General features: G+C 46.0%; 219 protein-coding genes and 6 tRNA genes (2 of these 225 cut by a window edge). 101 read left to right on the top strand and 124 right to left on the bottom strand.

All coding sequences use genetic code 11. The annotated features are described in order from the left end of the window. From nrdA to ubiG, 3 genes are all read right to left on the bottom strand, one after another. Positions 1-1,716, bottom strand: the 5' portion of a protein-coding gene (gene nrdA / locus ACN0RF_RS02555; protein ID WP_417437951.1) for a class 1a ribonucleoside-diphosphate reductase subunit alpha. The gene continues 615 nt to the left of window position 1, outside the view; 1,716 of the gene's 2,331 nt are visible here — the first part of the coding sequence; the start codon lies at positions 1,714-1,716; its stop codon lies beyond the left edge, outside the window. Positions 1,717-1,988: 272 nt separating this feature from the next. Further along, a complete protein-coding gene (locus ACN0RF_RS02560) occupies positions 1,989-2,672 on the bottom strand; it encodes an HAD family hydrolase (protein WP_417437952.1) in 684 nt (227 codons plus the stop codon). Next, entirely contained in the window at positions 2,673-3,404 is a 732-nt protein-coding gene (ubiG, locus tag ACN0RF_RS02565; protein WP_417437953.1) for a bifunctional 2-polyprenyl-6-hydroxyphenol methylase/3-demethylubiquinol 3-O-methyltransferase UbiG, read from the bottom strand. 149 nt (positions 3,405-3,553) lie between these two features. Between ubiG and gyrA the strand changes: the two genes are divergently transcribed. The 11 genes from gyrA (at position 3,554) to ACN0RF_RS02620 (ending at position 15,226) form a co-directional block, all read left to right on the top strand. Next, a complete protein-coding gene (gene gyrA, locus ACN0RF_RS02570; RefSeq protein WP_417437954.1) occupies positions 3,554-6,193 on the top strand; it encodes a DNA gyrase subunit A in 2,640 nt (879 codons plus the stop codon). Continuing rightward, positions 6,190-7,275, top strand: coding sequence for a 3-phosphoserine/phosphohydroxythreonine transaminase (serC, locus tag ACN0RF_RS02575; protein WP_114981282.1), 1,086 nt, complete (start codon positions 6,190-6,192; stop codon positions 7,273-7,275). The genes gyrA and serC overlap by 4 nt, the downstream gene beginning before the upstream one ends. Before the next feature lie 31 nt (positions 7,276-7,306). Beyond that, positions 7,307-8,410: a histidinol-phosphate transaminase gene (hisC, locus tag ACN0RF_RS02580; RefSeq protein ID WP_114981284.1), complete on the top strand. Its 1,104-nt coding sequence runs from the start codon at positions 7,307-7,309 to the stop codon at positions 8,408-8,410. Continuing rightward, positions 8,403-9,692: a 3-phosphoshikimate 1-carboxyvinyltransferase gene (aroA, locus tag ACN0RF_RS02585; RefSeq protein WP_417437955.1), complete on the top strand. Its 1,290-nt coding sequence runs from the start codon at positions 8,403-8,405 to the stop codon at positions 9,690-9,692. Before hisC ends, aroA begins: the two co-directional genes overlap by 8 nt. 97 nt (positions 9,693-9,789) lie before the next feature. Continuing rightward, positions 9,790-10,482, top strand: coding sequence for a (d)CMP kinase (cmk, locus tag ACN0RF_RS02590; RefSeq protein WP_253620441.1), 693 nt, complete (start codon positions 9,790-9,792; stop codon positions 10,480-10,482). A 114-nt stretch (positions 10,483-10,596) separates the two neighbouring features. Then, a complete protein-coding gene (rpsA, locus tag ACN0RF_RS02595; protein ID WP_253619984.1) occupies positions 10,597-12,279 on the top strand; it encodes a 30S ribosomal protein S1 in 1,683 nt (560 codons plus the stop codon). Between the two features lie 38 nt (positions 12,280-12,317). Beyond that, entirely contained in the window at positions 12,318-12,599 is a 282-nt protein-coding gene (locus ACN0RF_RS02600) for an integration host factor subunit beta (protein ID WP_417438321.1), read from the top strand. A gap of 74 nt (positions 12,600-12,673) precedes the next feature. Then, positions 12,674-12,934 carry a lipopolysaccharide assembly protein LapA domain-containing protein gene (locus ACN0RF_RS02605; protein ID WP_011234599.1) on the top strand — a complete coding sequence of 87 codons (261 nt, stop codon included), beginning with the start codon at positions 12,674-12,676 and terminating at the stop codon, positions 12,932-12,934. A gap of 6 nt (positions 12,935-12,940) precedes the next feature. Beyond that, positions 12,941-14,098 carry a lipopolysaccharide assembly protein LapB gene (gene lapB, locus ACN0RF_RS02610; RefSeq protein WP_114981288.1) on the top strand — a complete coding sequence of 386 codons (1,158 nt, stop codon included), beginning with the start codon at positions 12,941-12,943 and terminating at the stop codon, positions 14,096-14,098. 4 nt (positions 14,099-14,102) lie between these two features. Then, complete coding sequence (pyrF, locus tag ACN0RF_RS02615) at positions 14,103-14,798, top strand: orotidine-5'-phosphate decarboxylase (RefSeq protein ID WP_417437956.1); 696 nt, start codon at positions 14,103-14,105, stop codon at positions 14,796-14,798. A gap of 107 nt (positions 14,799-14,905) precedes the next feature. Continuing rightward, positions 14,906-15,226 carry a ComEA family DNA-binding protein gene (locus tag ACN0RF_RS02620; RefSeq protein ID WP_417437957.1) on the top strand — a complete coding sequence of 107 codons (321 nt, stop codon included), beginning with the start codon at positions 14,906-14,908 and terminating at the stop codon, positions 15,224-15,226. Positions 15,227-15,314: 88 nt separating this feature from the next. Here ACN0RF_RS02620 and rne read toward each other — a convergent pair whose 3' ends face one another. Then, positions 15,315-18,251, bottom strand: coding sequence for a ribonuclease E (gene rne, locus ACN0RF_RS02625; protein WP_417437958.1), 2,937 nt, complete (start codon positions 18,249-18,251; stop codon positions 15,315-15,317). A 452-nt stretch (positions 18,252-18,703) separates the two neighbouring features. Between rne and rluC the strand changes: the two genes are divergently transcribed. The 17 genes from rluC to ACN0RF_RS02710 all read left to right on the top strand — a co-directional run bounded on the left by rluC (position 18,704) and on the right by ACN0RF_RS02710 (position 32,076). Then, complete coding sequence (gene rluC / locus ACN0RF_RS02630; protein WP_417437959.1) at positions 18,704-19,651, top strand: 23S rRNA pseudouridine(955/2504/2580) synthase RluC; 948 nt, start codon at positions 18,704-18,706, stop codon at positions 19,649-19,651. Between the two features lie 15 nt (positions 19,652-19,666). Beyond that, the gene (locus tag ACN0RF_RS02635; RefSeq protein ID WP_417437960.1) at positions 19,667-20,329 is read left to right on the top strand and encodes an HAD-IA family hydrolase; all 663 of its coding nucleotides are present in this window, start codon (positions 19,667-19,669) and stop codon (positions 20,327-20,329) included. Then, positions 20,326-20,922 carry a Maf family protein gene (locus ACN0RF_RS02640; protein WP_417437961.1) on the top strand — a complete coding sequence of 199 codons (597 nt, stop codon included), beginning with the start codon at positions 20,326-20,328 and terminating at the stop codon, positions 20,920-20,922. Before ACN0RF_RS02635 ends, ACN0RF_RS02640 begins: the two co-directional genes overlap by 4 nt. Positions 20,923-20,973: 51 nt before the next feature. Further along, entirely contained in the window at positions 20,974-21,501 is a 528-nt protein-coding gene (yceD, locus tag ACN0RF_RS02645) for a 23S rRNA accumulation protein YceD (RefSeq protein ID WP_011234591.1), read from the top strand. A 16-nt stretch (positions 21,502-21,517) separates the two neighbouring features. After that, positions 21,518-21,688: a 50S ribosomal protein L32 gene (gene rpmF / locus ACN0RF_RS02650; RefSeq protein ID WP_011234590.1), complete on the top strand. Its 171-nt coding sequence runs from the start codon at positions 21,518-21,520 to the stop codon at positions 21,686-21,688. Positions 21,689-21,696: 8 nt separating this feature from the next. Next, a complete protein-coding gene (plsX, locus tag ACN0RF_RS02655) occupies positions 21,697-22,722 on the top strand; it encodes a phosphate acyltransferase PlsX (RefSeq protein ID WP_417437962.1) in 1,026 nt (341 codons plus the stop codon). Between the two features lie 16 nt (positions 22,723-22,738). Continuing rightward, a complete protein-coding gene (locus tag ACN0RF_RS02660) occupies positions 22,739-23,701 on the top strand; it encodes a beta-ketoacyl-ACP synthase III (RefSeq protein ID WP_417437963.1) in 963 nt (320 codons plus the stop codon). Between the two features lie 10 nt (positions 23,702-23,711). Continuing rightward, on the top strand, positions 23,712-24,632 hold the full coding sequence (gene fabD, locus ACN0RF_RS02665) for an ACP S-malonyltransferase (RefSeq protein WP_417437964.1): 921 nt from the start codon (positions 23,712-23,714) through the stop codon (positions 24,630-24,632). Positions 24,633-24,649: 17 nt separating this feature from the next. Further along, complete coding sequence (gene fabG / locus ACN0RF_RS02670) at positions 24,650-25,387, top strand: 3-oxoacyl-ACP reductase FabG (protein WP_011234586.1); 738 nt, start codon at positions 24,650-24,652, stop codon at positions 25,385-25,387. Positions 25,388-25,505: 118 nt separating this feature from the next. After that, positions 25,506-25,745, top strand: coding sequence for an acyl carrier protein (gene acpP, locus ACN0RF_RS02675; RefSeq protein WP_011234585.1), 240 nt, complete (start codon positions 25,506-25,508; stop codon positions 25,743-25,745). A 54-nt stretch (positions 25,746-25,799) separates the two neighbouring features. After that, the gene (gene pabC, locus ACN0RF_RS02680; protein ID WP_417437965.1) at positions 25,800-26,588 is read left to right on the top strand and encodes an aminodeoxychorismate lyase; all 789 of its coding nucleotides are present in this window, start codon (positions 25,800-25,802) and stop codon (positions 26,586-26,588) included. Next, positions 26,585-27,589 carry an endolytic transglycosylase MltG gene (mltG, locus tag ACN0RF_RS02685; RefSeq protein ID WP_417437966.1) on the top strand — a complete coding sequence of 335 codons (1,005 nt, stop codon included), beginning with the start codon at positions 26,585-26,587 and terminating at the stop codon, positions 27,587-27,589. The genes pabC and mltG overlap by 4 nt, the downstream gene beginning before the upstream one ends. Before the next feature lie 2 nt (positions 27,590-27,591). Then, on the top strand, positions 27,592-28,209 hold the full coding sequence (gene tmk / locus ACN0RF_RS02690) for a dTMP kinase (protein WP_417437967.1): 618 nt from the start codon (positions 27,592-27,594) through the stop codon (positions 28,207-28,209). Next, the gene (locus ACN0RF_RS02695) at positions 28,209-29,069 is read left to right on the top strand and encodes a DNA polymerase III subunit delta' (protein WP_417437968.1); all 861 of its coding nucleotides are present in this window, start codon (positions 28,209-28,211) and stop codon (positions 29,067-29,069) included. The genes tmk and ACN0RF_RS02695 overlap by 1 nt, the downstream gene beginning before the upstream one ends. 23 nt (positions 29,070-29,092) lie before the next feature. Then, positions 29,093-29,449 carry a hypothetical protein gene (locus ACN0RF_RS02700; RefSeq protein WP_417437969.1) on the top strand — a complete coding sequence of 119 codons (357 nt, stop codon included), beginning with the start codon at positions 29,093-29,095 and terminating at the stop codon, positions 29,447-29,449. A 12-nt stretch (positions 29,450-29,461) separates the two neighbouring features. Beyond that, positions 29,462-30,250, top strand: coding sequence for a TatD family hydrolase (locus tag ACN0RF_RS02705; protein WP_417437970.1), 789 nt, complete (start codon positions 29,462-29,464; stop codon positions 30,248-30,250). Positions 30,251-30,591: 341 nt separating this feature from the next. Further along, positions 30,592-32,076 (top strand): bifunctional 2-methylcitrate dehydratase/aconitate hydratase, encoded by a 1,485-nt coding sequence (locus ACN0RF_RS02710; RefSeq protein ID WP_417437971.1) that lies wholly within the window; start codon positions 30,592-30,594, stop codon positions 32,074-32,076. 53 nt (positions 32,077-32,129) lie between these two features. On the opposite strand, the gene ACN0RF_RS02715 is transcribed toward ACN0RF_RS02710, so the two are convergent. Genes ACN0RF_RS02715 through sppA form a run of 3 tightly spaced genes read right to left on the bottom strand, consistent with a single transcriptional unit; the run spans position 32,130 to position 36,409 of the window. Then, positions 32,130-33,473, bottom strand: coding sequence for a sodium-dependent transporter (locus tag ACN0RF_RS02715; RefSeq protein ID WP_417437972.1), 1,344 nt, complete (start codon positions 33,471-33,473; stop codon positions 32,130-32,132). Between the two features lie 33 nt (positions 33,474-33,506). After that, on the bottom strand, positions 33,507-34,520 hold the full coding sequence (gene ansA / locus ACN0RF_RS02720) for an asparaginase (RefSeq protein ID WP_417437973.1): 1,014 nt from the start codon (positions 34,518-34,520) through the stop codon (positions 33,507-33,509). A 38-nt stretch (positions 34,521-34,558) separates the two neighbouring features. Continuing rightward, entirely contained in the window at positions 34,559-36,409 is a 1,851-nt protein-coding gene (gene sppA / locus ACN0RF_RS02725; RefSeq protein ID WP_417437974.1) for a signal peptide peptidase SppA, read from the bottom strand. Between the two features lie 107 nt (positions 36,410-36,516). Here sppA and ACN0RF_RS02730 point away from each other — a divergent pair, with 107 nt between their 5' ends. Next, positions 36,517-37,083: a nitroreductase family protein gene (locus ACN0RF_RS02730; protein WP_417437975.1), complete on the top strand. Its 567-nt coding sequence runs from the start codon at positions 36,517-36,519 to the stop codon at positions 37,081-37,083. On the opposite strand, the gene asnS is transcribed toward ACN0RF_RS02730, so the two are convergent. Further along, positions 37,080-38,480, bottom strand: a complete 1,401-nt coding sequence (gene asnS / locus ACN0RF_RS02735) for an asparagine--tRNA ligase (protein WP_417437976.1) — start codon at positions 38,478-38,480, stop codon at positions 37,080-37,082. The two genes, ACN0RF_RS02730 and asnS, sit on opposite strands and share 4 nt — an antisense overlap. A 107-nt stretch (positions 38,481-38,587) precedes the next feature. On the opposite strand from asnS, the gene ACN0RF_RS02740 reads away from it, so the two are divergent. Further along, the gene (locus tag ACN0RF_RS02740; RefSeq protein WP_417437977.1) at positions 38,588-38,947 is read left to right on the top strand and encodes a hypothetical protein; all 360 of its coding nucleotides are present in this window, start codon (positions 38,588-38,590) and stop codon (positions 38,945-38,947) included. On the opposite strand, the gene bioA is transcribed toward ACN0RF_RS02740, so the two are convergent. Next, the gene (gene bioA, locus ACN0RF_RS02745) at positions 38,944-40,239 is read right to left on the bottom strand and encodes an adenosylmethionine--8-amino-7-oxononanoate transaminase (protein WP_417437978.1); all 1,296 of its coding nucleotides are present in this window, start codon (positions 40,237-40,239) and stop codon (positions 38,944-38,946) included. The two genes, ACN0RF_RS02740 and bioA, sit on opposite strands and share 4 nt — an antisense overlap. 101 nt (positions 40,240-40,340) lie before the next feature. Here bioA and bioB point away from each other — a divergent pair, with 101 nt between their 5' ends. The 7 genes from bioB to ACN0RF_RS02780 all read left to right on the top strand — a co-directional run bounded on the left by bioB (position 40,341) and on the right by ACN0RF_RS02780 (position 47,180). Beyond that, complete coding sequence (gene bioB, locus ACN0RF_RS02750; RefSeq protein ID WP_417437979.1) at positions 40,341-41,378, top strand: biotin synthase BioB; 1,038 nt, start codon at positions 40,341-40,343, stop codon at positions 41,376-41,378. Between the two features lie 36 nt (positions 41,379-41,414). Next, positions 41,415-42,533, top strand: a complete 1,119-nt coding sequence (locus tag ACN0RF_RS02755) for an aminotransferase class I/II-fold pyridoxal phosphate-dependent enzyme (RefSeq protein ID WP_417437980.1) — start codon at positions 41,415-41,417, stop codon at positions 42,531-42,533. Continuing rightward, positions 42,530-43,297 (top strand): methyltransferase domain-containing protein, encoded by a 768-nt coding sequence (locus ACN0RF_RS02760; protein WP_417437981.1) that lies wholly within the window; start codon positions 42,530-42,532, stop codon positions 43,295-43,297. Before ACN0RF_RS02755 ends, ACN0RF_RS02760 begins: the two co-directional genes overlap by 4 nt. 18 nt (positions 43,298-43,315) lie before the next feature. Continuing rightward, entirely contained in the window at positions 43,316-43,990 is a 675-nt protein-coding gene (bioD, locus tag ACN0RF_RS02765) for a dethiobiotin synthase (protein ID WP_417437982.1), read from the top strand. A 57-nt stretch (positions 43,991-44,047) separates the two neighbouring features. Then, positions 44,048-44,911 (top strand): protease HtpX, encoded by an 864-nt coding sequence (gene htpX / locus ACN0RF_RS02770; protein WP_417437983.1) that lies wholly within the window; start codon positions 44,048-44,050, stop codon positions 44,909-44,911. 72 nt (positions 44,912-44,983) lie between these two features. Further along, entirely contained in the window at positions 44,984-46,342 is a 1,359-nt protein-coding gene (locus tag ACN0RF_RS02775) for a class II 3-deoxy-7-phosphoheptulonate synthase (RefSeq protein ID WP_114981305.1), read from the top strand. Between the two features lie 40 nt (positions 46,343-46,382). Continuing rightward, complete coding sequence (locus ACN0RF_RS02780; protein ID WP_417437984.1) at positions 46,383-47,180, top strand: DUF1338 domain-containing protein; 798 nt, start codon at positions 46,383-46,385, stop codon at positions 47,178-47,180. A gap of 30 nt (positions 47,181-47,210) precedes the next feature. On the opposite strand, the gene ACN0RF_RS02785 is transcribed toward ACN0RF_RS02780, so the two are convergent. After that, complete coding sequence (locus ACN0RF_RS02785; protein WP_034823150.1) at positions 47,211-48,020, bottom strand: pyruvate, water dikinase regulatory protein; 810 nt, start codon at positions 48,018-48,020, stop codon at positions 47,211-47,213. 107 nt (positions 48,021-48,127) lie between these two features. On the opposite strand from ACN0RF_RS02785, the gene ppsA reads away from it, so the two are divergent. Continuing rightward, entirely contained in the window at positions 48,128-50,494 is a 2,367-nt protein-coding gene (gene ppsA, locus ACN0RF_RS02790) for a phosphoenolpyruvate synthase (protein WP_417437985.1), read from the top strand. A 2-nt stretch (positions 50,495-50,496) separates the two neighbouring features. After that, positions 50,497-53,526, top strand: a complete 3,030-nt coding sequence (locus tag ACN0RF_RS02795) for an FAD-binding and (Fe-S)-binding domain-containing protein (protein ID WP_417437986.1) — start codon at positions 50,497-50,499, stop codon at positions 53,524-53,526. A gap of 26 nt (positions 53,527-53,552) precedes the next feature. Here ACN0RF_RS02795 and ACN0RF_RS02800 read toward each other — a convergent pair whose 3' ends face one another. From ACN0RF_RS02800 to ACN0RF_RS02825, 6 genes are all read right to left on the bottom strand, one after another. Then, positions 53,553-54,590 carry a Glu/Leu/Phe/Val dehydrogenase dimerization domain-containing protein gene (locus tag ACN0RF_RS02800; RefSeq protein ID WP_417437987.1) on the bottom strand — a complete coding sequence of 346 codons (1,038 nt, stop codon included), beginning with the start codon at positions 54,588-54,590 and terminating at the stop codon, positions 53,553-53,555. A 132-nt stretch (positions 54,591-54,722) separates the two neighbouring features. Then, positions 54,723-55,865, bottom strand: a complete 1,143-nt coding sequence (locus ACN0RF_RS02805) for a cupin domain-containing protein (protein WP_417437988.1) — start codon at positions 55,863-55,865, stop codon at positions 54,723-54,725. Further along, the gene (purB, locus tag ACN0RF_RS02810; RefSeq protein WP_417438322.1) at positions 55,862-57,232 is read right to left on the bottom strand and encodes an adenylosuccinate lyase; all 1,371 of its coding nucleotides are present in this window, start codon (positions 57,230-57,232) and stop codon (positions 55,862-55,864) included. The genes ACN0RF_RS02805 and purB overlap by 4 nt, the downstream gene beginning before the upstream one ends. A gap of 47 nt (positions 57,233-57,279) precedes the next feature. Further along, a complete protein-coding gene (gene hflD / locus ACN0RF_RS02815; protein WP_342487741.1) occupies positions 57,280-57,900 on the bottom strand; it encodes a high frequency lysogenization protein HflD in 621 nt (206 codons plus the stop codon). Then, the gene (gene mnmA / locus ACN0RF_RS02820) at positions 57,897-59,012 is read right to left on the bottom strand and encodes a tRNA 2-thiouridine(34) synthase MnmA (protein WP_417437989.1); all 1,116 of its coding nucleotides are present in this window, start codon (positions 59,010-59,012) and stop codon (positions 57,897-57,899) included. The genes hflD and mnmA overlap by 4 nt, the downstream gene beginning before the upstream one ends. Before the next feature lie 80 nt (positions 59,013-59,092). Next, complete coding sequence (locus ACN0RF_RS02825) at positions 59,093-59,668, bottom strand: pseudouridine synthase (RefSeq protein ID WP_417437990.1); 576 nt, start codon at positions 59,666-59,668, stop codon at positions 59,093-59,095. Between ACN0RF_RS02825 and ACN0RF_RS02830 the strand changes: the two genes are divergently transcribed. Together ACN0RF_RS02830 and ACN0RF_RS02835 are read left to right on the top strand one after the other, a co-directional pair. After that, positions 59,667-60,527, top strand: coding sequence for a hypothetical protein (locus ACN0RF_RS02830; RefSeq protein WP_417437991.1), 861 nt, complete (start codon positions 59,667-59,669; stop codon positions 60,525-60,527). The two genes, ACN0RF_RS02825 and ACN0RF_RS02830, sit on opposite strands and share 2 nt — an antisense overlap. Before the next feature lie 7 nt (positions 60,528-60,534). Further along, positions 60,535-61,380, top strand: coding sequence for a glucosaminidase domain-containing protein (locus tag ACN0RF_RS02835; RefSeq protein ID WP_417437992.1), 846 nt, complete (start codon positions 60,535-60,537; stop codon positions 61,378-61,380). 67 nt (positions 61,381-61,447) lie between these two features. Here the strand turns inward: ACN0RF_RS02835 and ttcA are convergent, their stop codons facing one another. The 13 genes from ttcA to ACN0RF_RS02900 all read right to left on the bottom strand — a co-directional run bounded on the left by ttcA (position 61,448) and on the right by ACN0RF_RS02900 (position 76,447). Continuing rightward, positions 61,448-62,350: a tRNA 2-thiocytidine(32) synthetase TtcA gene (gene ttcA / locus ACN0RF_RS02840; protein ID WP_417437993.1), complete on the bottom strand. Its 903-nt coding sequence runs from the start codon at positions 62,348-62,350 to the stop codon at positions 61,448-61,450. A gap of 66 nt (positions 62,351-62,416) precedes the next feature. Next, entirely contained in the window at positions 62,417-63,343 is a 927-nt protein-coding gene (uspE, locus tag ACN0RF_RS02845) for a universal stress protein UspE (RefSeq protein ID WP_417437994.1), read from the bottom strand. Between the two features lie 68 nt (positions 63,344-63,411). Next, on the bottom strand, positions 63,412-64,080 hold the full coding sequence (locus tag ACN0RF_RS02850) for a sulfite exporter TauE/SafE family protein (protein ID WP_235598930.1): 669 nt from the start codon (positions 64,078-64,080) through the stop codon (positions 63,412-63,414). Then, the gene (ccoS, locus tag ACN0RF_RS02855) at positions 64,052-64,237 is read right to left on the bottom strand and encodes a cbb3-type cytochrome oxidase assembly protein CcoS (RefSeq protein ID WP_034820965.1); all 186 of its coding nucleotides are present in this window, start codon (positions 64,235-64,237) and stop codon (positions 64,052-64,054) included. Before ccoS ends, ACN0RF_RS02850 begins: the two co-directional genes overlap by 29 nt. Beyond that, the gene (locus tag ACN0RF_RS02860) at positions 64,234-66,612 is read right to left on the bottom strand and encodes a heavy metal translocating P-type ATPase (RefSeq protein WP_417437995.1); all 2,379 of its coding nucleotides are present in this window, start codon (positions 66,610-66,612) and stop codon (positions 64,234-64,236) included. The genes ccoS and ACN0RF_RS02860 overlap by 4 nt, the downstream gene beginning before the upstream one ends. 4 nt (positions 66,613-66,616) lie before the next feature. Beyond that, positions 66,617-67,114 carry a FixH family protein gene (locus ACN0RF_RS02865; protein ID WP_417437996.1) on the bottom strand — a complete coding sequence of 166 codons (498 nt, stop codon included), beginning with the start codon at positions 67,112-67,114 and terminating at the stop codon, positions 66,617-66,619. Positions 67,115-67,167: 53 nt separating this feature from the next. After that, positions 67,168-68,121 carry a cytochrome-c oxidase, cbb3-type subunit III gene (ccoP, locus tag ACN0RF_RS02870; protein WP_417437997.1) on the bottom strand — a complete coding sequence of 318 codons (954 nt, stop codon included), beginning with the start codon at positions 68,119-68,121 and terminating at the stop codon, positions 67,168-67,170. Beyond that, complete coding sequence (locus ACN0RF_RS02875) at positions 68,114-68,296, bottom strand: cbb3-type cytochrome oxidase subunit 3 (RefSeq protein ID WP_011234545.1); 183 nt, start codon at positions 68,294-68,296, stop codon at positions 68,114-68,116. The genes ccoP and ACN0RF_RS02875 overlap by 8 nt, the downstream gene beginning before the upstream one ends. Next, positions 68,296-68,916: a cytochrome-c oxidase, cbb3-type subunit II gene (gene ccoO / locus ACN0RF_RS02880; protein WP_417437998.1), complete on the bottom strand. Its 621-nt coding sequence runs from the start codon at positions 68,914-68,916 to the stop codon at positions 68,296-68,298. Before ccoO ends, ACN0RF_RS02875 begins: the two co-directional genes overlap by 1 nt. Positions 68,917-68,927: 11 nt before the next feature. Continuing rightward, positions 68,928-70,364, bottom strand: coding sequence for a cytochrome-c oxidase, cbb3-type subunit I (gene ccoN / locus ACN0RF_RS02885; RefSeq protein ID WP_034820948.1), 1,437 nt, complete (start codon positions 70,362-70,364; stop codon positions 68,928-68,930). A gap of 142 nt (positions 70,365-70,506) precedes the next feature. Then, the gene (locus ACN0RF_RS02890) at positions 70,507-72,147 is read right to left on the bottom strand and encodes a methyl-accepting chemotaxis protein (RefSeq protein WP_417437999.1); all 1,641 of its coding nucleotides are present in this window, start codon (positions 72,145-72,147) and stop codon (positions 70,507-70,509) included. Between the two features lie 102 nt (positions 72,148-72,249). After that, a complete protein-coding gene (locus ACN0RF_RS02895; protein WP_417438000.1) occupies positions 72,250-75,375 on the bottom strand; it encodes an efflux RND transporter permease subunit in 3,126 nt (1,041 codons plus the stop codon). Next, on the bottom strand, positions 75,368-76,447 hold the full coding sequence (locus tag ACN0RF_RS02900; protein WP_417438001.1) for an efflux RND transporter periplasmic adaptor subunit: 1,080 nt from the start codon (positions 76,445-76,447) through the stop codon (positions 75,368-75,370). The genes ACN0RF_RS02895 and ACN0RF_RS02900 overlap by 8 nt, the downstream gene beginning before the upstream one ends. A 102-nt stretch (positions 76,448-76,549) precedes the next feature. Here ACN0RF_RS02900 and ACN0RF_RS02905 point away from each other — a divergent pair, with 102 nt between their 5' ends. Next, positions 76,550-76,741, top strand: coding sequence for a CPXCG motif-containing cysteine-rich protein (locus ACN0RF_RS02905; protein ID WP_034820882.1), 192 nt, complete (start codon positions 76,550-76,552; stop codon positions 76,739-76,741). Positions 76,742-76,757: 16 nt separating this feature from the next. Here the strand turns inward: ACN0RF_RS02905 and ACN0RF_RS02910 are convergent, their stop codons facing one another. Further along, positions 76,758-77,318 carry an FMN-dependent NADH-azoreductase gene (locus ACN0RF_RS02910; protein ID WP_417438002.1) on the bottom strand — a complete coding sequence of 187 codons (561 nt, stop codon included), beginning with the start codon at positions 77,316-77,318 and terminating at the stop codon, positions 76,758-76,760. Positions 77,319-77,433: 115 nt separating this feature from the next. On the opposite strand from ACN0RF_RS02910, the gene ACN0RF_RS02915 reads away from it, so the two are divergent. Beyond that, positions 77,434-78,345, top strand: a complete 912-nt coding sequence (locus tag ACN0RF_RS02915; RefSeq protein ID WP_417438003.1) for a LysR substrate-binding domain-containing protein — start codon at positions 77,434-77,436, stop codon at positions 78,343-78,345. A gap of 164 nt (positions 78,346-78,509) precedes the next feature. Continuing rightward, complete coding sequence (locus ACN0RF_RS02920; protein ID WP_417438004.1) at positions 78,510-78,776, top strand: helix-turn-helix domain-containing protein; 267 nt, start codon at positions 78,510-78,512, stop codon at positions 78,774-78,776. A 124-nt stretch (positions 78,777-78,900) separates the two neighbouring features. Here ACN0RF_RS02920 and ACN0RF_RS02925 read toward each other — a convergent pair whose 3' ends face one another. Beyond that, on the bottom strand, positions 78,901-79,533 hold the full coding sequence (locus ACN0RF_RS02925; RefSeq protein ID WP_417438005.1) for a hypothetical protein: 633 nt from the start codon (positions 79,531-79,533) through the stop codon (positions 78,901-78,903). A gap of 215 nt (positions 79,534-79,748) precedes the next feature. Here ACN0RF_RS02925 and ACN0RF_RS02930 point away from each other — a divergent pair, with 215 nt between their 5' ends. Beyond that, positions 79,749-81,665, top strand: a complete 1,917-nt coding sequence (locus tag ACN0RF_RS02930) for an AAA family ATPase (RefSeq protein WP_417438006.1) — start codon at positions 79,749-79,751, stop codon at positions 81,663-81,665. 82 nt (positions 81,666-81,747) lie between these two features. Continuing rightward, the gene (fabA, locus tag ACN0RF_RS02935) at positions 81,748-82,260 is read left to right on the top strand and encodes a 3-hydroxyacyl-[acyl-carrier-protein] dehydratase FabA (protein WP_011234533.1); all 513 of its coding nucleotides are present in this window, start codon (positions 81,748-81,750) and stop codon (positions 82,258-82,260) included. A gap of 72 nt (positions 82,261-82,332) precedes the next feature. Here fabA and rmf read toward each other — a convergent pair whose 3' ends face one another. The 5 genes from rmf to rlmKL form a co-directional block, all read right to left on the bottom strand. Continuing rightward, a complete protein-coding gene (rmf, locus tag ACN0RF_RS02940) occupies positions 82,333-82,509 on the bottom strand; it encodes a ribosome modulation factor (RefSeq protein ID WP_011234532.1) in 177 nt (58 codons plus the stop codon). Between the two features lie 174 nt (positions 82,510-82,683). Beyond that, positions 82,684-84,429 carry a DUF3466 family protein gene (locus ACN0RF_RS02945; RefSeq protein ID WP_417438007.1) on the bottom strand — a complete coding sequence of 582 codons (1,746 nt, stop codon included), beginning with the start codon at positions 84,427-84,429 and terminating at the stop codon, positions 82,684-82,686. A gap of 3 nt (positions 84,430-84,432) precedes the next feature. Beyond that, complete coding sequence (locus tag ACN0RF_RS02950; RefSeq protein ID WP_417438008.1) at positions 84,433-86,379, bottom strand: ATP-binding cassette domain-containing protein; 1,947 nt, start codon at positions 86,377-86,379, stop codon at positions 84,433-84,435. After that, a complete protein-coding gene (locus tag ACN0RF_RS02955) occupies positions 86,376-86,615 on the bottom strand; it encodes a glutaredoxin family protein (protein WP_011234529.1) in 240 nt (79 codons plus the stop codon). Before ACN0RF_RS02955 ends, ACN0RF_RS02950 begins: the two co-directional genes overlap by 4 nt. 3 nt (positions 86,616-86,618) lie before the next feature. Next, entirely contained in the window at positions 86,619-88,733 is a 2,115-nt protein-coding gene (rlmKL, locus tag ACN0RF_RS02960; RefSeq protein WP_417438009.1) for a bifunctional 23S rRNA (guanine(2069)-N(7))-methyltransferase RlmK/23S rRNA (guanine(2445)-N(2))-methyltransferase RlmL, read from the bottom strand. Between the two features lie 202 nt (positions 88,734-88,935). On the opposite strand from rlmKL, the gene ACN0RF_RS02965 reads away from it, so the two are divergent. Beyond that, positions 88,936-89,012, top strand: a tRNA-Met gene (locus ACN0RF_RS02965). Positions 89,013-89,124: 112 nt separating this feature from the next. Here the strand turns inward: ACN0RF_RS02965 and ACN0RF_RS02970 are convergent. The 16 genes from ACN0RF_RS02970 to ACN0RF_RS03045 all read right to left on the bottom strand — a co-directional run bounded on the left by ACN0RF_RS02970 (position 89,125) and on the right by ACN0RF_RS03045 (position 110,231). Further along, positions 89,125-89,679 (bottom strand): cell division protein ZapC domain-containing protein, encoded by a 555-nt coding sequence (locus tag ACN0RF_RS02970; protein ID WP_417438010.1) that lies wholly within the window; start codon positions 89,677-89,679, stop codon positions 89,125-89,127. A 64-nt stretch (positions 89,680-89,743) separates the two neighbouring features. Then, entirely contained in the window at positions 89,744-90,748 is a 1,005-nt protein-coding gene (gene pyrD / locus ACN0RF_RS02975; RefSeq protein WP_417438011.1) for a quinone-dependent dihydroorotate dehydrogenase, read from the bottom strand. After that, a complete protein-coding gene (locus tag ACN0RF_RS02980) occupies positions 90,748-95,595 on the bottom strand; it encodes an NAD-glutamate dehydrogenase (protein ID WP_417438012.1) in 4,848 nt (1,615 codons plus the stop codon). Before ACN0RF_RS02980 ends, pyrD begins: the two co-directional genes overlap by 1 nt. 196 nt (positions 95,596-95,791) lie before the next feature. Further along, positions 95,792-96,019, bottom strand: a complete 228-nt coding sequence (locus ACN0RF_RS02985; RefSeq protein WP_034820865.1) for a DUF2835 domain-containing protein — start codon at positions 96,017-96,019, stop codon at positions 95,792-95,794. Positions 96,020-96,042: 23 nt separating this feature from the next. Then, positions 96,043-98,634, bottom strand: coding sequence for an aminopeptidase N (gene pepN / locus ACN0RF_RS02990; RefSeq protein ID WP_417438013.1), 2,592 nt, complete (start codon positions 98,632-98,634; stop codon positions 96,043-96,045). Positions 98,635-98,694: 60 nt separating this feature from the next. Further along, a complete protein-coding gene (nhaC, locus tag ACN0RF_RS02995) occupies positions 98,695-100,149 on the bottom strand; it encodes a Na+/H+ antiporter NhaC (RefSeq protein ID WP_417438014.1) in 1,455 nt (484 codons plus the stop codon). A 12-nt stretch (positions 100,150-100,161) separates the two neighbouring features. Continuing rightward, positions 100,162-101,547: a sodium-dependent transporter gene (locus tag ACN0RF_RS03000; protein ID WP_417438015.1), complete on the bottom strand. Its 1,386-nt coding sequence runs from the start codon at positions 101,545-101,547 to the stop codon at positions 100,162-100,164. A 110-nt stretch (positions 101,548-101,657) separates the two neighbouring features. Further along, positions 101,658-103,715 (bottom strand): carboxy terminal-processing peptidase, encoded by a 2,058-nt coding sequence (gene prc, locus ACN0RF_RS03005; protein WP_417438016.1) that lies wholly within the window; start codon positions 103,713-103,715, stop codon positions 101,658-101,660. 9 nt (positions 103,716-103,724) lie between these two features. Next, positions 103,725-104,351, bottom strand: a complete 627-nt coding sequence (proQ, locus tag ACN0RF_RS03010) for an RNA chaperone ProQ (RefSeq protein WP_011234519.1) — start codon at positions 104,349-104,351, stop codon at positions 103,725-103,727. Then, the gene (locus ACN0RF_RS03015) at positions 104,344-104,634 is read right to left on the bottom strand and encodes a hypothetical protein (RefSeq protein ID WP_011234518.1); all 291 of its coding nucleotides are present in this window, start codon (positions 104,632-104,634) and stop codon (positions 104,344-104,346) included. Before ACN0RF_RS03015 ends, proQ begins: the two co-directional genes overlap by 8 nt. Position 104,635: 1 nt before the next feature. Then, on the bottom strand, positions 104,636-105,109 hold the full coding sequence (locus tag ACN0RF_RS03020; RefSeq protein WP_417438017.1) for a GAF domain-containing protein: 474 nt from the start codon (positions 105,107-105,109) through the stop codon (positions 104,636-104,638). Further along, a complete protein-coding gene (locus ACN0RF_RS03025) occupies positions 105,106-105,405 on the bottom strand; it encodes a YeaC family protein (RefSeq protein ID WP_034820849.1) in 300 nt (99 codons plus the stop codon). Before ACN0RF_RS03025 ends, ACN0RF_RS03020 begins: the two co-directional genes overlap by 4 nt. Positions 105,406-105,408: 3 nt before the next feature. Continuing rightward, entirely contained in the window at positions 105,409-105,738 is a 330-nt protein-coding gene (locus ACN0RF_RS03030; protein WP_011234515.1) for a Zn-ribbon protein, read from the bottom strand. Between the two features lie 130 nt (positions 105,739-105,868). Then, the gene (locus tag ACN0RF_RS03035) at positions 105,869-107,545 is read right to left on the bottom strand and encodes an alanine/glycine:cation symporter family protein (protein ID WP_417438018.1); all 1,677 of its coding nucleotides are present in this window, start codon (positions 107,543-107,545) and stop codon (positions 105,869-105,871) included. A gap of 45 nt (positions 107,546-107,590) precedes the next feature. Beyond that, positions 107,591-108,718 (bottom strand): M14 family metallopeptidase, encoded by a 1,128-nt coding sequence (locus tag ACN0RF_RS03040; RefSeq protein WP_034820843.1) that lies wholly within the window; start codon positions 108,716-108,718, stop codon positions 107,591-107,593. A gap of 67 nt (positions 108,719-108,785) precedes the next feature. Beyond that, on the bottom strand, positions 108,786-110,231 hold the full coding sequence (locus ACN0RF_RS03045) for a glyceraldehyde-3-phosphate dehydrogenase (RefSeq protein ID WP_011234512.1): 1,446 nt from the start codon (positions 110,229-110,231) through the stop codon (positions 108,786-108,788). 138 nt (positions 110,232-110,369) lie between these two features. Here ACN0RF_RS03045 and ACN0RF_RS03050 point away from each other — a divergent pair, with 138 nt between their 5' ends. Next, complete coding sequence (locus ACN0RF_RS03050; RefSeq protein ID WP_417438019.1) at positions 110,370-111,176, top strand: DUF2989 domain-containing protein; 807 nt, start codon at positions 110,370-110,372, stop codon at positions 111,174-111,176. Here the strand turns inward: ACN0RF_RS03050 and msrB are convergent. After that, on the bottom strand, positions 111,158-111,559 hold the full coding sequence (msrB, locus tag ACN0RF_RS03055; RefSeq protein WP_034820836.1) for a peptide-methionine (R)-S-oxide reductase MsrB: 402 nt from the start codon (positions 111,557-111,559) through the stop codon (positions 111,158-111,160). The genes ACN0RF_RS03050 and msrB overlap by 19 nt on opposite strands. A 103-nt stretch (positions 111,560-111,662) precedes the next feature. Here msrB and pyk point away from each other — a divergent pair, with 103 nt between their 5' ends. Further along, a complete protein-coding gene (gene pyk / locus ACN0RF_RS03060) occupies positions 111,663-113,093 on the top strand; it encodes a pyruvate kinase (RefSeq protein ID WP_417438020.1) in 1,431 nt (476 codons plus the stop codon). Here the strand turns inward: pyk and ACN0RF_RS03065 are convergent. From ACN0RF_RS03065 to ACN0RF_RS03080, 4 genes are read right to left on the bottom strand one after another with little or no spacing between them, the layout of a single operon-like run. Next, a complete protein-coding gene (locus ACN0RF_RS03065) occupies positions 113,090-113,935 on the bottom strand; it encodes a DUF6279 family lipoprotein (RefSeq protein WP_417438021.1) in 846 nt (281 codons plus the stop codon). The two genes, pyk and ACN0RF_RS03065, sit on opposite strands and share 4 nt — an antisense overlap. Positions 113,936-113,937: 2 nt before the next feature. Further along, entirely contained in the window at positions 113,938-114,756 is an 819-nt protein-coding gene (locus ACN0RF_RS03070; RefSeq protein WP_034820827.1) for a LytR/AlgR family response regulator transcription factor, read from the bottom strand. Next, the gene (locus tag ACN0RF_RS03075; RefSeq protein WP_011234506.1) at positions 114,753-115,847 is read right to left on the bottom strand and encodes a sensor histidine kinase; all 1,095 of its coding nucleotides are present in this window, start codon (positions 115,845-115,847) and stop codon (positions 114,753-114,755) included. The genes ACN0RF_RS03070 and ACN0RF_RS03075 overlap by 4 nt, the downstream gene beginning before the upstream one ends. Then, positions 115,847-116,536: a flagellar brake domain-containing protein gene (locus ACN0RF_RS03080; protein ID WP_417438022.1), complete on the bottom strand. Its 690-nt coding sequence runs from the start codon at positions 116,534-116,536 to the stop codon at positions 115,847-115,849. The genes ACN0RF_RS03075 and ACN0RF_RS03080 overlap by 1 nt, the downstream gene beginning before the upstream one ends. 76 nt (positions 116,537-116,612) lie before the next feature. On the opposite strand from ACN0RF_RS03080, the gene ACN0RF_RS03085 reads away from it, so the two are divergent. Further along, complete coding sequence (locus ACN0RF_RS03085; RefSeq protein WP_417438023.1) at positions 116,613-118,382, top strand: M61 family metallopeptidase; 1,770 nt, start codon at positions 116,613-116,615, stop codon at positions 118,380-118,382. On the opposite strand, the gene ACN0RF_RS03090 is transcribed toward ACN0RF_RS03085, so the two are convergent. The 3 genes from ACN0RF_RS03090 to ACN0RF_RS03100 are packed head-to-tail and all read right to left on the bottom strand — an operon-like array spanning position 118,379 to position 120,781. Beyond that, positions 118,379-119,200 (bottom strand): M23 family metallopeptidase, encoded by an 822-nt coding sequence (locus ACN0RF_RS03090; protein WP_034820816.1) that lies wholly within the window; start codon positions 119,198-119,200, stop codon positions 118,379-118,381. The two genes, ACN0RF_RS03085 and ACN0RF_RS03090, sit on opposite strands and share 4 nt — an antisense overlap. Further along, on the bottom strand, positions 119,193-120,077 hold the full coding sequence (locus ACN0RF_RS03095) for a 6-carboxytetrahydropterin synthase (RefSeq protein WP_417438024.1): 885 nt from the start codon (positions 120,075-120,077) through the stop codon (positions 119,193-119,195). Before ACN0RF_RS03095 ends, ACN0RF_RS03090 begins: the two co-directional genes overlap by 8 nt. 59 nt (positions 120,078-120,136) lie before the next feature. Next, positions 120,137-120,781 carry a LysE family translocator gene (locus tag ACN0RF_RS03100; RefSeq protein ID WP_034820811.1) on the bottom strand — a complete coding sequence of 215 codons (645 nt, stop codon included), beginning with the start codon at positions 120,779-120,781 and terminating at the stop codon, positions 120,137-120,139. An 83-nt stretch (positions 120,782-120,864) separates the two neighbouring features. Here ACN0RF_RS03100 and ACN0RF_RS03105 point away from each other — a divergent pair, with 83 nt between their 5' ends. The 6 genes from ACN0RF_RS03105 (at position 120,865) to alkB (ending at position 124,539) form a co-directional block, all read left to right on the top strand. Continuing rightward, on the top strand, positions 120,865-121,749 hold the full coding sequence (locus ACN0RF_RS03105; RefSeq protein ID WP_417438025.1) for a LysR family transcriptional regulator: 885 nt from the start codon (positions 120,865-120,867) through the stop codon (positions 121,747-121,749). A gap of 108 nt (positions 121,750-121,857) precedes the next feature. Beyond that, the gene (locus tag ACN0RF_RS03110) at positions 121,858-122,376 is read left to right on the top strand and encodes an acyloxyacyl hydrolase (protein ID WP_034820805.1); all 519 of its coding nucleotides are present in this window, start codon (positions 121,858-121,860) and stop codon (positions 122,374-122,376) included. A gap of 75 nt (positions 122,377-122,451) precedes the next feature. Beyond that, complete coding sequence (locus ACN0RF_RS03115) at positions 122,452-122,742, top strand: PepSY domain-containing protein (protein ID WP_034820802.1); 291 nt, start codon at positions 122,452-122,454, stop codon at positions 122,740-122,742. 22 nt (positions 122,743-122,764) lie between these two features. Further along, complete coding sequence (locus tag ACN0RF_RS03120; RefSeq protein ID WP_417438026.1) at positions 122,765-123,295, top strand: cytochrome b/b6 domain-containing protein; 531 nt, start codon at positions 122,765-122,767, stop codon at positions 123,293-123,295. Then, positions 123,279-123,899: a GNAT family N-acetyltransferase gene (locus ACN0RF_RS03125; protein WP_417438027.1), complete on the top strand. Its 621-nt coding sequence runs from the start codon at positions 123,279-123,281 to the stop codon at positions 123,897-123,899. Before ACN0RF_RS03120 ends, ACN0RF_RS03125 begins: the two co-directional genes overlap by 17 nt. Next, the gene (gene alkB, locus ACN0RF_RS03130) at positions 123,886-124,539 is read left to right on the top strand and encodes a DNA oxidative demethylase AlkB (RefSeq protein ID WP_417438028.1); all 654 of its coding nucleotides are present in this window, start codon (positions 123,886-123,888) and stop codon (positions 124,537-124,539) included. The genes ACN0RF_RS03125 and alkB overlap by 14 nt, the downstream gene beginning before the upstream one ends. A 5-nt stretch (positions 124,540-124,544) precedes the next feature. Here the strand turns inward: alkB and ACN0RF_RS03135 are convergent, their stop codons facing one another. Continuing rightward, positions 124,545-125,855: a TPR end-of-group domain-containing protein gene (locus tag ACN0RF_RS03135; RefSeq protein WP_417438029.1), complete on the bottom strand. Its 1,311-nt coding sequence runs from the start codon at positions 125,853-125,855 to the stop codon at positions 124,545-124,547. Between the two features lie 407 nt (positions 125,856-126,262). On the opposite strand from ACN0RF_RS03135, the gene ACN0RF_RS03140 reads away from it, so the two are divergent. The 3 genes from ACN0RF_RS03140 to ACN0RF_RS03150 are packed head-to-tail and all read left to right on the top strand — an operon-like array spanning position 126,263 to position 129,175. Further along, positions 126,263-128,605, top strand: a complete 2,343-nt coding sequence (locus tag ACN0RF_RS03140; RefSeq protein WP_417438030.1) for a YdbH domain-containing protein — start codon at positions 126,263-126,265, stop codon at positions 128,603-128,605. 12 nt (positions 128,606-128,617) lie between these two features. Next, a complete protein-coding gene (locus ACN0RF_RS03145) occupies positions 128,618-128,803 on the top strand; it encodes a YnbE family lipoprotein (protein ID WP_417438031.1) in 186 nt (61 codons plus the stop codon). A gap of 18 nt (positions 128,804-128,821) precedes the next feature. Beyond that, entirely contained in the window at positions 128,822-129,175 is a 354-nt protein-coding gene (locus ACN0RF_RS03150) for a YdbL family protein (RefSeq protein ID WP_417438032.1), read from the top strand. Between the two features lie 238 nt (positions 129,176-129,413). Here the strand turns inward: ACN0RF_RS03150 and ACN0RF_RS03155 are convergent. From ACN0RF_RS03155 to ACN0RF_RS03200, 10 genes are all read right to left on the bottom strand, one after another. After that, a tRNA-Leu gene (locus ACN0RF_RS03155) sits at positions 129,414-129,500 on the bottom strand. Positions 129,501-129,525: 25 nt separating this feature from the next. Further along, positions 129,526-129,599: transfer RNA gene (locus tag ACN0RF_RS03160), tRNA-Cys, on the bottom strand. A gap of 6 nt (positions 129,600-129,605) precedes the next feature. After that, positions 129,606-129,681: transfer RNA gene (locus ACN0RF_RS03165), tRNA-Gly, on the bottom strand. 96 nt (positions 129,682-129,777) lie between these two features. Continuing rightward, the gene (gene pgsA, locus ACN0RF_RS03170) at positions 129,778-130,326 is read right to left on the bottom strand and encodes a CDP-diacylglycerol--glycerol-3-phosphate 3-phosphatidyltransferase (protein WP_011233905.1); all 549 of its coding nucleotides are present in this window, start codon (positions 130,324-130,326) and stop codon (positions 129,778-129,780) included. 23 nt (positions 130,327-130,349) lie between these two features. Next, positions 130,350-132,188, bottom strand: a complete 1,839-nt coding sequence (uvrC, locus tag ACN0RF_RS03175; RefSeq protein ID WP_417438033.1) for an excinuclease ABC subunit UvrC — start codon at positions 132,186-132,188, stop codon at positions 130,350-130,352. Continuing rightward, positions 132,185-132,835 (bottom strand): response regulator transcription factor, encoded by a 651-nt coding sequence (locus ACN0RF_RS03180; protein WP_034820779.1) that lies wholly within the window; start codon positions 132,833-132,835, stop codon positions 132,185-132,187. The genes uvrC and ACN0RF_RS03180 overlap by 4 nt, the downstream gene beginning before the upstream one ends. A 207-nt stretch (positions 132,836-133,042) precedes the next feature. Next, positions 133,043-133,636, bottom strand: coding sequence for a DNA-3-methyladenine glycosylase family protein (locus tag ACN0RF_RS03185; protein WP_417438034.1), 594 nt, complete (start codon positions 133,634-133,636; stop codon positions 133,043-133,045). 7 nt (positions 133,637-133,643) lie between these two features. Beyond that, positions 133,644-134,438 (bottom strand): thioesterase family protein, encoded by a 795-nt coding sequence (locus ACN0RF_RS03190; RefSeq protein WP_417438035.1) that lies wholly within the window; start codon positions 134,436-134,438, stop codon positions 133,644-133,646. Positions 134,439-134,467: 29 nt separating this feature from the next. After that, positions 134,468-135,376 (bottom strand): DUF3667 domain-containing protein, encoded by a 909-nt coding sequence (locus tag ACN0RF_RS03195; protein WP_417438036.1) that lies wholly within the window; start codon positions 135,374-135,376, stop codon positions 134,468-134,470. Positions 135,377-135,495: 119 nt separating this feature from the next. Beyond that, positions 135,496-135,587: transfer RNA gene (locus ACN0RF_RS03200), tRNA-Ser, on the bottom strand. 245 nt (positions 135,588-135,832) lie between these two features. Between ACN0RF_RS03200 and ACN0RF_RS03205 the strand changes: the two genes are divergently transcribed. The 5 genes from ACN0RF_RS03205 to ACN0RF_RS03225 are packed head-to-tail and all read left to right on the top strand — an operon-like array spanning position 135,833 to position 137,839. Then, entirely contained in the window at positions 135,833-136,501 is a 669-nt protein-coding gene (locus ACN0RF_RS03205; RefSeq protein WP_417438037.1) for a Bax inhibitor-1/YccA family protein, read from the top strand. Positions 136,502-136,551: 50 nt separating this feature from the next. Next, the gene (tusD, locus tag ACN0RF_RS03210; protein WP_417438038.1) at positions 136,552-136,911 is read left to right on the top strand and encodes a sulfurtransferase complex subunit TusD; all 360 of its coding nucleotides are present in this window, start codon (positions 136,552-136,554) and stop codon (positions 136,909-136,911) included. Continuing rightward, positions 136,911-137,234, top strand: coding sequence for a DsrE family protein (locus tag ACN0RF_RS03215; protein WP_417438039.1), 324 nt, complete (start codon positions 136,911-136,913; stop codon positions 137,232-137,234). The genes tusD and ACN0RF_RS03215 overlap by 1 nt, the downstream gene beginning before the upstream one ends. Next, positions 137,231-137,500 (top strand): hypothetical protein, encoded by a 270-nt coding sequence (locus ACN0RF_RS03220; RefSeq protein ID WP_417438040.1) that lies wholly within the window; start codon positions 137,231-137,233, stop codon positions 137,498-137,500. Before ACN0RF_RS03215 ends, ACN0RF_RS03220 begins: the two co-directional genes overlap by 4 nt. 9 nt (positions 137,501-137,509) lie before the next feature. Further along, positions 137,510-137,839: a TusE/DsrC/DsvC family sulfur relay protein gene (locus ACN0RF_RS03225; protein ID WP_417438041.1), complete on the top strand. Its 330-nt coding sequence runs from the start codon at positions 137,510-137,512 to the stop codon at positions 137,837-137,839. 1 nt (position 137,840) lies between these two features. Here the strand turns inward: ACN0RF_RS03225 and serS are convergent, their stop codons facing one another. The 6 genes from serS to lrp form a co-directional block, all read right to left on the bottom strand. Further along, on the bottom strand, positions 137,841-139,133 hold the full coding sequence (serS, locus tag ACN0RF_RS03230; protein WP_417438042.1) for a serine--tRNA ligase: 1,293 nt from the start codon (positions 139,131-139,133) through the stop codon (positions 137,841-137,843). Between the two features lie 7 nt (positions 139,134-139,140). After that, positions 139,141-139,530, bottom strand: coding sequence for a fluoride efflux transporter CrcB (gene crcB / locus ACN0RF_RS03235; protein ID WP_253619288.1), 390 nt, complete (start codon positions 139,528-139,530; stop codon positions 139,141-139,143). After that, positions 139,523-140,809: a replication-associated recombination protein A gene (locus tag ACN0RF_RS03240; protein ID WP_417438043.1), complete on the bottom strand. Its 1,287-nt coding sequence runs from the start codon at positions 140,807-140,809 to the stop codon at positions 139,523-139,525. The genes crcB and ACN0RF_RS03240 overlap by 8 nt, the downstream gene beginning before the upstream one ends. A gap of 59 nt (positions 140,810-140,868) precedes the next feature. After that, positions 140,869-141,471 (bottom strand): outer membrane lipoprotein chaperone LolA, encoded by a 603-nt coding sequence (gene lolA / locus ACN0RF_RS03245; RefSeq protein WP_417438044.1) that lies wholly within the window; start codon positions 141,469-141,471, stop codon positions 140,869-140,871. A gap of 3 nt (positions 141,472-141,474) precedes the next feature. Continuing rightward, positions 141,475-143,883 (bottom strand): DNA translocase FtsK 4TM domain-containing protein, encoded by a 2,409-nt coding sequence (locus ACN0RF_RS03250; protein ID WP_417438045.1) that lies wholly within the window; start codon positions 143,881-143,883, stop codon positions 141,475-141,477. Positions 143,884-143,977: 94 nt separating this feature from the next. Beyond that, positions 143,978-144,472: a leucine-responsive transcriptional regulator Lrp gene (gene lrp / locus ACN0RF_RS03255; RefSeq protein ID WP_041291753.1), complete on the bottom strand. Its 495-nt coding sequence runs from the start codon at positions 144,470-144,472 to the stop codon at positions 143,978-143,980. 138 nt (positions 144,473-144,610) lie between these two features. Between lrp and ald the strand changes: the two genes are divergently transcribed. The 5 genes from ald (at position 144,611) to infA (ending at position 148,519) form a co-directional block, all read left to right on the top strand. After that, positions 144,611-145,738 (top strand): alanine dehydrogenase, encoded by a 1,128-nt coding sequence (gene ald / locus ACN0RF_RS03260; RefSeq protein WP_110013079.1) that lies wholly within the window; start codon positions 144,611-144,613, stop codon positions 145,736-145,738. A 145-nt stretch (positions 145,739-145,883) separates the two neighbouring features. Beyond that, positions 145,884-146,843: a thioredoxin-disulfide reductase gene (trxB, locus tag ACN0RF_RS03265; RefSeq protein ID WP_417438046.1), complete on the top strand. Its 960-nt coding sequence runs from the start codon at positions 145,884-145,886 to the stop codon at positions 146,841-146,843. Between the two features lie 9 nt (positions 146,844-146,852). After that, on the top strand, positions 146,853-147,563 hold the full coding sequence (aat, locus tag ACN0RF_RS03270) for a leucyl/phenylalanyl-tRNA--protein transferase (protein ID WP_417438047.1): 711 nt from the start codon (positions 146,853-146,855) through the stop codon (positions 147,561-147,563). Then, a complete protein-coding gene (locus tag ACN0RF_RS03275; RefSeq protein WP_417438048.1) occupies positions 147,563-148,291 on the top strand; it encodes an arginyltransferase in 729 nt (242 codons plus the stop codon). Before aat ends, ACN0RF_RS03275 begins: the two co-directional genes overlap by 1 nt. Before the next feature lie 9 nt (positions 148,292-148,300). Further along, a complete protein-coding gene (infA, locus tag ACN0RF_RS03280) occupies positions 148,301-148,519 on the top strand; it encodes a translation initiation factor IF-1 (RefSeq protein ID WP_008489926.1) in 219 nt (72 codons plus the stop codon). Between the two features lie 69 nt (positions 148,520-148,588). On the opposite strand, the gene clpA is transcribed toward infA, so the two are convergent. Next, positions 148,589-150,859, bottom strand: coding sequence for an ATP-dependent Clp protease ATP-binding subunit ClpA (clpA, locus tag ACN0RF_RS03285; RefSeq protein WP_417438049.1), 2,271 nt, complete (start codon positions 150,857-150,859; stop codon positions 148,589-148,591). Between the two features lie 27 nt (positions 150,860-150,886). Continuing rightward, complete coding sequence (gene clpS, locus ACN0RF_RS03290) at positions 150,887-151,195, bottom strand: ATP-dependent Clp protease adapter ClpS (RefSeq protein ID WP_011233927.1); 309 nt, start codon at positions 151,193-151,195, stop codon at positions 150,887-150,889. Between the two features lie 217 nt (positions 151,196-151,412). Here clpS and cspD point away from each other — a divergent pair, with 217 nt between their 5' ends. Further along, positions 151,413-151,628 carry a cold shock domain-containing protein CspD gene (gene cspD, locus ACN0RF_RS03295; protein WP_011233928.1) on the top strand — a complete coding sequence of 72 codons (216 nt, stop codon included), beginning with the start codon at positions 151,413-151,415 and terminating at the stop codon, positions 151,626-151,628. Between the two features lie 77 nt (positions 151,629-151,705). Here the strand turns inward: cspD and yejK are convergent, their stop codons facing one another. Then, entirely contained in the window at positions 151,706-152,749 is a 1,044-nt protein-coding gene (yejK, locus tag ACN0RF_RS03300; protein ID WP_011233929.1) for a nucleoid-associated protein YejK, read from the bottom strand. 67 nt (positions 152,750-152,816) lie between these two features. Here yejK and ACN0RF_RS03305 point away from each other — a divergent pair, with 67 nt between their 5' ends. Further along, a complete protein-coding gene (locus ACN0RF_RS03305; protein ID WP_417438050.1) occupies positions 152,817-154,451 on the top strand; it encodes a DUF3413 domain-containing protein in 1,635 nt (544 codons plus the stop codon). Between the two features lie 86 nt (positions 154,452-154,537). Beyond that, positions 154,538-154,614, top strand: a tRNA-Pro gene (locus ACN0RF_RS03310). A gap of 31 nt (positions 154,615-154,645) precedes the next feature. Here ACN0RF_RS03310 and ACN0RF_RS03315 read toward each other — a convergent pair. The 3 genes from ACN0RF_RS03315 to ACN0RF_RS03325 form a co-directional block, all read right to left on the bottom strand. Next, on the bottom strand, positions 154,646-155,701 hold the full coding sequence (locus tag ACN0RF_RS03315) for a Fic family protein (RefSeq protein WP_417438051.1): 1,056 nt from the start codon (positions 155,699-155,701) through the stop codon (positions 154,646-154,648). A 68-nt stretch (positions 155,702-155,769) separates the two neighbouring features. Further along, on the bottom strand, positions 155,770-156,174 hold the full coding sequence (locus ACN0RF_RS03320; protein ID WP_417438052.1) for an HIT domain-containing protein: 405 nt from the start codon (positions 156,172-156,174) through the stop codon (positions 155,770-155,772). 3 nt (positions 156,175-156,177) lie between these two features. Beyond that, on the bottom strand, positions 156,178-156,678 hold the full coding sequence (locus tag ACN0RF_RS03325; protein WP_417438053.1) for an alpha/beta hydrolase: 501 nt from the start codon (positions 156,676-156,678) through the stop codon (positions 156,178-156,180). A gap of 115 nt (positions 156,679-156,793) precedes the next feature. Here ACN0RF_RS03325 and ACN0RF_RS03330 point away from each other — a divergent pair, with 115 nt between their 5' ends. Then, positions 156,794-157,636 (top strand): TIGR02285 family protein, encoded by an 843-nt coding sequence (locus ACN0RF_RS03330; RefSeq protein ID WP_114981362.1) that lies wholly within the window; start codon positions 156,794-156,796, stop codon positions 157,634-157,636. Here ACN0RF_RS03330 and ACN0RF_RS03335 read toward each other — a convergent pair. The 5 genes from ACN0RF_RS03335 to asnA form a co-directional block, all read right to left on the bottom strand. Beyond that, complete coding sequence (locus ACN0RF_RS03335; RefSeq protein ID WP_114981364.1) at positions 157,633-158,016, bottom strand: glutathione S-transferase N-terminal domain-containing protein; 384 nt, start codon at positions 158,014-158,016, stop codon at positions 157,633-157,635. The genes ACN0RF_RS03330 and ACN0RF_RS03335 overlap by 4 nt on opposite strands. A gap of 84 nt (positions 158,017-158,100) precedes the next feature. Then, positions 158,101-159,084: an LLM class flavin-dependent oxidoreductase gene (locus ACN0RF_RS03340; RefSeq protein ID WP_110014007.1), complete on the bottom strand. Its 984-nt coding sequence runs from the start codon at positions 159,082-159,084 to the stop codon at positions 158,101-158,103. A 6-nt stretch (positions 159,085-159,090) separates the two neighbouring features. Continuing rightward, positions 159,091-159,828: an SDR family oxidoreductase gene (locus ACN0RF_RS03345; protein WP_011233943.1), complete on the bottom strand. Its 738-nt coding sequence runs from the start codon at positions 159,826-159,828 to the stop codon at positions 159,091-159,093. A gap of 20 nt (positions 159,829-159,848) precedes the next feature. Further along, positions 159,849-160,439 carry a TetR family transcriptional regulator C-terminal domain-containing protein gene (locus ACN0RF_RS03350; protein ID WP_417438323.1) on the bottom strand — a complete coding sequence of 197 codons (591 nt, stop codon included), beginning with the start codon at positions 160,437-160,439 and terminating at the stop codon, positions 159,849-159,851. 56 nt (positions 160,440-160,495) lie between these two features. After that, positions 160,496-161,476: an aspartate--ammonia ligase gene (gene asnA / locus ACN0RF_RS03355; protein ID WP_417438054.1), complete on the bottom strand. Its 981-nt coding sequence runs from the start codon at positions 161,474-161,476 to the stop codon at positions 160,496-160,498. Between the two features lie 150 nt (positions 161,477-161,626). On the opposite strand from asnA, the gene asnC reads away from it, so the two are divergent. The 11 genes from asnC to ACN0RF_RS03410 all read left to right on the top strand — a co-directional run bounded on the left by asnC (position 161,627) and on the right by ACN0RF_RS03410 (position 175,731). Then, the gene (asnC, locus tag ACN0RF_RS03360) at positions 161,627-162,097 is read left to right on the top strand and encodes a transcriptional regulator AsnC (RefSeq protein WP_417438055.1); all 471 of its coding nucleotides are present in this window, start codon (positions 161,627-161,629) and stop codon (positions 162,095-162,097) included. Further along, complete coding sequence (selD, locus tag ACN0RF_RS03365) at positions 162,094-163,134, top strand: selenide, water dikinase SelD (protein ID WP_417438056.1); 1,041 nt, start codon at positions 162,094-162,096, stop codon at positions 163,132-163,134. Before asnC ends, selD begins: the two co-directional genes overlap by 4 nt. After that, complete coding sequence (mnmH, locus tag ACN0RF_RS03370; RefSeq protein ID WP_417438057.1) at positions 163,135-164,139, top strand: tRNA 2-selenouridine(34) synthase MnmH; 1,005 nt, start codon at positions 163,135-163,137, stop codon at positions 164,137-164,139. 94 nt (positions 164,140-164,233) lie between these two features. Further along, a complete protein-coding gene (locus ACN0RF_RS03375; RefSeq protein ID WP_417438058.1) occupies positions 164,234-166,852 on the top strand; it encodes a M14 family zinc carboxypeptidase in 2,619 nt (872 codons plus the stop codon). 135 nt (positions 166,853-166,987) lie between these two features. Then, positions 166,988-167,161, top strand: a complete 174-nt coding sequence (locus tag ACN0RF_RS03380; protein ID WP_016341288.1) for a DUF1328 domain-containing protein — start codon at positions 166,988-166,990, stop codon at positions 167,159-167,161. 122 nt (positions 167,162-167,283) lie between these two features. Next, a complete protein-coding gene (locus ACN0RF_RS03385) occupies positions 167,284-168,963 on the top strand; it encodes a carbon starvation protein A (protein ID WP_417438059.1) in 1,680 nt (559 codons plus the stop codon). A gap of 21 nt (positions 168,964-168,984) precedes the next feature. Next, positions 168,985-169,257, top strand: coding sequence for a cory-CC-star protein (locus tag ACN0RF_RS03390; RefSeq protein ID WP_011233950.1), 273 nt, complete (start codon positions 168,985-168,987; stop codon positions 169,255-169,257). 35 nt (positions 169,258-169,292) lie between these two features. Beyond that, positions 169,293-170,303: an ArsA family ATPase gene (locus tag ACN0RF_RS03395; RefSeq protein WP_417438060.1), complete on the top strand. Its 1,011-nt coding sequence runs from the start codon at positions 169,293-169,295 to the stop codon at positions 170,301-170,303. Positions 170,304-170,376: 73 nt separating this feature from the next. Further along, positions 170,377-171,393: a zinc-binding alcohol dehydrogenase family protein gene (locus tag ACN0RF_RS03400; RefSeq protein WP_417438061.1), complete on the top strand. Its 1,017-nt coding sequence runs from the start codon at positions 170,377-170,379 to the stop codon at positions 171,391-171,393. Between the two features lie 69 nt (positions 171,394-171,462). Further along, a complete protein-coding gene (locus ACN0RF_RS03405) occupies positions 171,463-172,617 on the top strand; it encodes an efflux RND transporter periplasmic adaptor subunit (RefSeq protein WP_417438062.1) in 1,155 nt (384 codons plus the stop codon). A 12-nt stretch (positions 172,618-172,629) separates the two neighbouring features. Next, positions 172,630-175,731, top strand: a complete 3,102-nt coding sequence (locus ACN0RF_RS03410; protein WP_417438063.1) for an efflux RND transporter permease subunit — start codon at positions 172,630-172,632, stop codon at positions 175,729-175,731. A gap of 64 nt (positions 175,732-175,795) precedes the next feature. Here ACN0RF_RS03410 and ACN0RF_RS03415 read toward each other — a convergent pair whose 3' ends face one another. From ACN0RF_RS03415 to ACN0RF_RS03435, 5 genes are all read right to left on the bottom strand, one after another. Continuing rightward, on the bottom strand, positions 175,796-176,839 hold the full coding sequence (locus ACN0RF_RS03415) for a GtrA family protein (protein ID WP_417438064.1): 1,044 nt from the start codon (positions 176,837-176,839) through the stop codon (positions 175,796-175,798). A gap of 21 nt (positions 176,840-176,860) precedes the next feature. Continuing rightward, a complete protein-coding gene (locus ACN0RF_RS03420) occupies positions 176,861-177,229 on the bottom strand; it encodes a hypothetical protein (RefSeq protein ID WP_417438065.1) in 369 nt (122 codons plus the stop codon). A 75-nt stretch (positions 177,230-177,304) separates the two neighbouring features. Further along, a complete protein-coding gene (locus tag ACN0RF_RS03425; RefSeq protein ID WP_417438066.1) occupies positions 177,305-178,978 on the bottom strand; it encodes a M28 family metallopeptidase in 1,674 nt (557 codons plus the stop codon). Positions 178,979-179,019: 41 nt separating this feature from the next. Continuing rightward, positions 179,020-179,493 carry a DUF192 domain-containing protein gene (locus tag ACN0RF_RS03430; protein WP_404398905.1) on the bottom strand — a complete coding sequence of 158 codons (474 nt, stop codon included), beginning with the start codon at positions 179,491-179,493 and terminating at the stop codon, positions 179,020-179,022. 89 nt (positions 179,494-179,582) lie between these two features. After that, positions 179,583-180,989 carry a protein adenylyltransferase SelO gene (locus ACN0RF_RS03435; protein ID WP_417438067.1) on the bottom strand — a complete coding sequence of 469 codons (1,407 nt, stop codon included), beginning with the start codon at positions 180,987-180,989 and terminating at the stop codon, positions 179,583-179,585. Positions 180,990-181,095: 106 nt separating this feature from the next. Between ACN0RF_RS03435 and ACN0RF_RS03440 the strand changes: the two genes are divergently transcribed. After that, positions 181,096-181,992, top strand: a complete 897-nt coding sequence (locus ACN0RF_RS03440) for a gluconeogenesis factor YvcK family protein (RefSeq protein ID WP_417438068.1) — start codon at positions 181,096-181,098, stop codon at positions 181,990-181,992. Here the strand turns inward: ACN0RF_RS03440 and dcd are convergent. Both dcd and apbC read right to left on the bottom strand, forming a co-directional pair. Further along, on the bottom strand, positions 181,989-182,576 hold the full coding sequence (gene dcd, locus ACN0RF_RS03445; protein WP_011233961.1) for a dCTP deaminase: 588 nt from the start codon (positions 182,574-182,576) through the stop codon (positions 181,989-181,991). The genes ACN0RF_RS03440 and dcd overlap by 4 nt on opposite strands. Before the next feature lie 45 nt (positions 182,577-182,621). After that, positions 182,622-183,608, bottom strand: coding sequence for an iron-sulfur cluster carrier protein ApbC (apbC, locus tag ACN0RF_RS03450; RefSeq protein ID WP_417438069.1), 987 nt, complete (start codon positions 183,606-183,608; stop codon positions 182,622-182,624). 105 nt (positions 183,609-183,713) lie between these two features. On the opposite strand from apbC, the gene metG reads away from it, so the two are divergent. Next, positions 183,714-185,747, top strand: coding sequence for a methionine--tRNA ligase (gene metG / locus ACN0RF_RS03455; protein WP_417438070.1), 2,034 nt, complete (start codon positions 183,714-183,716; stop codon positions 185,745-185,747). A gap of 12 nt (positions 185,748-185,759) precedes the next feature. On the opposite strand, the gene ACN0RF_RS03460 is transcribed toward metG, so the two are convergent. After that, on the bottom strand, positions 185,760-186,062 hold the full coding sequence (locus ACN0RF_RS03460) for a PilZ domain-containing protein (RefSeq protein WP_417438071.1): 303 nt from the start codon (positions 186,060-186,062) through the stop codon (positions 185,760-185,762). Positions 186,063-186,160: 98 nt separating this feature from the next. On the opposite strand from ACN0RF_RS03460, the gene hspQ reads away from it, so the two are divergent. Both hspQ and ACN0RF_RS03470 read left to right on the top strand, forming a co-directional pair. Continuing rightward, on the top strand, positions 186,161-186,472 hold the full coding sequence (hspQ, locus tag ACN0RF_RS03465) for a heat shock protein HspQ (protein WP_011233965.1): 312 nt from the start codon (positions 186,161-186,163) through the stop codon (positions 186,470-186,472). Between the two features lie 61 nt (positions 186,473-186,533). Further along, positions 186,534-186,902 (top strand): histidine triad nucleotide-binding protein, encoded by a 369-nt coding sequence (locus ACN0RF_RS03470; protein WP_417438072.1) that lies wholly within the window; start codon positions 186,534-186,536, stop codon positions 186,900-186,902. A 5-nt stretch (positions 186,903-186,907) separates the two neighbouring features. Here ACN0RF_RS03470 and ACN0RF_RS03475 read toward each other — a convergent pair whose 3' ends face one another. Both ACN0RF_RS03475 and ggt (ACN0RF_RS03480) read right to left on the bottom strand, forming a co-directional pair. Continuing rightward, positions 186,908-187,348 (bottom strand): hypothetical protein, encoded by a 441-nt coding sequence (locus ACN0RF_RS03475; RefSeq protein WP_417438073.1) that lies wholly within the window; start codon positions 187,346-187,348, stop codon positions 186,908-186,910. A 6-nt stretch (positions 187,349-187,354) separates the two neighbouring features. After that, positions 187,355-189,094 (bottom strand): gamma-glutamyltransferase, encoded by a 1,740-nt coding sequence (gene ggt / locus ACN0RF_RS03480; RefSeq protein WP_417438074.1) that lies wholly within the window; start codon positions 189,092-189,094, stop codon positions 187,355-187,357. A gap of 77 nt (positions 189,095-189,171) precedes the next feature. On the opposite strand from ggt (ACN0RF_RS03480), the gene rrtA reads away from it, so the two are divergent. Next, complete coding sequence (gene rrtA / locus ACN0RF_RS03485; protein WP_417438075.1) at positions 189,172-189,741, top strand: rhombosortase; 570 nt, start codon at positions 189,172-189,174, stop codon at positions 189,739-189,741. An 8-nt stretch (positions 189,742-189,749) separates the two neighbouring features. On the opposite strand, the gene ACN0RF_RS03490 is transcribed toward rrtA, so the two are convergent. From ACN0RF_RS03490 to pspA, 14 genes are all read right to left on the bottom strand, one after another. Then, positions 189,750-192,233, bottom strand: a complete 2,484-nt coding sequence (locus tag ACN0RF_RS03490) for a prolyl oligopeptidase family serine peptidase (RefSeq protein WP_417438076.1) — start codon at positions 192,231-192,233, stop codon at positions 189,750-189,752. 30 nt (positions 192,234-192,263) lie between these two features. Then, on the bottom strand, positions 192,264-192,902 hold the full coding sequence (maiA, locus tag ACN0RF_RS03495; RefSeq protein WP_417438324.1) for a maleylacetoacetate isomerase: 639 nt from the start codon (positions 192,900-192,902) through the stop codon (positions 192,264-192,266). After that, positions 192,902-193,927 carry a fumarylacetoacetate hydrolase family protein gene (locus ACN0RF_RS03500; RefSeq protein WP_011233972.1) on the bottom strand — a complete coding sequence of 342 codons (1,026 nt, stop codon included), beginning with the start codon at positions 193,925-193,927 and terminating at the stop codon, positions 192,902-192,904. Before ACN0RF_RS03500 ends, maiA begins: the two co-directional genes overlap by 1 nt. Before the next feature lie 6 nt (positions 193,928-193,933). After that, positions 193,934-195,064 (bottom strand): homogentisate 1,2-dioxygenase, encoded by a 1,131-nt coding sequence (locus ACN0RF_RS03505; protein WP_417438077.1) that lies wholly within the window; start codon positions 195,062-195,064, stop codon positions 193,934-193,936. Next, positions 195,057-196,130, bottom strand: coding sequence for a 4-hydroxyphenylpyruvate dioxygenase (hppD, locus tag ACN0RF_RS03510; protein ID WP_417438078.1), 1,074 nt, complete (start codon positions 196,128-196,130; stop codon positions 195,057-195,059). Before hppD ends, ACN0RF_RS03505 begins: the two co-directional genes overlap by 8 nt. A gap of 190 nt (positions 196,131-196,320) precedes the next feature. After that, positions 196,321-197,901, bottom strand: a complete 1,581-nt coding sequence (gene tyrR / locus ACN0RF_RS03515) for a transcriptional regulator TyrR (protein ID WP_011233975.1) — start codon at positions 197,899-197,901, stop codon at positions 196,321-196,323. A 115-nt stretch (positions 197,902-198,016) separates the two neighbouring features. Further along, positions 198,017-198,358 carry a 4a-hydroxytetrahydrobiopterin dehydratase gene (locus ACN0RF_RS03520; RefSeq protein WP_011233976.1) on the bottom strand — a complete coding sequence of 114 codons (342 nt, stop codon included), beginning with the start codon at positions 198,356-198,358 and terminating at the stop codon, positions 198,017-198,019. Between the two features lie 19 nt (positions 198,359-198,377). Beyond that, positions 198,378-199,172 (bottom strand): phenylalanine 4-monooxygenase, encoded by a 795-nt coding sequence (gene phhA / locus ACN0RF_RS03525; RefSeq protein WP_011233977.1) that lies wholly within the window; start codon positions 199,170-199,172, stop codon positions 198,378-198,380. A gap of 69 nt (positions 199,173-199,241) precedes the next feature. Then, positions 199,242-200,468 carry a trans-sulfuration enzyme family protein gene (locus tag ACN0RF_RS03530; protein ID WP_417438079.1) on the bottom strand — a complete coding sequence of 409 codons (1,227 nt, stop codon included), beginning with the start codon at positions 200,466-200,468 and terminating at the stop codon, positions 199,242-199,244. A gap of 107 nt (positions 200,469-200,575) precedes the next feature. Beyond that, the gene (locus ACN0RF_RS03535; RefSeq protein ID WP_417438080.1) at positions 200,576-201,565 is read right to left on the bottom strand and encodes a YcjF family protein; all 990 of its coding nucleotides are present in this window, start codon (positions 201,563-201,565) and stop codon (positions 200,576-200,578) included. Next, a complete protein-coding gene (locus ACN0RF_RS03540) occupies positions 201,562-202,935 on the bottom strand; it encodes a YcjX family protein (RefSeq protein ID WP_417438081.1) in 1,374 nt (457 codons plus the stop codon). The genes ACN0RF_RS03535 and ACN0RF_RS03540 overlap by 4 nt, the downstream gene beginning before the upstream one ends. Then, positions 202,932-203,315 (bottom strand): envelope stress response membrane protein PspC, encoded by a 384-nt coding sequence (pspC, locus tag ACN0RF_RS03545; RefSeq protein ID WP_034820668.1) that lies wholly within the window; start codon positions 203,313-203,315, stop codon positions 202,932-202,934. The genes ACN0RF_RS03540 and pspC overlap by 4 nt, the downstream gene beginning before the upstream one ends. Further along, the gene (gene pspB, locus ACN0RF_RS03550; RefSeq protein WP_011233982.1) at positions 203,312-203,554 is read right to left on the bottom strand and encodes an envelope stress response membrane protein PspB; all 243 of its coding nucleotides are present in this window, start codon (positions 203,552-203,554) and stop codon (positions 203,312-203,314) included. Before pspB ends, pspC begins: the two co-directional genes overlap by 4 nt. Positions 203,555-203,569: 15 nt before the next feature. Beyond that, a complete protein-coding gene (gene pspA, locus ACN0RF_RS03555; RefSeq protein ID WP_034820665.1) occupies positions 203,570-204,244 on the bottom strand; it encodes a phage shock protein PspA in 675 nt (224 codons plus the stop codon). 190 nt (positions 204,245-204,434) lie between these two features. On the opposite strand from pspA, the gene pspF reads away from it, so the two are divergent. The 8 genes from pspF to ggt (ACN0RF_RS03595) all read left to right on the top strand — a co-directional run bounded on the left by pspF (position 204,435) and on the right by ggt (ACN0RF_RS03595) (position 214,203). Beyond that, entirely contained in the window at positions 204,435-205,511 is a 1,077-nt protein-coding gene (pspF, locus tag ACN0RF_RS03560; RefSeq protein WP_034820662.1) for a phage shock protein operon transcriptional activator, read from the top strand. Further along, on the top strand, positions 205,504-207,129 hold the full coding sequence (locus tag ACN0RF_RS03565) for an ABC transporter substrate-binding protein (RefSeq protein ID WP_417438082.1): 1,626 nt from the start codon (positions 205,504-205,506) through the stop codon (positions 207,127-207,129). Before pspF ends, ACN0RF_RS03565 begins: the two co-directional genes overlap by 8 nt. Continuing rightward, positions 207,126-208,154 (top strand): ABC transporter permease, encoded by a 1,029-nt coding sequence (locus tag ACN0RF_RS03570; protein ID WP_034820656.1) that lies wholly within the window; start codon positions 207,126-207,128, stop codon positions 208,152-208,154. The genes ACN0RF_RS03565 and ACN0RF_RS03570 overlap by 4 nt, the downstream gene beginning before the upstream one ends. Beyond that, positions 208,141-209,034 (top strand): ABC transporter permease subunit, encoded by an 894-nt coding sequence (locus ACN0RF_RS03575; RefSeq protein WP_034820655.1) that lies wholly within the window; start codon positions 208,141-208,143, stop codon positions 209,032-209,034. Before ACN0RF_RS03570 ends, ACN0RF_RS03575 begins: the two co-directional genes overlap by 14 nt. Beyond that, the gene (locus ACN0RF_RS03580) at positions 209,034-210,026 is read left to right on the top strand and encodes an oligopeptide/dipeptide ABC transporter ATP-binding protein (protein WP_011233988.1); all 993 of its coding nucleotides are present in this window, start codon (positions 209,034-209,036) and stop codon (positions 210,024-210,026) included. The genes ACN0RF_RS03575 and ACN0RF_RS03580 overlap by 1 nt, the downstream gene beginning before the upstream one ends. Continuing rightward, the gene (locus ACN0RF_RS03585; RefSeq protein WP_011233989.1) at positions 210,023-210,835 is read left to right on the top strand and encodes an ATP-binding cassette domain-containing protein; all 813 of its coding nucleotides are present in this window, start codon (positions 210,023-210,025) and stop codon (positions 210,833-210,835) included. The genes ACN0RF_RS03580 and ACN0RF_RS03585 overlap by 4 nt, the downstream gene beginning before the upstream one ends. 23 nt (positions 210,836-210,858) lie before the next feature. Beyond that, positions 210,859-212,388 carry a sodium/proline symporter PutP gene (putP, locus tag ACN0RF_RS03590; protein WP_417438083.1) on the top strand — a complete coding sequence of 510 codons (1,530 nt, stop codon included), beginning with the start codon at positions 210,859-210,861 and terminating at the stop codon, positions 212,386-212,388. A 105-nt stretch (positions 212,389-212,493) separates the two neighbouring features. Then, a complete protein-coding gene (gene ggt / locus ACN0RF_RS03595; RefSeq protein WP_417438084.1) occupies positions 212,494-214,203 on the top strand; it encodes a gamma-glutamyltransferase in 1,710 nt (569 codons plus the stop codon). 67 nt (positions 214,204-214,270) lie between these two features. On the opposite strand, the gene rssA is transcribed toward ggt (ACN0RF_RS03595), so the two are convergent. Further along, on the bottom strand, positions 214,271-215,248 hold the full coding sequence (rssA, locus tag ACN0RF_RS03600; RefSeq protein WP_034820650.1) for a patatin-like phospholipase RssA: 978 nt from the start codon (positions 215,246-215,248) through the stop codon (positions 214,271-214,273). 80 nt (positions 215,249-215,328) lie between these two features. Here rssA and ACN0RF_RS03605 point away from each other — a divergent pair, with 80 nt between their 5' ends. Further along, on the top strand, positions 215,329-216,651 hold the full coding sequence (locus ACN0RF_RS03605) for an anti-phage deoxyguanosine triphosphatase (protein WP_034820648.1): 1,323 nt from the start codon (positions 215,329-215,331) through the stop codon (positions 216,649-216,651). A gap of 62 nt (positions 216,652-216,713) precedes the next feature. Here ACN0RF_RS03605 and recA read toward each other — a convergent pair whose 3' ends face one another. Next, complete coding sequence (recA, locus tag ACN0RF_RS03610) at positions 216,714-217,832, bottom strand: recombinase RecA (RefSeq protein ID WP_034820647.1); 1,119 nt, start codon at positions 217,830-217,832, stop codon at positions 216,714-216,716. Positions 217,833-217,931: 99 nt separating this feature from the next. Beyond that, positions 217,932-218,438 carry a CinA family protein gene (locus tag ACN0RF_RS03615; protein ID WP_417438085.1) on the bottom strand — a complete coding sequence of 169 codons (507 nt, stop codon included), beginning with the start codon at positions 218,436-218,438 and terminating at the stop codon, positions 217,932-217,934. Positions 218,439-218,468: 30 nt separating this feature from the next. Between ACN0RF_RS03615 and mutS the strand changes: the two genes are divergently transcribed. Continuing rightward, a complete protein-coding gene (mutS, locus tag ACN0RF_RS03620) occupies positions 218,469-221,084 on the top strand; it encodes a DNA mismatch repair protein MutS (protein ID WP_417438086.1) in 2,616 nt (871 codons plus the stop codon). 31 nt (positions 221,085-221,115) lie between these two features. Here mutS and rpoS read toward each other — a convergent pair whose 3' ends face one another. From rpoS to ftsB, 9 genes are all read right to left on the bottom strand, one after another. Further along, positions 221,116-222,084 carry an RNA polymerase sigma factor RpoS gene (gene rpoS, locus ACN0RF_RS03625; protein WP_417438087.1) on the bottom strand — a complete coding sequence of 323 codons (969 nt, stop codon included), beginning with the start codon at positions 222,082-222,084 and terminating at the stop codon, positions 221,116-221,118. A gap of 78 nt (positions 222,085-222,162) precedes the next feature. After that, on the bottom strand, positions 222,163-223,080 hold the full coding sequence (locus ACN0RF_RS03630; RefSeq protein ID WP_417438088.1) for a peptidoglycan DD-metalloendopeptidase family protein: 918 nt from the start codon (positions 223,078-223,080) through the stop codon (positions 222,163-222,165). Next, positions 223,081-223,665 (bottom strand): YqaA family protein, encoded by a 585-nt coding sequence (locus tag ACN0RF_RS03635; RefSeq protein ID WP_114981397.1) that lies wholly within the window; start codon positions 223,663-223,665, stop codon positions 223,081-223,083. Then, positions 223,662-224,303, bottom strand: coding sequence for a protein-L-isoaspartate(D-aspartate) O-methyltransferase (locus ACN0RF_RS03640; protein ID WP_417438325.1), 642 nt, complete (start codon positions 224,301-224,303; stop codon positions 223,662-223,664). Before ACN0RF_RS03640 ends, ACN0RF_RS03635 begins: the two co-directional genes overlap by 4 nt. Beyond that, positions 224,303-225,055: a 5'/3'-nucleotidase SurE gene (surE, locus tag ACN0RF_RS03645; protein WP_417438089.1), complete on the bottom strand. Its 753-nt coding sequence runs from the start codon at positions 225,053-225,055 to the stop codon at positions 224,303-224,305. The genes ACN0RF_RS03640 and surE overlap by 1 nt, the downstream gene beginning before the upstream one ends. Continuing rightward, the gene (truD, locus tag ACN0RF_RS03650; protein WP_417438090.1) at positions 225,052-226,104 is read right to left on the bottom strand and encodes a tRNA pseudouridine(13) synthase TruD; all 1,053 of its coding nucleotides are present in this window, start codon (positions 226,102-226,104) and stop codon (positions 225,052-225,054) included. The genes surE and truD overlap by 4 nt, the downstream gene beginning before the upstream one ends. Further along, entirely contained in the window at positions 226,104-226,583 is a 480-nt protein-coding gene (gene ispF, locus ACN0RF_RS03655) for a 2-C-methyl-D-erythritol 2,4-cyclodiphosphate synthase (RefSeq protein WP_417438091.1), read from the bottom strand. Before ispF ends, truD begins: the two co-directional genes overlap by 1 nt. Positions 226,584-226,598: 15 nt before the next feature. After that, the gene (gene ispD, locus ACN0RF_RS03660) at positions 226,599-227,360 is read right to left on the bottom strand and encodes a 2-C-methyl-D-erythritol 4-phosphate cytidylyltransferase (RefSeq protein ID WP_417438092.1); all 762 of its coding nucleotides are present in this window, start codon (positions 227,358-227,360) and stop codon (positions 226,599-226,601) included. A gap of 18 nt (positions 227,361-227,378) precedes the next feature. Further along, positions 227,379-227,660 carry a cell division protein FtsB gene (ftsB, locus tag ACN0RF_RS03665; protein WP_011234005.1) on the bottom strand — a complete coding sequence of 94 codons (282 nt, stop codon included), beginning with the start codon at positions 227,658-227,660 and terminating at the stop codon, positions 227,379-227,381. A 92-nt stretch (positions 227,661-227,752) separates the two neighbouring features. Between ftsB and ACN0RF_RS03670 the strand changes: the two genes are divergently transcribed. Continuing rightward, positions 227,753-228,475, top strand: a complete 723-nt coding sequence (locus tag ACN0RF_RS03670) for a sulfite exporter TauE/SafE family protein (protein ID WP_417438093.1) — start codon at positions 227,753-227,755, stop codon at positions 228,473-228,475. Between the two features lie 40 nt (positions 228,476-228,515). Continuing rightward, positions 228,516-230,686 carry the 5' portion of an EAL domain-containing protein gene (locus tag ACN0RF_RS03675; RefSeq protein ID WP_417438094.1) on the top strand. 319 nt of this gene lie beyond the right edge of the window, so only the first 2,171 of its 2,490 coding nucleotides appear in the window; it begins with the start codon at positions 228,516-228,518; its stop codon lies off the right edge, out of view.

The raw sequence follows: 230,686 nt of genomic DNA on the forward strand, positions 1-230,686 counted from the left end.
GGTGGTCTCATTAAATTTAGGGCAGGCACCTCTTTCTTTAGCCAGGTTCATTGACGCTTGCATCAAATAATACTGTATTGCCTCAAAGGTCTGATGAACCAGACCATTTGCAGAACCGTCTGAATATTTAACGCCGTGCTTAGCTAGGTAGTAAGCAAAGTTAATAACCCCAATGCCCAGAGTACGACGGTTCATTGTTGCATTATAAGCGGCCGGAACCGGGTATTCCTGATAATCCAGCAGGCTGTCCAGTGCGCGAACGGCTAAGTCGGCCAGGTTTTCAAATTCACTTAAGCTTTCAATTTTACCTAAGTTAAAGGCCGACAGAGTACACAGGGCAATTTCACCTTCTTCGTCGTTCACATGACTTAGAGGCTTAGTTGGTAACGCAATTTCAAGACACAGGTTGCTCTGACGAATAGGAGCAACTTTAGAATCGAACGGGCTGTGCGTGTTGCAGTGGTCAACGTTTTGTACGTAGATACGGCCAGTACTGGCGCGTTCCTGCATAAACAAACCAAACAACTCAATGGCTTTAATACGTTTTTTGCGGATGCTCTCATCCTGCTCGTACTGAAGATACAAACGCTCGAACTCGTCCTGATCTTCAAAGAATGCGTCGTAAAGGCCTGGCACATCCGACGGGCTGAACAAGGTAATATAATCGTCTTTAATCAGACGCTGGTACATGGTGCGGTTAAATTGCACACCGTAATCCAGATGACGAACGCGGTTTTCTTCAACGCCACGGTTGTTTTTCAGTACCAATAAGCTTTCAACTTCCAGATGCCAAAGTGGGTAGAATAGGGTAGCCGCGCCACCACGAACACCACCTTGCGAACAGCTTTTAACTGCTGTCTGGAAATATTTATAGAATGGAATACAACCTGTGTGGAAAGCTTCGCCGTTACGAATAGGGCTGCCCAGAGCGCGAATACGCCCTGCGTTAATGCCAATACCGGCGCGCTGCGATACGTATTTTACGATGGCGCTTGAAGTGGCATTAATAGAGTCGAGGCTATCGCCGGCTTCAATCAGAACGCAGGAGCTGAACTGACGCGTAGGCGTGCGCACACCCGACATAATAGGTGTTGGTAGCGAGATTTTGAATTCAGAAGCGGCGTCGTAGAAACGTTTAACGTAGTCCATACGAGTGCTTTTCGGGTAGTTGGCGAACAAACAAGCCGCTACCAGAATGTATAAGAACTGAGCGCTTTCATAGATGTCGCCGGTAACCCGGTTTTGAACCAGATATTTGTTTTCAAGCTGCTTAACGGCCGCGTAAGAGAAGTTCATATCGCGCCAGTGATCCAGAATTTCGTCCATCTGATCAAATTCTGCTTCAGTGTAGTCTTCCAGCAGGTGCTCATCGTAGCGATGCTCTGCAACCATCTTTTTGACCTGGTCGTAAAGACGCGGTGGTTCAAACTTACCGTAGGCCCGTTTACGCAAGTGGAAAATAGCCAGACGCGCAGCCATATATTGATAGTCGGGCGCTTCTTCTGAAATTAAATCAGCTGCGGCTTTGATGATGGTCTCGTGGATATCTTCGGTTTTAATACCGTCGTAAAACTGAATGTGAGACTTAATTTCGACCTGAGAAGCTGAAACATTGTTAAGACCTTCAGCGGCCCACATGATAACCCGGTGAATTTTATCGAGGTTTAGCGGTTCGCGTTCGCCGCTGCGTTTAGTGACATATAGTTGCTCGTTCATTTTGCGCCGACTCTTAGCTTTTTGTTATATGTTTGTAGCCACAAGATATTGTGCTTATTAGTTGTACAGGGCGATATTTACACAATATCTAGTGTCTTGAGGATGAAGAGTATGCTAGGTCTAACTGCCACTTCGATCAAGTAAATTTACGGGCAAAAGCAGGAATAATTTTGATTTAGAAATCTTGATTTTTTGTCAGCCTTTGTTTGGCGTGAGTTTGCGCTGGTAATCTTGCTATATATTTTTTTGATCTTTTAAAAGATGTTTATAGATCAAGAGTTATCGATAGCCAGTAACTTCAGTAACTCCAGTGGTGAGGCGATATGGTAGTCGGCTTGCCAGCGTTGCGGCTGATCCTCATTGCTAATATAACCATATTCAGCAAGCACAGTAACCATACCGGCATTGCGGCCGGCTTCGATATCCCGTTCCGCGTCTCCGACATAAAGACAGTCGGCAGGTTCTATTCCCAGCTTTTCAGCTGCATAGAATAAAGGTTCCGGTGAGGGCTTTGCCACGCTTAAGGTATCACCGCTTACGACCACACTAATCGCTTCAAACTCAGGGAAGTGAGGTAATAACTGCTGAGTGAGCCGTTCTGGTTTATTTGTGACGATAGCAACTTGAATGGATTCGCGCTGCAGCACAGCAAGTAGCTCCAAAACCCCAGGGTAGGGTTGCGTATGAATGGCTATGTTCTCTTTATATGCACTAAGAAACGCATGCCGCAGTTCGGCTTCCATGTCGCTGTACTCATTGGCAAAAGCTAGCTGCAGCATGCCTCTGGAACCATGCGACGCGACCGGCGTAAACACTTCCGCGGTAATGGCGGGGCGTTCGTATTGTTCGCATACGGCGTTCAGTGCAGCACCCAGGTCGGGGGCTGTATCAAGCAGCGTGCCGTCTAAATCGAACAACACCGCCTTTACCGGAGACTTTCTGTTTGATGAGGCCATTTATGACTCCGGCTTCTTTAAAGCGATAATGTAATTCACATCAACATCTTTTTCTGAAAGAACAAAGCCTTTCAGTGGATTAAAAATAAGACCGTTAATGGCGATATCTTCTAACGCGGCGGCATCTGTCATACGCAGTAGCTCTGATGGTTTGATAAAACGTTGATGCTGATGAGTTCCTTTGGGAACCCAGCCTAAAACATGCTCAGCGGCAACAATACCTAATAGCCACGATTTTACATTCCGGTTTAGTGTGGAAAAAAAGATCTTTCCACCAGGTTTTAGTGCTTTAGCACAGGCTTCTACAATAGCCTCAGGGTCCGGTACATGCTCCAGCATCTCCAGACAAGTAACCACATCGAAGCTTGCTGGCTGCTGTTCTGCCAGAGTTTCAATAGCAATGCATTGATAGTCAATTTGACGCCCGCTTTCTAAGGCATGCAAACGTGCCACTTTTAATGACTGTTCGGCTAAATCAACCCCCGTAACCTGAGCGCCACGTTCAGCCATAGCTTCACTGAGTAATCCACCGCCACAACCAACATCCAGTACCTTTTTACCGAATAGGCCTTCAGTATGGTTTTCAATAAAACCCAGTCGAACAGGGTTTATTTTATGTAAGGGTTTGAATTCTCCATCAGGATCCCACCAGCGCGAGGCGAGGGCTGAAAACTTTGCGATCTCTTCCGGATCGACGTTTTTTTGTTCACTTTTAGAGCGACTGGTGGTCATAGATTATGCGTCTTTAAGAGATGGATAACGCGGCTAGTCTACCTCAGGCAAAGAATAAGAAAAAGAGGGTGCGAGACGCGTTTGGGATGGGTACAATGATTGGATCAAAATAACAATGAATATGCGGATCTATATTTAGGGAATAAACTATGAGCGATCTAGGCAGAGAAGTGTCACCGGTAAATATCGAAGACGAACTGAAAAGCTCGTACCTCGATTATGCCATGAGCGTCATTGTTGGGCGTGCTTTACCAGATGTTCGTGACGGCCTGAAGCCAGTACACAGACGAGTCTTGTTCGCAATGAATGAATTGCGCAACGACTTTAATAAACCTTATAAAAAGTCAGCTCGTGTCGTTGGTGACGTTATTGGTAAATATCACCCGCACGGTGATAGTGCTGTTTACGACACGATTGTACGTATGGCACAGAACTTCTCCTTGCGTTATATGCTGGTCGACGGCCAGGGTAACTTTGGTTCGGTTGACGGCGATTCTGCTGCCGCGATGCGTTATACCGAAATTCGCATGGCGAAAATTGCGCATCAGTTACTCGCCGATTTAGATAAAGAAACGGTTGATTTTGTAGACAACTATGATGGTACTGAGCGTATTCCTGACGTTCTGCCTACCCGCGTACCTAACCTGTTAGTTAACGGTTCTTCCGGTATTGCCGTTGGTATGGCAACCAATATTCCACCACATAACCTGACCGAAGTTATCGACGGTTCACTTGCCATGATTGATAACCCGGAGATTGATGTTGAAGGGTTAATGGAATACATCCCAGGACCGGACTTCCCGACAGCGGCGACAATTTCTGGCCGTAGCGGTATTGTCGAAGCTTATAAAACGGGTCGTGGCCGTATTCATTTGCGTGCTCAGGCTGAAATTGAAGTTGATGAGAAATCGGGTAAAGAAACCATCATTGTTACGGAAATTCCGTATCAGGTGAATAAAGCTCGCTTAATTGAAAAAATTGCTGAGCTGGTTAAAGAAAAACGCGTTGAAGGTATAAGTGCTCTGCGTGATGAGTCTGATAAAGACGGTATGCGTATCGTTATTGAAATTCGTCGTGGTGATGTTGGCGAAGTTGTTCTTAACCATTTGTACGCTAATACTCAGCTACAGGTTGTCTTTGGTATCAACATGGTTGCCCTGGATAAAGGTCAGCCGCGTCTATTTAACCTGCGCGACATGCTGGACTGCTTTATTCGTCACCGTCGCGAAGTAGTAACGCGTCGCTCAGTCTACGAGTTACGTAAGGCACGTGAGCGTGCTCATATTTTGGAAGGTCTGGCGATATCGCTGGCTAATATCGACGAAATTATTGAGCTTATCCGTCGCTCACCAACGCCTGCTGAAGCTAAAGCTGGACTAATTGCCCGCGCATGGCAGCTGGGTGATGTTGCTGCAATGCTGGAAACTGCCGGCGTCGATGCTGCGCGTCCTGATCATCTGCCAGAAGAATACGGCATTCGGGATGGCAACTATCACCTGACCGAAGAGCAAGCTCAGGCTATTCTTGATTTACGCCTGCACAAACTGACCGGTTTAGAACACGAAAAAATTCTGGATGAATACAAAGGCCTGCTAGAACAGATTGCTGAACTATTGCATATTCTGAACAGCTCAGAGCGCCTGATGGAAGTGATTCGTGAAGAACTGGTAGAGATACGTAACAACTTCGGCGATGAGCGTAAAACGGACATTACTGCTGCTGCGCACGACATCAGCATGGAAGATTTAATCAACGAAGAAGACGTGGTTCTGACACTTTCTCACGAAGGCTATGTGAAGTATCAGCCACTGACTGAGTACGAAGCGCAACGCCGTGGCGGTAAAGGCAAAGCCGCCACTAAGATGAAAGACGAAGACTTTATTGAAAGACTGTGGGTGGCAAACACGCATGACACCATTCTGTGTTTCTCAACCCGTGGCCGTATTTACTGGATGAAAGTTTACCAGCTGCCGCTGGCAAGCCGTGCGTCGCGTGGTAAACCAATAGTGAACTTGTTGCCGCTGGAAGCCGATGAACGTATTACCGCTATTCTGCCAACACGGGACTATCCGGAAGATAAATTCGTTGTTATGGCAACGAAGAAAGGCACGATTAAGAAAACGCCATTACCAGAGTACTCACGTCCTCGTAACGGCGGAATCATTGCACTGAATCTGGTTGATGACGATGAACTGATTGGTGTTGATATCACTGACGGTAACGGTGAAATTATGCTGTTCTCTGACGCCGGTAAAGTGGTGCGCTTCGCTGAAGAGCAGGTACGTTCAATGGGTCGTACCGCAACAGGTGTCCGTGGTATTCGCTTAGAAGAAGGGCAACGTGTTGTATCACTGATTGTTCCTCGCGAATACGAAGAGGAAGAAGCGAATGTATTAACCGTGACTGAAAACGGTTACGGCAAACGTACGCCGCTAAGTGAATATCCGGCTAAGAGCCGTGCGACCAAAGGTGTTGTCTCTATTAAGGTCAGCGAACGTAATGGTTCCGTTGTCGGCGCCATGGAAGTTATCGACGGTAATGAAATCATGCTTATCAGTAATAAAGGTACTCTGGTAAGAACTCGCGTCAACGAGGTTTCTACTGTTGGTCGTAACACTCAGGGCGTGCGCTTAATTCGCACCGCTGATGACGAAAAAGTCGTTGGCTTACAGCGTATTGACGAAATTGATGAAGATGAAGTGTTAATTGACGGCGAGGTTGTTGCTGAAGAAGGTGAAACCGCAGCTGAAGACAATACTGAAAATCAAGAAGGTTCCGACGAGTCATGAGTCAGTTGTTTAACTTTTCTGCTGGACCGGCAATGTTGCCGGTCGACGTTTTGAAACAAGCTCAGGAAGAGTTACTGAACTGGAATGGGCAGGGCGTGTCGGTGATGGAAATTTCTCACCGCGACCCTGTTTATGTCCACATGGCACGTGAAGCCGAGCAAGACCTGCGCGACCTGTTAAACGTACCTGATGACTATGAAGTACTCTTTTTGCAAGGAGGTGGCCGCGGCCAGTTTTCTGCGGTTCCGCAAAATATCGCGTCACCGGATGCCACGGTAGATTATCTGGATACAGGAATTTGGTCTGGTTTTGCTATCCGGGAAGCCGAAAAGTTTGTTTCCAGAGTGAATGTTGCCGGACAAGTTCAGGAAGGCGCTAAAGGCAAAGAAATTCAGTCTCCAGAAAACTGGAAGCTGTCTGAAAATGCCGCCTATTTTCATTATTGTCCTAATGAAACCGTCGATGGTATTGCGCTGCATGAAATTCCTGATGTAAAAGCGCCAATTGTCGCTGATATGTCATCGAATATTCTTTCTGAACCACTGGATGTCTCAAAGTTTGGCGTCATATACGCTGGAGCTCAGAAGAATATTGGCCCTTCCGGTTTTGCCATTGCGATTGTTAAAAAGTCCCTATTAGGCGAGCCGCAGAAGCAGGTGTCGTCTATTATGGATTACCAGCTTCAGGCCAAAGACGGGTCTATGTACAACACGCCCAACACCTTTGCCTGGTATCTGGCTGGGTTGGTATTCAAGTGGCTAAAAGCTCAGGGCGGACTAACCGCTATGGGCGAACGCAATCGTCATAAAGCGCAGCTTTTATATGACTTTGTCGATAAGTCCGATTTTTATAGTAACACTATTAATCCGGCTTACCGCTCAATTATGAACGTTCCTTTCCAGTTGGCCGACGACAAGCTTGATGCTGAATTTTTGCAAGGCGCTAAAAACCAAGGTTTACTGGGGCTAAAAGGGCATCGTTTTGTTGGTGGCATGAGAGCCAGTATTTATAACGCAATGCCGGTGGAAGGCGTGGAAGCATTGCTAAGTTATATGGCTGATTTTGAGCGCAAGCTTGGCTAAATAAATAGAATAAAAAAGGTAGTGAATCGTTATGGCAGAATTTAATGCATTAGAATTGGTTAATTCCGGAGTAAAGCAGTTACGTCCGTACCAGGCGGGTAAACCTACGTCTGAATTGCAGCGTGAGTTAGGTCTGCAGCACGTAGTTAAGCTGGCTTCAAATGAGAACCCTCTGGGTTTGAGTGAAAAAGTAAAAACCGCGCTGGAAGCCGAGTTAACTGATTTAGTGCGTTACCCCGATGCTAACGGTTACTACCTTAAAAGTCGTCTGGCTGAGTTACATGAAGTTGGAACGCAGCAAATAACTCTGGGTAACGGTTCTAACGATGTTCTGGAAATTTTAGCCCGTACCTTTGTGTCGGATGAAGACGAAGTTATTTTCTCACAACACGCATTTGTAGTGTATCCGCTGGTGACTCAGGCTATTGGTGCTAAACCTGTTGCTGTTCCTGCAGTAGATTACGGGCACGATCTTGATGGCATGGCAAAAGCCGTTACCGATAAAACCAAGATGATTTTTATCGCTAACCCGAATAACCCAACGGGTACATTTTTATCAACCTCAGTACTGAAAGGCTTCCTGGATAAAATTCCGCAGCATATTATTGTGGTTCTGGATGAAGCTTATTACGAGTATGTGCCGGAAGACGAACGAGCGCCGTCGGTAGAGTGGATAAAAGAATATCCTAACCTGGTGGTCAGCCGGACATTCTCAAAAGCTTATGGGTTAGCGGGTTTGCGCGCCGGTTATGCGGTAAGTCATGAGAGCGTTGCAGATGTCCTTAACCGTATTCGCCAGCCATTCAACATGAACTCGCTGTCACTTAAAGCTGCTGAAGTCGTATTAGATGATCACGCTTATTTGCAAAAAGCCGTTGAACTAAACGCTCAGGGTATGCAGCTATTAACTGAGTTTTGTGAAGAGTCCGGACTTAACTACATTCCATCTTACGGTAACTTTTTAACCATAGAAGTTGGGCCCGATGCTGAGAAGCTTTACGACGAGCTTCTGCATGAAGGCGTTATTGTACGTCCTGTTGGCGGCTATGAGTTGCCTAATCATTTACGTGTCAGCATTGGCCTGCCTGAAGAAAACCAGGCCTTTATTAAGGCAATGAAAAAGCTGCGTGGTTAATTCTATTCGTTTAGAGCCGCGACAGCATTGTCGCGGTACTGTCACCTTACCCGGTTCAAAAAGCATTGCTAACCGGGCATTGCTTATGGCTGCTTTATGCCAGACTCCCGTCACCTTGCATAATTTACTGGTTAGCGATGACACCAGTCGCATGCGTGAAGCTCTTAATGCATTGGGAGTGAGCTTTGACGATGACAAACTCACTACCCGGGTGCATGGCTTAGGAGGGCATTGGAACAAACCTGTTTCTGATCTCTATCTGGGAAACGCCGGCACGGCAATGCGGCCGCTTATAGCCGTGTTAGCGGCAACATTAAAAAGCGAACATCAAGCGGTAGTGTTAAAAGGTGATGCCCGAATGCATGAGCGCCCGGTTAAGCACTTAGTTGATGCTTTACAGCCTCATAGTGCCGGGGTTAACTATCTGGGGGATACAGGGTTTCCTCCGTTAGAAATGGCTTCTGGTTTAAAGTCGGGTCACTTTGAAATTGATGGTTCGGTATCCAGCCAGTTTATCTCGGCCTTACTGATGGCGCTTCCGTTACTGCCCGGTAACTCAACCCTGACATTAAAAGGGAATGTGGTTTCACGACCTTACATTGAACTGACGCTGCAAATGCTGGCGGGCTTTGGCATTTCGATAAAAGAAGACTCTCCTCAGCGCTACGCTATTACCGGCGGGCAATGCTACCAGTCGCCCGGCGAATACTGGGTCGAAGGCGATGCCAGTGCTGCGTCTTATTGGATGGCTGCCGCGTTGTTAGGTAAAGGTCCGGTTGAGATTATCGGTGTTGGTAAAAACTCTATTCAGGGCGACAAACGTTTCGCCGAAGTCATTGAGGCCATGGGCGCGTCAGTGAGCTACCATAAAAACAGCATAACCGTATCCGGCACAGGAAGTGTACAGGGCATTGACCAGGACTTTAATGATATTCCCGATGCGGCAATGACAGTCGCGCCACTGGCTTTATTCGCAAATAAGCCGACGACAATTCGTAATGTCGCAAACTGGCGGGTTAAAGAAACCGACCGTCTTCATGCTATGGCAACAGAGCTGCGCAAGCTCGGTGCCACAGTCGATGAGGGCGAGGACTTTCTCCACATTGAACCGCTGAAACACTGGCAACATGCTGCAATTGATACTTATGACGACCACCGCATGGCAATGTGCTTTTCCCTGGTAGCGTTTTCCTCCGCAGGAGTCACAATCAATGATCCCGGTTGTTGTGCGAAGACCTACCCCGACTATTTTTCCGAGTTTTCACGGCTCTGTCACAGTTAACTCTTAGACTCGCTGACTTTGATTAATGCAATTTTTTTACAAATGCGTATAATTGCGCGGCTAAATGCTGCGTAATGCAGAGCAATTAGAGGATTTTATGACAACTCATATTCCAGTCATTACGATTGACGGGCCGAGTGGGGCAGGAAAAGGAACAATCAGCCGGTTATTGGCTGAAAAGCTAGGATGGCACTTGCTGGACAGTGGTGCGATTTATCGCGTGCTGGCATTAGCGGCTTTGCATCACGATTTTACGCCAGAAGATGAAGAAAGCCTGGTGGCTTTGGCGGCGCATCTGGATGTGAAGTTTGAAGCAGAAGAAGAACGCTCATTGACACATATTATTCTTGAAGGTGAGGATGTGACTATGACCATCCGTACTGAACAAGTGGGTAATATGGCGTCAAAAATAGCGGCTTTACCACGAGTTAGAGAAGCTCTGTTGCGCCGCCAACGTGGGTTTAAAGAGCTTCCGGGTCTGGTAGCCGACGGCCGTGATATGGGAACCGTTGTTTTCACTGATGCCGATGCCAAAATCTTTTTGACCGCTTCTGCCGAAGAGCGCGCAAGACGACGCTTTGAGCAATTGAAGGAAAAAGGTTTTGATGCTAATATTGATCAATTAGTGAACGAAATTAAAGAAAGAGACGATCGTGATACGAATCGCTCGGTGGCGCCTCTTAAGCCAGCCGAGGATGCGTTGTATCTGGATTCTACTGATACGTCTATAGAGGACGTGTTGGAACAAGTATTGACGTTTGCGCACAGCAAACTCTCAAAGACTAGCTAGGGTCAGGTGACCTTAATTAGGCGTCTGTTGTAAGGATGCGAACAGACTATTTTAATAACCCCGCTGTATACGGAAGTTCAGTGGACGTCTTATTTATAAGCGAAGTTAATTACTATGTCAGAAAATTTTGCAGAATTATTTGAAGAAAGCCTAAAGGAAGTTGAAACACGCCCGGGCTCCATTGTTAAAGGTACTATCGTTGCTATCGAAAAAGATTTGATCCTGGTTGATGCCGGTCTTAAATCAGAAAGCGCGATTCCAGCAGAGCAATTCCGTAATGCAGAAGGTGAATTAGAAGTCAGCGTCGGTGACGTAGTTGACGTAGCCCTTGATGCAGTTGAAGACGGCTTCGGTGAAACTATCCTGTCTCGCGAAAAAGCGAAACGTTACGAAGCATGGCTGGTGTTGGAAAAAGCACACGAAGACAATGCAACCGTTATCGGTATTATCTCTGGTAAGGTTAAGGGTGGCTTTACAGTAGACTTAGGCGGCGTTCGCGCGTTCTTGCCTGGTTCACTGGTTGATGTACGTCCAGTACGTGAAACAACGCACCTGGAAAACAAAGATTTAGAATTCAAAGTTATCAAGCTTGATCAGAAACGCAACAACGTTGTTGTATCTCGTCGTGCTGTTATCGAGAAAGAAAACAGTGCAGAGCGTGAAGAGCTGCTTGAAAACTTGCAGGAAGGCCAGGAAGTTCAGGGTATCGTTAAGAACCTGACTGACTACGGCGCGTTCGTTGATTTAGGCGGCGTCGATGGCTTATTGCACATTACCGATATGGCTTGGAAACGCGTTAAGCACCCAAGTGAAATCGTAAACGTTGGCGATGAAATCACTGTTAAAGTATTGAAGTTTGATCGTGAACGCACTCGTGTATCTCTTGGTCTTAAGCAGTTAGGCGAAGATCCATGGGCTGATATCGCAAACCGCTACCCAGAAGGGCATCGTTTAACTGGTCGTGTTACGAACTTGACTGATTACGGTTGCTTCGTCGAAATCGAAGAGGGTGTTGAAGGTCTTGTTCACGTATCAGAAATGGACTGGACTAACAAAAACGTTCATCCTTCTAAAGTGGTTAATCTGGACGACACTGTTGAAGTTATGGTTCTGGAAATTGACGAAGAACGTCGTCGCATTTCACTAGGCCTGAAACAGTGCAAACCAAACCCTTGGGAAGAGTTTGCGAAGAACCACAATAAAGGCGAGCAAGTTACTGGTAAGATCAAGTCAATTACTGACTTTGGTATCTTCATCGGTCTTGACGGCGGTATTGATGGTTTGGTTCACTTGTCAGATATTAGCTGGAACGCTACTGGCGAAGAAGCCGTTCGTGATTACAAAAAAGGTGAAGAAGTTACCGCTGTAGTCATGCAAGTTGATGCTGAACGTGAGCGTATTTCACTGGGTATCAAACAGCTTGAAGAAGACCCATTCAATAACTACCTGGCGGCCAATAAAAAAGGTGCTATTGTTACAGGTACAGTTACTGAAGTAGACGCTAAAGGCGCTAAAGTTGAATTAGCTGAAAGCGTTGAAGGTTATGTTCGTGCCGCAGACATTTCACGCGACCGCGTTGAAGATGCAAGCACTGAACTGAGCGTTGGTGATTCTATTGAAGCTCGCTTCATGGGCGTTGACCGTAAAAACCGTACTCTGAGCTTGTCTATCCGTGCGAAAGACGAAGTTGAAGAGAAAGAAGCGGTTGAAAGCGTTAATAAGCAACAGGACAGTGGTTCTGGTCTTAACAGCGCAATGGCTGAAGCCTTTAAAGCTGCAAAAACTGACGACGAATAATTTACTGTAATTTTGCAGTCAATTAGAAGGAGGTAATGATGACTAAATCAGAGCTGATTGAAAGGTTAACTTTGAAACACGAGTTACCTCCTAAGCAGGTTGAAGCTTCGGTAAAAGAGATACTCGAACAGATGGTGCAATCCTTATCGCAAGGTAAGCGCGTTGAAATTCGGAGCTTTGGAAGCTTCTCTCTGCATTATCGGGCTCCTCGTGTTGGCCGTAATCCTAAAACAGGTGAGCCTGTTGAATTGGATGGAAAATATGTACCGCATTTTAAAGCGGGCAAAGAGCTTCGCGAGAGGGTCGATACATTAAGTTAGTTTTTACGCTCGATTGATAAAAACGGCATGCTATACTGGCATGCCGTTTTTTTATAACTAACAGGTAAGCAATTATGCTTAAAAAGCTGCTTATTCTCATTCCTGTATTAATCATATTTCTTTTAGCAATGGCGTTTGGGGCTCAGAACCCGCAAACTGTGGTTGTTAATTTACTGGTGCTGCAAACAGAAATGGCTGTTGCATCGCTGCTTGCTATCTTTTTTGGTAGCGGTTTTCTGGTTGGTATTTTATTACTTTGCCTATCGAGTTTATCCTGGCGCTATCGGTATAACCGTTTAGTTAAGCGTTTAAATAAACTGGACAAGGAGAGTTAACGGCTCATGTTGGAGCTTCTCTTCCTGCTTTTACCAATTGCTGCTGCCTATGGCTGGTTCATGGGCCGCAATAGTGTTCGCACAGAAGAACGAAAAGAGCAGAAACGTTTCTCCAAAAAGTACGCCACAGGTATCAATCTTTTACTGTCAGATCAGCCAGATAAGGCAGTTGATTTATTCGTCGAGTTATTAGACGTCGACAGCGAAACCATAGAGACTCACTGGACCTTAGGCAAGTTATTTCGCCGCAGAGGCGAAGTTGACCGCGCAATAAAAATTCATAAAAACCTGACATCACTTCCCAATCTGTCTGAGCACGATCGCTTAACGGCTATGTACGAGTTAGGTAAAGACTATCTTTCGGCCGGAATCTATGACCGCGCTGAACAAATGTTTGCCGGCTTGCAGAGTTACAAATTATTCCGGGAAAAAAGCCAAAAGCACCTTCTTGAGCTTTATGAGTCCACGCACGAATGGGATAAAGCCATTAAAATAGCTTTGCGTCTGGCGAAGCAAAGCAGCCACGCGCGGGTCGTTCTCGCTCAGTTATATTGCGAACTTGCCGAATTAGACGACAATGTTCCGAGTAAAATAAAGCATTACAGCAAAGCGCTTAAACACGATACTAATTGTGTTAGGGCTGTTCTCTCCCTGGGGAAAATCTACATGAAAGAAGGGGAGTACGGGGAATCTATTAATTACTTAATCCGGGTGTTCGAACAGGATAAATCCTTCGTTTGCGAAACCATTCCTTTGCTAGAGGAAGCTTACGAGAAAATATCGGATACCCATGCTTTTATCGAGTTTCTACACAGTTGCGTTGAACACAATGCGGGGATAACGGCCGCTATTACATTGTCAGAAAAAATCTGTGAATCGCAAAGTATTGAAGACGCAGAACACTTTATGACTCACGTTTTAGAGCAGCATCCAACAATGCGCGGATTCCATCATTTAATGGGGTTACACATTAGAGCCGCTGATGTGGGCAATGCGCGTGACAGCCTCCGGAGACTGCGCAAAATGGTTCACGAGCACATAGTGCAGCGACCCAATTATAAGTGTCGCCACTGTGGTTTCTCCGGACATACTTTATATTGGCGTTGTCCGTCGTGTAAGAGCTGGGCAACAACAAAACCTATTTTTGGATTAGATGGTGAATAACAACATGGCGTTACCGAAAATTTATGTTGCATTAGATTGCCAGACACAGGAAGCCGCTGACAATTTAGTGAGTCAATTACCAGCCGGAAAAGTTGGGCTGAAAGTGGGTAAGGAATTGTTTACTGCTATTGGACCTGACTGGGTGAAAAAGCAGGTTGAGCAAGGTTTTTCAGTATTTTTAGATTTAAAGTTTCACGATATTCCAAACACAGTGGCTAAGGCGGTAACCTCAGCAGCTAAAATTGGTGTTGATATAGTGAACGTGCATGCCAGCGGCGGTACCGAAATGATGAGCGCGGCAAGGGATGCATTAAAGCAATTTGATAAGCCTCCTTTATTAATAGCTGTGACAGTACTCACCAGCATGGGTGATTCTGAACTTGCAGAAATTGGAATCCAGGTAACTGCGGAACAGCAAGTCCTTAAACTGGCAAAACTAGCGCAGCAGGCTGGTTTGGACGGAGTGGTTTGTTCTGCTCAGGAAGCTCGTATGCTGAAACGTGATTTGGGTACGTTATTTAAGCTTGTAACGCCGGGTATCCGACCTGCCAACAGCGCCGCCGGTGACCAAAAGCGGGTTATGACACCAGAAGCCGCAATAGAGGCTGGAGTTGATTATATGGTCATTGGGCGACCCATTACGCAAGCAACTGATCCAGCTGCCAGCATTGCGGAAATACTAGCTTCTATAGGAGAATAACTTACTTACGCCTTCACAATGTCGTAATCTTCCAGGAAGGCTAAAAACTTCGGCTATAGTGTCCTTACTGCAGTGACGCAGTGATTTTTCAATAGGGAATGAACACTATGAAGCTAAAATTAATACCCATACTTGTTGCCTCATCGCTGGTTTTAGCAGCAGGGGCACAAGCCACTCCGTTATCCGCTTTACCAAACTTATCGCCCGTAGCGCAGACTGAAGAGGTTAAAACTGTCAATATCAATACGGGGTCAGCACAAGAAATATCGGCTGTGCTGGTTGGTGTTGGTGAGAAACGGGCTGAACAGATCATTAAGCTAAGAGAGCAACTGGGTGGCTTTACCGAAGTAGAGCAGTTACTTGATGTAAAAGGTATTGGTGCTAAAACCTTAGAAAAAAATCGAGCTTTCATTACGATTAAGCAGTAGTGGCAAGTAAACTCCAGAGATAAAAAAGGCCGGTAGTTGGTTGCTACCGGCCTTTTTATTTTTTAACTAAACCTTTGTTTAGCTGAATTTAATCACATTTTGCCATTTCGGCATAAGAAGTCGAACGCGCTTGAGAAATACTGGCAATACGACTGTCTTTAACAAACTGAGGACGATTATCTGATGAAGCTACAGGCAGAGCCTTAAAGGCTTCTTTGCGCTCTTCAGCTGTTGCCTTTGTCATTGCAGAAAATGATGAACCACTTAATGAACGGTTAGGTATAACCGCTTCGGTTTTCATTTGCTTGCGTTTTTGCCCAGCAGCCCGTTGGTGACGAGGAGAGCGGCGAGAGCGATCTCTGCTTTTCTTTTCTTCAGCCTTAGGTTCTGGTTTTTCTTCAACAGTGTCTTCTGTCTCAGTTGGCTTTGGATGCTCTTCAGAGGTTTCAGAGCTATTACTTTGTTCATCTTTAGCTGGTTCTGACACTGCTTCACTGGCTTGCTCAACTGATGCTTCTACTTTGTCATCAGATGCCACTTCAGGCTGAGCTTCTGGTTTCGCTGTGTCCGGCTTTTGTACTGTTTCGTCTGTACTGGTTTCAGTTTGTTGAGTTGCTTGAGTGTCCGCTTGAGGCGTTTTCTCATCAACACTCTTCTCTACGCTCTGTTGCATCGGAGTCGTAGATTGAGTCTGATTTTGCACCAACTCAGCAGCTGCCTGCATACGCGGATCCAGCACCTTATCAGAAATTACTTTATTTTCGCTCTTACCAGAACCCGACTGCTGTGATGGTTTCTCTTTAGCCTGGGCTGGCTTTTGAGTATCTGCGCTATTAGTAGACGCATCAGCAGCCTTTTGGACTGGTTGCGTTGGTTCTTTAGCTTCTACTGAATCGCCAGTCGATGAAACACGAACGGATTTTTCAATCGGCTTACGTTGGCGACGTGGTTTATCCTGAACAGCTTTAGGCTCTTTCGGCTTTTCTGCTTCAGCCGGGCTATCAACTTGCTCGTTCTTAGTTGCTTCTGGTTTTGGCTGCTGCTGATTTTTATTGCTGCGACCACGACGTCTGCGATCGTTACGGTTGCGACTATTACGGTTACCTGCGTCATCGCGAGATTCCGTTGATTTATCTTCCGTAGCTGCAGAGGTGTTTTCTTTACTGGCTTCTTTGTCCTTACCTGCTGACTGGTGGTTGCGGCCTCGCTGCTGACGGTTCCCTGAGCGGCGATTACGGCCACGACGTTGCTGATTCCGCTGGTTCTGAGCATTGCGTTCTTTTTCTTTCTCAGCTTCAGCCTGTTTCTGCGCTTCATCTGAACCAAATAAGCCAGAGAACCAGGTAGCTAAACGACTCAACAAGGATGGTTGAGCTGCTTTTTTCTTTTCAACTTTAGGAGCCGGTGCTGGCGTAGGAGCTGCACTCGGTGCCTGAAGGCCTTTTAGTGCCGGCTCTTCAAATTTCGCTTTATCCTGAGTCAAGGTAATAGAAACCGTAGATTCAGTTTGTTCCGGTTTTTGTACCAACTCAAAACTGGCCGATTCCGGAACTTCGTCATCACGAATACGTAACACTTCAAAGTGAGGTGTTTCCATATGGTGATTCGGGATAATAACGATTTTTACGTTATGACGCTTCTCAATATGATTTACGGATTGACGCTTTTCATTAAGCAAATAAGTTGCGACATCGACCGGAACCTGAGCATGCACCTGAATGGTGTTGTCTTTTATGGCTTCTTCTTCAATCAAACGCAAAATCGACAGAGCTAAAGAATCGCTTGAGCGTATAGTTCCCTGACCATTACAGCGAGGGCATACATTGTTTGCTGATTCGCCCAGTGAAGGACGTAAACGCTGACGGGACATTTCCATCAAGCCGAAGCGCGAAATACGGGCCACCTGAATACGCGCTCTGTCCTGAGATAAACTGTCGCGTAAACGGTTTTCAACATCACGCTGATGGCGGGCAGGGGTCATATCAATAAAGTCGATAACCACTAAGCCGCCAACGTCGCGTAAACGCAATTGACGCGCTATTTCTTCGGCTGCTTCAAGGTTGGTCTGCAATGCCGTTTCTTCGATATCGCCACCTTTAGTTGCACGTGACGAGTTAATGTCGATAGATGTCAGTGCTTCAGTAGGGTCGATAACAATTGAACCACCTGACGGAAGGCGGACTTCGCGCTGGAATGCAGATTCAATTTGACTTTCTATCTGGTAGTGACTGAAAAGCGGGACATCGCCTTCGTATTGTTTTACGCGTTGTAAAAAGTCGGGGCGAATAAGCTGTATATGACTACGGACTTGCTCGTAAACTTTCGGGCTATCGATGAGAACTTCACCGATGTCTCTACGCAGGTAATCGCGTAAGGCACGGAAAATAACGTTGCTTTCCTGATGAATAAGGAAAGGAGCAGGGCGCTCGTCTGCAGCTTTGCTAATGGCTTCCCAATGATTAAGCAGAACATTTAAGTCCCACTCGAGCTCTTCTTTTGACTTGCCTACACCAGCGGTACGGACAATCAGTCCCATTTCTTTTGGAACATTGAGGTCAGATAGCGCTTCCTTTAATGCTGAACGTTCGTCGCCCTCAATACGGCGAGAGATACCACCGGCTCGGGGGTTGTTCGGCATGAGTACCAAATAGCTGCCAGCCAGGGAAACAAAGGTAGTTAAGGCGGCACCTTTCTGGCCTCGCTCTTCTTTGTCTATTTGAACAATAACTTCCTGGCCTTCTTTAACTACATCTTTGATATTGGGGCGACCCTGGAAGGTATAACCTTGCGGAAAATAGGTTTTAGCTATTTCTTTAAGAGGAAGGAAGCCGTGGCGTTCTGCGCCATAATCAACAAAGGCAGCTTCGAGGCTTGGCTCTATGCGCGTGATTTTGCCTTTATATATGTTTGCTTTTTTTTGTTCGTGACCAGGGCTTTCAATATCTAAATCGTAAAGGCGCTGGCCGTCAACCAGCGCAACACGCAACTCTTCTAATTGCGTGGCATTAATTAGCATTCTTTTCATTACTGTGACTCAATTCTTTGGGCCACAATATGACACGCCTCAATGGCGATCGTGCAATTATCGAATTCGTCTGTCGCTGCAGGCCCTTTGGGACCTGCGTTACCCGTCATCTACAACGTGTAACTAAAATGAGTTTGACTGTGCCGATAACACCAACTGTTCGGTGTCATATTGTCGCTAAATTTTACGTCTGCAATCGATTATGAAACAAAGCGTATTCAATGTGCTGTGTTCTTCTCCGTGCCATCAACATCTCGGCTAGTCACTTCATTAGACTTTAAAACCGTACGCTGATGTGGATAATGCGTCGCTCTGTTATTTCGATTGCGCGAAATATATTCTTCGTCTGCCATCTTCGATGGACTTTGACACTTAATTATTCCATGAAAACCACTGAAAATACAAGCAACAATTTCGCTGTTGAATCTTGTAGATGATGGTAAAATAGCGGCATGAAAACAATTCAACAAGAAGTACGCTGGCATACTGTCTCTGCAGAAGAGTCAGGGCAGCGAATAGATAACTTTCTCATTGCGCAATTACGCGGTGTACCTAAGTCTTTGGTGTACCGAATTGTTCGTAAAGGTGAAGTACGGGCGAATAAAAAGCGGATAAAACCGGACTATAAGTTAAAGGAAGGCGACCTCATTCGTATTCCTCCGGTAAAAGTGAGTGAAAGGCCGGATCTTCCGTCTGCTAATTTAGAACAGGTTGCAGCTCTCGAGCACGCGATCCTCTATGAAGACGACGCTTTGATGCTAATTAATAAACCGTCAGGAGTCGCCGTACATGGCGGCTCCGGGCTGCAGTTCGGTCTTATTGAAGGTTTAAGAGCGTTGCGGCCAAAAGAGAAAAACTTAGAGCTGGTTCACCGAATAGACCGGGACACCAGTGGCCTGTTGCTGGTTGCTAAAAAACGTTCAGTGCTGAGAAGTTTGCACGAACAGCTGCGTAACAAAGAAATGAATAAGCAATATCTGGCGTTGGTTCGCGGTCAATGGCAAAAACGGGTTCGTAGTGTTGAGGCGCCATTGAAAAAGAACACCTTAAAATCCGGCGAGAGAATTGTACGCGTTGATGCAGAAGGCAAAGCCTCTTTGACTCGTTTCAGAATTCAGCAAAGGTATAAGGAAGGGACACTAGTTGAAGCCTCGCCAGTTACCGGTCGCACCCATCAAATTCGTGTTCATGCGTTACATGCGGGTCATCCTATAGCGAAAGATCCTAAGTATGGTGATGCAGATTTCGACAACGCAATGTCCGGGCTTGGGTTAAACCGACTGTTTTTACACGCCTGGCAGCTGCGTTTTCTGCATCCTGTTACAGGAAAAGAAGTGGCTTTTGAAGCCCCTCTGGATGAGAACTTACAGCAAACGTTAAAGCAACTGACGGCGCAATAATAAGGACAGCTTATAATGATGTACGATAAGCGACTTGTGGTGTTTGACTGGGACGGCACTTTAATGGACTCCATTGGCCGAATTGTGTCTTCTATGCAAAATACAGCGCAGCACACGGACTTACCCGTTCCGACCGAGGTTTCAGTCAGAGATATTATTGGTTTAAGCCTTGAACCCGCAATAGAGAAACTGTTCGGCGTGCTTAACGCAACACAAATGAATAATTTTCTAACTCAGTATCGTGATGAATATGTTGATTTGAATACAACGCCGTCGCCATTATTCCACGATGCAAAGGCGGTGCTTTCTCAGTTATCCAGTGCCGGTTATCGTTTAGCCGTTGCTACGGGCAAGGCCAGACGGGGGCTAAAGCGAGTCTGGGCAGAAAGTGAAACCGAGCATTACTTTGATACCTCGCGGTGCGCCAGTGAAACTAAAGGTAAGCCTGACCCCCAGATGCTTTATGAAATTATGAGTGAACTTAAAACCCAGCCTGAGCACACCGTAATGGTTGGAGATTCTGTTCACGATATGAAAATGGCGGTTGCCGCTGGTGTACTGGCAATTGGCGTAAGCTTTGGTGTGCATGACGCTGAACGTTTACGCGAAGCCGGAGCTACAATAGTGGTCGATTCGCTTTCCGAACTCAGCAATAAACTTGTCAGGGAGGCCTTATGACGTTGCCATTAATCCTGGGATCAGGTTCTAAGTACCGTCGCGAAATTTTAGATAGACTGCATTTGAACTACGATGTTGTGAAGCCGGATATAGATGAGAGTGCGATTAGCTCAGAAAGCCCGCAACAATTAGTCGGCCGGTTAGCGGAAGCAAAAGCCCGGGCAGTTGAAAAGAGAATGACTTACGATAACGCTATTATTATTGGTTCCGACCAGGTTGCTGTTTGTGATGGCAATATTTTAGGCAAACCCGGCAACCATGAAAATGCGGTGCAACAATTATCCAGCTTTGTGGGCAAAACGGTAACCTTTTATACTGGGTTGGCCGTTCTTAATACAGAGGCTCAACAATGCGAAGTCAGAGTAGAGCCGTTTGAAGTCGAGTTTCGTCAACTGAGTACCGAAGAAATAGAACGTTACGTTGAACTTGAAAACCCCTTTGATTGTGCCGGCAGCTTCAAAAGCGAAGGGCTGGGAATCAGTTTATTCAGTAGTTTAAAAGGCAACGACCCCAATACACTCATCGGGTTACCAGCTATCGCTTTATTGGATATGTTGAGAACTCACGGAATTAACCCCCTAAATAAGGATTAACGACAGATTTCCCTTGTCAGTAAAGCGGAACTTCGTTAACATTCGCGCGCTATGCAAAAAGTTCGTATTCCCGTAACAGTAGACCCAGTCAAAAGTGCCAACAAGAAAGTGGCATACGATGGGGTTGTGCCTGGAAAAACATTAACAAGACTTCAGGAAAGTTTGGTAGAACCTTGCCCCGATCCTGAGGCCAGTGTTGAGTTTGGAATTGATGAGCAGGGCATTAGTTATTTTACAGGGAAAGCAAAAGTTGCTGTAAAAGTACTTTGTGAACGCTGTAATACGCCCCTGGATGTTGATATTCTCGCGCAATTTGCGTATGCTCCTGTCACTAAGCGACAGGTGGCAGATGACTTTCCCGATAGCTACGAAGCTATTGAGGTAAACGACTTTGGAGAAGTTAACCTGCATGGGCTTGTTGAAGACGAATTAATTCTGGCTATGCCAATAGTTCCTAAGCACGACGCTAAGGCATGTCAGGTGGATCGTGATGCGATGACGTGGGGCGAAATTGACGAATCAGCTGCTGAAGAGTCTGAGAACCCGTTTGCCGTATTGCAAGAATTGAAGCGTAAATAATCAGGAGATAGCGTAAATGGCTGTTCAAAAAAGTAAGAAAAGTCGTTCAAGACGCGACATGCGTCGTTCACACGATGCAATAGACGGCCCAACACTGTCGGTTGACTCAACTACGGGTGAAACGCATCGTCGTCACCACGTAACAGCCGACGGTTATTACAAGGGTCGTAAGGTCGTTAATAAGTAAGACAGGCCATGCCTGAACTGAACATAGCGATTGATGCAATGGGGGGCGATAATGGCCCCTCTATTGTTATAGAAGCCCTGGAAAAAGCGGTTCATCGGTATCCCGATGTTAAATTCACCGTTGTTGGGCATGAGCAAGAACTCACCTCGTTACTCGATAAATTCAATTTAAGCTCGCATCCTTCCATAAATATTGTTCATGCAGAACAAGTTATCGAGATGGATGACAAACCGGGCCAGTCTCTGCGCAGTAAACCTGAGTCCTCCATGCGCGTTGCGCTGCAAACCCTAACCGATGGTAATTGTCAGGCAATGGTCAGCGGTGGCAATACTGGCGCATTAATGACTAATGCTTATTTTACACTTAAGACACTTCCTGGTGTCTTGCGCCCGGCGCTGATGACGGCTTTGCCGAATCAAACCGGCGGAAAATCCTACCTGCTTGATCTCGGCGCTAATGCCAGCTGTGATTCAGAAACCTTGTTTCAGTTTGGTGTTATGGGAGCTGTGGCCGCTGAATATTTATCGGGTGTGCCGGCTCCTAAAATTAGCCTGTTAAATATGGGTGAAGAAGACATCAAAGGTAATGATGTTGTGCGCAATGCAGCGGCCAGACTCGCTCAATGTGAGCAGCTAAACTACATTGGCTTTATTGAAGGTAATCATTTATTTAGTGGCAGAGCTGATGTTGTGGTTTGTGATGGTTTCGTCGGCAATGTTGCGCTCAAAAGCTGCGAAGGTCTGGCAACATTCATTATTGACCAAATGCGGGATACATTAAACTCACATTGGCTTTATCGGTTTTTCTTTCGTTTTTTACAAAAACGGACGCACAAGTCCTGGGATAGGCTGAAGCCCGACCACTACAATGGTGCGAGTCTGATAGGATTGCGGCATGTCGTGATCAAAAGTCACGGTAGCGCTAGCGCCGGCGCTTTTTATAGTGCAATTCAACAAGCCGTCGCAGAAGCGCATGAACAGCTTCCTGAGCGAATTAAACATCGTGTCGAAGCAGTCTTATCAGAACAGCTGTAATCAGTTAAGTAGCGCTATGACTTATGCAAAAATTGTTGGTACCGGGCACTATCTGCCCGAACAACGGCTTACTAATGAAGAACTCTCTCAGCGGGTTGATACGTCTGACGAATGGATAACAGAAAGAACTGGCATTAAAGAACGGCGCATTGCGGCACCAAATGAAACCGCAGCGACTGTAGGTTATGAAGCGGCTAAAGAAGCACTGACTGCCGCCGGTTTAAGCCCCCGGGATATCGATATGATTGTGGTGGCGACCACATCGGCCGAGCACGCTTTTCCTAGTGCGGCCTGTGAAATTCAACGAATGCTGGGCGTCACATCTATTCCGGCTTTCGACGTCGGAGCGGCATGCTCTGGTTTTATTTATGCGCTTTCTGTAGCTGATCAGTTTATTAAAAGTGGGCAGCACCGACGTATCCTGGTCATCGGCACTGATGTACTGGCGCGCTTATGTGACCCTGATGATCGTAACACCGTGGTGCTTTTTGGTGATGGTGGAGGAGCGGTTGTCCTGGAGCAAAGTGATACTCCCGGAATTATCTCCACTCATCTATTTAGTGCAGGCGAATACAGCCACTTGTTAGGAGCCAAACAAGCCTCCAGAGGGGCCGACCGCGGCACAGAAAACGCCTGGATGTACATGAAGGGTAACGAAGTCTTTAAAGTTGCGGTTTCAAAACTCAGTAGCCTGGTAACCGAAACTTTAGCGGAAAATCAATTACAGGCGCATGATCTGGATTGGCTGATTCCGCATCAGGCAAACTTACGCATTATTAATGCAACAGCGAAAAAGTTACAAATGCCGATGGAGCGCGTGGTAATTACTCTGGACTCAACAGGGAATACTTCTGCGGCATCGGTACCAATTGCACTTGATTGGGCGGTTAAGGACGGACGCATTAAGCGTGGTCAGAAGCTCTTGTTAGAGGCTTTTGGCGGCGGCTTTGCGTGGGGTTCAGCGCTCGTTCAATACTAAGAGGATGATTATGACTAAAACGGCATTGTTATTTCCGGGGCAAGGCTCTCAAAGCGTTGGTATGTTAAGTGACTTGTCGAATGATTTCGCATTAGTGAAAGAAACATTCGCAGAGGCCAGCAGTGTTTTGGGTTATGACCTTTGGCAGTTGGTGCAGCAGGGGCCCGAACAGCAGTTGAATGAAACGCAGCGGACACAACCTGCTTTATTAACTGCCAGCGTTGCACTTTATCGTGTAGCTAAAGAGAAGGGGTTGGCCGATGTTACCGTTATGGCCGGCCATAGTCTGGGCGAGTATTCAGCCCTTGTATGCGCAGGAGCGCTGGAATTTACCGACGCGGTTAAACTTGTAGCCCTGCGCGGCGAATTTATGCAGCAAGCCGTAGCCGAAGGTGAAGGTGCTATGGCCGCGGTTATTGGCCTGGAAGATGCCGAAATTGAAAAAATTTGTTTAGAGCAAGCAGGAGAACAAATAGTAACTCCGGTTAATTATAATTCACCGGGTCAGGTGGTTATAGCAGGACATGCAGACGCTGTAGCCCGTGCCGCAGAAGCTTTAAAAGAAGCCGGAGCAAAACGTGTTTTACCGTTACCGGTTAGCGTGCCGTCACACTGTGCTTTGATGCAGCCAGCAGCCAGTAAATTGGCCGACGCGTTAAAGTCGATAAAGTTAAAACAGCCACACACACCGGTTATTAATAATGTGGATGTTGCCATAGCCGACAGCGAAGATGCCATTAAAGATGCCTTGGTGCGTCAGCTTTATTGTCCTGTCCGCTGGACTGAAACGATTGAACAGATTACGAAATTGGATGTCGAAACAGCCTATGAAGTTGGTCCTGGTAAAGTACTGACCGGATTAAACAAACGTATTACTAAGGCTTTTGGTTGTAGTGCGTTGAATACGCTAGACTCTTTGAACTCACTTTAATAAAAAAGGTTATTTACGTGCAAAACTTTGAAAATAAAGTCGCATTAGTTACAGGCGCAAGCCGGGGAATAGGAAAGGCAATAGCTGAACTGCTTGCTAGTCAGGGAGCGAAAGTTATTGGTACGGCTACCTCCGATAAAGGTGCAGCTGCAATCTCTGAATATCTTGGTTCAAAAGGCAAGGGTCTGGCGTTGGATGTAACCGACTCCGATAGTCTGCAGCAGGTTATTAAAGAGATTGAATCAGAGTATGGTTCTATCGATATTCTGGTGAATAATGCCGGTATTACCCGCGACAACCTGATGATGCGAATGAAAGACGACGAGTGGGATGCCGTCTTAAACACTAACTTGTCAGCCGTATTTAAAGTTTGTAAGGCGGTTGTACGCGGCATGATGAAGCGCCGTAATGGTCGTATTATTAATATCAGTTCAGTTGTTGGCACAACAGGAAACCCGGGGCAGGTTAATTATTGTGCGGCGAAAGCCGGACTGGTTGGTTTCAGTAAGGCAATGGCTAAAGAAGTTGCGGCGCGCGGCATCACCGTGAACTGTGTAGCGCCTGGCTTTATTGATACAGATATGACAAAAGCTCTGAATGATGAGCAAAAACAGGCTATTTTTGATAATATTCCGGCAGCACGTTTAGGCGAGCCAAAGGAAATTGCTGCTGCGGTAGCATTTTTAGCATCAGAAGGTGCAGCTTATATCACTGGTGAAACCATTCACGTTAATGGTGGTATGGCGATGGTTTAAGAGGTTAGCGGTACGACCTCTTAACTTTATGCTATTTTTTACTTTATTAATGAGGCTGGTTTCACTACACTACAGCCAATTTTCACTCTCGCGATGACTATTGAGGGATTTTATAATCATGAGTACTATTGAAGAACGCGTTAAAAAAATCATTGTTGAACAATTAGGTGTTAAAGAAGAAGAAGTTAAGCCTGAAGCGTCATTTGAAAATGACCTAGGTGCTGATTCTTTGGACACAGTTGAACTGGTAATGGCTTTGGAAGAAGAATTTGAAACTGAAATTCCAGACGAAGAAGCTGAAAAAATTAAAACAGTTCAATCAGCTATCGATTACGTAAATAATCATTCTAACGACTAATTAGTCGTAGAACGTGATATAAAAGGCGGAGCCATTGGTTCCGCCTTTTTTGTTATGACAATAAGAAAAATACTACTTAATAATAAGCCTTTCCATTGTTCTGAAATAGACAGAGGGCTGCAGTTCGGCGACGGGCACTTTACAACCATGCGAGTTGTTCAAGGTGTGCCTTTGCATGTTGAGAGACATTTGAGCCGACTGTCTGAAGCAAATACCCGTTTATTCATAAACCATCCAGGCTTTGACTCTTTGCATCAACGTATTCTTAACGCTTGCGATGGCATTGAAAACGGTGTGTGTAAGGTTATTGTCACTAGAGGTTTTGGTGGCCGTGGGTACGGTTTCTCAGACGGTGCAGTGGCGAATGAATATCTTCAGGTAAGTGATGCTCCGGGTAACCTTAAATCAGTTAGTCTTGGTGTTGCTGAATTGAATTTAGCCAGACAACCTAAGCTATCCGGTTTAAAAACACTAAATAGACTGGAACAGGTTCTGTTAACTCAAGAGTGTAGTGCGTCTGAATATGACGATTTACTGGTCTGCGACTCTGAGGGTAATGTTGTCGAAGCCATACAGGGAAATGTTTTTTGGTACAAACAAGGGCAATGGTATACCCCCGATCTGAGTTTTTCCGGAGTACAAGGAATTATGCGTCAGTTGATTATTGATGAGGGCATGCTCACTCCTTTGCGTATTGGCCATTTTTCATTGAAAGAGTTAGCGAATGTCGAGCAGATTATCCTCAGCAACAGTGTCAGAGGCGCTGTTACGGTTAGTCAGTTTAATGGTAAAGTATTGGATAAATGCGAATTACCAGCGGTATTAGAGCAGCTTATATTATGAAAAAACGTCTTATTTTAGTGCTGCTTGTGGCAGTTTTTGCGATTTCGGCCGCTGCTGTTTTTGTGTCCGGACGCTGGTATCTATCGCAGCCGATACAAAATGATGCCAGTACGCCTTTACTGTTAGATTTTAGAGGCGGAGCAACTGCCCGTAGCGTGACATCTCAAGTGACAGAGCACTTTGAGGGGGGGCATTCGACATTAAGTTACCGCCTGAGTCAGATTTTTGCTGATATTAATCATTTGCAGGCTGGCCTTTATGAAATTCATGGGCAGCAGAGCTGGTTTGATATTTGGAGTATGCTGAGTCAGGGACGGGAAAAAACCTTTACCGTAACGCTGGTGGAAGGCCTAACCCTGGAACAATGGCGAGCTCAACTGAAACAACTGCCGTATTTAAAAGACGAGTCTTCTGAATTGAGTGCAGCAGAATTAAGGCAAAAGCTGGGTGTTACAGAAGCTTCGTTAGAAGGTGTTTTACTACCTGAAACCTACAGTTACAGAGCTTATACAACAGATATCGCTATCCTGACACAAGCGTACCAGTCTATGCAGCGCGTGTTGGGAAATGCCTGGCAAGAACGCTCAGACAGGTGTCCTGTAAATTCGCCTTACGAGCTGTTAATACTGGCTTCTATTATTGAAAAAGAGACCGGTTTAGCCGATGAACGCCCTTTAGTCGCAAGTGTATTTGCTAATCGTCTGGCTATCGACATGCGCTTACAGTCTGACCCGACGACAATCTATGGTATTGAAAACTTTGACGGTAATATTACCCGGGCTCATTTGCGTGAGAAAACGGCTTATAATACATACCGAATTAATGGATTACCGCCAACACCAATCGCAATGCCAGGCAAAGCCTCAATTGAGGCAGCGGCGAACCCGGCACGCTCTCCGTACTACTATTTTGTTGCGGATAAATCGGGTGGCCATGTTTTCTCGGAAACACTGGAAGAACATCAACGGGCAGTACGCCGATATCAACTGAACCAAGAGTAATTATGTCAGGAAAATTTATTGTTATCGAAGGACTCGAAGGAGCCGGTAAAAGTTCGGCTATCGCAAGTATTGTCACGCATCTTCAGGCTAAAGGAATTCAGGCCGAAACGGTTCGGGAGCCGGGTGGCACACCGTTAGCAGAATCGCTGCGGGACCTGGTAAAAAAGAAGTGGGACGAAAAAGTCAGTCCCACCACCGAACTTTTGCTTATGTACGCCAGCCGGGTTCAACTGGTCGAGAATATTATAAAACCCGCGTTATCCAGAAACCGCTGGGTTATTGGGGATCGCCATGACTTGTCTTCCAGAGCTTATCAGGGCGGTGGTCGTGAACTTGGTGATGACTTGTTGCAAAAGATACGGAAAATTACCTTAGGTAATTTTACCCCTGACTTAACTCTATTACTTGATGTTGAAGAAAAGAAAGGTCTTGAGCGAGCTCGTGAGCGGGGCGAACTGGATCGCATTGAAGAAGAGGATTTAGCCTTTTTTCAACGTACCCGGCAAAGCTATTTGAATATTGCGGCTAAAGATCCGAGCATAATTGTTATTGATGCAAACCAGTCGATGCTGGATGTACATCAGTCAATATTAAGAGCAATTGAGGAGTATCTGTTTTAATGGCTTTTCCGTGGCTGCGAGACCCCTGGTTGAGACTAGTAGCAAGTGCCGAGGCCGGGCGGCTGGCTCATGCTTATTACTTACAACATAATATTGAGGGCGGTTCGACCGAGTTTATTCAGCGCCTGAATCAGTATTTGTTGTGCAAGCAGCCGGGCAAAAGCGCCTGCGGGAAATGCAAATCTTGTTTACTTTACCTATCGGGTAATCATCCGGACACCTGGACTATTGACGGAGCACAGGTTAATCGAATAGGTGTTGATACGGTGCGTGAACTGCAACAAAACGTAACGCAGACAGCGAACCAGAACGGACTAAAAGTTGCGGTCATACTCGAAGCGGAAAAAATGACAGAACAGGCAGGCAACGCACTGCTGAAAGTACTGGAAGAACCTCCGGCTGATACACACTGGCTAGTTTCAACTAAAGACGCAGAGCGCTTACTGCCCACCTTAAGAAGCCGCATGCAGTGGCTAAGCATTGCCTACCCGACAACGGTACAAAGCGACGAGCAGCTGACTTTTGCCAGGCAGCTTCTGGCAGGACTGCGGGGACAGCAGGAATTACCCTTGTTAAAAGATAAAGATGGCGCATTAAGCTGGCTGGATGTTTCCGAGAACTTATTAATGGATTGGTTGTTGATTAGCCAACGAGCTGCGGCTACGCGTTTGCGTTATCAACAATTGGCGGACGAATTACAACAAATCAGCAACTATGAGTGGGTCAATGTCGCGCAACTGAGTGAATGGGTATCCGAATGCCGACAGCTACGTCAGCGATATCAGGGCTCAACCGGTATCAATTTGCCGTTATTATTAAGTTTTGCCTGGAGTCGCTGGTCAAATACTCTTTCAGCATAGCGACTCCGTAAAACGGAGTTCTCATGTTGACACTAAAATTAAGTCCACAATCAGCGACAGAGCTCGCAGCTCACGTTGTTCCTGAGTTTCAGTCTCTTACTCTGTTGGTCAACTACGAAGCGACTGATATCGCGGTAGATGAAAGAGCCAGATTAGAGTTTCAATGTCCTGACATAGAAGGTAAATCTCTATGTTTAGAGGTGAGCGTGGTCTTTCGCTTTGAGGCTGGGGAGCTAAAGAACTGGTTGGCGGTTGCGGTTCTGCCTTCACAGCAAGCCTTGATTCATCATCTTCGTTACCTTTGCCGCCATCATACAAGTGAATATGGTAAACTCTTCAATCAACTGGTTAACGACTTTTGTCACTCAAATCAACGCTAAGTGGAGCTATCTATGTTCGTCGACTCACACTGTCATTTGGATAAAATCAATCCTGAAAAAGCGGGTGCCGATTTAAATGAAATTGTTGCAGCGGCACGAGCTAATAAGGTTGAGCACATGCTGTGTGTTTGCGTTACCCTCGAAGACTTTCCGGCCATGCAGGCGGCTGTGGCCGAATTTGATGATGTTTCGGTTTCTTGTGGTGTGCATCCTTTGTATGTGAAAGACAGTCAAACTCCAATAGCTGAGTTAGGCGCGAAATTGCGCGAGCTAGCAGCACTGAATAGCGTTGTTGCAGTAGGAGAGACCGGGCTCGATTATTTTTACCACCCTGAGTCAAAAGTGCTACAGCAGGAAAATTTCGAGCAACATATTGAAATAGCGAACGACGTCAATAAACCACTAATTATTCATACGCGTGACGCTCAGCAGGATACCTTGTCGTTATTAAGAAACGGACATGCTGAAAAGCCAGGCGGTGTTTTGCACTGTTTTACCGAATCTCTCGATATGGCAAAAAAAGCCATTGATGATCTCGATTTCTTTATTTCTATTTCTGGTATCGCGTCGTTCCGCAACGCTCAGGAGCTGCGTGACACAATCAAAGCATTGCCACTGGAAAAACTTTTAATTGAGACCGACAGTCCCTGGTTAGCGCCGGTTCCTCATCGTGGTAAAGAGAACCAGCCAGCCTATGTTGTTGACGTTGCAAAATGCGTAGCTGACGTAAAAGGCATTACTTTAGAAGAGGTGGCTAAGACTACGACAGCTAACTATTACAAGCTGTTTGCTAACTCTTAATTAGTTGTGCATAACCTGTGTTCTTTTTGGTTAAAATTATTCAAAAACAGTAAGATAAAAAAATTTTTAAAAAAATTAGACATCCCTTTGATATTGTCTAAACTGAAGTTTACTGAATGAATTTTATGCGACCTAATACAGTGTTTTGTCATGAGTTAGCGCACGGCTCAATCTTTGAGCCATTCCCCTATACCCGGAACAATCTGGATTGGTTCCGGGTTTTTTTTATCTTTTTTCTCCTACTTGTTAACAATTCAAGGCGATCAAAAAAACGCTTTTCAGGGTACATATAGACAAACGGATAGCCCGTTCTGATAATAAAATTAACTAAGGAGTCAGTGATGAGTACGACCGTTGAAAGTAATGAACGCCCCGACTACGACGAAGTTATTCAAACCATTGCAGACTATGTTATCGATTACAAAGTAGACAGTGAGGAAGCCTGGAATACTGCCCGTAACTGCCTGATGGATACTCTGGGGTGTGGCTTACTAGCACTACGTTTTCCTGAATGCAGTAAACATTTAGGCCCGCTGGTTGAAGGAACCACGGTTCCAAACGGAGCCCGGGTACCGGGAACTCAATTTCGTATGGACCCTGCTAAAGCGGCCTGGGATATAGGTTGTATTATTCGTTGGCTGGACTTTAATGATACCTGGCTGGCAGCCGAATGGGGACACCCCTCCGATAATTTGGGCGGCATACTGGCAACCGCTGACTATATTTCGCAAAAGCGAGTGTCTAAAGGTGAGCAGCCTTTAACCATGAAAACTGTTTTAGAGGCGATGATTAAAGCTCATGAAATTCAGGGTAATTTAGCCATAGAAAACAGTTTTAATCGCGTTGGTCTGGACCATGTGGTATTGGTCAAAGTGGCGTCTACGGCGGTAGTTACTTGGTTAATGGGGGGCTCCAGAGAGCAAATTATGGCTGCGGTCTCACAAGCATGGGTAGACGGTCAGTCGTTAAGAACTTACCGTCACGCACCTAATGCCGGTTCGCGTAAATCCTGGGCTGCCGGCGATGCCACATCAAGAGCTGTACGTTTGGCCGACATAACCATGCGCGGTGAAATGGGAATTCCCGGGGCATTAACGGCTCCGCAATGGGGCTTCTACGACGTACTGTTTAATAAAACCAATAAAGATCAGCAGTTGAAACCGAAAGAAGATTGGAAATTTAAATTTCAGCGTGACTACGGCAGTTACGTTATGGAAAATATTTTATTTAAATTGTCTTTCCCGGCGGAGTTCCATGCTCAGACTGCCTGTGAAGCTGCGGTGGCGTTGCATTCAGAAGTTAAAGGCAGAATTGATGATATTGAAAAAGTTGAAATAACGACTCATGAGTCAGCTATTCGAATCATTTCAAAACACGGGAAGCTGGCTAACCCGGCGGACAGAGATCATTGTTTGCAATACATGACTGCGGTTCCGCTAATTTTCGGCGAGCTAACAGCGGATCATTACGAGAACAGCTTTCACGAAAATAACCCGGTTATTGATAGCATACGTGAAAAAATGGAAGTGATTGAGAACAAACAATATAGTCAGGATTATCACGATCCGGAAAAGCGTTCTATAGCCAATGCTTTACAGGTGTTTTTCAAAGATGGAACTCATACTGAAAAGGTTGTGGTGGAATATCCTATAGGACACAGAAGACGTCGGGAAGAGGGCTTTCCTGTGCTGGAAAGCAAGTTTAAAGCGAATTTAGCGACTCGTTTTCCTGAGCCGCGGGTTAAATCTATTTTTGACCAGTGCCGTCAGCAGCAGTCTTTTGAAAACATTACGGTTAACGAATTTATGGATATGTTTGTTATCTAAGTTGGTTATAGAAAAAAGGCTCTTCAATAAGTTGAAGAGCCTTCCAACGATCACTAACCGCGCCAGATAACCAGCAGAATCAGTATTGGGCAAATGAACTTTACGTACCACGGCCATATCTTCCAGAACAAGCTTTTATCAATGTCCGGTGAGCCTTGTTTTAGCGCTTTTAATAAATGATTCTGGCGTAATACCCAGGTAAGCATTATACCGAACACCAGCGCCATTATTGGCTGCATATAAACGGTGCTAAAGGTAATAACGGCACCGAACAGTAGTTCAAAGTTATAAATGATAACTGTGGAAATGGCTGTCACGACAAGCGCAATGATCCAGACGCCGCTGCTACGATCACAGTTAGCTTCCTCTCTAAGCGCATTGACGGGTGCTTCCAGCATAGAAATCGAAGAGGTAATAGCGGCAATAACCATTAGCAGGAAAAAACCAAAAGACATAAATAGTCCGGCGTAACCGAGAGCATCAAACATCGCAGGTAATACAGTGAAAACTAAAGTATCCGCTGAGAGCAGGGTACCATCTTCAGCATAAATGGTGACGCCATTAGATTGCGCTACGAACATCGCTGGCAGAATGAGCAGGCCAGCTAAAAATGCAACGCTGGTATCAATACCCGCTACCCAGGCTGCTGTTTTGGGGATGTTTTCGGAGTTTGAAAGGTAAGCACCATAAGTCATCATCACACAAACACCGAGAGACAATGAGAAGAATGCCTGCCCCATGGCCCGAATAATCAGGTTCGGATCGGTAATGGTTGAGAAATCAGGGAGCAGGTACATTTTCAGGCCCTGTATCGCACCGTCCTGCGTTAAAATGTAAGCGGACATGCCAATTAACAAAATGAACAATAATGGCATTAACCGTCTGGACCAGCGCTCTATGCCGTTGTTTACACCAGAACGTACAACGTAAACGGTTAGCAGCATAAAAAAGATCATGGTGGTTATATTTCGGGAAACCGAAAACTCGGTAAACCATAGAGCGGTTTCAGGCTGGCCAATTAAAACCATCAGTGGGGCCAGCATATAGGAGACAAGCCAGCCTGATACAATGGCGTAGAAACTCAATATTAAGCTTAAGACAATAAGGCCAGTGACCCCGGCGATTGCACCTGAGCCTCTTAAGAAAGGCTTATGGGATAAGTTACGTAATGCTTCTATTGGGTTCTGACGTCGTATGCGGCCAATGGTTATTTCGGCTACCAGCATAGGGTATGCCAGAAGAATAATCATAACCAGATACACCAATAGAAAGGCACCACCGCCATTACTGGCGGCCTGGGTAGGGAAGCCCCAAATATTACCAACGCCAACCGCTGAGCCAGCGGCAGCTAATATAAACCCTAATCGGGTTGCGAACGCAGGTGATGAATTTGCCATAGTTTTTCTTATTATTATTTAAGCTGCGTCAAATTATGGCGGAGTTAATTCGCCACGTAAATTCTTCTGTAACAATTTTTGCATTTTACTCAGGCTTAAGTCTTGTGACAGCAGATAATGCAATTTAGTCAGTGCCGCCTCAATGGTCATATCTGAGCCGGACACAATGCCGATTTCAGCCAGAGCGTTGCCGGTCGCGTAGCCGTCCATATTGACCCGACCGCGAAAGCATTGAGTACAGTTAAGAATGGTAATGCCCTGGTTAATGCCTTCTTTCAGGCTAGTTAGCAGGGCATCGTCCTGTGGCGCGTTACCAACACCGTAACTTTGTAAAATCATGGCCTTTACCGGTTGTTGCAGCTGGTTTTTTATAATTTCAGCAGAAATTCCCGGGTAAAGCATGACCACACCGATTGGCTGAGGGGTCATTTCAATGACCTTTAACGGCTGGTTGGAGGGTTCCGACAGTTCTCCTGCGTTTAGCTGAATCTGGATTCCTGCTTCAAGTAAGGAGGGGTAGTTAGGGGAGGCAAAAGCCTTAAACCCGTTTGCGTCCGCTTTGGTCGAACGGTTCCCGCGGTAAAGCGTATTATTAAAGAATAAACCCACTTCAGGAATGGGATAGTTCGCGGCCACATAAAGTGAATTGAGCAGATTGGTCTGGCCATCAGAACGTAAGGCGGCTAACGGTATTTGTGAGCCGGTTACAATAACGGGTTTGCTCAGGTTTTGTAGCATAAAAGAGAGAGCAGACGCCGTATAGGCCATGGTGTCGGTACCATGCAAAATGACAAAGCCATCGTACTGGTCGTAATTCTGCTCTATATCACGAGCAATAGTCACCCAGTCTGAGGGGGTCATATTTGATGAGTCCATTAATGGCGAATACTCATTAATGGTAAATTCGGGCATTTCTTCCCGGAAAAACTCCGGCATGTTTTCAACGCATCGGCTCAGGTGTCCGGCAACCGGAACATAACCCTGAGCTGACTTTTTCATACCTATGGTGCCGCCAGTGTAGGCAACATAAATTTTTTTACGAGGCAAAGTTCACTCCTGTGCTCTGCGAAATAACCGCGATAATTCTATCGCGGTTGAGGGCAGAGTGCACAATAAGAGTAAACATTTTTAGGGTCATCAAAGTTTTGTAAAACTGCGGTTTCAGTTTTCACTTTATTTAATGTACCCATCAGCCAATGTTTCGCCTCATTACCGACGCTCGGAGTTGGTATATAGTCTGAGGTGCTATTGAACAAGTCAGCAAAGAACTGCTCTTTGGAAGACAATTCTTGTTGAATGACCTTCACATCGTAGTCATCAATAGCTGCAAGTTGTGCTGCAACATTTACTGAGTCATCAAAATTACCCAGTTGATCGACCAGACCACGTTCCATTGCCTGTTTACCCGTCCAGATTCTGCCCTGAGCAACTTCGTGTACGTCGTCGCGGGACATATTGCGCGCATTGCTGACAATAGTTAAAAAATCTGCGTAGGTGGCTTCAACTGAGCTTTGTACCAGGTTCTTTTGATAGTCGGTCATTTCTTCCAGCGGGTTTAAGCTGGATATTTCAGTGGTACTAACCGTATCGCTATGAATACCAATGGCCGCAAAACTATCTTCCAGAGTCATTAACAGACCGAAAACACCGATGGAGCCGGTAATAGTGGTTGGGGCGGCTACAATCTTATCGGCATCTGCTGCGATCCAGTAACCACCAGATGCAGCGACGGTGCTCATAGAAGCGACAACCGGAATACCGGCTTCTTTTGCCTGGAGAATTTCCTGACGGATAATTTCAGAGGCAAAGGCACTTCCGCCGGGGCTGTCTATGCGCAACACAATAGCTTTGGTCTGCTTGTTATTACGCGCTTCACGAATCAGTTTTGCGGTGCTGTCACCACCAATCATACCGGCTTTTTGCGAACCGTTAACGATTTGCCCACGGGCGACAACAACCGCTATCTGGCTACGGTCTGTCGGCTGCAGGGTTTCCGGAACTTCCATTTCGGTCGCCAGATAGTTGTCGTAGGTAATATGACGGAAGGTATCTTCTTCCTTATCGTATCCGGCTAAATTGATGAGCTCGTTACGAACTTCGGTACGTGTACGCAGCGCATCAACCATGTTTGTTTCTAACGCCATTTTGGCCATATCGCCATTGGCACTGTTAAACGCAGACATGTAATCATCAATTTTACCGCTGGTAACTAACGGATTAATGTTACGTGCTGCGGCGACATCGGTGCGGAAGTTATCCCACAAAGCTGAATAAAGAAACTCATTGGCTTCGCGTGCTTCGTCAGACATGTCGTTACGAATGAAGGGTTCAACCGCTGCTTTAAATTTACCGACTTTAAAGACTTGAGGCTGAACTTTAAGCTTGTCGAGTAAGTCTTTAAAGTACAGTTGAGTGTAATCAAGTCCTTCAAATACAACTCCGCCCATTGGGTTTAGGTAAAGCTGATCTGCATGCGCGGCAAGATAATACTGATGTTGATCATAGTAATCAGCATTACTGATAATGGGCTTACCAGAGGTACGGAAATCGTCAAGAGCCTCAGCAACGACTTGCAGTTTATTGAGCCCGCTCGGATAAAGGTTTTGTAAATTTAAATACAGTGCGCCTATACGCTCATCTGTTTTGGCTTTCTCAATTGAGTTGACCACATCAGACAACAGAACCTCGGGTATATCATCACTGCTTCCCATCGCTTCGTTCAGGAATTGACTAAAAGGATCAACCCAGGTCTTCTCTTCAACCAGCATGCCATTAGGGTTAAGAACCAGAATGCCATTCTCCGGTACTTCGATAGGATCCTCTCCGCTAAATAGACTAACGAGAAAAACCGCGAGGATTAAAAAGAATACAAGGTTCAAAATGACCTTGCGCGTACCGTTGATTATTTTCCACAAATAACTGAAGATTGAGCGCATAGTTAAATTCTCATTAGCTAATAAAACAGGCCTTAGCATATCGAATGTGCGAGTAACAGACCAGTCAGAGAATGTAACTAACCATTACACATTGAATAAGGTGAAGTATGAATGCCGAAGAGTTATTAACCAGCCGTTCCTCGATGCCGCGTTTAAATGAGCCCGGACCAACTTTAGAGCAACTGGAACTAATTAAAGCCGCCGCTGTTCGTGCGCCGGACCATATGGGGCTAACGCCATATCAGTTTATTCAATTTCAGGGAAAAGAGAGACAGGTTCTGGCGGATATCTACCAGCAGGCTGCGCGCCTTAATGACTTTTCAGAAACAGTCATAGAGCAGGCAGGGCAGTTGCCATTTCGGGCACCAATGATAATTGTTTCTTGTCTGCGTTTTCAGGAACATCCGAAAGTCCCTCGTGATGAGCAACTGTGTACGGTAGCCTGTGCCACTCACGGCATGCAGCAAGCGGCTTTTGCGCAAGGTATTGGCGCAATTTGGCGTACCGGATGGATGGCCGAAGACGACTTTATCAAGGAACAATTAGGGTTATCTGTAGACGATGCCATTGTCGGCTTTCTGTACGTAGGGACACCTGCAGTCCCTACGCCAATAAAGCCTCAGAAAGATTCATCACCATTTTTCATGAACGGCAATGACTTAGTGCTGGATTAAAATTCAGCACTTTTCGGAGCCCGGGGGAAAGGTATAACGTCACGAATATTTTGTACGCCGGTGACATAAGCCACTAAGCGCTCAAAACCCAGGCCAAAACCGGCGTGAGGAACGGTACCGTAACGGCGTAAATCGCGGTAGAAGCCGTATTCTTCTTTTGGCAGATTCATTTCCTCAATCCGCTGGTCAAGAATGTCTAAACGTTCTTCACGGGCGGAACCACCGATAATTTCCCCGATACCCGGTGCTAAAACGTCCATAGCAGCAACGGTTTTGCCATCTTCGTTCTGGCGCATGTAAAACGCTTTAATATCGCGCGGATAGTTTTTCAGAATAATTGGTGCGCCTACATGTTCTTCAGCTAAATAACGCTCGTGCTCTGATTGTAAATCCACACCCCATTCAACCGCGTATTCGAATTTTTTATCGCAGTTTTTCAGTATTTCGATGGCGTCGGTGTAATCCATGTGCACAAAGTCATTGTTAACAATGGCTTCTAAACGGCTGATAGCGTCAGAGTTAATGCGCTCGGCAAAGAACGCCATGTCGTCGGGACGCTCTTCAAGCACGGCTTTAAACACGTACTTAAGCATAGCTTCAGCTAAGCCGGCAACATCATCTAAAGTAGCAAACGCCAGCTCTGGCTCTACCATCCAGAACTCAGACAGGTGACGGCTGGTGTTTGAGTTTTCGGCGCGGAACGTCGGCCCAAAGGTGTAGACTTTAGACAGCGAACAGGCATAAGACTCAACGTTTAGCTGCCCGGAAACGGTTAAAAAGGCTTCTTTACCGAAAAAGTCTTCAGAGTAGTCGACTTCGCCTTTATCTGTTTTCGGGATATTCAGCATGTCCAGTGTTGAAACACGAAACATCTCACCGGCACCTTCGCAATCGGAAGTCGTAATAATGGGGGTACTCACCCACAAATAACCTTCCTCGTGGAAGAAGCGATGAATAGCCTGAGATAACGCATTACGAACACGCATGACCGCACCGGTAATGTTGGTACGCGGACGCAAATGCGCGTATTCACGTAAATATTCCATGCTGTGACGCTTGGGAGCCATAGGGTAGGTGTCCGGATCTTCCACCCAGCCGTATACATGAACCTTAGTTGCCTGCAGCTCAAATGACTGACCTTTGCCCTGAGATGGAACAACAACACCGGTAATAGCAACAGAACAACCAGTCGTCAGCTTCTGCACTTCATTAGTGTAATTGGGAAGTTCTGCCGGAACCACGGCCTGAATGGCATCAAAGCATGAGCCATCGTGCAAGTTAATAAATGAAATACCGGCTTTCGAGTCACGGCGGGTGCGGACCCAGCCCCGGACTGTGACGGTTTCATCGACAGCGATTTTTCCCGTCAGAACATCCACTACAGAAGCATACGACATGAGTTGGTTTTCTCCGAAATTTACACTATTTTGCTATAGAAAGGTTGCTATGTTACCGCGCTTTGGCGCAGACTCAAGTATAACCCCTGATAACCGAGAGAAAAATTATGAAAAGGGGATCTTTAGATGATTTAAGACGCGTACCATTCTGGTCTCGTACTTTGGGATGGCTGTCTATTTTTGGCTGGCTTATTTTTGTTATTGCTGCCGTTGTCTTTAATTATGCAAAACCCGAACGTAACACCATTTTAACTGAAATTTTCGGGATATCTGTCCGGGACTACTGGCAGATCACATTAGGTGATTTATTTGTCATCCTTTTAATTATTGGGCTATGCGTGAGTCTGCTCAGCTTTGTTCTTAATTATGTTCTCTTTCGTCAGGACAAGCAGCACCTGTGGATTAATATTCTGATACTGATTATGAGCTGTTTAGGCGGTTTATCACTTTATTTTTTTGGTTATTAGGTCTCAATAGAACTCTGAGTTTCAGCGTAGTCTTTCATGGCATGGGTTAAACAGCTGAGCTCGCTCTTAGAAATAACATAAGGCGGCATAATATAAAGTAAGCGTCCGAACGGGCGTATCCACACTCCTAGTTCAATAAAACGTTTCTGCGCAACGGCGACATCAATTGGATGATGCATTTCTAATACGCCAATAGCCCCAAAAACTCGCGCGTCTTTTACCGCATCACATCCAGCCAGGGGAAGAAGTTGCTGCTTTAACTGAGTTTCTATTTCAGCAACCTGTTGCTGCCACTTACCCTCAGCAATAATTGTCAGCGATTCAGCCGCAACGGCACAAGCTAAAGGGTTCCCCATAAAGGTGGGGCCGTGCATTAATGCTCCGCCGCCGGGGCCGTGACCAATGATTTCTGCTACCTGTTTCGTGGTTAAAGTAGCGGCCAACGTCATGTAACCACCAGTTAACGCTTTACCAACGCAGAGGATATCAGGCGTAACTCCAGCGTGCTCACAGGCGAATAACTTGCCGGTACGACCAAACCCTGTCGCAATTTCATCCGCTATCAGTAATACATCAAACTCGTCGCAAAGCTGGCGTATTAACCTTAGGTACTCAGGGTGATAAAAACGCATGCCACCGGCGCCCTGAACTATAGGTTCAAGGATAATCGCCGCCAACTCCGCGTGATGTTGCTCAAACCAGTTTCGGAGTTCGTCGCCTGCGGAATCTGTCCAGTCATCATTTGGGGTTAGTGTTGGAGCTTCAGCAAAGAGCTGTGAATTGATGGCCTTATTAAAAAGGTGGTGCATGCCATTGACCGGGTCACAAACTGACATCGCTTTAAAGGTGTCGCCGTGGTAGCCGCCTTTGATGGTCAGCAGTCGGTGTTTCTCGGGCCGTTCTTGCGCTAACCAGAACTGCAGAGCCATCTTTATAGCGACTTCAACGCTGACAGAGCCTGAATCGGCAATAAATACCCTTTGCAGAGGCTCCGGAGTTAATTCAATAAGACGTCGCGCAAGATTAATCGCGGGCTGATGAGTGATACCGCCAAACATAACGTGGCTCATTTTATCTATCTGACTGTGAGCGACGGTATCTAAGCGAGGATTACGGTATCCGTGAATAACAGCCCACCAGGATGACATGCCATCAATAACGTCTTGACCGGTATCCAGAGTTAACCTGCAACCTTTTGCAGACTCAACTTTATAAGCAGGTAAGGGGGTCAGCATAGAAGTGTATGGGTGCCAAATGTGCTGGCGATCGAACTCAATATCGCTTTTGCTCATAAAATAAACTATTGTAAAGTATTAAACTGAAAGTATATTGACAGTGTATCGAGCTGGATTATTCTAGTCGACCATAATTTGCCAAGCACACGAGATTTACCATGCCACAAATTCGTAACGACTGGACCATTGAAGAAGTTCAGAACCTTTTGCAGATGCCGTTGAATGACTTAGTTTTTGAAGCGCAAACCGTGCATCGCCAGCACTTTAACCCGAACGAAGTTCAGGTCAGTACCTTGTTGTCGATTAAAACCGGAGCCTGCCCCGAAGACTGCAAATATTGCCCACAAAGCGCGCATTATCACACCGGGCTGGATCGCGAGCGTTTGATGGCTGTAGAAAGTGTGTTGGCTGAAGCTCAGGCAGCGAAAGAGAAGGGCGCGAGCCGTTTTTGTATGGGCGCGGCCTGGCGTAACCCGAAAGATCGCGATATGCCTTACGTCATTGAAATGATCAAAGGGGTTAAAGCTTTAGGTTTGGAAAGTTGTATGACACTTGGCATGTTAAGTAACGAACAGGCGAAAATGCTGCAGCAGGCAGGGCTTGATTATTACAACCATAACCTCGATACCTCACCTGAATTCTACGGTGACATTATTACTACCCGAACTTATCAGGATCGCCTGAATACGCTGAATAATGTGCGAGACGCAGGTATGAAAGTGTGCGCCGGAGGCATTGTTGGAATGGGCGAAAGCGTAACCGACCGGGCCTCTTTATTAGTGCAGTTGGCGAACTTGCCTAAGCACCCGGAAAGTGTCCCCATTAATATGCTGGTTAAAGTAGAGGGCACGCCTTTTGCCAAGCTGGAAGACCTGGATAACTTTGAATTTGTACGTACAGTTGCCGTAGCTCGTATTTTAATGCCTGCTTCGCACGTACGCTTGTCTGCCGGCCGTGAGGACATGAACGATGAAATGCAGGCGTTGTGCTTTATTGCTGGTGCCAATTCAATTTTCTATGGCGAAAAACTGCTGACTACCGCAAACCCTGAAGCAGATGCCGATTTACGTTTATTTGAGCGTCTGGGCATAAAGCCTGAACAGCGCGATGGTTATGATGATGAAGTTCACACCGCGGTTATTGAAGACGCGATTAAAGAGCAGCAAAATCCTGTTCGATACTACGACGCGTCTTAGTCGAGAATAGGCAGAGAAAATAGAGTGGAGAAAATCGTGTTGGAGTATCAACAGCGGCTTAATGAGCGTAAAAACTCTTCGCTGTTTCGCTCGCGAAAGGTCCGTAGCTCCAACGCTCATTGGCAATTGGATTTCAGTACCAATGATTATCTCGGTTTAAGCCAGCATCCGGCCATAAAGCGCGCATTTAAGCAAGCTATTGATACCTGGGGTGTTGGCAGTACTGGCTCACCTTTACTCAGCGGTTACAGTGCAGTTCATCAGGAACTGGAAGAGTTGCTGGCCCAGTGGCTGGGTAAATCGAGAGCTTTGCTGTTTAATTCAGGTTTCGCAGCAAATCATGGTGTGTTGACAACCCTGGTCGATAAACAGCAAAAGCTGTTCGCCGACAAATTGGTTCATGCCTCAATTATTGACGGTATGCAGCACGGCGAAGGGCGTTTTAAGCGATATCCGCATAACCAACCGGAACCTTTGGTTGCTAAAGCATCGCCCGGCGACTGGTTAGTGACTGAAGGCGTTTTTAGTATGGACGGAGACGCCTGTAATCTAAACCTGCTGGCGTCTTTAAAGCGCAAGTATGGCCTTAAGATTATGCTTGACGATGCGCATGGAATAGGTGCTTATGGCGTTGAAGGGAAGGGCTCATTATCTGCCGACTCTGCTGTTGCCGATGTGGTAACAGGTACTTTTGGTAAAGCGTTGGGCGCTGGTGGAGCCTTTGTATGTGCCAATGAAGATGAAATTGAAAGTTTAATTCAGTTTTGTCGTGATTATATTTATTCCACTGCAATGCCGCCGGCTCAGGCGGCAGCAATAAAAGCCTCTGTAGAAATTGTACGCAGCGCAGAAGGCGATGACCGTCGCGGAAGACTTGCTGAGCGCATTCAGTATTTTCGGGAACAGCTGAAACAGCGCGGTTTAAAAACCATAGAATCAGATTCTGCCATACAAACCTGGTTATTTAACTCCGATGAAAACGCGCTACACATGGCAACAGAATTACAGGCTCAAGGGTATTTATGCAGTGTTATTCGTCCGCCAACGGTTCCTGCGGGAAGCTCCCGTATTCGTTTTAGCCTAACGTCAGAAATGTCGACGACGGAACTCGCTCAGTTTTGGAGCCGGGTAGATGAGGTTCTTAACCAGTTATGAAAAGAATGAACTTTCAGCAGGCTGTTGCACGGCAGTTCAGTAAGGCGGCAAAAGACTATCACCAGCACGCGAGCATTCAGCGATTAACAGCCAACCGGCTATTAGGTCTCGGACCGGTTAATGTGAATCAGGTGCTTGATGTTGGCTGTGGTCCCGCGTCAACGACAGCGGAACTCTTAAGCCGCACGAACCATTACCTTGGTGTTGATATTGCTCCGGCTATGTTGTCTAAAGCCGCCTCTGATTATCCTGAACTGAGTTGGCTTAATGGTGAATGGGAAGCTTTGCCTGTAGCTGACAATTCGGTCGACTGGCTTTTCGCTAATTTGTCTATACAGTGGGTCGATGATTTACAAAAAGCCATGTGCGAAGCTTATCGTGTTTTAAAGCCGGGTGGTGCTGTAACCGTTAATACCGTTGTCGAAGGCACTTTCAGTTCTTTCATAAAAAGCTGGAACGCCGTGGACGATTTGCAACATACGCACCGCTTTGAATCCACAGAGAGGGTGCAGAACGAAATAAGCTCAGTTAACTGGCGCTATTCAGAATTCGTGTTAGAAGAACACACTCAACACTTTGGCAGTGTCCGTGAACTTATGGGTAGTATTAAGGGGGTTGGTGCCAACTATGTGAGACGAACTGATAACGCCGGACTGATGACGCGTAGCCGCTTGCAGCAGTTGGAAAACGCCTTTGAGAAGTATCGAACTTTGCAAGGATTGCCACTTGAATGGTCAGTTCTTAATATTAAATTAGTTAAGTAGCATTGAGTTTAAGTTGATATGAACACTTATTTTATTACCGGAACAGATACTGATGCGGGAAAAACCGTCGCGGCATGTGCTTTTGTTCAATACTTAGTTAAGCAATCGCAGCAAGTTGCGGTAATGAAGCCAGTTGCATCCGGTTGTCACTGGCAAAATGGCCAGTTGGTGAATGAAGATGCACTGAATTTAATGCGTCAATCTAATACTTCCTTTGATTACGAAAGAGTTAATCCCTATACCTTTGAAGCAGCAATTGCTCCTCATATTGCAGCAGCAGACAGTGGCGTGGTCATAAACAAGCGATGCTTGTTGAAAGCAGTGGACTGGTTTCCTAAGCAGTCAATAGACAGTTTGGTAATTGAAGGCGCAGGTGGCTGGCAGTTGCCTCTGGCTCCCGGGTTGCGTATGCCGCAAGTAGTAAAGGAGGTTAATGCGAAAGTTGTGCTGGTGGTTGGGCTAAAACTTGGGTGTCTGAACCATGCGTTGCTCAGCCTGCAATCAATAAAGCAGGAAGGTTGCGAGGTTGCAGGCTGGGTAGCCGTGCAAACCGCGCCGGAGCCTATGCCGCGACAGGCCGAAAATCTGGCGTCGTTACGTGAATTGCTGGGCGAAAAAGAGCTCGCTAATATTCCTTATTTGCCAGGCTGGGAAGAAAAAGATTTGAGCATTTATTTCCATAAGCAAGATTGAAATACGACTAAATAGCCCCACATAACTTAGCAGACTAAGTTCCCCGGAGTACGAGCAATGAAGAGAATTTTGCTGTTTTTAGCGACTAACATGGCCATTTTATTGGTTGTTAGCCTGGTCTTTAATATTGTCATGGCGGTAACTGGCATTGATGCACAAGGGTCAGTGGGTTTACTGGTGTTCTGTGCGTTATTTGGTTTTGGCGGTGCCTTTGTATCGCTCTGGATATCACGCTGGATGGCAATTCGGTCAACTGGAGCCAGAGTCATAGAGAAACCACAGAACCAGTCTGAAGAATGGTTGTTCCGTACCGTTCAGCAACAGGCACAAAAAGCAGGGTTGCCTATGCCTCAGGTTGCGGTCTATCAGTCGCCGGAGCCTAACGCTTTTGCTACCGGGCGCAGTAAAAATGCTTCATTGGTTGCGGTCAGCACCGGGCTACTGCAAAGCATGAATGCTGACGAAGTTGAGGCGGTTCTTGCGCATGAAATTAGTCATATTGCTAATGGCGATATGGTGACACTGACTTTAATCCAGGGTGTGATAAATACTTTTGTGATGTTTTTTGCACGGATTATTGCCAGCGCAATAATGCGCGGAGGTGATAACCAGCGGGGCGGCGGATTCGCTTATTACGGTGTCGTAATGTTGCTGGAAATTGTGTTTGGTGTGTTAGCCAGTACTATTGTTATGTGGTTCTCTCGTCAGCGTGAATTCAGAGCGGATGCCGGGTCTGCTGATTTAGTCGGCAAACAAAAAATGATCGCTGCTTTACGTCGTTTGCAGCAGGGCAAAGAATCTGAACTTGATGGCACTATGCTGGCGTTTGGCATTAAAGGAAAGCGTTCAACTATGTCTAAGTTGTTTATGAGTCACCCACCTTTAGATGAACGAATTCATGCTCTTGAGCAACGGCGTTAGTCGTTGCTTTTCAAGGGATACAGAGGTACATTCTTAACTCTTACTCACCGATAAAGCGGATAAATTTTTGTTATGGCCCAATGGAGTGCGCGCAGTTGGCGCGATAAGCCAATAGAACAACAACCGAAGTATTCAGATCCGTCGCAGTTGCAGGCTGTAGAGCAGCAACTGAGTCAGTTCCCGCCACTGGTGTTCGCGGAAGAGATACGAGCGTTAAGAAATCAATTAAAGAATGTCTGCGTAGGAGAGGGATTCCTGCTGCAGGGCGGCGATTGCGCTGAATCCTTTAGTGACTTCAATGCACCAAAAATTCGTGACACTTTTAAGGTCATTCTGCAGATGGCCATTGTCATGACGTTTGCAGGATCCTGCCCAGTGACAAAAGTTGCACGCATGGCAGGGCAATATGCCAAGCCGCGTTCCAGTGACTTCGAAACCATTGGCGACCTTAGCCTGCCTAGCTATCGTGGTGACATTATTAATGGTTCAGAGTTTGATGAAATGGCTCGTCAACCTGACCCTGAACGTATGATCAAGGCTTATCATCACTCCGCAGCAACCATGAATTTGTTACGTGCGTTTGCGCAGGGCGGTCTGGCAAACTTACACAAAGTACATAAGTGGAATTTAAGCTTTATAGCGTCTAACCCGTTAAAAGAGCGTTATCAGAAAATAGCTGAAGAAATTCAGTCGGCGCTGCGCTTTATGGAAGTATTAGGTATTAACTCAGAAAATAACGCGGCCATTCATGAAACCTCTTTATTTACCTCGCATGAGGCGTTATTGTTGCCTTATGAACAGGCATTGACCCGCACCGACACTTTAACTGGTTTGCCGTACGACTGTTCGGCGCATATGGTCTGGATTGGTGAACGTACTCGTAAGCTGGATCAGGCTCATGTTGAATTTATGCGCGGCATTCACAACCCGGTTGGGGTAAAAGTAGGTCCAACTATGCCAGGGGACGAGCTTATTCAATTAATCGATGCATTGAACCCTGACAACGAACCTGGGCGTTTAACGCTTATTACCCGTATGGGCGCCGATAATCTTGCGAATAAATTGCCCGAGTTAGTGCGTCGTGTAAAACAGGAAGGTCGTAACGTGGTCTGGTCAAGTGACCCCATGCATGGTAATACGATTAAGGCTGATAATGGCTTGAAAACCCGGAATTTTGACGCCATACATAAAGAACTAAGACATTTCTTTGCGATTCATCAAGCTGAGGGCACTTATCCGGGCGGTATCCATCTGGAAATGACCGGTGAAGATGTTACAGAATGTACCGGCGGTGCCTACCGCATAAGTGAAGCGGATTTATCCAGTCGTTATCGCACTCAGTGTGATCCGCGACTGAATGCCGACCAAGTGCTGGAATTAGCGTTTTTAGTCGCAGAATCATTAAAAGCAGCTCGCAACGGTGCGGGTTGATAATCTCATTTAACCGGATATTTAAGAGGTATTTTTTTATATGTCGCAGCAGGTAGAAGTGTTATTTGAAAACTTGTGGCAAGATTATTTATCGCGTACACCTTCAGCAAAAAAGGTGCATCAAATTTTAGGTGAAGGGCATCCGATCGTTAACGATCACGTTGCTTTTCGTACCTTTGATATCAGTCCGGTTGGTTTAGAAGTACTGGCACAACATTTTCTGGACTTAGGTTACAAAGAGGGTGGAGATTACCACTTTGAAGCGAAAAAACTGCGTGCAAAACATTTTGAGCACGAAGACCCTGAGTTGCCAAAGGTATTTATCAGCGAATTAATGACAGCTGAATTTTCTGATGAACTGCAAAGCAAAGTTAAAGGTATGGTGGCTCAGGTTTCGGCTGAAGACACCAAAAAGCCGGACTTTCTTTATTCAGGTACGCACTGGAAAGTCAGCTATGCCGATTACCAGTCACTGCTGGAAGAGAGTGAGTACGCTGCTTGGATGGCAGCATTTGGCTATTGCGCTAACCACTTTACGGTCAGCGTTAACCAGTTGCCGGGCTATAAAACGCTTGAACAGGTAAACCAGAAGTTAAAAGACAATGGTTTCAAACTGAATACGTCTGGCGGCGAAATCAAAGGGTCTCCGGAAGTTTATCTGGAACAATCATCAACTATGGCTGACCGTCATCCAGTTGAGTTTTCTGATAAGACTGTTGAGATCCCTAGTTGCTTCTACGAGTTTGCTAAGCGCTACGAAATTGAAGAGGGCAAACTGTATACCGGCTTTGTTGCAGCGTCGGCGGACAAAATTTTTGAAAGCACCAACGCTAAATAAAGTGTAGCTTCTCAGAATGCTAGAGCGGCATTAATAACGGTGCCGCTCTAAGTTTGTTTTAGCCAGAATTTTTGCGGCTATCTCTTCTACTGAATAATGAGTTGAGTTGATAAAAGGTACTGCTTCCCGACTATAGAGCCTTTCAACTTCAGCGAGTTCAAACCGACACTGCGCCATAGAGGCGTACTGGCTGCCTTCCCGCCTTTGACTTCTAATTTCATGTAAACGCTGTGACGACAAGGTCAATCCAAATAGCTTATGGCGATACTGCTTTAGTTCTTTGGGTAACTGCAGTCGTTCAAAGTCGTCATCGTCGGTTAAAGGGTAGTTGGCAACTTTAATTCCGTATTGCATGGCCAGGTATAAGCTGGTCGGTGTTTTCCCTGTACGCGACACTCCAATTAAAATCAGGTCAGCTTTATCCAGCTGATTTAAGCGTTTGCCATCGTCGTTATCCAGCGCGTAGTTAATTGCATCTATTCTGAAGTTGTAGTTTTTATGCACACCATGGGTACGGTGTGTTTTCGGTTCCGCTTTAACGCCAAGCTCTTTTTCCACCGGCGCAACAAAGTGGTCTAAAAAGTCGTAACAAATGCCTCCACAGTCAGTAATTTTTGCTTTTAGCTTCTCGTTAACGAAAGTATGGAAGATTAAAGGCGGTTCACCACTGTCGGAAACGGCTTTTTTTATAGTTTTACACACCTCATTTGCTTTTTCCTGGTTATCGATAAAAGGCAATGTCTTGTGTTCAAAATTGACCGGAAACATTGACAAAAGCGCATGGCCAAAGGCCTCGGCGGTTAAAGCAGTACCATCTGAAATGTAAAATGCATAGCGCACTGGCAAATCTCTTTTTAAGCGATTGTAGGTTCGATATTAACTTGTTGGGCCACAGCGTGTAAAATAGATGCCACTTCCATGCCGAAAAATCAATTAAGGATTGTGACGTGCAAGAATACGTAGTTTGGTACCAACATCTGGGAATGCAGGACGTAAACCGAGTGGGTGGCAAAAACGCCTCGCTGGGTGAGATGATCAGTAACTTAGCCGGAGCAGGAGTTGAAGTGCCCGGTGGTTTTGCAACAACGGCTGATGCCTATAACCAGTTTCTGGAGCAAAGTGGCTTAAACGATCGTATTCACGATTTGCTCGACACGCTTGATGTTGACGACGTACAGGCCTTGGCTCAGGCGGGCAAAAAAATTCGCCAATGGATTATTGATACGCCTTTTCAATCAGAATTTGAAGCGGCCATTAAAGACGCTTTTGCTGAGTTAAGTAAAAACAACGACGAATTTAGCTTTGCAGTACGCAGTTCAGCGACGGCAGAAGATATGCCGGATGCTTCATTTGCCGGCCAGCAGGAAACCTTCCTGAATGTACGTGGCTTAAGTAGTGTAATGGAAGCCATTAAACACGTGTTTGCTTCATTATTTAACGACCGCGCTATTTCCTATCGCGTTCACCAGGGCTACGACCACCGCGGTGTTGCGTTGTCGGCTGGTATACAACGTATGGTTCGTAGTGACATTGCCTCTTCCGGGGTTATGTTCAGCATCGACACAGAGTCAGGTTTTGATGATGTGGTTTTTATTACCTCATCTTACGGTTTAGGCGAAATGGTTGTGCAAGGCGCGGTTAACCCGGACGAATTCTACGTACATAAACCGACCTTAAAAGCAGGGCGCCCTTCAGTATTGCGCAGAACTCTGGGCAGCAAGAAAATTCAAATGATTTTCTCTGACGACAGAGAACATGGAAAACAGACATTAATAGAAGACATAGAAAAGTCGAAGAGCCTGACCTTCTCGGTAACAGACGAAGAAGTCGAAACACTGGCTAAGCAAGCTCTTATCATTGAAGAGCATTATGGTCGTCCAATGGACATTGAGTGGGCTAAAGACGGCATCGATGGCAAGCTGTATATTGTCCAGGCACGCCCTGAAACGGTTCAGTCAAACCAAAAAGGGCAAGCCATTGAGCGTTTTGCGTTAAAAACTAAAAGCGACGTTGTCTGCACAGGGCGCGCTATTGGTCAGCGTATTGGTCGTGGTGTTGCCCGTGTTCTGAATGACATTAGCGAAATGGATAAAGTGCAGCCGGGCGATGTATTAGTTACCGATATGACCGACCCTGACTGGGAACCAATTATGAAACGTGCGGCGGCTATTGTTACTAACCGCGGTGGTCGTACTTGCCACGCAGCGATTATTGCACGCGAACTGGGCATTCCGGCGGTAGTTGGTTGCGGTGACGCAACTGACCATATCAGTAATGGTCAGGCCGTTACGGTTTCTTGTGCCGAAGGCGACACCGGTTATATCTACCAGGGTGAACTGGACTTTGATATTACCGAGTCACAGATTGATGCCATGCCGGACCTACCGTTAAAAATTATGATGAACGTGGGTAACCCGGACAGAGCCTTCGATTTCGCCAGTTTGCCACATGCTGGTATTGGCCTGGCTCGTCTGGAGTTTATCATTAACCGGATGATAGGCGTTCACCCTAAAGCCTTGCTTAACTATGATCAGCAAAGCGATGAGCTGAGACAGACAATTGATAGCATGATGGCCGGTTACAGCAGCCCTCGCGAATACTACGTTGCCCGTTTGGCCGAAGGTATCTCTACCTTGGGTGCTGCATTTTCACCAGAACGCGTCATTGTGCGTATGTCTGACTTTAAGTCGAACGAATATGCGAACCTTATTGGCGGAAAGCAGTATGAACCTGGCGAAGAAAACCCAATGCTTGGTTTCCGTGGCGCGTCTCGTTATATCTCTGAAGAATTCCGTGACTGCTTTGCACTAGAGTGTGAAGCAATTAAACGCGTTCGTAACGATATGGGTCTGACCAATATCGAAATTATGATCCCGTTTGTCAGAACTCTTGAAGAAGGCCGTAAGGTTATTGAACTTCTGGCCGAGCAGGGGCTGGTTCAGGGCGAAAATGGTCTGCGCGTTATTATGATGTGTGAACTGCCTTCTAACGCTCTGTTGGCTGATGAATTCCTCGATATTTTCGACGGTTTCTCTATTGGTTCTAACGACTTAACCCAGTTAACTCTGGGCTTGGATCGTGATTCTGGTGTTATCGCGCACTTATTTGATGAGCGTAACGAGGCAGTGAAAAAGCTGTTGGCCATGGCTATTCAAACGGCAAAGAAACGCGGTAAATATGTTGGCATCTGTGGTCAGGGGCCGTCGGATCATCCTGATTTTGCCGCCTGGTTGGTTGATCAGGGCATTGATTCGGTGTCGCTGAACCCGGACACCGTTATTGAAACCTGGATGTACCTGGCGGAAAACCTATAAGTATGACTGTATTACCTGAGATTGCTGCTGAGAATGCGTTACCAGATGACTACCGGCACTTTATTGAGCAGGTAAGAAGCTCAGAGTTTGCAGGTGAAATTGACGTGAGTTATTCGGGCCGTTTAATTGCGGCCACGGATAACAGCGTTTACCAAAACCTGCCTCAGGCTGTTTTGTATCCTCTTAATCAAACCGACCTTGTATTGCTGATGAAGCTGGCAGGTCAGGAAAACAATAGCAGTGTGCAGTTTTCCCCTCGTGGTGGTGGCACCGGCACTAATGGTCAGTCTTTAACTTCCGGTATTGTGGTGGACTTAAGTCGTCACATGAATAAAGTACTGGAAGTTAACCCTAAAGAAGGCTGGGTACGAGTGCAGGCGGGGGTAGTCAAAGATCAGCTCAACGATATATTGCGCCCTCATGGCTATTTCTTTTCACCTGACTTATCAACCAGTAATCGCGCGACTCTTGGTGGGATGATCAATACTGACGCATCCGGTCAGGGCTCCTTAGTTTATGGTAAAACCAGCGATCATATTCTTGGTTTAAAAACTGTGCTGCTGGACGGCTCTGTACTTGATAGCGCACCGGTTTCGCTTGAACAGGCGGAAACCGTTGCACGGCAGGATAATCGCATAGCCCGAATTTATAGGCAGATTATTGATACCTGTGTTGGTGAGGCTGAGAGTATTCGTGAGAAATTCCCGCCGCTGAATCGGTTTTTAACCGGTTATGACTTGAAACATGCCTATAACGCCGAAGAGCAAAAGATAGATGTTTCACGAATAATTGCCGGCTCAGAGGGAACCTTAGGGTTTGTCAGTGAAGCCCGGCTGAATATTACTCCTATTCCCAAACACCGGGTGTTGGTGAACGTAAAGTATTCAAATTTCCAGGCTGCTTTAGAGAACTCGCCTTTTTTAGTTGATGCCAAAGCAACCTCTGTAGAGACCGTTGACAGTACCGTACTGAATCTTGCACGTCAGGATATAATCTGGAAGTCGGTTGAGCCGCTGTTATCTGATGTTGAAGGTCAGCGAATGGATGGCATCAACATGGTTGAGTTCACCGGGTTAAATCAGGAAGAAATAGACAGTAAAGTTAACTCTTTAACCCAACGTCTGGATAAGCTGATTAAAAGCAAAGACAGCAAAGGGGTTATTGGCTATCAAGTCTGTGACGATTTGCCCAGTATCCAGCTGATTTATGCTATGCGGAAAAAGTCGGTGGGCTTGCTGGGCGCAACTAAAGGACGCCGTAAGCCCGTTGCTTTTGCTGAAGACACCGCTGTACCGCCAGAGAAACTGGCTGATTTTATTAATGAGTTTCGTGCTCTTTTAGACGCTAACGGACTGCATTACGGCATGTTTGGGCATGCCGATGCCGGAGTCTTGCATGTGCGACCAGCGCTGGACTTGTGCGAACCAGAAGATGAAGTCATGCTCAGACAAATCAGTGATAAAGTTGCCGAGCTGACACAAAAATATGGCGGACTCATGTGGGGCGAACACGGTAAAGGGTATCGCTCGGAGTACGTCCCTGCATTTTTTGGTGAGCATCTCTATACCGAATTGCAGAAAATAAAGGCCAGCTTTGACTCCTTTAACCAGCTAAACCCGGGAAAAATTTGTACGCCGCTTAACACTGATGCCGAACTTATTTCTGTCGATGCCGTTAAGCGCGGATTTTTTGATCGTCAAATACCGGTGGCTACACGCGACAGCTATAAAAATGCGATGGATTGTAACGGTAATGGCTTGTGCTTTAATTACGATCCTAAGTCCGCTATGTGCCCCTCTTATAAGGTAACGAGGGACCGTCGTTATTCTCCTAAAGGACGGGCAGGGCTTTTACGTGAATGGTTACGGTTAACTCACAACGCCGGCTATAACGCGGCTGAAAAGCCAGAAGCATTGGGCTTTGCCAAACGTCAGCTTAACCGGTTTACCGGGAAAAATGACTTCAGCCACGAAGTGAAAGAGTCCATGGACAAATGCCTGGCGTGCAAGGCGTGTACCAACCAATGCCCAGTCAGTGTCGATGTGCCGACGTTCCGCGCTCGTTTTTATGATCATTATTACAGTAAATACGCTCGTCCGTTAAAAGACTATCTGGTCAAAGGTATTGAAAAGACCGCGCCGATAGCGAGTAAGTTTCCCCGGTTGAGTAATGTACTGATTAATAATCCGTTAAGCCGTTTTGTACTCAAATACGGTATTGGCTACGTCGATACGCCGTTATTCTCAACGCCTAATTTAAGGACTGCCTGGCGCCGGAACGGACTTATTGAGTTAACCACAGAGCAGGTGATGAGCCTGACTGAGGATGAGAAGTCAAAAGCGGTGGTTATTGCGCAGGACCCGTTTACAACCTTCTACGAGGCCGATCTGGTTCTGAAACTGGGGCTGCTTATCAGAAATTTAGGTTATACGCCTGTGTTACTGCCGTTTATAGGGCATGGCAAGGCTCAGCACGTAAAAGGCTTTATCAGCGACTTTGAGAAAACCGCCGAAAAAGTGACTGAACAGTTAAAACCTATTTCTGATGCTGGTATTCCATTAATTGGACCTGACAGCTCCACGGCATTGATATTCCGGGACGAGTATCGCAAGGCGAGCGATGGTCAACTGCCCGAAGTTAATGTCATGACGGTTGTAGAATGGCTTAATACTTTGAACTTTGATGATATTAATTCATTTACTACCAGTCACTACGGTCTATTGCTGCACTGTACCGAACAGAGTTTCGTGCCTGAGTCAGCTAAGCAATGGCAAGCCTTATTCCAAAATCTGGGACTAAAACTGGATATTGTTAATGTGGGCTGTTGCGGTATGGCCGGTACATTTGGTCATGAGAAACAGAACCAGGAAGACAGCCAGGGACTTTATCAAATGGGCTGGCAACAAGCGGTTCAGGAGTACGGGAGTAGCGGAGTACTGGTTACTGGATTCTCGTGTCGCTCACAAATAAAACGGGTAGAAAAAAAGCGGGTGAGACACCCGCTTGAGATAATCTTACAAAGCCTGAGTTAACTCAGGCTTTTTATTTGCAGTAACGTTTACTGCTTACCTTTGGCGATAATTTCGCGAGCCATTTCATCAGCTACTGTTCCGGTAGGACGGTCTTCGTCCTGTGCCCGGGCAAAAAGCTGATCTAAGGTATCGTATATACCGCGCACACGTTTTTCTGTTTCTTCCACAGTAAAGTTGGCGGCTTCTGAACAGATGTGAATAACGCCACCGGCATTAATCACGTAGTCCGGAGCATATAGAATACCCATATCTTTAACGACTTTATCGTGCTTAGGGTTAGCTAACTGATTATTCGCGCTGCCGGCAATAATTTTGACTTTAAGTTGCTTTAAAGTCTCGTCATTGATGGTGGCACCTAAAGCGCATGGTGCATAAACGTCAGCGTCTACGGCATAGATTTCATCCAGACCGACAGCTTTCGCGCCCAGTTCTTTAACAGCACGCTCTATGGCTTCTTCGTTAATATCGGTAACAATAAGTTCAGCACCGTCTTCCGCGCAGTACTTGGCGAAATCGTAGCCAACAGCACCCAGACCCTGAATGGCAATTTTAACGCCTTTAAGATCTTCGCTACCTAATTTGTGTTTAGCTGCCGCTTTAAGACCAAGGTAAGTACCCAGTGCCGTATGAGGTGAAGGGTCGCCTGCTTTATCGGCCGTGCCTGCAACATAACTGGTCTCTTTCGCGACCATGCCGATGTCTTCAGTACGAATGTTGACGTCTTCGGCGGTAATGTAACGACCACTTAAAGACTCGATGAAGCGGCCATAAGCACGGAAGAGTTCTTCGCTTTTGATCTTTTTCGCGTCGCCGATGATAACGGCTTTACCGCCACCTAAAGGCAGACCGGCCATTGCACTTTTATAAGTCATACCACGAGACAAACGCAGTACATCGGTGACCGCTTCGGCAGAAGAAGCGTAGTTCCACAAACGAGTACCACCAAGGCTTGGACCTAAAGTTGTATCGTGGATGGCAATAATGGCTTTTAAGCCTGATTCCTGATCATGACAAAACACCACTTGCTCGTGGTGATCAAATTCGGGATGCTCGTATAGAGACATGAGTTTCACTTCCTCATTGCTTAAAAAATTGCGCGAACATTACCATTTAGATAAGGCTCGCGCTACTTTAAGATGCGAATAAATTTAGGTATTTAAACAGGCGTTTATCAACTCTTGTTTACACAGAATCACTTAAGATTCGTCAATGTATAAATAGATGATTCCCTGGTTAATAGCTTCGGCAATGAGCTCACATTCGGCTGGAGATTTTGCCAGTTTAGCTAATTCTTCAGTAGCCTCAGAGCCTTGCAGTTGCGCCAGCCATTCCGCGGTAGGTAAAGCCTCTTGTACAATGTGAAAGGCTTCGCCATTACCGTAAAACTGCGTACTGCTAAGTTTTAAGAAACGGGCGCCCGAGGTTTTTTCTATAAACGCATTTTGCTGCGCGAGCAGAGTCGGAATTTGCTCAGCGGTGGTCGGCAGCTCAGGCTCAGGAAGAGGGCGTTTAGACTGGGAAATAATTTTTGCTAAAAATGAGTCGGTTTCATCGCTTTCTAAAGCGTCTTTTAAAAACTGCTTTAATGCACTTAGCTGCGCTTTTTCAATAACCCATGAAACGTCTTCGCTGCTAAGAGCCGGGTCTTGATAACGCTCCTGCAACGACTCCTGTTGCATCGCAATATCACCTAACTGTAGCAGTAGTTCGGCTTTTGATGGAGCACGAAAACCAACAGAGTAGTTTAAAGATGGTTCCAGTGAGACTCCGTCATGAGGACAACCAGCAGGAATATACAAAACGTCACCGGCAGTCAGGTGTTCATCAATAACAGCGTTGAATTCACCTTTTATCTGGCATAGGTCTTCCGCGGGTTGATACTCCTGCATTGCTTGTCGTTCACCGACCCGCCAATGCCGGGAGCCTGCGCCCTGAATAATAAAAACATCGTATTGATCCAGATGAGGACCGACACCACCGTTTTCGCAGGAAAAACTGACCATGACATCATCGATGCGCCAATCGGGCAGAAAACGAAAAGGGGTTATTAATTCCCCTACGTCTGGTAGCCATTCGTTTACTGACTGCACCAGCAAAGTCCAGTCAGTTTCTCCGAACTTTTCGTAGTCCTCAAATGGGCCGTGAGTCACTAGCCAACCGGACTCAGTATCCGCCCGTGATTCAATAACCCTCGAGTCAGCGCCTTCTTCCATTGCCAGTCCAGCCAGAATTTCAGGGCTGACAGGGTCGGTAAAATCGGCAAAGCCTTGTCGAATAAGGCAAGGCTTTTTCTGCCAGTAGTTCGCTAGAAAATCGTCTTTATCAAACACTAATTTCATAGGAGATCATCAACAAACTGAGTGGCGCGGCCAATATAATTTGCCGGAGTCAGTGCTTTCATTTCGTCTTTAGCGGCTTTAGGTACGTCTAAGGAGTCAATAAATTTAGCCAGATCATCGCTGGTAATGCGCTTACCACGAGTTAGAGTCTTAAGCTTTTCGTATGGCTTTTCAACGCCGTAGCGGCGCATAACGGTTTGCACCGGTTCTGCCATTAATTCCCAATTTTCATCCAGCTCAGCCGCCAGACGGGCTTCGTTAACCTCCAGTTTACTCAAACCTTTTAAGGTAGCCTGGAATGCGATAACAGTATGGGCAACACCCACGCCTAAATTACGTAAAACGGTTGAGTCAGTCAGGTCCCGCTGCCAGCGTGAAATAGGCAGTTTCTGAGCTAAATGCTGCATAACAGCGTTTGCAATACCCAGGTTGCCTTCAGAGTTTTCAAAGTCGATAGGGTTTACTTTATGAGGCATGGTTGATGAGCCAACTTCGCCTTCAACAGTACGCTGTTTAAAGTGGTTCAATGCAATATAGCCCCATACGTCACGATCAAAATCAATGAGTACGGTATTAAAACGAGCTAATGCATCAAAGTATTCAGCAACATAGTCATGCGGCTCAATTTGTGTTGTGTAAGCATTCCAGCTCAAGCCTAATGAAGTAACAAATTGCTCTGAAATGTGGTGCCAGCCTACATTAGGGTAAGCCGCCAGGTGTGCGTTATAGTTACCGACAGCACCATTGATTTTACCCATAACGTCTACAGCTTTAAGCTGTTCCAACTGACGTTGTAAACGCACGGCAACATTTGCAAACTCTTTGCCCATTGTGGTTGGCGTTGCCGGCTGCCCGTGTGTACGAGCCATCATAGGAACGGCTTTGTGTTCTTTCGCCAGTTCTTTAACCCGCTCAACCAACTCCTGCATCATAGGCAGTAATACTTCATCACGGGCTGTGTTCAGCATTAAGCCATGAGAAAGGTTGTTAATGTCTTCGGATGTACAGGCAAAGTGGATGAATTCGGAAACGTTATTCAGCTCTTCATTATTTGCTACTTTTTCTTTCAGAAAGTACTCGACCGCTTTCACGTCGTGGTTGGTGGTACTCTCAATAGCTTTTATGCGTTCAGCGTCGTCTACCGAGAAATTCTCAACAATGGAGTTCAGTATCTGTGTTGCTTCTTTACTTAGCGCAGGTACTTCTTTAATACCGTCAACGTCGGCTAATAATTGTAACCAACGAACCTCAACAGTCACTCGAAATTTAATCAGTCCGTACTCACTGAAAATAGGGCGTAACATTTCTGCTTTTGAGGCGTATCGTCCGTCAACAGGTGACACCGCCGTCAAGGAGGAAAAGGGCAACATAAACTGGCTCTCCGAGGGTTAATTAAATCGTTAATTGTTATTGGTTATGCGACATGCAGCAGTTGCTGCGCTGTATCTAACATTTTATTTCTAGAAAACACGAAATGACGACGCTTGCCGCCTACTTGCTGCCAAAGCACAGCACTGCGAATGCCAGCCAGCAACAAGGTTCTAATATGGTGTTGATTTGAGTCCCGTTTTAAAAACTCCGGGTTACCATTGATGCGAATAGGTTGTCCTAAAGGACTTATCAGCTCACGATAAATTCCGGCCAGACTTTGCTGAATGCGGTAGTTTTCAAACTCAAACTCTTCTTTTTGACGTTTCACCTGGGTAATACGCTCGCCCAGTAAATTGAGTACGTCTGGTTGTTTTAAGAGCCTTCTGGATAAATGAATTAGGCCTATCAGATAACGGGTAACCTCAATGTCTTTATTTTTGTTGCTGCCGGCCTGACGAATAAACGCCTGAATGCCGGGTTTTATGTTGTCCAGTCCGCCGTAAATATCTTCGATACTGTCCGGGTTTTGCTGTAAAAGGCTGTGCACTAAGGTATTGCTAATAGATTCAGGGTAAAGCTCGCCGCTGCGAGCCAGCTTCTGTACGGCCATAGCACTTAACGACATGCCAGCTAAGGCAATTACCCGTTGCTGCCATTCATTCATAGCTTAACCTCAAAATCGGTAATTCGCTGCTCTATTATGCCACCGCCTAAACAAGCATCATCGCTGTAGAATACCGCAGACTGTCCCGGAGTAACTGCTGCAACCGGTTCCCTAAATTGAACCTGGAAGTCACCGTTACTAAGCGGCGTAACCCGGCATGGAATATCCTGCTGGCGGTAGCGTGTTTTCACCGTGCAATCGAAAGCCTCCGATGGGGCATTTCGACTAACCCAATGCAGTTGTCCGGCAATAAGCCCCTGAGAGTATAGACGCGGATGGTTTTTCCCCTGCGCTACAATTAAAACGTTACGTTCGACGTCTTTGTCGACAACATACCAAGGTTCGCCGGAAGTATCGGCCATGCCTCCTATATGCAGACCTTTACGCTGACCCAGCGTGTGGTACATCAGGCCTTCGTGTTCGCCTAATGCTTCACCTTCAACGGACTCAATAGGGCCCGGTTTGGCGGGAAGATACTGCTGCAAAAAGTCTTTAAATTTGCGCTCTCCAATAAAGCAAATGCCGGTTGAGTCCTTTTTATCGGCCGTTACCAGGCCTTGCTCTTCTGCAATTCGACGAACTTCTGGTTTCTCCAGTTCTCCGACCGGGAACAGAGTCTGTGCAATATGTTCATGGCTCAAGGTATACAAAAAGTAGCTTTGATCTTTATTACTGTCTAAACCACGCAGCATTTCCCATTTGCCATCACGCTGTTGACGACGGACATAGTGTCCGGTCGCAATATAATCTGCATCTAATGCTTCAGCGGCAAACTCAAGAAAGGCCTTAAATTTAATTTCTTTGTTGCACATAATATCGGGGTTAGGCGTGCGACCCGCCTTGTATTCTTCCAGAAAATACTCGAACACATTGTCCCAATATTCTGCAGCGAAATTGATTGTATGCAGCTCAATACCCAGCGTTTCACAGACTTTTTCAGCGTCAGCTAAGTCGTCGGAAGCCGCGCAGTATTCGTCAGTATCGTCTTCTTCCCAGTTCTTCATAAACAGGCCTTCTACCTGATAGCCCTGTTGCATAAGAAGGTAAGCTGAAACGGAGGAGTCGACGCCCCCGGACATTCCGACAATGACTTTTTTACTGGCATTTGACATAGGTTGACCCTAACTGACTATAGCTCCTGAATTGGCTGCGCATTCTATCATTTTAGCGCGCACGAGGGTAGCTCAGGAAGTTACCAAACTGGTGGCTCTGAACGCCATTCGCCGGGCTGCATTGTTTTTAACTGAAAAGGGCCGACAGCGGCTCGTATCAGGCGAAGGGTAGGTAACCCGACATGCGCTGTCATACGGCGAACCTGGCGGTTTTTGCCTTCGCGAATTTTAAGGCAAAGCCAGCTGTCAGGAACGCTTTTTCGCTCGCGAACGGGAGGGTTTCGTGGCCATAAGTTCACTGGTTCAGGCATAACGAAGGCTTCAGCAGGGCGGGTCATTCCGTCGTTTAACTCGACACCCTTTCTTAATTGTTCTAACTGCTCTTCGCTTGGGTCACCTTCTACCTGCACCCAGTAGGTTTTCCAGACTTTGTATTTAGGATTAGCAAGGCGAGCCTGATAAACGCCGTCGTTGGTTAGCAACAACAACCCTTCGCTGTCTTTATCAAGACGTCCGGCGGGGTAAACGTCGTTATGGGGAATGAACGGCTTTAAAGTCTGGTCGCCTTCTTCTCCGGTAAACTGAGATAAAACGCCGTAAGGCTTGTTCAGTAAAACCAACTTGGGGTTTGCCGGTCGTTTTGTCTGCGATTTCATGACTGCCTCAGATTGTTCTGTCGATTTAAATTGGATCGTACCAGAGGATACTCTAGTATATCGGGCGCTAGTTTATCTTACTGATCAAAAAAGTGTGGGAATTTCTGTGGATGATAACAAAGTAATAATTGGTGGTTCATTAGTTGAATCGCTTAAAGGAAACTATCAGCTGTCGTTGCGGCAAATTTTTGAGCAGGCATTTAACATTACCAAATCCAATCTGACTCCTTTAATTGGTGGCTTTTTGGCTTTACTGGGTATTAATGTGGTGATGGTACTCATTTTGATGAACGTGTTTTCGATTGAGAGTCTGCAAACATCAATAAAACTTCAGTACTTCTCCAGCATTTTACAAGCTGTCATCAGTGCTCCTTTATTAGGTGGCTTGATGTTAATGGGCATCAAACACAGCGTCGGTATCGGCACAAAAAGCGCAGATGTCTTTAATGGTTTCAATGTAATGTTCCCTTTAATTGCTGTCGCTTTGATAAGCACGTTGCTAAGCATTGTCTCCAGTCAACTCTTTGGCTTGATTCATCCAAACGTTTCTATTTTGGCACAACTTTACATTACGGTTATTTTGATACTCGCTATGCCTTTAGTTATTGAACGAGGAGTGGGTCCGCTAAACGCCTTGTACTATTCAATAAAAATCATCCATTTCAAGCTGCCTAAATTTATTTTGCTATTTTTGATTCTCGCGGGCTTGTTACTTCTGGCTATTATTCCTTTTGGACTAGGCCTTATTTGGATGTTGCCAATGATTTATAACCTCCTGGGAGTGGTCTATCGGGAAGTTATTGGCGTAACGGTTATAGAGAAACCCAACAATAATTCGTCTGAAAATATTTCAGCCTGAGGAATACATGCGATTATTAACCATACTACTATTTATTGTACTGAGCATAGCGGCGTTACTGTTACCGTGGCTTATTAAAGAAACCGAAGTAGAAGCTCCGGAGCAATCGGTCACAGCTCATTTACCGGCCATTCCTGACGTGCCTGTGCAGAGAGATTTACCTGACTTTATGTCGATGACCGATGTTACGGAAAAGAAAGAAGAGTTTTTTCGCTTTCTATTGCCAATGGTAGAAGCCGAAAATATACGTATATTGCATGACAGGGCTTACCTTAAAGCAACTTACGAGCGTTTTAAAAACAATGAGTTAACTGAGGCCGATAAAAAACAGCTTGCGGACTGGATTGAGTATTATCGACTGGAAGACGACATTGCAATTGATGAAAATTTATTTGGTTTACTAAAACGCCGCATGGATATTATTCCGGAAATGATGGTACTTGTTCAGGCTGCAAATGAATCGGGCTGGGGAACATCCAGATTTTCACGTAAAGGACTGAACTTGTTTGGTCAATGGTGTTATTCCAAAGGTTGTGGTTTAGTTCCTACAGGAAGGGATGAAGATGGTCGCCATGAAGTTGCGCGATTTGACTCGGTTAATGCGTCAGTAAAAAGTTATATGCGTAATATTAATACTCATGGCGCTTATCTGGATTTGCGCTTATTACGCGAACAAAAGCGCTTAGATAATGAAGATATACTGGCAAGAGATTTAATAACGGGGTTATCAAGCTATTCTGAACGCGGTGAGCATTACATTGATGAACTACGCGCAATGATTCGTATCAACCGACCTATTGTAAAAAAAGTCAGCGAAGAATTGAAAACGCCGGAAACTCCGCAACCCGAGTAGGGTTAAGCAGGATTATACTGATATAACTTAAGAGAGGCTCAATTCAGAGCCTCTTTTTGTATCTGGGTTAGGCCAAATGTTTTATTGGAATATTACTGGCAAAAACAGGACTTTCTTCAGTCTCAAAGTTTGAAGTAAAGCTTTCTGTATCAAAGGCTTTATCGCCATTTTCATTAGCAACGCCGTCTGCGGTAACGGCCTTAAAATCAAACAGGGCACTGTCGGCTAAATGCGAGGGTACAACGTTTTGCATTGCCGTAAATAAGCTTTCAATTCTGCCCGGAAACTGTTTGTCCCACCCATTAAGCATTTGTTTTATCTGTTTTCTCTGCAGGTTTTCCTGAGAGCCGCATAAGTTACAGGGAATAATAGGAAATTCCATTGCGGTAGAGTATTGCTCTATTTCTTTCTCACGAGCATAGGCTAAAGGGCGAATAACAACATGCTCGCCGTTATCGCTGGCTAATTTGGGTGGCATAGATTTTAACTTGCCACCGTGAAACATATTCAGAAAAAGGGTTTCAATCATATCATCGCGATGATGGCCAAGAGCGATTTTAGTCGCTTTTAGCTCTTTCGCTGTGCGATACAAAATGCCTCGTCTAAGACGAGAGCATAACGAACAGGTTGTTTTTCCTTCGGGAATTTTGTCTTTTACGATGCTGTAGGTGTCTTCTTCAACAATGTTGTAGTCGACACCAAGCTTTTCCAGATAAGCCGGAAGCACATGCTCAGGAAACCCGGGCTGTTTTTGGTCCAGGTTAACCGCAACCAGAGAAAAGCGAACAGGAGCAACTTTTTGCAGATAGAGAAGGGTGTCCAGCAAAGTGTAACTGTCTTTACCGCCCGACAGACACACCATAATATGGTCACCGTCTTCAATCATTCCGAAATCTTGTATGGCTTTTCCCGCATCGCGGCGAATACGTTTCTGTAGCTTATTGAAACTGTATTTATTTTCACTGGCCATAGTGGCTCCTGCAACCTGTGTCATCTGTAAGTTCTGAGGAGCCGGATTATACCTGAGGCATTAAACTCAAGCGAGGGGACTGACAAAGTCTTCTGGTTTAATTGCCAGCACGTCACAATTTAACTGGTCCAGTACGTGTTCAGCTGTGTTACCTAGTAACGCAGCGCTTAACCCTGTGCGGCCAATAGTCCCTAACACCACAAGTTCAGCATCTAATTGTTTTGCCGCCTCGGGAATAACCTGTTCCGGCAAACCTTGCGACAGATCCTGGTAATGGCTGGAAATGCCGTAATCGCGTCCCAGCGCAGCCATGCGGTTAACGTGGTGCTGCTCGAGAGCATCGCTGTATTCGCTGACATCAAATTCAGGAATTTCCACCGCTACGTTAACCGGAGCACTGGGATAAGCGTTGACCAGGTGCACACTTGCATTCAGCACATTGCTCATGGACTGCGCGTGTTCAATAATGCGTCTATTTAACTGCTGGTGATGTTCTTCTTCAGAACCGGTATGAACAGCAGCAATGATCTGCCCATGGCTTGGCCACTCATGTTCTTTAACCAGCAAAACCGGGCAGGGGGCTTTTCGCAGCAGGTGCCAATCGGTTGGTGTAAAAATTAAGTTCTGGAAACTGGCACTGACCTGAGTGCCTTTTATAATAAGGTCGTGTTTGTGCTTTATAGCTTCTTTGATAATGGCTTCAAAAGGTCGGTTATGCCAGACCACATCAATATCAATGCGAACCGCATCTGTATCAAATTCACTCAATACGTCGGTTAACCAGGCTCTTCTGTCCGCTATAAGGTTTGAACGCATAACGTCGCGTTCCTCGCTGGAAAGCATGGTTGTCATTTCGTAAGAAAAGTCATAAATAGACAAAAACAGCGTTAATCTGGCATCGCTCAACCGAGCCATATGTAAAGCACGTTTCAATGCTTTGTGCTGCTCATCGGCAGCGTCTATAACAACTAGAACATGACGGAATGCGTCCATACTGACCTCGTTATTAATCTATATTCACTCTTAAGATTAGACGAAAGCAGAACGCTTTGCAGGCTTTATTAGAAAAAAGGTTTGATTAGGGTCAACATGCTCCATAAAGCATAAATTATGAGCAAAACTCCCATGGCCGTACGTACGCCCTGGGCGCGTAAAAAGCGATGCAGAAACTGGCTGAAATGCCCGGCGGCTACCATGGCTGGTAAGGTTCCCAGACCAAACGCCGCCATGGTTAAGGCACCACCGCTGGCTGAACCACTTAAAGCCGCCCAGCTGAGAGCACTATAAACCATTCCGCAAGGTAACCAGCCCCATAAAGCCCCGGCAAAGAAGGTGGCAAAAATACCCGGCTTGTTTCTGAGTTTTGCGGCCAGAGGCTGTATTTTCTGCCAAATTGGGCGAGCTGACTTTTCCAGATACACCAACCCTGAAAACCATCCGGTAAAATACAGTCCAAGCAAGAGGAGAAAAGCCACAGCTAACCAGCGCAGAATGATTGTTGTATAACCGCCTTCCGGAGCAAACAAGCCGATAGCTCCGCCGACCAAAGCTCCAATAAGCATGTAGGAGCACACCCGGCCTAAGTTATACAGCCAGACATGATAGGGGCGGGTATTAATACCCATAGCGCTGGCAATACCGCCGCACATCATTAAGCAATGCCCGGCGCCGGCAAGCCCCATCAGTAAGGCTGTAACAAGATCAGCGCCTGGGTTTATCGGATTCATCATCAGCTTTATTGGTGTTATCTTCGTCGTCCATCAGAATATTGAGTCCCTGACGTTCGATGTCCTCAAACTGGTCGGAGCGTACCGCCCAGAAAAATACCGCAACAGCAATAATAACGAAAATTATAGCGATGGGAATTAATGCGTAAATTACACTCATTTTCGATACAACCTTAGAGAATTTCCTATTACCAGAAGAGAACTAAGCGACATACCAAGTGCTGCTGCCCAGGGGGCAATCATACCGATAGCAGCTACAGGTAATACAGAAACATTATACACCAATGCCCAAATGAAGTTTTGTTGCATGATCTTGCGTGTTTTAAGTGCGCTCTCTATAACCACTTTAATTTGATTCAGAGATTCAGACATTAGCACAACGTCCGCTGCGGTTTGTGCTAAGTCAGATGCCTGAGAAAACGTCATTGAAAGGTCAGCTTTTGCCAGAACCGGACTGTCATTAATACCGTCACCAATCATCCAGACCGTATGTCCGGCTTCCTGTTGAGCCGTAACAAAAGCAAGCTTTTCTTCTGGTTTCAAGGCACTGTGATATTCCGGTATACCCAGCTCATGAGCCAGTGACTGAACTCTCGATTCACTGTCACCGCTTAGGATAATAGGTTGATAACCGTTGCTTTTTAACCAATTAATGGTTTCAGCGGCATCCTCTCTTATTTGGTCTTCAACTCTGAACTCGGCCAAAACCCGTTCTCTACTGGCAATAACCACCTGGTGCTTGTTAAGAGCTTTAAACTCCGGATGCCACTGCCGAATATAACTTTCACTACCTGCACGATATAACTTCCCGTCAAATTCGCCTTGTAGACCAAATCCCATCTCGTTAGTGACGTTCTGAAACGACGCCGGGGTGTCCGACAGTTGGCTTAACGGAACCGAAAGAGGGTGCTCGGAAAAAAGCTCGAGCCCGCTAACCAATTTATTAACGGTGCTGGAGTCTATGTAATCTTTTCGCTCAACCAGTCGGAATTTGCCTTCAGTTAAAGTACCGGTTTTATCCAGGCAGACTGTATTCAGGTGTTTAACCGACTCAAGAACACCTGAGCCTTTTAATAAAATGCCATCTCGGTTTAGTCGGTGGATAATGCCGGTTAATGCGGTTGGTGCCGCAAGAGACAAAGCGCAAGGGCAGGTTGCAACCAATACCGCTAAAGTAACCCACAGGGCGTGATCTGGCTGGAGCCACCACCAGCTGAAATAAGTAATAACCGCAACGGTTAAAATTGCAGCAATAAAATAGCCCGCAATTTTATCGATAACTTGCTGCGCTTTAGGTTTAACCGCCAAAGCAGAGTCCTGCATCGCAATAATGCCGGCGAGAACCGTTTGCTGAGCGGTTGCTGTGACTTTTATCCGTATTGGAGAGTGTTGGTTAATACTGCCGGCAATAACCGCGTCTCCAAGCTTTTTTGACCTGGGCAGACTTTCTCCGGTCAATAAACTTTCATCAACCTGAGCTTGTTGGTTCAGTAATTCACCGTCTGCAGGAATGGTTTCACCAGCTTTTACCCGAATAATATCGCCGCTTGCAAGTAACTTAATGGCAACCGATTCATAGCCCTCGGGAGTTTCACGGTTAGCCAGTTTAGGCAGCAAGGTCAGACGGTTAGTGGCGAACTTTAATGCCCGTTCTTTTGCCAGCAGTTCCAGAAAACGACCCGTCAACAAGAAGAAAGTAAACATGGAGATGGATTCAAAGTAAACTTCACCCGTGTTGGTTATTGTCGCGTACACACTGGCACTGTATGCACCTAATAAGGCAATACTGACGGGAATGTCCATGTTCAAACGCGATGCCTGTAAAGCTCGTAGGGCACCTGCATAAAAAGGTTGTGCGCTATAGAGAATAACCGGAGTGGCAAAAACCAGACTAATGCTCCAGAGAAAGCGTTGTAGGTCAGGTGATAAATCGCTGACGACGCCGAAATACAGGCCAAAGGCAATCATCATAACCTGCATAGTAGCAATGCCTGCTACGCCTAACCTACGGATATAGCTCTTGCGCTGCCGTGCATATTGTTGCTCGGCTTCATTGGGTTGGAATGGCAGAGCCTTGTATCCAATATTGGCTAAGACTCTTAAAATATCGCTTAATTTTAACTTAGCGGGAGACCAGCTAACCTGCACCCGGCGGCTGGTAACATTAACCACAGCTTTTTGTATACCTTCAAGGCGCAACAGTTCACGTTCAATTAGCCACCCACAGGCGCCACAGGTAATGTTCTCTACGGTCAGGGCTGCTAATTCGGTGTCAGCTCCTTCGTGTCTTACAAACTCTTTTTGTAAGTCAGGATTGTCGTAGAGATCTAAATCATTTAATTCTTCGGGAAGAACAGGGGAGTCCTGTAATTGAGATGTGTCTCGGTGTTCGTAATAAGCGTGCAAGTTGTGCTGAATAATGGTTTGTGCCACAGCCTGACACCCAGCACAACAGACCGGTTTTTCAGAACCTTTGTACTCAACAACAAGGTTAACCCCTTTAGGAACTGGCTGCAGGCAATGAAAACATTCCATTTAATCAGACTCCGTATAATAACGGACGAAGCTTAGTTAATTCAGCTTTAGGCAATTTATACTTTTCGCTTACTTTCCAAACCTCATTAAAAGGTTCTACGGTTATAGTCCAGCTGCCATCAATATCTTCAGGGATATCTGCCCGATAGGTACCATCGGAAGCAACCGTCAACATGCGGGTAAAATCTTTTTCGTCTTGCGTAGCGTGAATAAAAAACACTCGTAGAGCAGACAGCTCTTCCGGCTGACCCGATGCATATTTAAGAGTAAACAAGCCTTTGTCAGCAGTAAACTCAAAAGAGATATTGCGACGTTGTGCTTCCTCAACGTGTTCGATAATTGCGTTTATGGTTTTGCCGCGTTTGTAGTAGTCATCAACCACCATGGAAACGCCGCCCTGAGATACGGACAGATAAATAATAACGCCACAGACGATCATAACAGTAACGGGGAGGGAAATAAGAAACCATGGCCAGAACTGCTTATACCAGGGTTGAATCATAATGAGACCTCATACAAAAAGCCCCGCCGTAGCGGGGCTGTGTTTACTACATTTTATTCTTCGTTAGACAAGCTGTAGACATAAGCTGAAATAACGTGAATTTTATCCTCACCCAGAATGTTTTTCCACTTGGGCATAACGCCGTTACGACCATGCTTCAGAGTTTCTTCAATTTTATTAATTGAACCACCGTAAAGCCAGACGTCATCAGTTAAGTTTGGCGCGCCGAGCTGCTGGTTACCTTTGCCATCAGCTCCGTGACACGCACTACAAACTGCGAAGTTTGCTTTGCCAGCTTCGACTAAATCGGCATCACGTTCACGACCACTTAAGCTGGCGACATAGTTCGCTAGTTCATTAATTTCTTTATCGCTGAACTGCTCACCAAATGCTGGCATATTGCCCTGACGTCCTTCACGCAAGGTGGTTTTTATATTGCTTGGTTCACCACCATATAGCCAGTCGTCGTCGGTCAGGTTAGGGAAGCCTTGACCACCCATAGCGTTCGAGCCATGACACTGCGCACAGTTTTGCAGGAACAAACGTTGACCAACATCTAGCGCATCTTCATTTTTTGCCAGCTCTTCAATTGGCTGCTCTGCAAATGCCGCAAAAATAGGGCCATACTTTTCTTCCGCAGCACGAACGGCACGGTCATACTCAACAATCATCCCTTTTTCATGGGCTTCTTCCATTGCCTGGCGAGACTCTTCTAAGGACTGAATATCCTGATTTGAGCTTTTCCAGCCAAGCAGCCCGTTAAAGTTCCCAAGCCCTGGGTATAGAGCCAGGTATATAAAGCCCCATACAAAGCAGGCCCAGAACAAATAGGTCCACCATTTAGGAAGAGGGTTGTTTAATTCTACAATCCCATCGAATTCGTGGTCCATTTCCTGACCTTCTTCGATGTGAGTGTAATTTTTCATGTTCCAGCGCAATAGCCAAATTAATACCACTAAGGTGGCCAGCGTTAAAACAATTATCCATGCACTCCAGAAGCTACTCATCTTTCTTCGACTCCGGTTTGTCGCTGTTATCTATTGATGACTCGTCCTCAAATATAGAATTAGCCGCATCATCAAATTGCTTTTTCGTACGGCGACTGAACGCCCAGGCCACGATGGCAATAAAAATTGCCAGTATGATCAGGCTGAACACGCCGCGCCAAGTTCCGTAATCCATTACTTATCAGCCTGCTGTAGCGTTGTGCCAAGCGATTGTAAGTAAGCGATAAGAGCCTCCATTTCAGTTTTACCCTGAACGGCTTCTTTTGCATCGGCGATGTCCTCGTCTTCGTAAGGAACGCCCAATGTACGCATAACTTCCATCTTCTTAGCTGTGTATTCACCCGTTAGCGTGTTTTCTGCAAGCCAAGGGAAAGCTGGCATATTAGATTCAGGAACCACATTACGAGGGTTCATTAAATGAACGTGATGCCATTCATCGCTATAACGGTCACCCACACGTGCCAGATCAGGACCCGTACGCTTAGAACCCCAAAGGTGAGGGAATTCCCAAACGTGCTCGCCAGCTAATGAATAGTGTCCGTAACGTTCCGTTTCTGCACGGAATGGACGAATCATCTGGCTGTGGCAGTTGTTACAACCTTCGCGCATATAAATATCGCGACCTTCAAGCTCTAGCGCGGTGTATGGCTGCAAACCTTTTATGGGTTCATTGGTCTGGTTTTGAAAAATCAGGGGAGTAATTTCTACTAACCCACCGATAGAAACCGCAATGATCATTAAAATTGACAACCAACCTAAGTTCTTTTCAACAAATTCGTGTTTAAAACGACTCATTATTCTCTCCCTCAGGCAGTTTGTACGACGTTGCCTGCAGCTGTCTCACGACGGCCGGCACGAATTGTCTGATAACAGTTATAAGCCATCAGCAACATACCAATTACAATGAAAACACCACCGATGAAGCGGCCTGTCCAGAATGGGTATGAAGCCTGAACACTCTCTACGAAACTGTAAGTTAAGGTTCCGTCAGAGTTTGTTGCACGCCACATAAGACCTTGCATAACACCTGAAATCCACATTGAGACGATGTAGAAAACAACGCCGATAGTGTGCAGCCAGAAATGAACGTTCACTAGCTTAATGCTGTGAATTTCTTTCTGGTTAAACAGGCGCGGTACCAGGTAGTACATGGAACCGATAGTGATCATTGCAACCCAGCCTAAAGCCCCAGAGTGTACGTGACCCACAGTCCAGTCAGTGTAGTGAGAAAGCGCGTTCACTGATTTGATTGCCATCATCGGACCTTCGAAAGTCGACATGCCGTAGAATGACAGAGAAACAATTAAGAAACGCAGAATTGGGTCGGTTCGCAGCTTATGCCATGCGCCAGATAACGTCATGATACCGTTAATCATGCCGCCCCATGAAGGTACGAACAGGATAACAGACATGACCATACCGACCGACTGAGTCCAGTCTGGTAACGCGGTATAGTGTAAATGGTGAGGTCCGGCCCAGATGTATAAGGAAATAAGAGCCCAGAAGTGAACAACCGACAAGCGGTAAGAGTAAACAGGGCGCTCAGCTTGCTTCGGTACAAAGTAATACATCATACCCAGGAAACCCGCTGTCAAAAGAAAGCCTACAGCGTTGTGTCCGTACCACCATTGAACCATGGCATCGACAGCACCTGAATAGATTGAATAGGACTTGGTAAACGACACCGGTATAGCGAAGCTATTCACAATATGCAGCATGGCGATAACGATAATGAAACCACCGTAGAACCAGTTAGCGACATAAATGTGTGATGTTTTACGAATAGCCAGTGTGCCGAAGAAGACAATTAAGTAAGCCACCCAGACGACAGTAATTAAAATGTCGATAGGCCACTCAAGTTCAGCGTACTCTTTCGTACTGGTTAGACCCATCGGCAGAGTAATAACGGCTGCCACTATAACGGCCTGCCACCCCCAGAAAGTAAACGCTGCTAACTTGTCTGAGAACAAGCTCACTCTGCACGTTTTCTGAACAACATAGTAAGAAGTGGCAAAAAGAGCGCTGGTACCAAACGCGAAAATAACAGCGTTTGTATGTAGCGGGCGAAGACGGGAGTAGGTTAGCCAGGGAGTATTGAAGTTAAGCTCTGGCCAGACAAGCTGGGCAGCTATCAATACGCCTACAGACATACCGACGATACCCCAAATAATCGTCATGACAGTAAACTGCCGGACGACTTTCATATTATATTCGATCGGTTGTTGTGGAATTGTTTGACTCATCTTTTAAATCCGCAGTGATGTAAGATCAGGAAAAAGGTGACTTTTACCAGACAGACACAATCCATGTAAAAGTGCATTTATTTTACGTCTTGTGAGCTGAAAGGTACAGGGGAGATTACCAGTATCCCCTGTATTTTTAAGGTTATTTTGTCTTAAACCGACTGACAAGTTGACTCAAATCAATACTGTTTTTACTCAAATCCCGACTGACTTCAGCAACGCGTGTATTAGCGTCCTGATTGGCCTGAGAAAGGTCGGATATTCCCGTGATATTCTCATTCAGATCTTTGGTTACCCGGCTCTGCTCGTCGGTCGCCGAGGCAATTTGTATATTCATACTCGATATATTCGCAACGGCTTCCTGAATTTGACTTATCGCTTGCTCGGCTTTCAAGGCCTCTTCATTTGTTGATGCCGAACGATGCTCAACGTCGCTGATAATTTGGCTTACCTCTTTAATGGCACTTTGAATGCTCTCCACAATAGAAGAAATTTCATCCGTTGAATGCTGCGTGCGGGTTGCTAAAGTTCTGACCTCATCGGCGACAACCGCAAATCCGCGCCCGGCATCGCCAGCACGAGCAGCCTCAATGGCGGCATTTAACGCCAGTAAGTTGGTTTGCTCTGCTATAGCAACAATAACACCGAGTATATTTCCAATTTTGTCTGAACCATCTTGCAGTAAGCGGGCTTTTTCGCCTGCTTTACCCAGCTCAGAAGTTAGTGCTTCAATATTATTAACAGATTCTCGTACGATAATAGCTGAACGTCCCGCTTCTTCGTCTGCCGTATTAGCCGAGTCGGCCGCCTGACGAGCGTGATCAGCAACCTCTGAAGCGGAGGAAGACAATTCGGTAATGGCTGTAGCGACAGAGCTTGTTTGTGAACTAAGCTGATTACTTTGACGGCTGCTGGTACCCGACAACTCAGTCAACTGACTTGCAGCTTCGCTTTCATTTCGTGCACTTTCCTGCACACTTTGAACAAGTTGCTGAATTTTGTGGACAAAGGTGTTGAATGATTTTGCAAGTCGGGCAAGCTCATCAGAACCCGATTCATTCAGTCGTCTAGTCAGGTCTCCTTCGCCTTCGGCGATGTCGAACATAGCACTATTAATCGTCGCTAAAGGACGAGTGATGCTGCGTATAATAAGTAAAAAGACTAATAGAAGAGGGATTGCCAGAACGGCTGCTAATCCGGCTAGTTTAAAGAACTCCTGCCATAACATGTTGGTAATATTGTCAGTGTACTGACCTGTACCCATAATCAAATTCCAGGGTTCAAATACTCTAATTCGGCTAATCTTAGGCACCAGGTTGTCGGCATTACTGCCTTTTTGCCAAATGTACTCGACCGTTGCGCGATCAGATGAACGTGCTTTTTGAACCATCTCCTGAAACAGTCTTGTGCCTTCCGGATCTTCATAGCTGGTTACGTCTTTGCCGACTAATTGCTTTGAAAAAGGGTGCTGTACCAGAACGCCGGCACGGCTCAATGTAAAAACGTATTCGCTTTCTTCGTAACGTATATTGTCAAGTCGTTCATATGCTTTAGATTTCGCCTCGGCCTCGCTTAAGTCGCCGTCCTGATATTCCTGATAGTAGTAGTCGACTATGGTGTGGGCGGCATCAAGCACGGCGTTTAGTTTACGTTTCTCTTCATCAACCAATAGGCTATTAAGGATGAACATCATAAAGGCTACCATCAGGGCGGTTCCCAGAGCGGCGATACCCAATAATGATATAAGTCTCTGTGTGATACTTAATTGCTGTACGATTTTCATTAATAATCCTTATTTAACAACCGTCGGAAAGCTTTCGTAATAGGCTATCGGCAGGTTACAAAATCTTTACAGCAGAAAAATAGCTTAATGGTGCTTATTTTTCTAAGACTTGATCTTTCTCCCTTTAAGTACCAACGCAGATAAAGCTGGCAAGGTAAACACGGTAACTAATGCGGCGCCGATTAAGCCAAACATCACAATAGCCCCAACGCCCCTGTATAACTCCGTGCCGGCCCCGGGGATAAAAACCAGAGGTGCAATGCCGCATAGGGTGGTTAAGGTTGTAATGGTTATGGGGCGCACGCGCGACAGCAAACCTTCCTGAACAGCTTCTTTAATTGAGTAGTTCTCTTTATCGCGAAGATAAATAGCCCGTTCAACCACCAGAATAGGGTTATTAATGACAGTCCCCATAAGAATGAGAAAGCCAAGCATGGTAATCATATCGAAAGGCTGACTCAGCGGCTGTAACCCAATGGCGGGTAACAGCTGGCCGACGCCGTTCATAAGAGCTAACCCGGCAATACCCGCACTTATTCCCATGGGTATGGTTGCCATGATCAGTAACGGATAACCCCAGTGGGCAAAAATTGCGACCATCAACAGGTAAATAATAGCGATGGAAATAATGTAGTTTTCACTCAGTGCGGCCTGGGTTTCCGCAAGCTGATCGGCCGCACCGGACAACTGAGTCGAAATATCAGCAGCTATAACACCTTGATCCCGTAAGTGCTTTAACACTTCTGAACGGACCATCTCAACGCCGGACTCAAGCGCAACTGACTCTGGGGGGATGATATTTAAGGTTACCGTACGCCTGCTGTCGACGCGACGTACGGTACTGGTATCGACAATTTCGCGCACCTCGCTAATTGCATTTAATGCCACGGAGCGGCCGTTGACATTAAGTAATGGCAAGTCATCGAGCATTTCCGGCGTTACTTCCGTACCTTTGTCGCTGTACAGGTACATATCAATTTTGTCGTCACCCTGAAAGTACTCACCAACAAAAGCCCCGTCAGTTAGCGCGGAAACAGCGTAACCAAAACTGTCTGCATCCAGACCTAATTCACTCATCCGTTCCCAGTCAGGGCGAACCTCTAATAAAGGTTGGGCAAGAGTAAGGGAGTTCGGTGTGGATTGAATTCTGGGATCATCGAAAACCTTTTGCGAGCGATCATATATAGCTCGTGCTGCCGCATAGACCTCGTTGAGCTCTTGTCCGCCAACATCGACATTGATACTGCGGGTACCACCATCGTTACTGCTTATAATAGAGCCTTTAGCTGCAAAGGCCCGCATGCCGGGGTAGCGTTCGTAAACTTGAGTAATAACTTCCATTAGCTCATCAATCCGGCTTGTATCGCGGGTTTCAGCAATAATACGAATATTCGACGGAGCGACGCTTAAGCTCATAGTTTTAAGGGCGGGAATAGTGACTCCTGAACGGGTAACCTCATTATTTTCCGTCATTAATGCCGGATCGAAAATATCACGTATTTCATCTCCAATAGAAGACATGGTTTGCAAGTTATAGCCGGGTGGGGCGCTCATAGTGGCAAAAGTTTTAGCTTCTTCCCCTTCAGGCAAATATTCTGCGGGTGGCATCAGAAACCACCAAATTGCCACCACGGCAAAAAAGGTCACCCCTACAGTGCTGAGTTTTGATTTTTTAGAGCGTAAAAGTCGACTACTGATAGCTTCAATTCGGTTGGTCAGTTTGTCTGTCACTTTGGTTTTAGCCTGCGCAGGAAAATAAGCGGCGAGTAAAGGCACTAAGGTCACAGAAACAAACATCGAAGCAATAATGGATGCCGAAATGGCAATAGCGATATCGGAGTACAATTGTCCGGCTTCCTGAACAATAAAGAGAATTGGCAGGAAAACCATGACGGTAGTCAGGGTAGAGGTGAGCATCGCGGTCCAGACTCGTTTCACACCTTCAATTGCCGCATCTTTAGGGTTCAGTCCTTTACGTCGTTCAAGCTCTATACTTTCTAACACCACAATGGTGTTGTCCAAAGTCATACCAATGGCAAATGCTATGCCAGCTAATGAAATGACGTTGATGGTTCTGTCCAGTAGCAACAGCCCCAGAAAACCAGCCAGAGTACAAATTGGAATACCGATAACCGCAATTAACGTCGCGCGGCCTGAACGCATCAAACCATACATAACCAGAGTTGCGAACAGGGCGCCTAACAGTAAGTTCACCAGTACATTCTGAACTGAACTTTCGACATAGCGAACATCATCGGAATTTAGCGTAATTTCCATACCGGCCGGGCGCAGCAATTCTTCGTTAATGCGCTCAACTTCGTCCAGCATCGCGTATTTTATATCAATGACATTAGAGCCCAGCTCACGCTGAACCTGAAGGCTCAGTACCTGCTGGCCTTTAAACCAGGACTCACTGTTCAGCTCAAAGTGATTAAAGTCGATATCAGCAACATCTTTTAATCTAACCAGACTGTCACCGGTTCTGCGGATAATGGTGTTTTCTATTTCTTCAAGCGAATCAAAACGACCAACCGTGCGCAGCAGGAATCGGCGTTTGCCTTGTTCCAGTTCTCCGGCCGAGGTATCGCGGTTACGTCCGCTTATTGCGGTTCTGACATCATCAACCGATATGTTGTATTGAATCAGTGCGTCTTTATCCATAAGGATACGAACTTGTCTTTGTGCACCGCCACTAACATTCACTTGCGAGACGCCAGCAACTGAAGACATTCTTGGACGAACGTTGTCTTCAATGTAATCGCGCATCATGATCATGTTGATGTTTTTAGGGTTATCCTCAATTGGGGCAACCCTAAAATACATAAACGCGTTACTGGAAAAAGAAGCGGAGAAAATACGAGGCTCATCTACATTTTCAGGGTAATCCGGTACCTGACTTAACGCATTGTTAACCAGGATTAATGTTTCGGTAACGTCAACTCCGAAAGGAAAGTCCAGTTCTATGCTTGCTTCGCCATTACTGGCACTGCTTTCCATACGTTGTAAGTTAGGGACAGTACGAAGAAACTCTTCCTGCTCAATCAGTATCTCTTTTTCAATGTCTTGCGGCGTGGCCCCCGGCCATTGAGTCTGTACAGAAATAGTTCTGACTTCTAAATCAGGGATCATTTGTACCGGAATGCGCATCGCTGCTGTTATACCCAGTAAACAAAGTATTAAAATGGCAACAATGGTGACATGTTTATGCTTTATTACGGCTTCAATCATAGTCGGCAGACTCCGTAAGCTTTAGTACCTGACCATCAGTTAGAGCTTCATTACCGCGTACAATGACTCTCTCGCCTTCATCTAAACCGTTTTCCACCTCTACATAACCATTGAAGCGTAAGCCAAGTTCAACGGACTGTTCTTTCGCTTGCCACTCATTGTCCCTTTCTATCGCGATCCAGACGGAGGTTCTGCCGTCGCTGTAGCGAACAACCGCATCCTGCGGCACCGAAGTCTGAACCCGTCCCGTATCTATCTCAAATGAAGCACTTAATGGAATTCCTACAACCCAGTTCTCAGGATAATCACCCGTCAGCCGAACCTGAAAAGAGCGGTCATTTCCGTCAACAAAGGGCACAATACGACTTAAACGAGCATCAATAGTCGTCTCTTTGTAGCTGAGCGAAGCCTGAGTAGCAGAGTTTATAGAGGAGTAGTAAGACTGCGAAAGAAACACATCTGCATGCTGGTTCTTACTGCCTACTAATTGAAACACGACTTGCTCAGCACTTAACCATTCACCTAAATCCGCAGAGCGACTCGTAATAACACCGTCAAATGGTGCCGTAAGTTGATGATAGTTTTGATTAACTTCAGTCTCGTTTAGCATTGCCTTTGTTTCTGCCAGTTGCGCTCGTGCAACTTGAACCCGGGTACGGGAGCGTCTTAAATCGCTAGCTGGAACAAAATAGGTTTCAGCTAATTCTTCCAGTTCGCTCAACTGCTGTCTTTCATCGGCAAGACTGGCCTGAGCGCTGTCTACCTGAGCCTGCAAAGACTCTATTGTCGAATTAATTTGACGCGAATCTAAACTGGCAAGTACGTCACCTTTGCTTACTTTGTCTCCAATATCCTTATTCAGGCTCAACAACTTTCCTTCAACAGCAAAACTGAGTTGCGAATTATTCAAAGCGGATAGGGTGGTGGGTACATCAACGCTATTAATAACTGGCTGATTTTTGGCTTCAACGTACTCAACCGGAGCCTGAGCCACTGCTGGGTTGCTAAATACTGCCAACATTAATAGTAACGGAATTAAAAAAACAGACTGCCTGAACCATGATGCCATCATTCGTACTCAGCTATTTTGTTAAAAGAAGGTTGTCTGTATGTTACGCAAACTTCTTCAGATTCGATTACTATTGTAGTTTACAGATAAAAATAAGAGGCTTGTATGAGCTTAACGGATCCGAAAACGTTCGAATGTCCTTATTGTATGGCAATAAATGACATTGAAATTGATTGGTTAAATGATATTGGCCAACACCAGATTGTCGATTGCCAAATCTGTTGTCAGCCAATAGAGATCGAAATTTTGCAGCTCGGGGATGATGTGCAGATTAAAGCGCACCGTGATGATGAATAAGGTACGCTGTTAAACCTTATATTGCTTCAATTTCCTGTTCAGCTTCTTTAAAGCCATTTTCACGCGGCTCATCACCCATGTTCATGCCCTCGGCACGAATGATGGTTACGTCAGTAATACCGATAAAAGCCAGTGCCTGTTTTAAGTAGCTTTCCTGGTGATCCATAGCCTGAGCGTCACCTTGAGAGTAGATCCCCCCACGACCAGACGCGATATAAACTTTTTTGCCATTTACCAGACCCTGAGGGCCTTGCTCTGTATATTTAAAGGTGACACCAGCTTGCAATACACGATCAAACCAGGCTTTTAGCTGGGTTGGAATAGTAAAGTTATACATTGGCGCACCAATGACAATGGTATCTGCATCGAGCAACTCTTTAACCAGCTCATCAATTAGCGGCTTCTCTTCAGCTAATAATTCATCGGCAGCAAGATGAGGAACAGGGTTGGCAACCAAGTCTCGATGCACAAGAGTAATATCTTGTTTTTCCTTAAGTTTATTAACAATGTTCTGACTAACCTGACGACTAACAGATTGTTCTAAAAAGATACCTGAATCCAAATGTAAAACTTTCATAGAAACCTCTTTGCTTTTTTAATTGATGCACGGATTATAATTCGTTCCAATTAACCTAATAAGTAGCTAAAATGGAAACTATCGTTCCAAAATCGGAACCTTTGAGGTTTTCACTATGTCTTTTCCTGATGTCACAAACTACTATCTGTTCGCTCAGGTAATGGCCTGCGGCAGTATCAGCGCAGCCTCAAGGGAGCTCGGTCTGCCCAAATCCACCATAAGCCGGAAAATGGCTATACTTGAGCAAGAGCAGGGGACCCGGCTGTTTCACAGAAGCCGGTCAGGCCTCAAGTTAACCGACATTGGACGTGAGTTTCTGGTGCACTGCGAGCGTCTTGTCAGCGCAGCTGAATCGGCTCAACAAGTGACTCAACGTTTACTGGATAAACCCAGGGGTAAAGTCGAAATAAGCGCGCCCTATGCCTTAAGTCAAAGCTTGTTAGTCCAGGTGTTACCGGAATTTATGAGTTTGTATCCGGAAGTTGAAATTCAGCTTGTTGTGACAAACCGGCCGGTTAACTTAATAGAAGAGGGCATCGACATTGCTCTACGCGTACGAAAAAATATAGAAGACTCCAGTTTAATAGCCAGACCCATAAGTCAGGCACCTCAAACCCTTTATATTGCTCCCGACTTAATAAATCAGAACTCTATAACTGAGCCTGAGGATTTATTAACGTTCGAACATTTGAGTATGCATTACACTAACGGACGATATGGTTATGAATTAATCCACAGTTCAGGCCAACAAAAAAATATCAGAATAAAACCCCGGCTTATCACCGACGACATGATTGTTTTGCGAGAAGCTGCAATAAAAAAACTTGGCATTGTCGCTTTACCAAATTATCTCTGTAACGATGCAGTGAATAGCGGGGAACTCGTCCCCGTTTTAACCGACTGGCATCTACCCATCGGGATCATGCATATGACGTACTCGCACCGACGCGGAATACTGCCGGCAGTGCGTGTTCTTATCGATTTCCTTGCTGAAAAGCTTCCTAATCTTGCACAGCAGCAGTTTTAAAAAGTAAGTGCTTCGTACTAGATTTATACTGATATAGTTATGATTTAACATAATATACATTATGCGCAATTCAGTTATACTGCGTTTTAGGTGCTTTCCAGGCCCGTCTTTAGTTCTCTCGAGTAACCTGAGATGATTTCTACTATTTAGGAGGAAGTTTTACCGTGGCAACTGAATTTCAGACAAACTTTGTGCGCGTTTTCGCCTTCAATTATAAGGCTGCTGCTGACCATTTCGGCGTAACTCTACGAACGATTTACCGCTGGTTTGACGGTAACCCGCCGCTCGTCATAAAGCGTTATGTGGATGTTATGGCTCGCGGCTGGCTTCCTCAATACGAGCCTTTTAGCAACTGGCATATTGATGGTACCAATATTCACTTTCCTACAGGTAAAGTGTCGGCTTTTGATGTTGAGTTCATTGAGCAGTAAAAATGGAGCCAGAGAACGCTGACGGAGCGATTTAAGAACCGCCAACTGAACCAAAAAGAAATGCTTGAATCAGTAGAGAGAATTATCGAGGAATCAGAGCGTTTGAGATTAAAGCTGGGTAAAGTTATTTAAGCTTTTTTATCCTTCGATCTAGTTCAATTATAAACAAAAGCTCTTTTTCTCGATTTCTTACAGTTTTCTCTGATAGTTGCTCTCTTTTCATTTTAAGGAAATCTGGAAAGTTCTCATCTTTCTCTTGCTCTTCAATTTCACTAAGTAAGTTAGCTATATCCTCATAACCTTTTTCCAAATCTTCCATGTCTGTAATTTCTTTTCTGCTGAGACTTCTAATCTCATCCATTATCGCCATTTTTTTACTTCTATATAGAAATAGCTCAGTTAAGTATTTCCTTGTTACTTCTTGAAGAACCTTACCGCCTTCTACGCCATCAAGAAAAGGATTATGTTCTACATCCTTGTGTTGTCTCTCATAAAATGATGTTGTTTTATGTATGGTCTCGATCAGCATTGCTGCAAGAATGTACGCTTCTCTTTTTAACTTCTGAGAGTCCCCTAAAAGGAGCTTTATTGATTCATCGTTTTTCCAACGAATATAGACAAAAACAGCTACCATAATTGCCACTAAGCTGAATAGAGAATCTAAGATTGATAAATATGGTTCGGCTGAAACCATTAGCTGATTGAGAGAAAAAGAGCTGTCTACTATTTCTTTTCCCGTTGTTGGATGAAACTTCATTCAATCTTCCTCGTTAATTCACTTACGCTTGGCTTTATCTTGTTTACAGTAATTAGCTATCTAGGAAGGTGCAAGTATTTAGCCGTAAATGAATTTTCCCCAGTGGCAAAATGGCAAAGCTACCTCAGGCTGTCGTTATTTCCCACAGCAAAACTCTCTCAATTCAGCATTTCTGTTATCATGTCGTTATTGCTAGTTAAGAGAAGAACTATTAAATGAAATTAGACTGTCTGGCGCTACAGCCACAAACCAGCGAGTGGCTCAAAGAGCTGCCTGCGGAACTTAAAGAAGATGCCTTAGTTGGACAAAAACGTGCGGTTACAGCCTTAAACAACGCGTTACGTCAGCATGGTACATACTCTAATATTTATGCTTTATTTCCTGGTGGCCTTTTAAAGCGGGACATCCTCGATGCCTACTTTACGGATAATCGTTGGGAATTCACTAATTGGTATGACTGGCTGTATTTGGCGAATCCGTCCGATCCTCTGCGTCCTCTATGCGTTAACTTGCCGTCAGGAACAGCTGACGCAGCAATTAAAGCGATATGGGGCTTTCTGCAGCGACCGCTAGATCAGCGCGAAGAAGCTTACAATACAATTATTGAGCAATTCGACACGCACAAGCTGCGTGACTACATGCAACAAATACGGGATAAGAAGGCTGAGGACATCCAGGGAGAGAGCCTGGCCTCTGTTTTAGTGGGACATCAGCACCCTGCCCCTTACTACTATTGCGACCGTGTTACTGAGGAACGTCTCTTTGGTCACATTGGTGTGCAATCGGTTGAAGGAACGGTCAGTTCAGAGCTGCATTTGATTGAGGCCGGCCTTTTGCATAAAGCAAACGGAGGCATTCTTGCTATTGAGGTTGCTCAGTTGCTCGAAAACATCACGCTCTGGAAGCGCCTGAAAGATGTTATCGAAGGTGGAGAATTTGAGTGGCCGCGTCAGTCACCGACTTCAGGTGCAGCTTTCTTTTACCGACCCGAGTCTGTGCCCATTAATATTAAGATTATTTTACTGGGTTCACGTAACGAATACGCACAGCTGCGCGAGTACGACGAAGACTTTGATAACTTCTTCCCGTTTTTGGCTGACTTTCATGGTCATTATGCAACTCAGAATGAGCCGGTAGCGCTCTACTTCAATTACTTACAGTATGTGTGGCAACTCGCCGATGTGCTGCCGCTAAGTACCGATGGTTACTCAGCCTTACTGCGAGTTTGTGCCCGATACACGGATTATCAGCAGGAGCTCACGTTAAACACAATACAGTTATTGCAACTGCTTCGTGAAGCCAACGACTGTGCGCTGCAGAATCAACATGCGAAGATAGATAAAGCCGCAATAGATTTAGCGCTACAGCAACAGCGGGATCGTGAAGGTAATCTGGCTGAACTGAGCCGCCGCAGCATACTCGAACAGCAGGTTCGAATAGACACTCATGGTTCTGCAGTTGGCCAGCTAAATGGCCTGACGGTAGTGACTATGGGCGGCAGTGAGTTCGGTGAGCCTTCCCGAATTACTGCGACCATTCACTATGGTGATGGCGATATTATTGATATTGAACGTAAATCAGACCTCTCCGGTAATATTCACACTAAAGGGGTTATGATTTTAAGCGCCTATTTGGCCAACCAATTTGCCCGCCATGAGCCGTTATCAGTATCAGCAACCGTGGTATTTGAGCAGTCTTACTATGAGGTAGATGGCGACAGCGCATCACTTGGCGAGCTTTGCTGCTTGATTTCAGCTCTGGCGGAGCAGCCGTTGAAGCAGTCGCTGGCTATTACTGGTGCGATAGATCAGTTTGGTAACGTTCAGTCTATTGGTGCAGTGAATGAAAAAATTGAAGGTTATTATGCGCTTTGTGCTCACAGAGGCTTAAATGGCGAGCAAGGCGTTATTATTCCTCAGTCGAATAGGCACCAGCTTAACCTTAACGACGATATCGTCGACGCGGTTAAAGCCGGTAAATTTCATGTGTACACGGTAGAGCATGTTGAAGAAGCATTAGAACTGCTGACCGACACGCCGGTTAAAGAACTTTTTCAGAAAGTTCGGGAACGAACGCTTGATAGTTCTGATAATGATCAACCTCGCGGTTTCTGGCAGCGACTTTTTAGTTGAGAAATCACTTGTCGGATTTGTCTAGCGTACAGTTGTACGCTAGACTGCTGCCTAGTTTTTTGAACAATTAATTAGGGTATTTATGAATCAATCGAGCTTTACTCGTGAAGAACTTCTCGCCTGCAGTCGCGGGGAAATGTTTGGTCCTGGTAACAGTAAACTACCAGCACCTAATATGTTAATGATGGATCGCATCATTGAAATTAACGAAGACGGCGGATCGGCCGGAAAAGGTTTTATCCATGCCGAGCTCGATATTAACCCTGACCTTTGGTTCTTTGACTGTCACTTTAAAGGTGACCCGGTAATGCCTGGCTGTTTGGGTCTTGATGCTATGTGGCAGTTGCTTGGTTTTCACCTGGCGTGGTCTGGTGGCCCGGGGCGCGGGCGTGCACTAGGTGTTGGTGAAGTTAAATTCACCGGGCAAATTCTGCCGGAACACAAAAAAGTCAGTTACTTTATTGATATGACACGAGTTATTAAGCGCAAATTATTTATGGGCGTAGGAAATGGTCGTGTCGAAGTTGATGGTCGCGAAATTTACACAGCCAAAGACTTAAAAGTTGGCTTGTTTACCGACACCTCTACTTTTTAGCCCCTCTTTGAATTAAAAAAACGCCGATGCTTTCGCTATCGGCGTTTCGTCTAACCTTTAATGTCTTGACAATCAGCGGAATAAGCCGGTATTTCGGGCTTCCATTGCATCTCGCCAACCTCCCAGCCAGTGGGAACGAAAATCATCCTGGGTTTGATAAGGACAGTTGTCTTTTGAGCGACCATGCAAACCGGCTTTAAAGCCTTGAGTATGTGCTCTTTCAAAGCGATCGCGCTTTTGTCTTTTCATAAATCTATCCCTCGCCTGTTATTCACAGATTATTATTTAGAGAGTTGAGACATTTTTGCTGCCTCATTACTATTGATAGACTTATTTGGTGAGAGTTCAATTGTAAAAGCAGCACAGTATCCATTGACTTTTTTTAACGGATTGAAACTGTGCTACTTTTTATTTTAAGACCTATTATGATTTTTTGGTCTTAAGGAAGGTTCTTCTTCTTATTCCGGTAATAAGCAAACCTAAGGCGCCAAATCCAAGTAGCGAGCCAAGCCCGACAGCTGCGCCCTGACGCTCTACAGGTTCTTCATTGTCAGTACAGTTATTAAGTTCGCCTTCAATAGGATCGAGCTTTATATTGACAAGAATTTCACGAGTCTGAGTTTCCCCTTCTTCGTCTGTATACTCTTCAGTTTTAAGCGCCGTAGCAATAATCTCACCGTTTTCGGTAATATCATTGGCATCGACAATATTGTATTCGCTGTCACAGCTAATCGTATTGTTCAGGTTGATAATTTGTGGAGCTTCTGCACTCATATCGTAGTAAAAACCAGCACGGGCACGAACCTGAGAAAGTGTTGGGTCAACCTCTGCTGTCCCGACCATTTCGCCATTGTCATTGATACTGCGAACCACGGTCGACGCGCCATTAAAGAAGCTGTCTAAAATCGTCAGTTCACCCGCATCAACATCATAATAGAAGCCGTAGCTACGCAGAGTTCCTGCAGGACGTTTGGTCAAATGGCCTACAGCAATATTCGAGTCATTGATGTCTGTTGCTGAGCCCCACAAATAAATAGGGTCTTCAGTTACAGGCTGTGCCTCCTGGTTCTGGAAAATTGCAGGCATACGAATAGCGCCGCGATCAGGGTGATATGTCCAGCTTTGCCCTACCGCTATGTCATTGTTATTAATGGCATAAGCGTAGCTTGAAAAGTCATTTTCATCATCGCTTCTTCTTTCTACCAAAGTTGGTAATTCAACTTGGCTAATGACTTCGCCACTGGCGTCAAACTGCCATAACTTTCCGCGAATGTCATAGATAGAACGTCCTGCATTGTAACCTGAACGCGGACGGCTATAGCGATAACGGCTGTTATTAAAGGCCGCGATATTCGACGCATCGGCGTTCTGTAAGCCTCTCCAGATGCCCCATACACAAACCTCCAGGGGCTGTGATTCACTGGCAACTTCAGGGTCTTCGCAACTCTCTTCAATTCGAGTAACGGCAGCAGGACTTAAAGCAACGCTTTCATAACCGGCAGCGAGCCCGCTGTCGTTGATATCAAAAATGGCACTTTCACCACCCAGGTAATCCTGAGCTTCTGGTTCAACGACACTGGATTCGCCGTTGTTATACCACATTCCGCGACTTAAAAAGTCAGATACAAAGTACTCTGCAGTCTCAGTTTCATCGTCAGAGTTGGTATATTCATGTTCAATAAGCTCAAACGGTGCACTGGTTACGCCAACCGCTGTATTGGAGTTATTGATTGAGTACAAGAAGCTATCGACGCTATTCGCGAGTTGATCCGCAGTTGCTGATACCGCGTTAACTTCACTGCTAGTCCCGTTATAAATAAAAGCCTGGTTCAATCCAATACGCTGAGTCTGAAGGCTACTATTTGCATAGTTTCCCAGATTTTCTACAATTGCCTGATACTGAGCAATGGTCAGTTCTTCATCTTCTTCGGGATCAAAACCTATCTGCGCGAGTAGTCGCGAAGGAACTTTAGAAAAATCAATTTCCACATTTTCGGGGAAACGTGCAACACCAACAATTTGCCCACTCGCGTTAATACTTTGCGGGATACTGCTTCGGTAATTATTCAAAGTTTCAATTGTTTCAATATTATAAGTGTCTGCTGCAGATGCAAAAGAGACTGTTGAAACAATTGCTACGGTAAGTGACTTCAACGTAAATGATTTCATTAACTAACTACTCTGTTCTGATAAGTTTTCCAGTTCTTCCCAGCGCTCCAGATCCTGCATCAACTGCCCTTCAATTTCGGCAATTTGAGTCATTACAGGTTCGGTTTTTTCTAATGGCTGTTCGAAGAACCCCGGTTCATTCATTAACTGTTGTAATTCTTCAAGTTTTGCTTCTTTTTCTGCAATAACCTTGGGTAACTGCTCTAGTTCGCGTTGCAATTTATAGGATAACTTCTTCCGCGGTTTGTCTGAACCTTTGTCTGCGGTTTTTCCTTTATTTTGCGAACTTTTGTTGCTGTCAGACTCTTTAGCTGCCGCTTTGGTTCCGTTGCTATGAAATGAATTTTCCGCTTTTGCCGCTAAATAGTGGTTTAGCTCGGTAAAACCACCTATAATTTCCGTAATAACGCCCTCACCTTCAAAGTACAGCACACTGGTCGCCGTATTATCGACAAATTCCCTGTCGTGACTGACCAACAGAACCGTGCCCTGATAATTCGCGACTATTTGTTCAAGTAATTCTAAGGTTTCAATATCGAGATCGTTGGTTGGCTCATCGAGTACCAGAATATTACTGGGCTTAAGTAATATTTTTGCTAGCAACGCCCGGTTCCTTTCCCCACCGGAAAGTGCCCGAACCGGGGTTCGTGACTGTTTAGGTGAAAACAGAAAGTCCTGCAAGTAACTTAAAATATGGCGGCTACGGCCCTGAAACTCTATGTCCTGCTTGCCGTCACCAACGTTGTCCATAACGGTTTGCTCAGGGTCAAGCTGCGCCCGGTGTTGATCAAAGTAAGCGACTTCCAGATTAGTGCCCAGCTGAACCTTACCGCTGTCTACTTCCTGCATACCGAGAATAACTTTAATCAGTGTACTCTTACCGCAACCATTAGGCCCGACAAAGGCCACTTTGTCGCCGCGCATCAACAAGAGATCGAGGTCATTAATAATAGTCTTGTCACCAAAGCGCAAAGCCATATTTTCGCCTTCAAACACCTTTTTACCGGAACGTGATGACTCGTTCACTGCCAGATTTGCCTTACCCTGAAGCTCGCGTCTTTGCTGACGTTGCTTCCGCAAGTCCTGAAGCGCACGAACCCGTCCTTCGTTACGAGTGCGGCGCGCTTTAACGCCCTGGCGTATCCATGTTTCTTCAGCTGCCAGCTTTTTATCAAACTCAGCGTTGTGGCTTGCTTCAACTTCCAGTGCTTCCTGCTTTTTCTGCAGGTACGTATCGTAGCTGCCCGGGTAACTGGTTAAATGTCCGCGGTCTAAATCAATAATTCGTGTGGCCAAACGGCGGATGAATGCCCTGTCGTGACTAATAAATAACACGGCGCCGGAAAAGTTAACGATTTGCTCTTCCAGCCAACGCACCATTTCAATATCCAAGTGGTTGGTCGGTTCATCTAACAGTAAAATGTCCGGATCAACCACCAAGGCACGAGCCAGCGCCACGCGACGCAACCAACCACCGGAAAGTGCTGCCATGGTTTCATCTGCGGGTAATTGCAGCTGAGTTAAAACCTGCTCTATGCGCGTATTCACTTGCCAGCCGTTAATAGCATCCAGTTGATTCTGCAGCTTGTCCATTTCATCAAGCGTTGCACTGCTGGGCGAGTCGGTAAGACTGGCAGACAGTTCATGGTAACGAGCCAGCGCTTTGCCCGATTCAGCAAGAGCTTCTGCTACGTAGTCAAATACTCTCTGCTCGGACTGCTGAGGTGGGTCTTGCGGCAAACGGGTCACTTTAGTATCGCCCACCCACTGTATTTGGCCTGAATCTAAGACCACTTCGTTATCTATGGCTTTTAAGAAAGTCGACTTACCTGCACCGTTTCGGCCGACTAAGCAAACTCTTTCACCGGCTTCAATGGTGAAATCAACACCGTCTAAAATGGCATCAGCGCCAAAGGCCAGGTGTGCATCCTGTACACGTAATAAACTCATTGCTCTACAAACTCCAGCAATTGATTAGCATCGAAAGGCCAACGCAGCTCGGCGTCGTCTTTTCCCCGAATAAATACTGGTACTAACCAGCCATACTCTTCTTGCAGCTCCTGCTGTTCGGCAATGTCGACTACTCCAAGTTCAACCGGCTCTTCCAGGTCAAGCGAGTGCAGTAGCTGAATAGCCTGAGTACAAAGCGGACAGTTTGGTTTCGTAAGCAAATAAAACGCAGACATTAATTAAGCCCGTGAAATAATATAATAATGATGAATACCTTTATGGCGTTTGAAGTCCTCGGGTATTGAGGCTTGAGTCTGATCATTCACCTCAAGGCCAGCTTTATCCAGGCCTTCGGTGTCGATGCGGAATTTCTTTCTATTGTTAGAGAACAGAATCACGCCATCCTCTTTCAGCATGCCCGTGGCGGTTTTTATCAGGCCAACGTGGTCACGCTGTATGTCTAAAGTTCCGCTCATCCGTTTTGAGTTACTAAAAGTTGGCGGATCAAGAAAAATAACGTCAAACAGTTGCTTGCCACGTTGTTCCCGCATCCAGCTAAAGCAGTCAGCCTGAATAAACTGGTAGTCGCCTCGTAAGCGGTTTAAGGCAAAGTTACGCTCGCCCCACTTCAGGTAAGTTTTCGACATATCGACGGAAACCACGCGTGCGGCTCCGGCTCTGGCGGCCTGTACAGATGCGGTGCAGGTATAGGCGAATAAATTCAGTACATCCAATTCTTCGCACTTATCCAGTAGCTCTTTACGCACCAATCTGTGGTCCATAAATAAGCCGGTATCAAGGTAATCGGTTAAGTTTACTTCAAACTTGGCGCCGTACTCATTAACCGTTAACACCGTGCTGTCCTGCGATTGTCTTTCGTACTGCTGTTTACCGCTTTGGCGCTGGCGACGTTTCAAAATAATTTTGTCTTCAGATACAGGCAAGGCTGAACTCAAGGACTCGAGCATGAACCACAAGCGGTCATTAGCCACTCCTTCCGGGATGTCTTTCGGCGCTGCATATTCCTGAACAACTACGTAATCCTGATAAATATCGATAGCCGCGTTGTACTCAGGAATGTCGGCATCATAAACACGCCAGCAATCCAGTCCTTCCTTCTCTGCCCATTTACTTAATTTCGCGTAATTCTTTTTAACTCTATTAACCAGGTCATCAGCTTGACTCTCTGCGAAGTCAGGTTGCTCTTTAGTTAAGTCGTAAAGCGCCAGATTAACCGGAATTGCGCCGTTTAACAGCGGGTATTTCTTATTACTACGCAGTTTCAGACGTTTCAGTAACTGCTCGTCTCCTGCCAGTACCGCTATGTGCCAATTGTGGAAAGTGTCTTTTAGTTGACGGCCAAAACGGCGGTACAACAGTAAGGTTTCAACGGCTTCACCCAGACGTTCACCGTAGGGAGGATTACAGACTAACAGGCCCCTTTCCGCCGGTGCTTCGCAGTTTGTTGCATCCGCAACTTCAAACTCTATCACTTCATGCAATAGTACACGCTTGGCGTTATCTTTGGCTTTAGCGACCAAATGAGGGTTGTTGTCAGAGCCTTTTAACTGGCCTTTAAAGTTCTTCTTACCCTCTTTAAAGCGCTGCTCAGCCTGCTCTAGCACGTCGTGCCATAATTGCGGCGAATGTTCATGCCAAAACAAGAAGCCCCAATGCGCGCGGCTCAAGCCTGGTGCGTGGTCCATTGCCATCATGGCGGCTTCAATGACTAAGGTACCCGAGCCACAAAAGGGGTCAAAAATAACGGGCGCGTCTTTTTCTAATTCGTTTTTGATACCGGCACGGACTAATATAGCGGCAGCTAAGGTTTCCCGCAGCGGTGCTTCGCCCTGCTGCAAGCGATATCCTCTTTTGTGCATACCATCACCGGTAAAGTCTAAAGACCAGGTGAGCTTGTCTTTATGCACCCGCACGGCAATACGAATGTCCGGATCCTGCTTATCGATACTGGGGCGTTCAAATCCGCTATTACGAAAGTTATCGACAATACAGTCTTTTACTAACTGTGCGCCAAACTGGGTATGGCGGATGTCGTCATTACCGCCGGAAAAATCAACCACAAAGGTTCTGTTCGCATCGAAAACCTTGCTCCACGAGAATTGAGTCAATGCCAGTTTAATCTCATCCAGGCTGGAAACTTCCTTTTCACCCAGTTGTAATAGCATACGGCTTGCTAACCTGGACCACATAGCCACGGTATAAGCCTGCTGCAAATCAGCTTCGATATAGCAGCCTGCAAGGGTTTGCTTAACATGACTTAAATTGAACTCTTGCAACTCATCAAACAAAAGCCCTTCAAGACCTTTGGAGCACGCAATAAAAAAACGATACATAGAAACTTCGCCTAAAAAATTAAGGGGACAATTATAACGGAGAGCTAAGTGGCTGTCTGTAATTCCAGCTGAAATAAGGGAATTACAAAGAGAATGACTAATAAAACAGCAGTTAAACCGTATTTGTATAAATACTATGCGGTTGGTTTAAATAAAGCTTGCGCGGCACGAATTATGACTATACTATGCGCTCTCAATCGGACGCGGGGTGGAGCAGTCTGGTAGCTCGTCGGGCTCATAACCCGAAGGTCGTAGGTTCAAATCCTGCCCCCGCAACCAACGTCCGGAATTAGAATTCAGTAATACCTTCCTGCTAAATACTCTTTTTTTGAATAAATTCCCAAGTAAGCCTGAAAATAGACTTAAGACGCAAACTTTATATTTAAAGTCACTACGCCAGCTGTTGTCCCCAGTTAGACTGAGCCGACAAAGCTAAGTCAACGGTTGCCGGTAACAAGCGGTTTAAGGTGACTTTAATGACATGATACTGACGCAGAGATTTAATCGCAGAAAGCTGCATGCCCTCACTTAATAGCAAGCAAGTCGCAAATTCATCATCTGTATCAAGAATTAAGAACAGCCCCTGATCAAAACCTGAGTTCAATTCGCATAAACGCCGCTCTACCGGCCATTCGCTAATATCAGATTTTTGAAAATGCCAACTCTGCGGCATTTGGGGACGACCAAAACGACACCAGGCAGTTGCATTAAGAGCTGCATTTTGCGGTGTGCAAGGCATTTTATCAGCTGGGTAAGCCTCTAATGTTTCACTAACGGTTTGGAAGGTTGTCGCGTCTTCAATATCCATCATTTGTTCATTAAAATGAATATTGACTAGCTGACTCGGTTTGTAAGGCGTATCAAATACCTCGGTATCACTTAGCTTAACGCTAAGCTTGCCGCTTTCTGCATTGAATAACCATAACCAATGGGATTCCGATTCCACGATGTTAGCCTTTATTATTAGAAGAATTTAAGCTTTGCGATAAGATACTAAAGTCACTTAACCATTACAAGTGACTAACAATTGAGCGAATTAGCCCTGGGCCTTGATAGATAAACCCAGTATAAACTTGCACCAGGCTCGCTCCAGCCTTGAGTTTGGCCTGCGCTGACTCAACTGAATCAATCCCCCCAACGCCTATAATCGGTATTTTTCTTTGCAAAGTTTTACACAATAGCTCTATCACTCGAGTACTTTTATCCTGCAGCGGCTTGCCACTTAGGCCCCCTGCTTCACCGGCCTGACTGCTTTTCAGTCCGTCACGCGACAAAGTTGTGTTGGTTGCTATTACGCCATCCATTTCATTCTTTAATAGCGACTGCGCCATAACTTCCACTTCATGATCTTCAAGATCCGGAGCTATTTTAACCACCAACGGCACATAGCGATCATGCTCTTTTGCCAAAGCTAGCTGAGCCGTTTTAAGGCTGGACAATAAGCCATCAAGACTAGAGCCGTGCTGAAGGTTTCTTAAACCCGGAGTATTAGGAGATGAAATGTTTATCGTTACGTAGTCTGCATAAGGATAAACCTTATTCAGACACGCAAGATAGTCATCAATGGCCTGTTCTTCCGGTGTGTTTTTGTTTTTACCGATATTAATGCCTAACACGCCTTTATAGGAAGACGCTTTGACATTGTTAACAAGCGCATCAACCCCATGGTTATTAAAACCCATGCGATTAATAATTGCTTCGTCTTCGGTCAAGCGGAATAAACGAGGTTTATCATTACCCGGCTGAGCTACAGGTGTCACTGTACCAACTTCGATAAAACCAAAACCCATTTGAGAAAATGCATCTATGCACTCGGCGTTTTTATCAAGGCCAGCAGCTAGACCCACCGGGTTAGGGAAATCAATTCCCATAACCCGAACCGGTTTGCTGGCTACGTTTTGCTTCCAAAACAGCGACAACGGTGTGCGATGCCATTTACGCAGGATCCCGAGCATTAACTCGTGCGTTTTCTCAGGATCCTGACGGAACAACCATGGTTTTATAAGGTTGTACATTAACTGATCACTTTAGGTGCGCAGTTGTGACTCAATAGCATAAGCTCGCGCAAAGCAACCGAGAACTTAGCAAACTCGTGGCTCTTCGTTGTACGGAAGTCTGATAGCATTTGCTGCCAACGAGATAACAGCACTTCGTTTTGCTCTATCCACTCGCTGATCATCTTCTCTGGGTCACTGACGTCTGGTGTTGAACGCAGTACAACTTGAGTTAATGAACGTTGCTGCCAGTCAAGCTCTTCACGGAATGCCGCTCTTGCAAGGGCTTGCCAGTGATTCGCCACAGGTTGGTTATTAATTTGTATTAAGAACCAATGTAGGTTTATTTCCGCACCTAAGCGGAAGTAAAGCGTACCCACCGTCTTGAATGACTGTCCCGTTTCATTAGCAACTTCAGCAAGATCCATGGCAGAAAATACCGTGCTCAGGCTTGCAACTTGTTTTGCCAACTTGGCCGGGAAGCCGTGTTCTTTGTACTTCTCAATCGTTTCTTCAATGACTTTAGCTTCATCTTCAACCATATACTTAAGGCTGTTCTCGCGTAAGTCATCAAATGCACCCATGTAGAAATCTAAGTGCTCCTGAATACCACTCAGAGCTGGGTTGCGGTGACGCAGGAACCAGCGAGTTGCGCGGCGAACCATACGGCGAAGCTGGAATAAAACTTCATTCTGAACTTCGGCAGGCACTTTATTATTCAGCGCTTCAATTTGTTCCCACAGCTCTTCAACTTTAAAACACTCGCGGGCTACCACATAGGCAGAAGCTATTTCAGCAACAGTTGATCCGGTTGCTTCCTGCTTGCGGAAAACAAAGTTTGGTCCCATATCGTTGACAATATTATTGGCAAGCTTAGTTGCAATAATCTGGCCTTTCAGCGGATGAGATACCATGCTGTCAGCAAAACGCTCACGTAAGGCCTCAGGGAAAGAGTCAAAAAGTTCACGCATGTGGTACGGGTCTTCCGTAATTTCATCCGTTATCAACTGCTCTTTCAGGACCATCTTTCCGTAAGCCGTAATAATGGACAGCTCCGGACGCGTTAAGCCCTGGTTCGTTGCCTGACGCTCAACTAATTCATCATCATCAGGTAAAAACTCAAGCTGACGATTCAACGAATGCTCGCGCTCAAGGTGATGAATAAACCGCGTGTATTCTTTAACTTGATCGGTGCCACGCAATGCAGTTACCGAAATTGACTGTGTTTGTCTGTTACAGTCATCCAGAACAATCTTCGCGACATCGTCGGTCATATCGTAAAGCAGTTTATCGCGTTGCTTCTTCGTCAGATCACCGCTGTTAACTAAACCATTCAATAAGATTTTGATGTTAACTTCATTATCTGAGCAGTCCACGCCACCCACGTTATCGACAAAGTCGGTGTTAACTCGCCCACCGTTTTGCGCAAATTCAATACGGCCTAACTGGGTAAAGCCTAAGTTGCCGCCCTCACCGATGATTTTGGCGTTCAGGTCTCGGCCGTTAACACGCAAGGCATCGTTAGCACGGTCACCGACATCGCTGTCGGTTTCGGCTTTGCCTTTAACGTAAGTACCGATACCGCCATTCCAGATAAGATCAACTTCCATAGTTAAGCAGGCTTTGATCAAATCATTCGGTGTCATTGATTTTTTCTGAGTACCCAGCATTTTCTTAATTTCAGGCGTTAGCTCAATAGCCTTAGCACTTCTGTTGAAGATGCCACCACCTTTTGAAATCAATTCGCGGTTGTAATCATCCCAGCTTGAACGCGGCATTTTGAATAAACGGTCACGCTCTTCCCAGGATTTCGCAGCGTCTGGCTCCGGGTCAATAAAAATATGCAGGTGGTTAAATGCCGCTTGTAAGCGCGTATGCTTGGATAGCAACATGCCGTTACCAAAGACATCGCCACCCATGTCACCAATGGCAACACAGGTAAAGTCTGTGGTTTGGCAATCAATACCCATTTCACGGAAATGGCGTTTAACTGATTCCCAGGCACCGCGAGCGGTAATGCCCATTTTCTTATGGTCATAGCCAACTGAGCCGCCTGATGCAAAGGCATCACCCAGCCAGAAGTTATATTCAGCTGAAATGCCGTTAGCGATATCAGAGAAAGTTGCAGTACCCTTATCTGCGGCAACAACCAGGTACGGGTCGTCTTCGTCGCGGCGAACAACGCTTTGCGGCGGAACAATTTCGCCTTCGACGATGTTATCGGTAATGTCCAGTAACGCACGGATAAAGGTTTTATAGCACTCTTTACCCTCGGCCATCATACCTTCTCTGTCTTCCGGTAAGGCTTTACATATAAAGCCACCTTTTGCACCCACAGGTACAATAACGGTGTTCTTCACTTGCTGAGCTTTTACCAGGCCAAGCACTTCGGTACGGAAGTCTTCACGACGGTCTGACCAGCGCAGGCCACCACGGGCCACTTTACCGCCGCGAAGATGCACACCTTCGACTTTCGGCGAGTAAACAAAAATTTCAAACTTAGGTAACGGCAACGGCATTTCCGGTACCAGCTCAGGCAAAAACTTAACCGAAATATAAGGTTTGTCGTTGCCCTGATCATCTTTCTGGAAGAAGTTGGTACGCAAAGCCGCATCAATCAGTTCGACATAGCGACGAATAATACGGTCGTCGTCTAGGTTGGCTACGTTATCCAGCTCGGTATTAATGCGGGTATGAAGTGCTTCGAGCTTTTTCTCAACACCTTTTGTACCCGGTTCAAACTTGCTGTAAAACATTTTCACAACCAGCTTGGCCAGCAGAGGATATTTACTGAATGTACTCTCAATATAGCTTTGGCTGAATGTGGTACCAATTTGGCGCATGTATTTCGCAAACATACGCAAAATAGTTGCCTGACGGCCGTTCATGCCGGCGCCTAGTACCAGGCGGTTAAAGCCATCGTCTTCTAACTTACCGTTCCAGACTAACGCAAAGGCTTCCTGGAAGGTTTCACGACTCTCTTCCAGATTCAACGAGCCTGCCGTGTGAAGCATGTGAAAATCAAGAACCCAGTACACATCACCGTCGCCTGTTTTAATCTGGTAAGGGCTTTCGCCAATAACTCGTAACCCGAAATTTTCGAGCATCGGCAGTACGTCCGACAGATGAATCGGTTCGTCTTTATGGAACAGCTTCAAATGCAGATGTTTACTGTCGTCTTTTTCTTCCTGAGCACGGTATAACACCATACCCAGCTTATGCTCGTCGTTTAACGATTCCAGTTGTTTTATGTCTGAAATTGCTACCGACGGTAAAACGTCTTCTTTATACGCACGGGGAAATGCCGTAGCGTATCGCTTGTTTAAACGGGTGGCATTTGCTTCGCCGAAAGTAGACTGCAAAATACGTTCGAAGTTGTCTTCCCACGTGCGGGCCGCTTCAATTAAGTTCTGTTCTAATTCTTTCACGTTCACATCCTGATGGTCTTCGCTCAAACGCACGGTATAATGTGTTCTAGCTAACGAAGACTCTGAAAAATAGGTGGTAAAGTCGACGTCGTATTCGGTTTTCAATGTACGCGCCAACACACTTTGAGTCCGTTGACGTAACAAGGTGTTGTAGCGCTCTTTTGGCACATAAACCATGCACGACATAAAGCGGCCGAAAATATCACGACGCAGAAAAGCGCGGGTCATGTCACGCTCTTGCATTTGCAACACGCCCAGACCGACAGTTAGCAAGTCATCTTCTTCTGCCTGCACAATTTCGTCACGAGGATAAGTCTCTAAAATATTTAACAGTGCTTTAGCTGCGTGAGACTGCGGAGCAAAGCCTGACATGTCTAATACGCGAGATATTTTCTCACTCACCAACGGGATATCACGTGCACTGTTGTTATAGAAGTTTGCCGAATACAAACCAATAAAACGGTCTTCGCCTATGACTTCACCTTCTTCATTAAAGCGTTTAACGCCGATGTAGTCTGAGTATGCCGGACGATGAACCCGTGATTTTGAGTTGGTTTTGGTCAACAACAAAAGACGTTCATTGTGCGTTATTTCGCGCGCATCTTCCGGTAAGCTGGAAACCAGACGTCCTTTCTCACTAACTGAGTTTTTCATTAACCCCAGACTGGAGTCTTTAACCTGTTTAAGTTCGTAATCGCCTTTCACCGGAGTCAGCTCATAGGAACGGTAACCGGTTAACGTGAAGTTATCGTTGGCCAACCACTGCAAAAACTGCTTAATTTCTTTCTTTTCTTTTTTTGAACCCGGATAAAACTCTTTATCCAGTTGTTCTGAGACCGCCTGCAAACGTTGACGCATAGCCTGCCAGTCTTCAACCGCAAGACTGATTTCTTCCATTACCGAAACCAACTCACTTTTTAATCTTTTTATTTCTTCTTTGCTGGTTTGGCGGTCTATTTCAATAAGGAAAACCGTGTCGACATAGTTATCATCGCTACGAGTACCCGGTTTCTGTAATTCAGTAACCTGACTATTTTTGTCCCGCTTATGACTCAATGGCATATGCAGTAATAAATGCGATGTAATGCCCAGACGAGCCAGTGCCATCCGCACTGAATCGACCATAAATGGCATATCATTCTGAATAATTTCAATAATGGTATGAGGAGATTCCCAGCCATCTGTAGGAACCTCAGGGTTATAAACTTTTATGAGTGCTTTATCACCGGGTTTATACTCATTAAAGCTGTGCCATAAACCCAAAACCGCACCGTACATATCACTATCGTGGCGGTTCGTTAAATCATCACTGGCAATATTGCGATATAAGCGCTTGGCAAAATCTGCTACTAAGTGCGCTTGAGAGGCGGGAACTTTTTTATTTATCAATTCAACGACTTTTTCCAGTAAAACCGGAGATTGACTATCGACCAACGACATAATTGCAGAGTCCTTGAGGTTGTTGGTGAAACGTCGTAGGCAAGCCCAAATGCGGCCCACGGCCAGAGAATATATGATTGATGTTATTGTCGAACATTTACGCGAGGGTTTCAACGCTTATTCGCGTTAAAAACAGGTGTTTAGACCAGATATGGCAAGTAAAATAATATAACTATTTAGTTTAAATGAATGGACTCTAATTCAGTCGTTTTAATCCCACAAACTTTTGCTGCTCATCAACTTGTAAAAGGAAGCGTCCACGCACTCCCTGGTTATCGATAAAAGGGATTAGACGACCCGCGGGCAATGCTACCCGCGTGCCGTTAACGGTCGTTACTACAACTTGTTGATAACCCTGACTGTAATAAACATCACAAAACTCCTGATAGCTCATACTTAGGTTAAAAACATACTCAATAATCACCGTTGCTTAATACCTTTAAATAATTATTCAGTTAGACAACTTTCTATCTTTTCAAATAAGTCACTGGCAAGGTTTGGCAATTGACGTAAAGATTCAAGCTGGTTGCGCATTAATTGCTGGCGATTCTCATCATACCGGCGCCAACTGACAAAAGCAGAAAGCAGTCTTGAGGCAACCTGAGGGTTGCTGGTATTTAACTGTTGAATAACTGAACCTATCAGTTCATACCCTGCTCCGTCAGCTTTGTGAAACTGCGGTTGATTTTGGGTAAACGCGGCAAGCAGTGAATACACCCGGTTTGGGTTTTTTAACGAGAAATCCGGGTGCGTCATTAAATCTTTAACTCGCTCCACCGTTGCGTCGTTATTAGCTAGTGCCTGAGTACTGAACCACTTGTCCATTACCAGTTTTTCGCCGCGCCATTGCTGCTCAAACTTATTGAGTAAAGACTCGGCTGCGGAATGATTAGCCCACACTCCGGCCTGCATTGCACCCAGTTGATCAGTCAGGTTATCGGCCTGGTCAAACTGTTCTGTCAACTTATCGGTCGCTGCGTCGCCTAATTCGGCTAAGTAGCTTAAACAAACCTGTTTCAGTTGCCGTTTGGCTATTTCATCACCCACTAACTGGTAGGCTTTTTCTGACTTACAGGCACTCAGAAGCTGGCTGAAATCATTCTCCAGCGCAACTGCCAGTTGTGTTTTTAGTGACTTCAACAGGGTATTAATTGCTTCTACCGGAATGGTTTCATAATTATCAGCAATCGTTGAGGCTGAAGGCAGTGTTAAGGCCAGAGCTTTTAGTGCCGGATCTGTATTGGCCTGAAGCAAGTTCCTGCATGCATCAATCGTTTGTGCTGATAATTCGATAGCGGAATCATCATTAATTCCCTTTTCTATCATTCGGGTAAACAACGACTGTGCCGCATCCCAACGACTAAAGTCATCTTTGCTATGAGCCAGCAATACCCGCAATTCGTCATCGCTTATGGTGCGTTTTACTTTAACTGGCGCAGAGAAATTATCGAATAAAGATAAAATGGGTTTCTCCGGAACATTATCAAAGGTAAAAGTCGATTCATTCTCTTTTAAGTGCAATAAATTATTATCACTTAATGACAGTTCTGCGCCCTGCTCGCTATAGGCTGACCATTTAACCGGAATATGGAAAGGTGCCTTTTGCTCTTGTCCGGGAGTAGACGCTGTTTCCTGTTTGAGCACCAGGGTCAGTTGTTTCGCGTCTTTATCGTAAGACTGCTCCGCTGTAACAACAGGCGTTCCTGCCTGCGAGTACCAATGACGGAACCGACTGAAGTCTTCGCCGTTTGCATCTTCCATAGCCTGAACGAAATCTTCACAGGTTACAGCCTTACCATCGTGACGCTCAAAATAAAGCTTCATACCTTTCTGAAAACCGGATTCTCCCAATAAGGTGTGGATCATCCGAATAACTTCAGCGCCTTTGTTGTAGACCGTAACCGTATAAAAGTTATTCATTTGAACCACTTTATCCGGTCGAATCGGATGCGCCATCGGCCCTGCATCTTCAGCGAACTGGTGGCTGCGAATAACGCGGACATCCTGAATGCGGTTGACGGCTCTGGAGCCAAGGTCTGAGCTGAACTCCTGATCGCGGAAAACAGTCAGCCCTTCTTTTAAACTCAATTGGAACCAGTCGCGACACGTCACCCGATTGCCAGTCCAGTTGTGGAAATATTCGTGTCCGATAACGGATTCGACGTTGAGAAAGTCCTGATCGGTTGCCGTCGCGGGATTAGCCAAAACGTACTTCGCATTGAAAACGTTCAGGCCTTTGTTTTCCATGGCGCCCATATTGAAGAAATCGACGGCTACAATCATATAAATATCCAGATCGTAGACCAGGTCAAAACGCTCCTCGTCCCACTTCATCGCATTCTTAAGCGACAACATGGCATGATCAGCTCTGTCCAGGTTACCTTTATCAACAAAGAGTTCTAAATCGACGGTACGCCCTTCCCGGGTAGTAAATTCGTCACGTAATACATCGAAATTACCCGCGACAAGAGCAAACAGATAGCAAGGCTTAGGAAACGGGTCCTGCCAGGTTGCCATATGCTTTCCGTTATCAAGATCCTGCTGCTTTATGCGGTTACCATTTGATAATAAGTATGGAAACTCTGCTTTATCGGCAATAATTGTGGTTGTAAATTTTGCCAGAACATCAGGCCGATCGGGGTAATAAGTGATGCGTCGGAAGCCTTCTGCTTCGCACTGCGTACAGAAGGTGTTTTCAGCCAGGTACAGGCCTTCAAGCGCCTCATTAGCCGTCGGGTTAACGCTATTTTCAATTTCAAGGGTAAACGCCTTGAGCGAAGTATTAAGTGAAAGGCTGTGCTCATTGCATTCATATGAATCCTCAGCAACGTCTTCACCATCGACTTTTAAGCTCAGTAAGGTGAGTTGTTCCCCGTCGAGTACCAAAGGCTTTGTAAGATCGCCTTGCCGTACAACTTTTAAGACGCTCGTTACCCGAGTTTCTGTTGGATGAAGATTAAAAGTTAAATCGACATCCGTTATTGTGAATTCAGGTTCCTGATAATCTTTACGATATTTAGCCTTTGGTAATTGTGTCATAGCTTCCTTCTGTATTTAGTTCTCTTAAGTCGCTCTCTTGCGTACGGCTATTCGCTCTAATTAGGCTTCAGCCGTTTTGTCTTTTGGGTTCAAATACAAGATAGTCCAGCCGGTATAAGCGAGAATTATGGCAATTAGCGGTGTCAGGTAATTAAAGAACGCATAAATACCATACTCGAACGGACTTACGGCAAGTACTGAAAACATATAAGCTCCGCATGTATTCCAGGGAATAAGAGCCGATGTGATGGTACCACTATCTTCCAGAGTACGGGAAAGCACTCTGGGATCCAGATTGCGACGCTCATATTCTTCTTTGAACATGCGCCCTGGCAATACAATTGCCATATATTGGTCTGCGGTTAGTACGTTCGCACCAAAACAGGTAAAAATGGTCCCGGTAACCAGCGAACCGACACTCTTAGCTGACTTCAGCATGCCGCGGATAAAGCGTTCCAGCAGGCCAACTTTTTCCATAATGGCGCCAAAGGTCATGGCACTTAAAATGAGCCATACGGTATTTAACATTGACGACATACCACCGCCGCTTAACAAGGAATCAAGATTGGCACTGCCTGTACTCACCGATACGCCATCTGATAAGGCTAACCAAACTACTTTTAAGGCCGCAACCCAGCCCTGTTCTCCGGCTATTTGACTGACCATTTCAGGTTGGAAAATTAGCGCCCACACGCCACCGAGCAAGGCTCCGAAAAATACCGTGGGTAGCGCTGGTTTGCGGGTTGCTGCCAAGTATAGCAACACCGCCAGAGGAACCAACATCTCCCAGCCAACGTTAAAGGTTGCGCTTAGTTGTTCCTGCATCAGTTCCAGGCGCTGTAAACTAACGTTGGTATCAGTGTTAAGACCAAGAATTAAGAACAAGGCTATCGAGATAGCAAAAGCAGGTCCTGCGGTATACCCCATATAACGGATGTGAGCGAACAGTTCTGTTCCTGCGACGGCTGGTGCCAAGTTGGTTGTATCAGACAAAGGTGACATTTTATCACCAAAGTACGCTCCCGAAACTATTGCACCAGCAGCGATACCTGGCTCTAAGCCCATACCGGAAGCTACTCCCATTAATGCTACACCAATGGTCGCTGCGGTTGTCCAGGAACTTCCGATAGATAGCGCTACTACACCACAAATAATACAACTTGCCGCATAGAATAAGCTTGGGTTTAGCAGTTCCAGACCAAAGTAAATTAATGTTGGAACGGTACCTGACAACAACCAGGTACCGATTAGCGAACCGACGGCAAGAATAATTAACATTGCGCCCAGGGCGACAGAAATCCCCTCGGTTATGCCCTCTTCTATTTGTTCCCAGCTAAAGCCGTTTTTGAAACCTATAATGACAGCAATACCGGCCGCCACTAACAAGGCTATCTGGTTGGGTCCATAAGAAGAGTCTTCGCCAAACAAATAAACCGACGAAGACAACATTCCGATTAGCGCAAGTAAAGGAATCAGCGCCTGTAATAAACTGGGTGCTTTTGTTTTATGACTCATTAATTATTCAACCTAAAGTTTTATAAAGCCGATCAGCTGTAAAAAAATAATAATGATAGCGACTGGAGAAATATATTTAACACACAGTAGCCAGACATCGAAGATGCCCTTTTTTGTATCCAGCTCGTCTTTCGTGAATTCCGAACGCATTACCCAGCCCGCTAATAAAGCGAGCAGCAAACCACCTAGCGGCAACAGTAAGCTTGATGTCAAAACGTCAATAATATCAAAGAGTGACTCAATTGGCTTACCTAACCATTCGGAATCTAATTGAGCCCAGCCGGAGCCGGCAAATGAATGGATAGTCAACTGCCCCAGAAGCCATAGCACTCCGGCAGAAACTAAGGTTGCCGGCCAGCGGCTTAAGGAAAATTTTTCTGAAACAAAGGCAACCGATGATTCAATCATGGCAATTGCCGAGGTAAACGCCGCAATAACCAGCATAATGAAGAATACAGTTCCGACAAAGCCTCCGGCAGGCATCTCACTGAAAGCTAAAGGCAAGGTAGTGAAAATAAGGCCCGGACCTTCGCTTGGCGTTAAGCCGTAACCGAAAACTAGAGGAAATATTGCCAGCCCCGCTAACAACGCGACAAAGGTATCAATAACAGCAATCCATACACTGGTTTGTACTATGGAGGTTTCTCTTGGTAAGTAAGCGCCGTACATAATCACAACACCGGAAGCCAACCCCAGAGTGAAAAAAGAGTGGCCTAGAGCGACCATAACACCGTTAACACTCAACTTGCTGAAGTCCGGTTCGAACATAAAGCCAACGGCCGTAGAAAAGTCACCAATACTGCCGGAATAAAGAGCTATACAAACCAGTAACACAATCATGCAGGGAAGTAAGAAGCGTACTGATCTCTCCAGACCGTTCTTAACGCCGTTGCCAACCACCAAAATGGTAGCGACAACAATCAGGCTATGCCAGATCATCAATTCGCCGGGCGACGCTTGCAGAGCATCAAAGGTTTTGCCTACTGCTTCGGCAGAAGCATTGGTAAACACACCCTGTGCGGCTTTAAAGACATAAGCCAGCGCCCAGCCCGCTATAACCGCGTAGAAGCTTAAAACCAGATAGCCGGTCAACATTCCCAGCCAACCTGCAACTTGCCAGGCCGAATGCTTACCCGATTCCAGTGCGACAGATTTAGCCGCGTAGCCTGGTGAGTGTCGGCCACGACGGCCAATAATCACTTCGGCCATCATAATTGGAATGCCAATGGCTAAAATACAAAGAAGATAAACCAGAACGAAGGCACCGCCGCCGTTCTCGCCCATAACGTAGGGAAATTTCCAAATATTGCCTAAACCCACAGCGGCAGCTGAGGAGGCCAGTATAAAACTTAACCGACTTGACCATCGGCTTGATATCGCCTGATTATTTGTTGTCATTATTATTAATCGTTTGTGTTCATTAACGCGCTATATGACCACAAAACTGGGGTCTATGACAAGCGCACAAAAAAATACCGCCGTAAAGGCGGTATTTTTAAAAGATTTATTTAATTTGAGGCGAGTTGATTATTATCAATAAAATCAAATGCAACTAGAGCCGCTTGATCGAGCAAAGGGTCAATCTCGGTAAATTCTTCAGGAGCATCTTCAACGTCTTCTACAGGCTCTTTACCTGCACGTTTTAAACGTTCGTTAACTCGCTTAAGCTGCCTATTCTTTTGCTGCTCTTGTTTCTCTTCACGTTCAGCTAACACCAGACTGACCCAAGTCTTATCTTTTTCCTCTCTGAAGCGTTCTATTTCTTCAAATATATAAGAAAACTCAGGGTCTTCTTCAATTCTCTGGTTTAACTGTTGTTGCAGCTCTTTCACTTCGGCGTTATTAATTTCACCAACAGGGCTATAGCTCGCTTTATCAATTTTATCCCAGGGTAACGCGTTATCCTCTTTGCTTTCACCCCAGTCTGAAGCTTCAACAAACGAAGGGAACTCAACGTCTGGTTGAACGCCTCTTAACTGCGTACTGCCACCATCTATGCGGTAGAATTTCGCAATTGTATATTGAACGCTGCCTAAAGGCTTATCGTAGAAATCGAAGCGACGAGCCAGTCCGCGATGCTGCTGCACTGTACCTTTACCAAAGGTGTTTTCGCCTATGATCAAGGCACGTTCGTAGTCCTGCATAGCGGCAGCAAAGATTTCTGATGCCGAGGCACTGTAACGGTCAACCATAACGAACAATGGTCCGTCGTAGTACGTTTTCCCGTCTTTATCTTCACTGACATCAATACGTCCACGACCATCGCTAACCTGAACCACCGGACCTTTATCAATGAATAAACCGCTTAAGCTAATAGCTTCGGTTAACGCTCCACCACCATTACCGCGCAAATCTACCACCAGACCTTCTACTTCGTCGCTTTGTAGATCTTCTATCAGCTTTTTCACATCAGCAGTCAGGTTATTATAAAACCCGGGAATTTCGATAACACCAAGACGACGACCTTTATACGGCCCCTCTTCAAACTCTTTAACTTCAGCTTTCGCTGCACGGTCTTCAAGTTTGACTTTGTCACGAACAATTTCAACTTCACTAGGTGTGCCACCAGCACCCTGACTGGCTTTTAAAACCTGCAAACGAACCGTTGTGCCTTTAGGGCCTTTAATTAGCTCAACAACATCATCCAGACGCATACCGATGACATCAACGAATTCTTCTTCGTCTTCGCCAGTGCCCTGACCTACAGCAATAATTTTATCTTCCGGAGAGAGCTCATCGGTTTTATCCGCAGGGCCACCGGGGACTAAGCTGCGAATAATGGTGTAATCATATTCCGACTGAAGTACAGCGCCAATTCCTTCCAATTCAAGATTCATATTTTGCTGGAACCGCTCTGAGTTGGAAGGCGAAAGGTAACTTGTGTGCGGCTCAACTGAACGGGCAAACGCGTTCATAACGGTTTGAAAAACGTCTTCGCTTTTCGATTTTGTCAGTCGATTTAATGCACTGTTATAACGCTTGCCGAGTGTCTCAACTATCTCTGGCCACTCTTTACCGGCCAGTTTCAAATTAAGCGCATCGTATTTAACACGGTTTTGCCAAAGCTCATCCAACTCTTCTTTGGATTCCGCCCAATCAGCATCTTCACGATCGTAGTAGTACTTGTCACCCTCAACCGAAAAATCCATGGGCTTGTCTTCGTCCAGTATAGACAGCGCATACTCGTAACGCTGAAAACGTCGCTCAAGACTTTTCTGATAAATGTCGTAAGCAACATCAAGCTCCCCCCGTTTCAGCATGTCATCAAACAAATGACGATACTCCTGGGCGGCTTCTATATCCTCTTTCAGAAGAAACATTTTGCTGTAATCCAGCAAGTCAAAGTAGCGCTCATGAATTTGCTCAGATAACTCGTTATCCAGCGTCAAACTACTGAAGTGATAACGAGTAAAGTAGGACGCAATACGCTCACTGGCTGTATCATGCTGAGCTTCCTGCTCTAACTCTGGTAATTCACTGATCTTGTGCTCTGGCGGTATGGCAACCGCAGCAGGAACAACACACATCAGTGCCAATGCACATTTCTTTACAGCCCAGTGTTTCATTGACTACTCCTAAGCGCGCAGAAAAATCTTATCTGCTTTAACTTTCATAATTAAACCGTTTTGCAACTGAACCTGAACGTCGTCCTTGTCCAGCTCTAAAACTGTTGCTGACATGGGGGTATTCCCCGCTTTTACCTGAACCTGTTGACCAACAGAAAGCTTGTTGAGTTCCACATCTGCCAATTTAACTTTTGGTTTGGCCGGTTTTTTTGCGGTTTTCGGTTTAGCTTTTGCTGTATTTTCAGGTTTATCTTTAGCCGGAGCTTTTTTCGCGGCAGCCTTGTTGGTTGCTTTGTTTTTCTCTGCAACTTTAGCTTTAGATTCTTTTAAAGTCTCTTGCGCATGCTGCTGATGTTCTTCTGTAACAGCTTCTACCTGCTCGCCGTCTAAATTCACTCGCTGAGCACCCGTTTTAACGCTGTATAGATACCGCCAGCTATTGGTGTAATGACGCAGAGCTGTTCTTAAACGTGTTTTACTTACTTTGTCATCGTCCTCAAGGCGTTTCGCCAAATCCTCAAAAATACCAATTTTTAAAGGTTTGGCATCGCCTTTAATAGTAAAACAGTCTGGAAACTGTTCGGCTAAATAGGCAATGACATCTTTACTTTTCGTCAGCTTTTCAGGTTCACTCATTCCATTCTTCTTCCTGTTCGCGGACAACTTTCATTAAGTTTCGAACATAGTCGTCCATTTCATCAAATGACAAATCTAGCAATGCAGGCTCTTCAATCCAGTCGTACAAAGTACGGCGAACCATTTCTTCAAGCTGCTCTGTTGTATCGTCATCCTCTCGTAATGCATTAATAAGATGCAGCATTTCATTTATTTTATCAGCGGCTTCTTCTTCATGCTCTTCAAAGAAAATAACATCTTGTTTGGTTACTAAATAACTGTGAATATCGAATTCAACAAACATATTATGACTGCAACCCTTGCCAATTCAGAGTTTGGCAGTGCTCAGCAATAGCCTGAATGGCTTTTGCGTCTTCTTCGCTAAAGCGCCCCACGGACGGGCTGTCGACATCCAGTACCGCAACGGTTTTGCCGTTAACAACTATAGGTGCAACAACTTCACTATTTGATGCTGAGTCACAAGCTATATGTCCGGCAAATTGGTGAACATCTTCGACTCTCTGGCAGGTTTGGGTTTCTGCAGCAACGCCGCAAACGCCCTTGCCAAAAGGAATACGAACACAAGCGACGCGGCCCTGAAACGGACCTAACACCAATTCGTTATCGGAACGGGTAAGGTAGAAACCTAACCAGTTAATGTTTTCAATGTGCTCGTAGAGTAGCGCAGAGATATTCGCAAGATTTGCAATTAAATCGGGCTCATCTTCTGTTAAGGCCCGGCTTTGGGCTAATAAGTCAGAATACAGCTGAGAGCTCATAATTCGCCTTCTTGTTGGTCGAGTTTGAAACGAGCAATTTGTTCGCCAGAGTCAGTTTTGAACTGCTCTTTTAATTGCCGTTTGGTTTTCGTAATTATTTCGCCGTTAGCACCTATAGTAAAAGCTTCCTCAGTGCTGGCGTACCGAGCCTGGTAAGCCATAACTAATTGGATGGAGTTTTCACGTTGCTCATCAGTTAAACGATTACCATCTGGCCATTTACCGGTTTCAACCGCCTGAACCAGACGCTCGTAAATGTCCTGATTCATACTTTTAATTAAGTCGTCGAATTGCATAGTTTATCGCTTTTTCTTTTTTAAAAAGACAAGCTGCACGCGGTTGATTATAAACCAAACTAATCCCCCGACCATTAAGCCAACGGCAACGCTGTATTGCCACGTTTTAGGCATAGGTTGCTGAAGGAATAAGTAAGTAAAAGCGGCAATCGATATCAGTAAGGCGAGCATTGAACGGGAAACCAGCTTGTCGGATTTTTCCTGCTTTATCCGTATGGCTTCACGCTCGATATCATCTTTAGACTGACCGGCCAGAACAAACTGGCAATGAGGGCACTCTTTTACTTTGCTTGAAATTCGCTTATTACACGAAGGACATTGTGTTAACGCCATAAACTACCTATCTCTTATGCAGTCCTTGCAATATAAGGCTTTTGCTCTCAATTTCAAGCATTGCGAGGGAATAAAAAATAAAACGGCCAACTTTGGGTTGACCGTTTTGCTTTAATTGACCGTTATTACATTACTTTTTCTTGTCGGCATCGCCAAAGTCTTTCCAATAGGACTTCACCGTCGATTTCATTTCCTTATGAAGCAAAATCATCCCCAGTAAGTTAGGTAAGGTCATTAGAACGATAGCAACGGCGGAAGCTGTCCAGATGAGAGTCGTATCTGCAAATGACGCCCAGAAAAAGCCTGCGACATAAAGTATGCGGTAAGGCATAACACCTTTTTGGCCGACCAGATAAACGACCGCCCTGTCTCCGTAGTACGACCAAGCTATTGCAGTAGAAAAAGCAAACATTAGCAGAGTAATGGGAATAATGTACTGTCCGTAGTCTCCGAAATACCCATTAGCAAAAGCCAGTGAGGTCAGAGCCGCGGAATGCACAAGTGACTTCCCGACAACTTCGATGTCTTCTTTAATCAAGTTACCATTTTCAATTTTCACCTGACCGTTGTAAGCATCTTCTCCGGCAATAATGAAACGCACGTCTTCAGCGACCGAGCGTGCATGCAAAATAGTGATTTCACCATTAGTCTGCGCCTTACCATCAACAACATTCAGCGTACCCGAATAGCGTTTAATTTCAGTATCGTCGTAGTCGTTCAGGTATCTGTAAAGCTCCTGCCGGTCTTCTTTGTCAACATCATTGTACTCACCAACAACGAAGTCCAGATCGCTTCTGGCAAAGTTATTCTCAAACTTCTCAGTCCAAACTCCGGAAGACAAAATAACCAGACCGGTTAAAGTACAGATTAAGATGGTGTCCAGGAAAGGCTCAAGAATTGAAACTAAACCTTCAGCAACAGGATCTTTGGCTTTAGCTGATGCGTGTGCAATTGGAGCAGAACCCTGACCCGCTTCGTTCGAGAATAAGCCACGGTTTACACCACGGTTAAAGGCATAGGCAAAACTAGCCCCAAGGAATCCGCCTGCAGCCGCTGAACCAGTGAAAGCGTCACTGAAAATAGAAGCAAAAGATGAGCCGATATTATCGATATTGAATAGAATTACGCTCAAAGAACCGATGACGTAAACAATTCCCATAATAGGAACGATTTTCGAGGTAACCGCTGCTATTCGCTTGATGCCACCAATAATGACCATTGCCAGTAAAATAGAAAGGATAGCCCCTGTCCAGACTGGATCAATTGAAAAAGTCTGTTCCATTGACTGCGCAATATTATTGATTTGCGGCATATTACCGGTGCCAAAGGAACTAACAATAGTCGCAATTGCAAAGATAACCGCTAACCATTTCATATTAAGGCGGCGATCCATGTAATACATTGGTCCGCCAGCCATGGTGCCATCTTCGGTTTTTACACGGTATTTATGCGACAAGGTAACTTCGACAAACTTCGTGGTCATACCGAGGAATGCCGTCATCCACATCCAGAAGATAGCCGCCGGGCCACCCAGGAATATCGCCAGTGCAACACCACCAATATTACCGGTACCTACAGTACCTGATAACGCGGTCGATAAAGCCTGAAAGTGACTGGTATCACCTTGTGAGTCTTTTTTATCGAATTTCCCTGCCAGTACTCTCCAGGCATGTCTGAAATAGCGTACCTGAGGAAAGCCAAGATACAGTGAGAAAAATAAGCCCACACCGAGCAAAATAAACGGGAAATAGGCAGCAGAGCCTAAAAACCCGTCAATCCAAAGCAAAAAATTGTTGAGCGCTTCCAAGGAAGACCCCCTTTGTTGTTATTATTTTGTGATCCAACTCTAGTTTTAACGCAATTTTGGTGAGACTGCCAATATTGCGGTTAAAACATCTTCTCCTAAACGCTGACAACGGGCGACTGACCAGCCGAAATCTTCGTCAGGTAAGTCTGCATTGTCTTTAAACGGCATTTCCAGCGTATAAGACAAACACTTAAAACGCTCACCTACCGCAGAGTTTGCGACGGTCATATTCGCTTTACCCGGCTCATCCAGTTCATAACCATACTTCGTCTGGAACTCTGGAGTTGCAGCTAAAAAGGCTGACTTGAAAGTGTCTTCTAAGTCTTTATGGCGCTCGTCATATGAAGGAATACCTTCACAGCCTGCGACAAAGTTATAAGGCAAAGCCTCATCACCATGCACATCAAGAAACATATCTACACCGGTTTCCTGCATGCGTTTTAGCACATAAAAAACTTCCGGGCTTTTTTCCAGGCTTGGCTCGGCCCATTCGCGGTTCAAGTTAGTGCCAACGGCGTTGGTCCTAAGGTGGCCACGGACACTGCCATCCGGGTTCATGTTTGGTACAACGTAAAAGACGTTTTCGTCTAACAGCTTACGGGCAACGCCATCTTCGTCGTCCAGTAAACGTGTAATTAAGCCTTCCATAAACCATTCAGCCATTGACTCACCCGGATGCTGGCGTGCAGTCACCCAAATGGTATTTTTGTGCTCAGCGGGTTCACCTATAACCAATAAGTTTAATTCACGGCCGTCTATCGTTTCGCCTAATAGCTCGTGATAACAGTCAATTGACTGTTGAGCTGATTGAACCAGATCCTGGTGACGCTCATACGAATAAGGGATGAAGTACGCATAATAAACGCTTTCTTGTTCTGGTGTATGACGAATAGTCAGCTCTTTGCCATTGTACTCCGTCGGAACCCGGAACCAGGTCTCACGGTCATATGAGGCAAGTGCCTGGTATTCTTTCCAACCGTCGGGGTAAGCAGAGTCAGATGCATTTTCAATCGTCATCACGTGCTCTTCGCCGGCTTCAGCAAACAGCTTAAAATGGAACCATTGGTAAAAATCAGACTGCTGATCTTTTTTGATAGCTAAACGAATGTTATCGGCATTGTCTGAACTGATAACCTGAATATTGCCACTGTCAAAGTTTGCAGTGATATGCATACTTCACCTTTATGTGTTGTTTCTGAGAAAGAGAGTAGAAAAAAAGCGCCCGCAGGCGCTTTTTCCATTATTTAGGTAAATTAGGAACCTTAAGTCCGGCCATAGCTTCAGCCACACGAATAACCTGGCAACTATAGCCAAATTCGTTGTCATACCAAACGTACAGTACTGCTCTGTCGTCTTCTACTATTGTTGCCTGAGAATCAACTACACCAGCATGACGTGAACCCACTAAGTCGGAAGAAACAATTTCAGTTGAAGCGGTATAATCAATTTGGTTAGCCAGTTCTGAATGCAACGAAACCTGACGCAGATAATCGTTTAATTCATCGCGACTTGTCGACTTTTCAAAGTTCAGGTTCATTATTGCCATTGACACATTCGGGGTTGGTACGCGAATGGCATTACCTGTCAGTTTACCTGCCATTTCCGGAAGAGCTTTAGCAACGGCTTTAGCTGCGCCGGTAGAGGTAATAACCATGTTCAGAGGTGCTGAACGGCCACGACGTTCGGCAGTATGGTAGTTATCAATCAGGTTCTGATCGTTAGTGTACGAGTGAACGGTTTCTACGTGACCATTACGAATACCAAACTCGTCATTTATCGCTTTGAGTACAGGCGTAATCGCATTGGTGGTGCAGCTTGCTGCAGAAACGATTTTATCACTGTCTTCGATCATTTTATCGTTCACACCAAACACGATATTCTTGATATCACCTTTTGATGGAGCCGTCAGAAGTACCTTATCAACACCTTTTGATTTCAGGTGCAGACCCAGGCCATCTTCATCTTTCCAGATACCGGTATTATCGATAACAATCGCGTTATTAATACCGTACTGGGTATAATCCACTTGATCCGGTCCATTAGAGTAAATCACTTTAATACTGGTACCGTTAGCTTTTATGCTCTGGCTATCATGGTCAACAGTTATTGAACCGTTGAATAAACCATGAATTGAGTCACGGCGCAGTAAGCTTGCCCGCTTTTCTAAATCACCATCGCGACCGCCGCGAACAACAATAGCACGTAGGCGCATTTTGTTGTTGCCGCCATTACGTTCAATTAACTGCCGAGCCAATAAGCGCCCTATCCGTCCAAAACCATATAAAACGACGTCACGAGGCTCGATATTATCTTCTGAGTCAATGATGTCTGCTAACTCACGTTTGACGTAATCTGTAACCGATAAACCATCAGCTTTATCACCAAACAAGTAGCCATAGGCGAGTTTACCTAAATCAACGCGTGCCGGGGACAGCTTCAGCTCTGCCATAGCCTGCAAGAACGGAAAGCTTTCGCGTAAACGAACTTTCTGCCCTTCGTGGCGAAGAATAAGACGGTGTGCCTTAATAATATTAATGGTCGACACGTTCAGTAATGAACGGCCATAAACCAAAATTTCCACACCGAAGTTCCGGTACAACTTCCCAAGCAAAGGTTGCATCTGCTCGGCGAATTCCTGACGTTCCTGCCAACTTGATAAGGTTGGATCCTGCTGGTTAGAGTTCATAGTGAGCCCTGTCCTCTATGGTAATGTCTGTGAGCTTATAAAGTGCTACGCTTAAAAACCGCGATATTGTACTGAAAAGCTTGGCATGAAGCCAATTTTACGAAACAATTGTGTTTCACTAAAAAAATGTTGATATCTATGTTTAAAAAAATTGTTATTACAAGTGCTGTTCTAGCCTTAACCGGATGTATGGAAGGGAAACCGTCAGTCAGTGAGATCTGCGAGTCTACACCTGGTATTTGTAGCGATTTAAATACCGACAACTGGTGCAGTGTAGAACGTAGTAAACTCATATATAGTCGTTATGACCGCAGCCTGAACGATACGAACGAAAACCAGTACTTTGTCATGAGGGATCTGGAAGAGTACTCAAAATGTATCGAGTTGGCCGCAACACTTGAAATGACAAAATCCAAAGAGAAGCAGTCGGAACGTTTAGAAGCCTTTATTAATTCCCGAAAAAATATAGAGAAACTTGCTGACGAAACCACTGATTCCGAACACCCTCTATGGTTATACTGGCATTGGGCTAACCGAAGCGACCAAGGTGCACTGGACAGGCTGTTGGCGTTAGAAGGCACCAAGAAAATGGAAACGCCTGAGCTTAAACTAGCGCTAGCCACCTATTATACTAAGAAAGACTCACAAAAAACCTTTGAGCTTCTGTACAGTGCACTTCGATTGTATCGTCCCGATGACAGAGTTAACCCTGAAATACCTTCAACGTTAGTGTCTATGTATTTAAAAGAAGGCAATGGCCCTGAAGCTTATGTCTGGTCCCAGGTTGCCTGGCAGTTCGGCCAGAAAAACCTGGATAAAAACAGCATGAAATCAATTGTTAATGCCAGCGAAGACCAGTACGAAGACTGGGATGAGCGCGCTGAAGACATTGTCGATAAAATTGAAGCTGGCAAATTTCGTGGTTACTACTCATCGTCCTCGTGACGCATTGCCAGTGAGTTAACGCAATACCGTTGTCCGGTTTCTGTTGGGCCATCGTCAAATACGTGGCCCAAGTGCCCGCCACATTGACTGCAGAGTATTTCAGTACGGGTCATGCCATGGCTTGAATCTTTTACATAGTCAATTGAGCCTTTTATGGCTTCATCGAAGCTTGGCCAGCCGCAATGCGCATCAAATTGATGTCCGGCTTCAAAAAGTTTCTGACCGCAGCCGGCACAACGGTAAACGCCGTCTTTATCACAGCTCAAGTACTTTCCGGAAAAAGGCCGTTCGGTGCCCTTTTCTCTTAATACATAATAAGCTTCATCGCCCAATATTTCGCGCCACTCCTGTTCACTTTTGTTACTCCAGTCGTGTTCACTCATATTTGCTTAACTCCTTTATCTTTCAATTAAATTTCGTACTACTGTAACAGTCCATGTGCTAAACTTAAGCTTAAATTCATGGGTAAATTTGCTGAGGTTTTGCATGCTTCGTCGTACCAAAATTGTGACTACTCTCGGGCCAGCTACTGACTCTGAGGAAACGCTCAGAGAATTGATTAAAGCCGGTGCCAATGTTGTTCGTTTAAACTTTTCTCACGGCAATGGTGACGATCACAAGCAACGCGCTTCCATGGTCAGAAAAATTGCCCGGGAATTAAACGCCCATATTGCCATTTTAGGTGACTTGCAGGGACCCAAAATTCGAGTTGCCCGCTTTCAACAAAAACAAATTACGTTGGCTGTCGGTGATAAGTTCATTTTAGACGCTGAACTTGGAAAAGACAGCGGCGATCAGGAACGTGTCGGCCTCGACTATAAAGACTTGCCAAAAGATGTCAGCCCAGGCGACCTTCTGTTACTGGATGATGGTCGTATTCAATTAAAAGTTGAAGAGATTGATGGCAGCCAGGTTAAAACAGAAGTGACCGTTGGCGGTCTGCTTTCCAATAACAAAGGCATTAACCGTCAGGGTGGTGGCTTATCAGCCGCCGCATTAACAGAAAAAGATTTAGCGGACATTAAACTGGCTGCGGAAATTAACGTAGATTACCTTGCGGTTTCATTCCCCCGCTCTGGCGACGACATTAATCAGGCTCGTCACTTGCTCCGGGAAGCCGGTGGACAAGGCGTATTATGCGCTAAGATTGAACGCGCCGAAGCCGTTGCCAGCGAACATGCATTAGATGACATTATCAGAGCATCCGATGCCGTTATGGTTGCCCGTGGCGATTTAGGCGTCGAAATTGGTGATGCGCAATTGGTGGGTAAGCAAAAACAAATTATTTCGCGTGCACGCCAACTAAACCGTGTGGTTATTACCGCGACTCAAATGATGGAGTCGATGATTGAAAACCCAATGCCAACCCGCGCCGAAGTGATGGATGTTGCCAACGCCGTACTGGATGGTACAGATGCCGTAATGCTGTCGGCTGAGACGGCTGCCGGTAAACATCCAGTAGCAACCGTAAAAGCCATGGCTGAAATTTGCCTGGGTGCAGAAACACATCCAACCGCTCAGTTACGCCACCAGGATCTGGAAGAAATGTTTTCCAGCATTACCGAGGCGACAGCCATGTCTGCCATGTACGCAGCCACCCACTTGAATGGGGTCAAGGCCATTATAGCGTTAACTGAATCCGGTTTTACTGCCAAGCTTATGTCGAGAATTACTTCCCATTTACCGATATTTGCATTATCCCGCCATCCGCAAAGTCGCGACAAATCAGCTTTATACCGTGGTGTTTACCCTATAGATTTCGATTCTACTAGTGTCAGTAATCCGATAACTGAAGCTATTGAGGTAGTGAAAAAAAGTGGACACATAAAAGCCGGTGATTTAATCATACTAACCCACGGCGATGTAATGGAAACCGTGGGCTCAAGTAATACCTGTAAGATGATAGAAGTTCGTTAATCGCTAAAATCATCAATTAAAGAGTCAAGAAGGTCGATGTATTCATCGGCCTTTTCTATCACTTTTTTGCGTTGTTCCCCAGTCAGGCTCTGATACATATCCCACAAGAATTCTTTACGAAGCTGGCTATTTTTATCCGCTTTTTGCTGAAGCTCTTCGCTTCTTAGTTGTTGTGGGTCAAGAATTAATGCTGATAATTGATTTTCATCTACAGGTTGCTTCAGCAACGCTTTCTCAAATTCACCTAACCAATTTGAGCGATAGCTTAACCATTGCTCACGTAATTCAGGAGAATCAGCCACCCAGCTGCGTAATAACTTATCCTGCTCTTTAGTTAGAGAACCAATGATATCTTCTAAGTCCTCTTCCACTTCCGAAATACGGTCCAGCCTTCTTAGTATCGGGTTCTCTTCCTGGTCGTCCTGAAAACGTTGATAACGCTCTTCCTGCGCTTCTTCTAATCGACGAATAAGCTGTTGCCGTTGCTTGAGAGACAGCATCACTAATAAATCCGCTTCTGCTTTGGCTCGTACTAAAACATTATCCCAGAACGTCCAGAGCTTATCTTCAAAGTCGCCTATATCGCTTTTGCTCAGCGTCTGCTTATCGACCTTATCTCTCAGATTTTTCAGTTCATTTCTGTACAAGGGCAGCTGGGTTTGTGCATGCCAAATATGCAGTTCATCAACTTTTTCTGACAGCAGCTCTTCCTGCTCACCGGTTAAATCAACGTAATCTTTTATTTCCCACTCAACCAGAGTGTCAGCGAACTTGTAGCCAAGGTTCGCCGTGCACCCTGCTATCAGGATTAAAAAGGTTATTACTGCCAGCAGTCGATACATGATTAGCTCAGAATAAGTTGTTTAATTCGGTCTTTATAACTACGGCTTACTTTCAGTTTTTGACCATTTTTTAATTGTAAATGGTATTCGCCATTTTGCTGGTTACAGAGCTTTTCAACCTGTTTGATATTAACAATGGCCGAGCGGTGCACCCGCTGAAACAATTTAGGATTTAAGTCCTGCTCCAGTTCTTTCATTGTGCGTCGCAGAATATGGGTATCGTCACCAGCATGTATGCACATATAATCTCCGGCGGCATCAATCCATTTAATATCTTTAACAGCAACCCGGGTTATCTCACCGCTGTCCTTTATGGCAATATGGTCTGGGTATTGGTCTGCAGTGATATTTTCGCCCGAAGCCAGTTTCTCTAATAACGTGTGAGTATCTTGCCCGGTTACCTCTGCAACTAAACTGATGAGTTTGTCCTGGTGTTCGTCGTTAACCGTCTGATGTTCATTTATAACGCGATTAACGCATTCAGCCAAGCGGTCGTCATCAACGGGCTTCAACAAGTAATCTAACGCTCTGACCTCAAAGGCTTTGATAGCGTAGGTGTCATAAGCGGTCACAAAAACCACGGTTGGCAGCTCATGCCCTTTTTCCTGAACTGCTTTTAATACTTCAAAACCATTAAGCCCGGGCATCTGTATATCGAGAAAAATTAAATCAGGGTTATTTTCGATAATGACATCGACGGCTTCCCTGCTGCTTTTGCACTCAGGCATTAACTGCAGTTGTTCAAACTCCTGTAAACGAATAGCCAAGCCCTTTCTGGCTAAAGGTTCATCGTCAACAACCAGGGTTTTCAATCGATTCATCTTTGACTCTCCAACATTTCCATCGGAATGGTAATACGAACACAAAGACCGCTTTCAGCACCCTTTAGCATTTCAAAGCGATACTGCTTGCCATATAAGGATTTAAGCCTTTGGCGAGTGTTATTAAGCCCGACACCGTCTTTGCGGAATAGCTTTTCCGGATCGGTTTCTATTTTCGGCCCATTATCACACACCTCCAGAATAAGATTCTCTTTTTCTGACCAGGAACGAACTCTGATTTTCCCCACCCCTTCTACATTTGAAATGGCATACTTAATTGAGTTCTCGATTAAAGGCTGGCAGATTAAGCTAGGAACCAGAGCATTCTTAGTTTCATCTGACAAATGAATATCAATTTCAAGCTGCTCGTCAAAACGTACTTTTTCGATATCCAGATACAAAAGCAGCGCATCCACTTCTTTTTCCAAAGTCACTTTTTTAATCGGTTCATTATCTAACGAAAAACGCAGGAAGTGGCTTAGCTTATTCACCATTAAATTCGCTTTCTCATTCTCTTTTAGCAAAATAAGCGTAGAAATTGCGTTTAAGGTATTAAACAAAAAGTGCGGATTGAGCTGGTATCTCAGCATTTTCAACTGTGCCTGATGCGCCATAGATGAAGCCAGTAACGCTTTTTGCTTCTCCTCCTGCAGCATCTGATAATACTTAATACCAAAATAAAGCCCGCTCCAGCTAAGAATGATGTAAAACTTGGCCAAACTGTTTTTCAAATAGAAAAAAGGACTGTCCGGGCGAAACCCAAATTTATAAATTTCCCAGTAAGTTGCATTATCAACAATGGCCCAGGCCACGGCGGTAACATAGGAAACCACAATGGCAATTAAAACCATAAGCGCCGGGGGAAATTCCCATATACGCCGATACAAATAACGGAGCGGAATGGTACTCAAAAAGCCGGCATAAGCCCCCAAAATAATAATGAGGGTGTAGATATCCCGCATTTCATGCATTAGTGACCCTATGTAGTTCACTAACGCATAACCTATCCAGCCTCCCGCCTGCAGCAACCAAAAGAACCGGTTACGGTTATCCATCAATAGTTGCCACTGCGTTTTTATCGGTTTTTCCATTATGTTGAGGACTCTAAACGCGATAACTCGTCAATATCCACCAGGCTTCCGGAGAAAAGCGAGTTAACCTCGTCCTTCTGGTTCCCCATAAACTGGACACCTAACTCAAGCTGGTCATCCACTTGCTTTACTTGCCGGACTATAGCTTTAAGAGTTAAGTCGCCGTTATTTTTCTGTTCTATTTTTAAAACAATTTTGCTGCCATTTTCCCAAAGCTCGTCTATTTTCCCTTCGGGCTTTTCATGCTTAAGACGACATCCGCTCTCAGATACATCCAGCACGTGTCCCCTGAAAGTTTTCTCTTCACCTTTTATTGACTGCCCTGAAACTGAAGCGGGCAGAAAGGCGTCGAACCGGCGCCCTTTTCTAATAACCCGGTGCTCAATCTGATTTGGCCACATGATAAAGAGCATTTTTGTTGGGTGCGAGATGACATAGCTTATTTCACTGCGAAACGCGCAAATTTCACCACTTTCGTTTTCTAGAACAAAGCGGACAATGACCGGGGTTTTTTCCTGCAAAAGATCACGCATGTCATTGTATTTACGTGCGTCAGGCATATTAACGATAACCCAGCGCTCGTTAACCGCACCAATGAACTCTGAATAAAACCGAGCCGGAACGTTCGAATTGGACAGCTGAACTTCTATTTTCTGACCTGTAACGAGCTGCGAAATTTTGCTTGGCATAGGGGTCTCTTTGCGATGAATCAATATGTTACTATGATCGCTAGTTGTCAGGCTGTGTCAAGCAAAGGAGAGTCTCTTGATCGCTTACGATATAAGACCCATCGATTTACATGGGCATTTATTTAATGTCACTCTCACTATTGAACAAACCAATGATGAGCAGGAACTCTGGTTACCAAACTGGATTCCGGGCAGTTATTTAATACGGGATTTTAGTAAACACATTATTGGCTTGCACGCCGAGAGTAACGGCCATTCTCTGGCGGTTAAACAAATAAGTAAGAACCGCTGGCAACTGGCTCGTTCGAAGCATCCTGTTACTGTGCACTATCAGGTATACGCCTGGGACTTATCGGTTCGTTCGGCTTATCTGGATCAGTTTCAGGGCTTCTTTAATAATACCAGTCTGTGCCTTGCTGTTGAGGGGCAAACCGACCTTCCCTGCGAGCTACATTTGCATGCGCCGCCAGAAGCTCCACAGTGGAAGGTCGCAACCGGGATGCCCCGGAAAAATGGGCAAGCACATTCCTGGGGATGCTTCCGGGCCGATGATTATGACGCGTTAATTGACTATCCTTTTTTAATTGGTGACTTAACCATCGAAGAGTTTATTGCTCACGGCATTAAGCACTCTCTCGTCTTAAGCGGCCGCCATTATGCTGATACCTCGCGTATAACGGCGGATTTAGCCAAAATTTGCGAAACTCAAATTAGCTTGTTTGAGGAAGCACCTTTTCAGTCTTATACCTTCCTGACCATGGTGGTAGGAAGTGGTTTTGGCGGACTGGAGCATAGAAATTCAACCGCATTGCTTTGCAGCCGTAAAGATTTAATCAGCGCTCATCAATACGAAATGAATGACAACTATCAGACCTTTTTAAGCCTGTGTTGCCACGAATACTTCCACAGCTGGAACATTAAAACTCTGAAGCCACAGGCTTTTCTTCCTTATCAGTTGGATAAAGAGTCGTACACTGAGCAACTCTGGTTCTACGAAGGTATGACATCCTACTTTGACGACTACCTTTTGCACACCAGCGGCATTATTGACGAAAAGCGTTATTTAAAGCTGTTAGGCGACACTCTGTCGCGGGTTGAGCGTGGTGCCGGGCAATACCAACAAAGCGTGACAGAGTCGAGCTTTCTGGCCTGGACTAAGTTTTATCAGCAGAACGAGAATGCACCGAACAGTATTGTTAGCTACTACGCGAAAGGTGCATTAATAGCACTTAGTCTCGATCTCATGTTGCGTTTGCAATCCGATCATAAACTGACTCTGGCAAGAGTTATGAAAGAGCTTTGGCATGAGTTTGGTAAAACATCCATTGGCACAGCTGACGACACGGTCATTAATTGGCTGAATCAGTATCCCGGCATTGATGTTTCCGACTTTTTGAAAGATGCCCTATACAACAAAGAACCGCTGTCGCTTGTGGAGTTGCTGCAAAACTTTGGCGTTATGGTTCAGAAACAGGTGCCCGTTGATGATAACAGCGTCGGTGGAAAAGCGTCAGAACAGCCTGCGCGTGTCAACTTTGGAGCTAAGTACAAAGCGTCGTCGCAGGGTCTGGACGTTATTAACGTGTATCATGATGAAAGCGCTTATCACGCAGGTCTTTCTGCAGGCGACAAAATCATCGCAATTGACCATTTGCAGGCAACCGAGCAGTCGGTTAAACGAATTCTGGAGCGATATATTCCCGGAGATACGGTTACGATTCATGCGTTTCGCCGCGACGAGCTAATGACACTGGAGCTTACCTGGCAAGAACCGGCTAAAAGCAGCTATGTTTTAAGCGTAGAACAACCAGATAAGCTGAAAGGCTGGTTAACGCCTCCCGGTTAATCCATATAAAGCTGGGGAAGTAAGGCCGGATCTAACCGTTCATTTCCCCAGTTAACCCGCCAGTCCAGGTGAGGTCCCGTAGCACGGCCTGTGGCACCGATAGCACCAATTGAGTCGCCCTGCTCAACTTTGTCACCAACCTCGACATGCAGCTCACTCAGGTGCAAATACGTTGTGTTCACTTTATAACCATGTTCAATAATGATGGTACCGCCTGAGTAAAATAAATCAGGTTCAGCCAGCACAACCTCACCCGGCCACGGCGCTTTAACCGGAGTCCCTGTTGGCCCGGCGATATCTTCCCCATAGTGTGGATTGCGGGGCTCGCCATTAAAAATTCGCTGACTGCCGTAAACACCACTAATGCGGCCTTCGGCGGGCTTAGTAATTGCAGTCAAAAAGTCCGTTCGTGTGGTTTCTTTTTGTCTGGCTAACCAAACCTTTTCCGCTTCTTTTCTGGCTCGTTTTACCTGTTCAGGATCTGGTGTCACGGTCTTTTGCGGTACACCATCGACACGATCAATCTTGTATTCACGAGGCTCTAGTTTGAGTTCCTTAGTGATAGTTTTCTCGCCTTTACTGACAACTAAGGTGTTTTCTAATTCAGCCTTGCGCGGAAAACCAAAAACAATATACCCCTGCTCGGTTACCTGCAGAGCTTCGCCGTTCAGTGTTGCAGTAACACCAGGCTCAGATTTAGCCAGAATTAAAGCCCCCTGAGTTAAAGACCCTTTTATTTCTAACGATAAAGGCTCATCGGCTGAGGCCACATTCGCCGAACACAGCGCTAAAGCAGCGGCAACAATCATTTTACGCATAGGCTATTGCTCCTTTTCCTACCCCTTCGAAGGCGCGAACTTCTACAGCCTGACCCGCATGCTTAGATTTAATTTCTGCAGCGAGAAAATCCGCAATACACTCAACTGTTGAGTCTGTCTCTATAACAAAGTTCTCTGCATTCGGAACAATAAGCTCAAACAGCCCCTGGTCGGCAACATAGCTGTAATAGGTATGAGTCGAGTCGCTGGTTACAGACGTTGCAGCCTCGGACAGCGTCAGTTCTTTCTTTGAACGAACATCTTCGGTAGTGCCCAGATAGATGTCTTCCCACTTATCTGACCATTCTTTTTCCAACACCGGTTGGCGAATGTTATCCAGTCGAATTTGAATTTTTGAACGATGACCATGAGCAATACGTTGGCAATTACCGTCGTGCTTTTTCAAACCATGTGTGTAGTGATAGTAAAAACCATCGATATTTTCTGGTCTCAGAAGCAGTTGCAGACCTTCGACATTAACCGGTAATTCGCGCTTTATAACGGCTTTCAAGTAGTCCGTTACTGTCTCTATGGAGACAACATCTGCATCGATAAAGGCGAAGGCATCGGCCGGGCAAAACAGATGAATAGAACCTTGTTCCGGGCGCAGAAAATCGACCCAGTTAGCGCTGTCATCAGAGTTGTGCGTTACTTTTGTATACGAATGCTCTGCCGGTACGACCAATTTATGGTCAACCGAGTTATCGATAATGGCTTTAACCTGCTTTTTAACCCGACCAAAGTCGAGCACCATAGATTGCTCATTTAACGCGCCATCCAGCACGATATCAACAATCCAGCTCTCACCAACTATCCCCCTTTCCGGGCATAAGTAAGAGCAATCAATAACGGTCAAATCATTCACAAATAACTGCATAGTGAGCTTTTCTCATCTCTTCTTCGGTAACTGTAACTAGTATAACCTGAAACGCTTTATCAGATAAGCTCTATCAGGTTTGCCCACTCCCATAATAATTTTAACGACAATAAAATAAGGGCAGCTCCCATCGTACGATCAACCCAGTGACTGTAGTGCCATAGTGTTTTAAAAATGCGGGGTTGAGTCAGCAACCATGTGAGGAATAAAAACCACATACCGGTCGCAACAATTAGGTAAATACCATAACCAAACTGGATAGCAAAAGGCGTTTCCGGGGCAATAATAGTAGTAAATAAAGTTAAAAAGAAAATAGTCGCCTTTACATTTAAGCCATTAGTAATAAAGCCGACAATAAACGCTTTCCGTTTACGCGGCTGGGTCGCGGCCAATTCACTATCGGACATATCCTTTCTGGGTTTAGCTTTAATAGCCTGAGTTCCGATGAAGCCTAAATACAATGCACCGGCACAAAGTAAAGTCTGATAGAGCCAGTCAGTCTGGTGAATAATCAGCGCCACACCAATAAGCGAATAGGTAACATGAATAATGATTCCTGATGCCACACCTAAACTCACCCAATAACCTGCCTTACGACCAAAACTCAGGCTATAACGTGAAACCACCGCAAAATCAGGCCCCGGGCTCGCAACCGCAAACAGGTGGATCAAAGCGATAGTTAAAAACTCACTCCAGTAAGACAATACAAACTCCTTATTGCGAAATTTAACTTTAGATGCCAGAATCAAAGTTACTTTTTATTAATTACAGATTACTATTAATCAACATGAAAAACACTAAACTCCCCTCATTAAATGCATTGAGAGTGTTTGATGTCGCCGCCCGAAGTGGCTCTTTTAAACAAGCCTCGCAAGAGCTTGGAGTAACTCAGTCTGCCGTCACCCGACAAATACAAACTCTGGAAGAACAGCTTGAAGTTCGCTTATTCCAGCGAGACAACCGGGTTCATTCGCTCACTCCTGTCGGTCTGGAATTAGCACCTCAAATTGAGCAAATATTTGAACAACTGGAGCGTACCATTGAGCGCACCCGAAACCTCAGTGACAATACAACAACCCAGTTAACCGTCGCAATCAGTTCTGAGCGACTGCGCTTTTGGTTAGCAGCAAAGCTTGCCGATTTTCATTCTCTGTACCCGCACATTCAACTTAGTTTCAGCCGTTGCAATGAGTACTTTATTAATGAAAGCGCCGCAGAAATGGCGTCAGCAATACAACATCAAAGCTGGGATCTTGCCATTGGTTATGGAAAAGTCACGGATAAGCACATTCAGTCCATTGTGTTACAGAAAAATCAAATGATCCCGGTTTCTGCCATTAAGACCAATGAGTCACCTTTCCAACTGCCCTGGTTAGTAAACCCTGAGAATCCCGATCATCAGGCAATATTAAAGACCTACAGTCAACAATTGAAATCCACACGTATTATTCATTGCAATGATGTACAAATGTCGCTGGACTTGTCATTCGCAGAACAAGCTGTGGCATTAATTGACAGTAGTCTTATTACGCCCGGACTGTCTAATTTAAAAGTCTATAACGACTCCGCACAGCCCTGTCAGTATCCGCTAAGCATCTATTATCGCAAACGACAGAGGCAGCCCGTAGCCTTGGTAGCGTTCATAAAATGGCTGCAAATGATTACTTCTTGAATAAAGACTAAAAAACGCGCAGTCAGTTAGCCAAAGTTCATTTTCCAGTTTACATACATTCATGTTTGTATGTAAAATGTCACCCCTTTTTGGTTATTGGAGAGTGATATGTGGTTAAGAGCATCACTGGTTGTACTAATAATATCGAGTTTTTCATCTTTTGCGGACGAGGTTCACGTTGCCGGAGCCTATTCCACAGACCAACTGCGTGGTGTAAGAGCGGGTTATAGGGTCACCAACCTGCCGATCGAAATGCCTACCTGGTTAGGCTCACCCAGCCTTCATTTAGAAGCTGCTTTAAACCACTGGCAGGATTCAGATAATACAGCGGACAATATTACCGCTTTTACCATTAGCCCTATCCTCTCCTGGCAAATAGCCGGAACAGAGCGGCCACTGTACGTAGAAGCAGGTATTGGCGGCAGCTACTTCGACAAAACCCAGATAGCTAACCGACGCTTATCAACTCAGTTTCAGTTCGAAGATCGGGTATCGCTTTCGTGGCAATACAGCCAAAGTTCCAATGCTCGCATCGCTTTAGGGTATACCCACTACTCAAATGCTGATATTAAGCGTCCAAATGACGGACTGGACTTTTTATGGATGAGCTGGGTTTTGCCATTTTAATGTTTGAAGAGCGTTAGCGTTATTCAGTTGAAGTTGCTACATTTGATTCTAAGTTTTATTTAAAATGGAGAACTTATGAAAAGCCAACTTATTAAATTATCTGCAATTGCAGCCAGTGCTTTATTTGTCACCGCTTGCGGAGCCCCTGAATCAGGCACCACACAGTGCACTATGGAGCCGAAGGAAAACTGGTTGGATCAAGAGCAGTTCCAACAGTCGTTGAAAGAACAAGGTTACAAGATTAATGAGTTTAAGGTAACTGACGGAAATTGCTACGAAATTTACGGTCAGGATAAAAGTAAACAGAAAGTTGAAATTTACTTTAATCCTGTAGATGGCAGTATCGTCAAGCAAGAAACCGAGTAACTCAGTAAGGAAGGCAGTACCAATGATCATTTGGGATAGATTTATCAGAACTTTTCATTGGTTGTTGGTGCTGTGTTTTTGTCTCAATTACTTTTGGCTTGAACCCGGAGGCAGTTTTCATCAGGCCGTGGGTTATACTGCCGCAACCTTAGTTATTATAAGGATTATCTGGGGTTTTACGGGGCCGGCAAAAGCACGCTTCCATAACTTCCTCCCTTCTGTTGCTGGAGTTAAAGAGCACGTCGCAGAACTTAGCCACAGAAAAGTAAACCAGGCTCAGGGGCATAACCCGCTCGGTGGCCTTATGGTGTTCTCTTTTTTGGCTTTATTCTTACTGCAAGCCATTACTGGCTTCCTCCGCGAAGAAATTAATGCGCTCTATGGAGACAGTTTTCTAACCTCCATTCATTCTGTTTCTGCCAACATCATTTTTGCTCTGGTTATTATTCATATTATAGCGGTAGTTGTTACCGCATATATTGGTAAAATAGAGCTTATTCGTCCTATGATCAGCGGCAAACGCCGAACCAAACACCATGACCGAGCAAAATAAAAAGCGAGAACGTGTTTATCAGGTCTCCAGTAACAGGGAGAAGTCCTCTCATAAGCTGCGTTACGTTGAGGCATCTGCGCCTCATGAAGATGACTGCCGTTTATGCGTAGGTTCCCTTGCAACGACAGATGCGCAGCCTTGCGATTTTACAGTAGCCAATACCAGCTATAACGACATTTCCAAAATTGCATTTTTAGAAAAACAGCTTTATTCAAATGACGCTTATTCTGCGGCCTTTTTCTATCAGGCATTAAGACAATGGCCACACACCTTTTTAACTCTAAAGGCGGGAGAAAAAACGGCAGGTTATAGTTTAATGGTTCCGGTTTCTGACTCTGGTTTATCTCTTATGTCGCTATTGGTGGGAAAAATATTCCAGGGCAAGGGACTGGGCAAGTTGCTATTAAGCGATTCTATAGCACTTGCGCGCAGCCTTGGTTATAAACAAATGGAGCTTAGTGTCGCGCCAGACAACGCCTCAGCAGTTTCGCTTTACCGGAGCTTTGGCTTTAACACCACACAAACGGTGCGTGACTATTTAGGACCAGGCCAGGATCGCTTGCTAATGACGCTTTCACTCCTGGAAACTGATGTCGTCTCTTGACCTCTTTGCCAACAATGGCTCAGAACCATTAACCACCGAAATAAGTGAGCAAGCCACCCTGTTTCACCAATTTTTGTTGGCGGATGATGAAGCTTTGCTCAATGATATCCGTGGGGCTTTAAAGCAATCACCGCTGCGTCACTTAACAACCCCTGCAGGCCATAAAATGTCGGTGAAAAGTAGCAGTTGCGGAAGCTACGGCTGGCTCAGCGATAAGCACGGCTATCGTTACCAGAATACCGACCCTGCAACAGGTCAGCCATGGCCTGATATTCCCCAAAGTATTCTAGTAAAAGCAACGCAAGTTTCACGGTTAGCCGGTTTTGAGAATTTTATGCCTGACTCTTGTCTCATCAACGTTTACACGCCGGGTGCAAAAATGGGACTCCATCAGGATAAAAATGAAACTGACTTTTCCAAGCCCATCGTCTCATTTTCTTTTGGGTTACCTATAACCTTTATGTGGGGCGGTTTTAAACGTTCTGACAAGTATCAGAAGTTCAGTCTTCAGCACGCCGATGCGCTTGTCTGGGGAGGAAAAGATCGCTTGAGATATCATGGAGTTCAACAACTTAAAGAGGCTATGCACCCGTTAACCGGACGCTGTAGAGTAAATTTGACTATACGTCAGGCTGGTTAACCCAATCAGCAACTCCCCAACTTTTCCATATAATTGAAGATATCGTACTCTTTTGCTTTTGCCATAAGTTCATTGCGCTTTTCACTACAGAGGCTCTCTGTCGCAACGTGAAACTCCTGAAACAGCTGAAAGCTTTGTTGCAGCAAAGCGCTATCGCGCTGATTAAAAAAGCCGTGATGTTGACTGCCCCAATAATGGGCGTGACGAAACAACTGCTCTGCTACCTTGGCAAAAACTAAAGGATTAAGTACCCGGTAATGGCGGTATTGCTGAAACAACTGATAATTGGCTTTCCCCTGCTCTGTTAACAGATCCATAGGTTCGTCCATCAGCATATAATTGTATAAATAGTTATTATTGAATGATGCCAGACGTTGCCAGTATTCACGCTCATCATCGTTTTCGCAACTATCAATTCGAGCACTCAGTTCAGAGATATCATAGAACCTAAAGTTTTTTAATAAATGGCCACGCATAAACCGCACGAATGAGTCAGACTGCTGCACCGCAAAATTCTCAAAGGCTTCGAAAAGCTCCGGCGTAACATAGTTAAATTTCGGCTTTAATGCCTGGTACTTATTCGACAGACAACGAAACCGTGGGTGCTCTCTAAGACCGTCAAGGTCTTCGTCATTTAACAGGCTTTCCATGCCGGTGTAACGAAAATCTAAAGCAAGCTCAATACAGTCAAGGGCACTGTCCTGCTCTCCGGCTAACCAGTACACACACGCGGCGTTGTGCAAAATAGACGGGTTTAACCAACTGAATTGCGCCATGCTTAAGTAAACCTGAACTCCTGCATCCAGAAATGCCTGATCGGGCTTTTCTTTGTATGCATCACAGCAAAGAGCCAGATAGTATTGAATAAGATTATAGAACTCAGGGCTTTCCTGATAGGTTTCCCACTTCACATCGAAGTCTTCATTAAACCAACGCTCAATTAAAGCTAACGACTTTATAGGTGATAAATTTTCGGCTTTCGGAAGCGGTACACGTTCATCAACTTTATTGTCATTTGCGGCATTCACATTGGGTAATACACTGTGGGCTTTCTTAGCTTGTGCTGGTGAGCGAAAAAGCTTATCGCCAATGACCACATAGTGTTTGTCAACTAAACCAAAAGGCTTCACCGTAGCGGTTGCGACATCGAGCTCTGTAAAACAAGTGCAATGCCCAGTTGTATGATTATACGAATAGATAAAACAACCATTAAAAAAATAGCTAAACTGAACATCACTTTCCAGAGGTTTACTGCACCCCATAAACACCGGGGTATCCGGCGTCACATTGACTGCTGTATTGGTTATAGTGCTCACGGATAGCTCCTGTCGCAAGTTATTCAAAAGCCATTAATGGTGAATTAATAGACAGCGTTTAGACTATCTGCGTAACTCAGCGTATAAAAGAGGCTTTACAGAACTTTAACTTTCAAAGTGCAATTTCTGACTAGAAGCTAGAACCAATAATGACGAAATGCCTGCAGTCAGCGCTTTTTATAATTATGATAGTTATCATAATCGAAATTAAATGAAGGTAAAGCTTTTGTTTGTTTTTTAACCAGATCAAGTGAAAAGCTTTTAAAGAGAGGCCGCGAAGTTGGTTTTGCCTTGAAGGGTTCATCCGTGCTAACTATAGTTATAAAACAGCAAGTTAAAGAGCATCGTTTATTAAAAGGACTAATATCTAAATGAAGCTATGGCGGTTAATATCACTCGGCAGCTCCATGCTTCTCACACTTCTGCTCATTGCATTTGCTATAGCATTGTTCGGCTACTTCTATTTAAACCAGCAACTGAAATTGGCTGGTGTTACTGACTGGGAAGTGGAATTTGAGAAACTGACTACCAGCCACATTGTGATTAAAAGGCTAGAAGCAACAATTGACTCCTCACCCGAATCGACCGGAACCAGTCCCTCCGCAGCGATAAATCTCGCGCAGATATTCTCCATGGAAATGCCGGCTTTATTACCAGAACGTATCGATATTAAGTCGCTACAGCTGAAAGGCAGCTTGTTGCCCGAAAATGTCTCTTCAAGTCTCTCACTGATAAACAAGAAAAATGTGCGCTTAGAAGTTAATAGTCAGGATCCATTTCTCGCTACTCTGAAAATTTTTAGACAAAATGGCCAGATAAAATTAAAAGCTCGCTACGACAACACTCTGTTACAAGCTAATTATGATTACAACTCAGGAAGGCTGAAAGCCGGTGGCAGTTATCTGTTAGCGGCACAGCAGTTTGCAGACAAAGTAACGGCCGAACCAGTGTCGATTGATGCTAAGTGGAACGGTAATCTTGCACCTGATATTGATTCAGCAACATTGGAGAGTCTTATAGCGGCACTGTCCGGTGAGCTTGTCGTGTCAGTTAAACAGCCCACTTTAATAAAGATAACCGACACTACCACAGCGACAACAGGTGAGCTTCAGTTACATGTGGATAAGGGGGTTATAGATTCGTATCAGCTTGAGCTGAACGGCAGTACCGAAAACTTAACGTCGTTAATCGAGCCAAAGCTACCAATACAATTGTCGTCGTTATCGTGGGAGCTGAAAAGTAATGACAGTTTGGGCGTTTCACTGCTCAATACTCAACAGGCTGTTAATAAAACCCGATGGCCTTTAAATCTGAGTGCTGTGGCTAAAGGTGAAAAAAACGAGGCGATTCGCCTCGCCTCTGAGTTATCGTTAAAGCAAAACCAATGGCAATTTAACTCGTTTGAACTCGATTATGTGCAGCTGAATGCGGACAGCATTCAGCTTCCTGTTGCCGGGCAATCAATGACGATAAGCAAACTCATATCGGATTTTTCCGGAACAATTTCGACCACAGCTGCCGAATTCCATAGTACTGAACCAACCCACATTGAGCTTAAAGCTTTAGACAACGACGCCTCGGCCACACTGAGTTTCAATAGCATTCATTACCCGTACTCAGAGCCTGAGAATACGCTTGCAGAGTTTGACCTTAACATTCACAGCAAGGCGATTAATTTCGAGCCGATACGCAACCTTGAAGCCGTTTTTGACAGTAAGTTTCAATATCAACAGCAGCAACTGACCGGTGACGGAGAGCTGGTACTCGGTGACCATATAAAAGTGGCGCACCATAGCCAGGTTAATTCTGATCAGCTGAAAAGCAAAATTGAAGTGGCAAATTTTAACTGGAAGCAAGTTCCACAACTGGATGCCCTGCTGACAACTATGATGCCTCAACTTGTTGTCAGTAAAGCGGCGATTAGCGGCCAGACAGATGTAACTTACTCCATAAATAATAACCGCTGGCGCCTCGATAACGGGCAGTTAGAGATTCAAAAAGGTGACTGGGTTTTTGATACTTTATCTGTGGTGAATAACAATATTGACTTTGGTTTCAGTGCCAATAATGAAAAACTTAGGGTTGATAACGCACAACTTCACATTGGTAGCGTGCAACAAGGCTTTGCGCTGGGCCCAATTACCGCTGAGTTTAAGGCCGACCTGCCCTTTCAACAACCGTTACAGTCAACGCTTGATTTAACTAATCACACCATTAAAGGTTTTGGTGGCAGCATTAGCGTACCCAACCAGAGTTACTCTTTAACCAACAGCTTTGCACTACCCATAGTGTTTGAGAAAATTTCGCTGGGCGAACTTATGCGTCAGTATCCCAGCAACAAAATTTCCATAGATGGTGAGGTTTCAGGAACCATACCCGTTCACTGGGACTCTAACCACTTAACCGTAGAAAGGGGTTACCTGAATGCGCTGGCTCCGGGTGGGCACTTGCAGGTAGATTCGTCCGCCCTGGTTCAACTTGCGGGAAGTAACCCCAGCCTACAAACTTTGGCCGGCGTATTGGGTAACTTCTATTACCAGCAACTGTCTACGACCGTTGACTATAATGACAATGGTAAATTGACCTTAGCAGTGCAGTTAAAAGGCTCTAACCCTGAGCTTGAAAATGGACGTCCGGTAGAGCTTAACGTAAGCTTAGAAGAAGACCTGCCCGCATTGATAAAAGGACTACAGATAAGCAACAGTTTGAATGATGTGATCCGTAAACGAGTACAGCAGAAAATCAATTAATCAGGGGATGATATGAAGCAATTTTTTTTACTAATAAGCGTGCCCTTATTCGTTCTGGGGTGTACCCCGACGGTACAGGTCGCAGCACCTAAAGAGCCTATTACTATTAACTTAAACGTTAAAATAAAGCATGAAATTTACGTGAAAGTTGATAAAGCGCTCGACGACGTAATCTCTGAATCCAGTGGCCTGTTTTAACGACAAAGGAATGCAACAATGAAATATTTACTAACCGCAGTTTTAGTTGCTTTTATTGGCTTATCAAGCCCTATGGCACAAGCACAACAGCTAAACTTAGAGCAATCAATGGCACAGTTAAGTGACGCAAAAGAGCAAGGTCTGGTAGGTGAAAAAACCGACGGTTACCTGGGAGTAGTAAAGTCTACCGAAACAGCCGAGCAAATTGTTAAGCACATTAACGAAGCTCGTCGTCAGGAATACACGCGCATTGCTAATGACAACGACATTGCTGTTGCCGATGTCGAGCTGTTAGCCGGAAAGCGCGCCATTGAGCGCAGCAAATCAGGTCACTACGTAAAAATTGACGGAGAATGGAAGCAGAAGCCTTAATTGGCTTCTTCTTTGGGTTCTGTTCTAGTAAATTTTACCTGTATGTTCCGACTTCAGCCATTTTAACTTGGCTCTATGCATCTCACCTGCGGCTAACCGCAGGCTACAACATCAGAAGTAGCACCAAGTGTTCGTATTTTCCAATAGGTTTTAATAAACAAGGGGAATCAAGGAATCGCCTGAGAGGCTTTATTTATAAGACTTTATAAACTTTCAGATACTGCTGTAAATTCGGAATTGGTGCCCGGGGCCGGACTTGAACCGGCACGAAGTTACCTTCGAGGGATTTTAAATCCCTTGTGTCTACCAATTCCACCACCCGGGCACTACATAGAAGTGTTCTCGAATAATGGAGGCGGGTCCCGGAGTCGAACCGAGATCCACGGATTTGCAATCCGCTGCATAGCCATTCTGCCAACCCGCCAGAATTTGGAGCGGGAAACGAGATTCGAACTCGCGACCCCAACCTTGGCAAGGTTGTGCTCTACCAGCTGAGCTATTCCCGCACCGTCATCTGCCGTGGCATTCTACTGTTTAATCGTTTTCAGTCAATGACTTTTTATCATTTTAATGACTGTTTGCACAAATTTACGGCAAAGCAGTTAATTTCTGGTCAATTCACTCTTGGCGCCGCGTAAATATTCCCACATGGACCACACAGTCAAAACGAAAGCCGAATAGAATAAGAACATCGATAACCAATAAATATAAACGTTCGCATTCCAAAGCAGTCCAATTAAGGCCAGCATCTGTGCCACTGTTTTCCATTTACCTAAATTCGAAACAGCAACTTTTGCTCTGTGGCCGCTTTGTGCCATCCATTCCCGTAGCGCACTGACTATAAGCTCACGACAAATCATGGTCAGCGCCGGAATGGTAATAAAGGCAGAGTTATAATCTTCGACAATGACAACCAGTGCAGCGACTACCATCGCTTTATCTGCTACCGGGTCAAGAAACTCGCCGAACTTAGTAAACTGGTTAAAACGACGGGCAATATAGCCATCCAGAGCATCTGTGATTGCCGCTAACCAAAAGATAAAAGCAGCCCAGAAACGCGCATCTTCCATTGGTAAATAGAAAACCACCAGAAATACCGGAATAAGTACTATCCGGAAGCTGGTCAAAATATTAGGGATATTCCACTTCATTATCCGCTGATTCCTTATTGTTTTTACTCATCACGAAATGAGTAATAGATTTTCTCTGCCAATGCTCGGCTAATGCCAGGTACGCTGGCTAATTTATCAATACTAGCGTTTTTTACCTCTTGTAATCCACCTAGATTTTTCAAAATGGCCTGTCTGCGCTTCGCTCCTACCCCGTCAATCTGTTCTAACGTCGAGGTTTTCTTAACTTTAGCCCGCTTCTGGCGGTGCCCGGTTATGGCAAAACGGTGTGACTCATCACGTATGTGCTGAATCAAATGCAGCGCACTGGCGTCTTTACTTAGCGGAATGGTTTCATGACTACCGGCCATGATCAAAGTTTCCAGACCCGGTTTGCGCGACTCGCCTTTCGCCACGCCAATTAATACCGGCGCTTCTTTCCCCCAGTCGTTAAAGTAGTTCTCCGCCTGAGCTAACTGTCCTTTACCACCGTCGATAAACAGGATATCCGGTATGTTGCCCTGCTCTTTAGCATTGTCGTAACGCTTAGCCAAGGCTTTAGACATGGCAGCGTAATCATCGCCCGGCGTTATACCGGTAATATTATAACGGCGGTAGTCTGACTTTTTGGGCCCGTTTTGATCAAACACAACGCAGGACGCCACCGTTTGTTGACCCATTGTGTGGCTAATATCAAAACATTCCATGCGCTGAATAGGTACACCAAATTCCAGCACCTGCTGTAATGCTTGAGTCCGGCGGTTCATTGTACTTTGCTGATTCAGGCGACTCTCTAGCGCATTAACCGCGTTCTTTTGAGCCAGTGACTGATACTGACGCTTGTCTCCGCGCACCGAGCTCTGCAGCTTAACTGGCTGCGACAGCGCATCACTCATGACTTCAGCGAGCACGTTATCAGGCTGAATATCGACAGGAAGCACCACTTCTCTTGGAATTTTCCGTCCAGCCGTATCTGACAAATAAAACTGCAGCAAAAAGGCTCTGAGCACTTCATCGTCAGGAGTATCTGTCGGCACTTTAGGAAAGTAGCTGCGGCTTCCCTGCAAATGATTATCCCGGATAAACAACATTTGCACTGTCGTCATTCCGTTACCACGCGCCAAACCAATAACATCCAGCTCTTGTTGGCTTCCGGTAACCGAGTTACGTTCCTGAGTTTTTCGTAGCGCTGCTATCTGGTCACGAAATCTAGCGGCTCGTTCAAAATCGAGATCTGTACTCGCCTGCTCCATTTTATTCATCAGCTCGTCAATAACCTGCTGATTCTTGCCCTGCAGGAACTGTTTTGCCAGCACCACCTGTTCATTGTATTCGTCGTCAGTGCAGACATTAACGCAGGGCGCGAGGCAACGTTTTAACTGATATTGCAAACAAGGCCTGGTGCGCGCACGATAGTAAGAATCATCGCACTGTCGAATTGGAAACAGTTTTTGCAGCAGGTTCAGGCTTTCGCGTACAGCCGAGCCATTAGGAAAGGGACCAAAATAATCGCCTTTCGCACGCCGGGCGCCCCGGTGAAAACCAAGCTTCGGATGCTGATGTGAGGTTAAAATAATATAAGGATAGGATTTATCGTCACGCAACAAAACATTGTAGCGTGGCCGATATTTTTTTATAAAAGTGTTTTCTAATATTAACGCCTCAGCTTCGGTGTTGGTAACGGTAACGTCCATAGACGCAATTTGTTTAACCAACACCTGTGTTTTCATCCGGTCTACCTTCTCACGAAAGTAACTGGACACACGCTTTCTTAGATCTTTTGCTTTTCCGACATAAATCACGTCACCCGACTCATCGTACATCCGGTAAACGCCGGGCTGATGAGTCAGGTGACGAAGAAAGCTGTCGCTGTCAAAATGCTTTTGTTGATTACCTTCTGTCATCTACCTTCAAACTGAATTAGGTCAACAAGACCTGACTGAATTGCAAGATGAGACAATTGTACATCACCATCGATACCGAGTTTAGAGAAAATCCGATAACGGAAGGTATTTATTGTTTTACTGCTAATACATAAATGCCGGGAAATTTCTCTTACCCGAATACCCCGACTGAGCATTTGTGCCACCTGAAGCTCGCGTTCACTCAGCATATCAACCATTGTTTTTTGCTGCTGCGAACGCGGATTCTGTGCAAGATAAGCGGCAACCGGCGCTGCGACAAAAACATTGCCCTGTTTCAACGAACGAATAGCCTGAACTAAGTCAGCACTGTCGCATGAGTCCAGTAAGTATCCGTCGACAACACTAATACCACACTGAAAATCAAGTATATCTTGTTGGCTGCTACCCCAGACAATAAGTTTTAGATCGCAGTGACGGCGCTTCAAGCGACGCCAGTGTTCAACTGTTGCAGCACCACCAAGTCGACTGCATAAAACAACCACAGCGTCTTCATACTCGTAGCAAGCGCGGCGTAAATCGGCAATACCCGTTACAGTCAATATTTGATCACTGAAGTGTTGCTGCAGAACAGAGGCCATGCCGGCGCTAATAATGGGGTTGGGGATCGCTAAAATAATACGGTTCATTTTCACATTCCTTATTTGTATACCTTGTTAGTCTTCCTGATTAGGTTAAATCCGTACCACCCTGCCCGAATTCGGATAGAATATTCTGAGCTTTTAAAGACAATAACAAGCGGCTTTTACAGAACTTTACAAAAACTCTGAAAAAGCCAATTCAAAGGTGTGAAAACAACATTTGAAGATTAGCTTCAAGGTGAATTTTTATACTGGCTACAAGCGTGCCTGATCCAGCATGTCCCACAAATAGCAGGCTAAATAACTGCGGTAAGGCTGAGCCCGTTCGGGAATGATCAAAATATCCTGGTCCTTCAGCAAGCTCATGGCTTTACGCAGCGAGCTATCCTGAATGGGGAAAAGATCTTCGTGGGCAAAATGAAACATAGCTAAAATAGACGCCGTCCAGGGGCCAATACCTTTAAGCTGAGTCACATCCTTAATCAGGTCAGCTGAACTCATCTGCGACCAGGCTTCTATTCTCTCAGGTTGAGTTTGATGACAGTGAGCAACGCTGTTAATGGCTGAGGCTTTCGAACGACTGACACCGCACCCTGTTAATTCCTCCGCAGGAAGGTAAGCAATCCGGCCTACTCCTAATGCTTTTGCCTTTTGCTCCGCTCTTTCAATAATGGTTGCGGAGGCTTTTAAAGACAGCATTTGACGAATAATAATTCGTGGTAAGGCTTCAATAACAGGTGTTTCAGATGCCGCCAATAAGCCTCGCTCGGGCAACTGAAGCAGCAACAAGTCGATACCCGGCTGAGTATCGATAAGGTGTTGTCTGACGATTGCTGGTGTCGTTTTCATACAATTATTACGCAAATACCGTAAAAGTCTGTCGACTTATAGCTAATAACTCGCCCTTCTCACTCCACAGACCAGCGCGGCTGTGCCCATAACCATGTTCAGCATGCTCAATAAAAGCTTCGTACTGAAACCAGTCGTGGCTACTGAAACTTTGTAGAGGAATATCGGGAAACTCAATAGTCCAGGTTAAAGACGAGGCCGGCGCAGGGCTGTCCAGATGAGGCAAGACTGCCGGTGGCCAGGCGTCAACTAAAGCCAGTATAGTTGCCGTTGTCAGCGGCTGTTGTTCTTCACGAAAACGTATCCAGCCACCAAAAGTTCTTCCCGGTTGTCCGCTAAATGGCATACCACCTGACGTAATACGGTAATCGAAGTTTTTCGCAAACTCTGGGACAATATCCGCTTCAGGTAAACCTGGTCCGTCGTTGATGGTTTTAAGATCGGGTGGCGTTTCACTTACCACTGTAACCGTTGAACTTCGGCCTTTGCCCAGGCTCGCCAGACAAGACAACATAATCTGCCCTTGCTGCTGCAGTTCGACAGCAACCTGAATAACCGATTTTCCCTCGCGCAAAATTCGGTAATTTAACTCAGCCTCACCCGGTTCAGCAGGCGCGACAAAAGAGATACTCATGGAACGAAGATGATATTCAATCGGAAATTGTTTCAACAAAAACTGAGCAGCCAATGCTCCGCTGAATCCGCCGAAAAACGCGCGTCCCTGAGCCCAGCCGGAAGGTAGTTCAATGACTTGATTGTTCTTATCCGCAACGATTTGTTCTACAGCTGTGTGGAAGTTCATACTATTCCCTATTTAAACGACTGTTTGATTTAAGCGTTAAGAATACCAATTATCACCATTAATACAAAAGAAGCGCTTAATAAAAGAAAATAACCAAAAACACAGGCTAAAAATTTGAATACAGTTAATGTCCAGCTTTGCTGATAGAAGCTCTTTTGCGTCAATAGCAGATAAGTGAACATCCACCCAATAAGAATATAACCTAACCAGTCGGATGGTAAGGTTAACCAGGTCCAGCCAAAGTTATCAATCAGCGGATTAGTTATATAGCCTAATGTCGACAGCAACATCAGGGAAAGCAGTAAAAAAGCATGTGTATGCAAAGCTACAGTTAAGTGCTCTAAGTAGTAACGGTTACTGAATAAATAAAGGACTTTTAAATACAGAGCCCAAAAAGGCAGCATCAGAAGCATCATCTGCGGAGTCATTGAAATCAGTTTTTGCGTAAACAGCTGGGGGTTTTGCTTTAAATGCTGAAGTTTCTGTTCAAGCATCCGCGTTTGCTCTTCATTCAACCAGGGAATATCGCCAAACTGCAACTCAAATCCGCGCCGTACGGTACTTTCGTTAGAGTCACTTTCAGATACTTCTGTTTCGGACTGTCGTGCCTCGCTCTTTGACTGTGAATCATTAAAGGTTATCTGTGATGTCAGCACCATAAAAGATATCAACGAGATAAAGAAATAGAGCCTGAGCGGAGGTACATAAGAGGCGTGGCGACCTTTCATAAACTCAGATGATAGAAAACCAGGTTTTAGAAAGAGTCCTCTTAGAGTACGGTAGAATCTGGAGTCCCAGTGCCCTAACTCACCAAAAAGATCGCCGACAACGGCAAAAACGCTGCGTATGCTTTGTTTATCCTGTTGGCCGCATTGATGGCAGTATTCACCGGTAAGAGGTGTATTACAGTTCTTACAATTACTGACGGTCGATTCCATGGCAAAATTCCATTTTTGCTTAATATAACAGGAGGTTTAAAGTTGCGCTATTGGCTGGAACAAAAAGCTGCGGGCACAAAAAAAGCCCCACTCAAATGAGTGGGGCTTTTTTGTGAATTTGGCGGAGAGGGAGGGATTCGAACCCCCGGTGGGTATGAACCCACGCCTGATTTCAAGTCAGGTGCATTAAACCGAGCTCTGCCACCTCTCCGTATTTTTGCTCTCTGCAACTTCGTTGTTGAGAACGAGGCGAATATTAAAGACCTAAGTTACGCTTGTAAAGTAAAAATTTGAACAAAGTGTTCGTTTGGGCGTTTATTAAACAAACCGACCAAAATTCGCCAGAAATTACTACCTTCTGCTCTACCCAACGCCCCCATTAATGCTGTAGTATCGAGGAAACTTTTTAAATAAAAAACAGTCTTAACAGACAGTAAGTTCAACACGGAGAAATCTATGAACAATCGCAGTCAGACTTATGTCGGTCAGAACGAATCGACGCTGGCCGTTAATAAGGTATTACGCAACACCTACACTTTATTGGCAATGACATTAGCCTTTAGTGCTATTGTTGCTACTATCAGCACGATGATGAACTTACCCTATCCGGGTTTCATTATCACTTTAGTTGCTTACTTTGGCTTACTTTTTGGTATTCACAAAACCAAAGATAGCGGCATGGGCATTGTACTCACCTTCGCTCTAACCGGCTTCTTAGGTTACACCCTTGGCCCTATCCTTAACATGGCATTATCAATGCCTGGTGGTGGCGAGATGGTAGCTACTGCGTTAGGCGGTACAGCTCTGACCTTCTTTGCAACTTCGGCTTATGTGTTAACCACGAAGAAAGACATGTCTAAACTGGGTGGTCTGGTTACTGCCGGTATTATCATGGTTTTTGTGGCGATGCTGGCTAATCTATTCTTCCAACTGCCAGCCTTACAGCTTGCAATATCTGCTATCATGATTCCATTGATGGCAATGCTGATTATGTGGCAGACCAGCGACATCATTAACGGTGGCGAGCGTAACTACATCCTTGCGACAGTCACTTTATATGTTTCGATTTATAACTTGTTCCTTAGCTTGCTACAATTGCTAATGGCGTTTGGTGGCGACGATTAATCGCTTCTGTAAAATCGTAATAAGCGCCCCGCATTGCGGGGCGTTTTTGTATGAACGGACAATTTATGGCTAAACTCACACTCATCCTTCAAAACTCAGTTAAAGAACACACTCAATCTATGAATGCTCTGGCATTTGCGAAAGCGGCTATCACCACCGGCCACACTATAGCCTGTGTGTTTTTTTATCGAGAGTCAGTAAATCATGCGGAATTTCCTACGCCTGCAGAAAATGAAGACTTGATTACGCAATGGGAAGAGTTTAGCCAGCAAAACCATGTGCCTCTGGTGGTCTGCCATACCGTAGCTGAACGCAAGGGAATGGAAAAATTCCACCCCGGTTTTGAAGCCTCAGGTTTAACCGCTCTGGCAACTGCCATGGCTAACAGCGACCGGACCTTACAGTTTTAATGACCATGAAAAAAATTGCTATTTTACAATGCAGTGCTGCGAGCGACTCAGCAACCGAAGCACTTGATATCGCTTTAGCATTAGCCAGCTTTGATTATCCGGTGCAATTAATATTGTCCGGTGAAGCCGTTAAGTCTTTACTGAACCAACCTTCAAAGCGTTACGCCATGCTGGAGTTGCTGGATGCTGAACCTATTGTAATGAGTTCAGAAGAGTTAACCGATACAAGCGCCCTGCCCGCAAGCATTGATACGGTTATAGTCTCGCCAGGACAGTTAAAGAGTCACCTAAGCCAATTTGACGAGGTATTACAATTCTCATGACCTCTACTCTCCACTGGTTAAGAAATTCGTCTTTAGTGTCCTGGCTGGAACAACATGACCGGCTGCTGAGTGACACTGATGCCTTGCTTATATCCGGCGTAGCACTCAACGAACTGCCATCTGAGTCAACTGTTGAATTACCGGTTTATGCGCGTAAACAGGAAGTTGACGCTTTGGATACTGCACTGCCTGACTACGTCATGTTAAAATCGGACGAGCAGTGGGTTGAGCTGGTGCTTAGCTTCCAACAACAGATAACCTGGTAATAACACGGCATGATTAAATTTAACGGTAAAGAATACGAAACCGACAAACACAACTACCTTGCAAACTTAGACGACTGGAGCGAGGAATTGGCGCTTCACTTTGCGCAGTTAGAGAGTATAGAAATGACCCCGGCACACTGGGAAGTCGTGACTTTTGTGCAGGATTTCTACCGTGAGTTTGATACCAGCCCGGCAATGCGCGTACTGGTTAAAGCCATGAAAAAGCAGTTAGGCGAGGATAAAGGCAACAGTCGTTATCTGTACAAGCTGTTTCCTAAGGGCCCGGCAAAGCAGGCCACACGAATTGCAGGCCTGCCTAAACCAGCTAAATGTATTTAACTTAAGCCTTAAGTACTTCTACGCCGCCCATGTAAGGACGTAATACCTCAGGAACAACAATTGAGCCGTCTTCCTGCTGATAGTTTTCCAGCACTGCGACCAACGCACGGCCAACAGCCAGGCCTGAACCGTTTAATGTGTGCATAAGTTCAGGCTTCTTTGCGCCCTTACGACGGAAACGAGCCTGCATACGACGCGCCTGAAAGTCCTGCATATTCGAGCAGGAGCTAATTTCACGGTACGCTTCCTGCGCTGGCAACCAGACTTCCAGATCATAAGTTTTAGCTGCACCAAAGCCCATATCCCCAGTACAAAGCAGTACTTTACGGTACGGCAACTCAAGTTTTTGCAACACGGCTTCAGCGTGACCTGTTAATTGCTCTAAAGCGTCCATTGACTGTTCAGGTTTAACCAACCAGACCAGTTCCACTTTATCAAACTGATGCTGCCGGATAAGCCCACGAGTGTCGCGACCGTGAGAACCGGCTTCACTGCGAAAACACGGCGTATGCGCAGTAAACTTAAGCGGTAACTCGTCTTCATCCGCAATTTCATCACGGTATAAGTTTGTTAACGGCACTTCAGCCGTTGGAATCAACGACATAGGAATTTGATCTTGTGACTCACCTTCAATATGGAATAAGTCTTTACCGAACTTAGGTAACTGCCCGGTTCCATATAATGAATCCTGATTCACCATATAAGGCACGTAGGTCTCAAGATACCCATGCTCGTCAGTATGTAAATCCAGCATAAACTGAGTCAGGGCGCGATGCATGCGGGCGATACCACCACGCATAACCACAAAGCGTGCACCAGTAAGTTTTGCGGCAGTTTCAAAATCCATACCTTTGGCTAATGCTTCGCCTAAATCGACATGATCTTTCACTTCAAAGTCGAACGACTTAGGCTTCCCCCAGGTCAGAACCTCCTGGTTTTCATCTTCATCCGCACCTTCCGGGACTTCGTCTGCCGGCAAGTTAGGAACACCCATAATAATATCGTTAAGTTCTTGCTGGATAACTTTCAATTCTTCTTTAGCGTTATCCAACTGCTCGCCTAAATCGCTTACCGCGTCCAGCAACGGTTGTATATCTTCACCCGATGCTTTTGCCTTACCTATGGCTTTCGAGCGGCTGTTACGCTCTGCCTGTAACTGCTCGGTGCGTACTTGCACCTCTTTGCGCTGCTCTTCCAGCTTTTGTAATTTGGCAACGTCTAAGTCAAAGCCTCGCGTTGCTAGCTTTTTTGCGGTCTGGTCTAATTCCTCTCGGAAGTATTTTGCGTCTAGCATGAGTGTCCTATTTAACCGTTGTTGAGTACAACATCATTGCCGCGAAAACAGCAGCAATACAAATAATTACATTAAAGGCAATGTGCAGAGCCGCTTTAAACAGCTCGCCCTGACTGGCTAAAGCCACAACCTCGACTGAGAATGTCGAGAAGGTTGTAAAAGCGCCCAGTAAACCAACTCCTAAAAATAAACGAGTTGTTTCAGAAACGGGTTGTTGCTCTGCGTAAGCCAGTAACAACCCTAAGAAAAACGAACCTATTATGTTAACGGTCAACGTGGCAAAAGGGAATGCCCGAAACCCAAATGATTGCATAGCCAGAACCATGGCAAAACGTGCCGATGCGCCTATTGCGCCACCCGCAGCTACGCAAAAGAAATGAAGAAGGAGGTTATTCATCGGGTTCCCTGTGCCAGTCTGACTTTGAGTCCATATCTTGCAACCAACGGAGCTTTTCCTGCAACTTTATTTCCATGCCGCGAGGCTCCGGCGTATAAAATTGGGTGCCGGCTATTTCTGACGGTAAGTAACGTTCACCCGGAACGTAAGCGTTAGGATAATTATGTGCGTACTGGTAGTCAGCACCATATCCCTGAGCCTTGTGCACCTTGGTTGGTGCGTTACGTAAATGTTCAGGCACCGGCGCATCGCTGTGCTCTTTAGCCGTTCTTAGTGCACTTTTAAACGCATTATAAACGGCATTGCTTTTCGCTGCACAAGCGCAATAAATAACCGCCTGAGCAATGGCACGCTCGCCCTCTGCAGGCCCCACTCTGTGGTACGTATCCCAAGCGTTTAATGCTAACTGCAGTGCTCTGGGGTCAGCATTTCCTATATCTTCCGAGGCTATAGCTAGTAACCGACGAGCAATAACCAAAGCGTCGCCGCCACCGGTTAATAAACGTGCATACCAATACAAAGCGCCGTCGGGAGATGAGCCTCTGACAGACTTATGGAAAGCGGATAAAACATCGTAGTAATGGTCGCCCTGATGATCAAAAGCCGTGGCTTTTTCGCCAATAGCCGCGGTGATCAATTCTGGTGTAATTGGCTGGCTGCTGCTCTCAACAAAATCAGCAACCACTTCAAGATAGTTTAATAAGCGACGCGCATCCCCGCCGGCTAAGTCCAGAAGCTTTGCCCGGGCTTCACCTTGTAGTTGCAACTGACGCTGACCAAGGCCTCGTTCTGCGTCCGTTAACGCGCTTTCCAGAGCCTGTTCAAGATCCGTTTTGGACAATGTTTGTAACCGGTAAACCCGCGCCCGCGAAAGCAGTGCGTTGTTAAGCTCAAAGCCGGGGTTTTCTGTGGTCGCGCCAATAAAGACAATAGTGCCGTCTTCAATGTGGGGCAGAAAAGCGTCTTGCTGGCTTTTGTTGAAACGGTGCACTTCGTCCACAAACAAAATGGTGCGACGCCCCTGCTGCTGAGCCAGTAACTTCGCTTCTTCAATGGCTTTTCGAATGTCTTTAACACCGGAGGTTACCGCACTAATGCGGCTGACTGTAGCATTTGCCTGGGTCGCAATGAGTTCCGCTAAGGTGGTTTTACCGGTACCCGGAGGTCCCCATAAAATCATTGAATGCAGATGCCCTTGCTCTACCGCTACCCGCAAAGGTTTACCGGGCGCAAGAAGATGCTGCTGACCTACATACTCGTCAACCGTGCGTGGGCGCATTCGCGCCGCAAGGGGTTTGAAATCGGGTTGAAAATCTAAGTCCAGACCTGCCACAACAATTAACTTTGATCGTCGACGTCGACATCAGCGGGTACGTCAAAAACAAATTGTTCGTCGCTGATGGTTTCATTTAACGCCACATTATTCAGCATCAGTTCAGTCCGCTCACCCTGAGCCTGAACCATGGTTATCTCTGTGAGCTTTTCATCGGTAAATGTTAATTCCAGCTTATTACCATTCGTTTCATGCTCAACAAAGTAGCGATTATCGCTAAAGTTGACGTTGTAGTTCTGCCACTGATTACCGTTGCTGTCCAACACCAGCAGCAAAGGGCTGTCGTCAACCATGTCCTGCTGTGCATAAATGGTTACTTGTTCAACAAAAGGATTGTAGTACCAGACCTTTTTGCCGTTAGCGACCATCACGCTTTCATCCGGCTTTTTCGTATGCCAATACAAATTAGCGGGTCGTTTTAACTTTAACGTACCACTTAGTGTTTGCAGTACTTCACCCTGTTCATCTTTTACTTGCTGTTCAAACTCTGCAGATAAGCTTTGAGTTTGTTTCAGTAAATTTTGCAGAGCCTGCTTGTCTGACTCGCCGCCTGAGGCAAACACATTAAACGAAACGGCCATAATCATGGCCAATACAACTGCTTTCATGAATTAATCCCTTGGAGCTCGTGGAGCCAGCACTTCGCGCTGACCGTTATTGCCTGCACTGGTTACGACACCACTCACCTGCATTTGTTCGACGATACGGGCAGCGCGGTTATAACCGATACGGAATTTGCGCTGTACACTCGATACTGATACCCGCTGGGTCTCAGTAACAAAAGCAACGGCTTCATCGTACAGAGGGTCAGATTCAGCATCATCAGATTCCTGCTGTTCCCCCGGTAGTAGCGCTTCCTCGCCCTGATCGCCCGATAAAATTTCTTCCAAATAGTTAGGTCGACCACGTTTCTTCCAGTCCTTAACCACCGCATGAACTTCATGGTCATCGACAAAAGCTCCATGTACACGCACCGGAGAACCGCTACCCGGTGGTAAATAGAGCATATCGCCCTGCCCTAACAATTGGTCGGCACCCGGCTGATCCAGAATGGTTCTCGAGTCTATTTTTGATGATACCTGAAACGCAATTCGGGTTGGAATATTCGCTTTAATTAAACCGGTGATAACATCCACCGATGGGCGTTGAGTCGCCAAAATTAAGTGAATACCGGCAGCACGCGCTTTCTGAGCGATACGTGCTATGAGCTCTTCTACTTTTTTACCGACAATCATCATCATGTCGGCAAATTCGTCTATCACCACGACAATGTTCGGTAATTTTTCCAGCAACGGCGGTAACTCATCCATAGAATCGCCCGGCTTCCAGATAGGGTCACGCAGTGGTTCACCAGCGTCTTTAGCCGCCTTCACTTTCGCGTTGTAGCCTTTTAAATTACGTACCCCTAAAGATGACATGAGTTTGTAACGACGCTCCATTTCTCCTACACACCAACGCAGTGCATTGGCGGCATCTTTCATGTCGGTGACGACCTCGGTCAACAAGTGCGGAATGCCCTCATAAACCGACAGCTCAAGCATTTTCGGATCTATCATAATAAGGCGAACGTCTTCGGGCGTGCTCTTATAGAGCAGGCTCAGAATCATAACGTTAACACCAACAGATTTACCGGAACCGGTGGTACCAGCTACCAGCAAATGCGGCATTTTTCCTAAGTCGACAACGACTGGAGTGCCAGCAATGTTTTTGCCCAGAATCATCGTTAGCGGCGAGCCGCTATGGGTGAACTGGTCGCTATTAATTACTTCGCTTAGCTGCACAATTTCGCGGTGTTTATTAGGCAGTTCCAGACCAACATATGACTTACCCGGAATAACCTCTACCACACGTACAGCAACAGCAGATAAGGTACGGGCAATATCTTTTGCTAAGTTAGAAATTCTGGAGACTTTAACACCCGGCGCTAAATCGAGCTCAAAACGGGTGATGACCGGACCGGGCTCAACGTGAGCCACACGAACATCAACCCCAAAATCTTTCAGCACTGTCTCGACCGTGCGTGATACCTGATCCAGTTCTTCCTGAGTTACCGGGTGCTCTTTTTTATTCGGTCTATCCAGAAGCTCTATTGACGGCAACGGCGGAAGTAACTCGCCCTCGCCTGAATCAGCCTCTGCTTGCGGCTCGTCTTCCGTCGAGGTTTCTGAAGAAGACGCCGCGGCAACAGGTTTCTTAGGTGTGTCTTTTTTCGCAGCCGCCTGCTTGCTAAATTTAGGCGCATCGTTGTCTACGTCATCGTCTTCGTCAACAGAGCTCATTGACGGCAGGCTCAAAACGGGTTCTTGTTTGTCGGCTCCAAATAAGTCACTACTGAGTGTTGTCGGTTTCTTTTCTTCAAGCGTTTGCTCATGCTCGTCGTCATCATAAGCTTCTGAGTCGTCTTCTTTATCTTCCGCTTCCGAGCTTCCGCGACTTTGCCAAAGCATTTTAACTTTTTCGGTTAACCACAAAGCCCCATCGATAACCCACTCACCTAGTTTATCGGCAACCTGCAACCAGCTTATTCCGGTCACTAAAGTTACTCCGGTAAAGAAGAAAGTCAGTAACAACAGTGTCGTTCCGACGAAGTTCAGGTAAGGAAGCAAAGACGCAGCAATAACGTCGCCGATAACGCCACCGGCGGAAAAGTAGTAAATATCGTCGAAATTAATAGATGACAGTGCGGATGCACCGATGAGCGCGAGCATAGCGCCTATCATGCGCAAACTCACCGCAAGATAATCCATTTCTAATAAATGGTAAGTTTTACGGAACAGTAAGTAGCCAAGGCCAACAAAGCCGAAAGGAATAAGGTAGGCAACGAAGCCAAAAGCAAACAAGAGTACATCTGCCATCCAGGCACCTACGGCACCGCCGGCATTATGTATGCTTCCTTCATAACCGGTCTGTGACCAGCTGGGATCAGCGGGATTAAAGCTCACCAATGACAAAAAAATGAAAATGGCCAGCGCACCACTTATTAGCAACCCTGCTTCTAAAACTCTTTGTACACCTGTCATTATCTTATTGCAGCGCCTTCGTTGGTATTCTTGTTACGATAAAATATCGAGATAAATTTTATCCGCATGATTGTAGCGAATATCAGCCCCAATGTTACCCCTTTACTAATACTTTATTTTCTTGTTTGACCTCTTCCATAACCACATAGGTTCTTGATTCATCAACCCCCGGCATCATTAACAGGGTTTCACCCAATAATTTGCGGTAAGCACGCATATCCGGCACCCGTGCTTTTATCAGGAAGTCGAAGTCACCCGCCACCAAATGGCATTCAAGAATTTCATCTGTTTTACGTGCAGCCTCGCTAAATTCGGCAAAAGCGTCGGCTGAGGTTCGGGTTAAGGTAATTTCAACGAAAACCATCAGGTTTGCACCTAACTTAGCAGGATTAATCCGGGCATGATAACTTTCAATTACTTGTTCCCGCTCAAGCTTACGCACACGCTCCAGGCAAGCAGTCTGGCTAAGGCCTACACGCCTTGCCAGTTCAACATTCGACATGCGTCCATCATCCTGCAAAAGCCGCAGGATCTTCCTGTCGGTTTTATCAATAGTGACTTCTGCTGGTTGCTCGGCGTTAAACATGATAAATCTCTAAATAAGTAATTAAAATTAGTATATCACACCAAAAAATAACTTAAAAAAAGTAAGTCATGCACTGTTGTTTGCGTCTATAATTTGCGCCAAATAATTCCCCCTTAAACACGAAATTGTAAGAGGCAGATAATGTTAATTGGTGTACCAAAAGAGATTAAAAACCACGAATACCGTATCGGCTTAACTCCAGCAGCCGTGCGTGAATATGTGGAAAACGGCCATGACGTCATCATTGAAAATAACGGTGGTGCAGCAATAGGCTTCACAAACGAGCAATATATGGAAGCCGGTGCAACTATTATTGATACACCAGAAGAGATTTTTCAGCGCGCCGACATGATTGTTAAAGTAAAAGAGCCTCAGCCAAACGAATGCAAAATGCTTCGCGAAGGCCAAATTCTTTATACTTTCCTTCATTTAGCACCAGACCCAACTCAAACTGAGTTACTGGGTAAAGCGGGTTGTACTGCTATTGCTTACGAAACGGTCACCGATAACCGTAACGGTTTGCCTCTTTTAGCTCCTATGAGTGAAGTTGCCGGGCGTATGTCAATTCAGGCAGGCGCTCACTATTTAGAAAAAGCACATGGTGGCAGCGGCACCTTATTAGGTGGTGTTCCTGGCGTAGCACCGGGTAAAGTACTTATCATTGGCGGCGGTGTTGTTGGTACTAACGCTGCGAAAATGGCTATTGGCCTGGGCGCTGAAGTCACTATTTTAGATCGTTCTCTGCCTCGTTTACGTGAACTGGACGATATCTTTGCCGGTCGCGTACAAACGGTTTACTCAACCGTTGATGCTATCGATAAATACTCTCGTGAAGCTGACTTAGTGGTGGGTGCGGTTCTTATTCCAGGCGCCGCGGCACCGAAACTGCTAACTCGTGAAAACATCAGCAATATGAAGCCGGGCTCAGTACTGGTAGACGTTGCAATTGATCAGGGCGGCTGCTTTGAAACATCAAAAGCAACCACGCATCAGGACCCTGTTTACATTATTGACGACGTTGTTCACTACTGTGTGGCAAACATGCCGGGCGGTGTAGCACGTACCTCTACTATTGCACTGAACAATGCAACCTTGCCTTATGGTATTGCATTAGCAAATAAAGGCGTGCAAGCCATGCTCGAAAACGAGCACCTGTTACGCGGCCTGAACATGCATAAAGGTAAAATTACCTACAAAGCCATTCACGATGATCTTGGTCAGCAGTTAGGTCTGGATTACCAGGACCCTCGCGAAGCGCTTCAGGCGTAATAGCCGGTTGTTCTGAATAAGCCCGTGAACAAAAGTTTGCGGGCTTTTTTATTGGCAGTTCTTGTTCGCTAAGCTTGTAAACCCTACAATCAACCCCCATAGCTAAAGAACGAACAATCAAAAACGCATTAATGGAGTTTTTCTAATGGCTGAAGCCAAACACTGCAAGTTACTTATTCTGGGATCAGGTCCTGCTGGCTATACAGCTGCAGTCTATGCTGCACGTGCTAATTTAAACCCGGTTATGGTAACGGGTATGCAACAAGGTGGTCAGTTAACCACCACAACCGACGTTGAGAACTGGCCGGGCGACGCCGAAGGTTTAACCGGACCCGACCTTATGGTCCGTATGCAAAAGCACGCTGAGCGCTTTGATACCGAGATTGTGTTCGACCATATTAGCAGCGTCGACTTTTCCAAGCGCCCTTTTCAGTTAAAAGGTGACGTTGGTGAGTACACCGCAGACTCAGTCATTATCAGCACTGGCGCCTCAGCTAAATACTTAGGCTTAGACTCAGAAGAAGCCTTTATGGGTAAAGGCGTTTCAGCTTGCGCAACATGTGACGGCTTTTTCTACAAAAAGCAAAAGGTCTGCGTTGTCGGCGGCGGTAATACTGCGGTTGAAGAAGCGTTGTACCTTTCAAACATTGCCAGCGAAGTGCATGTTATCCACCGTCGTGACACTTTCCGGGCGGAGAAAATTCTGGTCGACCGTCTGCATGAAAAAGAGCAGAACGGTAATGTCACTTTCCATCTGAACAAAACCTTAGATGAAGTGCTGGGTGACGATGCTGGTGTTACCGGCGTGCGTATTAAAGATACGCAAGACGGTAGTACCGAAGAGCTGGAAGTTGCGGGCTGCTTTATTGCCATCGGCCACCAGCCTAATACCGGTATTTTTGACGGTGAACTGGAAATGCAGGACGGTTACATTCAGGTGCAAAGCGGGCTTCAGGGCAATGCGACAGCAACCAGTGTACCGGGCGTTTTTGCGGCCGGTGACGTAATGGATCACATTTACCGTCAGGCAATTACCTCTGCCGGTAGTGGCTGTATGGCCGCGTTAGATGCCGAGCGTTACTTAGACGCACTGACTAAGTCTTAGTCTTTTAACGTGATTGTTCAGCTTGATCCGGCATCAATCAGTTTTCCACCCGCAGCGACCGCTTTGCATGAGCCCAATGGGCTACTCGCTGTCGGTGGAGATTTATCGCCGGGTCGGCTGATACACGCCTATCAGCAGGGAATATTTCCCTGGTTCTCAGAAAATGACCCAATTCTGTGGTGGTCCCCTAACCCCAGAGCTGTATTTTTCCCCGACCAAATCCATACCAGCCGCTCTTTAGCTAAAACCAATCGTAAGCCAAACTGGCAAATGAGCATTAATCGTAACTTTGCTGAAGTTGTTCGTGCCTGCGCAGACGAACGCGCCGACAAAAAAGGTACCTGGATAACGGAAGAGATGATTGAAGCTTATTGCAAGCTGCATCAGTTAGGTCACGCCCATTCGGTCGAAATTTGGTTCGACAATGAACTTGCAGGCGGTTTGTACGGTATTTCAGTAGGCCGTGCTTTTTGCGGGGAAAGTATGTTTCACTACAAAACCGACGCGTCAAAAATAGCCTTGTTACGTTTCGCTCAATATTTTAAAAAGCATGGCGGCCAGCTAATTGATTGTCAGGTGGGTAATCCGCATTTATTTTCATTAGGTGCTGTTAACCTGCATCGCGAACGTTTTTTAATGAAGCTCAATATTGCACAACAACAAAAGATGCCAGATACTTTTTGGCAAGCTCGTGAGCTTTCTCATTCTGGAGAACTGTAGTGCAATTTGGCGTGACGAAAGAGAGCCAATGTCACTATTTAACCGACCAGCAGGAACGACTTGTTGTTGCCCTCCCTAATGCTCTTGAAAACCTTAATGCAGACGCGTATCAGCAACTCATGCAATACGGCTTCCGTCGCAGCCATAACGATGTTTACCGTCCTCACTGCCGGCTCTGTAGTGCCTGTCAGTCGTTACGCGTGGTCGTGCCTGAATTTCGCTTTAGTAAGAACCAAAAACGAATTCTAAAAAAGAATGACGACTTAACGCTGCAGATTAAACAGCAGCCGGAAGCTGAATACAGTCAATTGTTTTCGCAGTTTATTGAACAACGACACGCGGATGGAGAGATGTACCCACCCGACCCGGAAAAATTCTGGAACTGGATAGATTGCGACTGGTTAACTCCGGAGTTATTAGAGTGGCGCAATGCCAGCAATGAGTTAATGATAGTTTCGGTAGTTGATCGCACTGCTGACGCAATGTCCGCAGTTTATACCTTTTTTCATCCCGATGAGGAAAAGCGTTCGCCGGGTACCTTCGCTGTATTAGAAATGATTCGACTGGCTCAGGAGCGAGATGTTGCCAGACTCTATTTGGGTTACCAAATTGATGACTGTAAAAAGATGAATTATAAGGCTCGATTTGCCCCATATGAACGACTGGTTGGCAATCATTGGAAAAAAGAGCTAAAATCGCACACACTTAAAGCTCAAAACAAAGATTAGAGGATTTTAATGGCGAAAGAAGACAGTATTGAGATGCAGGGAACGGTTCTTGACACCCTTCCTAACACTATGTTCCGAGTAGAATTGGAAAATGGTCACGTAGTTACTGCCCATATCTCAGGAAAAATGCGTAAGCACTATATCCGCATCCTGACCGGCGATACCGTGACTGTGCAGTTAACTCCTTACGACCTGACCAAAGGCCGCATCGTCTTCCGCGCACGTTAATCCGCACTGAGGATTAAAAAAACCGGCTTCATTTAATGAGCCGGTTTTTTCATTTCTGCTGAAGGCTTATTAACCTTCTACGGTTTCGTTTTTGCTGTCGTAATCAAATTGCAGTCCGTCCTTGCCATCAGCAGTCACTCTCACGCTGCCACCGCTGGCCAGTTTCCCGAACAGAATTTCGTTGGCTAAGGTTTTCTTCAGGTGTTCCTGAATAACCCTGCTCATTGGGCGGGCGCCCATTTCCTTGTCGTAGCCTTTCTCAGCAATCCAGGCATGAGCAGAAGGATCAACCTCAAGCGACACACCTTTTTTATCTAACTGAGCCTGCAGTTCACAAATGAATTTATCGACAACCTGTTCCAGTACTTCCGGTGTCAAATGGTTAAACCACACAATACCGTCCAGACGATTACGAAACTCCGGAGTGAAAATATTATTAATTTCCGCCAACGCATCGAAGCTGTGATCCTGCTGTTTAAAGCCAATAGACTTACGCACAGTTTCACGAACACCCGCGTTGGTTGTCATAACAATAATCACGTTACGGAAGTCAGCTTTACGGCCGTTATTGTCCGTTAAAGTGCCGTTATCCATCACCTGCAACAGAATATTAAATACATCGCTGTGGGCTTTCTCCAGCTCATCTAACAGCAACACGCAATGTGGTTGCTTGATTACAGCGTCGGTCAATAAACCGCCCTGCTCGTATCCTACATACCCCGGAGGCGCACCAATCAGGCGACTGACCGCATGGCGCTCCATGTATTCCGACATATCAAAGCGCACCAGCTCAATGCCCATAGCTTTCGCCAGTTGCTGTGTAACCTCGGTTTTACCAACCCCCGTTGGTCCCGCAAAAATAAACGAACCTATTGGCTGGTTATCGTTGGCAAGACCCGAACGCGACAAGCGAATAGCACCGGTGAGCTTATCAATAGCTTCATCCTGACCAAATACCACCATTTTCAGGTTACGATCCAGCTGCTTCAGTAAGTCTTGGTCGGACCGGGAAACCGACTGTTCCGGAATACGGGCTATTTTGGCGATAATAGTCTCAATATCCGACACCCCTACCGTTTTACGGCGTTTAGACGGCGGCAATAAACGCTGTGAAGCTCCGGCTTCATCCATGACATCAATGGCTTTATCGGGCAAATGGCGTTCATTAATGTATTTAGCAGAAAGCTCCGCTGCCGCTTTAATAGCAGGTTGCGTGTAACGAATACCATGATGATTTTCGTAACGCTCTTTTAAGCCCATCAGAATTTTAGTGGTGTCTTCTACAGAAGGCTCCACCACATCCACTTTCTGGAAGCGACGAACCAGCGCTCGGTCCTTTTCAAAAACATTTTTGAATTCATTGTACGTAGTGGAGCCAATGCACTTAAGTTGGCCACTTGAAAGCAACGGCTTAATCAAGTTAGAAGCATCTAAAACACCACCGCTGGCAGCTCCGGCACCAATAATGGTATGAATTTCGTCAATGAACAGAATAGCGTGCTCTTTTTCCTGCAGCTCTTTTAAAAGCATTTTAAAGCGCTTTTCAAAGTCACCGCGGTATTTAGTACCTGCCAGCAGGTCGCCCATGTCTAGTGAGTAAATGGTGGCATCGGCTAGTATTTCTGGTACTTCGCCTTTAATAATGCGATAAGCCAGGCCTTCTGCAATAGCGGTTTTACCCACACCGGCTTCGCCGACTAACAACGGATTATTCTTACGACGGCGGCAAAGAATTTGCGCACAGCGTTCCAGCTCGAAATCGCGGCCAATTAGAGGGTCAATTTTGCCTTCCTTTGCCTGCACATTAAGATTGGCACAAAAGCGCTTCAAGTAGCTCTCTTGCTCCTCGCCACCCTTAATGGCCTCTTCTTCCGCCATTTCTTCGTCCATAGGCTCATCGTCATCGATACGAGAAATACCATGAGAAATGAAGTTAACGATATCCAGTCGGGTAATATCGTTTTTACTGAGCAGATAGACGGCTTGAGATTCTTGTTCACTGAAAATGGCAACCAATACATTGGCGCCCGTTACCTCAGCGTTACCGGATGACTGAACATGAAACACCGCGCGCTGCAAAACTCGCTGAAAACCAAGCGTAGGTTGAGTGTCCGGACTTTCTTCTTCCGGACCAAACAGCGGGGTACTGCGGTCAATATAACTTAATAGTTCTTCTTTCAATTGTTGAAAGTTTGCCCCACAAGCTCGAAGCGCTTCCGATGCATCTGGGTTATCCAGTAATGCAATTAGCAAGTGTTCAACTGTCATCAATTCATGATTACGTTCGCGCGCTAGCCGAAACGCATCGTTTAGCGTTAATTCAAGGGCTTTATTCAACATAGACCACTCCTTACCAGCCAACCCGGATCATTCTTGCTCCATGGTACACAATAATGGATGCTGATTTTCCCGAGCATACTGATTTACCTGTACTACTTTAGTTTCGGCGATTTCCGCAGAATATACACCGCAAACGGCCTTTCCTTTATAATGCACCTGTAACATGGTGTCCGTGGCGCGCTCCTGATCCATCTTAAAAAATCTCATCAATACTTCAATCACAAAATCCATAGGGGTGTAATCGTCATTATTAATAATGACTTTATACATGGATGGTGGCTTGAGCTCCTGCTTTTCCTCTGTATCGCTAAGGTGCTGGTGATCAAACTGACTCATTTATTAACAACCTGCCATAATAATAGTTTTAAATTTACCAGAAAATATAAAAAAACAACCAAAATATTAACAATCCAGGTTATTTTTTGAACTTTAGGGCTTGACTAATCACTCACGTCACCTAGAGTTAAACATGGTGCTAAATCGGCGATTTTTCAAGCCACCGCACCTAATAATAATAAACTATCTATCTGTTGCAGAAGAAGGATGTAGAAGTATGGCTACCGGAAAAGTCAAATGGTTCAATAATTCGAAGGGCTTCGGCTTTATCGAAAGCGAGGATCGCGAAGGTGATATTTTCGCTCACTATTCAACCATTGAAATGGAAGGCTATCGCACACTTAAAGCGGGGCAACCCGTAGAGTTTGAACTCGAAGAAGGCCCCAAAGGCTTGCATGCCAATAACATTGTTCCCGGTGCTGCCGATAAATAACATCGGCTAAACCAAACAATTTAAGTACTTTCAAAACGCCGGCTTGTCCGGCGTTTTAATTTACTTAATCACTTCAACTAACTATCTATACCAAAATAACGCCGTAATTGATCACGTAAATTTGGCGGAGTTCCATTAATTGTTAATGTATCCGTCGCCGCGTCATAGTGCACTCTCTCTCCCAGGGCAGTGTGATCAAAGCCAACGCTGACTCCTCCACCTTGTCCCTGAAACTTAACCAACTTACGTAATGTCGACTTATCTGCCGGAAAATCATCAACTAATTCGCGTGAATTCTGTTCAGCAAAATCCTTTGAGAAACTCTCAAAGCTCTTTTCTACCGGGTACTGCTCTGCAAATTGCTCTGATAGATCTTTGATTTTTACCGTGTCGCCCTGCTTCCATTGATCGTCACAATACTCATAAGCCGCTTTATTCAGGGCTTGGCGTTGTTCCGTTTCCAGCTCCGACTGTTTCGCATATTCTTGTACAGAATCGACCAACTGTTGTGTGTGAGCTTTTGAGTTTAAACGTTCAGTACACCCCAGAAAATCCAGGAAGAAGTCTGAAACCTTGCGGCCCGCGCGTCCTTTAATAAAGGAAATATACCGCTCACTTTCCGGAGATGTTTTCCACTCAGTTAAGTCAATACGGGCCGCCAATTGCACTTTCGTTATATCTAACTGCGACGAGCGGTCAACAGCCAGCTCAGGGTTTATTGTTACCCCTTCTTTAACGGGTAAAAAGCAGACCAATAAATATTCGGTACTAATATGTTGGTAGCGAGTGACTAACAAAAAGCCCGCTTCTAACAAATTATAGTTTTGCAGTTGTTCCAGCAATAGCTTGGCAGACTGCTGACTGAATTCGACAAAGTCCAGTTGCCCGTCATACCAGGAGGTTAAATGTTCAGGAAAAGGGCCGGGTTCGCCCTCTTCTTCATCTTTAAGAAAACTCGCATAACCTTTCGCCGGTTTGCTGGTATACACGTCCGTTAATTCGACTAACAAATCGTGCAGCTGGTCATCTTCGGTTAACGCCGAAGGAGCCAACCGAAGCCCTACTTGTCCGTCATTTTGATAAAACTGATGAATAATGCTTTCTTCTATCCGCAATTGCATAACGGGGACTATCCTTGCTGTTTTGCTGTGTTACTATAATGCCATTGTAACACGGGACTGACGAACGATGGGAAAGTACCAACGTAGGGATAAAATTGCCCGATTAATAAGCTGGGGACATTGGTTTACCTTTGCCAATATCGTCCTTTGCCTGTTTATTGGACTTTTGTATATTGAAGCGGCCCCGAAGCCCTCCACGGCTATCGGTAATCTCTACATGCTTGTCAGCTGGATAGGTCACTTTGCCTTTCTGCCTTTTATATTCTTCATTATTCTGATATTCCCGTTTTGCCTGGTTGTGCCCTACTCCAAAATATTACGAGGGTTTGCCGCTCTGGTTGCCTCATTCGGGCTGATAGCACTTATCGCCGATGCACTGTTCTTTCGACAGTACGGGTATCATTTAAATACCTACTCTATGGCGCAAATGACCCGCGATGCAGAAGCGGTTTTCACAGGGGCAAGTTTCGTTATTATTTCCGGCGTTCTGCTCGGTTTCTTACTGACTGTCGGAATACAGCTGCTGTTGGCTAACCTAGCCTGGAAACGTCTGGAAGATTTACAGCAACGAAAAATTGGCGCTCCGGTTACAGCCATTTTCCTTTTATGCTTTTTCGTTAGCCACAGTATTCATGTTTGGGCTGACGCGGTGTTGTACGACCCAATTACCCAACAAGACGATATGTTTCCGTTGTCCTATCCAACAACGGCTAAAACATTAATGGCTAAACACGGAGTCATTGATGTTGAAAGTTACCAGGCCAGACAACAAATGCTGATGGCTACCGATAAAATAAAACTTAAGTATCCTCAGCACCCTCTTTTATGCTCTAAGATAAACTCTCAGCAATCAACAACTCTGATTTTATTTGAGCGTAGTAGTAGCAAAGTTCAGAAAGAGCTGGAAACTCTGGCAGCCAAGCATCAACTAGAGCGGCCGGAGCTAAAGCTACTGGCTCATCCGAACCGCGACGGCGGATTATTTCAGGTGCTTTATGGCTTGCCCGACTTTTATCAGGAATCCATTGAGCGACAGCAACTGAAACCCGCTTACCTTAAGCCGCTTAACGACTTTAATTTTGATGTGCGCTGGTATCACAGCAAAAATTGGAACGACTCTCTGCATTTAAGTCAGTTTCATCCCGAATGGCAAAGCCAGGAGCTGGCAGAGTTTAGCGCTCATCCGCAAAACCAAATTAATGTCATTCTAATTGCTGAAGACGATATTTCTACTTTAGATAAAGTACTTCAGCAAACCGAAGACCAACAATTGCTGCTGACGGCTTTGTCTCCTGCACAAAGCGAAGAGTTATTGGGTAACAAGCAGTTTGCGCTTGAAAACATGCAAGTTCCTCTTTGGCAGCGAAATTACCAGTTGGCAGACCAACCTATAGCCGGACTTATGGATTTGGTTCCAACCATGCTTGAAGATCGTATCTCCTGCGCAGGTTCTCATAAAAATTACACCAATGGCGAAAGCTTACAGACATCTAAGCGTCGTTGGCCGCTGGTTGAAACCTACAGTCCTTATATTGTTATTTACGATCAGAAAGAGATTACGATTCTAGATAATAGTGGTCAGTTTAGCGTATACAGCAGCAGCGATTTTGAACTGAAAAAACAGGCCGAACCGCCCGTTCCGGTGCTTATTGACGCCCTGAAAGATTTAAAACGCTTTAGCGAAACTGAAAACAAGGAGTAATTGTCGAAAATAGCAGCAGTCGAGCATCGGAGGGCGTGTTGAGACTTGCTAATTCGGCTTAATCCAGTAACATAGCAGTCCTCGGTCGGCGTGTGGCGCAGCTTGGTAGCGCACTGTCATGGGGTGTCAGGGGTCGGAGGTTCAAATCCTCTCACGCCGACCAATTCTTCTTCGAATGACACTCAATAAAGCATTCACTGGTTCCATTCTGGTAAGCTAAGTTGCTCTCCCATTTCAGTTGCCACTCGCCAGTAACCTCCTCTGGCTGAACCTTTTCGAATTAATACCCCTTGTTCTTTCAATTTAGAAATGTGTTTTTCTACCGCGCGCGATGAAATATTCAACACTTCAGCGACTCTGGCGGCACTCCATTCGGGTTGCTCATTTAATAGTCTAAGAACCATATTTCGTGTGCTCGAGCCCGAATATCGACCTTTACCCGAACCGTTATCCGAACCTAACAGCGAACTTTTTACCGAACTCACTGCCGTTTCACTAGAAAAGTCATGTGAAATATTCGCTTCTTCCAGCACCGCTGCTTTGTCTTTTTCTTCTTTCACTGTGGTTGAAATACTCTGTTGCAAACAATCCAGAATAAACTCAACCATAAGACCTCTGTCATTTTCACTAATTGAGCGGCGCAAGCAGTCAAGGTATTCATCTTTGTTGAATTTAAAAGTTTGTTCAAAGCTTAACCAGGCAACTGCCGGATGCCATTTGGCAAGAATGAGGCTAAACCAGAGTCTGCCAACACAACCGTTGGCAACAGAAAACGGCTGAATGAACTCGAACTGCTGTAAAAAAATAGCGGCTTTAATTAAAGGGTGCTCGGTACTTTCGTCTAACCAGGACAATAAACTTCTTACCGACTTACCGGCCTGCCCCGCCGGAGCAGTCATATGAACCAGTTTGTTGTTTCGGTAAACGCCCATTCCCGTTGCACGATAACTTCCGGCACTAGGCGTTACTGCAGCGCAAATCATCTGGTGAGCGCTTTTAAGATCCGATTCCGAATGTAAATTCCACTCAGACAATTTTTTATAGGCTTCGTCTAGACGAATACCCTCCAGCGGTTGTGACTGCTCATCCAGGCCAACCGACGCATGAGCTTTAATTGGCAGTTGTTGAGACTTAAACTCTTCTAAATTGCTTTTACCGGATTCAAGTAATGCTAGCCAGCGGCCAAAGTCGGTGCTTATTTGCGCCACTAAATTCACGCATTTACTGGTAATCAAATAATCTGCTGCCATTTGTTATTAGTAACCTCTGAGGGTTACTCTCCGTTATTTTGTTAACGCACACACTCAGTCTAAAACACTTACACTGTAATATCAGCGAATACCGATTGCAGCCTTGCCACTTCACTTTCTTTCAACGGAAGCATAGGTTGTTTCCCCCAGACTGGAGCAGGCCAGGCAGCGTCAGTTTGAAACCGCGCTATATGATGAACATGCAACTGCGGAACCTGATTTCCTAAAGCAGCGACATTGAGTTTATCGGGTTGGTATTCAGCTTTTAGCCAGTGGCATAGAAACCGGCTTTCTTGTAACAACTGTAGTTGGTCATCTTCAGAAAGGTCTATGGCTTCGCGCACGTCTGCCACTTTAGGAACCAACAAAAACCACGGAAATTGCCTGTCATTCATGACTCTGACTTCGCATAGCGGCCAATCGGTTAAATGATAACTGTCTCTGGCTAATTCCGGAGCTAATGTATATTCCATAACCTACCCTTTTAATAACGTTTCAAGAAACCGTTTAAACAGTGCATTAGTTTGCGGCAAGCTGTCAATTAAACGGTGGTCATCATTCACCAGGTGTAACTCTGCCCTGGTTCTTTCCGCATAACGCCAACTGTTTTCAACAGGAACAATATCGTCGTTCCAGCCATGAATAATTTGAGTCTCACAAGCCGGTGTTAGTTCATCAAAATTTGCCTGACCACCTAAGTAAAAGGCCGGAGCCATTATGAACAGCCCCCGGCTCTTTGTTTTAGCTGCAGCTACCGTTGCCACGTAACCGCCCATGCTGGAACCGACCAGCAAGAAATTTTCCGTTAGTGCTTCAATATATGTTGTGAGTTTTTCCACGCGCTGATCAGGATCATCAATACCCTGATAATCGACACTGGTTACGCTGAACCCCAAAGCTTCAGCGGTTTTTGCTAAAACTTTAATTTTGCTGCCCCAGGGGCCGCTCTCTTTTCCGTGATTAAAAATAACCAGCATTTAGCAATTACCTATATTTTGTGCTTAGATAAAACTATCAGATATAACAATTAAGTAACAATGTAAGCTTTTATCATGATAGTCAAAACGTTCATTATAAAGAAAGGCGGTTACTATGACCTTTAACAAGCAACTTGTTGCGCTGTACACCGCATTATCTATAGTGGCTCTGTTTAGCTCAAGCAGCCTTGCCGAGCATGAAGACATTATTTGGGGAGTAAACTCCTCCCCGCCGTTTCATATATTTGATGGTAAATATGAAGAACAAGGCTTTTGCGATGCTTTAGTCAGCAGCTTTCAGCGCCAGCTACCGGAACTGTCGCACAAGGTCAGAAAACTGCCCTCCCGCCGTATTACCATGCTTATGAAAAAGAACAAAAACCTCTGCTTTCCCTGCCTGATTAAAGGAGCAAGTTACAATTCCGAATTTAATTACACCGACATAACTCATCGGTACCAACCACACGGCATAATTACCCGTGCTGACACCGCGGCCAGAATCATTGGAAAATATGGCCAGCCAGTAAATTTTTCCAACCTGGTTCAGGACTCAAATTTACGCTTTGCGCAACCAGCTGAACGCCGTTATGGACGACTGCAGCCCCTGCTGGAAGAGCACCTTATCGACTCAGATAATTTCAGTTTTATCAGCGGCGACAATGCCCACATCAACTTGCTGACCATGATAGTCAACGAGCGTATTGATTACACTATCGATTATGAAATGATCATGACTTACTACAACGAAACTGAATTTAAAAACAGCGGACTGGTGTTTTTACCTATTAAAGAGTACGAGGGTGTGATTATCGAGGGTGCAGTGGGTTGTAGCAATAATGAATGGGGGCGTAAAGCTGTGCGGCACCTTAATGAAGTCATTAACGAGCTTAACGCTGATCCGGACTTTCAGCAAAGCCTGGATCAGTGGTTAGGAACTAGTCGCCCAATGTTTGATTAAGCAAAGCGCTGTTGTAAATACTGGTTAATGTCGTCGGACTCATACATCCACTGTACTTTATCGTCCTGCTCAATGCGCAAACACGGCACTTTAGCCCTGCCGCCGCCATCTAGCAGCTCTTGTCTGTGCTGCTCATTATTTTTCGCGTCTCTTAACTCTATATTCAAATTAAGACGGGCAATTTCCTTACGCACCTTGACGCAAAAAGGACAAGCGGCAAATTGATAAAGAGCCAAAGACTTGCAAGCTTCATCTACCTGTTGCTGAGCCTCATCACTGCGGCTCTGGCCTTTTGGTGTGGTCAACTTTTCAACTAGTAAAACAATAGGCGTTAAAATAAGCCGTAGAGTACGAAAAAAGTAACGAATGATAATTCTCATAAAAATACAACCAGACTGCCTGTTAAAGATGCCGCTATTCTAACGTGTTTAAGGTAAAGCGTCAGTCTTTTAGCTAAACGCTTTTCACTTTCCGTTTAAAGCTTCTGCAGCAATTTCTAACGACCTTAAACGAGCCTGATGATCAAAGGCATGGCAGGTAAGAATAACTTCATCTATACCGGTATCATCAATAAACTGATTAATATGCCGTTGAACTGAATCCTTAGTGCCAACCGCCGTATAGGTTAATGCATGATTCGCCCCGGCCAGTTCATGAGGCGCAGCAACCGTTCTTATGTCATCCACCGGTGCTTTCAAAGGCCCGGGTGTACCGCGACGCAACGCAATAAACTGTTGTTGCATTGAGCTCATCATTTTTCGCGCATCGGTTTCGCTGTCTGCCGCAAAAACGTTCATTGCCGCAGCAACATAAGGTTTACTGAGGTAACGCGACGGACGAAAGTTCTCGCGATACGCTTTTAATGCATGCTGCAAATAGTCTGGTGCAAAATGCGATGCAAAGGCATAAGGCAGACCTAAATGCGCTGCAAGCTGGGCGCCAAAAGTGCTTGAGCCGAGCAACCACACCGGAATTTTCTGTCCAAAGCCGGGCACAGCTTTAATGGCATCACTTTCCTGTGCTTCTTCCAGATAACCTAAAAGCTCCTGAACATCGTTAGGAAACTGCTCGGCGTCGTCGGGTTTACGTCTTAATGCCCGTAGGGTTCGGCCGTCTGTTCCCGGCGCTCGACCCAAACCAATATCAATACGTCCGGGGTACAGGGCATCCAGCGTACCAAACTGCTCAGCGACCACAAAAGGCGCATGGTTAGGCAACATAACACCGCCTGAACCTACCCGAATTTTATCGGTTTTGCCAGCAACATAACCTAAGGCAACCGCGGTTGCGGCCGAGGCAATTCCGGTCATATTGTGGTGCTCAGCCATCCAGAAGCGGTGGTAACCCCACCGCTCTGCATGCTGGGCTAAATCAGCAGAATTATGCAATGATTCAGCCACAGACCCACCTTCGGTAATAGGCGCTAAATCAAGAACTGAATATTTCATAACAAATTACAGCTCTTGCTTGGTTGGGCGAATGATCATTTCATTCACGTCAACTTGCTGAGGTTGCTCAATCGCAAACGTAATGGCACGGGCAATAGCCGCAGAATCAATCGCGTCTGAATACAAACTGTCAGCCATTTCTTTCGCGTCTTTGTCACTAATGTGGTCAGTCAGTTCTGTTGCTACAGCGCCCGGTGAAATATTGGTTGCGCGAATTTCACCATTAGATTCCTGACGAATGCCTTCAGAAATAGCTTTTACCGCAAACTTAGTTGCGCAATACACCGTTCCGCCGGCAAAGACTTTCTGACCTGCAACTGATGACAGGTTGATGATATGACCGACATGCTGTTCACGCATAACCGGTAATACAGCAGCTACGCCATACAGAACACCTTTAATGTTCACATCAATCATGGTATCCCACTCGTCCACTTTTAGCGCATCGAGCGGTGCCAGTGGCATGAGTCCGGCGTTATTAATCAGCACATCAATACGACCAAATTCAGCTTTAGTGTCGTCAGCCAGTTTTTGAACTGCCGCTTTGTCGGTTACATCAACCACACGGTAAGCTGCCTGACCACCGTCTTTCTTAATTGATTCAGTTAACTCTTTCAAACGATCTTCGCGACGCGCCGCTAACATCAGTTTTGCGCCTTTTGCCGCAAGCATACGAGCGGTTTCTTCACCTAAGCCGCTGCTTGCACCCGTAATAATTACAACTTTATCTTGTACTTCTGACATAGCTTTACCTCCGGTTAGTGCTATTGGTCAACTGCCCCTAACTGCTTTAATATCATCTCTTCAAAACGCAGTAGCGGCAGCATAGAACGCTGAACTTTGGCTCGCAGTAACGCTCCCTGCCAACCTGAAAGAATGAAGGCTCCCATCTGTTCGGTGTCAATGCATTGCTGAATTTGCTGTGCGTCCTGCGCAGCTTTTAAACACCGGGCAATACGCTGTTCCCAGTCAGAAAAAATGTCATCTAACCGTTCGCGAAATAAATCACTCTGCGAGGCCATTTCCTGACCCAGGTTGCCTATCAAGCAGCCTTTGGAAAAATCACACGACTTTAAGTCCTCTACCGAGCGACGCAAATAGCTACGCAAACGATCAATCGGCTCCAGATTCTCGTTAGCCAGAGTTTCGTCCATGCGTGCTTCATAATCCTCGGCGTAGGTTTCGATAACAGCCAGGCCAAAATCGTTCTTACTTTTGAAGTAATGATAAAAAGAGCCCTTGGGCACCTGCGCCTCGCTCAGAATTTTATTCAAGCCGGTGCTGCTGAACCCATGTATGGATATCAGGTCAGCACCGATTGTTATGATGTTTTGTCGTGTGTCATTTTTAGTCATGCGCCATATATTAGACCAGTCGTCTAGAAACTTCAAGATCAGTCTGTTAATTGCAACTATAGGGCTTCCGCAATGGGTTCCGGCCAGACACCACACTGGACTTTAGCAATGTGATCACTTTGTAAAATTTGCATCACCACCCGTGACTGCCCTATTCCCCCTCCAATAGTTAAGGGCAGCTCGCCCGCCAACAAAGACTGGTGCCAGGGTAGCTTGAGCTTCTCTTCCTGTTGACTAATAACCAGCTGACGCTTTAATGCCTGCTGGTCAACACGTATCCCCATAGAAGAAAGTTCCAGCGCATCATCTAATGCCGGATGCCAGACAAGAATATCGCCGTTTAAACCAGTACTACCCTGCTCGTTAACCGTACTCCAGTCATCGTAGTCCGGCGCTCTTACGTCGTGTGCATGGCCATGACTCAGCTCCCCGCCGATACCGACCAAAAATACGGCGCCATGTTGTTTAACCACTTTGCGCTCGCGTTGTTTTGCAGTAAGGTCTGGATAAGCAGTAATTAAATCTTCTGCATGCACAACCTGTATTTTCTCCGGTAAGGTTCCGGTTCCGCCGTGTTGTTCAATATATTGCTGCTCCGTTTGACGCAAAGCAGCGTAGATGCATTCTACTGTCTTAGTCAGATAAGCCAGCGAACGTTGCTCTTCGGTAATGACTTTTTCCCAGTCCCACTGGTCAACGTAAACAGAATGTACCGAGCTCAAAGCTTCTTCATCGGGCCGCAGGGCTTTCATCTGGGTAACGATGCCCTCGCCGGCACCAAAGCCGTAACGGCCAAGGGTAAAGCGCTTCCACTTAGCCAACGAATGAACTACTTCATAATCTTTTTCGGGCACGGCTTTTACTTTAACTGCAACCGCCTTTTCCCAGCCCGACAAATCATCCTGAACACCACTGCCCAACTCACTTAGCAGTGGCGACTGCACTTCAATAAGCCCAAGCTGAAGCTGCAACTGCTGAGTAAAGCAGGCTTTTACGAATTGAATTTTCTGTTGCTGTAACATGTATTGTGACTTCATAAATACTCCGAATCATTAATAAAAGAATAAAAATACAATTCAATTAATACCTTTCAGGACTATTTATTCAATAACGTTTAATAAAAATAGCTTTACTTATTATTTTTCGTTAATTTATACCTAAGTTAATTAACGAAGCTTTAATAAAACATGAAAAAATCACCCGAAAATTATCAAATCGATGATCTGGACCGTTCCATACTCAAAACCCTGATGGACGAGGCACGGATTCCTTATGCTGAACTGGCTAAACGCTATAAAGTAAGTCCGGCCACTATTCACGTGCGAGTTGAAAAAATGAAGCGCGCGGGAATTATTGAGGGCACGCGTTTACAGGTTAACGCCAAACGCTTAGGCTACGATGTCTGTTGTTTCATCGGCATTACCTTGAAAAGCGCGGGTGACTATCCGGCCGCAATTGAAAAACTGGAAAAGCTCGAAGAAGTTATTGAGGCGTACTACACCACCGGTCAGTACAATGTTTTTATTAAAATTATGACGCCATCAATTAACGAATTGCAGCACACGCTAATCAACCGAATTCAGGCTATTGATGAAATACAGTCGACAGAAACGCTCATTTCACTACAGCAGCCAATTAACAGGGACATACAGCCATGAGTCAGGACGTTAAACTAACAGAATACAGCCACGGTGCCGGTTGTGGCTGCAAAATATCGCCACAGGTTTTATCAAGCATTTTGCAAAGCAAACTGGATATAGCACCCGATCCTAAATTGCTGGTGGGGAACAGCACTCGTGATGATGCTGCCGCCTACGATTTAGGCAACGGTCAGGTTGTATTAAGTACTACCGACTTCTTTATGCCAATTTGTGATGACCCTTTCGACTTTGGCCGCATAGCTGCAACAAACGCTATTAGCGATATTTACGCTATGGGCGGTCAGCCTTTAATGGCTATCGCTATTTTCGGCTGGCCAATCAACAAACTACCAGCGGAAGTGGCGCAGCAAGTTATTGATGGAGGTCGCCAGGCCTGCGCCGATGCTGGCATTATGCTTGCCGGCGGCCACAGCATTGATGCGCCAGAACCTATATTTGGGTTGGCGGTAACAGGTCAAGTAGAAAAACAAAAACTCAAACAAAACGATACGGCCCGGGAAGGCGATGTATTAATGCTAACCAAACCATTAGGGGTTGGTATTTTAACTACAGCACAAAAACAGAAAAAACTGTTGCCCGAGCATAGCGGAATTGCGATAGAGACCATGTGTCAACTGAATCGAATTGGCAGCGTCTTTGCTGATATTAAAGGCATTAACGCCATGACAGATGTGACCGGATTCGGTTTAGCCGGACACTTGATTGAAATGGCTGAAGGCGCCGACCTTTATGCAAAAATACAGTTCGACAAAATCCCGACCTTACCCCACGTACGTGACTACCTCAATCAGGGTTGTGTTCCCGGAGGCAGCTTGCGCAACTTCGAGAGCTACGGTCAGCATATTAGCCCGGTACCTGAGCAACAGCGTAACCTTTTATGTGACCCGCAAACCTCCGGCGGATTACTCATTAGTGTGGCAAAAGAAGACGTTGAAGCCGTTTATCAAATCTGTCGCGAATATAATCAGTCAATTCAGATTATTGGTGAGCTCTATACGGCAGAAACACAAACATACCGAGTGGTCGTTGAATAAATGTCTGGTAACTGGATAACCCACTCACAATTTGACCAACTCTTTATTAACGATACACCTTTGCTGGATTTAAGAGCGCCGGCGGAATTTAAAAAAGGCGCTTTTAGTACCGCGGTGAATCAACCTTTAATGACAGATAACGAGCGCGCAAAAGTCGGGACTTGTTATAAACAGCACGGTCAGGATGCCGCTATTGCGCTAGGACACGAGTTGGTCAGTGGAGAAACAAGGCAGCAAAGAGTTAGCGTCTGGAAAAGTTTTTTCAATACACATCCAGATGGTGTGATTTATTGCTTCCGGGGCGGCTTGCGATCACAAATAGTACAACAGTGGTTAAATGATGAAGGCGTTGCCCGACCTCGTATTGAGGGAGGTTATAAGGCACTGAGGCAACACCTGATTCAACGCACGCATGAGCTTGCCTCCGAGTTTAACTGGATTGTAGTAAGCGGCCGCACCGGCTGTCAGAAAACCGAGTTTATTAAGAATCAGCCGAACTCAATTGACTTAGAAGGCTTAGCGCATCATAGAGGGTCAGCATTCGGCCGTTACCCCGAACCTCAACCCACCCAGATTAACTTTGAAAACCAATTAGCCGTTAAACTGATAAAACTTAAGGCTCGTGGCGCGACCAGTCTATTTATAGAGGACGAAGGCAGCCATATTGGCTCAGTTTCCGTTCCTGAATGCCTTCGCCATGCAACTCAAAAAGCTGAGCGGTACCCTATAGAAGCCAGTATAGAGCAACGTGTGGAAGTCATTTATCAGGAATATGTTGTAGCCGCCCAGGATCTTTACCCGTCACGTGAGCAGTTTGAAAATTATCTACTCGACAGCCTGGCCCGAACCCGCAAGCGATTAGGCGACCTCCGCTTTCGCCAACTGTCCGGCATATTGCAGCAGGCCTTAAGCCAAGACAGTGAAGAGCGGCATAAACAGTGGATAGAAGGCTTACTGGTTGACTACTACGACCCCATGTACGATTACCAAATGAAAAAGCGATAAGCATCGCTAAAAATCTGCGACCCGCCGAAAACAACAGTCAATGCGTTACGCTTTTGTTATGGTATTGGCATAATAACACCAAGGGGATCTATCTATGTTTAAGCGAATGTTAAGCCGTGTCACCACGGCCGCATTGGTCATCGTTGCCTTGCCTTCTATGGCGGCAACAACAGACCTTTCTTACTACCTGCCACAGGATGTCAGTTACAACCCGGAAATTACCAAACCCAAAGATGTGCTGGGTTATCAGGTTGGTGAGTGGCATGCCCGCCCCGAGCAAATTGTAAAGTATATGGAAGTTCTGGCAGAAGAGTCAGATCGTATTACGCTGGAAGTCACCGGTCGCACACATGAGCAGCGTCCTTTGTTACTTCTTACCGTCACTTCAGAGGACAACCACCGCAATATTGATGACGTTCGTGAGCGTCATCTGGCAGCCGCTGATCCAAGCCGTGATGCCGACCCGGACAATACGCCGGTCGTAATGTACATGGGCTATAGTATTCACGGAGACGAATCGAGCGGCAGTAATGCAGCAATACTTTTTGCTTATTACCTTGCCGCCGCTGAAGGCGAAGCCGTGGATGAACTTTTGAATGATTCAGTTATTCTGCTTGATCCGGCGTTTAACCCAGACGGTCTTGCCCGCTTTGCACAATGGGCAAACCAACACCGTGGACAGAATTTAGTTGCGGACCCTCAGCATCGTGAGCATGTGCAGCCGTTTACCCGCGGACGAGTTAATCATTATTGGTTCGATATGAACCGCGACTGGCTGTTGCTGCAGCACCCTGAATCGCGCGCGCGTATTGCTAACTTCCAGAAGTGGAAGCCCAACGTACTGACCGATTACCACGAAATGGGAACCAACAGCACGTATTTCTTCCAGCCGGGTATTCCGTCTCGTAAAAACCCTTTAACGCCAGATGAAAACGTGCGCTTAACAGAAATTCTGGCAGCGGAACACGCTGACTCGCTGGATGATATTGGCAGCCTGTATTACACCGAAGAGTCATTTGATGACTTCTATTATGGAAAAGGCTCAACGTATCCGGATATTCAGGGCGCTGTTGGTATACTGTTCGAACAAGCATCCAGCCGCGGGCACCTGCAGGACTCGGTTAATGGTGAGGTCAGCTTTCCATTCACTATTCGTAACCAGTTTGTCGCCTCACTCAGTACCATTTACGGCACACACAAAAACAAAAGTCGTTTTATTGAATTTCAGGAGCGCGCTTACGACGAAGGTATGGAAGCAGCTCAAAAAGCCAAGTTTGAAGGTTATTTAATTGGTGACTCAAGCGATCCGTCGCGTGTAGAAGGCTTACTGGAAATCTTTAAACAACACGGTATTAAAGCTTATCGTGTAGAAAAAGATATTGAGCAAAACGGTACTCAGTTTAAAGCCGGAAGCAGTTATTATATTCCTCTGGCTCAGGCTCAGTACGGTTTAATTCAGGGAATATTCAGTACCCGTAAAAGCTTCCCGAACAACACCTTCTACGATGTTTCGGGCTGGACTTTACCATTAGCCTTTAACGTACCATTTGAGACTCATCGCGGTCGTATTCAAATAGCGGATAATGCCTGGGATGCACCAAAGCGTAAAACATCGGCTCTCACTGATGCTTACGCCTACGCATTTAACTGGAACGATTACCACGCTCCGGGCTTATTACAGGAGTTGCTGGAGCAGAACATTCACGTTCGTCAGACAACCAAGCCCTTCACTGTAGAAGGTGAACAAGGCCGTCAGGAGTTTTCAGCCGGTTCTATTGTTGTACCTAAAGCCTATCAGGAACGGGAATGGCGTGATGTACAACGCCGTCTGGCTACCGCAGCAAAAGAAAAAGGTATTCAGGTAACCTCTATCGAGACCGGATTAACACCTGAAGGTGTTGACCTGGGTAGCCGTAATATTCAGCCGGTAGAAAAACCCAGCGTAATGATGCTGACCGGTGCAGGTGTTAACCTATACGAAGCTGGTGAAACCTGGTATTACCTTGACCGCCATGTCGGTATTCCATTGTCGATGGTTGATACTGAGCGTTTATCCAGAGCTGACTTAACCCGTTATAGCCATATTATTATGGTGGACGGACATTACAGCAATTTAGATAAACCACTGCGTAAAAAAATCCAAAACTGGGTAAGCCAGGGCGGAACAATAATTGGTCAGCGCGGTGGTGCTGAGTGGTTAGCAGACAATGGCCTTCTACAAACTCGTTTTGTTGATGACGCGGTCTTCCAGAACGCTTTTGCTAAAAAGCAGCTAAGTTACGAAGAACGTGACGATTTCTACGCCGAACAACGAATTGCCGGAGCGATATTCTCAATGGATGTGGATACTTCTCATCCGTTATTCTTTGGTTTCCCGCGTGACCAAATGCCGGTATTCAAGAATTCGGCAGCCGCTATGGAAGAGCCGGAGTCGCCTTTCGTTTCAGTTGCCCGCTATTCAGAGCAGCCTTTAATGAGTGGTTACACGGATGAGCGCAATCGCGAAATACTGAAAGGTAAAACCAATATTGCCGCACATCGTTTAGGCAGCGGTCAGGTTATTGGTTTTGCCGATAACGTGAATTTCCGCGCCTATTTTTGGGGAACCGCTAAATTACTCAGTAATGCCATTTATTTAGCTCCCCGTATTCAGGTTTATGCAAAAAAGCTGGACGATAAAGCGGCAGCTGATGCCGCTGCTGAAGCCCATTAATTAATCACCTTTTGTGAAATAAAAACCGCTGGGCTTCTCGTCTTAGCGGTTTTTTACACTTGGATATATTGGTAATTTTTCAGATCATGGTCTACCTTACTAATTGAATCTTCTAAATTAATCAGTGAGGTGAATATGTTACGTTGGGTTCTTATCTTTCTAGCCGTGGCTGTAGTTGCTGCCATTTTAGGTTTTGGTGGAATTGCCGGAACAGCAGCCGGAATAGCCAAAATTATCTTCTATATCTTTATTATCCTCTTTGCGATTTCTTTAGTCGTTCGCCTGCTTCAGGGTAATAAAAGGCTTTAAATGTTTTAGCCTTTGTTAGATATTAGACATTGGTCGTATGCCAACAGTTATTGATTCTACGATACAATAACTGTTGGCATTTTTCGTTATCTGTCTAACACTACAACAATGAGGCTCTTGCCATGAACGCAATCGTAATGATGGTTCTGGGTTTAGGCGCAATGTTTCTCGGTTATGTTTTTTACTCTAAATTCATTGCTGAGAAAATTTTTAAGCTTGATCCAGACTTCAGAACACCCGCTCACGAATTAGAAGACGGCGTCGACTTCGTCCCTACCAATAAATACGTTCTGTGGGGCCACCACTTTACTTCTGTAGCCGGTGCGGCACCTATTATTGGTCCTGCCATCGCGGTTATCTGGGGTTGGGTACCTGCTTTCTTATGGGTTATTTTCGGTACCATATTTTTTGCTGGCGTACACGATGCTGGCGCTATCTGGGCAAGTAACCGTAATAAAGCCAAATCTATCGGTAACCTGACCGGCGATGTTGTAGGCAAGCGCTCTCAAACGCTGTTTATGATCGTTATCTTCCTTGTCTTATTGATGGTCAACGCAGTGTTCGCTACCGCTATTTCGGGTCTGTTGATTAAATTCTCCAGCTCGGTCGTACCGGTGTGGGGAGCTATATTTGTCGCACTTATTATCGGACAAATTATTTTCCGTAAATGGATGGGCTTAGGTGCAATATCGATTATCGGTGTATTGGCGCTGTATGCACTTATCTGGGCAGGCCCATCATTCCCAATAGCATTGCCGGAAACGGTAATGGGCATTAGTGACAACGCGCAATGGGTTCTTATCCTGTTTGGTTACGCAGCCATCGCTTCGTTACTGCCTGTTTGGATGTTGCTTCAGCCGCGTGACTACATCAACGGTCTGCAGCTCTTCATTGGTCTTATTTTGCTTTACGGTGCCACCCTATTGCTGGCTCCGGAAATTTCTGCTCCTGCCTTCAATAGCAATACTCCGGAAGGCACCCCGTCAATGTTGCCGCTGTTATTCGTCACCATAGCCTGTGGGGCAATTTCGGGCTTCCACGGTCTGGTTGCATCGGGTACAACCTCTAAGCAACTTGATAAAGAAACCGATGCTCGCTTTGTTGGGTACTTTGGTGCAGTTGGTGAAGGTTCATTGTCATTGGCCACTATCATCGCTGCCACAGCCGGTTTTGCAACATTAGCCGACTGGGAAGCAGTCTACTCTTCTTTCGGCCAAGGCGGCGTGTCAGCCTTTGTTGAAGGTGGCGCCAACATTATTAGTCAGGGGCTTGGCCTGGACATTGGCGTATCAGAAACATTACTGACCGTTATGGCAGTGCTTTTCGCCGGTACCACAATGGACACCGGACTTCGTCTCCAGCGTTATATTTTCCAGGAATGGGGAAACCTGTATAACATTAACTGGATGCAAAAAGCGTTTCCGGCAACCATGCTTGCTGTAGGCAGCTGTTTATTGCTGGCCTTCGGTGCTGGTGGTGCAGATGGATCTGGCGGTTTAGTTATCTGGCCTCTGTTTGGTACCACAAACCAATTATTAGCAGGGTTAACCTTGTTGGTTATTACGGTCATGCTGGTTCGCCTGGGCAGACCAATGTACTACACATTAATACCGTTAATTTTCCTGCTGATAATGACAGTCTTCGCGCTAATTGTTCAGCTCAAGGACTTTTACAACAGCGGTGACTGGTTCTTAATGGGTCTGGATTTAGTCGTACTGGTTGCAGCTATCTGGATTGCTCTTGAAGCTAGCGCTGGCTTATCTAAAATCCGTAAGGAACAAAAAGCTCAGAAACAGCAGTAAGAGTAAACAGGAGTAAGTAGCATGAATATACAATCAGTCCGCCGTTGGTTCAGCCGGGCGAGTGATTTGGCCAATGAGTTTTATAATGCGCCCTATCGCTCTGCTATTGCCCGGGCAAAGCGCGATGAAGATGACTTATTCATGCTACTGGTTTTTTCTGAAATGATGGGCGTGCCGAATCCGGCCGCCTATTATACTTTAGAGTTACAGCCATTAATGCTGGAACGCTTCCACGAATGGCATCAACGTATGGGGATGGAACATTCACCTCTCGACCATTTCCGTTGTTGCTAATTTTATAACCCGACCAAAAACAGGGTTCATTTCTCATGTTGTTAAGCGATAAAAAAGTTTTATTAATTGGTGGTAAAGGCGGAGTTGGTAAAACAACAGTGTCCTCTGCTCTGGCGGTTCTTGCTGCCCGAAAAGGTAAAAAAGTACTGCTGGTTTCAACCGATCCGGCACATAGCCTGGCCGATGTATTCGACAAAAAAATCGGCGATAAAAAAACTGTCATGCGCGAAAATTTAACCGCATTAGAAATTGATCCTGACCACGAAGTTAAAGCTCATATTGAACGTGTCAGTTCTCAAATGAAACGTTTTACCAACCCCGACCTTTTTCCTGAAATTGAACGTCAAATGCGTTTAACCCAGCAGTCACCGGGGGCACAGGAAGCGGCTTTACTGGAACGAATTTGCAACGTTATTGATGAAGCTGAAAAGGACTATGACTTACTGATTTTTGATACAGCCCCAACCGGGCATACCCTGCGTTTACTGACGTTACCCGAGGCAATGGCTGCCTGGACTCAGGGAATGCTGCGCTCGCAAAAGCGCTCTGAAGACTTCGACTCAGTTCTCGAGCACTTATCGCCCAAAGCCGGTAAAGACATTAATAACCCAATGGCTGACCCTCAAGACAATGCCAGCGACGGTATGACCGACCGCACTAAAGCAATTACCGAACAACTATTAACCCGACAGAGGCTTTTTCAGCGAACCCGGCGTCTGTTGCAGGACAACAGTTACACATCCATTCTGTTTGTGCTGACACCCGAGCGGCTACCTATTCAGGAAACCGATCGTGCATTACAATCGTTAACTGCGGAAAAGTTACCTGTTGGTGGTGTTGTCATTAATCGAATTTTGCCTGAGCAGGCCGACGGCAGCTTTTTAGCCAAACGCAGGCTCCAGGAGAAAACTTACATAGAAGACATTCACAAACGTTTTAAAGCATGGCGAAATTACTCTCTTTATTTGTTAGAAGAAGATGTGCAAGGTCTCGATGCATTAGAGGCCTTTGCAAATAATCTGGAGCAAGCAGGATTTTCTGCCTAACTGCCATTTTTTTGTCATCGCTTTCTCTAATAATACGTATACAGTGTGATTGTTGTTAATTAAGGAGATGACTATGCGCGCTGTAGGATACAAAGAATCACTTCCGGCCGAAGATCCAAATTCACTGCTGGATATTACCCTTGATGACCCTATTCCGGGAGCAAACGATTTACTGGTTAAAGTTAAAGCCGTAGCCGTTAACCCGGTCGATACCAAAATCAGAATGCGCATGGCGCCTGAATCTGGCCACAAAATTATTGGCTGGGATGCGGTCGGCGAAGTTGTCTCTACCGGAGAAAAAGTTACCGGATTTAAAACCGGTGACCGGGTTTGGTACGCGGGTGACTTAACCCGGCAGGGTTGCAACGCACAATTGCAAACCGTTGATTACCGCATTGTGGGTAAAGCCCCGGAAAACCTCGATGACACTCAGGCAGCCGCACTTCCGCTAACCAGTATCACTGCCTGGGAAGTTCTGTTCGACCGCTTACAGGTTGATAAGCCTTCACCGCATAACAAAAGAACTCTGTTAGTCATTGGCGGCGCCGGTGGCGTGGGCTCTATCTTAATTCAGCTTGCCGCTCAGCTAACCGATGTCACCGTTATCGCTACGGCCTCCCGTGCCGAATCCCAACAATGGGTAAAAGCTCTGGGGGCTGACCACGTTATCAATCATTACGACGACTTAGCTGAGCAGATAGAGTCTATTGGCGCCTCCCCGGTAACCGACGTGGCCTGCTTGACTCACAGCGAGCAATACTTTGCACAATGTATGAAATTGATGGCACCTCAGGGTCGTTTTTGCCTCATAGATGACCCGTCAGAAAGCCTCGATATTACCCTGATGAAACAAAAAAGCATCAGCTTACACTGGGAGTTTATGTTTACCCGTTCTATGTTTACTACGGCAGACATGATAAAGCAGCAGGAATTACTGAACCATATTGCGAAAATGGTCGAAAAAGGCCAGATTCGATCGACTCTAGGTAAAAGCTTTGGCGAAATGAACGCGAGTAATCTCCAGAAGGCGCATCAGGCATTAGAAAGTCAGAAAACCATCGGAAAAATAGCGCTAACTGTCGCCGAATAGTTTTACAAACATACATGAATGTATGTATAATTCCGGATTGATATAAATTAATAGGTCAGAGGTAATTTAATGAACACGCGTTTTAGGTTTGCCCCCATTTTTGCCGCGGGTCTTCTGTTAACGGGAGCACTAACCGCATGCAGCGACCAACAACAGCAGCAACAAGGCCAGCAGCAAGCAGCTCAGGTTGATGTGATTACCGTAACGCCTGAGTCAATCAGCCTTAGTACTGATTTGCCTGGTCGTACAGCCGCCTATCGAGTTGCTCAGGTGCGTCCACAGGTTAGCGGTGTACTGCTGAAACGAACTTTTGAAGAAGGTGCCTTTGTAGAAAAAGGACAACAGCTTTATCAAATTGATCCGGCAGTTTATGAAGCTGAGTTAGCCAGTGCTGAAGCTGAAGTTGAAAGCGCCAAAGCCGTGTTACGTAGTTCAGAACTTCGCTATGACCGCTTTCAGGAGCTGCTTGAAGAAAACGCAGTAAGTCAGGATGAGTTTGATAGCGCAGAAGCTACCTTCTACCAAAACAAAGCGGCTGTTTCAGTAGCTGAAGCCCAGTTGAAGAATGCCCGCATTAATCTTGAGTACACGAAAGTCAACGCCCCTATTAACGGTGTTATTGGCCGTTCTAATTTCACAGAAGGCGCACTATTAACGGCGTCGCAGACTGAGCCTTTGGTTACGATTAATCAACTGGATCCAATTTATGTTGATATCAACCAGTCCAGTAAACAATTTATGGAACTACAGGCTGATATAAAATCTGGCCGTATTCAGGCGAACGATAAAGGTAACGCCCCCGTTCGTCTAAAATTAAATGGTCTGGATTACGATCAAAAAGGTGAGCTGCTTTTCTCTGAAGTCAGCGTCGATGAAGACACCGGTGCAATTCTATTGCGTGCTGAATTCCCTAACCCGGATAAAACACTGTATCCCGGCATGTTTGTGCGTGCTGAAGTGAGTGAAGGCACTATCAACTCAGCCATTAAAGTACCACAAACAGCTGTAACTCGAGACCCCAGAGGACGACCTTATGTCATGCTGGTAAATGATGACAAAAAAGTTGAACAACGGATGATAACGACAGAACGCGCTGTAGGCAGCAGTTGGTTAATATCTGAAGGCCTTGAAGAAGGCGATACCGTTATCACTTCAGGTCTGCAAAAAATTCGTCCGGGCGCATCGGTGACTATCGATTCATCTAACTCTGAACAGCAGCAGTAAGGGAAGTCAGTAATGGCCAAGTTTTTTATAAATCGCCCGATATTTGCCTGGGTTATCGCGCTGCTGACCATGATGGCCGGTGCTATCGCGATGCTGCAGCTACCTATAGCTCAGTATCCGACTATTGCTCCGCCTGCAGTCGAAATTCAGGTGAGTTACCCTGGCGCTAACGCCGAAACCGTTTCAAATACCGTAACCAAGGTTATTGAGCAGAATATGACAGGTATTGATAACCTGCTCTATTTCTCTTCTCAGAGTAACTTTGGTAACGGCACCGTTAGTCTGACTTTTGCTTCAGGAACGGATCCTGATATTGCTCAGGTGCAAGTTCAGAATAAGCTTTCTCAGGCAACCCCCCAGTTGCCTCAGGCAGTTCAGGCTCAGGGCATTACCGTTAGTAAAGCGAGTAGCTCATTCTTAATGGTAGCCGCGCTCGTGGCCTCAGACGACCGTTACTCTCAAACCGACTTAAGTGACTATATTGCGTCAAATATTCAGGATCCTATAGCCCGTACAACGGGGGTTGGTAACGTTCAACTCTTTGGCTCACCCTACTCTATGAGAATTTGGGTCGACCCGTCAGCGCTGGTTAACTACGGCATGACAATGGCTGACCTTAAAAGTGCTATTCAGGCACAAAATGCTCAGGTTGCTGCCGGTGAACTTGGTGGCACACCAGCCGTAGAGGGGCAACGTCTGAACGCAACCATTATTGCGCAAACTCGTATGTCTGATGTCTCTGAGTTTGAAAATATCACCTTAAAAGTGTTGTCTGATGGTTCGCAAGTCCGCCTTAAAGACGTTGCTGAGGTCGAAAAAGGCGCAGAAAACTATTCCATTCAGGCCAATTATAACGGTAAGCCGGCAACGGGTCTGGCAATTAACCTGCAAACCGGGGCTAACGCTCTGGAAACAGCCGATGCGGTGAAAGCCCGAATGGCTGAACTGGAAGAGTTTTTCCCTGATGGAATGGAATTGGTTACAGCTTACGACACCACTCCTTTTATCAAAATTTCGATTTCAGAAGTGGCGCAAGTTTTAATCGAGGCCATTATTCTGGTCTTCCTGCTGATGTTCGTTTTCCTGCAGAACCTACGCGCTACCTTAATCCCCACCTTAGCAATACCGGTGGTTATTCTGGGAACCATGGGGGTCATGGCATTAGCCGGTTTCTCAATTAACACCCTGACCATGTTCGGTATGGTGTTGTCCATCGGCCTGTTGGTTGATGACGCCATCGTCGTTGTAGAGAACGTTGAGCGCTTAATGTCTGAAGAGGGCTTGTCACCCAAACAGGCAACGATTAAGTCGATGGGACAAATTACCGGGGCACTTGTTGCTATCGGTGTTGTTATGGCCGCGGTATTCGCACCTATGGCCTTCTTCCCGGGTTCCACCGGTGCCGTTTACCGACAGTTCTCACTGACCATCATTACTTCTATGGGTCTGTCTGTGCTCGTCGCTATCGTGTTCTCACCAGCATTGTGTGCCACCCTGCTGAAACCGGTTAAGCACGACAAAAGCAGTGGCTGGGGCCCGCTTGGCTGGTTCAACCGTACCTTAGAAAAATGGACCGATAAGTACACCAATACCATTCACTCAATTTTACGTCGTACCGTACGGTTTGGCGTACTTTACCTGGGTATTATCGGCATTCTGGTGTTCTTATTCATGAAATTGCCAGCGGCCTTCTTGCCCGACGAAGATCGCGGCGTATTCTTGACTCAGATGCAGTTACCCGTCGGCTCAACTATTGAGCAGTCCGTCAACACTATGGATAAAATAGAAAACTACTATCTTGATCAGGAAGATGCGGTCCAGTCAGTATTTTCTGTTGTTGGTTTCAGTTTCTCAGGACGAAGTCAGGCTAATGGTATCGCCTTCGTGCGTTTGAAAGACTGGAGCGAACGTGACGAAAGCCAGAGTGTTGATGCCGTTATAGGCAGAGCTTTTGGATTCTTCGCTGGTATTAAAGAGGCGATGATATTTGCCTTTAACCTGCCACCTATTCCAGAACTTGGTGTTTCCAGTGGTTTCAACCTGTTCCTGCAGGATCGCGGTAACCTGGGTCATGCTGGTTTACTCGAAGCCCGTAACCAATTGCTGGGTATGGCAGGACAGAACGACAAGCTGGTACAGGTACGTCCAAACGGTCTTGAAGATGCGCCACAGTTGCGTATTGATATCGACTTTGAAAAAGCCCAGGCGCTGGGACTGACTATTGCCAATATCAATGAAACCTTAAGCACAGCCTGGGGCTCATCCTACGTTAACGACTTTATCGATCGGGGCCGGGTGAAAAAGGTCTATCTGCAAGGCGAAGCGGAATCGCGTATGTTGCCTGAAGATATTAACGAATGGTATGTCAAAAATAACCAGGGTGATATGGTGCCATTTAGCTCATTCTCGAGCTGGGAATGGACTTATGGTGCCCAGCGAGTTGAAAGCTACAACGGTGTTGCTGCAATGGAGATTCAGGGACAAGCTGCTCCGGGAGTCAGTACCGGCGAAGCCATGATTGAAATGGAGAAGATGATTGCTAAGCTTCCTCCGGGTATTGGTTTCGAATGGACAGGTATTTCTTTACAAGAGCGTCAATCCGGTGATTTTGCGCCGATCCTTTATAGCGTATCGCTGATTGTTGTATTCCTGTTCCTGGCAGCGCTGTACGAAAGCTGGTCGATACCATTCTCAGTCATGCTGGTTGTCCCTCTGGGTATTCTGGGTGCTGTTGTTGCTGTTATGCTTCGCGGTATCTCTAACGATGTTTACTTCCAGGTAGGTCTGTTGACAACCGTAGGGGTGTCAGCAAGGAACGCCATACTGATTGTTGAGTTTGCGAAAGACTTACAGGCTCAGGGTAAAGAACTACTGGATGCCACGCTGGAAGCCGTGCGCTTACGTCTGCGCCCTATCCTTATGACGTCCTTAGCCTTTATCTTTGGTGTTATGCCTCTGGCACTAAGCGATGGTGCAGGTGCAGCAAGCCGTAATGCCATCGGTACCAGTGTTATAGGCGGAATGATTGGCGGTACTGTACTGGCGATCTTCTTCGTACCGTTATTCTTCTATGTTGTACGGCGAATATTCCCGCCCAAACAAGCTGAAGAGTAATCTATAGCAGACACAAAAAACCCGGAGCTGAAACTCCGGGTTTTCTTTTTAAAACACCAGTTTATTAAGCCGCTTTTTTAAAAACTAGCCGCTTTTGTCCACCATAACTCAACAAGAAGACTAAGCCTTCCGCTAATGGCTTACCAATAAAAGGTGTAACACCAAGGTAGCGGAACGCCTCCGTAAGGCCGTAGTTAGCAGCCACTAAGACAATCGCAAGACAACTGTATTTAGTTGCATCCCAGGCAACATGAGACCCTTGTTTGAATACCCATTGGCGATTCAGAGAAAAATTGAATACCCCGGATATAACTCGAGCAAGAACAATAGACTCCAACACCTGACCTGAGAAAAAGTAAGCTGTTGCGAATACGGAGTAATCCAGACCGGCAGACAAAATCCCAATACTCGCAAACTTTAAAAACTTTTGGTAAATTTTTATCGAGTCGATTACTGGTCGGTAATGACTTGTTTCATTACCCTCTTCATAAACCGTGGTTATCTCCTGAGAATTTATGCGATAGCCGCAGCGCTTAGCCGAAAGCAGCATTTCCAACTCAAACTCATAACCTGAACTGGTGAAGTGAACTAACTTTTCAAGAAAGCCCAAAGGAATTCCGCGCAGCCCTGTTTGGGTATCTTTAATGTCCTGCCCCGTTACCAACCGAAAAATAACCCGGGTAAATTTATTGCCGAGTCTGGAACGAAAAGGAATGTCTTTTTCATCGAAAGTGCGGCTACCCAGCCATAGCTTATCCGGGTATCCTTTTAGGCAGGTACAGATAGCAAGAATGTCTTTAGCCAAATGCTGGCCGTCTGCATCAGCTGTGACAGCACCGGAACAGCGCTCATCACCTTGCTTGATGATCCAGTCAAATGCCGTGCGCAATGCAGCGCCCTTTCCCTTATTTTGCTCATGGCTTAGAACATGAACACGATGGCGATCAGCCAGTTGCTGAAAAACGTCTGAGAAGCGACTACCGTCATCAACAACAATAATACCCAGATAGTGATTCCATTCTGGATCTTCAGTGGTAATTCTATCAATAAGCTCCAGCAAGTGCTGGTCGGGATCCAGCGCCGGAATAACAATATAAGGTTTCTTCATTCCAGCACTGGACCTTTGTTTCTATGGTTTTTTGTCCTGATCTTCTTTAACTTCGTACTCTCCATCAATAACCGAGCCACGGTCTTCCTTATTATTTTCATAATGTTCTTGTTGTTTTTGATGCTGCCGCTTTTGCTCCTGATAATGCTGTTTTGCTTGTTTACGCATACGCCAAACTTGTTTAATAGTATGACGTTGACGCCACATAACCGGAATCATCAGCACAAATAACACGGCCGCGATGACCATGCCAAAAGCCAGCCCAAGGCCAATCAGAACCAATAACAAAAAAAGGCCCAGCAAACGGCTGAGCCAGTTACCGGAGGATGAACCTCCGGCGCGTGAACCCTGATTGAAACGGACATAAACTTTATCTCGTTTATGAGTCATAACTGCTCCTAAAAAATGACTACAAAGCTAAGACAACATAAGGCACAGACCGTTCCTACAAGGTTATCTTAACGTCTATTTACGCATATCTTCTGTTGCTTTACGTGCCGCTTCAAATTCATTACCCGGTGCCCATTGAGGCCATTCACGTGAGTTTGCTAACTCATTACCGATTGAATAAAAAACAGACATATCCTGCTGTACACCACGTAAATCCCAGTCTTCATCAAATTCATCAGCCGGTTTATGATAAGCATCGCGATTAAATATAGCACGCTGCTCTTCAGTCCATTCACGGCCTTTTTCAACATGGTCATTGCCGCCTTTAGCGTAAAGCATTGGAACACCTCTTTTCGCCAGATTAAAATGATCTGAGCGATAGAATGAACCCACTTCAGGAGTTGGCTCAGGTGCTACATAACGATCTTGGGCCTTTACGTAGCGTTTCAAGTAGTCTTCCATAGAAGAATTGCCATAACCTACGACAACCATGTCTTTCATAGGACCATAAACATTCATAACGTCCATATTGATACCGCCAACCGCTTTGCCCAGTGGCAGCATTGGATGCGACGCGTACCAGTCAGAACCAAGCAGGCCACTCTCCTCTGCACCGACTGCAGCAAACACAATAGAGCGCTCTGGTTGTTGCCCTTTGGCAAACTGCTCAGCCATAGCCATTAATGCAGCCGTGCCCGAGGCATTATCCTGTGCACCATTATAGATAGGATCATCTTCACGCACCGGGTCGGTTCCCAGGTGGTCGTGGTGAGCCATATAAATAACGTGTTCTTCTGGATACTTAGAACCCTCGATGTAACCAATCACGTTATTGGTATCTAAATATTCAAATTTGTTTTTAACCGTCAATGAGGCTTCAATGTTCAGCGGCTGAGGCTTGAAGTCACCACTTAAAGCCAACTCACGCATTTGCTCTAAATTTTTACCAACACTGGCAAATAACGCGTTAGCGCTTTCTTCTGTCACCCAACCTTCAATGGCTGAACGGTCCATATTCTTGTTTTCACGTTTTAAGTCAAAACGCACTGGAGAACCACCAGCAACAACGCCCCAACCGTAACCGGCAGGCCCTGTTTCGTGTATTACAAACGCGGCTTTAGCTCCCTGACGCGCCGCTTCTTCATATTTGTATGTCCAGCGCCCATAATACGTCATAGCATTACCATTAAAGAGCTCTGAATCTCCGGTGGCATAACCCGGATCATTCACCAGCATAACAACGGTTTTACCTTCAACGTCCAGTCCTTCGTAGTCATTCCAGTCGTATTCAGGAGCAACAATGCCGTATCCGACAAAAACGACGTCGCTGTTTTCAACGTTAACTTCGTCAACCACACGCGGTGTCCAGGCCATCATTTCAGTACGATACTTCATAGATTCGGGCGCTGACTCACCAGCAAAGTTCAGAGAACTCACTTTATACGGCATCAATTTGACTAAAGGAACAGGCTGACGGTAGCTGTCATTTTCCTGGTCGTACGGCTTTAAGCCCCACTCACGAAAATTATTTTCAATAAAGCTAACGGCTTTCTCGCCGCCGGCTGACGCAGGTGCGCGCCCCTCAAACTCGTCAGAAGATAACGTCTTTAAATAATCCCGATAATTGGGGTTAAAAGCTGAATCCTGTATGTCGGCAACCGCTTTGTCTGTTTCTTTGTTTGACTCGTTTGCCGGCCCGCAGGCAGCAAGAACACTTAAGCTCAATGCTCCCAATATGACGTACTTCATGGTTTCTCCTTTTTTATTACTCTTCATTATTATTTTTTACCCTATTTTTGCTTACAGCTTTCGCCCTCAGCTTTTCTTAATTGATCGCCCATGCGAATATCATGCTCAGCAAAGAATCCGCCATTGACCTCAAGCACACTCCAGTAGTTTTTCCCCGGAGAATAGCTTCGGCACTGCGTCGGATCATCGCTGCCGCACGGTCGCATCGTGAACGTTTTCACAATACGCCCCTGCCGATCAAGGTAAGCAATATCTAATGGAATTAATGTCTGATACATCCAGAAACCACTGTAGCCCGGACGTTCATTGCCGTAACGGAACCACATCCCGTTATACTCGCCCAGTGACTCTCGCTGCATTAGCCCCCGCGCTTGCTGCTGCTGATTATCCGCCAGCTCGACGGTTAAAGGTTGTTCAAGTTCGCCCAGACAAACTTCGGTTTTATCAAATTCTTGTGGTTCAGGAACATTCCATTGTTGCGCCATACCGCAAAAAGGTAAGGCGCTGATTAACATAAAAAGCACTCGATAATTCATTTGCTTGACCCTGTCATAATCAGTAACTCTGATTTTGTCCTATCCAGTGGGAGATCGCAATTCAAACCTCAACTTGAGCAGGACAGTTCAGAGACCTGCTCCTCAGGCGTTGGCGGCTTCGCCCAGGAGCTTTCGCGTAAACGTTCAGAAAAGGGGTTCATTAAAGCCCGCATATAATCGTGTAATAAAGAGTCTTCACCGGCTTCTGCAGCATCAATTACCCGCTGCGCATGGTGTGTTCTGACAATAACCCAGGGGTTAACTTGCTTCATCACGTCAATATCACTTTTTCCGTTTACCGCGTTATTGTATTCCTGCCACCAGCTGTCACCGCTTTGTGCCAGTAATCCTCTTGGCTCTTTCGCTTCAAGCGAGTCAATTAAGTCGCGGAACGCCAGTTGATAGTCGGCCTGGTTCACCTCCAGCAGACTTAACCAGCCACCGACCAACTGCATTCTCTCGTTGGCAGGTACTGACGACATACCCAGACGTTTTGTCATTCGGTTTAAGTAAGCTTTTCGAAGTTCCGGTTCGTAAGTGTCCAGCGCAGCCCGCAATTTATCCGCCTCAATTAAGGGGCTAACTGCCTGAGCCAGTCGCTGCAAATTCCAGAGCCCTACCCCGGGTTGTTGCAAAAGACCGTAGCGCCCGCCTGCATCCGTATGGTTAAAAATCTTTTCGGGCTGGTAATTATCCAGAAAGGCGTAGGGGCCAAAGTCGAAGGTTTCACCCGCTAAACTCATATTGTCGGTATTCATTACACCATGAATAAAACCATAAGCCTGCCAGGCAGCAATCATCTCAGCGGTACTTTTTACCACCTGCGAAAATTGTTCCGCGATATCCGCATCCGCTAAGTGTGGCCAGGTTACTTCTATTGTGTCCTGCCAAAGGTTGCGCATGGTGTCTTCCAGCCCTCGGTGAAAGCAGTGCTCAAAATGACCAAAGCGCACATGCGTCGTCGCTGTGCGAGCTAGCATCGCGCCGGGTTCGACCCGCTCCCGTTGTATCTTCCCTTGTGTCGAAATTAAGGCCAAAGCACGCGTTGTCGGAATATTTAGCGCGTGCAGCGCTTCGCTTGCCAGCAATTCACGTATCGAAGAGCGCAACACCGCCCTGCCATCTGCCCCCCGGCTGTATGGGGTTGGTCCGGCACCTTTTATATGGATATCGGTTATTTTATCCCCCACTGCAGCCTGACCCAGCAATAGGCCGCGACCATCGCCTAAATAAGGGTTAAAATGTCCAAACTGGTGCCCTGCGTATTTTTGTGCAACAGGTTCAGTTCCCGGCCAGGAATCAAGCCCTCCCAGCCACTGAGACAACTCAGCCGGTGGCGCTTCCCCATCGGTTAACTCAGCCCATAACTGGCTACTTAACCAACGTAAACTGACCTCACCGTCGGGCTTTATTGGCTGACGAGTTGTAATTTCCGGGAACTTACGGGCAAAGCGGTTATCAAAAACTATTGGCATACATCCTCCTGCTAAATAGATTGTTACACAGTCAGCGAGGCTTGCATAACTCATAATAAATCAGCTAAGGTCGCAACGTTTGGCCATTGGCAGCAAAGGAAGCCACATGCAACTTCATTCTTTACGACGTATCACCGCAATAGGCGGTGGCCACGGTCTGGGTCGGGTACTGTCGACGCTGTCGTTTATGAAACATAAGTTAGTCGGTATTGTAGCAACCACAGATAACGGCGGCGCAACCGGCTTGTTACGTGAGTCACAACACTGCATTGCCTGGGGTGATATCCGCAACTGCCTGTCACAACTTGTAGAACAACCACTAGCGGCCGAAGTACTGAATTATCGTTTTGATTGCACATCGTCACTGCATGGTCATAACTTTGGTAACCTGCTGCTTTATACGCTAGACCAGCTCAGTGCCCGCCCGTTAGATGGCATACAGCTCTTAAGTCGCTTACTGAACGTCGATAATCGCATACTTCCTATGTCTGAATGCCCGACCGACCTCATTGCGACAACCAACGATGGCATTCAGTGTCATGGCGAAATACGTATTGATAAACTGCCGGTTATGCCACGTAAGCTGTCTTTGTCCGGCAGCGTTACTGCAACCCCCGAAGCAATACGCCATATTCGCAGCAGTCAATTAATATTGCTGGGGCCGGGAAGTTTCATGACCTCGGTTATGCCACCGTTACTCGTTAGCGGTATTCGCGATGCCTTACGGACAACTCAGGCCAAAGTGGTGTTTATTGATAACCTGGTGGATGAAAACGGTCCTGCCGGCAAACTCAGCCTGGCTGAAAAAGTCGGCTTTATCGAGAAGCAGCTGGGTAAGCAGGTTGTCGACTTAGTTTTAAGCAACAAAAAAGAGAATGGCCTGAAGTTACCGGTTATTGGCGGTTTGCAGAGCGATGAAGATGTCTACTACCGCCATAACACGAGCAATTTACTGGCTAAACTGGAAGAAGCCGCGAAACAACTCCTGGTGGAGAGTGCTTAGCCTCCGTCAGCTGAAATACGCGAAGCCACGGCGCTGTGTTGATCCCGATATTTAGCATCTTCACGCTTGTTGTAAGGCCTTGCACAAGGGCCACTGAGCTTCTCAAAACTAATAGCGCCTATCTTCATACCCGCCCGTAACGCCAAAGGTAACTTACCGCTATTAAAGAACTCCAGAACAATTTGTCCTGACCAGCCCGGATCAATGCGGTGAGCCGTTACATGTACCATCAATCCTAAACGCGCTAATGACGAGCGACCGTCTAACCAGCCCACCATATCGGCCGGCAAAGTAATAGATTCGTGCGTTACCGCTAAAGCAAATTCGCCCGGGTGAATAAAAAAGGCCTGGTCATCTTTAAGCACAATTTCATCACTCATGACTTCCTGAATTGCCGCTTCAATAGCTTCACGCGAGCCGCTAATATCAATAAAAGGTGCCGCATGATCCTGCAGCACACGAAAATCGTTGCCTAAATGAATATCTAGTGTAACGCCTGAGATATTATTGGCTTGGGGTGCAGGTTCGACACCTATAATTCCATCTTTCAAATGCTGTTCTATTTCAGTGTCGTTTAGGCGCATCGTTCATCGTTCTCCGTGTTGTCGTTTAAGACCTTAAGGCCAGTACTATAACGAATTTTCTTGCTGATAATAGAGGTTTGCTGCAACTTGTTGCGCTGAATTTAAAATTAGCTGACTTAACGGGTGTTCCGGCTGCGCTATCAAGAGTGGTGTATCACCATCCAGACTCTCGCGCAGCTCGCTGTTCAAAGGCCATTGACCCAATAACGGTAAGTTGTGCTCAGTTGCCATAACCGCGCCGCCGTTTTTGCCAAAAACCGCATCTTCATGTCCACACGACGGGCATTGGTAAAAACTCATGTTTTCCAGTATGCCTATGAGCGGAATATTCAGCTTCTCGAACATAGCCACGCCTTTTTCTGCGTCCTTAAGCGCAACGGTTTGAGGTGTAGTTACTACCACCGCGCCCGTTACCGGTAACTTTTGCGCCATAGTCAGCTGAATGTCGCCAGTACCCGGCGGCATATCCACAATGAGATAATCAAGCGTCGGCCAGGCTGTGTCTTTGTATAGTTGCTGAAGAGCACCACTTGCCATAGGGCCGCGCCAAATAGTCGCATCATTGTCCTCAACCAGGTACCCCAGCGAATGTACATGCAATCCGTGGCGCTCTAAAGGCATCATTTTATTGTTCCTGGTCAACTCCATCTCTGAACCGCCACCGCCAAGCATGGTCGGAATTGACGGCCCGTAAATATCGGCGTCCAGCAAACCAACCTTGGCGCCTAGCTGTGACAAAGCTAATGCCAGATTCACACTCACAGAGGATTTCCCCACTCCGCCTTTGCCGGAGGAGACAACAATGACATTACCGGTGGTAAGCGGTAATTCCGGCTGTGAGTTCTTCAGTTTTTTGATCTGACAGTTAAGCTGCCAGTCAAACTCGCCCAGTTCAGAATCTTTCTGCATGGCTTTGAGCAAGGACTCGCCAGCAACAAAAGGCAAGTTCAACACCCGTTGCTTACCAGAGCCAGTTACCCAGTTATCGGGTATGCCATTCGGCAATAAGGGGTGAGTAAAATCTTTCATCATCAACCTCGGGGATCTGTGTATCAGCCAAGAGCTATGCTAACATGAGCGGCATAGAACTTTGGGGTTTACATTCGATTAATCAACAAAACGGAAGCAGATTTTCGCATGAGCCAATCCGCACGTAAAATACTGGTTACCAACGCACTGCCTTACGCTAACGGACCTATCCATATCGGTCACATGTTAGGTTATATTCAGGCCGATATCTGGGTACGCTTTCAAAAGCTACGCGGTAACGAATGCCACTTCGTCTGTGCTGACGATGCGCATGGCACACCTATTATGCTGAAAGCCCAGCAGTTGGGTATAACGCCTGAACAAATGATTGGCGACATGCAGCGCTCGCATGAATCCGACTTTAGTGACTTTTTAGTCGGTTTTGACCACTACTACAGCACACACAGTGACGAGAACCGAGAATTGGCCGAGACTATCTACACGCGTCTTGATAAAGCCGGGCATATTAAAACCGAAGTCATTGAACAGCTGTATGATCCACAAAAGGAGATGTTCCTGCCCGACCGCTTTGTTAAAGGCGAGTGTCCGGATTGTGGCGCAGAAGACCAGTACGGCGACAACTGTGATGTTTGTGGTGCAACATATGCACCAACCGACCTGAAAAACCCGAAGTCAGTGGTTTCTGGTGCGGAACCCGAACTGCGTGAGTCAGAACACTACTTTTTCGACCTGCCTGCATTTGGCGACATGCTAAAAAGCTGGACACGCTCTGGCTCATTGCAAAACGAAATGGCGAACAAGCTCAACGAATGGTTTGAACAAGGCTTGCAGCGCTGGGATATTTCCCGCGACGCACCTTACTTTGGCTTTAAAATTCCCGGCACCGAAAATAAATACTTTTACGTATGGCTGGATGCGCCAATAGGTTACATGAGTAGCTTTAAAAACTACTGCACAACCACAGGCAAAGCGGACTGGGACACGTATTGGCAAGCCGACAGCGAAGCCGAGCTTTATCATTTTATTGGTAAAGACATTATCTATTTCCACAGCTTATTCTGGCCTGCCATGTTGAAAGGCGCCGATTTCCGTCAACCAACCAATGTCTGGGCACATGGTTTTATTACGGTTAACGGAACTAAAATGTCTAAGTCTAAAGGGACATTCATTAAGGCTCGCACTTACCTCGAGCATCTTGACCCGGAATATCTGCGTTATTACTTTGCGGCCAAGCTGACAAGCCGTATTGATGATCTCGACTTAAACCTGACTGACTTCGCGCAACGGGTCAATTCTGATCTTGTTGGCAAGGTGATTAACATTGCCAGCCGCTGTGCCGGTTTTATTCAGAAAAAATTCGACGGAAAGCTTTCAGCTAACGTAGCTGACTCAGCATTGTTAGAAGACTTTCAGCTAGCCGGTGACAACATAGCTGAACTTTATGAAAAGCGTGAGTTTTCACACGCCATGCGCAACATTATGGCGCTGGCTGATCGCGCTAACCAGTACATTGCTGATAAAGAACCCTGGCAGTTAATTAAGCAGGAAGATAGCGAACAGGAAGTTCACGAAATTTGCTCGCTGGGTATCAACCTGTTCCGGACGTTAATGATTTACTTAGCTCCGGTCGTGCCTAAGCTAACCGAAGAAGTGCAGCACTTCCTGAACGATACATTCACCTGGGAAAGCCATAAAACGGCTTTAACAGAGCACCCGATAAATAAATTTAAAGCGCTTATGCAGCGTGTTGAAATGGACGACGTAAACGCCATGATTGACGCATCAAAAGAAGAGCAAGCTTCACAAGCCCCTGCTGTGGAAGCCAACGACGAGTTGAAAAAAGAACCCATTGCCGATGAAATCAGCTTTGACGATTTTGCTAAAGTCGATTTACGCGTTGCCCGTATAGCCAACGCTGAGCACGTCGAGGGCGCGGATAAGTTATTGAAACTTACGTTGGATTTGGGTGGCGAAACTCGTCAGGTATTTGCCGGTATTAAGTCAGCTTATGCTCCTGAAGCATTAAAAGGTCAATTAACTGTTATGGTTGCGAACTTAGCACCTCGCAAAATGCGCTTTGGTTTATCTGAAGGTATGGTGCTTGCTGCGGGGCCAGGCAAAGATGAAATCTACATTCTTAACCCGCACGACGGTGCCAAACCCGGTATGAGAATAATGTAATCAGCCGGGCTGCTAGTCCATTGATATAATGCGACAACCCAGAATAAAATCGCCGCTGCTGTCTTCCAGTCTCTGACTGCGAACGACTTCAGCGGTAACTTTCAAAGGAGCTATCGAACCAGACGAGCCAATTTCAGCAAATAAACTATCGCCAATTTCTACACTTGCAGGTAACTGCAAAGACAAACCCGCCGCGCTTAAATCCAGACAAACTCCCTGTAACTGCTGCTCTCCCTTTTCATTTTTAAGAGTAACCTTTACATCCGCATTGACTGCCATTCGCATAAAATGTCGATTTTCCGGGGATTCCAGCATGTTGCCCTCTTATTTGTATATTAAGTGCAAATCTCACTTAAGTTTTAGCACGCCTTAGCCGATAAAAAAACATTATCGGGTAACATGGAAGCGTCATCATGGTAGAAGCGAAGTTTTCAATTGGTCAACTTATTACACACAGCCTTTACGGTTACCGTGGCGTGATTATTGATGCTGACCCGTGCTTTACACTATCTGACAGCTGGTACAATAAAATGGCGACCTCTAAACCGGCAAAAGACCAGCCCTGGTACCATATTTTAGTTAACAACTCGTCAATTCAAACTTATGTTAGTGAAAGCAGTTTAGAAGCCGACTTTTCAGAACAGGCAATTCAACACCCAATGGTGGACCTGTTGTTTTCGGGAAAGTCCGCCAGCCAATATAAGCTGTCCGAAAACCTCAACTGAATTTGTCGATGCCCAATGCTATAGTTACCATAGACTAAAATAGCGTAATAAGGGTAAGACAATGGCAGAAGAAACGATTTTCACAAAAATTATTAACCGTGATATCCCTGCGGACATTATCTACGAAGATGACAAAGCGCTTGCGTTTAAAGACATAAATCCACAAGCCCCGTTCCACTGTTTGATCATTCCCAAACAACCTATTGCGACTGCAAACGACATTAATGAAGACAACGCGGCTTTGGTTGGCCACTTGTATGTGGTTGCAGCGAAATTAGCAACGGAACACAATTTTGCACAAGACGGTTACCGGTTAGTCATGAACTGTAATGAGTATGGTGGCCAGACGGTGTATCACATTCATCTACACATGCTGGCCGGAAAACAAATGGGCTGGCCACCTTATACCGATAAGAAAAAAGAAGCGTAAAACAATTAAGGGCGATATCGGGTATCCAGAATTTTATCAACGACCCAGGCATCGTCCCTTTTAATCAGTACCACATCACGGCTGTCCTTCGCTCTCTCACCGTTGTGATAGCCGTCAAAAATGACCGTTACTCGTAAATCTTCCGAATTATTTAAGTAATCGGTAAAAGAGTTGGTTTCCACTTCAATTTCAACGGTTTCAAAATAGCGGCCAAGAACGTACCTCTGAACCGCACTAACCGCGCCATAATGATTAATTAAGTCAGCCATTCGTTCTGAAGAAAGCTGCTTAGCTTGCTCTAAATCCCCGTCCGTATAAATTGACTTGTAAAATCCATGAATCACTTCTTCGGGTTGAGCCTGCGCATAGTTAATAGGTTCGTCGTCTCCGCATGCAGATAACGTCACTACAGCGCAAGCCAAAATCAACAGTTTTATAATTTTCATCGCCTGCTATTCTCCTTTTGCCACACCTTCGCGACGTGGGTCAGCACCACCTATGAGAGTGCCGTCTGAATCAATACTGACTCCGTGTAAGCCACTATTTAAATCAATAACTTTGACGTCATGTCCGCGTTTTTCTAAAACCGCTTTCAGTTCACTTATGTCCCGGCCTTTTTCCAGCGAGGTGTAGTCATTACGATTGGTTACGTGACCAAGATTGATAGCTTCCTGCACATTAAGGTTCCAGTCCAGCATGCCAACTAGTGTCTGGCTGACATAATTAATAATTCGGCTACCACCGGGAGAACCCAAAGCGTGTAAAACCTGTTCACCCTTTTCGTCCAGTACAATAATGGGATCCATTGAACTACGGGGCCGTTTACCCGCCTCAACTCTGTTGGCATACTTTTCTTTACCATCGCCCGGCGCCAGAGAAAAGTCCGTTAATTGGTTATTTAACAAGAAACCGCCAGCCATGACTGTTGAGCCAAAGCCCATTTCAATACTGGTCGTCATAGACAATACATTGCCTTCAGCATCAACTATTGAAACATGGCTGGTATTTGGCAGTTCATAAGCAATATCCTGCTCATATCCGGGTTGCAGCTGAACTCCCGGTTTTGCCTTACCCATGTCATTTTCGGTAATTTTATCTGCCCGGCTCGACAAATAAGTTTTGTCCAGCATGGCTTCAACTGGCATCTCTACAAAGTCAGGATCCGCAATCCATTGATTCCTGTCAGCGTAAGCCATCCGTGAAGCCTGAGTAAACAAATGCACAAATTGTTCCGAATTAGGTTCAAGTTCACCTAATTCAAAGTTCTCCAGCACACCCAGGGTCTGCAATGTCGTAATGCCCCCTGAGCTTGGCGGCCCCATACCGCAAACCTGATACTGTCGATACACGCTGCATACCGGTTCGCGCAGTTTGGCTTTGTATTGGCTTAAATCTTTAAGACTTAAGACACCAGGCTCTATCGGACTGTTTTGTACCGCATTCACGATCTTTTCGGCCAGTTCGCCCTGATAAAGTGCATCCGCACCCTGTTCAGCAATAAGACTCAGGCTATTTGCATAGTCCAGGTTTTTGAGAGTGGAACCCGCTGCTAATGGCTCGCCATTGGGGAAAAAGTAGTTACTGGCTGCTGGCATTTTCTTAACACCGGGGTTAATTTCCATCTCAACCAACTTAGCCAGTCGCGGAGATACTTCAAAACCCTCTTTTGAAAGTTCAATAGTTTGACTGAAAAGTGACGACCAATCCGCTTTGCCCCAACGTTTATGAGCTAATTCCAGGCCGCGAATGACTCCAGGTGTCCCGACTGAACGGCCACCGACGACGGCGTCAATCCACTTAGGCGCATTACCTTCTTCATCCAGAAACAAAGACTCAGTAGCGTCCATAGGAGCAGTCTCACGCGCATCTATGCTGTACAGCTTGCTCTCTTCGTTATCCCAATACAGAATAAACGCACCGCCCCCCGGCCCCGATGACTGAGGTTCAACCAACCCCAGCATAGCCTGTACGGCAACAGCGGCATCAACGGCAGAACCACCACGCCTTAATACTTCATAGCCCGCATCAACCGCATGCGGGTTAGCTGCGGCAACCATAAATTTATCGGCAGTTACCGCACTCTTCTCAGCAAAGCCTGTTGCAGCTTCAGGTTCACGGGTTTCTTGTTCAGATACAGGCGAGCAGGCAGTCAATACACTTGCAGCAATTATTGTCGGTAGCCAGAACTTCATAAGGTCTCATTCATATTGGGAAGAATTTCCCCTATCATACGAATCAGAAACCAATGACGCAACGAAAAGGGAAACGAATGGAGAGGTTTAATCGATACTGGGCGGGACTTATCCTTGTTCTGATTTTATCCATTTTTTTGCAACTGATGCCTCAGTGGCACTCATTGTTGGCTTTTAACTCAGAAACCGTTATGGCTGAAGGCTGGCCATTGATTAGCGCCCACTTTATTCATTTAGACTGGTGGCATGCGTTGTTTAACTTCGTTGGTCTGACACTCATCGTACTCATTTGGCGAGAATACTGGAGCACTCGCTGGTTAATAAATGCCTTGCTTATAAGCGGTGTTGCAACCTCGCTAATGCTCTGGATTATTCCGGTTAATTTAAGCTTTGTCGGTTTATCCGGTGTTCTGCATGGACTGCTTGCTTATTGCTTAATTAAAGACATTCGTTCGGGGAAAAAATGGATGTGGATTATTCTGATAGCGCTTGTGGTAAAGGTCGTTGCCGAGTTACTGGGCTGGCAGCCGGATCACTTTGTTGGTGAGCATGTCAGCTACATTCACGCTGCAGGTTTAGTGAGCTCACTATTACTCTATAAATTAGAACGGCGCCGTATTAGTGACGCCGTTCCCTTCGATAAGTAAAGTTCGCTTTACTTCAGGTTTTCTTCAAACAACTTAAAAATCCGACGGTATTCGTTCAGCCAGCTTTCGGGCTGACGGAAACCGTGCGGTTCCACCGGATAAATTGCCGTTTCCCAGTCTTCTTTCTTCAGCTCAATTAAGCGCTGCACAAGGCGAACACTGTCCTGGAAGAACACATTGTCATCAATCATTGGGGAATTGATAAGTAACGCATCTTCTAAGCCGTCGGCAAAGTAGATAGGAGAGCTACGACGATAGGCAATAGCATCGTCCTGCGGCAAATTCAGAATGTTTGACGTATAGCTGGTGTTATAATGAGCCCAGTCAGTAACCGGACGCAAAGCAGAACCCGCCTCGAATAAACCAGGCTCTTTAAACAAGGCCATAAAAGTCAAAAAGCCCCCATAAGAACCACCATAGGTGCCTAGCTTGTTGCCATCAACGTTCAAGTCACTTTCTAAATAACCCGCAACATCGACCAGATCTTCAACTTCCGGTGTTCCCATTTGACGGTAAATAGCAGTACGCCAGTCGCGTCCGTAACCTTTTGAACCGCGGTAGTCGAGGTCTGCAACCACATAGCCATTTTTATTCAGTAAGCTGTGGAACATGAACTCGCGGAAATAGCCCGACCAACCCATATGCGCATTCTGCAAATAACCTGCACCATGAATAAACACAACCGCAGGATATTCTTCGGCTCTGTTTTCATCAAAACCTTCAGGCTTATAGATACGGGTATAAATAGGCTCATCAACATGAGAAGACTCAACCCCGACCAGTTCCGGCGCCGTCCAGTCAATACTCAAAAACTTCTCCGAAACCGTATGCGTCAGACGCTTCGCCTTTTCTGAGGAGTTTGCTGCTTTATGATAAAGCTCAGGCGGCATTAACGGTGTTGAATGAGTCAGCAACAGCTCGTCACTTTCAGGGCTGAGCTCAAATGCGGTCATACCATCAAGGTCAGTCAAAGCTTCCGGTTCGCCACTACCATCGGTTTTCACCCGGTACACTTCGTAGATACCAGGGTGTTCAATGTTCGCCTGGAAATACAGATAGTCTCCGCTACGGTTTAAGTCGGCAGACTCCACAACATAGTTGCCTTTAGTTAGCTGGCGCGTACTGCCATCAATGCTCGTGGCATACAACTGAGAGTAACCGTCAGCTTCGGACATAAACCACAATTCGTTGTCATTTAACCAGCCAAATTCATTGTGAGTGTAGTTTATCCAGGCATCGTCGTGTAAACGGTCTTGAGAAACCAGCTTTTTACCGGCAGTATCAACCGTGGCAAGCCAGCGGTCTTTGTTGTCCCAGGCCTCCAGCATAACTGCAACTTCGGTGCCCTGCGCGTTCCACTGAATAGCACCGTTATCCCAACCCCAGTCGGACATCAGGGTAATTGGCCGCGGCTTCTCTTCAGAAGTATAGCTTTCGCCTTCTGCCTCAAGGTTTTCGCGCTTCACTTCCGCCAGCACATCTTCGTTCCAGCCCGGTAAAGTGTTGTAAGTTAAAGTGGACTGACTACCGTTCGTTAGGTTCAGCAAAACCAACTGATGTTCAACCGGCTTAGCATCAGCCACACGGCGACGCACGTTCTCACTTTTTACGCGGCCGTCTTCACTGATGTAGTTCGGCATAATATCGCCTTCATCACGCCAGCTTTGCGGTTCAGTAATAGCTACCAGTAAAAAGTCACCTTTTGGTGATAAGCCGGCCGATACCAACTCTTTATTCTCAGGTAGATAGAAAGGCTCTGGTGCCAGGGTTGCGTTTTGTGCTTGTAAATCGGAACGCTGAGCAAAACGTTCTTCTGATGCCTTACGCTCTTTTTGCACATACTCAAGAAGTTCTTGCTCTTCGCGAGCCAGGTAATCTTTAGGTTCTTCATTTGCCTTAGGCTTTTCTTTAAACGCTAATGAAGCAACCTGGCGGCTTAACCCTGAGTTCACGTCAATGACGAAGAAGTTATTGTCCTGCTGGTAACTTAACTGACCATTAGTCATGGGCTGCAGGTTGTGCTGGCGAGCATCGTCACGGGTTAATTGCCTAAGGCTACCGTCATTGAAACGAACAAAGATATTGCCTTCAAAGGTATAAGCCAAAAAGCTGTCATCAGCTGCATGAACTTTTTCATCGGCAACGTACTGATGCAGGTTTTCTATCGCCACTGTCTGTGGCTCACCAGCACCGTTCTCAAGCATCATTAGATCACGAATGTCACTGCCTTCGCGCTTTTGATAAAAAAGAATGTCCTCACCATCCATACTCCAGAAAGCCTGCTCCGGGAAACGTCCCATCCAGTCCGGATCAGCCATAATTTGTTCCATGGTGAGCGCGGCTGTTCCTTGCGCACTGGCAAGAGAGTTAGCTTGTATGGTTGGTGTGTTTTTCTGCGTGTCAGCAGTATTCGTATTCTGAGGAGAGGTTGATGCGCAAGAGGCGACAAACAATGCCGCCCCAATGGCCATCACCAGACGTGACTTCACCATATTATTATTTTCCTTTTTAGGATCCCTGGATTACTGTGCATCCGCTTGATTTTCAGGCCGAGCCTGTTGCACTGCGTCAAGCGCCTGCAAACGTTCATGCACCGCCATTAAAGTTGGATATGAAGTTAAATCCAAATTAAAGCGTTGCGCATTGTATACCTGAGGTATCAAACAGATATCAGCCAATGTTACCGAATTACCATAGCAATAATCACCTGCATACTCGGTCAGTCGCTGTTCAAATGCGGTAAAACTTTTTTCCACCCAGTTTGCGATCCAGGCTGAGCGTTGTTCGTCACTGCAATTAAGCTCACCGGTTAAATACTGTAGCACTCGTAAATTGGTAACAGGTTGCAGTTCGCAGGCCAAATCATAAGCCAGCGCTCTTGCCTTTGCTTTATCCGTGGGAGCGGAAGGCAGTAAAGGCGTGTCCGGATAGCACTCTTCCAGATACTCAATAATGGCTAAAGACTGATTTAACCTAACCTCACCATCTATAAAAGTAGGAACCAAGCGCGCAGGATTAAGCTTTCGATAAGCCTCACTGTGCTGTTGTCCGCCGTCTTTAACTAAATGCACCGGTTCGTACTCGTACGCCAGCCCTTTGAGGTTTAACGCAATACGAACCCGGTAACTGGCGCTTGAGCGCCAGTAGCCGTATAGTTTCATCACTTTTCAGGACCTTCGTATTGAACAACTTTTTGGTTAATGGTGCCGAATATTGACTGGCCACCATCATCTTTCATTTCCATTTTAATGGTGTCACCAAACTGCATAAACTGTGTCGCCGGCTTGCCATCACGAATGGTTTCAATCATACGCACTTCAGCGATACAGCTGTAACCAACACCACCTTCTTCAATAGAGGTTCCGTGGTCAGTTCCCTGCTTATTGGAAACTGTACCCGAGCCAATAATGGCACCGGCCCCTAAGTGACGAGTCTTCGCTGCATGAGCGACCAACTGGCCAAAATCAAAGGTCATGTCTTCGCCGGCATTAGGTTTACCAAAAGCTTTTCCGTTGTACTCTGACAATAGTGGTAAATGTACCTTGTTAGCTTTCCATGCGTCGCCCAGTTCGTCTGGTGTTACCGCGACCGGCGAAAAAGCTGAGGATGGTTTACTCTGGAAAAAGCCAAAACCTTTGCCCAGCTCGCCCGGAATCAGCCCGCGTAACGAAACGTCATTAACCAACATCAATAATTTAATATGCTGCCCGGCGGTCTTAGCATCAACACCCATTGGTACATCATCGGTAATAATGGCAATTTCGCCTTCAAAATCGATGCCCCATTCAGTGCTGCCCATTTCAATATCATCGTAAGGCGCTAAGAAGTCATCAGAACCGCCCTGATACATTAAAGGATCTTCCCAGAAGCTCGGTGGCATCTCGGCACCGCGTGCACGACGTACTAATTCAACGTGGTTTACATAGGCGCTGCCATCGGCCCACTGATACGCACGAGGCAGAGGCGACTCACATAAAGCTTCATCGAACTGGATACTGCCATCCACGTCGCTGTCGTTAAGCTGCTGATAGATTTTTTCGAGCTTAGGTGCAATACCGTCCCAGTTGTCGAGCAACTCTTGCATGCAAGACGCAATAGCAGGAACCGCTACTGCTGCATTTAAATTTCTGCTAACGACCATTAACTGACCGTCTCGTGTACCATTCCTGTATGTGGCGAGTTTCATAAGTTGTTATTTCTCCTGCCAACTGTAAACGTAGTCCGGGTTCTCAACCGCCATAGCCTCATCACTCGCGTGTAAGGCATCGCGGGTATCGAGCATAACCGCAACTTCGTCAGTGAATTTCTTTTTGTGCTCACGCCCGGCTTTAAATGCTTTCGGGTGTGGGCCATGAGTAAAGCCTGCCGGATGGAAGGTTACCATACCGCGATCGATATTATCACGGCTGAAGAAGTCGCCTTCGTGATAGAACAGCACTTCATCGTAATCATCGTTATTGTGGTAGAAAGGTACTTTCAATGCGCCCGGGTCTGACTCAATAGGACGCGGCACAAAGGTACAAACTACGAAACGATCGGCGACAAACGTGGTGTGTGCCGATGGCGGCAAATGATACCGGTGGCTCATTAATGGTCTGATATCGCGCCAGTTCAGACGGACCGGTGCGAGCTCACCATGCCAACCAATCGCATCCAGCGGATTATAAGGGTAAGTTATGACCGACACTTGCTGATGACGTTTTACATAGACCTGCCATTGGTCTTCACTGTACTGAACCTGAAAAGCTTCATCAATATCCGGAGTATCCAGAACCGCTGGATCAAAAATGGCATGATTACCGACCAAGCCCTTTTCTGGCAAGCTATAAGAACCATCGGTTGCTTCAATCATCAGCAACTGCATGGTTTCATCAGGTTCAAGGCGCCAGTTAGTGGAACGCGGAATTAAAAAGTAATCCCCTTTTACTAAGTGGATATGGCCGTAGTCACAGTACAGATGACCACTTCCTTCATGGACAAAGAGTAAATCGTCGCCATCGGCGTTACGCACTAAATAGTCCATTTTGCTGTGGCAATGCCACAAACGAAAACGGCAGTTATTATTGTGCAATAAATCAGGCGTTACCCAAGGGTTTTCCGGAGCTATGGCTTCTAACTTATTAAAATCAAAAGCCCGCGGGCGCAAGGGCCCACGCCACTCCGACCAACCGGTCGGAGCATGCTGATGGTGAAAATGCGTGGCCGGGCCAAAAAAGCCGCTACGGCCAGCTTCACGTTCATAAATGGCTTGCTCCGGAAAGTCAGCATGAGCCTGTCGAGATGACTTGCCCACCTGCTTCGGAAAGCTAATCCATTTACGCATCGCTTAACACTCCCCGGCGAATCTGGTCTTCCTCAATGCTTTCAAATAACGCTTTGAAGTTACCTTCGCCAAAACCTTCATTACCTTTACGCTGAATGATTTCAAAAAATACAGGACCAATAACGGTTTGTGTAAAGATTTGCAGTAAGATGCCGTCTTTCATTGGTGCACCGTCGATTAGAATACGCTGCTCACGCAGTGCGTCCAAATCTTCCTGGTGCCCTTCAACGCGGTCATTCACTTTCTCGTAGTAAGTTTCCGGCGTATCCATGAAGTCCATGCCAATAGAACGCAGGTCTTTTACGGTTTTGTAGATATTGTCACTGGTTAAAGCAATGTGCTGAATACCTTCGCCTTTGTACTCTTTTAAGTACTCTTCAATTTGCGATTTGTCATCGTGAGATTCATTAATTGGAATACGGATCTTACCGCAAGGTGCTGTCATCGCTCGGCTTAACAGGCCTGTCAGTTTGCCTTCAATATCAAAGTAACGAATTTCACGGAAGTTACCAATGCGCTCATAGAAGCCAGCCCAGGTATCCATGTTGCCGCGGAATACGTTGTGCGTCAGGTGGTCAATATCAAACAGACCCGCGGCGTGACCGCTCATTTTCGCTTCCCAGTTTTCATAGAAGTCGAAATGCTGCTTATAAATTTCATGGTTTTCGTAGTTGTCGACAAAATACAACGCACTTTCGCCAATACCGAACACTGCCGGAACACCTTCAACAACGCCTTTATCAGCAGGGAATGCTTTAGCACCGTTATCAAGTGAATGCTTCAATGCATGAGCCGCATCTTCGACACGCCATGCCATACCACAAACACTTGGACCATGGTCTTTCGCAAACTCTTCAGCCTGACCACCCGGTTCAGCGTTAATAATGAAATTAATGTCGTTCTGCTTGTACAACCAGGCCTGCTTGCTCTTGTGCTTAGCCACTTCAGTGAAACCCAGTTTGTCGAACAAGTCTTTTAACGCATCAATGCCTTTCTCGTCCGGAGCGGTATACTCAACGAACTCAAAACCGTCTGTATTTAACGGATTAATCATTTTATCTGTCATGGTTACTTCCTCTTATTATTCGGTTGTTAACACCATGACTGTAGCGGTAGTTGTGGGGAAAAGGCGAATAAGAGGAGAAGATAGCAAATTGCTGAAGTTAAGGTTAAAACGTAAAGTTTAATGTACAGGCTGAACACTTGCTCTGGATCAAGGTACAGCCTGTTTAACTTGTAAAGCTTTTGTTACAAGACTACTTTTTTGTCTGTTCTGCTTTACGGGCGCGACCACTGCGTTGCTTACCAATGCCATAATCGCGTAATTTATTAGCCACTGCGGTATGGGAAAGCCCTAAACGTTTTGCCAGTTGCCTTGTACTGGGGAAACTCGGATACAAACGGCGTAATACGTGGCTTTCAAAACGGCGAACTGCATCGTCCAGGCTCATATCGTCAATATCCAGTGCTAGCTGGTCATCTTCCTGATTCAACTCAGGCAAACGGATATCCGCGGGCTCCAGCGTATAACCTTCTATCATTGAAACCGAACGAAACATAGTGTTCTCCAGCTGGCGCACGTTGCCCGGCCACTGGTAACGCTTGAGCCGCTCTTTCGCCGCCCGGCTTAAACTTACCTGACTGCGCCCTAGCTTCTTACAAGCCTGAGTCACAAAATGCTCTGCCAACAATAAAATATCGCTTTTGCGTTCACGCAGCGGCGGAACATTCAGTGCCAGGACGTTTAGCCGATAATACAAGTCTTCGCGAAATTCGCCGTTTTCAACGAGTTCGTATAGGTTACCCTGGGCTGTGCAAATAACTCGCACGTCTACGCTCACTTCCTGCTCTTCGCCAATGCGGCGAAACACACCGTCTTCTAAAAAGCGTAGTAATTTTGCCTGCAGGCCAATAGACATTTCACTGACTGAGTCCAGTAATACTGTGCCCCCGGCAGATTGTTCCAGGACCCCGGTTTTACGAGTGCTCTGGCTACTTATGCTGCCTTCGCCATGACCAAACAGTTCGCTCTCAGCAACATTGTCCGGTAGTGCCGCACAATTTATGGCTAAAAAGGGTTTATCCTGACGCTGGCTGGCTAAATGACAGGCTTTTGCCAACAGCTCTTTACCAACACCCGTTTCACCTTCGATTAACAGCGGCGCGTCAAGCTCTGCCATACGCTGAGCATCTTTAATCACGCGCTTCATAGTGCTGTTATCGGTCAACAGACGTTCAAAGGCTTTCTCATTAGTCTGACTCTGCCAGGTTGCTGTTACGGGCTCTGACTTACAAGTCATTACCGCACCGGCAAACGCCGTACTACCTTCTTCGTCGTTAACCCAGATAGGAAGTAATTGAGCGTAGTACTCTGAATTGCCTATGGTCACGGCCTCGTAAATAGGGTCACGGGGCTTTTTATCCAGCCAGCGTTGTAGCGAGATACCATGCACATACTGCATCAGCGGCTCACCTTTAAGGCTGTCTTCCTGACCCGCTAATAAACGTAAACCGGCGTCATTGATAATGTCGATATGACCTTTACTATCAATAGAAAGAACCGGATCCGGCAAGGTACTTAACAGCAAACTAAATTCATAATGCTCGCGTTCAAACGGCATGTAAGGAATGGTTTTTACGTCAATAATATTGGGAATGCGACGAATCTGAGGCATCAAATGCCGAAAATCATCGAAGGCTAATTCAGGAAAATTTAGGAAGATTTTTCCTTTAGGATCGACTTCAATGCCACGTAAATCAATTTCGTGGTCTCGCAAAATTTGCAGAACATCCTGACAGATACCCAGACGGTCATCACAAGTTATCTCAAGTCGCATAAACCCTACTGCATTGAACTAAATGTAAAGCAAATAATACACTATTGTTCCCGCTTAAAAAACAAAAACCCCGGCCAATAGACCGGGGTTCCATGCAGTTCATCGACAAAGCTGGCTAAGCGTCAACTACACTGTCGGTTTTTGCCGCCATAATAAAGTCATTTTTATGCAAACCGTTAATGGCGTGAGTCCACCAGGTAACCGTTACTTTGCCCCATTCAGTCACCAGCTCAGGGTGATGTTTTTCTTCCTCAGCAAGGTCACCTACTCGGTTAGTAAAAGCCAGCGCCTGCTTAAAGTTTTTAAACTTAAATTCGCGCTGCAACATCATCACGTTGTCATTTGTTACCGGCGTCCAGTCAGGTATTTCACGCATCAGCTCTTTCAGTTCTTCATCACTAACTTGTGGTGCGTCTGCATGACACGCTTCACAACGTGCATTTTCCAAGTTTGACATTCTTTAATACTCCTTCGCCTTAAGCTGCGTCTTTTGGTGGAAATTTCGGTTCAAATAAGCCTAACTCCATAGCCTCATGAACCAGCGACATAATATCCATGTCGGATATCTTAAACAGCTCGTCCACACTCTCTATGGTGTAGTAGATAGGTTGAATAATATCAATTCGGTACGGTGTACGAAGCGCATCTAACGCTTTCAGTGGCTTGCGCTCTGGAGTATCGCTGTTAACGGCGTATTCCGTTTCAGCCGGAGACGATAAAATACCGCCACCATAAATTCGGATACCCTCTTCGGTCTTCAATAACCCGAACTCTACGGTAAACCAGTACAGGCGAGCCAGATAGACCCGTTCTTTGGGTGTGGCTGCATAACCCAATTTACCGTATTGGTGAGTAAAATGCGCAAACGCCGGGTTGGTTAATAGCGGGCAGTGTCCGAATATTTCGTGAAAAATATCAGGTTCCTGCAAGTAATCAAACTCTTCCCGTGTGCGAATAAAGGTTGCTACCGGAAACTGCTTGTTTGCCAGTAGGCGAAAAAACTCATCAAATGGAATTAACGCTGGAACTGCTGCAACTTGCCAGCCTGTCTCTCTCTCCAGTACATTATTAATTTCATGCATTTGTGGCAAGCGATCCTTCGGCAAGTCGAGTAACTCCAGTCCCTTCATATACTCATCGCAAGCTTTACCCGGTATGCATTCCAACTGACGTTCGACCAAATCTTTCCAGACCTGATTTTCTTCGTCACTCCACTGAATAATACCGTTTTCATCCGGTTGCCTTGATACGTATTGACTTTGTTTACCCATAATTCAGCCTTGTTGCTTCCTCATTAATGTTTGATCGTTTTTGTTATTATTAGTTCATCTTTTGCAGAGTTACGCGGACTTCTGCCACTGCACACGGCAGGCCTCCAGCGCCTGTTCAAGATCCGCAATAATATCTTCTGCTGCTTCTAAGCCTACAGCAATTCGAATCAATGTATCCGAAATCCCAGCTTTAAGACGAGCCTCCGGCGTATACGGGGAATGCGTCATTGACGCCGGATGCTGAATAAGAGTTTCAGCATCGCCCAGACTCACTGCCAGAGCTATCATCCGCAATTGATTCAGAAAGTAACGTGCTTTCGCTTCATCGCCTTCCAGTTCAAAAGCGATAACCGCCCCATTACGGCTCATCTGCTTACCCATTAAAGCTTGTGCTTCGTGGTCAGGCGCTCCGGGGTAGTAAATCTTCTTAATATCATTGCGTGTGGCCAGAAAATCATAGACCGCATCAGCGTTTTCGCAGTGGCGCTGCATGCGCACATCCAGGGTTTTCAGACCACGCAGTATAAGCCAGGCGTCGTGTGGACTAATAGTCGCGCCCATGTCTTTTAAGGTTGTACTTTTAATGGTGTTAATATCGTCGTCACTGCCACAAATAATGCCTGCGACTACGTCACCATGGCCATTAAGGAACTTAGTTGCACTGTGCACAACAATATCCGCACCGTGCCGTTTGGGCTGCTGCATCAGTGGCGTCATAAAGGTATTATCCACCACCAGGCGAATGTCTAAGTTGGCAATTACGGCATGAACTTTTTCGATATCAACCACTTTCAGGTGGGGGTTAGCCGGGGTTTCCAGAAAAACTAAGCGGGTATTTTCGCGCAGGGTTTCTTTCAACAGGCCTTCGTTGTTTAAATCAATAAAGTCGGCTTCGACACCGAAGCGCTCAAACAACTCACTGAACAATGCAAAACTGCAACCGTAAATGGCATCAGATACCACAATATGATCACCGCTGCGCACAAAAGCCATAGTGGCCGCGGCAATAGCACCCATTCCGGTTGCTGCCGCCGCTGCTGCCTCATAACCTTCAAGGGATGCCATCCGGCGCTCTAGCTCTGCAGTCGTCGGGTTGCCTAAACGGCTGTAAATATAACCTTCTTCCTCGCCGGCAAAGCGACGAGTGCCCTGCTCCGCAGAAGAAAACCGAAAGGTCGATGTCTGATAAAGTGGAGCGGTTAACGCGCCATGAGGGTCGTCATGCGCGGCTCCGGCATGAATTACCTGAGTCGCTGGCTGCCATTTATTATTATGTGATTTTAAATCAGAAGACATGCGTTTTGGCTCGTTTGTCAGAAATTTGTTAACGAGCAACAGAGTGCAACGAGCTTACCTTAGTTGGCAATCTTTGCGCTGTGTCAAACCTTTAAACAACTGTAACGCTAGTTTTCCACTTCCTGCTCAGATGTTGCTGTAGCCTTTGCCTGGCGCGATTTATAAACAAAAGGTAAAACGCTCTTTAGCTGGCTTAGTAAGTCTTTTTGCAGTTTCAAATAGCCCGGCTTCTTGACCTTTTCGAATGGCATGGGTCGACATAATTCAATCACTTGATAACCCAGTCTGGCGGTGAGCAAACCGGCTCCTAAACCTTGTCCGGCCCGGGTTGATAAACGCGTCAATAGTTCAGCGCTAACCCACTGAGCACCTAAATCTACCGCAACTTCACTAAGCCCGGCATAAACAATATTGGCAAACACCTGACGCCATAAGCGAACTCTGGCCCAGTAACCCAGTTTTACACCGTACAGCTCAGCAATACGCGATATCATACGCTGATTACGCCACATAACGATGAGCATATCCAGTAAAGCGAAGGGGCTCACCGCCACCATGGCGGCGGCTTCTGCCGACCAGCGACTGATAATACGAGTAGCCTGCTGGTCTATACGGCTTAAGACATCCACTTCAAAACGTTCACGTTCTTCATCCACGGACCAATACGGTTGTTTGATTTGCTGCCAGCGGTGTTCTAAATCCGGATGCTGCAGAAGCTGCAACTGTTGCTCCGGTTTGGGATCGTCAGACTGTTTTTTCCAGCGCCGTTTCAACTTTTGCAGCAACCAGATTTCGCGCACCATAAAGCTCAATAATGCCAACGCTATAACGCCAAAACCAACCGCCCACAAACTGCCTAAAAATATATTTTGCTGAAAACGCTCAATAACCATCAGTACCGATTCAATAACGGCGGCGGTTAAAGCAACCACTAAACCCAGTGCCAGCCACTTACCCCAGCGACCAGCCTTTGCGCCCGCAGTTGCTTGGCCGGAACCTGGTTCGTGTCCGGCTTGCTCAGGAATATTATCGATATCAGAAACTTCAACTGCCGGTTCATCCACCGAATAGTAAGTTAATTTGCGCGGATCACTCATTTGAGTTTATCTCCCAGAACGTATTCAAGTAGCTGATCCAGCCGGATATGCGGCAGGGGTGAATTCTGCGCAGTGAAGCCGGGATAAAACTGCGGATAAATATAGCCTTGTTGCCAGTCTGCAGCCGTTGGTATGGCTTTAGGTACCTCTGGTGCACCCACCCGCACAAACTCGCGGCTCTCATTAATACCGTCCAGAACTGTCGTGCCGTTACTTAATTTCTTAATTTGACTGGTGGCAATACCCGCAACGCTAAATACCTGGTGCGGTATTTGATCAAACTGCAGCTCCTGACGCTGCTTCTGCGTCATAACACGCAGTAAATCCGTCAGTTTTTGATGGTCTTGCGGAGCAATGCTGTCGGCTTTTGTTGCAACCAGCGCAACTTTATCAATAACCGGCGACATCAACCGCTTAAGCAAACTGTTACTGCCATATGAAAAGCTCTTCATCAGTTCATTTATTGCCAACTGTAATTCAGCAAAATGATGCTCACCATTCTGCAACGCCTGCAGGACATCAACTAACACAACCTGCCGATTAAAGTGCTTAAAGTATTTTTGATAAAACGGAGTCACCACATGCTGTTGATAGTAGCGGTATTTCTCGCGCAAACGTTTTACCCAGGCATCGGGTATTGGTTGTGACAACGGCCAGGGGAAAAACTCCAGCGCCGGAGCTCCCCCAAGCTCTCCGGGTAACACCATTCTTCCGGGTTGCAGCAATAATAATTTTTGCTCCCGGCACTGACGTAAAAAAATCCGATAACCCGATGCCAGTTCACGTATCTGCTGCTCAGCTTTATCCTCTGACGCGGCGTTTGCGGCCGTCTGCACCTTAGTCAACCAGCTCTCTGCCAGTTTATGTCGTAACTCAGCTTTCAGTAAGCGCTGCTGTTGCTGGCTCCACTCATCATAGCTCAGTTGTAATAAGGGTAAATCCAGCAGCCATTCCCCCGGATAATCAATTAAATCCAGTGTTAAGCGTCGTGTATCAAGCATTCGTCCGGCTAGCCCTCTATGTGGCTTATATTTTATTTCGACACGTATTTCACTCACATCGCGCGTCGACTGCGGCCATCGGGGACCCTCTCCGGTTAAACAATCTATAGCGCCTTCGTAGTCAAAGCGCGAGACTTGCCAGTTGCTGCTGGTGTGTAAACGACAGCCGTTAAGACGCTGTTGTTGCTTCACTTTAAAATAAGGCAATTGCTGCGTTTCGTTGGCATATAAGAGTTGCTCAAGTAAACCGGTGATTAACGCCGTTTTACCCGCCCCACTTAATCCCGTTACAGCCAGGCGTATATGACGATCAAACCCGCGATGAATAACGTCGCGGGTTTGGTGTTGTAGCTTTTGAAAACGGCTCACAGACGATTAAATTCTCGTTGAAGGTTATAGTGATTTGAGGTTACGTACTTTTCCATTGATTGCAACTGTTGCTCCAGTTCATCAAACTCTCGCTTTATGTCGCGAAAAGCTTCACGCGGCGGTTCTCCGCCCTGCCAGACCTTAGTCTTTACATCAACATTATGACGCTCGGTATTTGGTAACTTTTTATCCAGAATTAACCAACCGGCGATATAAAGTACAAAGAAAGAGCCATTAGTAAAAATCACTCCAGTAACAAAGGCCACTCGTATTAGCCAAGGTTCCAGGTTCAGGTAATCTGCAATACCGGCACAAACACCTGCAATTTTTCCTCGTTCTGAGTCGCGACGCAGTTCTCGCTTTGGTCTTCGCTCGCTCATTGTCTGTCCCTCCAGCCCGGAGCGTCAGCATCCAGAATACGTTCCAGTGTCTGTACACGCTCACGGATGCGTTTTGCCTGATTCGCCAGTAACGCCAAAGATTCCCTTTCTTCCTCGTTCAATCCCTGATTCATTTGTCGTTTACTGCGGTAATGAAGGATGATCCAGATAGGCGCGACTATAATAACAAACAGAATAATCGGCGCCATCAACATCCCTAGTATTGCTTCAATATCCATTTTTTTAAGCCTGCTTTAAGAGTCTTGTTTGGTTTTTGAGCTCATACGAGCACGCAATGCTTCCAGCTCGTCATTCACTTTACTCTCGTTTTCCAGCTCTGCAAATTCGTCACGTAAAGTCCGTTTACCCATATCATAAGATTCAACCTGGGCTTCTAAATCATCGATTTTGGCTTCGTAACGATCAAAACGCTGCATCGCGTCATCAACTTTGCCACTATCGACCTGTTGCTTAACCTGCAAGCGGCTGCTGGCTGCCTTCTGGCGCATCAGAATCGCTTTCTGGCGAGACTTCGCATCAGCCAGTTTTTCCTGAAGTTGGCCAATTTCGTCATTTAGCTTGTCCAGATTTTCGTTAACGCGATCCATTTCCTGCTGCAACGAGTCAACGCCCTGCTGCGCTTTTTGCTTTTCAATTAATGCCTGGCGCGCTAAGTCGTCACGCTCTTTGGTTAACGCCAGCTCAGCCTTTTTCTCCCAGTCCTGAACTTCGTTTTCCATCCGTTGCTGCTGGCGCTGAATGTCCTTCTTTTCAGCCAGCAGGCGCGCTGACGTAGAGCGTACTTCAACTAACGTATCTTCCATTTCCTGAATAATCAGGCGTACCATTTTTTGCGGATCTTCGGCTTTATCCAATAAAGAATTGATATTGGAGTTCACGATATCGCTAAAACGTGAAAAAATACCCATAATAATGACCTCATACTGGTTTAATAAACAACTCGATGATTTATTATTCAAGTATCAGGCCAACTTTTATTTATGCCATAACAACTTGTTTTATAAATACTTTTTATAGTTTATGTGAATTACACCCTTGCGGGAGTTCGTAAAATAAACTAATAATTAGCAAAAATAACTATAATATAAGGCATTCGACATGCGCCCTGAGCGAAAACCCGACAACCTCATCGGACAATCCAACAGCTTTTCCGATGTGCTGGAACAAGTGTCGCAGATTGCTCCCCTCGATAAGCCCGTATTAATTATTGGTGAACGTGGTACAGGCAAAGAGCTTATTGCGGCGCGTTGTCATTATCTTTCCAGACGCTGGCAACAGCAATACGTTACCCTCAACTGTGCCGCACTTAATGAAAACTTACTCGACAGTGAACTCTTTGGTCATGAAGCCGGCGCTTTTACCGGCGCAGCTAAAAAGCACGAAGGTCGTTTTGAACGCGCTGACAGTGGTTCGCTATTTCTTGATGAATTAGCCAATACGTCCCTGCGGGTTCAGGAAAAGCTGCTGCGGGTTATTGAGTACGGAGAATTCGAGCGAGTAGGTGGCCGCCATTCGGTTAAAGTCGATACTCGCCTCATTGCCGCTACCAATGAAGACCTGCCGTCATTGGCTGCCAAGGGCAAGTTTCGTTCCGACCTGCTGGATCGCCTGGCATTTGATGTTATTACCCTGCCACCGCTACGTGAACGCCGCGACGATATCATGTTACTTGCTGAGCACTTTGCTATTTCTATGGCACGCGAAATGGAACTGGAGTTATTCAGTGGTTTTTCCGAGAAAGCCCGTAAAACCTTGCTTGAATATCATTGGCCCGGTAACGTACGCGAGCTTAAAAACACAGTAGAGCGGAGCTTATATCGGCTGGGAAATGGTCATGTCCCTATTCATGACATTATTATTGACCCATTTAACAGTCCGTTCCGGCCAAAAACTCCGGTTACGGAAAAAACAGTAGCGCAAGAGCCATTGGCCAATGAACAAAGCAATACTGAAAGTAATGAAGTAATTGATATGCCGAAACTCAACGCCGATCAACCAATAGACTTTAAACAAAAGTCGCAAGAGTATGAAATTGATGTCTTGTCGCAAGCTTTGCGTTTATGTCAGTTTAACCAAAAGAAAACAGCTAATTTTCTTGGACTGACTTATCATCAGTTACGAGGTTACTTAAAAAAGTATCAGTTATTGGAAGGGGCTTCCGCAGCTAATGATTAAAGCGTACGCCAATGTGCTTGTTATTGCAGCAGTGTTTCTCTCAGGCTGTCAGTCTGAGGAGCCAGAGCCAGCTCCCCTGGCCGACGGTATTATTTACTGTTCAGAAGGCAACCCCGCTTCTTTTAATCCCCAGCTTGTTACTTCGGGCACTACCGTTGATGCAACTGCAGCTCAACTCTACGACCGGTTAATTGATTACGATGCTGAGCAACAAAAATTTGTACCTGCACTTGCGAAGCGCTGGGAAACTCTGGATAACGGCACTCGTTATCGGTTTCATTTGCGCGAAGGCGTAAAGTTTCATACCACCAACTACTTTCAGCCCAGCCGCGAACTAACCGCTGACGACGTTCAGTTCAGCTTTAACCGATGGCTGGATGAGACCAGTCTTTATCATCAGGTCGGAGGGAGCTATCCCTTTTTCAGAGCCACAGGGCTGGATCAGCTGATCAATAAAGTTGTTAAAATTGACAAAATGACGGTCGATATTGTGCTGAATAATGCCGACAGTTCGTTTTTAGCGAACCTTGCAACAGACTTCGCCATTATTTTATCCGCTGAGTACGCCCAACAACTTTTGATAGAAGACCGGCCCGGGCAAATTGATGCTTTGCCCATAGGAACCGGCCCCTATCGTTTCGAAAGTTATCGCAAAGACGTGTTAATACGTTACTCCCGACATCCTGGGTATTGGCGGGAAGGCCCGGGAATTGAACATCTGGTGTATTCTATTACTCCGAACGCGAACAAGCGTATGCTTAAATTGGTCACCGGCGAATGTGACATTATTCCTTATCCGCTAGTGAGTGAGTTGCAGGCGCTCAACAGGGAACAGTTAATCGTCACCGATGAAGTAAGTCCAAACGTCTCTTTCTGGGCATTTAATACTGAGAAAGCACCTTTTGATGACCCCAGGGTTCGTCAGGCTCTGAGCCACGCCATTAACCGCGAAGCAATTATTCAGACCATATATTACGGTAATGCTGAGCTCGCACAATCAATACTACCGCCAACATCCTGGGCTTATGATGACCGTGGCATTCAGTATCAGTATGACCCGGAAAAAGCCAAACGTTTATTGGAAGAAGCCGGTCATTCAAATTTGAATATTAACATCTGGGCTATGCCGGTACAGCGCGTCTACAACCCTAACGCCCGCAGAATGGCGGAACTGATGCAGTCAGACTTAGCTCAAATTGGCGTTTCTGCTAGCATTGTTTCTTATGAGTGGAACACCTTTCGCCGACGCCTTTCTCGTGGTGAACACGATACCGTGCTCATTGGTTGGTATGCCGACAATGCTGACCCTGACAACTTTTTCAGACCACTGTTGAGCTGTGCTGCCGTAGCTACCGGTGGCAACCGGGCTAACTGGTGCCACCCGGGTTTTGACCAGTTGCTTTACAGCGCCATAGCAACCACGGTTCCGGAAGAGCGTAAAGCTCTGTATCAGTCAGCTCAGCACTTACTGAATCAGCAGCAACCTTTATTACCTATTGCCCACTCAAAACGCTTTCAGGCACAGCAGAAAAACATCAGCGGCGTAGAACTTCCCCCTTATGGCGGTATTAACTTTCGCCTGGCCACCAAAGATACCGCGGAGGAAGAGTCACAATGACCCGCTATCTTATAGGCCGTTTAAGCGTTTTTATTATTGCTGTGTTTTTACTAACGGTGTTTAGTTTTAGCCTCAATTACTTGTTTCCGGGCGACCCAATAACCAATATGAGCGGCATCCGGTCGTTCCAGAGCAGTTATCCACTCATGGTTGAACTGCGTGGCGGTGACCAGAACCTGGCCATTCAATACATGCGTTACCTGCAACACTTGTTTGCCGGCGACTGGGGGCTATCGCTGAGTAATGGTACACCGGTATTTGCCGATGGTATTCAACACTTTATGGCCTCAATGGAGCTCATTCTTCTGGCCTTACTGGTTGCCATTATTTTTGGTTTACCATTAGGTGTATTTGCTGCCTCCCGCTTTCGTCAGCGCTCCGATCAGACGGTAATAAGTCTGGCTATGGTTGGTTACTCTATCCCGGTTTTCTGGTTAGCTCAGTTACTGATACTACTGTTTGCCATAAAACTCGGTTGGTTCCCTATTACCGGCCAGATAAACCCTTTATATGGTGTCGAACCACAAACCGGTTCAATTCTCATCGATGTATTTTTAAGTGACTCGGAATATAAAGCCGCGGCGCTTCAGGACGCTTTAAATCATATTGTTCTGCCGGTGATCATACTGGCTATCATGCCAATGATGCTGTTACTGCGCTTAATGCGAAATGCAACCCAGGAAATGCTGCAAAAACCTTTCGTAAAAGCGGCTCGTGCCCGCGGGTTAAGTGAATTTAGAGTACTGGTAAAACACGCTATTCCTAATGCCGTGCAATCGGTACTGCAACAGACCACCCTAATTTTCAGTTTACTGTTAACCAACAGCATTGTGGTTGAATCCATTTTTAACTGGCCGGGAATGGGCAATTGGCTTATCCGCAGTATTTTTGAACGTGACTACCCTATTATTCAGGCAGCTGTATTAATGTTCGCTTTCGTTATTTTGTTCTTTAACTTACTGGTCGAGCTATATCATGGCTGGCGATTCCCAATAGTGAGGCACGAACAATATGCCACACGTTAATCTTTACCATCACGATGAAACCCCGTCGCCACTCAAGCTAGTCTGGAAGAGCTTCCGCTCAAGGTTTCTCTCCATGGCCGCTTTGTATGTTCTGCTGGCAATGATATTGGTTGTGTTGCTGTCACCCTTGCTCGCACCCTTTAATACGTCAGCCCAGTTCTCTGATGCCATTGCACTTCCCCCTTCATGGGTCGAAAGCGGCAATATGAATTATTTGTTTGGCACCGACGATTTAGGTCGGGACATGCTATCGCGGCTATTAATTGGTGGACTATACAGTCTGGGACTCCCCATACTTATGGTTGCTGTATCCTCACTAATTGGCATGAGCATAGGGGCTCTTGCCGGTATCGACCGAACTATAAAATACCAAAGCTTATCGCGACTTTTTGATACTTTGCTGTCCATTCCTTCCTTCTTGATGGCGCTTATCATCATTGCGATTCTCGGTACCGGTTTTAATAACGTAGCCTTTGCTATAACGCTTTCGTTAATTCCACAGTTTATCTTCGTTACCCGTAATGCGGTGCACGAAGAATGGCATAAGGACTATGTTACCGCCTCGAGACTCAATGGTTGCTCCAAAGCCTACTTGCTTTACCGGGTGATATTACCTAACGTGACCCCCACATTGGTCATGCAACTTACGGTATCGCTTTCCGTTGCTATTATGGATATTGCGGCTCTTAGCTTTCTTGGGCTGGGTATTCAGGCTCCAACTCCTGAATGGGGCAGCATGCTGGCACGCAGTCTGGACGAGGTTTATTTATCGCCCTGGTCCATGGTGCTGCCGGGCGTAACCTTGTTTATTACCATTATGGCCATTAACATTGTCGGAGACAGCCTGCGCCGTGCATTAAAAGAAAGGGTTAACAGCTAATGCAGTTACTCGATATACGCAATCTGACAGTAGAGATGCAAACAGCGCACGGCATCGTTCGAGTATTGGATAAAGTCAATCTGCAGCTTACCGAGGGAGAAATTCACAGTATTGTGGGCGAATCCGGGTCGGGGAAAAGCTTGCTGGCAAAAGCCATTATGGGTTTTATCAACCCTAACTGGCAAGTTACCGCCGACAGACTTTGGTGGAACGGACAGGATTTACTGGCAATGACGCCAAAGCAGCGCCGGCAAATTACCGGCCGCGATATGGCTATGATTTTTCAGGACCCTAATGCCTACCTCGATCCTAACAGCACAGTAGAGCAACAAATTGTGGAAGCTATTCCACAAGGGGATGTTCGGGGTACATTCATGCGTCGCCGGGTTGATCGTAAAACCCGGGTCAAAAGACTGCTTCACCGAGTGGGCATTCGCGACCACGAATCTATAATGGAAAGCTACCCTTTTGAATTGTCTCAGGGCATAGCGCAAAAAGTGAGTATTGCTATAGCCATTGCTCACCGTCCCAGACTCCTTATTGCCGACGAACCCACCACCGCGATGGAACCTTCAACCCGTTTACAGATCCATCGTTTGCTGGCACGACTGGCGGTTAGCCAAAAAATGTCCGTGGTGCTAATTTCTCAGGATGTCGGCTCCATTTTGCCTGAGACCAAACGCTTAACCTTGCTTTATTGTGGGCAGCTAATGGAGACCGGTCCTGCTCAGGACATTTTGTCGGAACCGGCGCACCCTTATACCGACTCGATGCTTCGCATGTCATTGCAAACGCAACAGGAGTTGCCTCACAAAGCGCGTTTACCGACCCTGCCCGGCTCCATACCAACCTTGCGGCATATGCCAATTGGGTGTCGTCTGGGGCCCCGGTGCCCATACGCTCAAAAAACTTGCGTTAAAGCACCACGGGCCACTCACGACCGACAACGTGTGTATCATTGCCATTTCCCGCTACTGGATAGCAGCTCATGAGTCACTTACTGGAAGTTCGAAATCTCGGCAAAACGTACCGCTCCCGAAAAGGCTGGCCATGGACTCCTAAGTCGGTAGCGATAGAGCCTTTGTCTTTCACCCTTGAAGCTGGCGAAATACTGGCAGTAATGGGCGAGACCGGATCGGGAAAATCGACCCTGGCACAAATTATTGGTGGTGTAGACACCGCAACCAGTGGCGAAATTCTGCTTAATGGCCAGAAGCTTCATAGCAATAACTACCCTCAGCTATGTAACAACATTCGAATGATATTTCAGGACAGTGAAAACTCTCTGAATGCGCACCTCAACATAGGTAAACAGCTGGAAGAGCCTCTGTTATTTAATACCCAGTTAACAGCCGCCGAGCGCCAGGAACGGGTCAATTTAACCTTGCAACGCGTTGGTATGCTGCGGGAGCACTGGGAGTTTTATCCTCATATGCTGTCCAGTGGGCAAAAACAAAGAGTCTGTATTGCGCGGGCCATTATTCTGGAACCGCAGATTGTTGTCGCCGACGAAGCCCTGGTTGCACTTGACCCATCAATTAGAGCTCAAATCATTAATCTTATGCTCGATCTTCAGAAAGATATGGGTATTTCTTACATTTTAGTGACACATTCGCCGCAAATCGTGAAACACATTGCGGATAAGATCTTAATTTTATATCGTGGTAAAATGATCGCGTTTGATAAAACAGACATAGTACTAGAGGACACGCAGCAAACTTACGTTCAACAATTGCTGCACGAACATTTAAAACAGAACATTCAATATAACAGCGACAGAAGCGCTAAGATCGCTGACTAAAAACTAAAAAACGGGAGTTTAATGTGGAAACAGGTACTCTGATATCACTAGCGCTGTACTTTATTGTCATGCTAGGTATTGGGCTTTACGCCTATAAAAAGTCTACCGACTCAGTTTCAGGCTATATGCTTGGAGGACGAGGCTTAGGCCCTGCAGTTACGGCATTATCAGCAGGTGCATCCGATATGAGTGGTTGGATGTTGATGGGCTTACCCGGTGCAATTTACGTCTCTGGCGTATCGCAGTTGTGGATTGCAGTGGGTCTGGTCATTGGTGCATTCTTAAACTATGTCATAGTGGCGCCCCGCCTCAGAACCTACACCGAAGTTGCTAACGACTCAATTACAATACCCGACTATTTTGCCAATCGTTTCACTGACAAAGGTCGTCGGCTGCGTATCTTTTCTTCAGTTGTTATTATCATCTTCTTCACCTTGTATACGTCTGCCAGCTTAGTTGCGGGAGGCAAGCTGTTCGACAGCTCCTTCGGCATGGACTATACCACTGGCCTTTGGGTAACAGCCGGCGTTGTCTGTGCTTACACCCTGTTCGGGGGCTTTTTGGCGGTGAGTATGACCGACTTTGTGCAAGGCTGTATCATGTTCGTTGCTTTGGTCTTAGTGCCTATTGTGGCCTTTGCGGAGCTTGGCGGATACAGCAGTGTCGTTGGACAGGTCCAGGACATTGACCCAAATTTCTTAGACTTTTTCTATGACGTCAAAGAATCCACAGCTTTAGGAGTTCTTGGAGTTATCTCATTACTGGCTTGGGGCTTGGGTTATTTTGGTCAACCACATATTATCGTGCGTTTTATGGCCATCCGCTCTGTGAGCGATGTTAAAGCTGCTCGCCGTATCGGTGTCTCGTGGATGGTAGTTTCTATCATTGGCGCCATGGCAACAGGCTTTGTCGGTATTTCTTACGTATCCGAGACCCAAATGAGTCTCCCTGATGCCGAAACTATTTTCATTATCTTCTCGCAGTTCTTGTTCCACCCGTTAATTAGTGGGTTCCTGCTGGCCGCAATTCTGGCCGCAATTATGAGCACCATTTCTTCGCAATTGCTGGTGAGTTCAAGCTCTTTAACCGAAGACTTTTACAAAGCCTTCTTACGTAAAGATGCAAGCCAAAAAGAACTTGTTCTTGTTGGACGTATATCTGTTCTGGCGGTTTCCCTTGTAGCTATTTGGCTTGCCTGGGATCCAGAAAATACTATTCTTGATCTGGTCAGCAATGCCTGGGCAGGATTCGGCGCAGCCTTCGGTCCTGTAGTCATTCTTAGCCTGTTCTGGAAACGTATGAATCGCCACGGTGCATTAGCCGGCATGTTAGTTGGCGCCATCACAGTTCTGTTCTGGATTTATGGACCGACTTTCGGTGGCGAACAGCTTTCGGCCTATGTGTACGAAATAGTACCAGGCTTTATCCTGTCTACTCTCGCGGTTATCATCTTCAGTAAGCTTACTGCTGAACCAAACCAAGAACTTCAGGATAAGTTTGATGAAATGGAAAGTGTCATTGATGATTACTACCATGGTGACAAAAAAGGCTAAGCTATTTACGCCTTGTAACTGATAAAAAGACCAGCCCATCGTGGCTGGTCTTTTTTGTTTTAGAAGTTAGTCCTATAGTGGTAGAAAAACAAGAAGGTAACCACTATGGCTAAATTAAATATTATTGCATCCGCGGCGCTCGCATTTTCCTGCGCGGCAACAACCTTACCCAGTAATGCCAGTGACCGTATTACCGGGCATCACTTTGCTACCCGCTCAGAAGCGATGGCACCTACGGCAATGGCCGCAACAAGCCAGCCATTAGCCACACAAGTTGCGTTAGATATTATGCAGGAAGGTGGCAATGCAATAGATGCCGCTATTGCAGCTAACGCGGTATTAGGTCTGGTCGAGCCAACCGGAAACGGTATTGGTGGCGACCTCTACGCCATTGTCTGGGATGCTGAGGCTAAGAAACTTCATGGCCTCAATGCCTCTGGACGTTCCCCGCAGAGCTTAACGCTCGACTATTTTAAAGAAAACGGGTACGAATCAATTCCGGCTCGCGGTGTACTTCCCTTATCCGTACCCGGGGCGGTAGATGGCTGGTTTGAGCTACACGACCGTTTTGGTGAAGCCAGCATGGAGAAAATTCTGCAACCCGCCATTCATTATGCAGAGTCTGGCTTTCCGGTGACTGAAGTTATCGCGTATTACATGAAACGCAATGCCGAGGTACTGAAAGATATTCCCGGTTTTGCCGATGTCTTTATGCGTGACGGTAGTGTTCCGGAAAAAGGCGAACGTTTTAAAAACCCCGACCTTGCCAATACATACAAAATATTGGCAAATGAGGGTCGCGACAGCTTTTACAAAGGGAAGATAGCCCGTACTATCAGCGACTTTGTCGAAAAGCACGACGGTTTTCTCTCATATGATGATTTAGCGCAACATAGCTCTACCTGGGTTGATCCCGTATCCACTAACTATCGCGGCTACGACTTATGGGAATTACCACCCAATACACAGGGCATAGCAGCACTGCAGATTCTGAATATACTTGAGCAATTTGATATCAAAGCCATGGGTCACGATAGCCCCGAGTACATTCATCATTTTGTAGAGGCCAAAAAGCTGGCGTTTGAAGACCGTGCTAAATACTATTCGGATCCGGCGTTCAATGACGTACCGGTTCAGGGTCTTATCGACAAAGAGTACGGCAAAAAACGGGCGCAGCTAATTAACTCTGAACGCGCCGGACGCTCCTTTGAGCCGGGTAACCCGCCAACAGAGGGCGACACTATTTATCTAACCACTGCCGATAAAGATGGCAATATGGTGTCACTAATTCAAAGTAACTATCGCGGTATGGGTTCAGGCGTTACTCCAACCGATTTAGGTTTCGTTCTGCAAAACCGGGGCGAGCTCTTTGCGTTAGACCCAAACCACCGTAACGTATTTGAACCAGGTAAACGCCCTTTCCACACCATTATCCCTGCTTTCGTCACTAAGGACGGTAAGCCGCTTATGAGCTACGGAGTTATGGGAGGAGCTACGCAGCCACAAATGCACGCACAAATTCTTATCAACCTCATTGATTTTGATATGAACTTGCAAGAAGCCGGTGACGCGCCGCGTATTCTGCATACAGGCTCAAGTCAGCCAACAGGATCGATAATGGAAGATGGTGGCGTTGTTAGTCTGGAAAATGGTTTCTCAAAAAACACTCGCCGTGAATTAATAAAAATGGGGCACACACTACAGGAAGCCCTGGGACCCTACGGTGGCTATCAGGCTATCTGGAAAGACCATGAACAAGATGTCTATATTGGTGCTTCTGAAAGCCGTAAGGATGGGCACGCCGCTGGTTATTAAGAATAATAGCCGTCTCGTCTCAGCGCAGGCGAGACGGCTTTATCTTTTCAACTCAGAGAAAATCTGACTAACCTCTGCGCTCACGATAAAGTTCAATTTCTTCCATAATCAAGTCACGCATTCTGGTGGTTGTATCGTAACCCAGATCAATGGCTTCCTGACCCCGATAAAACTCCATAATACCGATATGGCCAAGCTTAGGCTGCACTAAAATATCCGGCGGATCACCCGCCATACGGGCCTTAGTAATACGCTCCTGCATAATGTCTATGGAGCTTGCCATAACACTGAACATCCCCGGCGCTTTTTCACCATTATTTCTAAAGCGTTCTTTAAAACTGTCCAGATACTCTTTACTGCCTGACCAAAGGCTGTCAAAAAAGCCGTTATCATCCTCTCCGTGCTCTTCCATATCAGCTTTTTCTTTTTCAACCTGCTCGGTTTCCGTCTGAGGTGGGATGCTTCGCCCTCTGCGTTTCAACGCTTTTGAATTTAATTGCGAATTAAGATGCACAGCAATAACAAAATCTGCCCCCAAAGCTCGGCACAACGACACCGGCACTGGGTTCACCAAGCCTCCGTCTATTAGCCAGCGTCCGTCAAGAGACTTCGGTGACAACACGCCCGGCATGGCACAAGATGCTCTGGAAACATCATAAAGGTCGCCCTTACGTAACCAAATTTCGCGACCGCTGTATAAATCGGTCGCAACGGCACCATAAGTAACAGGCAAATCTTCTATATTGCGTTGACCAAATTCTTCCCGCGCGCGGTTAAAGACTTTTTCTCCACCAATAATGCCGCCATGGTTAAAACCAAAATCCAGCAAATTAAACACTTCCCAACGGTTCATGCCCTGAACCCATTGCTCTACTTCGGCCAATCGTCCGGACGCATAGCCGGCTCCTACTAACGAGCCAATTGATGTACCGGCCACCATATTGATGCGCACGCCCATCTCTTCCAATGCCTTAATGACACCAATGTGCGCCCATCCTCTGGCCGCTCCAGAGCCCAGAGCTAAAGCGACTTTCACTTCCGACATGTGCTGTTTCCTACTTTTCTTAATAATGTATCTATCGTACTATGATTACTCATTCGTCAACAACATCACTGAGCAGTTAGATGATTTGGACAGAACGCCAGTCAGGTACCTCGGAACAGCGCCCTAACGATACCCGCACAAACTTTCAACGGGACAAAGCCCGAATTCTTCACAGTGCGGCATTCAGGCGGCTGCAGGCAAAAACTCAGGTTATGTATGTTGGTATGCACGACTTCCCCCGTACACGACTGACCCACTCGCTGGAAGCCAGTCAAATTGGTGCCAGCCTGGTAGTTCATTTAAGTAACCAGCATCCGTTACTGGCTGAACAACTGGAGCTTTCAGAACCTTTGCTCGAGTCTTTATGTCTCGCGCACGACATAGGCCATCCGCCATTTGGCCACGGTGGTGAAATTGCCCTTAATTATATGATGCGAAACAACGGCGGATTTGAAGGTAACGGCCAGACATTTCGTATTGTCACTCAGCTTGAAGCATACACGCCTGAACATGGCATGAGCTTAACCCGAAGAACTCTGCTGGGGCTGTTAAAGTACCCGGTATTAGCCAGCGCAATCCGAAGACAAGAACTCCCCCCTGAGGTAACAAACTTTCGTCATTTACCCACTCGCGAATGGTTGCCACCAAAAGCCTTGTATGACGACGACTCAGAGCAGTTAGACTGGGTACTTCAGCCGCTAAGCACTAACGATAAGAAAAATTTCCAGTCCTTAGTGCATGAACCAGCACAAACTACCCACGGAAAAAGTGCTCTAAAAAGTATTGATGCATCCATTATGGAAGCGGCTGATGATATAGCCTACGGCGTTCATGATCTTGAGGACGCCATTGTTGTCGGCCTTATCCAGCGGCATCACTGGGAAGAACACATGTTCTCTGACCTGCAGCAGCTTGAAGCAGAGCTTTCCGACTTTAACGCCCGAAAGTTAACCGAAGATCTCTTTTCCGGCAGCCATCACCTCCGCAAACAGGCAATAGGAGGATTAGTTAACCGGCTGCTTACCTCAGCAAGACTGAACTCTACTGAGTACAATTTTGACTGTCCTTTGCTGCAATATGAAGTTCAGTTAGGAGCAGCCGAAAAAATTCTGCTGAACTCGTTAAAGCAATTTATTTTTAAATGGGTCATTCGAAAGCCCGAAATGCAGGCACAGGAATTTAAAGGGCAGCAAATTGTTATGGAGCTGTTTGAGGTTTTAGCTGTAGAGCCGGAACGTTTATTGCCTGAAAATACCCGTTTGCGTTATCTGCAACAGCAACAAAAAGGCGGGAATGCTCTGCGCGTAATTTCTGATTACCTTTCCGGCATGACTGACGGGTATGCCGCTAAACTTTACCAGGAACTGTTCTCAGTCAGCTCACCCAAAAGTGCGTTTCAGTAACTTTTACTCATAAAAAAACCGGAGCAATAAGCTCCGGCTTGTTATTAAGAAAAATAAATCCGTTATGACAAACTGATGTCGTCTTTCTCGTTACCTTTCTTTTCTGCTTTCTTGTCAGCCTTAGCTTCGCTCTTCTCGTCTTCTTTCGCAGCAGCGCGCTCAGCTTCACGAATTTCTTTTGTTCGCTTTTCTGGTTTCGACAACAACAGTTCGCGAATACGACCTTCTAATTCATCGGCAATTTTAGGGTTGTCCTGCAAAAACTTCATTGAGTTAGCTTTACCCTGACCAATCTTGTCGCCGTTATAGCTGTACCAGGCACCAGCTTTATCAACCATTTTGTGTTTAACACCCAGGTCAATAAGTTCACCTTCTTTAGAAATACCTTTGCCGTATAAAATTTGGAAATGTGCTTCTTTAAACGGTGGAGCGACCTTGTTTTTAACCACTTTCACGCGGGTTTCGTTACCAACAACTTCGTCACCTTCTTTCAATGCACCAGTACGACGAATATCCAGACGCACTGAAGAATAAAACTTCAGTGCGTTGCCGCCAGTAGTCGTTTCAGGGTTACCAAACATCACACCAATTTTCATCCGAATTTGGTTGATGAAAATACACATGGTGTTGGATTTCTTAATGTTCGAAGTTAGCTTACGCAGGGCTTGAGACATTAAACGAGCTTGCAAACCAACATGGCTATCGCCCATTTCACCTTCAATTTCCGCTTTGGGTGTTAGTGCTGCTACCGAGTCAACAATAACAATATCAACTGCGCCGGAACGAACCAGCATGTCACAAATTTCTAAAGCCTGCTCACCGGTATCTGGTTGCGATATTAATAAGTCATCAACGTTAACACCTAAAGCTTCTGCGTAAATCGGGTCTAACGCGTGCTCAGCATCAACGAAGGCACATGTCTTACCCATTTTTTGCGCTTCGGCAATCACTTCCAGAGTCATAGTCGTTTTACCACTGGACTCAGGACCGTAAATTTCGACAACCCGGCCAAAAGGCAAGCCACCAATACCAAGAGCAATATCCAGCCCTAATGAACCGGTTGAAACAGAATCGATATCCAGGGTCTGGTTATCACCCAGACGCATGATAGAACCTTTACCAAATTGACGTTCGATTTGTCCGAGCGCTGCATCTAACGCCTTTTGACGATCATTGCTCATTATAAGCTCCGTTATTAATCACTGGTTTTATAAACAGTATACTGTACACATTTACAGTATCAAGCATTGTTCTTATTTTTTCACTAAAACAAAAGTAAGCTATTGTAATTCAATTAAATTTATAAGCTTATCCAAAACTGCATCTAAAGTTTGTAAACGCACCTGGGTGCGGTCACCTGCAAATTGTTCAGACCAGCACCAACAGCCCTCACTATTTGCTATTGCCATCCACACCAGGCCCACCGGTTTATCCGCTGTACCACCCGCAGGACCTGCAACACCGCTCACTGCAATACTCCAGTCGGCATCACATGCCGCTATGGCACCAGTCGCCATTTGCTGTACACAAGCTTCGGAAACTGCCCCTTGCTTTTCCAGCACGCTGGGCTCAACCGACAATAGCTTTTGCTTAAGGGCATTAGTATAGGTGATTAATCCACCATTAAACCAAGCAGAACTTCCCGCAACTTCGGTAATAGCGTATCCTATCCCTCCTCCGGTACAAGATTCTGCGGTGCATAAAGTCTGCTGCTTCTGTTGTAGACTCGAACCCACTTGTTCCGCGAGTTTAAAGGTTTGCGGCGCGATTGCCGTGGTTGCTAACATAACACTGGCTCCAGATAAGAATAATCAATTATGCCTGAATTCTCTGATAAACAGATCCAATCACATACCCCAATGATGCAGCAATACCTACGTATAAAAGCGGAACATGCTGACATGCTTTTATTCTATCGTATGGGGGACTTTTACGAACTGTTTTTTGAAGACGCCAAGCGCTCAGCCCAACTGTTGGATATCTCCCTCACCGCGCGCGGCCAGAGTAATGGTGAGCCTATTCCAATGGCAGGTGTTCCCTATCACGCAGTAGAAAACTATCTGGCGCGCCTGGTCAATATGGGCGAATCCGTTGCCATCTGCGAACAAATTGGCGATCCGGCAACCAGTAAAGGACCGGTTGAAAGAAAAGTCGTGCGTATAGTCACGCCGGGAACCGTCACTGACGAGTCGCTGTTAGCGGAAAAAAGACAAAACCTGTTAGTTGCTATTTGCCCGCTGAATCCTAAACAGCCGGAAGCTGAATACGCAATATCTAGTCTGGAGCTAAGTAGTGGCCGTTTCTGGATAACCAAAGCCCATTCCAGTGAACAGCTGGCTGCAGAAATGCAGCGTCTGGAGCCTGCCGAATTGCTCTATCCAGAGTCTATTTCCTTGGCCGGACTACCTTTAGCAAAAGCGAAATGCAAACGCCGACCGGCCTGGGAGTTTGAGCAACAAACCGCGTTTATGCTGCTGACACGCCAGTTTGGCACTCAGCATTTAGAGGGCTTCGGTATCAAAAATGATGAGCCTACCCTGGCAGCTGCCGGTGCTATTCTGCATTATGTAAAAGAAACTCAACGCGCTGCCCTGCCTCACATTCAGGCACTAATAACGGAACATCCGCAAGACGCCATTATTCTCGATGCAGCAACACGCAGAAACCTTGAACTGCAGCAAAGCATGGGCGAAGGCGATACGCACCTTTCGGCGGTACTCGACAAAACCGTTTCGGCTATGGGCAGCCGGCAGTTTCAACGATGGCTGCAACGCCCTATTCGCAATCATCAGGAACTCAATCAGCGCTATGACGCTGTCGACGCATTAAAAGAAAATCTGGATTTTGAAAATATACAGCTAACATTAAAACAGTTAGCCGATATTGAACGTATTGTTGCCCGTGTGGGCTTACGAAGCGCGCGTCCGAAAGACTTTGCGCGTTTGCGCGACAGCCTGGCTAAAATACCGGAAGTCAGAGCATTTTTGTCTCACCGCTCGCTCAGTTATCTGCACGACATTATTGAACCCTTTCCAGAAGTTGTCGACTTGCTGACTAAAGCCGTTATTGAGCAGCCACCTTTACTAATTCGCGACGGCGGCGTTATTGCCGAAGGATACGATAAAGAGCTTGATGAACTGCGCGATCTTGCAACGGGTGCTACAGACTACCTGAAACAACTGGAACAGCGTGAGCGTGAGAGAAGTGGTATCGCCACATTAAAAGTTGGCTACAACAGAGTTCACGGCTACTTTATTGAAGTCAGCAGGCAGTCATCAGAAGCAGTACCCGATGACTATCAGCGTCGTCAGACACTAAAAAATACAGAACGCTATATTATTCCAGAGTTAAAGGAGCACGAAGACAAAGTTCTGAATGCTCAGGCACGTTCTCTGGCCAGAGAAAAATGGCTTTACGACCAACTCTTTGAGCACTTATTGCCACAGGTGAATGCGTTGCAAAAAAGCGCTTCGGGTCTGGCTCAACTCGATACCTTGTGTTGTTTTGCACGGCTGGCTGATAATTATCGTTATTGTCGCCCACAGTTGCAAAAGGAAACCAGCTTAATTGAACTGGAAGCGGCTCGTCACCCGGTTATTGAACAACTGAGCGATGAACCTTTTATTGCTAACCCCATGTCACTGACGCCGCAGCAACGTATGCTGATGATAACCGGCCCTAACATGGGTGGTAAATCGACTTATATGCGACAAGCCGCGTTAATCGTTATTCTCGCGCACATGGGCTGCTATGTACCAGCTGATAAGGCAATTATTGGCGACATTGACCGTATCTTTACCCGTATTGGAGCCTCTGACGACTTAGCCTCAGGGCGTTCGACTTTTATGGTAGAAATGACAGAAACCGCGAACATTCTGCATAACGCCACAGCAAAAAGTCTGGTGCTTATGGATGAAATTGGTCGTGGTACTTCAACCTATGACGGCTTGTCATTGGCGTGGTCTTGTGCTGATTACCTGTCCCGACAACTCCAGTGTCTGACCTTATTCGCCACTCATTACTTTGAGTTAACCGAGTTGGCAGAAGAGTTGCCAGCCACGGTAAACGTTCACGTCGATGCGAAAGAGCATGGCGATACCATCGCCTTTTTGCATAAGGTCAGCCCAGGCGCTGCTAGCCAGAGCTTCGGCTTGCAAGTGGCTAAGTTGGCCGGAGTGCCCGATCATGTCATTCACAAAGCAAAACAAAAGCTGTCAGAGCTGGAGCATACTCAACACGGAGTTTTAAACGAACCTAAACAAACCACTATGGAACTCACTCCGCCGCCTGAAACCATGCCGTCTCATACAGAAAAACGCGACCCGCTGCTTGATGAGCTGGAACAACTGGACATTAATGATATGACTCCGAAGCAGGCGCTGGATATTCTTTACCGATGGCAGCAGAAACAAAAAGGCTCAACACAAGGTTGAGCCTTTTTAGTACGTTTAGTGAGTGTTACTTTTACTGAGCAGTAAATAGAGAATCTAAAGTTAAGCCTTGCTGTTTTAACGAATCGCGTAATTTACGCAGGGCTTCCACTTGTATCTGCCGGACTCGCTCACGCGTAAGACCTATTTCACGACCAACATCCTCCAGGGTCGATGGCTCATAGCCCATCAGTCCAAAGCGGCGTGCCAGTACCTCGCGTTGTTTCTGATTTAACGACTGCAACCATTCCGTGATATTTCCTTTCAGGTTTTCATCCTGCAAGACACCTTCAGGTCCGGTATCAGCATCGTCGGTGAGGATATCCAACAAGGCTTTGTCGTTATCGCCGCCTATAGGCGTATCTACCGAACCAATGCGTTCATTCAGACGCAACATTTTGGTGATATCGCCCACGGGCTTATCAAGGCTTTTCGCAATATCTTCGGCGGTTGGCTCGTGATCCAGCTTATGCGCAAGTTCACGGGCGGCACGAAGGTACACGTTAAGCTCTTTAACGACGTGAATCGGCAATCTAATGGTGCGCGTCTGATTCATAATAGCGCGCTCAATAGTTTGTCGTATCCACCAGGTAGCGTAAGTTGAGAAGCGGAATCCACGTTCAGGGTCGAATTTTTCAACCGCCCGGATAAGGCCGAGGTTACCCTCTTCAACTAAATCTAATAAAGGCAGCCCGCGATTAGAATAACGGCGGGCAATTTTAACAACCAACCTCAGATTACTCTCAATCATACGACGGCGGGCTGCTTTGTCACCTTTCAATGCACGGCGGGAATAAAAGACTTCCTCTTCAGCAGTTAGTAATGGAGAGAAACCGATTTCTCCCAGATATAACTGCGTCGCGTCCATCTTCTTTTGATATTGAGTTGAAGACGAGGATAGCGCCTCTTCCAACTCTTCTGCTGCACTGTCAGCGCTATCTATAATAGATTCTTCTTCATTAGCTTCGACGTTTTCAACTGCTTCTTCCTTTATGCGGCTCATAACAAGCTCCTGTTATACTGAACACCGTGTTACAACACACGTCGACTTCCTTATCTTGTTATTATTATTCCCACATGACTAGCGAGATTTGGGTAAGTAATGCCTCGGATTAACCGACTTACCACGGAAACGAACTTCAAAATGCAATTTCACACTAGAACTACCGGAATCTCCCATACGTCCGATAGTCTCACCTACGTCCACCCATTCTTTTTCCTTCACCAGAATGTCTTCATTGTGGGCGTAGGCAGTAATAAAATCATCGTTATGTTTCAAAATGATTAAATTACCGAACCCGCGTAATGCGCTTCCAACATAAACCACTTTTCCAGCCGCCGCGGCGTTAACTGAATCACCCCGGCTACCGGCAAAATCTATCCCTTTATTGCCTTGTTCACGCAACGAGAAGTCAGCTATTATTTTGCCCGATGACGGCCAACGCCAGACAATATTGTCATTGCTGGGTTGCGCCACTTCAGGCCGTTTAATTCGCTGTATCGGTTGGCTCTTGCTACCCTTATCGGTTTGTTTTGCAACCGTTTTTCTCGTGCTCGTTTTTTGACCATACCTTTTCTGTTTGTTATTAGCAACGGGCGTTTTTATATTATTTTGTGCGTTATCAGAGGCTTTTTTATTCTGTTTAGCACTAGCTGTTCGCTGTGCCTTTCTGGCTGTGGTGGCGCCCCGTTGCGGTTCGCTCTCGAGACTCAATTTTTGCCCCGGATAAATAGTGTAAGGTTTTTGTAAATTATTGATTTGAGCAATATCCTGAACATCCAGGTTAGCTCGAAACGCAATTGAATAGAGCGTTTCTCCGGGCTGAACTTCATATTCTTTGTCGTTTATAGAATTGGCTTCAAAATCGCGGTAAGTTTTTCCGGTATAGAGTTCTTCGACGGGTGCAGGTGCCGACCGGCCACTGCAAGCCTGCAGCAGAATGATGGCAAAAACCAATAATACAGATTGCCTAATTGCCCCGGACGATACCAACATCATTTATACCAACTGCGCTATTACGTACCCAATAATAACCAGTATTACCAGTGTCCAGCCAATGCGGTCAACATATTCACGAAGTTTTACGCCCATTTCCGGACCACCAGTACGCAACAACCAGGCCACCAGATAAAAGCGCATGCCGCGACTGATAGCCGATGCAATAACAAAAGGAAAAAACGCTATCTGCATAACCCCGGCAGTTACCGTAAATAATTTATAAGGAATAGGAGAAAAACCTGCAATAAACACTATCCAAACGCCCCAGTCCGAAAACCAGCCCTGAACAGTAAGCAGCTTCGACTCGTAGCCAAGTGCCTCAACCGCCGGCAAAACTAATGATTCATAGGCCCAGTAGCCCAGAAAGTACCCTAAAATTCCGCCGGCTACTGAGGTAACTGTTGTCAAAAACGCTAATCGCCACGCTCTTTTAGGCTGAGTCATTGCCATTGGCGCCAGCATAACATCGGGGGGAATAGGAAATATCACCGACTCTGCAAAACTCAACAGGCCAAGAATAATGTCTGCTCTGGGATGCTGAGTCCAGGATAAAACTTTATCGTACAGTGCGGAGAACAGCTTCAAACGACATCTCCCTTAACTAAAGGTACGAAACGCACATCACCAATACGCTGTTGCTCCAGCGAGTCGCCAAAGCGACGCATAACTACGAGGCTCTGCGACTGGTTCTGCTCGCCAACCGGAATAATCATCACGCCGCCGTCGGCAAGCTGCTCGACTAAATCCTGAGGTATGTCGCTGGCAGCTGCAGTAACAATAATACCGTCAAACGGCCCTTTGCTGCGCCAGCCTTTCCAGCCATCACCATGGCGCATAGCAACATTATGTAAGTCCAACTGCCGCATACGTCGCTTGGCCTGATACTGTAAAGTAGCAATACGCTCAACACTGAAAACCTTATCAACCAGTTGCGCCAGAACCGCCGTCTGATAACCTGATCCGGTACCTATCTCCAGCACATTTTTACAATGATGCTGCATTAATAACTGCGTCATTGTTGCCACCATTAACGGCTGCGAGATGGTCTGCCCATTACCAATGGGCAACGCCGTATTTTCATAGGCTTTGTGAGCTAATGACTCGGGCATAAACAGATGTCTGGGGGTTTCAGATATCACCCGCAACACCTCTTTGTTGGTAATGCCGAGATCCTCTAATTGTTGAATCAGTCGCTTAACCCGCGACTGTCCATTGCTAATCATCATTTTTGTTGTTCTAACCAGTCTGTCAGTGTATCGGTGTGACGTTGCGCCGTCATATCCAGGCTTAAAGGTGTAATGGAGACATAACCTTCATGAATCGCGGTAAAGTCGGTATTGGGTTCGTCACTTGCATGATGCCCAATGGGTCCATACCAAAAGATTTCGCTGCCAAAAGGGTCCCGGTCGTGAACCATAGTCTCTGCGCGATGCCGACGTCCCAATTTAGTCACCCGGGTACCTTTTAACTTATCGTAGGTCGTGTAAGGCACATTGATATTCAGTACCGTATCAAGCCGCAGCGGATCGTTTTCCATATTAGCGATAATTTCTGCCACGACCCGCCCGGCGGTATCATAGTAGTCGTGTCCACGCCCCCCCATCGATACTGCAATGGCAGGCAGCCCCATAAAACGCCCTTCCATCGCGGCCGCCACCGTGCCCGAGTACAATACATCGTCACCCATATTGGGGCTGTCATTAATACCGGATACGACTAAATCCACGTCTTCAGCCATCGGCGAGTTCGTACCTAAATGAACACAGTCTGTGGGCGTACCATTAACAGAATAGAAACCATTATCCAGCCGACGCACCCGCAAAGGATTATGTAAGGTTAACGAATTACTGGCACCACTGCAGTTACGGTCCGGAGCTATCACTCTTACGTCCGCCACTTCTTTTAAAGCCTGGTATAAGGCGAGAATTCCCGGAGCGTGTACGCCGTCATCATTACTCAATAAAATTTTCATCATCTGGATTCACCACTTAAGTCCACAATTTCATTTAATACGGTTGTTGCATAAGCGCCGGACGGAAGCGTAAAGCGAAGCTCTGCGTCCTTACCCTGCCAACTAATTTCTGGATTTTCTACGTGCAACAGAATAGCCCGGCGAGTCGCTTCTACGCGCAGTTTTTTGAGCGCCTGTAACCAACTATCGAACGGTTGTAATAAGCTTTGCTCAAAGGCGTCGGCTTCCCCCTTCACTAAGGGTTTATTTGTGCTTCCTGCTAGAGGTGCCGTTAAGTAAATATTGTTATTTGCCAGCCGCTGTTTAAGTTCGTCGTCCCATTGCGCTACGGTAAAAACCGACTGCGAGCCTTCCAGCATTACACAATCACCTGTCAGAGTGCCGTCTATACCAAACTGACGTATTCGCTCAGCCACTATCTCGTTAAATAAATAGCTGCGCAGTGCAGACAAATAAAGGCTTCTCTTGCTGCGGCTGATACGCGGGGGGCGGCTCGCCATAAGCCAGCGCTCAGCTTGTGCAACGTTATCTCCGCTGCGGCCAAAGCGCTGTTCGCCAAAATAATTTATTACGCCCAGCTCACTCACACCTTGCCAGAGGTTTTCCAGCGCCTCCCGGGAGCTGACATTAGCTAACCGAATAACGAAGCGGTTCGCGCGGTGAAACCCCGTCTTTAACTTTTTAGTTCTGCGTATCACTCGCTCAATCGACATTTCTTCGTCGTTTAACTCATCCCAGTTAAGCGTTTCTTTGCCGGGCAGCTGAATAGAAAACCATTGCCAGGTCACTGCCTGACGATCTTTTAACCCGGAATAACTGACATTTCTTTCTGATACTCCGGCAAAACGGGCAATTTTTTCCGCACAAAAGTTTGTATTAGCTCCGGTTTTTCTAACCCAAAGCCACTGGTGCTCACCTTCACCGTCATCAGCAACATCAAGCTGCTCAATAACCTGAAAATCTTCAGGTGTCTGTTTAAATTCGGCCTGCGGTCTGTCACCTTTATGTAAACGCGGTAAATCAGCCAAAGACACTTGTGAGGGTGCCAACATTAAAATGACTCCATCAGAACCACGGCATGACAAGCAATACCTTCTTCACGCCCCACAAAGCCTAACTTTTCTGTCGTTGTCGCTTTGACATTCACATTGTCGATGCAGGTTTTTAAACACTGGGCAATGCTGGCCCGCATATCGTCAATATGAGGGGCCATTTTCGGAGCCTGAGCGACAACAGTTACGTCAATGTTACCCGTCTTAAACTCTTTTTCCTGACATAGACTTACGGCATGACTCAGCAATTCGGCACTATCAGCCCCGGCGTAGCGTTCATCGGTATCCGGAAAGTGCTGACCAATATCACCCAAAGCTAAAGCGCCTAATAACGCGTCGGTGACAGCGTGCAGAACAACATCGCCGTCGGAATGTGCGACAAGTCCCTGGTGATGCTCAATTTCAACACCGCCTAAAATTAAAGGCTTATCTGAGCCCCAGCGATGAACGTCATAACCATGACCGACACGGATTTTCATGAACGACTGTCCTTTTTAATTTTTATGATCATTATTGTTCGCTAATAACCAGTCACGAACACATTCAAAATCTTCCGGGTGAGTCACTTTTAAGTTGCGGATAGACCCGGGAATAAGCGCTGGCTGAAAACCACACCACTGCATAGCCGAAGCTTCATCAGTTAACTGAGGGTTTAATGCCCCCATGTGCTCAATAGCCTGCTGTAAACGCTCTGCATTAAAAACTTGTGGTGTCTGAGCCTGCCACAAGGCCTCTCGATCAACACTGGATTCTACATGGGTAACACCGGTTTCATCATTGACAGAGATAACAGCACGTTTTAGGGAATCTCTTACCGGAATAGCAAGAATTGCGCCTTGAGGGTCAGTTAAGCCGGTATTAATGACCGCTGCTAATGCCGTTTTCGGTAAGCAGGGGCGTGCCGCATCATGCACCAGAACATGGGTAGCCCCTTGAGAAACGACAACCTTGACTCCGGCCAATACGGATTCGGCACGGCTATTGCCGCCTTGCACAAAATGAACCTTTGTTGGCAGGCTCTTTTTAAGCTCAATAAGGTATTCAGCATTAGGGTCAGAAACCGCAACGAAAACCTGTTCAACCCGCGCATCGTTCAATACGGCTTCAATGCTGTACTCCAGCAAAGTCCGGTTAGCGACCGTGAGAAACTGCTTGGGGATGTTAGCCTGCATCCGGCTTCCGTTGCCAGCCGCAGGAATTACAGCCATTAACGAATCAGTCTGACTGTTTGCGTGGCTTTCTGACTCACTCTTCATCTCGCTCACCCGCTCAGGCTATGGATTACGATCAGGTACAAGACGGAAGAAAACTTCATCCTTTTTTACCATCCCTAGTTCGTTACGGGCACGCTCTTCCAGCGCATCTTCCCCTTCGCGCAAATCTTCGATATCTGCGTAAATGAGTTGATTACGTCTTTCCAGGTTTTCATTCGTGTTTTTCTGATTGCTGACTTCTTGCTGCAACCGCCAATAATCCGGTAGGCTATTTTTGCCAAACCATAGACGGTATTGTAACGCAAGGAACAAGGCCAACAACACGACCAGAGTCACCCGCATGCTCAGCTCCGTTGTTTTTCCTGTTATCATTATGAAGACTATTGGCGTGACTGAAAAGCCGTTTTCAGCATTATAAGACAAAAGAGGTTCATTTGGAGTATTTCGCTGCCGCAATAGTATTTTTCTTCGCAGCTTTGGTTCAGGGGATAAGCGGTTTTGGCTCCGGTTTATTAGCCGTCCCAATTCTGGCGCTGTGGTTCCCTATTAGCGTACTTACGCCCGCACTGTCTGTTATTAATATCGTAATAGGCGGCTGGATCTATTGGAAAAACAGGGAGGCAGCCCGCCCGTCTCAGTGGAGGTGGCTAATTTTGTCAGGTGTCATTGCCTCTCTGGTATCGGGATCTTTGCTGTTAGCCGTAAACGAACAGTTTATAAAACTGCTTCTTGGTTTTGTCATACTGGCTGTTGCGCTCGCTTTAGCCAGCGGTAAACAGTTGCCTACGGCTGAGCATGCGCCCGGACATATTGCGGTGGGTACAGGCTCTGGTTTACTCAACGGCTTAATGACATTAGGCGGGCCGCCTATTGTTTTATTTCTGGCCAATGCTCGTATTCCCAAGCAGCAATTTCGCGCGACGCTCAGTCTGTTTTTCTGCTGCATTGCCATGGCAAACGTCGCGAATTTCTCGCGCCAGTCAATTTACACAGAGTCCCATCTTTATCTGGTACTCACCTTATTGCCCTGCGCGCTTATTGGCGCCAGCGTCGGGCAAAGACTTCAGCAGCATGTATCAGAGCAACGCTTTAGACAATTTACACTGGTACTAATGATACTTTCGGGGCTCAGTGTCGTATTGCAAAGTATTAAATAGTTTTAGTACTCCAGCCAACGGCTCTGGTAAAATTAAATTTATGCTTGAAACCCTATACGCATTTTTCGATTTGGGTCAATTTTCCCAGTCCCCTATAAATGGCTCCCATAATCCGGGGTTAGTCGTGCTTTCCTATTGTGTTGCACTGCTTGCCTCTTATACCGCAATACTCACACTGGAACGTGTACAAATATATCAGGCTAAGGTGGCTCGCTACAGTTGGTTAATTGTCAGCGCCGTCATCTCTGGTATTGGTGTCTGGAGTATGCATTTTATTGGCATGCTGGCTTTTGAGCTTCACCTGCCCATGAGTCATGGCGTATTATTAACTCTTATTTCGGTTACTCCGGCCATTATCGGTAGCTTTATTGCAATGAAGATTCAGGTGTCCTTGTCGTCGGTTAGCGCGACTCTCATAGCAGGCACCGTTTTAGGCGCAGGTATCGGTCTGATGCACTATACCGGAATGGCAGCAATGGAAATGCCAGCCCACCTTCGTTATGACCCACTCTGGTTTGTACTTTCGGTAGTTGTTGCCGTATCGCTGGGCATAATTGCTTTACTGGCATACCGCCATTATAAAGAGTCGGAAAGAACCAGCTGGTTCAGGCGCAGAAGCGCACAAACTGTTGTTGCCGCCATTATTGCTCTGGCTATCTCAGGTATGCACTATACCGCCATGATAGCAGCCAATTTTTACCCCACCCGTGAACCCGACGCGGTATTCACCGACCATGGTAACTGGCTGGCTTACGTTGTTGGAATTGGCTCCTGCTTAACCGCTCTCATGGCCATTATAGCGACGCAGATAGACAGACGCTTGCAGCAACAGCAAAAATTAGCCCAAATGTCGGCAGAGCAACTTTATGAAGTTATTAGCGCCATAGATGACGGCTTGCTGCTATTCGACGAACATAACCGTGTTTTGTTAGCGAATCAGGCATTTACGCGACTTACCGGAGATGACCTGGAACGAATAAAAGGCAGTAAACTCAATATTGAAGACTATATTGAGCATGCCGATAAATTACTGGAGAATATTAAGAGCTCACTAGCCCGCAGAGTTGCCTGGCAAGGTAAGGTTAACGTAAGAAAACGTTCTGGTAAGACTTTCCCTGTTCGCTTAAGTATTTCAGAAGTGCGCTATAACCAACAAAAAGAGCGACATTTTGTCGCAACGGCCACAGACATTAGTGCAGAAGTTGAGTCCAGTGAGCGCATCCGTTATCTGGCTTACAACGATGCGTTAACCGGGTTAGCAAACCGCCGCTCTTTGTTGGATCATTTACAGGATAGGCTCGCAACTTATAACGAAGACGGACAAAACGGTGCGTTAATTCTCTGCGATATCGATAAATTTAAAATATTAAATAACACCCTGGGCTCCGATATGGGGGATTTGCTGCTAAAACGCGTGGCAGAAAGGCTGCAAAGTTCGACGAAAGCCAACTCATTCCTGGCGCGTTTGAGCGCGAACGAATTCGCCGTTGTGCTCACCGGCCTTGAGCGCGGTAATTCAGTCAATATAAAACAGCAATTGCTGACCCGAATTTATCAATTGTTGGATCAACTACAGCAGCCCTATCAGCTAAACAGCTACACGCACCTTTGCTCCTTTAGCGCAGGCGCTTCTTTGTTTGACGACAGCGAGTCGAATGCTGAAACTTTAATGACACAGTCAGGCCTTGCGTTATCCCACTCAAAACGCAAAGGCTCAGGAGAAGTCTCACTGTTTCGTCAGGAGTTTGCCGATGCGGTCAGCAAACGAGTCAAATTGGAAGAGCAATTGCGTAATGCAATAAAACAGAACGAATTCGAACTTTACCTGCAACCTCAGGTAAATGTTAAATCAAAACCTACCGGAGCTGAGGCACTTATCCGCTGGAAACAAAATGGTGGCCGTTTTGTTTCTCCTGCTGACTTCATTCCTTTAGCCGAAGAAACCGGCTTAATTGTTCCTTTAGGATACTGGATTACCGAGCGCGCCTGTCAAATTCTCCAGCAATGGCAGCAGAGCCCGGAAAAAGCAAAGATGCAACTGTCGATTAACGTCAGTGCCAAACAGTTTCAGCAACCCGAGTTTGTCGAGCAGGTTCAACTTCTGGTAGAGAAGTACGACATCCAACCTCACAGATTAAAGCTGGAACTCACAGAGAGCTTACTGATGGATGACATTTCCAGCGTCACCAATAAAATAAAGCAATTAAAGCG

It is taken from the genome of Idiomarina sp., assembly GCF_048260185.1.
GTDB lineage: Bacteria > Pseudomonadota > Gammaproteobacteria > Enterobacterales > Alteromonadaceae > Idiomarina.

Coding starts and splice junctions, on each gene's coding strand:
- ACN0RF_RS02560 (WP_417437952.1), bottom strand. CDS start 2,672: ATGGCCTCATCAAACAGAAAGTCTCCGGTAAAGGCGGTGTTGTTCGAT.
- ubiG (WP_417437953.1), bottom strand. CDS start 3,404: ATGACCACCAGTCGCTCTAAAAGTGAACAAAAAAACGTCGATCCGGAA.
- gyrA (WP_417437954.1), top strand. CDS start 3,554: ATGAGCGATCTAGGCAGAGAAGTGTCACCGGTAAATATCGAAGACGAA.
- serC (WP_114981282.1), top strand. CDS start 6,190: ATGAGTCAGTTGTTTAACTTTTCTGCTGGACCGGCAATGTTGCCGGTC.
- hisC (WP_114981284.1), top strand. CDS start 7,307: ATGGCAGAATTTAATGCATTAGAATTGGTTAATTCCGGAGTAAAGCAG.
- cmk (WP_253620441.1), top strand. CDS start 9,790: ATGACAACTCATATTCCAGTCATTACGATTGACGGGCCGAGTGGGGCA.
- rpsA (WP_253619984.1), top strand. CDS start 10,597: ATGTCAGAAAATTTTGCAGAATTATTTGAAGAAAGCCTAAAGGAAGTT.
- ACN0RF_RS02600 (WP_417438321.1), top strand. CDS start 12,318: ATGACTAAATCAGAGCTGATTGAAAGGTTAACTTTGAAACACGAGTTA.
- ACN0RF_RS02605 (WP_011234599.1), top strand. CDS start 12,674: ATGCTTAAAAAGCTGCTTATTCTCATTCCTGTATTAATCATATTTCTT.
- lapB (WP_114981288.1), top strand. CDS start 12,941: ATGTTGGAGCTTCTCTTCCTGCTTTTACCAATTGCTGCTGCCTATGGC.
- pyrF (WP_417437956.1), top strand. CDS start 14,103: ATGGCGTTACCGAAAATTTATGTTGCATTAGATTGCCAGACACAGGAA.
- ACN0RF_RS02620 (WP_417437957.1), top strand. CDS start 14,906: ATGAAGCTAAAATTAATACCCATACTTGTTGCCTCATCGCTGGTTTTA.
- rne (WP_417437958.1), bottom strand. CDS start 18,251: ATGAAAAGAATGCTAATTAATGCCACGCAATTAGAAGAGTTGCGTGTT.
- rluC (WP_417437959.1), top strand. CDS start 18,704: ATGAAAACAATTCAACAAGAAGTACGCTGGCATACTGTCTCTGCAGAA.
- ACN0RF_RS02635 (WP_417437960.1), top strand. CDS start 19,667: ATGATGTACGATAAGCGACTTGTGGTGTTTGACTGGGACGGCACTTTA.
- ACN0RF_RS02640 (WP_417437961.1), top strand. CDS start 20,326: ATGACGTTGCCATTAATCCTGGGATCAGGTTCTAAGTACCGTCGCGAA.
- yceD (WP_011234591.1), top strand. CDS start 20,974: ATGCAAAAAGTTCGTATTCCCGTAACAGTAGACCCAGTCAAAAGTGCC.
- rpmF (WP_011234590.1), top strand. CDS start 21,518: ATGGCTGTTCAAAAAAGTAAGAAAAGTCGTTCAAGACGCGACATGCGT.
- plsX (WP_417437962.1), top strand. CDS start 21,697: ATGCCTGAACTGAACATAGCGATTGATGCAATGGGGGGCGATAATGGC.
- ACN0RF_RS02660 (WP_417437963.1), top strand. CDS start 22,739: ATGACTTATGCAAAAATTGTTGGTACCGGGCACTATCTGCCCGAACAA.
- fabD (WP_417437964.1), top strand. CDS start 23,712: ATGACTAAAACGGCATTGTTATTTCCGGGGCAAGGCTCTCAAAGCGTT.
- acpP (WP_011234585.1), top strand. CDS start 25,506: ATGAGTACTATTGAAGAACGCGTTAAAAAAATCATTGTTGAACAATTA.
- pabC (WP_417437965.1), top strand. CDS start 25,800: ATGACAATAAGAAAAATACTACTTAATAATAAGCCTTTCCATTGTTCT.
- mltG (WP_417437966.1), top strand. CDS start 26,585: ATGAAAAAACGTCTTATTTTAGTGCTGCTTGTGGCAGTTTTTGCGATT.
- tmk (WP_417437967.1), top strand. CDS start 27,592: ATGTCAGGAAAATTTATTGTTATCGAAGGACTCGAAGGAGCCGGTAAA.
- ACN0RF_RS02695 (WP_417437968.1), top strand. CDS start 28,209: ATGGCTTTTCCGTGGCTGCGAGACCCCTGGTTGAGACTAGTAGCAAGT.
- ACN0RF_RS02700 (WP_417437969.1), top strand. CDS start 29,093: ATGTTGACACTAAAATTAAGTCCACAATCAGCGACAGAGCTCGCAGCT.
- ACN0RF_RS02705 (WP_417437970.1), top strand. CDS start 29,462: ATGTTCGTCGACTCACACTGTCATTTGGATAAAATCAATCCTGAAAAA.
- ACN0RF_RS02710 (WP_417437971.1), top strand. CDS start 30,592: ATGAGTACGACCGTTGAAAGTAATGAACGCCCCGACTACGACGAAGTT.
- ACN0RF_RS02715 (WP_417437972.1), bottom strand. CDS start 33,473: ATGGCAAATTCATCACCTGCGTTCGCAACCCGATTAGGGTTTATATTA.
- sppA (WP_417437974.1), bottom strand. CDS start 36,409: ATGCGCTCAATCTTCAGTTATTTGTGGAAAATAATCAACGGTACGCGC.
- ACN0RF_RS02730 (WP_417437975.1), top strand. CDS start 36,517: ATGAATGCCGAAGAGTTATTAACCAGCCGTTCCTCGATGCCGCGTTTA.
- asnS (WP_417437976.1), bottom strand. CDS start 38,480: ATGTCGTATGCTTCTGTAGTGGATGTTCTGACGGGAAAAATCGCTGTC.
- ACN0RF_RS02740 (WP_417437977.1), top strand. CDS start 38,588: ATGAAAAGGGGATCTTTAGATGATTTAAGACGCGTACCATTCTGGTCT.
- bioA (WP_417437978.1), bottom strand. CDS start 40,239: ATGAGCAAAAGCGATATTGAGTTCGATCGCCAGCACATTTGGCACCCA.
- bioB (WP_417437979.1), top strand. CDS start 40,341: ATGCCACAAATTCGTAACGACTGGACCATTGAAGAAGTTCAGAACCTT.
- ACN0RF_RS02760 (WP_417437981.1), top strand. CDS start 42,530: ATGAAAAGAATGAACTTTCAGCAGGCTGTTGCACGGCAGTTCAGTAAG.
- bioD (WP_417437982.1), top strand. CDS start 43,316: ATGAACACTTATTTTATTACCGGAACAGATACTGATGCGGGAAAAACC.
- htpX (WP_417437983.1), top strand. CDS start 44,048: ATGAAGAGAATTTTGCTGTTTTTAGCGACTAACATGGCCATTTTATTG.
- ACN0RF_RS02775 (WP_114981305.1), top strand. CDS start 44,984: ATGGCCCAATGGAGTGCGCGCAGTTGGCGCGATAAGCCAATAGAACAA.
- ACN0RF_RS02780 (WP_417437984.1), top strand. CDS start 46,383: ATGTCGCAGCAGGTAGAAGTGTTATTTGAAAACTTGTGGCAAGATTAT.
- ACN0RF_RS02795 (WP_417437986.1), top strand. CDS start 50,497: ATGACTGTATTACCTGAGATTGCTGCTGAGAATGCGTTACCAGATGAC.
- ACN0RF_RS02800 (WP_417437987.1), bottom strand. CDS start 54,590: ATGTCTCTATACGAGCATCCCGAATTTGATCACCACGAGCAAGTGGTG.
- ACN0RF_RS02805 (WP_417437988.1), bottom strand. CDS start 55,865: ATGAAATTAGTGTTTGATAAAGACGATTTTCTAGCGAACTACTGGCAG.
- hflD (WP_342487741.1), bottom strand. CDS start 57,900: ATGAATGAATGGCAGCAACGGGTAATTGCCTTAGCTGGCATGTCGTTA.
- mnmA (WP_417437989.1), bottom strand. CDS start 59,012: ATGTCAAATGCCAGTAAAAAAGTCATTGTCGGAATGTCCGGGGGCGTC.
- ACN0RF_RS02830 (WP_417437991.1), top strand. CDS start 59,667: ATGACTGCCTCAGATTGTTCTGTCGATTTAAATTGGATCGTACCAGAG.
- ACN0RF_RS02825 (WP_417437990.1), bottom strand. CDS start 59,668: ATGAAATCGCAGACAAAACGACCGGCAAACCCCAAGTTGGTTTTACTG.
- ACN0RF_RS02835 (WP_417437992.1), top strand. CDS start 60,535: ATGCGATTATTAACCATACTACTATTTATTGTACTGAGCATAGCGGCG.
- ttcA (WP_417437993.1), bottom strand. CDS start 62,350: ATGGCCAGTGAAAATAAATACAGTTTCAATAAGCTACAGAAACGTATT.
- uspE (WP_417437994.1), bottom strand. CDS start 63,343: ATGGACGCATTCCGTCATGTTCTAGTTGTTATAGACGCTGCCGATGAG.
- ACN0RF_RS02850 (WP_235598930.1), bottom strand. CDS start 64,080: ATGATGAATCCGATAAACCCAGGCGCTGATCTTGTTACAGCCTTACTG.
- ccoS (WP_034820965.1), bottom strand. CDS start 64,237: ATGAGTGTAATTTACGCATTAATTCCCATCGCTATAATTTTCGTTATT.
- ACN0RF_RS02860 (WP_417437995.1), bottom strand. CDS start 66,612: ATGGAATGTTTTCATTGCCTGCAGCCAGTTCCTAAAGGGGTTAACCTT.
- ACN0RF_RS02865 (WP_417437996.1), bottom strand. CDS start 67,114: ATGATTCAACCCTGGTATAAGCAGTTCTGGCCATGGTTTCTTATTTCC.
- ccoP (WP_417437997.1), bottom strand. CDS start 68,121: ATGAGTAGCTTCTGGAGTGCATGGATAATTGTTTTAACGCTGGCCACC.
- ACN0RF_RS02875 (WP_011234545.1), bottom strand. CDS start 68,296: ATGGATTACGGAACTTGGCGCGGCGTGTTCAGCCTGATCATACTGGCA.
- ccoO (WP_417437998.1), bottom strand. CDS start 68,916: ATGAGTCGTTTTAAACACGAATTTGTTGAAAAGAACTTAGGTTGGTTG.
- ccoN (WP_034820948.1), bottom strand. CDS start 70,364: ATGAGTCAAACAATTCCACAACAACCGATCGAATATAATATGAAAGTC.
- ACN0RF_RS02890 (WP_417437999.1), bottom strand. CDS start 72,147: ATGAAAATCGTACAGCAATTAAGTATCACACAGAGACTTATATCATTA.
- ACN0RF_RS02895 (WP_417438000.1), bottom strand. CDS start 75,375: ATGATTGAAGCCGTAATAAAGCATAAACATGTCACCATTGTTGCCATT.
- ACN0RF_RS02900 (WP_417438001.1), bottom strand. CDS start 76,447: ATGATGGCATCATGGTTCAGGCAGTCTGTTTTTTTAATTCCGTTACTA.
- ACN0RF_RS02905 (WP_034820882.1), top strand. CDS start 76,550: ATGAGCTTAACGGATCCGAAAACGTTCGAATGTCCTTATTGTATGGCA.
- ACN0RF_RS02910 (WP_417438002.1), bottom strand. CDS start 77,318: ATGAAAGTTTTACATTTGGATTCAGGTATCTTTTTAGAACAATCTGTT.
- ACN0RF_RS02915 (WP_417438003.1), top strand. CDS start 77,434: ATGTCTTTTCCTGATGTCACAAACTACTATCTGTTCGCTCAGGTAATG.
- ACN0RF_RS02925 (WP_417438005.1), bottom strand. CDS start 79,533: ATGAAGTTTCATCCAACAACGGGAAAAGAAATAGTAGACAGCTCTTTT.
- ACN0RF_RS02930 (WP_417438006.1), top strand. CDS start 79,749: ATGAAATTAGACTGTCTGGCGCTACAGCCACAAACCAGCGAGTGGCTC.
- fabA (WP_011234533.1), top strand. CDS start 81,748: ATGAATCAATCGAGCTTTACTCGTGAAGAACTTCTCGCCTGCAGTCGC.
- rmf (WP_011234532.1), bottom strand. CDS start 82,509: ATGAAAAGACAAAAGCGCGATCGCTTTGAAAGAGCACATACTCAAGGC.
- ACN0RF_RS02945 (WP_417438007.1), bottom strand. CDS start 84,429: ATGAAATCATTTACGTTGAAGTCACTTACCGTAGCAATTGTTTCAACA.
- ACN0RF_RS02950 (WP_417438008.1), bottom strand. CDS start 86,379: ATGAGTTTATTACGTGTACAGGATGCACACCTGGCCTTTGGCGCTGAT.
- ACN0RF_RS02955 (WP_011234529.1), bottom strand. CDS start 86,615: ATGTCTGCGTTTTATTTGCTTACGAAACCAAACTGTCCGCTTTGTACT.
- rlmKL (WP_417438009.1), bottom strand. CDS start 88,733: ATGTATCGTTTTTTTATTGCGTGCTCCAAAGGTCTTGAAGGGCTTTTG.
- pyrD (WP_417438011.1), bottom strand. CDS start 90,748: ATGTACAACCTTATAAAACCATGGTTGTTCCGTCAGGATCCTGAGAAA.
- ACN0RF_RS02980 (WP_417438012.1), bottom strand. CDS start 95,595: ATGTCGTTGGTCGATAGTCAATCTCCGGTTTTACTGGAAAAAGTCGTT.
- pepN (WP_417438013.1), bottom strand. CDS start 98,634: ATGACACAATTACCAAAGGCTAAATATCGTAAAGATTATCAGGAACCT.
- nhaC (WP_417438014.1), bottom strand. CDS start 100,149: ATGAGTCATAAAACAAAAGCACCCAGTTTATTACAGGCGCTGATTCCT.
- ACN0RF_RS03000 (WP_417438015.1), bottom strand. CDS start 101,547: ATGACAACAAATAATCAGGCGATATCAAGCCGATGGTCAAGTCGGTTA.
- prc (WP_417438016.1), bottom strand. CDS start 103,715: ATGAAACACTGGGCTGTAAAGAAATGTGCATTGGCACTGATGTGTGTT.
- proQ (WP_011234519.1), bottom strand. CDS start 104,351: ATGAGTGAACCTGAAAAGCTGACGAAAAGTAAAGATGTCATTGCCTAT.
- ACN0RF_RS03015 (WP_011234518.1), bottom strand. CDS start 104,634: ATGTTTGTTGAATTCGATATTCACAGTTATTTAGTAACCAAACAAGAT.
- ACN0RF_RS03020 (WP_417438017.1), bottom strand. CDS start 105,109: ATGAGCTCTCAGCTGTATTCTGACTTATTAGCCCAAAGCCGGGCCTTA.
- ACN0RF_RS03025 (WP_034820849.1), bottom strand. CDS start 105,405: ATGCAATTCGACGACTTAATTAAAAGTATGAATCAGGACATTTACGAG.
- ACN0RF_RS03030 (WP_011234515.1), bottom strand. CDS start 105,738: ATGGCGTTAACACAATGTCCTTCGTGTAATAAGCGAATTTCAAGCAAA.
- ACN0RF_RS03040 (WP_034820843.1), bottom strand. CDS start 108,718: ATGCATATCACTGCAAACTTTGACAGTGGCAATATTCAGGTTATCAGT.
- ACN0RF_RS03045 (WP_011234512.1), bottom strand. CDS start 110,231: ATGAACTCTAACCAGCAGGATCCAACCTTATCAAGTTGGCAGGAACGT.
- ACN0RF_RS03050 (WP_417438019.1), top strand. CDS start 110,370: ATGTTTAAAAAAATTGTTATTACAAGTGCTGTTCTAGCCTTAACCGGA.
- msrB (WP_034820836.1), bottom strand. CDS start 111,559: ATGAGTGAACACGACTGGAGTAACAAAAGTGAACAGGAGTGGCGCGAA.
- pyk (WP_417438020.1), top strand. CDS start 111,663: ATGCTTCGTCGTACCAAAATTGTGACTACTCTCGGGCCAGCTACTGAC.
- ACN0RF_RS03065 (WP_417438021.1), bottom strand. CDS start 113,935: ATGTATCGACTGCTGGCAGTAATAACCTTTTTAATCCTGATAGCAGGG.
- ACN0RF_RS03070 (WP_034820827.1), bottom strand. CDS start 114,756: ATGAATCGATTGAAAACCCTGGTTGTTGACGATGAACCTTTAGCCAGA.
- ACN0RF_RS03075 (WP_011234506.1), bottom strand. CDS start 115,847: ATGGAAAAACCGATAAAAACGCAGTGGCAACTATTGATGGATAACCGT.
- ACN0RF_RS03080 (WP_417438022.1), bottom strand. CDS start 116,536: ATGCCAAGCAAAATTTCGCAGCTCGTTACAGGTCAGAAAATAGAAGTT.
- ACN0RF_RS03090 (WP_034820816.1), bottom strand. CDS start 119,200: ATGCGTAAAATGATTGTTGCCGCTGCTTTAGCGCTGTGTTCGGCGAAT.
- ACN0RF_RS03095 (WP_417438024.1), bottom strand. CDS start 120,077: ATGCAGTTATTTGTGAATGATTTGACCGTTATTGATTGCTCTTACTTA.
- ACN0RF_RS03105 (WP_417438025.1), top strand. CDS start 120,865: ATGAAAAACACTAAACTCCCCTCATTAAATGCATTGAGAGTGTTTGAT.
- ACN0RF_RS03110 (WP_034820805.1), top strand. CDS start 121,858: ATGTGGTTAAGAGCATCACTGGTTGTACTAATAATATCGAGTTTTTCA.
- ACN0RF_RS03115 (WP_034820802.1), top strand. CDS start 122,452: ATGAAAAGCCAACTTATTAAATTATCTGCAATTGCAGCCAGTGCTTTA.
- ACN0RF_RS03120 (WP_417438026.1), top strand. CDS start 122,765: ATGATCATTTGGGATAGATTTATCAGAACTTTTCATTGGTTGTTGGTG.
- ACN0RF_RS03125 (WP_417438027.1), top strand. CDS start 123,279: ATGACCGAGCAAAATAAAAAGCGAGAACGTGTTTATCAGGTCTCCAGT.
- alkB (WP_417438028.1), top strand. CDS start 123,886: ATGTCGTCTCTTGACCTCTTTGCCAACAATGGCTCAGAACCATTAACC.
- ACN0RF_RS03140 (WP_417438030.1), top strand. CDS start 126,263: ATGCTTCTCACACTTCTGCTCATTGCATTTGCTATAGCATTGTTCGGC.
- ACN0RF_RS03145 (WP_417438031.1), top strand. CDS start 128,618: ATGAAGCAATTTTTTTTACTAATAAGCGTGCCCTTATTCGTTCTGGGG.
- ACN0RF_RS03150 (WP_417438032.1), top strand. CDS start 128,822: ATGAAATATTTACTAACCGCAGTTTTAGTTGCTTTTATTGGCTTATCA.
- pgsA (WP_011233905.1), bottom strand. CDS start 130,326: ATGAAGTGGAATATCCCTAATATTTTGACCAGCTTCCGGATAGTACTT.
- uvrC (WP_417438033.1), bottom strand. CDS start 132,188: ATGACAGAAGGTAATCAACAAAAGCATTTTGACAGCGACAGCTTTCTT.
- ACN0RF_RS03180 (WP_034820779.1), bottom strand. CDS start 132,835: ATGAACCGTATTATTTTAGCGATCCCCAACCCCATTATTAGCGCCGGC.
- ACN0RF_RS03185 (WP_417438034.1), bottom strand. CDS start 133,636: ATGAAAACGACACCAGCAATCGTCAGACAACACCTTATCGATACTCAG.
- ACN0RF_RS03190 (WP_417438035.1), bottom strand. CDS start 134,438: ATGAACTTCCACACAGCTGTAGAACAAATCGTTGCGGATAAGAACAAT.
- ACN0RF_RS03195 (WP_417438036.1), bottom strand. CDS start 135,376: ATGGAATCGACCGTCAGTAATTGTAAGAACTGTAATACACCTCTTACC.
- ACN0RF_RS03205 (WP_417438037.1), top strand. CDS start 135,833: ATGAACAATCGCAGTCAGACTTATGTCGGTCAGAACGAATCGACGCTG.
- tusD (WP_417438038.1), top strand. CDS start 136,552: ATGAACGGACAATTTATGGCTAAACTCACACTCATCCTTCAAAACTCA.
- ACN0RF_RS03215 (WP_417438039.1), top strand. CDS start 136,911: ATGACCATGAAAAAAATTGCTATTTTACAATGCAGTGCTGCGAGCGAC.
- ACN0RF_RS03220 (WP_417438040.1), top strand. CDS start 137,231: ATGACCTCTACTCTCCACTGGTTAAGAAATTCGTCTTTAGTGTCCTGG.
- ACN0RF_RS03225 (WP_417438041.1), top strand. CDS start 137,510: ATGATTAAATTTAACGGTAAAGAATACGAAACCGACAAACACAACTAC.
- serS (WP_417438042.1), bottom strand. CDS start 139,133: ATGCTAGACGCAAAATACTTCCGAGAGGAATTAGACCAGACCGCAAAA.
- crcB (WP_253619288.1), bottom strand. CDS start 139,530: ATGAATAACCTCCTTCTTCATTTCTTTTGCGTAGCTGCGGGTGGCGCA.
- ACN0RF_RS03240 (WP_417438043.1), bottom strand. CDS start 140,809: ATGCGCCCACGCACGGTTGACGAGTATGTAGGTCAGCAGCATCTTCTT.
- lolA (WP_417438044.1), bottom strand. CDS start 141,471: ATGAAAGCAGTTGTATTGGCCATGATTATGGCCGTTTCGTTTAATGTG.
- ACN0RF_RS03250 (WP_417438045.1), bottom strand. CDS start 143,883: ATGACAGGTGTACAAAGAGTTTTAGAAGCAGGGTTGCTAATAAGTGGT.
- ald (WP_110013079.1), top strand. CDS start 144,611: ATGTTAATTGGTGTACCAAAAGAGATTAAAAACCACGAATACCGTATC.
- trxB (WP_417438046.1), top strand. CDS start 145,884: ATGGCTGAAGCCAAACACTGCAAGTTACTTATTCTGGGATCAGGTCCT.
- infA (WP_008489926.1), top strand. CDS start 148,301: ATGGCGAAAGAAGACAGTATTGAGATGCAGGGAACGGTTCTTGACACC.
- clpA (WP_417438049.1), bottom strand. CDS start 150,859: ATGTTGAATAAAGCCCTTGAATTAACGCTAAACGATGCGTTTCGGCTA.
- clpS (WP_011233927.1), bottom strand. CDS start 151,195: ATGAGTCAGTTTGATCACCAGCACCTTAGCGATACAGAGGAAAAGCAG.
- cspD (WP_011233928.1), top strand. CDS start 151,413: ATGGCTACCGGAAAAGTCAAATGGTTCAATAATTCGAAGGGCTTCGGC.
- yejK (WP_011233929.1), bottom strand. CDS start 152,749: ATGCAATTGCGGATAGAAGAAAGCATTATTCATCAGTTTTATCAAAAT.
- ACN0RF_RS03305 (WP_417438050.1), top strand. CDS start 152,817: ATGGGAAAGTACCAACGTAGGGATAAAATTGCCCGATTAATAAGCTGG.
- ACN0RF_RS03315 (WP_417438051.1), bottom strand. CDS start 155,701: ATGGCAGCAGATTATTTGATTACCAGTAAATGCGTGAATTTAGTGGCG.
- ACN0RF_RS03320 (WP_417438052.1), bottom strand. CDS start 156,174: ATGGAATATACATTAGCTCCGGAATTAGCCAGAGACAGTTATCATTTA.
- ACN0RF_RS03325 (WP_417438053.1), bottom strand. CDS start 156,678: ATGCTGGTTATTTTTAATCACGGAAAAGAGAGCGGCCCCTGGGGCAGC.
- ACN0RF_RS03330 (WP_114981362.1), top strand. CDS start 156,794: ATGACCTTTAACAAGCAACTTGTTGCGCTGTACACCGCATTATCTATA.
- ACN0RF_RS03335 (WP_114981364.1), bottom strand. CDS start 158,016: ATGAGAATTATCATTCGTTACTTTTTTCGTACTCTACGGCTTATTTTA.
- ACN0RF_RS03340 (WP_110014007.1), bottom strand. CDS start 159,084: ATGAAATATTCAGTTCTTGATTTAGCGCCTATTACCGAAGGTGGGTCT.
- ACN0RF_RS03345 (WP_011233943.1), bottom strand. CDS start 159,828: ATGTCAGAAGTACAAGATAAAGTTGTAATTATTACGGGTGCAAGCAGC.
- ACN0RF_RS03350 (WP_417438323.1), bottom strand. CDS start 160,439: ATGACTAAAAATGACACACGACAAAACATCATAACAATCGGTGCTGAC.
- asnA (WP_417438054.1), bottom strand. CDS start 161,476: ATGAAGTCACAATACATGTTACAGCAACAGAAAATTCAATTCGTAAAA.
- asnC (WP_417438055.1), top strand. CDS start 161,627: ATGAAAAAATCACCCGAAAATTATCAAATCGATGATCTGGACCGTTCC.
- selD (WP_417438056.1), top strand. CDS start 162,094: ATGAGTCAGGACGTTAAACTAACAGAATACAGCCACGGTGCCGGTTGT.
- mnmH (WP_417438057.1), top strand. CDS start 163,135: ATGTCTGGTAACTGGATAACCCACTCACAATTTGACCAACTCTTTATT.
- ACN0RF_RS03375 (WP_417438058.1), top strand. CDS start 164,234: ATGTTTAAGCGAATGTTAAGCCGTGTCACCACGGCCGCATTGGTCATC.
- ACN0RF_RS03380 (WP_016341288.1), top strand. CDS start 166,988: ATGTTACGTTGGGTTCTTATCTTTCTAGCCGTGGCTGTAGTTGCTGCC.
- ACN0RF_RS03385 (WP_417438059.1), top strand. CDS start 167,284: ATGAACGCAATCGTAATGATGGTTCTGGGTTTAGGCGCAATGTTTCTC.
- ACN0RF_RS03390 (WP_011233950.1), top strand. CDS start 168,985: ATGAATATACAATCAGTCCGCCGTTGGTTCAGCCGGGCGAGTGATTTG.
- ACN0RF_RS03395 (WP_417438060.1), top strand. CDS start 169,293: ATGTTGTTAAGCGATAAAAAAGTTTTATTAATTGGTGGTAAAGGCGGA.
- ACN0RF_RS03400 (WP_417438061.1), top strand. CDS start 170,377: ATGCGCGCTGTAGGATACAAAGAATCACTTCCGGCCGAAGATCCAAAT.
- ACN0RF_RS03405 (WP_417438062.1), top strand. CDS start 171,463: ATGAACACGCGTTTTAGGTTTGCCCCCATTTTTGCCGCGGGTCTTCTG.
- ACN0RF_RS03410 (WP_417438063.1), top strand. CDS start 172,630: ATGGCCAAGTTTTTTATAAATCGCCCGATATTTGCCTGGGTTATCGCG.
- ACN0RF_RS03415 (WP_417438064.1), bottom strand. CDS start 176,839: ATGAAGAAACCTTATATTGTTATTCCGGCGCTGGATCCCGACCAGCAC.
- ACN0RF_RS03420 (WP_417438065.1), bottom strand. CDS start 177,229: ATGACTCATAAACGAGATAAAGTTTATGTCCGTTTCAATCAGGGTTCA.
- ACN0RF_RS03425 (WP_417438066.1), bottom strand. CDS start 178,978: ATGAAGTACGTCATATTGGGAGCATTGAGCTTAAGTGTTCTTGCTGCC.
- ACN0RF_RS03430 (WP_404398905.1), bottom strand. CDS start 179,493: ATGTTAATCAGCGCCTTACCTTTTTGCGGTATGGCGCAACAATGGAAT.
- ACN0RF_RS03435 (WP_417438067.1), bottom strand. CDS start 180,989: ATGCCAATAGTTTTTGATAACCGCTTTGCCCGTAAGTTCCCGGAAATT.
- ACN0RF_RS03440 (WP_417438068.1), top strand. CDS start 181,096: ATGCAACTTCATTCTTTACGACGTATCACCGCAATAGGCGGTGGCCAC.
- dcd (WP_011233961.1), bottom strand. CDS start 182,576: ATGCGCCTAAACGACACTGAAATAGAACAGCATTTGAAAGATGGAATT.
- apbC (WP_417438069.1), bottom strand. CDS start 183,608: ATGATGAAAGATTTTACTCACCCCTTATTGCCGAATGGCATACCCGAT.
- metG (WP_417438070.1), top strand. CDS start 183,714: ATGAGCCAATCCGCACGTAAAATACTGGTTACCAACGCACTGCCTTAC.
- ACN0RF_RS03460 (WP_417438071.1), bottom strand. CDS start 186,062: ATGCTGGAATCCCCGGAAAATCGACATTTTATGCGAATGGCAGTCAAT.
- hspQ (WP_011233965.1), top strand. CDS start 186,161: ATGGTAGAAGCGAAGTTTTCAATTGGTCAACTTATTACACACAGCCTT.
- ACN0RF_RS03470 (WP_417438072.1), top strand. CDS start 186,534: ATGGCAGAAGAAACGATTTTCACAAAAATTATTAACCGTGATATCCCT.
- ACN0RF_RS03475 (WP_417438073.1), bottom strand. CDS start 187,348: ATGAAAATTATAAAACTGTTGATTTTGGCTTGCGCTGTAGTGACGTTA.
- ggt (WP_417438074.1), bottom strand. CDS start 189,094: ATGAAGTTCTGGCTACCGACAATAATTGCTGCAAGTGTATTGACTGCC.
- rrtA (WP_417438075.1), top strand. CDS start 189,172: ATGGAGAGGTTTAATCGATACTGGGCGGGACTTATCCTTGTTCTGATT.
- ACN0RF_RS03490 (WP_417438076.1), bottom strand. CDS start 192,233: ATGGTGAAGTCACGTCTGGTGATGGCCATTGGGGCGGCATTGTTTGTC.
- maiA (WP_417438324.1), bottom strand. CDS start 192,902: ATGAAACTATACGGCTACTGGCGCTCAAGCGCCAGTTACCGGGTTCGT.
- ACN0RF_RS03500 (WP_011233972.1), bottom strand. CDS start 193,927: ATGAAACTCGCCACATACAGGAATGGTACACGAGACGGTCAGTTAATG.
- ACN0RF_RS03505 (WP_417438077.1), bottom strand. CDS start 195,064: ATGCGTAAATGGATTAGCTTTCCGAAGCAGGTGGGCAAGTCATCTCGA.
- hppD (WP_417438078.1), bottom strand. CDS start 196,130: ATGACAGATAAAATGATTAATCCGTTAAATACAGACGGTTTTGAGTTC.
- tyrR (WP_011233975.1), bottom strand. CDS start 197,901: ATGCGACTTGAGATAACTTGTGATGACCGTCTGGGTATCTGTCAGGAT.
- ACN0RF_RS03520 (WP_011233976.1), bottom strand. CDS start 198,358: ATGTCAAACTTGGAAAATGCACGTTGTGAAGCGTGTCATGCAGACGCA.
- phhA (WP_011233977.1), bottom strand. CDS start 199,172: ATGGGTAAACAAAGTCAATACGTATCAAGGCAACCGGATGAAAACGGT.
- ACN0RF_RS03530 (WP_417438079.1), bottom strand. CDS start 200,468: ATGTCTTCTGATTTAAAATCACATAATAATAAATGGCAGCCAGCGACT.
- ACN0RF_RS03535 (WP_417438080.1), bottom strand. CDS start 201,565: ATGAGTGATCCGCGCAAATTAACTTACTATTCGGTGGATGAACCGGCA.
- pspC (WP_034820668.1), bottom strand. CDS start 203,315: ATGAGCGAGCGAAGACCAAAGCGAGAACTGCGTCGCGACTCAGAACGA.
- pspB (WP_011233982.1), bottom strand. CDS start 203,554: ATGGATATTGAAGCAATACTAGGGATGTTGATGGCGCCGATTATTCTG.
- pspA (WP_034820665.1), bottom strand. CDS start 204,244: ATGGGTATTTTTTCACGTTTTAGCGATATCGTGAACTCCAATATCAAT.
- pspF (WP_034820662.1), top strand. CDS start 204,435: ATGCGCCCTGAGCGAAAACCCGACAACCTCATCGGACAATCCAACAGC.
- ACN0RF_RS03565 (WP_417438082.1), top strand. CDS start 205,504: ATGATTAAAGCGTACGCCAATGTGCTTGTTATTGCAGCAGTGTTTCTC.
- ACN0RF_RS03570 (WP_034820656.1), top strand. CDS start 207,126: ATGACCCGCTATCTTATAGGCCGTTTAAGCGTTTTTATTATTGCTGTG.
- ACN0RF_RS03575 (WP_034820655.1), top strand. CDS start 208,141: ATGCCACACGTTAATCTTTACCATCACGATGAAACCCCGTCGCCACTC.
- ACN0RF_RS03580 (WP_011233988.1), top strand. CDS start 209,034: ATGCAGTTACTCGATATACGCAATCTGACAGTAGAGATGCAAACAGCG.
- ACN0RF_RS03585 (WP_011233989.1), top strand. CDS start 210,023: ATGAGTCACTTACTGGAAGTTCGAAATCTCGGCAAAACGTACCGCTCC.
- ggt (WP_417438084.1), top strand. CDS start 212,494: ATGGCTAAATTAAATATTATTGCATCCGCGGCGCTCGCATTTTCCTGC.
- rssA (WP_034820650.1), bottom strand. CDS start 215,248: ATGTCGGAAGTGAAAGTCGCTTTAGCTCTGGGCTCTGGAGCGGCCAGA.
- ACN0RF_RS03605 (WP_034820648.1), top strand. CDS start 215,329: ATGATTTGGACAGAACGCCAGTCAGGTACCTCGGAACAGCGCCCTAAC.
- recA (WP_034820647.1), bottom strand. CDS start 217,832: ATGAGCAATGATCGTCAAAAGGCGTTAGATGCAGCGCTCGGACAAATC.
- ACN0RF_RS03615 (WP_417438085.1), bottom strand. CDS start 218,438: ATGTTAGCAACCACGGCAATCGCGCCGCAAACCTTTAAACTCGCGGAA.
- mutS (WP_417438086.1), top strand. CDS start 218,469: ATGCCTGAATTCTCTGATAAACAGATCCAATCACATACCCCAATGATG.
- rpoS (WP_417438087.1), bottom strand. CDS start 222,084: ATGAGCCGCATAAAGGAAGAAGCAGTTGAAAACGTCGAAGCTAATGAA.
- ACN0RF_RS03630 (WP_417438088.1), bottom strand. CDS start 223,080: ATGATGTTGGTATCGTCCGGGGCAATTAGGCAATCTGTATTATTGGTT.
- ACN0RF_RS03640 (WP_417438325.1), bottom strand. CDS start 224,303: ATGATTAGCAATGGACAGTCGCGGGTTAAGCGACTGATTCAACAATTA.
- surE (WP_417438089.1), bottom strand. CDS start 225,055: ATGATGAAAATTTTATTGAGTAATGATGACGGCGTACACGCTCCGGGA.
- truD (WP_417438090.1), bottom strand. CDS start 226,104: ATGTTGGCACCCTCACAAGTGTCTTTGGCTGATTTACCGCGTTTACAT.
- ispF (WP_417438091.1), bottom strand. CDS start 226,583: ATGAAAATCCGTGTCGGTCATGGTTATGACGTTCATCGCTGGGGCTCA.
- ispD (WP_417438092.1), bottom strand. CDS start 227,360: ATGAAGAGTGAGTCAGAAAGCCACGCAAACAGTCAGACTGATTCGTTA.
- ftsB (WP_011234005.1), bottom strand. CDS start 227,660: ATGCGGGTGACTCTGGTCGTGTTGTTGGCCTTGTTCCTTGCGTTACAA.